Origin of the sequence: Bradyrhizobium sp. 186 (assembly GCF_023101685.1) — a bacterium.
In the GTDB taxonomy this organism is placed as follows: domain Bacteria; phylum Pseudomonadota; class Alphaproteobacteria; order Rhizobiales; family Xanthobacteraceae; genus Bradyrhizobium.
Genome location: NZ_CP082164.1, coordinates 1031148 through 1260342, shown reverse-complemented (window position 1 = coordinate 1260342; position 229195 = coordinate 1031148). Strand labels below are relative to the sequence as shown.

Sequence of the window (229195 nt, the reverse complement as noted above, 5' to 3'; positions counted from 1 at the left end):
GCCGCTGTAGCTCTCGACGATGCGAAGCGAAATACCGGGAAACTTTTCGACACAGCGGCGCGCAAAACGTGCCGACAGCACGCAGCTCACGGTCGGAACCAGGCCGAGCACGACCTGGCCGGACGGCGGCCCCTTGGCCGACTGGATGTCGTCGCGGATCTGGTCGATCTGGCGCACGATACCGGAGGTCCGCGCCAGCAACAGGCGGCCGGCGTCGGTCAGCACCATGCCGCGGCCGTTGCGCGTGAACAGTTCGACGCGCAGCTCGTGTTCCAGCAGCTTGATCTGGCGGCTGAGCGCCGGCTGCGCCACGCGCAACGTGTCGGACGCCTTGCTCAGGCTGCCGAGCTCCGCCACACAACTGAAGGTCCTGAGCTGACGGAAATCCATGCTTGCCAATCCTGGAAGGCTACTCCATACGCTATAGCAAATGAGCATAGGGGGCTGGCATTGTTTTCACAACGCCAGGGGATTGGCCGGCGTTATCCTAACCGCCGCACCCAACGGAAAACGCCATGAGCCAAGAGAAGCACGAAGAACACCACGCCGAAGATCACGCCGACATCCGCGAAGCCGTCGCAAAGCTCTGCGCGCAGTTTCCCGGTGAATACTGGCGCAAGCTCGATCGCGAGATGGCCTATCCCACGGCCTTCGTCGACGCGCTGACGCAGGCGGGCTATCTCTCGGTACTGATCCCCGAGGAATATGGCGGCGCGGGCCTGAAGCTCTCGGCGGCTGCCGCCATCCTCGAAGAGATCCAGCGTGCGGGGTGCAACGGCGGCGGCTGCCATGCCCAGATGTACACGATGGGCACGGTGCTGCGGCACGGCAATGACGAGCAAAAGGCCAAATGGCTGCCGAAGGTCGCGAGCGGCGAATTGCGCCTGCAAGCCTTTGGCGTCACCGAGCCGACCAGCGGCACCGATACGTCCTCGCTGAAGACCTTTGCGCGCAAGGACGGCAACGCAGGCTACATCGTCAACGGCCAGAAGATCTGGACCAGCCGCGCCGAGCATTCCGACCTGATGATCCTGCTCGCGCGCACCACGCCGAAGGATGAGGTCAAGAAGCGCACCGACGGCCTCTCGGTGTTCATCGTCGACATGCGCGAGGTCAAGGACAAGGGTCTGGAGATCCGGCCGATTCGCACCATGATGAACCACGCCACCACCGAAGTGTTCTTTACCGACATGAAGGTGCCCGCCGAAAATCTCATCGGCGTGGAAGGCAAGGGTTTTCGCTACATCCTCTCCGGCATGAATGCCGAGCGCATCTTGATCGCGGCCGAATGCGTCGGCGACGCCAAATGGTTCATCGCCAAGGCGTCGAACTATGCCAAGGAGCGCGCGGTGTTCGGCCGGCCGATCGGCCAGAATCAGGGCATCCAGTTCCCGATTGCCAAGGCCTATGCCGCGATGCGCGCGGCCGAGTTGATGGTGAAGGAGGCGACGCGCAAATACGAAGCCGGTCTCGACTGCGGCGCTGAGGCCAACATGGCAAAGATGCTGGCGGCGGATGCATCCTGGGAAGCGGCGAATGCCTGCATCCAGACCCATGGCGGCTTCGGCTTCGCCGAGGAATATGACGTCGAGCGCAAGTTCCGCGAGACGCGGCTCTACCAGGTGGCGCCGATCTCGACCAACCTCGTGCTGTCCTTTATCGCCGAGCACGTGCTCGGCATGCCGCGCTCGTACTGAGGTCGCATCATGGGAGCACTTGACGGGATCAGGGTGATTGCGGTCGAGCAGGCGGTCGCGGCGCCGTTCTGTTCGTCGCGCCTGGCGGACGCCGGCGCGGAAGTCATCAAGATCGAGCGGCCCGAGGGCGATTTCGCCCGCGGCTATGACGCAGCAGCCAAGGGCCAGAGCAGCTATTTCGTCTGGCTCAACCGCGGCAAGCAGTCGGCGGTGGTCGACCTTGCCACCAAGGAGGGTCGGGCCGAGCTGGAGAAGCTGATCGCGAGCGCCGACGTGCTGGTGCAGAACCTGAAGCCCGGCTCGATGGACAAGCTCGGCTTCTCCCGCGAGCGCTTGCTGAAGGATTATCCAAATCTGATCTCCTGCACCATCACCGGTTATGGCGACGAGGGCCCTTACGCGCATCGCAAGGCCTATGACCTCCTGATCCAGGCCGAGAGCGGGCTTGCCTCGATCACCGGCAATCCCGACGGCGCTTCGCGCGTCGGCATGTCCATCGTCGACGTCGCGACCGGTGCGACTGCGCATGCCGCGATCCTCGAGGCGCTGATCGCGCGCGGGCGCTCCGGCAAGGGCGCCGACATCCGCATCTCCATGTTCGACGTGATGGCGGACTGGCTGACCGTGCCACTGCTCAACTCCGAGGCCGGTAATCCGCCCAAGCGCATGGGCCTCCGCCATCCCTCGATCGCGCCCTACGGCGTGTTCACCTCCAGGGACGGCAAGGACATCCTGATCTCGATCCAGAGCGAGCGCGAATGGAAGACACTCTGCGCGGAGGTGCTGGACCAGCCCGCTCTGCCCGCCGATTCCCGCGTCGCCAACATGGTCGAGCGCGTGCGCAACCGCGATTTCACCGATAAGACGGTTGCAGACGCCTTTGGCAAGATGACGCGCGACGAGCTGCTGAAGCGTCTGTCCGATGCCGACATTGCCTTTGCCGAGGTCAACACTATGGCCGATCTCACCAAGCACCCGCATTTGCGCCGTATCGAAGTCGATACGCCGCAGGGACGCGTCAGCTATCCCGCGCCGGCGCCGATCATCGTCGGCGAGACCCGTGCTTACGGCGCTGTGCCCGGCATCGGCGAGCGGCCCCAATCCAAGAAGTAAGAGAGCGAGGCGTCATGACCGAGAAGCTCGACATCGATCATTTGCGGCAATGGATCGGCCGCAGCCAGGAGGCGACCGACATCGTCACAGCGCACCTCGTCATGGGTTTGCGCGCGACATTGTTCCAGGAGGTCGGCGAACCCAAAAAGGGCGACGCGGCGCCGTTCACGGTGCACTGGTGCCTGGCGCAGCCGGTGTTTCCGATGTCGATGCTCGGCCCCGACGGTCACCCGACCCGCGGCGGCTTCCTGCCGCCGGTGCCGCTGCCGCGCCGGATGTGGGCCGGCGGCGAAATCGAGTTTATCGAACCTTTGCGTGTCGGCGACGAATCGACGCGGACTTCGCGCATTGCGGATGTGCAGGTGAAGACCGGCTCGACCGGCACGCTGTGCTTTGTCTCGGTCGAGCACAGCATCTCTTCGCCGCGCGGTGTTGCCATCCGCGAGCGCCAGGACATCGTCTATCGGGAGATGACGGGCGGCCAACCTGCGAGCGCGAAGGCCCCGCCTCCACCACCCAAGGCGCAGCATCGCGAGGCGCATGTGTCGGATCCCGTGCTGTTGTTCCGCTACTCGGCACTGACCTTCAACGGCCACCGCATCCACTATGACCGCGACTACGTTACCAAGGTCGAGGGCTATCCAGGCCTGATCTTCCACGGGCCGTTGCAGGCGACGTTCATTATCGAGATGGCGGCAAAGCTCCGCGGCGGCAAGCCGCCGAGGAAGTTTACCTATCGCGGCCTGCAGCCGTTGTTCGAGGGCACGGAGTTTTCCGTCAACGCCAACGACGGCGAGAGCATGGAGCTGTGGACCGCGAATGCCGAGGGCCAGCCGACGATGAAGGGCACGGCGGTGTGGTAGGTTCGTCATTCCGGGGCATCGCGCAGCGATGAACCCGGAACCTCGAGATTCCGGGTTCGGTCCTGTGGACCGCCCCGGAATGACGCCGTAACAATAAGCACGCAGGGACGGAAACGATGTCAAAGAACGGCAAATCCGCCAGCAAATCCGTCACCGTCAAGCAGGCCACAATCGACCTGCTGCGATCCTTCGGCATCGACAAGGTGTTCGGCAATCCCGGCTCGACCGAGCTGCCGTTCCTGAGCGACTGGCCCGCCGACATCGACTACGTGCTGGCGCTCCAGGAAGCGAGCGCGGTCGGCATGGCTGACGGCTATGCGCAGGCGACGCGCAATGCCGGCTTCGTCAATCTGCATTCGGCGGCAGGCGTCGGCAATGCGCTCGGCAACATCTACACCGCGCACCGCAACCAGACGCCGCTGGTGATCACCGCAGGCCAGCAGGCGCGCTCGATCCTGCCGCTCCAGGCATTCCTCTATGCCGAGCGCGCTTCCGAGTTTCCGCGGCCTTACGTCAAATACAGCGTCGAGCCAGCGCGGCCCGAGGACGTCCCGGCGGCGATCGCGCGGGCGTACTACACCGCGATGCAGCCGCCATGCGGGCCGACCTTCGTGTCGGTCCCGATCGACGATTGGGCGCACGCCACCGCGCCGGTCGAGGCGCGCAAGGTCAGCCGCGAGATCGGCCCCGAGCCGGACGCAATGAAAGCGCTGGTCGCGGCACTGACCTCGAGCAAGCACCCTGCCCTCGTGGTCGGCCCCGGCGTCGACCGCGCCGGCGCGGTCGATCTGATGGTGCGCGTGGCGGAAAAGGCAAAGGCCTCGGTCTGGGTCAGCCCGTTCTCGGCGCGCTGCTCGTTCCCCGAGCGACACCCGCAGTTCGCAGGCTTCCTGCATGCTTCGCCAGCGCAATTGTCCGATGCGCTGCGCGAGCACGATCTCGTCGTCGTCATCGGCGCGCCGGTCTTCACGTTCCATGTCGAGGGGCACGCAGCGATCTTTGACGGCGGCGCGGCGATCTTCCAGATCACCGACGATCCGGATGCCGCTGCGGTGACGCCGGTCGGCACCAGCATTATCGCCACCATGAAGCCCGCGCTTGGCACGCTGCTCGACCTCCTGCCGGATACCAAGCACGCCACGCCAAAGGGCCGCACGTTGCCGCCGCCGCCGCAGGCCGCCGATCCGCTTCCGGTCGAGTTTTTGTTACATTCGCTGTCGCAGGCGATGCCGGATGGTACGGCGCTGGTCGAGGAGGTGCCCTCACACCGGCCGGCGATGCAAAAATTCATGCCTATGCGCGGCCAGGACAGTTTTTACACCATGGCGAGCGGCGGCCTCGGCTACTCGCTGCCCGCCGCCGTCGGCATGGCGCTGGGAAGACCTGCGCAGCGCACGGTCTGCCTGATCGGCGACGGCTCGGCGATGTATTCGATCCAGGCGCTGTGGACCGCCGCGCAGCGAAAACTGCCGCTCACAATCGTCGTCATCAACAATTCCGGCTACGGCGCGATGCGTTCGTTCAGCCAGGTGATGCAGGTGCGGAACGTGCCGGGGCTGGAACTGCCGGGAATCGATTTCGTCAGGCTCGCCGAAGGCTTGGGCTGCGATGCGGTGCGGGTGACGAAGGCGGCGGAGCTCGGCGCGGCACTGAAGCGGGGGATGGCGTTCGAGGGCACGAGCCTCGTGGAGGTCGTCGTGGATTCCGCAGTGCCGGTATTGTACGGGCAGAAGCATTAGCCGACGCGCGTAGCCCGGATGGAGCGTAGCGTAATCTGGGGTTAGGTCCGCGATCGCGATTCCCGGATTGCGCTACGCTCCATCCGGGCTACGACATCACGACGCCAAAAATCCCCCATCCGCCGCGAGCACATGCCCAACGACATACGACGACGCGTCGGATGACAGCCACACCACGGCTTCCGCGACTTCCTCCGGGCTCCCCATCCGTCGCAGCGGCAGGCCTGCGGCCACAGTCGCGACATCGCCGACGCCCGCACGCAGCATCATGTCCGTGACGATGCGGCCGGGGGCGATTGCGTTGATGCGGATGCCGCGTGGAGCGTTTTCCATCGCGGCCGAACGTGTCAGCGAGATCGCGGCCGCCTTCGAGGCCGAATAGAGCGAGAAGCCGGGATTGGGATTGCGCATGCCGCTGACGGAAGCGTTGACGACGATGCTGCCCCGGCCCTGCGCGAGCATCGCCGGCAATTGATGGCGCAGGCACAGGAACAGCGCGCGGACGTTGGTGTCGAACACGCTGTCGTAAATGTCCGTGCCCTGCTGCTCGAGCGGCGCCCGCCGCTCCTGAAAGCCGGCATTGTTGAAGGCGACATCGAGCCGGCCGTAACGTTCGATGGCAGCGCCTACGAGGCGCACAACGTCTTCTTCCCGCGTGATGTCCGTCTGAACCGCGATCGCTTCAGTGCCGAGCTCGCGACACGCCACCGCAGCAGCCTCGAGCTCGGCCTCGCGCCGGCCCGCGACAAAAATCGCTTCCGCGCCCTCGGACGCCATCCGCAACACCGTTGCGCGCCCGATGCCGCTGCCGCCGCCCGTCACCAGACAGACCTTGCCAAGCATCCGTCCGCCAGCCGGCAAAGTTCCGCTCATGGGCCACTCCAAAATGCTTGCGCGCGCCGTTGCACGCATATAGTTGTATGATACAACTATATGCAGAGAGTCAAGCCGTGGCCGCACTTGCGCTGATCGACGACATTCGCTTCGCCTCGCGCCTGATGGTGCGCGAGCTCGGCTTCATGGATGCGACAGTGGCGGCGACGAACTATCCGCCGTCGGCCGTACACACCATCCTGGAGATCGGCATCCGCGGCCCGATGACTTCCGGCGAGCTCTGCGATTTCCTGCGCCTGGAAAAATCCAGCGTCAGCCGCATGGTGCGCAAGCTGATCGAGTGCGGAGAGCTGCGGGAGACGGCGGACGCGGATGATGCGCGCAGCAAGCAGTTGTCGCTGACGGCGAAGGGACGACGCACGCTGGAGGCGCTGCATGGGTTCGGACGGCAGCAGGTGAGCGGTGCGCTGAAAGGATTAAGCGAGGCGGAGCAGCGCACGGTGTGCGAGGGGATGATGCTTTATGCGCGGGCGCTGAGGCAGAGCCGGGCGGAGGATGAGGCGCGATCGGCAGCGTAGCCCGGATGGAGCGAAGCGCAATCCGGGGAGGTCCGCGGTCGGGGCTCCCGGATTTCGCTTCGCTTCATCCGGGCTACGGGTTCTACTTCCCGAACTCGTCCCGCATCTTCGCCTGGATCTTGGCCATGCCGCCGATCCAGCGGTCGTAGTTCTCGGTCTTCTTGCGCATGTAGCCAAGCACTTGCGGGTGCGGCAGGATCAGGAACGTCTCCTGCTCGAGGCCGGCGAGCACGTCCCTGGCGACCTGCTCGGGCGTGAGATCGCCGTCGCCGGATTGCGGGCCCTTGGGGATCGAACGCAGCATGTTGGTGTCGACGCCCTGCGGGCAGAGGATCGAGACGCGGATGTTGTGAGCCTTGTGCGAGATCGCGAGATTTTCGGCAAAGCCGACCGCGGCGTGCTTGGTCGTGGAATAAGCGGGACTGCCGACCTGCGACAACAGGCCCGCGGCCGAGATCGTGTTGAGGAAATAGCCGCCGCCGCGCGCCTTCATGCGCGGGACGAGATGCCGCGCCGCATAGACATGAGCCATGACGTGGATGGCCCAGCTCCGCTGCCAGGGCTCGTCCGAGGCGCCGCCGGCATTCACCGACATGGGATCGAAGCCGCCGCCGATACCGGCATTGGAGCAGAACAGGTCGATCGGGCCGAACTGCCGCTCGGTCTCCTCGATGACGTGGGAAATATCCTTTTCCTGCGCGACGTCGCATTTGAAGGCCGCGCCATCTACCGTGGCAGCGACCGCCCGCGCGCCGGCGGCCTCCATGTCCGCAACTACGACCTTGGCCGCACCTGCCTTATGAAAGGCCTCGCAGAGCGCCTTGCCGATGCCATTGGCGCCACCCGTGACGACCACGACCTTGCCGGTCACCTGCATGCGACGTCTCCTCTTGCACCGCTTGTTCTCAGCTCAACACGAGGTCGAGCACCGCGGTATAATGGCACGCCGCGCCGGCCAAGACAAAGCCGTGCCAGATCGCGTTCTGGAAGCGCAGCCGCCGCCAGGCGTGAAAGATGACGCCAAAGGAGTAGAGCACGCCGCCCGCGACCACGAAGCCCAGCACCATCGCAGGCAGCGCCTTGACCACGGCGTCGTAGAGCATCATGCCGCTCCAGCCCATCGCCAGATAAATGCCGACCGCGACGCGGTCGAACCGGCCGGGATAGCGAAGCTTGAGCACGATGCCCAGGATCGCGACACACCAGACGCAGACGAGCAGCGCCAGCGCGAACACGCTGTCCTTCAGCTCCAGGATGAACGGCGTGTAGGTGGCCGCGATCAGGAGATAGATCGCGGAATGGTCGAACCGCCGCAGCAGCCATTTCGCCGGCGAGACCGGCCAGAGATTATAGGTCGCCGACAGCACCAGCATCGACAGCAGGCCGGCGACATAGATCGAGACGCCGACGATGTCGACTGCGTCGGCATAGACCGTCGCGAGCACCACCAGAACGGTCGCGGCGATGATGCCGGACAACACGCCGATCCCATGGATGATACCGTCGGCGATGATCTCGGCGCGGTCGTAGTTCCAGCGGAACGCATCGGCCGCGGCATGGACAGAGGTCGAGGCGAGCTGTTTTAGCGTGAAGACAGGCATGGCGATCCGGAAGCAGCGATTAGGTATCCAATATTGGTCTTTGGCGGTTAACGCGAGTTCAATGGTGGCTTCGCCCAGGAACGCGGTGGAAGTATGAAGCTTGATTTTCCTCAGACAGTTGCCACTTTTGTGACTAGTCCATTTTGCCTATTTGACCCGCGCGCCCGAGACCCCTCACGTTCACATGGCATTCAGTTTCCAGGATATGGTCGAGGAGGCGCGCCTGTCGGCCCGAGCGCTGATCGACTATGGCGAGCATCTGTTCAACCCGACGGTGCGGCTCGGCGTCACCGGCCTGTCCCGGGCCGGCAAGACCGTGTTCATCACCGCGCTGATCCATGGGCTGACGCGCGGCGGCCGGTTTCCGGTGTTCGAGGCCTATGCCTCCGGACGGATCGCGCGGGCGCATCTGACGCCGCAGCCTGACGATGCCGTACCGCGCTTCGCCTACGAGAACCATCTGCGCGCATTGATCGAGGAGCGGCGCTGGCCGAACTCGACCGTCGACATCAGCGAGCTGCGCCTCGTCATCGACTACCAGCGCCACAACGGCGCCGACCGCACCCTGACGCTCGACATCGTCGACTATCCCGGTGAATGGCTGCTCGACCTGCCGCTGCTCCAGAAAAGTTTTGAGCAATGGTCGGCGGAAAGCCTCGCGCTGTCGCGCGAGGCGCCGCGCGCGCATCTTGCCGCCGAGTGGCACGCGCATCTGGCAACACTCAAGCCCGAGGCGCGCGAGGACGAGCAGGCAACGCTGACTGCGGCAAAACTCTTCACCGGCTATTTGCGCGCCTGCCGCGATGAGCGTTTTGCCATGAGCCTGTTGCCGCCCGGACGCTTCCTGATGCCCGGCAATCTCGCCGACACGCCGGCTCTCACCTTTGCGCCGCTCGACGTCCCCATTGGCGGGCAGGCGCCCGACGGCTCGCTGTGGGCGATGATGGTGCGCCGCTACGAGGCCTACAAGGATGTCGTGGTGCGGCCGTTCTTCAGGGATCATTTTGCACGGCTCGATCGTCAGATCGTGCTGGCGGACGCGCTGGCGGCATTCAACTCCGGGCCCGAGGCGCTGCACGATCTCGAAGCAGCCCTTGCCGGCATTCTCGACTGCTTCCGCATTGGCCGCAGCACGTTTCTCTCCAACCTGTTCCGGCCGCGCATCGACCGCATCCTGTTTGCGGCGACCAAGGCGGACCATCTGCATCATTCCAGTCACGACCGGCTCGAGGCCGTGCTGCGCCACGCGGTCGGCCGCGCCGTAGAGCGCGCCGAAAATACCGGCGCGGAGATCGACGTGGTTGCACTCGCCGCCGTGCGCGCCACGCGCGAGGCGCAGGTTGCGCATGGCCGCGATAAATTGCCGTCGATCCTGGGCACGCCGGCCGTGGGCGAAAGCACCGGCGGCGAGTTCTTTGACGGCAATACGGAGGTCGCGACCTTTCCGGGCGATCTGCCCGCCGATCCCGGAGCGCTGTTCAACGGCACCGACGCGTTTCGCGGGCTGTCGACGGCCGCCGCCGAGAAGAGCGATTTCCGCTTCCTGCGCTTCCGCCCGCCCAAGCTCGAACGCGAGGGCGCCGACGAGCCCGCGCTACCTCACATTCGCCTCGACCGCGCCTTGCAGTTCCTGATCGGAGACAGATTGCAATGAACGACCGATCCCAGCCGCGGCGGCCGGCAACGTTCCGGCTCGACGATCCCGGCGTCGTCGTCACCGAAGCCGATGAGACCGGCCGGCCCGGCGTCGGCACGATCCTGATCACGCCGGAGCACGATCCATCGACGCTGCCCGTCCCGGTCGAGACGCCGCTTCCTGCGCGGCGGGGCTTTCCCTGGGGCGCGCTGTTCTGGTCCGGCGTCGCCGGGCTGACGCTGCTCGGGGTGGGGCTCGGCGTCATACACCTGATCGAGGACCTGTTTGCGCGCAGCGAGAGCCTCGGCTTTGTCGGACTGGCTCTTGCAGTCGTCACCGCGCTTGCGCTCGCGGTGGTGATCGGGCGCGAGGCGTTTGGTCTCGCGCGTTTGGCGACCATCGAAAAATTGCATCAGCGCGCAGCCGCAGTCCTTGTCAGCGACGATCGCAAGGAGAGCCGCGTCATCGTGCAGGATCTCCTGAAGATCGCGCACCAAAATCCGCAGCTCGCCCGCGCCCGTGCGGCGCTGGAGAGCCACACCGGCGAGATCATCGACGGCGCGGACATGATCCGGCTCGCCGAGCGCGCATTGATGACGCCGCTGGATACCGAGGCTCGACGGCTGGTGTCGGTTGCCGCGCAGCGAGTCTCGATCGTGACCGCTGTTTCGCCACGCGCGCTGATCGACGTGATGTTCGTGTTGGTGGCCTCGCTCCGCCTGATCCGCCAACTCGCGCGTCTGTATGGTGGCCGGCCCGGCGCGCTCGGCATGATCCGCTTGCTCCGCCACGTCATCGCCCATCTCGCCATCACCGGCGGCATGGCCGCGAGCGACAGCCTGGTACAGCAGATGCTCGGCCATGGCATTGCGGCAAAACTCTCGCAGCGCCTCGGCGAAGGCATGCTGAACGGACTGTTGACGGCGCGGCTGGGACTTGCCGCCATCGACGTCACGCGGCCGTTGCCGTTTGCGGCCTTGCCGCCGCCGAAGCTGTCAGATCTTGCGACGGATTTGTTGCGGAGGAAAGAGGGTGAGGAGTAGCGTGCTATTCGCGCCACACGGACGCTGCCCCCTCGCCCCTTGTGGGAGAGGGTGGCTCGCCGCGTAGCGGCGAGACGGGTGAGGGGTCTCTCTCCACGAGCCATTCCTCGCGCCGCATGTTCCGAGAGAACCCCTCATCCGGCGCTTCGCGCCACCTTCTCCCACGAGGGCAGAAGTGAAGAGATCGAGCCTGCCTGACTATCCGAACGTTCGTCTCTCAAACTCCCCCGCCAGCACGCGCCACTGGAACAGCGGCGAGTCCTTCGGCGGTGAGAGCTCCGGAGTCCAGCCGGTCAGCTTCTCCAACGCATAAGTGTCGATCACGAGGCCGCGCCAGCGGCGCTCGACCTGCGCGAGTGGCTCGCGCTTGGCGGGGATGGAATTCCACAGCGACGTGCGATTGTCGGGCTCGCGGCCGACATAGATACCGGGATGTCCTTTGATCCTGTCCATGCCGGGATCGCGAAAATCCTGGAAGCGGCCGCGCTCGTTGATCTCGATCACCGGCACGCGCCCCCTGAACAACCAGCGCATCATGGCGTAGGTGCGGTAGTCCGTGGTCGCGATCCAGGTCGCCCCGGTGTCGTCGAGCGCAGCCTGCGCGCGCGCTGCGACCTGATCGTAGCCAGCCTCGGCGCCGATCGGATCCATCTTGCCGAGAAAATTCCAGGGCGCGACGACGTAATAGAGGAACACGATGACGACGAAAGCGATCCCTGTGACGATCGCCGTGTTGACCCAGAAGGTGCTCGACCGGATCATCCGCGCCGACCAGTTTTCGCGCGGCAGCGTGGCGAGGTTGACCGCGGCCGCGGCGAAGCCGACCGGCCACATGAACATCGGCCAGGTGTCGCCGACCCTGAGCGTCAGCGATTTCGCGAAGAAATAGAGGAATGGCACCAGCACCGCGGTCGACAGCAGGATCGCGACCGGCTCGCGCGTGCGATAGCCGCGCCACACCGTCATCGCCAGCCCGCACAGCACCACCGGGAACATCACGAAGCCGACCAGCCCGAATTGCAGGCCGATATAATCGCCGATGGTGCGGAGCGAGATGCCGTAATTGGCGGTGGCGCGCACGCCCTGAAAGCGGAACGAAGCCCAATCGTGCTGTGCGTTCCAGATCAGGACCGGCGAGAACACGACGATCGCGACCACGACCGCGAGGTAAGGATAGGGGCTGCGCAGCGAGCGCCAGCGCCAGTCCGGCACAAGCAAGAAGGCAGCGACGGCAGGTGCGAACATGATCGCGGTGAATTTCGACAAGAGCGAGAGGCCAGCGAACAGTCCGGCCGCCAGCCACCAGCGGCCGTCGCCGCTCTGCGCAAGCCGCACCAGCGACCACATCATCGCCACCGCAAACGGGATCATGGCGACGTCGGGCGCGACCTTGGCCATCAGCAGGCCGTAGTAGAGCGCGGCCTCCGGCATCAGCACCGTAAGCATAACCGCGCGCGCGTCATGGGTGAGGCGGCGGACCATGTCGGCGAGCAGGAGCTGCGTCACCAGCATCGCGACGATGCCGCCGAAGCGAACGCCGAACGTGGTGTCGCCGAAGATCGCAGTGCCGAAGCGGATGAACCAGGCGATGCCAGGAGGATGATCGAGGAAGCTCAGCGCCGCCTCCTTCGACCAGGTCCAGTAATAGGCCTCGTCGGTACGCAGCTCGATCGTAGAGGCGTAAACGATGCGCAGCACCGTCATCGCGGCAATGATCAGTGCGGCCATGACGAGGTGCCGGTGCGCGGCGCCGTTGGGCTTCACGGTCATGTCGGGAGCAATCGTCACGGGCGCGCTTTTCCCCGACTTGGGAGGGGGAGTCAATAATGAGCGGAGCGGCGCCTCTTCCTCCGCTGTCGTCCCGGGCAAGCGAAGCGCAGACCCGGGACCCAACCCCAGGAAGAAGTTATGGCGCGGGATCGCGGTTACGAATCTTCGCCAAACTACTCTCTGGGTCCCGGATCGGCACTCACTTCGTTCGCTTGTCCGGGACGACAGTGGAGTACGCCTCCACTTGCCGCGTATGTGATCCTGGAAGCCGGCCGCCGCGGGAATTAAACTCTCCGCTGGCTGTTCTCCTTCATGAACTGATACAACCGAATCATGGCCGCCACCATTTCATCACGATCGTCCGAACTTTTCCGCGGCATCGGCGCACGACAGGTGCGGCTGGTCTGCGGCGTCATCCTGTTCGCCTATGTGGTCAGCCATTTCCTCAACCATGCGCTCGGCAACATCTCGGTCGATGCAATGGAGGCCGGCGTCTACTATCACACGACGTTCTGGCAGTTCCTGCCGGTCGCGATCATGTTCTACACGGCGGCACTGACTCATATGGGGCTCGGCGTGTACGCGCTCTATCAGCGCCGGCAGTTCCGCTGGAAGACGGTGGAGCCGCTGCAACTCGTGCTGGGATTGAGCATCCCTGCCCTCGTCATGGCGCATGTGATCGGTGTGCGGCTCGGCCAGACCTTGTATGGACACGAAAAGCTCTACCCGCAGGAGCTCTATCTGTTCTTCGTCGCATCGCCCGGCCGGCTCTGGCAGATGACGATCCTGCTCGTGATCGCCTGGGTGCACGGCTGCATCGGAATCTATTTCTGGCTCCGCCTGAAGCCGTTCTTCACGCGGGCCGCGCCTTATCTGCTCGCGGCCGCCGTGCTGATCCCAACGCTGGCGCTGCTCGGCATCTATCAGGGCGGACGCAGCGTTGCCGCCGATAGCGACGATGGGGAGTGGCGCACGCACAATCTCACCCGGCGCCAGCTCGGCTCGGTCGCGGAGGCCAACACGCTCGACCGTATCACCGGCGGCCTTACCGGCGGCTATGTCGGCCTGCTCGGGCTGGCGCTGCTCGCGCGCGGCGTACGGGCCTATCGCGAGCGACGCGGCGGCATGATCGCGCTGTCCTACGGCAACGGCAAGACGGTGCGCGTCCCCAAGGGCCTCTCCGTGCTGGAAGCAAGCCTGCGCCACAATTTGCCGCACGCCAGCGTCTGCGGCGGGCGCGCCCGCTGCTCGACCTGCCGCATCCGCATCATCGGCGACCATGCCGTTTTGCCCGAGCCGTCGCAGCGCGAGGCTTTCGTCCTCACGCGCGTCGGTACCGCCGATCCGTCGATCCGCCTTGCCTGCCAGTTGCGGCCGACCTCCGACCTGTCGTTCTTCCAGCTCTTCATGCCGCAAACATTGTCGGCGAACCTGCACGCCTCGACGCCGGCGAGGATCGGCCAGGAGCGCTATCTCGTCAGCCTATTCGTGGACATGCGCGGCTCGACGCAGCTCGCCGAGAAACGGCTGCCGTTCGACACGGTCTTCATCGTCAATCGTTTCCTCGGCGCGGTCTCGCAGGCCGTGATCGAGAATGGCGGCCAGCCGAACCAGTTCGTCGGCGACGGCATGCTGGCGCTGTTCGGGCTCACGGCCGATTCCCAGACCGCCTGCCGGCAGGCGCTGAAGGCCGCCGCGGGCATCGCCGTGCATATCGACGAGTTGAATCAATTGCTGAGCCACGATTTGCGCCAGCCGATCCGCTTCGGCATCGGCATCCACGGCGGCGAGGTCATCATCGGCGACATCGGCTATCGCGATCACATCGTCTTCACTGCGCTGGGCGACGCCGTCAACGTGGCCGCGCGCCTCCAGGACATGACCAAGACGCTCGCCTGCGAGGCGATCGTCTCCGAAGAGGTCCGCCGCGGCGCCGGCCTGCGCGACGATGCCTTGCCGCAGCAGGAAGTCGCGATCCGCGGCCGTGACGAGCCCATGGTCGTGCGCGTCGTCGCGGATACCCGGCAATTGTCGGCGCTCGTCGACGGCAGCGAGCGCGTCGCGGCGTAACACCGCGTTGTTGCAGCGCAGCGGCATGGGCCTGCTGCGAAAGCACGAATTGACTTCGCTCCGTTCGACGCGACAGATGAGCGTGGGTCTGCGGTGATGACCGCGACTCAACGAAAAGCTCCGGGAGGAGACCAAATGTTTGACAGACGCGACCTGCTCAAAGGAGCGGGACTTGCTGCTATCGCGGCCACACTGAACTCAACCAAGGCGCTGGCCGTGGACACCGTCACCCTGCCCTTCGTCAATGGCGAACGGCCGCTGGTGAAATATCCGCAGAAGCGGCCGTTGATCGGTCTGACCAGCCGGCCGCCGCAGCTCGAGACGCCGTTTGCGGTGTTCAACGACGGACCGATCACGCCCAACAATGCGTTCTTCGTCCGCTATCACCTGTCGGACCTGCCCTACAGTCTCGATCCCGACAAGTTCACGCTCGAGGTCAAGGGCAAGGTCGACAAGCCGCTCAAGCTGTCGCTGAAGGACATCAGGAAAATGAAGGCGACGGAGATCGTCGCCGTCAACCAATGCTCCGGCAACAGCCGCGGCTTCTTCGAGCCGCGCGTCGCCGGCGGCCAGCTCGCCAACGGCGCGATGGGCAATGCGCGCTGGCGCGGCGTGCCGCTGAAGACCGTGCTCGAAATGGCGGGCGTGCAGGCCGGTGCCAAGCAGGTCACCTTCAACGGCATGGACGGCCCGGTCAGCGACAAGACGCCTGATTTCGTCAAGGCGCTCGACCTCGATCACGCCGCCGACGGCGAGGTGATGCTGGCCTATGGCATGAACGGCGAGGACCTGCCGTTCCTCAACGGCTTCCCGCTGCGCCTGATCGTGCCCGGTTATTACGGCACCTACTGGGTCAAGCACCTCAACGAGATCACCGTCATCGACAGCGTGTATGACGGCTTCTGGATGAAGTCGGCCTATCGCATTCCGGACACGCCGAACAATGCGGTCGAGCCCGGCACCGCGCCGAAGGCGACCATCCCGATCAACCGCTTCACCATCCGCTCCTTCATCACCAGCGTCCCCGACGGGTCGAAGCTGAAGGCCGGAGGCACAACGCTGCGCGGCATCGCCTTCGACGGCGGCAAGGGCATCAAGGAGGTCGCTGTGTCCACCGACGGCGGCAAGACCTGGACCAGCGCGAAGCTCGGCAAGGATCTTGGCAAATACTCATTCCGCGAATGGAAGCTGCCGGTGAAGCTCGCAGCCGGTGCCTACGAGCTCAAGGTGCGCGCCACCAGCAATGGCGGCGAAACGCAGCCGGATACGCCGCGCTGGAACCCGGCGGGTTATTTGCGCAACATCGTCGAAACCGTCCGCGTGACGGTGGCCTGAGGAGGATGATCATGCAACGGACCGCTCTCCTCGCCATCGTGCTCGCCGCCGGCTTCGGCTCTGTGACCGCGGCGCCCGTCAACTACCAGCTTCCGGACGAGGTCGCCGCATTCAAGCCGGGGCCTAATCTCGAGGTCGTGCAGGGCAATTGCAGCGCCTGCCATTCGGCCGACTACATCAACACGCAGCCGCCGATGAAGAACAGGAAGGAGTTCTGGCAAGCCGAGGTGACCAAGATGATCAAGGTCTACGGCGCGCCGATCGATGATGCCGACGTCGGCAAGATCGTCGACTATCTGGCCGCGACTTATTAACAAGTCGCTGCGCGCGTTCGTGCCGATTGACCGCGAAACGGGCAAATCCGGCAAGAACGCCGCGAAGTTGAGCTGTTTTCCGCGGAATGCCGATATGGTTTGAGCTACCAAGCCTGCCACATTCCGCGTATCCTGTTAGGACCGAACCGGCCGGTTGGCGGGGACTGGCGGTTCGAGATCTCGGAGGAAGACCCGCGGAGAAGTCGTGATGGCTAAAGGTACGGTCAAGTGGTTCAATCCGACGAAGGGTTATGGATTTATCCAGCCCGCGTCGGGAGGCAAGGATGTGTTCGTGCATATCTCGGCAGTGCAGAAAGCCGGACTGTCGTCCCTGAACGAAGGACAGTCGGTGGAATATGAAGAGATCGCAAACCGGGGCAAGACGTCCGCAGAGAACCTCAAGCTTTAAGCCCGCCGGCGTTTAGCTGCCTCCCGGATCTGGTCCGGGAGTTGGGCCAAGAAAATTTCAGATGACGGCCAGTGCATTCGACGACAGGCGTTGCGTTTGCGCACGGATAGCTATTTTTGCCCGCGAAGGCCGCTCGTTCAACGCCTCAGCAATGACAATCGCGACGGCACTTCTCAGCCCACCGGCAACGGTGCGTCGCGCTTGATCTCCTCCATCACCGCGTAGGTTCGCGTCTCGCGCACGCCCGGCATCGACAGCAAGCTCTCGCCGAGGAAACGCCGATACGCGGTCATGTCTGCCAGCCGCGCCTTCACAAGATAGTCGAAGCCGCCGGCAACCATGTGACACTCCAACACTTCAGGGGCGAGTTTCACGGCGCGCGCGAAGCGTTCGAAATTGTCCGGCGTGGTCTTGTCGAGCAGCACCTCGACGAACACCAGAAGTCCGAGGCCGAGCCGGTGCGGATTGAGCCTCGCGCCATAACCTTCGACAAAGCCCTCACGCTGCAACCGCTTCAGTCGCTCGCCGATCGAGGTCGGCGACAGCCCGATGCGCTCGGCGAGCTCGACATTGGAGATTCGCCCATCCTCTTGCAGGATCGAGAGGATTTTCCGGTCTATTCGATCTAATTCCATAATAACCAAGGCATATTCCGAGTTTATCTTCATTTTCTAAGGCTAACTCGCTAATTTGTCTATCGAACAACGGCGCAGCGGGAATTATCTTGAGGGCGAGCAATAGGACACGCCATGTCGAACATCCCGCCTTCTTTCACCGCCCCTTACGCGCCCGATGATGCCGAGATCGCCGCTCGCCTTCTGCCCGCTGCACATCTGAGCCCACCACAGGAGGCGCGGATCGACCGCACCGCGACGCGGCTGATCGAGGCGATCCGCAAGCGCGACGACCGCCTTGGCGGGGTCGAGGACATGCTGCGGGAGTTCGCGCTCTCCACCAAGGAAGGGCTGGCGCTGATGGTATTGGCCGAGGCGCTGCTGCGCGTGCCCGACGCGCGGACCGCCGACCAGTTCATCGAGGACAAGCTCGGCGAAGGCGATTTCATCCATCACGAGACCAAGTCCACGGCTTTCCTCGTCAACGCCTCGGCCTGGGCGCTCGGCCTGTCGGCGCGGGTGATCCAGCCCGGCGAGACGCCCGACGGCACCATCGGCCGGCTGGTGAAGCGGTTAGGGGCGCCAGCAGTGCGCACGGCCACGCGCCAGGCAATGCGGCTGATGGGCAATCATTTCGTGCTCGGCGAGACCATCGGACAGGCGCTGGAGCGGGGCCGGCCGCGCTCCGGCCTGAAGCCGCGCTACTCCTTCGACATGCTCGGCGAGGGCGCGCGCACGGCCGCGGACGCGAGGCGCTATTTCGACGCCTATGCCAGCGCAATCGAAACCATTGGCAAGGCGGCTGGCAGCCATCCCCTGCCCGACCGCCCCGGCATCTCCGTCAAACTCTCGGCGTTGCATCCGCGCTTCGAGGCCATCAGCCACGAGCGTGTGATGCGCGAACTGGTGCCGCAACTGCTCGATCTTGCCCAGCGCGCCAAGGCCTATGACCTGAACTTCACCGTCGATGCCGAGGAGGCCGACCGGCTGGAGCTGTCGCTCGACGTCATCGCGGCAACACTCGCCGATCCTTCGCTTGCGGGCTGGGACGGATTTGGGCTCGCGATCCAAGCCTATCAGAAGCGCGCCAGCGCGGTGATCGACCATGTCGATGCGCTGGCCCGTGCCCACGATCGCAAGCTGATGGTGCGGCTGGTCAAGGGCGCCTATTGGGACACCGAGATCAAGCGCGCGCAGGAACGCGGGCTGGACGGCTATCCCGTGTTCACGCGCAAGGCGATGACGGATCTCAACTACGTCGCCTGCGCCTCGAAGCTTCTTGCCTTGCGGCCGCGCATCTTCCCGCAATTCGCCACCCACAATGCGCTGACGGTGGCGACCGTGCTGGAGCTTGCCGGCGAGAGCGGCGGTTTCGAGTTTCAGCGTCTGCATGGCATGGGCGAAGCGCTCTACGAGCAGCTTGCGAAGGATCACCCCGAGATCGCCTACCGCACCTATGCGCCGGTCGGCAGTCATCGCGACCTGCTCGCCTATCTGGTGCGGCGGCTGCTCGAGAACGGCGCCAATTCGTCCTTCGTGGCGCAGGCTGCAGATTACCGCGTGCCGGTTTCGGCGCTGCTGAAGCGCCCGGCCGATCTGATCGTGCGGCCTGATCAGGCGCATCACGCGAAAATTCCGCTGCCATGCGATCTCTTTGCCCCGGAGCGGCGCAATTCAGGTGGCATTGAGTTCGGCGAGCGTGCCGCGCTCGACCGTCTGCTGACCCACGTCAACGCCGAGACGCCTGATCTCAAGCCGGTTGCCAACGCAACGCCCGATCAGGCCAACGCGGCGGTCGCAGCAGCACGCGCGGGCTTTGCAGCCTGGAGCCGGACGCCGGCAGCCACACGCGCCGCGGCGCTGGAGCAGGCCGCGCATCTGTTGGAGAGCCGCAGCGCCCATTTCATCGCGCTGTTGCAGCACGAGGGCGGCAAGACGCTCGACGATGCGCTGTCGGAGTTGCGTGAGGCCGCCGACTTCTGCCGCTACTATGCCGCGCAGGGCCGAAAACTATTCGGCAACGAGGCGGCGATGCCAGGTCCGACCGGCGAAAGCAACGCACTCGCCATGCGCGGCCGCGGTGTGTTCGTGGCGATCTCGCCCTGGAATTTTCCGCTCGCGATCTTCCTCGGCCAGGTCACGGCGGCGCTGATGGCCGGCAATAGCGTGGTGGCAAAGCCAGCCGAACAGACCCCGGGCATCGCGCGCGAAGCCGTGCGGCTGCTGCACGAGGCCGGCATTCCCGCAAGCGTGTTGCATTTGGTCATCGGCGACGGACGCATCGGCGCGGCGCTGACGGCGCATCCCCACGTCGCCGGGGTCGTCTTCACCGGCTCGACCGAGGTCGCCCGCGCGATCAACCGGACGCTTGCCGCCAAGGACGGGCCGATCGTGCCGCTGATCGCGGAGACCGGCGGCATCAATGCCATGATCGCGGATGCAACCGCACTGCCCGAACAGGTCGCCGACGACGTCGTGACATCGGCGTTTCGCTCTGCCGGCCAGCGCTGCTCGGCGCTGCGTCTGCTGTTCGTGCAGGAGGACGTCGCCGACCGCATGATCGAGATGATCGCGGGCGCGGCGCGCGAATTGAGGATGGGCGATCCCACCAACGTCGCAACTCATGTCGGGCCGGTGATCGACCAGGAGGCCAAGCAGCGGCTGGACGCACATGTCGCGCGAATGAAGCTAGAAGCGCGGCTGCACTTTGCCGGCACGGCGCCGGAGGGCTGCTTCGTCGCGCCGCATATTTTCGAGCTTAGGGATGCCGGCCAGCTCACCGAGGAAGTGTTCGGCCCGGTCCTGCATGTCGTGCGCTATCCGGCCGAGAACCTCGAAAGCGTGCTGCAAGCGATCGAGCGCACCGGCTACGGGCTCACGCTCGGCGTCCACTCCCGCATCGACGACACGGTCGAGGCAATCATCGACCAGGTCCAGGTCGGCAACATCTACGTCAACCGCAACATGATCGGCGCCGTGGTCGGCGTGCAGCCGTTCGGCGGCAACGGCCTGTCCGGAACCGGTCCGAAGGCCGGCGGCCCGCACTATCTCGCACGCTTTGCCACTGAACAGACCGTGACGATCAATACCGCGGCGGCCGGTGGCAACGCTGCGCTGCTCGCAGGCGAGGAGTAGGTGCAATTATTGTGAAGCCTCAACAGAGCCAATCTAAGACCGTCATCCTGAGGTGCTCGTCCTGCGCGGCAAGCGTAGGACGAGCCTCGAAGGGCGACGGCCCGGCCGCATCCCGGCCGTTCATCCTTCGAGGCTCCGCATGGGGCGCGATGCGCCCCACGCTTCGCACCTCAGGATGACGGATCAGAGCACTGCGCTCGACGCCGTTGCATCCCGCCAGAACATCGGTCTAATGCTCCCATGATGTGGCCGCGCCAATTCCAGCCGGCGGAAACAACAAGCATGAGGGAGCAACGCCACGATGGAAAAAGACATTTTTGCAGGGCTCAAGGTTCTGGACTGTGCGAGCTTCATCGCTGCGCCCGCTGCCGCGACCGTGCTGTCGGATTTCGGCGCTGACGTCATCAAGATCGAGCCGCCCGGCGCCGGTGACCCCTATCGCAATCTGCCGAACCTGCCGGGCTATCCAACCGGCGAGCACAATTTCGCCTGGCTGCTCGAAGCCCGCAACAAGAAGAGTCTCGCGCTCGACCTCTCCAAGCCGGAGGCGCAGGCGGTGCTCTACAAGCTTGTGGAAGAGTCCGACGTCTTCATCACCAACATGCCGCCGCCGGTGCGCGCCAAGCTCGGCATCACCTATGATCACCTCGCCCATCTCAACGACCGGCTGATCTACGCCTCCTTCACCGGCTATGGCGAGAAGGGCGAGGAGGCTAACAAGCCCGGCTTCGACAGCAACGCCTATTGGGCGCGCTCCGGCCTGATGGACCTCGTCCGCGCCGACACTGACACGACGCCAGCCCGCTCGGTCGCCGGCATGGGCGACCATCCCTGCGCCATGGCGTTGTACAGCGCGATCGTCACGGCGCTCTATCAGCGCGAGAGGACCGGCAAGGGCTCCCATGTCGCCTCCAATTTGATGGCGAACGGCGTGTGGGCGGCGAGCGTGCTGGCGCAGGCCAAGCTCTGCGGCGCCAAGTTCGGCGAGCGGCGGCCGCGCGAGCGCGCGCTCAATGCGGTGGCCAACCACTATCAATGCAAGGACGGCCGCTGGCTGATCCTGTCGCTTCTCAACGAGGAGCGGCAATGGCCGACGCTCGCCCGGTGCCTCGGGCGGGAGGACCTGATCGCCGATGCGCGTTTCGCCACCAAGGCCGACCGCCACGCCCGCTCGGTCGAGCTGATCAAGGTTTTGGACGAAACCTTCGCCACCAGGGATCTCTCCGAATGGCGGAAAATCCTCGACGGCAACGGGCTGGTGTTCGGCGTCGTCGGCATCCTGGACGACATCCCGAACGACAAGCAGATGCTCGACAACGAGGTACTGGTGCCGTTCGAGAACGACACCATGCTCACCATCAGCAGCCCGATCTGGGTCGACGGCGCCAAGAAGGTGCAGCCGCGCAAGCCGCCCGGCGTCGGCGAGCACAGTGACGAGATTTTGCGCAAGGCGGGATACGACGAAGCCGCGATCAAGCAGTTGCGGTCGTCGGGGGCGGTCGGTTAGGCAGCACGCCGGCGCAACATTCACCGCTGTCGTCCCGGCGAAGGCCAGGACCGATAGCCCCAGGAAGATGTTTGGCGAAGACTTGTCGTTTGGTGCTCCCACCAACCGCCGTCGATAGATTCCGCGGTATGGGTCCCGGCCTATCGCACCGCCAGCCAGCCGAGCGTGAACAGAATCCCGCCGATGATGACCACCACCGCGACCGCCCAAGAGCTGACGCGAATGCTGCCGGTGACCTGCTTTGCTTCCTCATTCCGCGCGATCTCGCGATTGCGCTCCTTGTTGGCCTCGCTGGCGTCCGTCATGGGTCGTCCAAATCGCTTTTGCGGGCTTTGTCTTGCGCATGAACTTATCGGAAAACCGCGACGCACTTTGCGCGAACGCAGCCCTTCGGGTCCAGATCATGCTCTAACGCGTCTCGATGAAGCACATGCCGATGCGGCTCGATGCCGAAGCAGCCTGACAGCTGAGACCTTTAGCACACCTCCATGACGTAAAACTCCTGTCGGCGGCTCCCGATCCCGCGTTTGGCAAATAACAATGCGCGCCCCAACCGTCCTCGTATTCGGTCCCGGCCAACTCACGGCTGCCGCGAGTCTGTGGCCGGCTGGCAAATCCACGTGAGAAATCAGGGGGTTTGTCCTCGGCAAACGCAGTCAGAATGTCGCGACGTCGGGTCTGGTCGCCGAAGAAATGCGGCGAGGCCGGCACGATGGTGGAATTCGACGGCTTGTCCACCAGCCAATCGACGCCCGGGAAATGAAAGCCGCCGATGCCGCGGGTCTGGTGGCAGCCCGAGCAGGTGACGTCATTGAGGCGGCGCTGGAAGCCTGCGACTGAGCGAAGGTTCTGCATGTCGATGCCGCGCGCGGCCGCCTGCGTTAGCGCACCGACCACGTCGTTATCGGTGAAGACGGGATCGGCCTCGTTCTTGTCTTTGCTCTCGCCGTGCATCATCCCGAACTCCGGCTGCAAGTCCGATGCATCGAAGCCGGCCGGCGTCGGCGCGATTGCGGCTTTGGCCAGAAACTTCTCCGGGATCAACACCGTGCCGCGATCGAACTCACGGAGATTTTCCGGCGCAAGCAGCCAGGCCTTGAAGTCGCGCCGGAGATCGTCGTCGACGAGTATCCTGTCGCGATCGATCTGGTTCTCCAGCGTCGATTCCTCGAACTGCTTCGTGGCGGCATTGTACTTGAACACCTTCAAGAGATAGTCGGAGCGGAAATCGTGCAGCGCCGATTTCGGCGCGATCGAGATCTGGATGTTGGTCTCGATGCGATCGAGCATGGCATCGTAGGGATAGAGGGAACTACCGATCAGCCCTTGCCAATCGCCGTTGTCGAGCCAGCGTCGCGCGACCTCGGCGCAGGTGATCGGCTTGCCGCTGCGATCGGTCTGGCGCGCATCCCTCGCCTTCATCACAAGATTGAGCGTCATCGGCAGGCGCACCGCGGTCTTGGCGCCAGCCGGCGCGGCGTCGAAACGCGTCAGTCGGTAGATCAGCCGGATCTCGCCGCAGGAGTCTTCGGACACATAGGCCCGGTCCATGCGGTTGACGATGCCGGCCAGCACGAAGCGCGTGTCGCGGGATCTCAGGACGGCCCGATCGAACAACTGGACGTCAAAGCCTTCGCCGACGCCGATGGTCTCGTTCGGCGAGGCCGCCTTGTATCGCCCGATGTAGCGATCGAACTCCGCATCGATCGCAGGCGGAATGGGTGCGAGCTGCGGCAGCCATGCGAACAGCAGTTCGGTTGTGAGCGGGACATCCGCGTTCCGCTCCGGCCACAACAGACGTGAGATCGTGAGCACGTCGTGCTGATCGAGCTTGCGCAGAAGATCGGCATCGGTGATCGCGGTGCCGCGCGCGAGCGGCGCGTTCTCTGCTGCCATTGACGACACGGCGCCGCCGAACAACACGACGACAGCAACGAAAATTCGCAACGCGCGGCTCATGTCTCCACTAACACCGCGTGGGGACGCCTATTCAAGCAAAAAGGCGCTTCACATCGCGGTGAAGCGCCTCTTTGAAAGTCGGATATTGGGGCTTAGCGCGCGACGATCAAGCCCTTGCTGGTGACGACCACCCAGCGGCCATCCTGGCGGCGGATCGCATCGACGCGGCCGATCCCGGGGATGGGATCGCCGGCATAGACTTCGTAGAGGCCTCCCCGGCCTTCGATGAGCGCGCCGCCATTGGAGACGTCGCGCAATACCCAGCCTTCGACCGTCGGAAGCCGGCCGACCTCGGTCTTGGGCGCGGCGAGCGCGGGCGCCGCAGCGGCCGTGGCGACCTGGGTCGGCGCGATCGAGCCGGTGACCTCCTTTGCGGGCACTGCGGCTGCGGCCTGCGCGGGCGCGGCCGGCGGCGTGGCGCGGAGCTTGTCGACGGTCTCGGACAGCTTTGCGATCCTGGCCATCGGCTCGGCCTGTGCCTTCTCGAGCTTGTCGAGACGGTCATTGGTCCGATTGGATTGGCCGAGGCCGGTCTTGGAGGTGTGCTCGACGTTCGCCTTCAGCGCGACAACATCGGCGTCGATTCGGGCAACCGAAGATTCCAGCGCGCTGGTGTCGGCGACCTGAGCCGGCGCCGGGTTGGCAGCGAAATGCATCACGCTCACGGTCGCGAGCGCGCCGCTGATGGCGCCGACGCAGGCCGCGAGGACCACGACCGCGGCCATCGCGGACAGGCGCCGCTTGCCGCCGGCCTCACGCGTCTCGTCCGCCTTCACATGCGGGGCGAAATCCTCGCGGTCCCAGGACCGCTCCGCGGGCGCCATCACGATGAGCTTGCCCGGCTTCGGCTCGGCCTTGGCTTCGGGCTCCGGCTCGGCGCTGAACTTCGGCACCTCGATCCTTGAAGCCTCGATCTTTGGTGGCTCAACCTTGGGGGCGTCCGGTTTGGGTGGCGCCTCGTGGTCGGGGGCGATCGAAGGGGCCTCCACGCTGGCCGCGGCCTCGACGGCCTGCGGCGCGGTAGCGGCGGCTTCGACGGCGCCAGTGCGCTCGCCAGCGTCTTGGGCGGCCTGCTCGGGCATTGGTTCGCTCACGGCTCAAATACTCCAGTCTAGATTGACCTTTTGGTAACTTTCATTGCTTGCGAAATCCTTACCTTCGGACCGCTTACCGAAATTTTAGGAACTCGTCCGAGGCCGAATTTGGCCCGGAAAGTGGAACCGGCGTGGCGGCGTGAAACAAATTGTGAGCCGATGCTGCCCTGCGGCAGACCGCCGGGCTTAGCCGAAGGGGTTGTTTGCCGGACATTGGTCCCCGGCTAACATGGCGAGTCCCGTCAGCCAGAAGGCCAGAGGATGTCATGACGATCGAGAAGTGCGTTCACGAGTTTGGTGTCGATGACGTCATCTTCGAGGAAGGCTCGACGGGCCGCGAGCTGTTCGTCGTCCTCGACGGCGAGGTCGAAATCGCCAAGATCAGCGGCGCGGCCAGGACCACCATCGTCAAGCTGGGCAAGGGCGAGTTCTTCGGCGAGATGGCCGTGATCGACGGCTCAGCGCGCTCGGCGACGGCGATCGCGGCCGTGCCGCATACAAAGGTGATGAGGATCAATCACGCCCGCTTCGTCTATCTCGTCAGCCAGCAGCCGGCGTTTGCGCTGATGGTGATGGACGCGCTCTCCAAACGCCTGCGCGCCTCCAACGCCGTCACCTACGGGGCAGCGCAATCATGAGCGACCGCAAGCCCACCGCATTCCCGATCCTGATGAAGAACGACATTTGCTCGCTGATCCAGGCCGCGGACGACGTCTACCAGATCCGCTTCTCCAACCGCGCCGCCAACGCCTATCTCATACGCGGCTCGGCGCGCACGATCCTGATCGATGTCGGGCTATCCTCGAATTATCCGGCGATGGTGGAATGCCTGAACTTCATCGACTGCCCGCCGGAAAAGATCGACATGGTGGTGCTGAGCCACGAGCACCTCGACCATATCGGCGCCGCCTGGCACTTCAACGAACGCCGCACTTTTGTCGCGGCTCATCGCCTTGCCGCCAACAAGATCATGCTGCGCGATGATTTCTCGATGCTGCGAAAGATGTTCAACGAGCCGAACGTGCCGATCAACATCGACATCTGGCTCGAGGAAGGCAATCTGATCGACCTCGGCAATTTCCGTCTCAACGTGATGTATACGCCGGGCCACACCTCGGCCTGCATCACGCTGTTCGACCAGGACAAGGGCCTGCTGTTCGCCGCCGACACCCTGATGCCCGGCGGCGTCATGGGCGGCGTGTTCGGCTCCGGCAGCATCTCCGACTACATCCAGTCGCTTGAGCGCATCAAGGGGCTGGATACGAAGATTTTGCTGTCAGGGCACGGACGGCTGTCCGATACGCCGCAGGAAGATGTACGGATCGCGATTGCGAGGTCGCACGGTCTGCTGGAAGACACCGCGCAATTGTTCGACGCGCTGGATGCGCGTTCGAATTTCGAACCGATTATGCAGTCGGTCAGGGATTTGAACAAGCTGGATGATTAGGGGGCTCTCGCCGAGCCCGTCCATTCGCGAGGCGAAGCACGATGCACCCACAATGTCGTCCTGGCGAAGGCCAGGACCCATACCGCGAGGTCCATCGATGGTGAGCGGTGTGAGTTCCGAACGATGAGTCCTCGCCAAACTTCTCCCTGGGGTTATGGGTCCTGGCCTTCGCCAGGACGACGTCGGAGCTACATCACCACTGGCTCATCCGGCAGCTCGTTGCGATGCGGGCCTTGCGGCGGGAAATGCTTTGCCAGCTCTCGCGTCACCGCCTCGATGCCGCCGAGCACGCCGCGCTCGAACTGGCCTGACCTGAACTCCGCCTCCATCGCGCGGCAGATGCTCTCCCAGCCCTCGGCGCCGACCTTCGCGTCGATGCCGCGGTCGGCGACGATCTCGACGTCGCGGTCGGCGAGGAGGAGATAGATCACGACGCCGCTGTTGTGCGCGGTGTCCCAGATGCGCAGATGCGAGAACACGTCGAGCGCGCGCTCGCGCGCCGGCTGGTTGCGGAACAGAGGCGCGCCGTCGAGCGCGCCTTCGACGACGAAACGGACCTGGCCGGAATGTGTGGTCTCGCCCTGCCTGATCGCCTGCTCGATGCGGTCGAGCACGTTTTGCGGAAACACCCGCTTTGCCCGCCAATGGTGCTGGAGCAGATGCCTGCTGATGCGCCTGATGCTCATGACCTACCAGCTCCCCGAGGCACCGCCGCCGCCAAAGCTGCCGCCACCGCCGCTGAAGCTGCCGCTATCGCTGGACGACGAACCGCTGCTCCAGCCGCCGCCCGACGAGGAACCGCTCGACCGGGAGCCGCCGCGCGATGGGCCCGTGGACTTCGGAAAAAGATCGGCGATGAACGCCAGGGAGAAACCGATGAACCCGACGATCACGGCAACGCCGACGGATCCGACAAAGAACAACGCCAAAACACCGATCAGGCTGCCGGTCGCGACTGAGCCCAGCAGTTGCCCCAGCAAGGTGCGCAGAATTCCGCCGATGATGAACGAGGCAAACAGCGTGACCGGGATGATCGGCCCGATGTTTTCCAAATTGCCGAAATTTACGCTGCGCGAGGGAACCGGCAAAGGCTCACCGTCGATGATGCGAACCATGCGATCGACGCCATCAGCGATTCCGCCGGCGAAGTCGCCCGTTCGGAACTTTGGAGTGACGACCTCGTCGATGATCCGCCGCGAGGTCACGTCGGTCAGCGCACCCTCGAGGCCGTAGCCGACCTCGATCCGCAAATGCCGGTCGTTCTTGGCCACCACGAGGATCGCGCCGTCATCGACCTTCTTGCGTCCGATCTTCCAGGCCTCCGCGACGCGGATCGAGAACTGCTCGATCGTCTCAGGCTCCGTCGTCGATACGATCAGCACGGCGATCTGGCTGCCCTTGCGCGTCTCGAAATCACGGAGTTTTTGCGACAGCGCTGCAATGTCGCCGCTCGACAGGGTGCCGGTCTGGTCGACCACGCGTCCGGTGAGCTGCGGCACCGCGACGTCCGCTGAGGCGGGGAGCGACCAGCCAAGCAACAGCGCAAATACGATTATCGTTCGCCACAAAACGCACGACATACTCCTCGTCATCGCCCGGCTTGACCGGGCGATCCAGTATTCCAGAGGCGCCGGAGGGATACGGAGAAGCCGCGGCGTACTGGATTCCCCGCTTTCGCGGGGGATGACGGCGGAGGGTGTGGCGCACATGGGAAGCTTACGCGCCTACTTCGACGGCGCGGGTGCCGGATTGAAGTCGACCTTCGGCGCGGTCGAGATTTCCTTCTCGTTCCCGACCGAGAAATTCGGCTTCTCCTTGTAGCTGAACATCATCGCGGTGAGGTTGCTCGGGAACGAGCGGATGGTGACATTATAGTCCTGCACCGCCTTGATGTAGCGGTTGCGCGCCACCGTGATCCGGTTCTCGGTGCCCTCGAGCTGGGACATCAGATCCTTGAACAGCGCGTCCGATTTGAGCTGAGGGTAGTTCTCGGTGACGACCAGCAGCCGCGACAGCGCGCTGGAGAGCTCGCCCTGGGCGGCCTGGAATTTCTGGAACGCTGCGGGATCGTTGAGCACCTCCGGGGTTGCCTGGATGCTGCCGACCTTGGCCCGGGCATTGGTGACGCCGAGCAGCACGTCCTTCTCCTGCTGCGCAAAGCCCTTCACCGAGTTGACGAGATTGGGCACGAGATCGGCGCGGCGCTGATACTGGTTCACCACCTCCGACCAGTTGGCCTTGATCCGCTCGTCCTCGCTCTGGATCGCGTTGTAGCCGCAATTGGTGAGGCTGAGCGAGGCCAGCGCCGCCAGCACGGTGAGGATCTTTGCGCATCAAACTTTCTCCCGGTGGAATCTGGTGCAAACTATCAGATTGAGTGCGCGAGGCGCCAGACGTCATGCGTCCTTACCTGGGCGCGAAGCAGCCGATTTACGCAAGCCTCTTGCCTATCATTGGCCGACATAGTCAACTCGGAGCAACAATAACACCAAGACGGAAACGCCAAGGGAACGCCATGTCCTCGTTCGAGACCATCCTCGTGGAGAGGCCGGAGCCGGCGATCACCCGGATCGTGATGAACCGGCCCGATGCGCGCAACGCGCAGAACCTGCAAATGACCTACGATCTCAACGCTGCCTTCGACGAGGCAGTGCAGGACGATACGGTCAAGGTCATCATCCTCGCCGGCAACGGGCCGCACTTCTCCTCTGGGCACGATCTGCGGCCCGGCGGAAAGAACGCCGCAGGGGTCGATTTTCCGCCGATCGGAAATTGGGGCGGTTTTGCCGAACCCAACGCCCATGGCCGCTTCGCGCGCGAGCAGGAAATCTACCTCCAGATCACGCGGCGCTGGCGCAACCTCGCCAAGCCGACGATCGCGGAGGTGCACGGCAAGTGCATCGCCGGCGGGCTGATGCTGGCCTGGGCCTGCGACCTCATCGTCGCCAGCGACGATGCGCAGTTCTGCGATCCTGTCGTCGCCATGGGTGTCTGCGGCGTCGAGTGGTTCGTGCATCCCTGGGAGCTCGGCCCGCGCAAAGCCAAGGAATTTCTGTTCACCGCCGATAGCTGGAGCGCGCAGGAGGCGCATCAGCTCGGCATGGTCAACCAAGTCGTGCCGCGCGCGGAGCTGTCATCCTCCGTACTGGCGCTGGCGCGCAGGATCGCGGCAAAACCGTCATTCGCGTTGAAGCTGACCAAGGAAGCGGTCAACCGCTCGGTCGACGTGATGGGCCAGCCGGCCGCGATCGACCAGGCCTTTGCGCTGCATCAGCTCTGTCACGCCCATAACCTTCAGGAGTTCGGCATGGTGGTCGATCCGTCCGGCTTGCATCCCTCCGTGCGCAAGCCCCCGGCGGCCGCGGAGTAGACTCAATGGATCTCAATCTCACCGACGAGCAACGGCTGCTGCGCGAGAGCGCCGAGCGCTTCGTGGCCGAAAGCTACGATGCAGATCACCGCCGCAAGTCGGCGAACGATCCGCTCGGCTTCAGCCCGGCGGTCTGGAAGCAGTTCGCCGAACTCGGCTGGCTGGCGCTGCCGATCGCGGAGGAACTTGGCGGGCTCGGCGGCGGTGCGGTCGAGATCGGCATTTTGATGGAGGCGTTTGGCCGCGGGCTGGTGTCTGAGCCCTATCTCGCAACGGTCGTGCTCGGGGCTGCGCTGATCGATAGATGCGGCAGCACGGCGCAGAAGCAGGCACTACTGCCGAAGATCGCGGACGGAACGCTGAAGCTCGCCTTCGCCCATTCCGAGCGCGCGGCACGGTTCGATTTGGCCAAGGTCGCGACCATCGCGAACAAGACGGCACAGGGCTGGCGCCTCGCCGGCAGCAAGATTGCCGTGCTCGACGGCCATGCCGCCGACAACATCATCGTCTCCGCGCATATCCATGACCATCAAGGTCTGTCCGGCCGGATCGGCCTGTTCCTGGTGCCGGCGCAGACGCCAAGCCTTGCGATCAGCGACTATGCGCGCCTCGGCGGCGGACGGGCCTGCAACATCGAGCTGTCCGACGTGCACCTGCCGGAGGATGTCCTGCTCGGCGACGGTCACGACGCGCTGCCGGCGATCGAATGGGCAGTCGACCGCGCCATGGCTGCGCTTGGCGCGGAAGCCGTCGGCATCATGCAGACGTTACTCGATACGACGCTGGAGTACACCAAGATCCGAAAACAGTTCGGCCGGCCGCTGTCCGCCAACCAGGTGATCCGTCATCGCCTCGCCGACATGGCGATGCAGGTCGATGAGGCGCGCTCGATGGCACTGCGCGCCGCACTGAAGGTCGATGCCGAACCGGTCGAGCGCGCGCGGGCCGCATCGGGCGCGAAGGCGAAGATCGGCAAATGCGCGCGCTTTGTCGGCGAGCAGTCGATCCAGCTTCACGGCGGCATGGGCGTCACCGAGGAGCTCGAGGTCGGCGCCTATTTCAAGCGGCTGATCGCCTTCGACACGCTGTTCGGCGGCAGCGCGCATCATTATCGCCGCCACGCCGAGCTTGGCCGCGCGGCCGTGCCTGCCTGAAATCAGAGGAGCGCACTATGGACCTGTCGTTCAATGCCGAGGAGCGCGCCTTCCAGGACGCCGTGCGCGGCTTCATTGCCAAGAATCTCACCGAGGAGATGAAGCGTGCGACCGCGCTGACGCCGTCGGTGTTCTCCTATCCCGATATCGGCATGGCCTGGCAGCGCACGCTGCACCGCCAGGGCTGGGGCGCGCCGGGCTGGCCGGTCGAGCATGGCGGCCCCGACTGGACGCCGGCGCAGCGCTGGATTTTCGAGACCGAAAGCGCGCGGGCTGGTGTTCCGAACGTCAACGTGATGGGCGTGAAGATGGTCGGGCCCGTCATCATTGGCTTCGGCTCACCGGAGCAGAAGAATTTCTACCTGCCGCGGATCCTCTCCGGTGAGGACTATTGGTGCCAGGGCTATTCCGAGCCGGGCTCCGGCTCCGACCTCTCTTCGCTGAAGACCCGCGCGGTGCGCGACGGCGACGACTACATCATCAACGGCACGAAAATCTGGACCACGCACGCGCATCACGCCAACCGCATGTTCGCACTGGTGCGCACCAGCGACGGGCCGCGGCAGCAGGACGGCATCAGCTTTGTCCTGATCGACATGAAGACACCGGGCATTACAACGCGCCCGATCCTGACCATCGGCGGTGACCACGAGGTCAATCAGGTGTTTTTCGACGACGTGCGGGTTCCGGTGGCCAACCGCGTCGGCGAAGAAGGCAAGGGCTGGACCTACGGCAAATATCTGCTCGAGTTCGAGCGTGGCTCCGGCATCGCATCGGCGAAGCTGCGCGAAGGACTGAAGGAGATCTCGGAGCTGGCTGAATCCGATTTGACCGGACGCGCGATCGACGGTCTCGATATCGCGACACGCATCTCCGAGGTCGAGATCGACATCGACGCGTTGGAGATGACCGAGCTGCGCGTGCTCTCGGCGCTCCAGACCGGACAAAATCCCGGCGCGGTGTCGTCAATCCTGAAGCTGCGCAACAGTGAAATTCGCCAGGCGGTGACGCGGTTAGGGGCCGACGTCATCGGCCACGACGCCCTCGCGGTCGAGCCGATGCGCCCGCTCTACAAGCTCAACCACGAGCCGGCGATCCCGGAGGAGATGCTGACGGTGGTGCCGGAATATCTCAACGGGCGGGCCTACACCATCTTCGGCGGCACCTCGGAGATCCAGCGCGATATTATTGCGAAGATGATGCTGGGGATTTGAGAGAGCTGGTGCAACACTCTCACCTGTCGTCCCGGCGAAGGCCGGGACCCATACCCCCAGGGAGAAGTTGTGGCGCGAAGCGGGTAACCATGAGCCTTCGCCAAACTACTCCCTGTGGCTATGGGTCCCGGGCTCGCGCTTCGCACGCCCCGGGACGACAGCGAGTGTTAAGCGCTCACCCTCGCCTCCTGGATCGCCTTCCAGATCTTCTGCGGCGTCAGCGGGGTGTTGAGCTGGGTGATGCCGAGTTCGGCGAGCGCGTCCATCACGCCGTTGGTGACGCAGGGCGGGCCGCCGATGGCGCCGGATTCGCCGCATCCCTTGGCGCCGAGCGGATTGGTGCGGCAAGGCGCGGAGTCGTCGAGCGTCACCACGATCGGCGGAACGTCGTCGGCACGCGGGATGCAGTAGTCCTGGTAGCTCGCGGTGAGGAGCTGGCCTTCGGCGTCATAGGACACGCCCTCATACAGCGCCTGCCCGATGCCCTGCGCGACGCCGCCATGGATCTGGCCCGTCACCAGCATCGGGTTCACGGCGATGCCGACGTCGTCGACGGTGGTGTAGCGTACGACGCGGGAGACGCCGGTCTCGGGATCGATCTCGACCTCGCAGATATGGGTGCCGTTCGGCCAGCTCGGCCCATCGACCTCGCCTTCGGAATCGACGCTGAGCTTGGCGCCGCGCTCCTTCTCGGCGAGCTCGAACAGGCTGATGCGGCGGTCGGTGCCGACCACGGTGAGCATGCCGCCCTGGTATTCGATGTCCTCGACCGAGGTCTCCAGCACGTTCGCCGCCTTCTCCCGCGCCTTCTGGATCAGATCGTTGGAGGAAACCGCGACCGCGGTGCCGCCGACGAACAACGAGCGCGAGCCGACGCTGCCAAAGCCCGTGGCAAGATCGGTATCGCCCTGCACGACGTCGATCTTGTCCAGGGCAATGCCGAGGCTATCGGAGATCATTTGCGTGTAGGTGGTCTGCAAGCCCTGCCCCATCGCCATGGTCCCGGAATGCAGGATGACGCGGCCCTGCGAGGTCGCATGCAGACTGACCTTCTCGGTGTGGGCGCGGCCGCCGGTCCATTCGATGTAGGAGGTCAGCCCGCGGCCATAGAGCAGGCCCTTCTTCTTCGCGGCCTTCTTGCGCGCGGCAAAACCGTCCCAATCGGCGAGCTTCACGGCGCGATCGAGCATATGCGCAAACGCGCCGGAATCGTAGACCTGCCCGGCCGCATTGGTATAGGGCAGTTGCGCCGGCTTGATGTAGTTCGCTTTCCGGATCGCGCGCGGATCCATGCCGATTTTTCGCGCAGCGGCGTCGAACAGGCGCTCGACGATGAACACCGCCTCGGGCCGGCCTGCGCCGCGATAGGCGCCGACCGGCGCGGTGTGGGTCATCACCGACTTCACCTCGAAATGCACCAGCGGCAGATCGTAGACGCCGGTCTGCACGAAGGGCCCGAGCACCAGCGGAATGATGTTGGCGGCACCCGACGAATAAGCGCCAGTGCAGCCGATCGACTTGACGCGATAGGCCAGTACCTTGCCCTTCTCGTTCAGCGCGAACGACGCGGTCGAGGTGAGATCGCGGCCGTGGGTACCGCCGACGAACTCGTCGGTGCGATCGCCGCGCCAGCGGATCCTCTTGTTCAGCTTGGTCGCGGCATAGGCGACGATGCCGTCTTCCGGATAGAGATTGGTCTTCTGGCCAAACCCGCCGCCGATGTCGCCGACCAGGACACGCACGCTGTCCTTGGGACGCTTCAACACGGCTTCGGCGAGCACGTCGCGGGTCGAGGCCGGCGTCTGCGACTGCACATGCAGCAGGAGACGGCCGGACTTCTTATCGATCTCCGCGATGGTCGAGCGCGGCTCCATCGCTGACGGAACAAGGCGCTGGCTGACAATGTCGAGCTCGACCGTATGCGCGGCCCTGGCGAAGGCCTCATCCGCCTTGGCGGCGTCGCCATAGCTCATCGCACCGACGATGTTGTCGGGCGCCTCGGGCCACACCACGGGCGCGCCGGGTTTTACGGCCTCGACGGGATCGACCACCGCCGGCTGCACGTCATATTCGATCACGATTGCTTCCGCCACGCTCTGCGCGTCGGCACGCGACGAGGCGACCACTGCCGCCACGGCCTCGCCGGCGTAGCGCACGGTTTCGTGCGCGAGCAGTCGCCGCGGCGGCACCGTCATCGGCTTGCCGTCGGGGCGCTTGAAGATGCTCAGCGTCGGAATGGTGCCGATGTCGTCCTTGATCAGCTCGGCACCGGTGTAGATCGCGGCAACGCCGGGCATCGCGGCCGCCGCGCTGACGTCGATCGACACGATCTTCGCGTGGGCATGCGGCGAGCGCAGCACATGCAACCACAGCGCGCCGTCTTCCGGCTTGTCGTCGATGAACTGGCCCTTCCCGGTGAGCAGTCGCTGATCTTCCAAACGCTTGACGGGCTGCCCCGCTCCGAAACGCAAATTGCCGGGAAGAATGTTCATTCCGCTGGGTCCTTGAAGTCTCTTGAAATGCGGCAGCCTTTTAGCGGATCGACGCAGGCGAGACCAGCCGTGGTTTTGGGCGGGTGGGACCATGGATTCGTCGTGCCCGGGCTTGTCCCGCGCATCCACGTTCTTGCTTCCGTGGGGTAAGGCGTGGATGGCCGGGTCAAGCCCGGCCACGACGGGGTGGGGCGATCAGCCCAGCTCCCGCAACGCCGCTTCCACGGCCTTGCGCTGCTCGGCTGTCAGCGGCGTCTGCGGCGGGACTGGATCGCCGACGTCATAGCCCTGCATGGCCAGCCCCGCCTTGATGCAGGCGGCAAGATTGAAGCGGGCGAAGGCTTCGTTGATGCGCCACAGCGTGCGCTGGAGCACCATGGCCTCGTCCCAGCGGCTGGCCTTGCAGAGGTCGTAGAGCGCGACGCTCTGGCGCGGGATAATGCAGGCCGGTCCCGCCATCCAACCCAGCCCGCCGATCAGCATTACCGCGGCCGGGATATGGGCGGAGGCCGAGAACACGCGCAAGGAATCGCCGCAGCGGTTCATGATCGAAAGCAGGCGGCCGGTGTTGGTCGAGGCGTCCTTGATGTAGCCGATGCGCGGATGCTCGGCGAGGCGCGCGATGACATCGAGGGTGAGATCGGAGCGCTGGAATTGCGGATTGGTATAGATGACGACGGGAATGTCCACGGCATCCGCGATGCTGCGGAAATAGGATTCGACCTGCGCGTCGGCGAGCGGGAAGTAGGCCTCCAGGATCGCCAGAATGCCGTCGGCGCCGAGCTTCTGATACGCCCTTGCCTGCGCCACCGCGTCCACCGTCGAGGTGGACGCGACACCGGCCACGACGGGCACGCGGCCCTTCGCGGCCTCGATCGTGGTCTGCACGATCGAGTTGCGCTGCGCGGCGTTGAGATAGGCGAACTCGCCGGTCGAACCGAGCGGCGTCAGGCCGTGCACGCCGGCGCCGATCAGATCGTCGCAGAGCTTGCCTAGAACATTAGTCCGCAACGAGCCGTCGGCATCGACGGGCGAGACGAGATAGGGAAAGACGCCGTGGAATTCGGACATGTCGGATGTGGGCCCCGGAACACTTGTTTGCGCCTGACCGGTATTATCAATGCCCGCGCCGGCGATCAAACCCTGAGCAGGCGCACCCGCGTGCCCCAGGGATCGACGGCCTCCACGCCATTCGCGAGCGCAGTGAGTTTCGCGCCGCCCTTGCGCAGGCGCTCTTCCTGCGCGGCGAGCAGGTCCTGCTTCTCGGTCACCAGCGAGAACCAGGCCAGCCCCGTCGTGGCATCGTCCCGTTGGCCGGCACCCTGGCTCTGCCAGACGTTCATGCCGAGGTGGTGGTGATAGCGGCCTGACGACAGGAACGCGGCGCCGTTGCGGCGACGGGTCGGGTCGAGGCCGACCGTACCGTGATAAAATCGCTCAGCCTCGGCGAGATCGCCGACGCGCAAATGCATGTGGCCGACGCGCAGGCCGTCTGGCGCCCTGGCATAGTCGACAACGCGCGTATTGGTCAGGGACAAGAGGTCGGGGATGTTGAGCTCGTCGGACGCCATCTTCACACTTCCCTCGCTCCATTGCCATTGCGAGGGATCGCGGTCGGCGTAGACCTCGATGCCATTGCCTTCGGGATCGTCGAGATAGACGGATTCGCTGACGAGGTGGTCGGCAAAGCCCGACATCGGCACGCGATGCGAGGCCGCATGCACCAGCCAGCGCGCAAGATCCTTGCGCGTCGGCATCAGGAAGGCGGTGTGATAGAGGCCGGCGGCGTCGCGCGGCTCGATCGCAGCTTCGGGACGGGCCTCGAGCACGACCAGCGTGATGCCGGCCGTGCCGAGCTTCGCGGCTGTGGCCGAGCGCTCCATCACGCTGAGTCCGATCACGTCGCGATAGTAGTCCGCAACCTTGTCGATATCCTTCACCCGCAGCGTCACCATGCCGATCCGCATCGGCGTGCGGCTGGCATAGGCCGGCCCGCCGCCTTGCAGAGTACCCTCGGCGCGCGCCGCGGCCGCAGCAGCCGCCGCAAGCGAGGTGGCGCCGGCGAGTTGAAGCAGGGTGCGGCGGGTGAGGTCGATGGTCATCAGTCAGGGCTCGCTGAAAATCGTTGAGGCCGTGCGGCGGAATTTCGCGATTGCTACACGTTCCCGTGAGCAACTCCCAATCACATGTTCGTCGGCCGTGGTCCTACGGGGCCGGTCCTGGCCAACCGGCCAGTTTCCAGATCGCCCGCGGCATCCCAGATTGAGGGCAGCTTACAGGAGCCTGCCATGACCGACCCCTCCCCCCTGTCTTCATTGTCGTCCGCGCTCGCGGACGTCGTGGCGCGCACCGCGCCGTCCGTGGTTTCCGTGCATTCGCACCGCTCCCGCGCAACCGGCTTCGTCTGGAAGCCCGGCCTCATCATCACCGCCGACGAGGCGCTGGCCGATGAAGGCGAGGTCCAGATCGCCCTCTCCGACGGCAGCACCGTGCCCGCCGCCATCGCCGGCCGCGACCATACGACCGATATCGCGCTGTTGCGCGCCGACACCGGCATCGCCCCGATCAAGCTGGCGACCTCGGTCCCTGCTCTCGGCGCGCTGTCGGTCGTGGTCGCCACCAACCGCGACGCGCCCAGCGCGGCGCTGGGAATGGTATCGTTGTCCGGCAAGAGCTGGCGCAGCCTGCGCGGCGGCGACATCGACGCGCGGATCGAGCTCGACGTTCGCCTGCGCTCCAGCCAGCAGGGCGGCCTCGCGCTGGACGCGTCAGGCGAGGCCTTCGGCATGGCCGTGCTCGGCCCGCGGCGGGTGCTGGTGATCCCGGCGGCGACGATCGAGCGCGTGGCGGCACAGCTCGAAACCCGCGGCCGCATCGCCCGCGGATATCTCGGCCTCGGGCTCCAGCCGGTGCGGCTCGACGACGGCGTCGGCGCGATGGTGATGAACGTCGACAAGACCGGTCCCTCGGCCGCAGCCGGCATCCGGCAGGGCGACGTCATCATCGCGGTCAACGACCAAAAGCTGTCCGGGGTGCGCGCGCTATCGCGAACGTTGGGACCTGCAAGCGTCGGCGCGGTGGTCAATGTCGCGGTGCGCCGCGGCGGCGAGCCGGTCAGCTTCAAGGTCACGATCGGCGAGAGGCCGGAGGCGTGAGCGAGGACAATCCGGCGGAGATCGTGCTGTCCCTGGAGATCGACGATCCCGCCCTCGCCGAACGCCTGACCGCGTTGCTCAGCAACATCGCGGGGCTCCGCCTCGCCGTACCCGGCGAGCAGGCCGCAGCGACGATCGTCGCCCGCGATCCGCGCATCATGCCCGAGGACATCGCGCTGACGCAGCGCGAGCTCGATGTGCTGGCGCTGATGGCCGAGGGCGCCTCCAACAAGATGATCGCGCGTCAGCTCGGCATCTCCGTGCATACCGTGAAATTCCATGTCGGCTCGCTGCTCGACAAGCTCGATGCCACCGGCCGCACCGATGCGGTCGCGCATGCAGCGCGCCGCGGCGTGATCGAGCTCTAGGGCATGAACCGGAAAAGTGCGAAGCGGTTTTCCGAAAAGATCATGCTCAAACAACAACCTAAAGCGCGATGATGATTCATCCTCATCTCATCGCGCTTTAGGGCATGTGCGGCGGGAAGCTGAGTTGGACCGTCAGGCCCGACGCGTTGTCGTGCAGGGCAATCTCGGCGCAATGGAGGCGAGCGACCGCGGCGACCAGGCTTAAGCCAAGGCCATTACCCGGGGTGTAGCGGCTCTGCTCGAGCCGGTAGAAGCGCTTGAACACGTGATCGCGCTGATCCGCCGGAATGCCCGGACCATCGTCGGCGATCGCGATCACTGCCCCATCATTGGTGCTGCGGCAGGTCACGGTCACCTGCCCGCCCGCGCGGCCGTGCTTGATCGCGTTGTCGACGAGATTGGCGATGGCGTCGAACAGCAGGTCACGGTCGCCAGTCACGGACACCGCGCGGTCGCCGCCGAGGCTGAGACGGGTCGCGACCTGCTCGGCCGCGGCGTCGTAGAGTTCGACGACCTCGCCGGCGATCTCGGCGAGGTCGAGCGCGCGAAAGGCGCTCCTGCGGGCGCGGGTCTCGATCTCCGAGATCCGGGTGATGGAGGTGAACATGCCGAGCACGGCGTCGAGATCGGCGATGGTGTCGCCCATCAGCGCCGCATCCGTCTCGCCATTTCGCGGGGCGTGATAGGCCTTTTCCAGCCGGCCGCGCGTGCGCGTCAGTGGCGTGCGCAGATCGTGCGCGACGTTGTCGCTGACCTGCTTGACCTCGCCCATCAGCGTCTCGATGCGATCGAGCATCTGGTTGAGATTTTCGGCCACGCGATCCCATTCGTCGTGGCTGCCGCGCAAGGGGATGCGCTGGTCCAGGCCCGAGAGCATGATGGCGCGGCTGGTGGCATTGATCTCCTCGATCCGTCCGACCGTGCGTCGCGTCACCAGCACGGCAGCGAGCCCCGCCAGCACGAGGAGCAGCACGGCGACCGCGGCCATCGCAAGCCCGATCATGTCCCTGAAGGCGTCGTGATCGCCAGCATTGCCAACCCGGCTCTGCACATAGGCGAGCGTGCCGAGGTAAACATAGGCCATGATCGCGGCGACGATCAGCCCGAACGCCGCGATCGCGATCAGCGCCAACCTGAAGGTCGAGGACTGGAGCGTCTTAACCAGGAGCACGGAGGCAATATCCGATGCCGCGGATGGTGTGGATCAGCGGATAGGCCTGGCTGTCGTCGACCTTGCGGCGGACGCGCCCGACATAGACGTCGATGATGTTGGTGGACGGATCGAAGTGCAGATCCCAGACATGCTGAAGCAGCATCGCACGGGAGACGACGCGGCCCTCGTTGCGGACGAGATATTCGAGCAACTGAAATTCCCGCGGCAACAGCGGAATCTTCCGGCCGCGCCGGCTGGCGCTGCGCGCGATCAGGTCGACGGCGAGATCGCCGACCCGCAGAAGTGTTTCCTTGGCAATCGTCTCGCTGCGACGGCCGAGAGCTTCCAGCCGCGCGAGCAGCTCGACGAAGGAGAACGGCTTGACGAGATAATCGTCGCCGCCGGCGCGCAGGCCGCGCACGCGGTCATCGACCTCGCCGAGTGCCGAGATGATCAGGAAGGGAGCCGCGATGCCGTCGTCGCGCAATTGCCGCATCACAGTGATGCCGTCGATGTCGGGCAGCATGCGGTCGATGGTGATCACTGCATAATCGCGCGCGGCGCCGTGGCTAAGGGCCTCGCGGCCGGTTGCGGCGAGATCGACGTCATAGCCCGAGGTGGTCAGCTCCTCGACGAGTTGGCCTGCGGTCTCCGGATCGTCCTCGACGACCAGGATGCGGCGGTGACCTCCGGTCATGACAAACTCCACGCGACGATCGCCACCAGACTATCCCGTTCTGGGGCTGAGCGGAACTGCCCGATGACGATCGCGACAATGGTGCGGTACGGCGATGCTAGTACCAAGAGTCTCCGCACACATTGACCCATTGCCATCCATAGGGCGTCCAGCTCCTGCGCCAGCAGCCGTCGTTGTAGGCGGCGTAGGCAAAGGGTGCGCCGAAAACGGCGAAACGACGGAAATGGCGGTGATGGAAGAAGGCATGGCGGCCGATGAAAGGCCTGCCGTGCCAGCCGGCGCCGGCGAAACGCGGCCCGATGGCCGCATGCGCGAAGCGTGCCCCGCCGAAGCCCGGTCCGCCGACATGGGCGAAACGCGCGCCGCCCATGCCGCCGACATGCATGCCGCCTCCGCGCATTCCTCCACCGAAGCCGCCCGCGTGCATTCCACCACCGAAATGCCCGCCGCCGCCAAAGCCGCCATGCCCTCCGCCGCCACCTCTGGCGAGAGCGGGCGATGAAAGTGCCAATGCCGCAGCAACAATCGCGGCAGCAAGGCCGGTGAGACGCCTGTTGATCATCGAAACATCCTCCATGCAGCGCGGCGACACGCCCGTCGCGCGAGGAGGATCAGATGACGAGAACGGGCCGTCTCCTTCAACTTACAAATGCGCCAGATTCTGACGCGGAAGTTAGGGACGAGGCGCTCTCGCACTCCCTCTCCCCCGTTCTTACGGGAGAGGGTGGGGTGAGGGGTTGCTGCCGCGAAATGCGATTTGAGTTGGAGGCAGAATGTCCGGCGCGTGATCGTCCGACGAGTCGGATGGACTTCCATCTCGGCAACATAGTGCCCTGCCCCTCACCCGGAACCCGCGCTGCGCGCGAATTCCGACCTCTCCCCACTCAAGGGCGGGGAGAGGTTAAGTCCTCAAGCCAGCTTGCCGCCGTTCTTCTCCGCCGCGCGGCGCAGCGCCTCGGCGAGTGCGCCGCCGCCGGAGGACTCCTGCTTGCGCGGTGCCGACGATGTCATGCGGGCGGTATTGCGGGAGTTGTCGCGCTGCATGCCGAGCGCATCCTTCTTGTCGCCGACCTCGTCGTCGAGCCGCAGCGTCAGCGAGATGCGCTTGCGCGCGACCTCGAAGTCCAACACCTTCACCTTGACGATGTCGCCGGGCTTCACCACCTCGCGCGGATCCTTGATGAAGGTTTTTGACATCGCCGAGATGTGCACGAGGCCGTCCTGGTGCACGCCGATGTCGACGAAGGCGCCGAAGGCGGCGACGTTGGTCACGGTGCCCTCGAGGATCATGCCCTTCTTGAGATGCTTGATCTCCTCGACGCCCTCCATGAACACCGCGGCCTTGAACGCCGGGCGCGGGTCGCGGCCGGGCTTTTCGAGTTCGCGCAGAATGTCGGTGACGGTCGGCAGACCGAAGGTCTCATCGACATAGTCTTTCGGCTTCAGCGTGCGCACGATGTCGGCGCTGCCGATCAGCGCCTTGATGTCACTCTTGGTGGCGCTGAGGATACGCCGCACCACCGGGTAGGCTTCCGGGTGCACGCCGGAGGCATCAAGCGGGTCCTCGCCGCCGAGAATGCGTAAGAAGCCCGCGCACTGCTCGAACGCCTTCGGCCCGAGCCGGGGCACATCCTTGAGAGCCTTGCGCGACTTGAACGGGCCGTTGGCATCGCGATGCTGCACGATGCTCTGCGCGAGGCCGGAGCCCACACCTGATACGCGTGCCAGCAGCGGCGCGGAGGCGGTGTTGACGTCGACACCGACTGCGTTCACGCAATCTTCGACCACGGCATCGAGCGAGCGCGCGAGCTTGGCTTCGCCGAGATCGTGCTGGTACTGGCCGACGCCGATCGCCTTGGGCTCGATCTTGACCAGCTCGGCGAGCGGATCCTGGAGGCGCCGGGCGATCGAGACCGCGCCGCGCAGGGTCACGTCCAGGCCCGGCAATTCCTGCGAGGCGAAGGCGGAGGCCGAATAGACCGACGCGCCGGCTTCCGACACCACGATCTTGGTCATCTTCAGTTCGGCCAGGCCCTTGACGAGATCGGCCGCGAGCTTGTCGGTCTCGCGCGAGGCGGTGCCGTTGCCGATCGCGATCAGTTCGACGCGATGCTTCAGCGCGAGCTTGCCGAGGATGGCAAGCGACTCGTTCCACTGCCGCTGCGGCTCGTGGGGATAGATCACAGCGGTATCGACAACCTTGCCGGTCGCGTCGGTGACGGCGACCTTGACGCCGGTGCGGTAGCCGGGATCGAGCCCCAAGGTGACGCGGGTGCCGGCGGGCGCTGCCAGCAAGAGGTCGCGCAGGTTGGAGGCGAACACGCGCACGGCTTCGGTCTCGGCGGCGTTCCACAGCCGCATGCGCAGATCGATATTGAGGTGCACCTGGATTTTGGTGCGCCAGGCCCAGCGCACAGTGTCGATCATCCAGCGATCGCCGGCGCGCTTGAGGTCGGCGATGCCGAACCGCTTCATGATCTTCAGCTCATAGGCGCCCGGCACGCCGGCGGGCGGCGCTTCGGCCTCGGCCTGGATCTGAAGATCGAGGATCTCTTCCTTCTCGCCGCGGAACATCGCAAGGATGCGATGCGACGGTAGTTTCGTCAGCGGCTCGGAAAACTCAAAATAGTCAGCGAACTTCTCGCCCTCGGTCTTCTTGCCCTGGCGCACGGTGGAAGCCATGCGCGCATTAGTCCACACCTCCTCACGCAAGCTCCCGATCAGGTCGGCGTCTTCGTCAAAGCGCTCGACCAGGATGGCGCGGGCGCCGTCGAGCGCGGCAGCGGCATCCGCCACGCCCTTCTCGGCGTTGACGAAGGCTTCGGCCACGACCTTCGGATCGTTGGTAGGCTCCGCCATCAGCTGGTTGGCGAGCGGCTCGAGGCCGGCTTCCCTGGCGATCTCGGCCTTGGTGCGACGCTTCGGCTTGAACGGCAGATAGATGTCTTCCAGGCGCGCCTTGCTGTCGGCGGCGAGAATGCTGGCTTCGAGTGCGGCATCGAGCTTGCCCTGCTCCTGGACCGACTCGAGGATGGCCTTGCGGCGGTCTTCGAGCTCGCGGAGGTAAACCAGGCGCTCCTCCAGGGTGCGCAATTGCGTGTCGTCGAGCGCACCGGTCGCCTCCTTGCGGTAGCGCGCGATGAAGGGAACCGTGGCGCCGCCATCGAGCAGCGTCACCGTCGCCTCGACCTGCTCCGCCCGAACCCCAAGCTCCTGCGCAATTTTCTGGTTGATATTCGCCACGCGAGAACCCCTCTATCCAAGCACGCACCACGAACCGAAACCGGCCGCGGGACGCCGCTTATGGACCAACCGAGGTTGATTCATCAAGGTGCGGCGCGCAACCGTCGACAGAGGATTTTTTTGTTATAGCGATGCGATCTCGCCACAATCGTGCGGGTGGCCAGACGGCGCACATACCCATCGTCGTCCTGTCTTTCGCCAGGACGACGATGGGAATTGTCTCAACATCTTGACAGCCGCCCCCGTTCGACGGCTGGTTTGTCCGCCGGGCCCCCTGAACTCCATGTGAGGACTGCAATGCGGACGACAGCGGTCGGCGTCATCAGGATCGCCACCAAAGGCCCCGGCGACGTCTCCGGCCTCATGAGCATGATCGGCTCCGGCGCGATCGAACCGACATCGATCCTGGCAATCCTCGGCAAGACCGAGGGCAATGGCGGCGTCAACGATTTCACCCGGGAATATGCCGTTGCCGCGCTATGCACAGCGCTGGCGCCGCAGCTCGGCCTTCCCGCACACGAGGTCGAGCAGCGCATTGCGTTCGTGATGTCGGGCGGCACCGAGGGCGTGCTCAGCCCGCACATCACCGTGTTCACGCGGCGCGAGGTCGGTGAACGGCCCGCAGGCATCTCCGGCAAGCGCCTGAGCATCGGCATGGCGTACACAAGGGATTTCCTCCCCGAAGAGCTCGGCCGCTCTACCCAGATCGCGGAGACGGCCAAGGCCGTGAAGGCCGCGATGGAGGATGCCGGTATCGCCGATCCCGCCGACGTCCATTTCGTGCAGATCAAGTGCCCGCTGCTCACCAGCGATCGCATCGAGGCCGCAAGCGCCCGCGGCAACAAGACGGCGACGATTAGCGCCTATAGCTCGATGGCCTATTCGCGCGGCGCCTCCGCGCTCGGCGTTGCCGTGGCGCTCGGCGAGATCGCGCCTGATATCCACGACGACGACGTGCTGCGCCGCTATGATTTGTTCTCGTCGGTGGCCTCCACCTCGGCGGGCATCGAGCTGATGCACAATGTGGTCATCGTGCTCGGCAATTCGGCGTCGTCAGTGAGCGAATTCGAGATTGGGCATGCCGTGATGAGCGACGCCATCGACTCCGCCGCCGTGACCGCAGCGTTGACCAGCGTGGGACTTGGCATCGCACCGCCGGCAGCCGCGGGCCGCGGGCTCGTCAACATCTTCGCCAAGGCCGAGGCCTCGCCCAACGGCAGCGTGCGCGGCTTCCGCCATACCATGCTGGAAGACACCGACATCAGCTCGACACGGCACGCCCGCGCAGCGGTCGGCGGCTTGATCGCAGGCCTGTCCGGGACCGGCGCGGTCTATGTGTCCGGCGGGGCCGAGCATCAGGGGCCCGCCGGCGGTGGACCGGTCGCGGTGATCGCAAGGCTCTCGAATTCAAGGCTCTCGAATTGATGCGGCCGCATGCAAGTCATGCTCGCACCCGACCTCTCCGCCCGGCGCAACCCTGCCCCTCGCGCCGGCTCAGTTGATTCGCGCGGTCCCTTGCGAAAGGAAGGTGGCGCCGCATCAAGGGGACTTTCATGACTTTGCCGATGAGCTGGAACGAATGGGCGCAGCACGATGGCGTAGGGCTGGCGGCACGCGTCCGCAAGGGCGAACTGACGGCGAAGGAATTGGCCCGTCAGGCCGCCGCCGCCGTTGCCAAGGTCAATCCGGCGCTGTCGGGCGTGGTCGAGCTGTTCGACGATGTGATCGCCGACCCGGCCAAGGACGGCGCCAATCTTGCCGGCCCGTTCGCCGGCCTGCCCTTCCTGATGAAGGACCTCGGCCCGACCATGAAGGGCCGGCTCCAGGAGATGGGCTCGCTCTTGATGCGCGGCAATCGCGCGGCCGCTGACACGTTCCTGACCGCAAAATTTCGCCAAGCCGGACTGAACCTGATCGGGCGGACGACCACGCCGGAATTCGGCGTGTGCAGCTCGGCGGACAATCCGGCCGTCTATGTCACGCGCAATCCCTGGGACACCGACTACACCACCTGCGGCTCGTCGGCCGGCAGCGCTGCGATGGTCGCGGCCGGCGTGGTGCCGATCGCGCATGCGACCGACGGCGGCGGCTCGATCCGCATACCCGCCGGCGTCAACGGCAATATCGGGCTAAAGGTCTCGCGCGGCGTGTTCTCGCTCGCCCCGCACATGTCGGACCTCACCGGCCTCGTTTCCATCCAGGGCTGCCAGTCGCGCTCGGTGCGCGACACCGCCGCCTTCGTCGACCATGCCCGCGGGCCCGCACCCGGCGAGTTCATGCCATTCTGGACTACGGCGCAGCCCTACAGCGAGATGATCAAACGCGATCCGGGCAAGCTCAGGATCGCGCTGTCGCACACATGGGGCGACTACACCGCGACGCCGCACATCGCCGCCGAACTCGAAAAGGCTGGCCGCTTCCTCGAAGGTCTCGGCCATCACGTCGACTATGCGCTGCCCGAGATCGACTTCCGCGCCGCGTTCGAGGCGCAGACCACCTGCTACATCAGCAATTTCGCCGTGGTGATCTCCAACATGCTCGCCGCGCGCGGGCTGGATCGGCCGCCGGAGGATCTCGTCGAGCCCGTCAACATCCGAATCTGGGAAGCGGGGCGCCACACGAGCTTTGCCGAGCGGGCGAAGATGCAAGGAGTGTTCAACACGACGTCGCGCGGCTTCGGCGCGTTCTTCGAGCAGTGGGACGTGATCCTGACGCCGATCACCGCGCTGCCGACGCCGAAGGTCGGCACGAAGGAGTATCTCACCATCTCCGACAATCCGGACGTGCTGGACTGGTTCGGCAATCTCTGGCGCAACTTTGCGTTTACGCCGCTCGCCAATCTCTGCGGCATGCCCGCGATCTCGATCCCGATGGCGACCCACGAGCACGGCCTGCCGCTCGGCATCCAGGCGCTTGGCAAGCAGGCCAACGACGGCCTGCTGCTGCAACTCGCCGCCCAGATCGAGCGGGCGATCGACGGCAAGTGGAACGACGGCAGGAAGCCGAAGGTGCATGTGACGAACGGGTGAGATAGGGAATACGCTGCTCCATCGGAGGACACCACATGGATCCGTTGCAGATCCTCGAAAGCCTCAACAAGGAATCCGGCCTTCCGACCGAAGCTATCCAGGCGGCCCGAGCGGACAAGGACTCGATCATTCCCTTGTTCGTACGGACCTTCGAGGAGACCGAATCCTCCGGTGACACTGAGTACGGCCCAGCGCTGTTCTTCGTATTCCACCTGCTTGGCGAATGGCGGACCAAATCCGCGTACCCGGTGCTCGCAAGGTTCTTGCGGAAGCCGCCAGAACTGGTCGGATTGATCCTCGGCGATGCAATCACGGCCACGGCCCATCGCGTGATGGCCGCCGTCTTCGATGGTGATCCGCAGCCGTTGCTCGAAATCATCTACGACGAAGATGCCGACGAATTCGTTCGTTCACGCATGGTCGACGCGATCGCGGTACTGACCTTGCGTGGCGAGCTGCCGCGCACCTGGACCGAACAATTCATGCGCGAGTGCTACGACCGGCTTCAACCACAGGAGTGTTGTTACGTCTGGGCGGGTTGGCAGCAATCGATCGCCTGGCTCGGACTCTCCACTTTGAAGCCGTTGGTGGAGCACGTCTTTGCTCGGGGATCTACCGACAAAATGTGGATTTCGTTCAAGGAGTTCGAGAACGATTTGCAGTATACACTCGATCATCCCGATGCTCCGCCAGTTCATTCCAAAGACGAACTATCGCCATTCGACGATACGATCCGAGAACTGTCGAATTGGGCCGCCTTCAATCCGGAGCCTCGCGCAAAGAAACCAGCATCGCGCGCGCGCGCTCATTCTATGATCCCGAAAGCAATCCGTTTCGCAAAGTCGGCCGCAACGATCCCTGCCCATGTGGCAGTGGCAAGAAGTTCAAGAAGTGCTGCCTGAACGCGAATCTCGCAAGCTGATTTGCTGTCGCCTCAATTCTTCACCGCCGGAATCTCCTCCGTCGGCTGCTGTTGCCCCTGCCGGTACATCGCGAGCGCCTTGTCGAGCGCTTCGCGCAGCGCCAGCGCCGCGGCCAGGCTGCAGCGCAGATGCGCGGTCTGGACCACATCGACCCTGACGGCGGCCCCGACAGGCATGAGGAGATTCGCGGCGAGCTCGATCTGGATCGCGCCGTTGTGATGGCCGAAGCAGGAAGCGCCGTCAAAATAGATGATCGGAGCCCGCTCCGCGCTGGAGCTCGAAATGATCACGGGTCCCTGGCTGGTGGCGGGTGTTTCGGGATCGGCCATGGGCACTCCTTGCGGGCAGTGGACAAACAGAACGCTCACCATCGTTGCTTCGCCCGGCTCTGTCGAGGCCAAACCGCCACGACAGGACCTGTCGTGCCACGGCCCGTGCGGGGTTTTGCGCGGCGCCCGGCACTGGTCTAGAACGTCACCATGTCCAGCTCACCGTCCAGCCCACCGACCACGCTCCCGTTCGAGGAACTCGCCGAGGCCATCCAGGGCCGCCGCTCCGACTATGGCCATATCAGCGGTCTCCGGCTCGACCGGTTTGCACCGGGCGAGGCCTGGTCGAGCCTGCCCTACCGTCCCGTTTTCGTCGGCGATACCGAGACCGGCGTGCTGCATGGCGGCGTCGTCACCGCGATGCTGGACGAGAGCTGCGGCATGGCGGTGCAGCTCGCGCTCGACGGCACGCGCGCGATCGCAACACTTGACTTGCGCATCGACTACCAGAAGCCGGCGACGCCCGGCCTCGACATCAAGGCGCATTCGGTCTGCTACCGCACCACACGCTCGATCGCCTTCGTACGCTCCACCGCGTATCAGGACTCCGAGGACGATCCGGTCGCGACCGCCACCGCCTGCTTCATGATCGGCGCCAACCGCACCAATATGCTCGCGGACCGCAGGATGGATTCCCGCAGCATCCCGACGCTCGAGGCGCCGGAGGATCCGGACGGCCCGTTCGCCAACAGTCCGTTCGCGCGCTGCCTCGGCATTCGCGTGAACGACGATGGCACGCTGACGATGCCGTTCTCGCCAAAGATCATCGGCAATCCGATCCTGCCCGCGATCCATGGCGGGATGACCGGCGCCTTTCTCGAAACCACCGCGATCGTCGGCGTGACGCGCGAGCTCGGAATCGCCGCGTTGCCCAAGCCGATCGGACTCACTGTCAACTATTTGCGCTCCGGCCGCGCGCTCGACAGCTTTGCCAATGTCTCGATCGTGAAACAGGGCCGGCGCATCGTCGCCTTCGAGGCGCGGGCCTGGCAGGACCATCCGGACAAGCCGATCGCTTCCGCCTTCGGTCATTTCATGCTGCGGCCGACGCCTGGCGCAGAGGAGGAATAAACGTCATTCGCGGTGAAGCAACACCGTGTCATGAGCGCCACACCGGCAAAGGCTCATGCCTCAAGGACATTTCGACTTCACATCCTCTAGATGTGTCGAAAACAGATAGCTCCATTCACGAGAACTTAAGTCGCTTCGTTTATCGTCTTACGCTTCGACCAAATGGGCAAGCCGTAGATGAGCAGGCAGGAAAAACGCCGCAGAAGGCGTGTCGTGTTCGACAGTCGGTACGACACTACCGTCGTTGCGATCGACGGAACGTGGTCGCTCACTGCGCAATTGCACGATATTTCCGACAGCGGCGCCAGGGTGCAACTCCTAGCCAAAGTCGCGGAACGTGTGCGCAACGAGGAGTTCTTTCTCATGATCACGCCCGACGGAAAGGTTTCCAGAAGGGCCAAGATGGCCTGGGAGGACGGCAATTACATCGGTATTCATTTTGTGACCTCCGCCGGCTCCGCGGCGCGCAGGATCTGAGATCATGTCGACCGATTTGGAGCGCGCGATCGCAACCTTCTCGGCTCGCTCGTCCAAACGCGATGCTGCGGTCGATGGCGCAAGGATCGCATCGCTGGAAGAGTCCATCGATGTAGTCATTCGCGGACTGATTGCCGAGCGAACGGGTTTGGTCAGGCGGGTGAAGCAGCTTCTGAACGAACCGGAAGCTCTCGCGAAATGGAGTTCCACGGCGAAGATTCAGCCGACAGACTCGGAGTTCCGACGTGTCGAGGAGCGTCTCCACTTGCTCGACCGGCAGCTATCGGAATGCCGGCAGATAGAGGGCGCAGTGAAGAATTTACGCACCCTGAAATGCCGCACAGAACCGGTCACAGGCGTATAGGCCACCAACAGGCCTGGGGCGGTTGTGGCGGCGCGAATGTCGACGCGCCGGTTTTCGTCACATTGGGACTTGACGACTGAGGCATGCACCCACAACGATAGAGCGGCTTCCACGAGAGGTATTGGGTTGCGGCATCCGCTCGACATCGTCGCCATGTTCGCCGCCATCTGGCTGTTGGCGGCAATGGTGCTCGACGCGCTGACGCCGAAGGAGCTGACCGCGGTCATGATCGGCATCGCGATCGGGCCCGCCATCGTCATCACCGCCGTGTTCTACTACCTGCGCTGCCCGCGCACGGATTTTGCGGTGATCTTCGCAGCACTGTGGCTGATCTCGGACATCGCCATCGCCTTCATCTCGCCGAAAGAGCTGCCGCATTTCCTGCTCGCGCTGGGCTTTGTCCCGGCGCTGCTCATCGGCATCGTGCTGCATTGGCAGCGCTTCCAACGCCGCCACGAGCGGCTGCCGCTGCCGTCAGCCAAGCGCAGTTAGCGCGGCAGCAGGTTCGTCTTGGCGAGGTCGAGGACCTCGTCGCCGCGGCCGTTCATCACCGCACGCAGGACCCAGAGGCTGAAACCCTTGATCTGCTCGGGCGTGATCGTCGGCGGCATCGACAGCTCCTGCTTGGCGGTGACGACGTCGAGCAGCGCCGGTCCGTCGTAAGCGAGCATCTCCTGCACCGCGCCCGGAAGTTCACCCGGATCCTCGACACGCCTGGCGAAGATGCCCATCGCGCGCGCCATCGCCGCGAAGTCGGGATTTTCCAAGTCGACATTGGTGTCGACGAAGCCCGCCGCCTTCATCTCCAGCGCGACGAAGCCGAGCACGCCGTTGTTGAAGACGACGACCTTCACCGGCAGCTTCATCTGCGTCAGCGTAATCAGATCGCCCATCAGCATGGTGAAGCCGCCGTCGCCCGACAGCGAGATGACCTGGCGGCCGGGCTGCGAAGCCTGCGCACCGATTGCCTGCGGCATGGCGTTGGCCATAGAGCCGTGCACGAAGGAGCCGATCAGCCGGCGACGGCCGTTCATGTCGAGATAGCGCGCGGCCCACACCGTCGGCGTGCCGACATCGGCGGTGAACACGGCATCGTCGGACGCATGGTCGCTGATGACCTTTGCGAGATATTGCGGATGAATCGGCTTGCTGCCCGGCGTGCCCTTGGCGAGCGAGTCGAGACCTTCACGCGCTTTCTTGTAATGCACGATGGCATCGTCGAGATGCTTGCGCTGCGTCTTGGTCTTCAGCAGCGGCAGCAGTGCCTCGATGGTCAGCCTGACGTCGCCGACGAGACCGAGATCGATCTTGCAGCGACGGCCGAGATTTTCCGGCCTGATGTCGATCTGCGCGACCTGGCAGTCGGTCGGGAAGAACTGCTTGTAGGGAAAGTCTGTGCCGAGCATCACGAGGGCGTCGCAGGCGTGCATGGCGGCATAGCCCGACGAGAAGCCGATAAAGCCGGTCATGCCGACATCATAGGGATTTTCGTATTCGACGTGCTCCTTGCCACCGAGCGCATGCACGATCGGGCTCTTCAGGGCCTCCGCAAGTTGCATCAACGGCGCATGCGCACCGGCGCAGCCGCGGCCGCAGAACAAGGTAACTCGCTCGGCGCCGTTCAACAGCTCCGCGAGGTCCTTCAGCTCATCGGTTTCCGGCACGACCTTCGGCGCTGCCAGCGCGAGGCCGCGCGCGGTCGACAGCGCGCGCCTCGGCGGCGCGCGGAAAGCGACGTCGCCGGGCATGGCAATGACGGCGACGCCGCGCATGCCCACCGCCGCGCGGATGGCATTTTCCAGCACGTAGGGAAGCTGGCTCGGGTCCGAGACCAGCTCGCAATAATGGCTGCATTCCCGAAACAGGTTTTGCGGATGGGTTTCCTGGAAATAGCCGCTGCCGATCTCAGCGGTGGGAATCTGGGCTGCGATCGCCAGCACGGGAACGCGGCTGCGGTGCGCGTCGAACAGGCCGTTGATCAGATGCAGATTGCCCGGGCCGCAAGAGCCTGCGCACACCGCAAGGCTGCCCGTCATCTCCGCTTCACCGGCGGCGGCGAAGGCTGCGACCTCCTCGTGGCGAACATGCACCCACTCAATCGTGCCACGGCGCCGCAGCGCTTCGGTAAGGGCATTCAGGCTGTCGCCGACAATGCCGTAGATCCGCTCGACGCCGGCCTGTTCGAGCGTCGCCACGAACAGATCGGCCACATTGTTGATCGCCATCTTGGTCCCCTGCTGCGCCGGCATGTTTGCACCAACTGCAAACATCAACATTGCGACACGGGTGAGGTACAATAGGCTATGATACGATCACGGCTTGTTTATCGTCGGCTCAGTCTTTCGCAATCGCCCGATCGTAGGCCGCGATCGTCGCCTTCGCGCGCGTCGCGACGTCGACGGCCGTCATGCCGGGCTTGTAGAGGCTGCTGCCGAGCCCGAACGCCGTCACGCCGCCTTTGATATACTCCGCAAAATTCTGATCCGAGACGCCGCCGACGGCGGCAATCATGACACCGGCCGGCAGTACGGCGCGGATAGCTGCGATGCCGGATGCACCGAGCACGCTCGCCGGAAAGAATTTCAGGCTCGATGCACCCGCGCGCGCTGCGAGCAGCGCCTCGGTCGGCGAGAACACGCCGGGCATCGTGACCATGCCGAGTTGATGCGCCCGCGCCAGCACCTGTGGGTCGACATTTGGCGAGACCATCAGCCTGCCGCCGACATCGTTGAGCCGATCGACATCCTCGGCGGTCAACACCGTACCGGCGCCGATCAGGACGCCGGCCGGCGCCTGCTTCACCGCGGCGGCGATGGAGCGGAATGGATCCGGCGAGTTCAAGGGGATCTCGATCGCGGTCATGCCGGCTTCGATCAGCACGCCGACGATGGCCTCGGTCTCCTCGGGCTTCACGCCGCGCAGGATCGCGACCAGCGGCCGCTTCATCGGCGGAAAGGGAATGCTCATGGCAAAAATCCTTCTATTTTGTCCAGATCGCGGCAGCCGCCATCGACAGGCCGCGGCGGACAGCCTCGTCGGCATCGATCGGCGAAACAGTCACCGACAGCGCGTCAAAGGCGAGCCGGTACAGCAACGCGAGCCGCCCCGAGGCAATCAGCGTGACACCCGCTTTCGGCAACGTCCCGGAGAGCCCTGCTACCAGCTCCACGCCGATCAACGTGCCCGAAAGCGTCTCGCGCGCCGCGGCCGGCGTACCGCCAAAGAGCAGCTGCCGCGATCGTGCGCCGAAGAGGAGATTGGCGGCAAAGGCGGGCGCCTCGAATGCGGCGGCGACCGCCGTCTTGAAGCTCGCAACATCCTCGGCGTCATCGGCGCCGGCGACAGCGAGCGACAGGATCGTCTCCCGTGAGACCACGCTGAAGAGCTCGCCGGTCATGAAGGTGGAAAAGTGCGCGACCGTGCCATCCTTCACGCGCACCCATTTGGAATGGGTGCCGGGCATGCAGACGAGCGCCTCGCCTGCGGCATCGAGGCCGAGCGCGCCGAGCAGCTGAGTCTCCTCACCGCGCATCACGTCCGGCGCCTTGGCGTCGCGCTGCGCGATGCCCGGCAGGATGCGGATGTCGCGCGCCTCGCCGGGCACACGCGCGGCCTGCTTCAAGACGGCAGAGAGCGGCGTCGGCGTGTCGACATAGCCGGCCTCGACCCAGCCTGTGCGGGCGCCAGCCATGCCGCAGACAAGAACGGGCAGATGATCGGGGGCCTCGACCGCGGAGAGATGCGATCGCAGTACCGCGGCAAACCCGGTCTTGGCCGCGGCCAGCATGCCCTCGTCGCTGCGGCGCTCGGCCAGAACGTGACCGGCGCGGTCGATCAACCAGAGCCGGAAGCTGCTGGTGCCCCAGTCCACCGCGACGTAGGCAGGCTCGGTCATCTCGAATCATATCCTCGTCTCACCGGCAAGACGCCGTCTCGCGACAATGAGACGATCGCTTGCGCATCCGCATCGAGATATCGGCTATTGCCCGCGCAAACCAGCCTTTTCTCGCAGCTTCGAGGCATCGCCGCGCTGGCACACCGCTTGCTGAAGCATCCCCGCTCACGTCCGTGAACCGCGCAACAAGACGCGTCAACATCAGATGAGGAAACCCATGGAGATCGGCTATTTCACGATGCCTTCGCATCCGCCGGAGTGCGGCCTGAAGGAAGGGAACGACTGGGACTTGCAGGTCATGCGATGGCTCGACGAGCTCGGCTATCAGGAAGCCTGGGTCGGCGAGCACCACACCGCGCCCTGGGAACCCAATCCCACGCCGGACCTTCTGATCGCGCAGGCGCTGATGCAGACCAAAAAGCTCCGCATCGGGCCGGGCGGATTCCTGCTACCCTATCACCATCCGGCCGAGCTCGCCAACCGCGTCGCGATGCTCGACCACCTCTCCGAGGGCCGGCTCAATTTCGGTGTTGCCGCATCCGGCCTGCCGAGTGACTGGGCGATGTTCAACGTCGACGGCATGAGCGGGCAGAACCGCGACATGACGCGCGAGGCGCTGGAGATCATCCTGAAGCTTTGGTCCGATCCTGCGCCCTTCACCTACAAGGGCAAATACTGGACGGTGACCAAGCCGGACACGATGTTCGACTTCTTGAAGCCCCACATCAAGCCGTTGCAGGCGCCGCATCCGCCGATCGGCGTTGCCGGGCTGTCAAAAAATTCGGACACTTTGAAGCTCGCCGGCGAGCGCGGCTTCATCCCGATGAGCCTCAACCTCAACCCCGCCTATGTCGGCAGCCATTGGGACTCGGTCGAGATCGGCGCAGCGAAGACCGGACGCAAGCCGAACCGCCAGGACTGGCGGCTAGTGCGCGAGGTGTTCGTCGCCGACACCGACGAGGAGGCCTGGAAGCTCTCGACCGGCGACATGATGGGCCGGATGATGGGTGAGTACTTCCTGCCGCTGCTCGGCCATTTCGGCTTCAAGGACTACCTGAAGCACGCGCCCGACGTGCCCGATGGCGACGTCACCGTCGAATATTGCGCCAAGCGGAACTGGATCGTCGGCTCGCCCGCGACCGTCGCCGAGAGAATCGAGAAGATCTACGACGAGGTCGGTGGCTTCGGCGTGCTGCTGGTGTTCGGCTTCGACTACAAGCACAAGCCGGAGGCCTGGCACCACTCGCTCTCGCTGCTCAAGAACGAGGTGATGCCGCGCCTGAAGCATCTCGGCTCCGCGAAGAAGGCGGCTTGACCCGACGCGGGTGCGGCGCGATCGTGGCGCACCCGCGTCAATTTCGGAGGCTCAGGCGTGAGCATCGTTGCAAAGGATTTCAAGCAGGCAATGCGCCAATGCGCCGGCGCCGTCGCGCTGGTGACGGTCGGCGCCGAGCACGGCACGCGCACCGGGCTGACGGTGACGTCGGCCTGCTCGCTCTCGGACAATCCGCCCTCGCTGATCGTCTGCGTCAACCGCAACGCCAGCGCGCACGCGCGCATCCGGGAAGAAGGCGCTTTTGCGATCAACTTCCTGCATGAGGATCACGCGCTACTGGCGCTCACCTTCAGCGGCCAGAAGGGCGTCAACGGCGACGACCGTTTCGCCTTCGGAAAATGGACGCGCGGGGTAACCGGCGCGCCGGTGCTGACGGATGCGGTCGCCGCGTTCGACTGTGTGCTGGCGCAAGAATTCGAGACGAAGACACATTCGATTTTCGTCGGCGAAGTGCGCGGCGTCTCGCACGCGGCGGAGACGACCCCGCTCGTCTATCTCCGCAGCAGTTTCCACACCCCGCGCGAAATGCGCGACACCGTGACGGTCGGCGATCTAGATTCGCGGCATCTGAGCTGGAGCGATTTTTCTTGAGAGCGGCGCTCCAAGCGCGCTGCCCTTCCCTTCTCCCCTTCTGGGAGAAGGTGGCGCGAAGCGCCGGATGAGGGGTTCGCTCCTCGTACACAAGCGGCGGCGAATTCGCGGAAGCAGACCCCTCACCCGTCTCGCCGTTACGTGGCGAGCCACCCTCTCCACAAGGGGCCACAAGGGGAGAGGGGAAGAAAGAGCGCCGCTGGCAAGAGCAGTTGAACGCTACCGCGCCGTCTCGATCTTCAGCTGCTTGATCTTCCGATACAGCGTGGCGCGGCTGAGTTTCAGCGTGCGGGCGGCTTCGATGACGCGGCCACCGTGCTTGCGCAGCACCTCGATGATCGCCGCTCGCTCGGCCGCCGCGAGATCGGGCTCTGTCGCCCTTCCACCGAACGGCGGCAAGTCGAGATCAGCATCCGTGATGACGCCGTCCTCTGCCGTGCAGCCGGCGAGCCGCAGCATGTGGCGGAGCTGGCGCATATTGCCGGGATAGGGATAGGCCGCCAACAACGACCAGGCCTCGTGCGAAAGGCGGCAATTCGGCGCCTCCTCGCTCGCGATCTGGCGGATGACATCGTCCCGGTCGGTGCGTTCGCGCAAAGCCGGCAGCCGCACCTCCATGCCGCGCAGGCGGAAATAGAGATCGGCGCGGAAGGCGCCCTGCTCTGCCATGCGGCCGAGATCGCGGTGGGTGGCGCTGATCAGGCGGATATCGACGGGCACGGGCTTGAGCGCGCCGAGTGGCCAGACCTCGCGGTTCTCCAGCACACGAAGCAACCGCGTCTGGAGCGCGATCGGCATGTCGCCGATCTCGTCCAAAAACAGCGTGCCGCCGTCAGCCTGCACGATCAGGCCCTTCGAGCCGTCACGCCGCGCGCCGGTGAACGCGCCGGCCTCGTAGCCGAACAGCTCGGCATCGATCAGGCTCTCCGGCATCGCCGCGCAGTTCAGCGCAACATAGTTGTTGCGCGCGCGATTGCTGGCGGCGTGAATGGCGCGCGCAAACACATCCTTGCCGACGCCGGTCTCGCCATGCAGCAGCACCGGCAGATTATGATCGCCGATGCTTCTGAGCCGCTTCACGCTTTTGATCAGGCCGGGATCGCGTCCGGCGAGCCGGTGCAGCGCATCGAAACGGTCGACAGGTGCGTCTCGACGCGGCGTGAGCGGGCGCGTGGATGATCGTGCACGCAGTGGCGGCGCGACATGACCCTGCCCCATCGCGCTGCCGTCAGCGCGGCGCAGCTCGACGAACTCGTCCGCGCTGCGCGCAGCCCGATGGTCGAATTTGACGTAGCGCGACAGATCGATGCCGGACGCGATCATGCCGTCGGTGAGGTTCAGCAGCGCACGCGCGGAGCGGCAGGCGCCGACAATGCGGCGGTCGTCATCATAGGCAAGCAGGCCGCTGCCGCCGTCGCCCGGCACGGTCGCGATCCAGGCGTTGCGGAAATGCCGGCGGAAGATCGCGCCCTCCATCCGCCGCGTCGCCTCCATCGCCACCGCCAGCGCAAGCTGATGCGCGGCGCGTTCGAGATCCTCACGGCAGGAAGTAATGTTCACAGCGCCGACGAGGCGTCCGGCCTGGTCGAACAGCGGCGCCACGGCGCAGGAGAACATGTGCCACTGCGCGCGAAAATGTTCGTCGCGATGCACCAGGATCGGCTTCTGCTCGGCCAGCGCGGTGCCGAGCCCGTTGGTGCCCTCGAAGGCTTCGGCAAAATTCGAACCGGTGTAGATCTTCCAGTCCATGAACATTTTTGCGTCGGCCTCGCCCGGCAGACGGCTGAACAGCATGGTCGCGTTTACATCCGCCAGGTTGACGCAATAGCCGGCATCGCGCAGCACGCGCGCGAGATCATCGAGCTCAGGCGTAACCAGCCTGATCGTGTCCTCCATGGGCTCGGCGACATGCCGAACCTCGGCCTCGGTGAGCGTCTGCGGCGGACCCTGGCGGGCGGGGTCGAGCTTGTGGCCGATCAGGCAGCGCCGCCAGGAATTGGCGATGCGCGAAGAGGCATCGACGTCAGCCACATGATTGGCGACGGACAAGACACGGGCGACATGGTTTGAGGCCGAAAGGCTGGCCATCGCGGACGTCTCCACCCTGCATTATTTTGCAAAGTCTGGCACCGCAGGCGGGGATGTCAATCGGGAACCGGAAACAGACGCATGGCACACCTCCTCAGTGTGCCGTCATGGCCGGGCTTGTCCCGGCCATCCACGCCTTGCCGCAGGCGCGAAAGCACGTGGATGCCCGGGACGAGCCCGGGCATGACGTGGGAAGCAGATTGCCTTAGATATTTAGGATGCGTTCCTGAATTGCTGCACCGCCCTCACCACGTATCGATGCAGGGCCGCTTCTTCTCCGTTCTCGGAGGAGGCTTCGGCACCGACCGTAGCCCCGCCATGATCCACCGCCGCGTTTCGGCGGGATCGATGACGTTGTCGATTTCGAACACAGACGCGATCGAGACCGCCTTGCCGTTGGTGTAGAGCTCGGCGACCTTGTTGCGATAGTAGGTCTCGCGCTCGACGGGGTCGGCGATCGCCTCCATCTCCTTGCGGAAGCCGAGGCGGACATAGCCCTCGAGGCCCATCCCGCCGAACTCTCCGGTCGGCCAGGCCGCGGTGAAGAACGAGGCGTGGAAGCCGCCGCCGATCATCGACTGCGCGCCAAGTCCATAGCCCTTGCGAAGCACGATGCCGAACAGCGGCACGGTGAGGCTCGCACCGGTGACGAACATGCGCGAGACGTGACGGACGATCGCGGTCTTTTCCGCTTCCGGGCCGACCATGAAGCCGGGCGTGTCGCAGAGAGAGACGATCGGCAGGTCAAACGCGTCGCAGAGCTGGAGGAAGCGCGCGGCCTTGTCGCCGGCGTCAGCATCGATGGCGCCGCCGAGATGGCGCGGATTGTTGGCGATCAGGCCGAACGGCTTGCCCTCGATACGGATCAGCGCGGTGATCATGCCGACGCCGTAGTCGCGGCGCAGCTCCAGCACGGAGTCCCTGTCCGCGACGAGATCGATCACGCTGCGAATGTCATAGACGCGCAGGCGATTCTCGGGGATCGCGCGGCGAAGCAGGCGCTGGTCGGCCGCCTGCCACTCCATCACCGCGCCCTGAAAATAAGACAGGTATTTTTGCGCGGCGCGCGTCGCCTCCTCCTCGTCCTCGACGAGGATATCGATGACGCCGTTCGGAGATTGGAACGAGACCGGCCCGACTTCGGCTGGATGATAGACGCCGAGCCCGCCGCCCTCGATCATGGCGGGACCGCCCATGCCGATCGACGCGTTCTTGGTCGCGATGATGACATCGCAGCAACCGAGCATCGCGGCATTGCCGGCAAAGCAATAGCCTGAGACGACGCCAACCACCGGCACGAGGCCGGACAGTTTTGCGAACTGCACAAAAGACGGGCCGTCGAGACCGGTCATGCCGAGCCTGTCGGTGTCGCCGGGCCGGCCGCCGCCGCCCTCGGCGTAAAACACCAAGGGCACGCGCCAGTCTTGCGCAAGCCGCAGCATGCGGTCGATCTTCTTGTGGTTCATATGGCCCTGCGTGCCCGCAAGCACGGTGTAGTCATAGGCCACGACGATGCAGCGCCCGCCCTCGGGACCGAATTTCTCGGCGTTGACGGTGGCAACGCCCATGACAAGGCCGTCCGCCGGCGTGTTCTTGATGAGATCGTCGAGGTTGCGGCGGCGGCGCTGCGCCGCGATCGCGAGGCTGCCGTACTCCATGAACGAGCCGTCATCGACAAGCTGCGCGACGTTTTCCCGCGCGGTGCGCTGATTGGTGTTGCGGCGGCGCTCGACCGAGGCTGGGCGATTTTCGTCGCGCGTATTGGCCTGACGGGCGCTGAGCTCGGCAAGATCAGGACGGATGTGATCGAGATCGACATCGGCTTCCGTCGCCGACGTATCGGCTGCAACGTCGAGCGGCTCGAGATAGAGGATCGCCTCGCCATGCATCAGCGTGACGCCGTCGTCGGCGACCATCTTCATGACGCGGCCGCCCTGCTCGGCCATGACCAGGTGCTCCATCTTCATGGACTCGATCACAGCGAGCTGCTGGCCGGGGCGCACGATCTCGCCTTCCCTGACCTGGATGGTGACAATGGTTCCTTGCAGAGGTGCTGCGACCATCACCGCGCCTTCAGGCACCTGTTGTACGAGGTGGGCTTCGGTCCCCGGACCGCCGCTCCGCTCGGTCGCGGCAAAGTAGAGCGGCTTGGCCGCACCATCAGCCGCCTCCACGAGCGTCGCGATGTTGCGATCGATGAAATCGGTCGCGATGCGGTTGCTCCTGAAATCGGGATGCGCCAGCACGGCCTGCAGGAAAGCGATATTGGTGACGACGCCGTCGATCCGGAATTCGCGCAAGGCGCGCGAGGCCTTGGCGACGACATCGTGCCAGGCTTCGCTCGGCGTATGCACGATGACCTTGGCCAGCAGCGAGTCGAAGGCAGCGCTGGTCTTGTAACCGGCGTAACCAAAGCTATCGACGCGAACGCCGGGCCCCGACGGTGGCTCGAACACGGCGAGCACGCCGCCGGTCGGATGCGTCGCCCCTAGCTCGTCCAATGTCTCCATGTTGATGCGCAGCTGTATGGCATAGCCACGCGGCTTCGGGATCGCGCCTTGCGCAAGGCCGAGCGAGGCCAGTGAGCTACCTGCGGCAACCGCGAGCTGGGCGCGAACGAGGTCGATGCCAAGCACTTCTTCCGTCACGGTGTGCTCAACCTGAAGCCGCGGATTGGCCTCGATGAAGGCAAAGCTGTCGTCGGCGCTGCCGTCGACCAGGAACTCGAACGTGCCGAGATTGTCGTAAGACGCCGCCGCCGCGAGCTGCTTCGCCGCCTCGATGATGCGGCCGCGCAAGGGTTCGCTGAGCGAGGGGCTCGGCGCTACCTCGATCAGCTTCTGGTGCCGGCGCTGGATGGTGCATTCGCGCTCCCAGAGATGGCTGATCGCGCCGTGGCGGTCGCCGATGATCTGCACCTCGATATGGCGCGCCTGCCGGATCAGCCGCTCGGCATAGACGCCGTCGAATCCGAACGCCGCCTTGGCCTCGGACTGGCAGCGCGCATAGGCTTCCGCGAGATCGACAGCATTCTCCACCACGCGCATGCCGCGGCCGCCGCCGCCGGCCATCGCCTTGATCACGATCGCCGCGCTGCTGCCGAGCGAGGCGAAGAACGCCGTGATCTCGTCCAGCGTCGACGGGCCGCTGGTGCCGGCGATGATCGGCACGCCGCAGCGCTTGGCGAGCTGGCGCGCCGCAACCTTGTCGCCGAACAGCTCGAGCGCGGCCGGCTTCGGCCCGACGAAGGCGATGCCATCGGCCGCGCAGGCTTTGGCAAAGGCGGCATTCTCGCTGAGGAAGCCATAGCCGGGGTGGACGGCGTCGCAGCGGGCCGCCTTGGCCGCCTTCACCACCGCATCGATATCGAGATAGGCGCGCGCGCCGCGGCCCGGAATTTCGATCGCCTCGTCGGCAACGCGGACATGCAGCGACAGTGCATCGTCGGCAGGATGGATCGCGACCGTCGCAATGCCGGCATCGGCTGCGGCACGCGCGATGCGGATGGCGATCTCGCCGCGATTGGCGATCAGGATTTTCTTGAACGACATGCAGCGATCTCCATGCCCGCAGCCAAACGCGGGGCGGCAGGTTCGATGATCCTGCTTCTTCGCTTTAGCTACAGTCGTCAAGGGAGAGGAAGCCGGTCACGCTGACCGGTCCCGCGGGCCGGAATATCAGTTGGCGCCGAGCGCCGTGATGAGGCGAATAATCCGCCTTACGGCAGACGGGATCGGCGCGATGACTGGCGCGGAGAACATCGGCTGAAGCTCGCGCGCGGCCTCGCCCAGCGGCCCGCCGCCGATGATGACCGCCTCCGCTCCGTCTTGTGCGATGCAAGCCTCGACCGCATCGGCGAGGGCTGCACGGAGCCGCGCCGGGTCGCGCATCAGCGCCTGCGCATCACCCTCGGCGAAGCGGACGCCGGTGTATCGGGATCGCAGTCCCAAAGCCTCCGGCAATGCGTCGATCTTGGATTTGAGCAGCGGCGTGGTGGTCGCCACGCCGAAGCGGCGGCCATTCGCCCCGGCTTCAAGCATCGACGACTCGCCGATGCCGACCGCAGGCAGCTTCACACCGTCCCTGATCCCGGCCAGGCCGGGATCGCCGAACGCTGCCACGATCAGGCCGTCGAAGGCATGCTGATGCGCTTGGGCAATCTGCGTGACTTCAGGCGCAGCCGCCTCCAGCGCATCCGGGGTCACGATCATCTGCGGCGCGCGCGTCGCGGTGGCGCCAACGATCTCGAAGCCGCCCGCGGCGGCAGACTTCGCAATGGCGACCATCATCGCGGTGGTCGCCTCGAGACTGTTCGGATTGATCAGGAGGATGCGGCGGTTGTGTCGATCGGAGCTGGAATCCATCCTCCTGCTATACTAGGCCGCCCGAACCCCTGCAACGAAGATGCTGACTTCGTCCTGGAGCGATTGCAGCTTCTGCGTCAGCCGGCCGCTCGATTGCAGCACGAGGCCCGCGACTTGGCCGGTCTCTGTCGTCGCATCGGTGACGCCGGAGATGTTCTGCGAGACCTGGTTGGTGCCGGAGGCCGCCTCCAGCACGCTGCGGGCGATCGACTGCGTCGCCGCGCCCTGCTCTTCGACCGCGGCGGCGATCGAGGAGGAGATCTCGTTGACTTCCATGATGGTCGTGCGGATGCTCTCGATGTTACCGACGACCTGGTTGGTCTCGGCCTGGATCGCCGCGATCTGCGCACCGATCTCGTCGGTCGCCTTTGCGGTCTGGCTCGCCAGCGACTTCACCTCACTTGCGACAACGGCAAATCCCTTGCCCGCCTCGCCTGCGCGGGCCGCCTCGATGGTGGCGTTGAGCGCGAGCAGGTTGGTCTGCGAGGCGATCTGGTTGATGAGGTCGATGACCTCGCCGATCTTGTGCGCGGCCGCGGCAAGCCCCTGCACGGTATCGTTGGTGCGCTGGCCTTCGGCGGCCGCCTTGTCGGCAACCTGCGCCGCCTGCGCGACGCGCTGGCTGATCTCGGTGATCGAGGACGACAATTCACCGGCCGCGGACGCCACCGTCTGCACGTTGCTCGATGCCTGCTGGCAGGCCGTGGCGACGAAGGAGGCACGCTCGGTGGCCCTGTTCGCGGTCTCCGACATGCCTTGCGCGGCCTGTTGCATCTCGCGCGCCTCGTTGAAGACGTCTCGGACGACGGACTGGACGCTGGCCTCGAACCTGCTGGCGAGATCGGTCATCGTCTTGCGCTTCTCGTCGTCGGCCTTGCGCTTCAGCTCGTCCTGTTCCGCATGCATCTGGCGCACCGCCGACGCATTGTCCTTGAACACGGCGAGCGCCTTGGCAAGACCGCCGACCTCGTCGCGGCGATGGGTGTACGGCACATCGAACGCGCTATCGCCGGCGGCGAGGCGCTCGGTGAGCGCAGTGATTTTGGCGAGCGGCCGGGTAACGCTGCGGCCGATCACGAAGGAGCAGCCGAGTACGAGCACCAATACCGCGAGGCACACCATCGCGAAGGTCATCGCGTCCTGGCGGAACACGGCGTCGACGTCGTCCAGATAGATGCCGGTGCCGATGAGCCAGCCCCAGGGCGCAAAGCCCTTCACGTAGGAGATCTTGGCGACCGGCTGCTCGAAGCCGGGCTTCGGCCAAAGGTAGCTGTAGAAGCCCGCACCCTGCTTGTTGACGACGTCAACGAAGCCCGAGAACAGGCGGTTGCCCGTGGGGTCCTTCATGTCGGAGAGATCCTTGCCGTCAAGCTCGGGCTTGATCGGATGCATGATCATCTTCGCGGCCATGTCGTTGAGCCAGAAATACTCGACCTTGTCGTAACGCAGGCTCTTGATTTGCGCGATCGCGGCGGCCTGCGCCTGCTCGTGGGTCAGCTTCCCCTCGCTCTCGAGCTTCTGATAGTGCGCTAGAATGCCGTAGCCGACATCGACCATGTGCTGCGTCTTGGCCTGACGGTCCGAGACCATCTGCGCGCGGAGGGTGGAAAGCGCGATCGGCGCCAGCGCGATCATGCCGAGAAGACTGATGCCAACGATCAGGACCAGCTTGAAACTGATGCGGGAGAAAATCATCGGTGCTCACGTGAATTGGCAATACAGATATGCCAGTTTATTCCGAACGCCTTAGCATTACAGTTGCTTTGTTTGCGGGCTTCTGAATCCATGGGCAACCATGATTCGAATGTCGTGGACGCGGGCCGCGTCGGTTGAGGAGACGCTTGCGTTGTGGGCGGCGTCGCTTCGAGAGATCAAGCAACGGATACGTCCGTTGTTCACGCAAGAGCGTGTGGCGACGAATGCAGGCTTGTTCCTGGAAGGTCTGCTCGGAGATGAGCAGCGCAAGACCGGCTGGATGCGCGCGGAGGCGGCTGGCGATCCTGGCCCATGGCGTCAGCAGGCAATTCTGGGTCGTGGAGATTGGGACGCTGATGCCCTGCGCGATATCGTCCGCGACTATGTCATCGAGCATTTGGCGGATGACGATGCGGTGCTGGTGATCGACGAGACCGGCTTTCTCAAGCAGGGTAAGGCCTCATGCGGAGTGGCACGGCAATACACTGGTTCGGCAGGGAAGATTGCGAACTGCCAGATCGGCGTCTTCGCTACCTACGTTTCGCGTCATGGTCATGCGTTCATCGATCGCGCGTTGTATCTTCCGAAGGAATGGACTGACGATCCAGATCGTCTGGAAGCCGCATACGTGCCTGCCGATGTCGGCTTTGCGACCAAACCAAAGCTTGCGACGAGAATGATCGCACGTGCGATAGCCGCGTCTGTACCATTCAAGTGGGTTGCCGGTGACACGGTCTACGGTGTTGGCGATATCGAACAGCAGCTACGGCGGGCAGGCAAAGGCTATGTGCTCGGGGTCAGCAGCTCTCATGTCTTCCGATCCTGGGGCAAGCGACAGCCGGTCGCCGGCAAGGCCGAAGACATCGCCCGGACGCGGCGCCCGTCCGACTGGAAGCGCTTGTCGGCGGGAGCCGGAACCAAAGGACCGAGGCTGCATGACTGGTGTTATCTCGAACTGGCCGATCTCGAGGTCGAGCAGTTCAACAGCGCAAATGATGGTTTATGGACGCGCGGTCTGCTGATCCGTCGCCATATCGCCGATGGCGATCTCGCCTTCTTCACCACCTGGTGCCCAGCGGGAACATCAATTGAAACGCTGGTCGCGGTCGAAGGCCATCGATGGGCGATCGAGGACAGCTTTGAAACCGCGAAAAACGAGTTCGGGCTCGATCACAACGAGAGCAGGTCCTGGCATGGCTGGCATCGCCACGTGTCCCTGGTGATGCTCGCCTTCGCCATGATGGCGGCGATCCGCCATCGCGCCAATCCGCCACCGCCCAAAAAAACCAAACGCCGCCCCCCGGCAAAAGCCAAAGCACACCCACGCCGCCGCTGATCCGTTGGTCAATCCAGGAAATCCGCCGCATCGCCATCAGGCTTGCTCGAAAGCGGATCCAACCCGCGCATGTCATCGCATGGTCATTCTGGCGCAGAGCTCACCAGGCTGCCGCTCAGCGCGCGCATCTCAAAGCAAAACGGCAACTGTAATGTTAGTGTCTGTCCGGGAACATCTTGAATCATCGGAATCATTTGTGATTCAAGGGTGGCGGTCCGATTCGAAGGGGCGCCCATGTGGACGAAGGAGAACCGCGGTCGTTACGACCGAAGCCGGCTACGCTATCCAAGCGATTTGACTGATGAGGAATGGGCGTTGGTGGAGCCGCTGATTGCGCCAGCCAAGCGAGGCGGCAACAAGCGCACGGTCGATGTGCGCGAGGTGATCAATGGCCTGATGTATGTGCTGAGCACCGGTTGCCAATGGCGAGCGATCCCGAAGGACCTGCCGCCACGCAGCACGGTGCACGACTATTTTGACTTGTGGGCTTGGAACGGCACGCTCGATCGCATCCATCACGCGCTCTATGTACAATGTCGAGAATTGGCTAACCGAGAACCCAGCCCGAGCGCCGCCATCATCGACAGTCAAAGCGTCAAGAGCGCGGAAAAAGGGGGGCGTGGATCGACCCGCATGGCTACGATGCGGGCAAGAAGATCAAGGGCAAGAAGCGCCACATCCTAGTCGATACTCAAGGCTTGCTGCTCCACGCCCTCGTGCATTCGGCGGACATCCAGGATCGTGACGGTGGGGTGCTGGTGATGGCCACGCTGTTTGGCCTGCATCCATTCCTGCTGAAGCTCTATGCTGACGGCGGCTATCAGGGGCCGATCTTTCAGTCCGCCGTTCGCAAAATCCTCCGGCAAATCGACGTCGAGATCGTCAAGCGCTCCGATACAGCAAAGAGTTTTGCGATCTTGCCCAAGCGATGGATCGTCGAACGCACCATCGCCTGGCTCAACCGCTGCCGCCGTTTGGCCAAGGATTGGGAGTGCCTCAACCGAAAGGCATTGGCGTTCTTGCGCCTCGCCTCAATCCGCCTCATGCTGCGAAAGCTCTGCCAAAAAACAGCATGATCCCGGACAGACTCTTAGCAAAGCTTTAAGCATTCGGGTTCCGCAGTCCTTGCAACTTCATGTCGAGCGGCTTCCTTTGCCGAGGATCAGATCGATCGTGTGGGCGGCAATCCTGCGAAGCTCGGCCTCGTCGCCGAAGGCGCGCTCGAGCACGGCCAGGCCGCGCGTCACGGTGATGATGTGCAGGGCTGCGGCCTCGGGATCACCGCTGAAGTCGCCGCGCTCGGCACCTGCCGACAAAGTGTCCCGAACCAGACTGGTGATGCGTGTCACGAGTTCTGCGAACGCCCGGCGCGCCTCCTCGTCCAGCCCCTCGCCTTCGACCGCGCCAAGCTCCATCAAGCCGCGCGTGGTCGGACATCCGCGGGGCGGCGAACCCGCGCGGAAGTTCGTGATGGTGAGGTCGAAGAACGCGGTGAGGCGTTTTCGTAAGCTACCCGCACCGAGCGCCTTTTGCAGGGCGAGGAGATAGTCGTCCGCATAGCGCTCATAGGCCTGGAGGAACAGCGCCTCCTTGCTGCCGAAGGCATTGTAGAGGCTGCCGCGCTGGTCACCGGCATCGCGCGCGATGTCGGTCAGCGAGGTGCCGCGTACGCCTTTGCGCCAGAACTGATCGAACGCGATGCGCAGGACGTCGTCGTGATCGAACTCGCGCGGTCTCAAGTTTTGCTCCTTTCGAGAGTATTTGGCACACCGTCAAAAATATGATTTCTTGACACTGCGTCAAAAACAAAATGGGGTCTACGACCCGCTTCGTCAATGAGCCGCCGGCACAGGCCATGCACTTCGGCCGGCCAGGCCAGCATGCAAGGGACACCCGATGCCTCTCCTTCACATCTCGATGCGCGCAGGAAAACCGGAAGCCTACCGGCAGGCGATCCTCGACGGCCTCTACCGCGCCATGCGCGAGGCGCTCAACGTGCCCGAGGGCGACGAGTTCATGACCATCAGCGAGCTTGACGCCGCAAACTTCCGCTGCGGCAACGCCTACGGCGTCAAGCGCAGCGACGACGCCGTGCTGATCCAGATCACCGTGTTCGCCTCGCGCACCGCCGAGCAAAAGAAGGCGCTGTACCGCCGGATCGCGGAACTGCTCGGCGAGAACCCGGGGATCCGCCCCGAGGACGTGTTCGTGAACGTTCTCGATGCCCCGAAGGACAACTGGTCCGTCGGCCACGGCCTCGCGCAATTTGCCTGAGGCGACGCGGAGCCCGCGCACCCCTTGAGAATTGGCCGCTGAAAGGTTTTGATGGGCTGCGGAGTGAGACCTCCGCCGATCCGAAGCCCCAGGACCTGAAGCGGTATGACTATGTCGGTCGAGCAATTGTGGAGCCTGCCGGAAACCGCGCTGGTCGGCGCCTATGCGGAGGCGCGGCGGCGCTACGCGGAGAAAAAATTCGAGCGCGACACCCAGCGGGCGCGGCTCGAATGGATGCGCGCAAAGCTGTTCGTCAACACGCCTGGCAATGTGACAGAGCGCAAGATGGCGGTCGACGTGTCCGAGGAACTGGCACGTAAAGGCCAGGAGGTGCGCGAGATGACGCGCGATCTCGACATGCTGAAGATCGACGTCGACGTGATCGACACGATGATCCGTCTGCGCGGCACGCACGGCGCTCCGCCAGTCCACGCAGAGGAGGCGGTCGAGAAGCCGGCCGAGCCGGAGGTGGAGTAAGATGGCTGCATTCCGGGGAAGCTGCCTGTGCGGCGAGGTCGCATTCGAGGTCGAGGGTCCGTTCGATCGCTTCCTCGACCGCCATTGCTCGCGCTGCCGCAAGGCGACCGGGACCGCGCATTCCTGCGAGGTGATCGTGAAGGCGCAAGCGCTGCGATGGCTGCGCGGCGAAACATCCGTCGCGCGTTTCGATCTGCCCAATGCGCGAAGTTTTGCCACCGCGTTCTGCAAATTCTGCGGCAGCCCGATGCCGCACTTGACCCGTAGCAGGCGCGAAGCGATCATCCATGCCGGCGCGTTCGACGAGCCGCTGGCCGCGGCACCGGACCGGCATGTGCACTGGACGTCACGTGCGGATTGGTATGTACACGGGGACGGATTGCCGGCGGAGGACTGAGGTTCAGCTTCCAGCATGCGCACCATGGCGGCGGTGATACTCACTTGGCGACGACCAGGTCCAGCCCTTCAGTGTCGCTCGATCGGGCTCAAAGATTTCGATCTTGAGCGGGTGGCATGCCGCAGCATCGCTGGAATGGGTTGCGCTACAATCTCCACCGGGACAGGCCGACAACGCTCCGAGCAGATCGATCTCCGCGAAGAACTCGATGAAGTCGCCGGGACGGACGGGGCTTGCCTTCATGAAATATTGCTGTGTGTCTTTGGTGAAGCCGGTACACATGAAGACATTGAGCACGTCGTGGACGTGATGCTCGACCGCGCGTGGCTCCATCTTCAGCTCGGCGGCAAGCGCGCGGGACAGGTTGGAGTGGCAGCAGAAATCATAGCTGCCGCCATTCAGCATCAGATTCGTATAGGGATCGCAGCGCGTGCCGATGACGTCGTGAATTCCGGCGCCGTCCTCGTCAAAACCGTACCAGCCGAGCGTGTCGTGACTGATGGTCGCCATCGACCGAAGATAGGGCATGTTGCTCCAGAGCCGGTCGCCGGAGCCGACATGCGTGCCATGGATCGCCCGCGTCTTGCCGCTGAAAAAACGCTCGGAGAGATCCTCCGCATTCCAGAGATTGAGGTCGCCGACCTGAGGGCCTTCGATGCTGACGATGCGGAAGAACTGGCCGCGCGCCACGCGAAATGTTCTGGCGTCGCGGGGCGGCACGATGAGCTCGTGCGTTTTGACCATCGTGCGGCGAGCCGATTCGAGCGCGGCCAGGTCGGGCCTGGGCATTGTGCCGGCCGGATAGACGATGGTCGGTTTGGCGGCGCGGCGCGAGGCGGCGTCAGCGGGTGCGGATGGGATTTTGGAAGACATGGCTTGGCCTCGGGTCGACGCTGTTGCTAAACTCATCCCTACGACTGCAACTCATCCTACCGCCTCGCCTCACTCACCTGCAACGCACCCCTCCATGATCCCGTCGAGCTCCGCGCGCGAGAGAACCCCGATCTCGGCGATGAAGACGATCCGCGCCCGCGGCACGCCTGGCGCCGGCATCTCGCCTGTCGCCAACGTCGCGCGGCCGCCGGCGAACTGAAACACCATTAGCCACCCGGGCTGTTCGACGGTCTCGAACAGGCCCTTGGCCCGCGCAAGCTTCGGCGCCAGCCGACCGATGGCCTGCTGCAAGCGAGGCAGCGAGACCGGACGTTCCGAGGTCCAGCTCAGCGTTTCGAAGCGCTCCTCCGCCGGCCGTCGCGGCCCCGGCTCGCGCGGTACACGATCGACGTCTACGGGAAACAGCAGCGCCGCGGGGATCTCGCCATGCAGCGCGTCGACCACTACAGCAGGAGCGCGCAGCGCGCGGATGGCCTCGCGTATCCGGGCACCGGCCCCCTCGTCCGCCAAATCTATCTTGCTCAGCGCCACCACGTCGGCCGCGCGCAGTTGCGAGCGCTGCAACCCATCGTCCAGCGCGGCGAGCGGTGTCGTCGCATCCATCACGCAGAGCACCGTTTCAAGCAGCGCCTCGCGCAGGATCACCGGGTCCATCAGATTGCGCACGATGTCGGAGGGATCGGCCACCCCGCTGGTTTCGATCACGATGTAGTCGGGTCGTGGATCTCGCCGCAGCAGGGTGGCGAGCGTGCGCAGCAGGTCGCCTTCGAGCGAGCAGCAGATGCAGCCGTTGCTGAGACTCACCACGCCGTCGCTCGCGCCCGCGATCAGCTCCGCATCGATGTTGATCGCGCCGAAATCATTGACCACGGCGGCGATCCGCCGCCCCTCGGCATGCGCCAGCAGATGGTTCACGACCGTGGTCTTGCCCGCCCCCAGGAAGCCCGTCACCAGGAGAATCGGGACCGGCACGCGTCAGCCCTCGACGACGGGCCGGCGCACGGGGCGGCCGGGCCGGGCCGCCACGTCCAGAACGCCGTCGCTGATCAGCGGCTCGCCACTGACCACGAGATGCCGCACGCCTTCCGACGGACGGTTCATCGCCGTGAATGTCGCGCGGTCGCTCAGGCGTTCGTAGTCGAACACGACGATGTCGGCATCCGCGCCCACCTCGAGCCTGCCCTTGGCGCGCATCGCGGGCGTGCTTTGCGAGAGAATCTCCGCCGGGATCAGCGCGCATTTGCGCACGCCTTCCAGCAGCGACACGGTTTTGCGCTCGCGCACCCATTCGCGGATGAAGCGGGTGAAGCAACCGGCCGAACGCGGATGCGAGGTAGCGTCCTCCGGCAGCGGCCAGGCGTCGCCGGTGTAAGTGGTGCCGTCCGACAGCGTCCACGGCATCGCGTCGGATGCGATCGCGCCACCGGGATACAGCACCGACATGTCCAGGAGGTCGCGATGATGCGCGTTGTTTTCGGTATCGAGGATATGCCACAGCACCAGCGTGGAGGGCTCTTCGGCTTGGGCCGCCAGCAGCTCCTCGCGGCCACGGAAGCGGCTGCCGTCGGTCACCCGCTGCACCGAATCGTAGCCGGTGCCGTTGCGCTCGACGAATTCGGGATCGCTGAAGAAGGCGGCGGCCAGCACGGTCGAGCCGGTGCCATAGGGATAGGCCTCGACCGTGATCGGCAGGCCCTGCGCCTGCGCTTTCGCAATCAGCACGCGGCAACGCTCCACGTCGGTCTTGCTCGACGAGTTGAAATGGCAGATGTGCATGTGCGCGCCGGTGGCGCCGGCATAGCCGATCAGGCGGATATAGGCTTCGGCCGCGCTTTCGGGATCGATACGAGACATGTAGGCGACGTGGGTGAAGGTCGGCACATCCTGCGCCGCCGCGAACTGGCACACCGCGGTCAGCTCCTGCACGCCGGCGCCCGGCGCATAGGCATTGAGGATGCCGATGCCGATGCCGCCTTCGTTCAAGCCAGTCGCGAGACGCGCGAGGATGCCCGCCACCTCCGCGTCGCTCGCCACGTTGTCGATCCAGCGGCGATCGCGCATGGCGTTGCCGAATGCCTCCAGCGAGCTTTCCGCATTCGAGCCCGTCATCGCGCCGATGCGCGCAAAGGCCCAGTTGGCGGCGGCGCCGTAGTTCAGCACGCGTCCCTTCCTGGCCTGGCGCTGATACCAGGATGCGACCGGCAACACGCCCGCCTCGAGATCGAGCGTCGTCGTCACCCCGTCGAACGCCTGCATGCGGTCGGCCGGGATCGACTGGCCGTGCGCATGCAGGTCGATGAAGCCGGGCGCCACCACGAGCCCGGTCGCGTCGATCACCCGCTCGGCTCCGCCGAGCGAGGAGCCGACCGCGGCGATCCGGCCGTCCACCACCGCCACGTCGCCGATGGCGTCCATCCCGCTCGCCGGATCCACCACCCGGCCGCCGCTGATCACCAAACCGCTCATATCGTCACTCCCGAAAGCTGAATTCGCATAGAGGCAGATTCTGGGAGCAACGACCACCTCCACTGAAGCCGACGCATCATGCTCGCACGGGAGGTCAATTCGCAGGCAAATTACGGATACGCGCTGGCGTTCTCGCGGCATGCTTTGCCCGAGCTATGTTTCTCTCGTCACCCCTCTCCGAGGAAAGGGCGCAGGGAAGACCGGGCGCCGGCTGGCACCCATAAAGCCCCTATGCGAAACTATTGCGCACGCAATGCACAGGGGAGACACAGGGCAGCCGAGACCAGGCCTTCCCTGCGCAGTGGTTTGACGGCCTATGCCGCGCTCTCCCCGGAGACGAATTCCTTCTTGCCTCCGTCGCCTTCGCGAAATTCACGACCATCGCACCGGTTGACGCGATGACGCCTTCGCAAAGGCTTGACCGTAGCAACGACGGCCAGGACCACACGTCTATATTTTGGCATTCGGTGAGACCCGCTAAGACTACAAAAACCCTTTGAAACAAGCACTTTTCGTCTAGCCTGTTGCGGGGCGCTTCGGCGGGTTTCGTCAAATCTAGGGCCCGGCCCTAAGTCTTTCAGCGTCCGCACGACAAACTGAAAGCCCCAAAGCCGAGCCCTTTGGTCCCAAGCCTTGAGGAGCCGAAACCACATGGACACTACCATTATCGCCACCCCCGCTGGCAAGCGCGCCCGCCAGGGCAGCGTCAACCTGACCGACCGCCTCTGCGAGAAGCGGGTCGCCGAGCGGGTCAAAATCTACGACCGCAAATGTCCCGGCCTGTATGTCAGCATCATCCCGACAGGCGTCGCCACCTTCAATTTCAAGTTCACCGACCCTGCCACCGGTAAGCAACGGTCCAAATGGCTCGGCATCTACAATCGCGAAACCTTCACGGTCGAGCATGCCCGCACCGAGGTCTATGCCCTGAGAATGCGGATCGGCAACGGCGAGAACATCGCCGAGAGCCTGCGACAGCAGAAGACGCTCAAGGCCCGGCGAGGCAAAACCGTTGACGAGATCATCGAGGAGCGGATCGAGTGGATGCAGACGCCGGTTCGCAAGGCGGACGGCGAGATGCGGCCCCGGCTGGAAAGCTGGGAGAACACCGCGAGCCATCTGCGCCGCTTCATCGGCCCGAAGCTGGGCAGGAAGATCGCGGTCGACGTCACCCGAGGCGACATACAGGCGTTGTCGGACGACATCGTAGCGGGTCGGCACGGCGGCAAGCCGTCGGTCAGCAATGCACGTCACATGCGCAAGGCGGCGTCGGGCATGTTCCGGTGGGCGTTGCGGCGCGAGTACATCACCGCCAACCCTTGCAGTGATCTGGAGCCGCTCGACCCGGAGCATCCGCGCACCCGCGTCCTGACCGAGGACGAGATCAGGATTTTCTGGCACGGCCTCGCTGATGACGAACTGCTGGCGTCATGGGACCGGAGGACCCGGCTCGCGCTCAAGTTCGAGTTGGTCACCATGCTGCGCTCGGCCGAACTGCTCGGCGCGCACCGCAACGAACTGATCGACCTCGACGGCGAGCAGCCGCGCCTCGACGTGCCATTGAAGCGGGTCAAGAAGCGGCGAATGATCCAACAGCCGCTGTCGAGCCTCGCGGTGGAGATCATCAGGGACGCCTTGAAGGGCAACAACAAGGATTTCGTATTCGCCAGCCTGCTCGACAACAAGCCGATGTACCGCAAGGCGATGGCCGACGCGCTGCGCGGCATCAAGCGCAAGGGCAAGGTGACCATCCCCGGCATCTGCCAGCTACTCGGCCTGCGGCCTTTCACGCCGCACGACCTGCGCCGGACGGCGGCTACCTTGGCGGGTGATCTCGGCTTTGACGACGCGTGGATCGCGAAGTGTCTCGACCATGCCGCCAGCAAGAAAGCCGAGCAGATCGTGCCGACCGTCACCGGCAAGGTCTACAATCACAGCAAAAGGATGAAGGAGAAGCGCGCCGTGCTCGACGGCATCGCAGCGGAACTGCGGCGGATCATCGGGGAGCTTCCTGTGAAGCCCGTAGACCCGAAGCTGCGGCTAGTCGCGGCCTGATCAACCCAGATCGCGCAATTTGCACGATATGAGTAGCCCGGTCAGCGCGAAGCTGGCCGAGGCTTCGAACATAGGGGCCTGCGAGAGCGGCGCAGCGGCGCACGGCTTGGTTGTAGCGGTGGCCAATTGTAAGTAGAGTGCCCGCTGGGGGGCTCGTATTTCGATGGAAGCAGGTGATTACAGGAAAAGCGCCGATGCGCTCGGCGGCATATTGGACGACGCAACTCGAAGATGGCATTTCGAGAACATTTGCGGCGAGGCCGTAAACTACGAGCTGAGCGCACAATTCGGTGACGATTGCGCGGAGAAACCGGGTCTTTATGGCTTTCTCCTGAAGAGGATGGCTAAAGCCGCGTCAGATTACGCACTGCCGAACAAGGCTGATCCGCGTGATTTTGAAGAGAGTGTTTTGAATGCTGCTTTAGAGATCGTCAGATCGTTGCGGTTTGCTTTCGTCCGCTATGGCTCGGACAGCCCGTCGCCAAATTTCTGGGACAGCAATGCAAATCCGCTGGACAAAATAAGAGCAAAGCAGGTCCCTTATATCGATCGCTCACAGCTTGAAGGCGTAGTCGGTAACTACTTGGCACTCCCATATCGGTGTCAGGCTTTAGAACGTTTTCTCGTCCGCGCTCTGATTGCAATGGAGCTTTACGCCTTTGGCGATGAGATGCTCAACGAAGAGACGTTCGGACTATTTCCGGCGAGATCTCCATTGAAACAACGCCATCCGTTGCTCCGATATTTGAAGGGTCAATTCATCAACAGCGTCTTCTTCGGCGGAATTGCTGGGCTTGCACTCTGGGCAAGTTCCAGCGGATGGATCGGAGTGAATGCCGCAGAATGGATCATGGGGGTATGCGGGTTCTTGTTCTTGGCGTTTGCTTCAATGAGCACATTCGCGCTGCCATTCTGGTGGTACGCCCAAGCCATGGCGCGGCGGCGTGTACGGAAATTGCTTGCGGCAATGTCGACACTCTACAATGAACAAAGATCCGACGGACCAATTAGCGCCCAATATGTTCGGGATCGAGCAAGCGAAGCGGCTAAACAGGGTGTCATATGGCCTGCTCCACTTTTTGCTTTGCTGGATGATATTATTTCTCGCACTGGACGCTTCTAGCCGCCCATTTCGTCGCCGAAATGGAGGCCGCGCCATCTTCACTCGTGCAGGCGCGACATCGCGTCGTGCGTCTTTTATCGTATTGCCAGAAGCTGCACTCGCACCGGACTGACACGGATCGGGCACATGGAATTGAACGAGCTTTTGATGGGCAAAGGTATCGATCCGCGTGGCGTTATCGTGTTTCGGCACCGTCCCACGGAGCCAGAACTCAATAAAATCCTTCCGCTGTTAGCAGCTGACCGGCCTGATCTATTCAACGCCTACCAACAAGCGCACAGTGAGAAAGTCGAGAAGGTTTTGCTGTCCGCGAGCCATGTGGCCTCCTTCATCCGACACGGCTCCGGCAGAGCATTGTTCATCGGCGCATATGCTATCGGGAAATCAAGACCTCTTACGCAGCCCAAATTTTGGCGTATCCCGGCCAATACCGAATTGAAGAAGCTAGGAATGCGCGCGTTCGTGACGGGCCGTCGATCCAGTTGCCTGTGGTTCGACCTGAAACCGTTGGACTTCTATTCCGAATGGAGGGGCAAATTAGTAGTGGATTGGCCGCCGCCTGAGCGATCTTGGTGGCGGCGCGCCCACCGCAATAGGATGTCCATTCACGCTGTTCTCGAAGACAGCGCGCTTGATACAGCGATGCAGAAATGGAACGAGCTAGACCTTACTTGGGGCCAACTCAGTATTTTGCCAAAGCGTTGGCAGGCGAAGCTCGCCGAGTGGCGGGGCATCTACTACATTTTCGATAGCTCGGATGCGAAGGGCTACATCGGCTCCGCTTATGGGTCGGAAAATCTTTTGGGTAGGTGGCGACACTACGGGGCATCGGGGCACGGCGGGAACAGATTGCTGCGGCAGCGTGACCCAACAACTTTTCGTTTCACCATCCTCGAACTGGTTTCTCCCACTATGCCCCCCGAAGAAGTTCAATGGCTCGAAAGTAATTGGAAGGAGCGCCTGCACACTCGCCAGCCCTATGGCCTCAATGATAACTAGACCGGCATGTGCAATCTCTACAGTGTGACCACGAACCAAGAGGCGATCCGCGCTCTGTTTCGCGTGGTCAATCGCTACGTCGGCAATCTCGCCCCGATGCCCGGCGTGTTTCCGGACTATCCGGCTCCGGTGATCCGCAACAACGACGCAGGGCGCGAGATGGTCTTGATGCGGTGGGGCATGCCCCCACCACCGCGCACGGGGGGACCGCCGGTCACCAATATCCGCAACACGTCATCGCCCCATTGGCGCGGCTGGCTCAAGCCGGAGAACCGCTGCTTGGTCCCGGCGAACAGCTTTGCTGAGTATGCGCCCGAGCCGAACCCCGAGACCAAGAAGAAAGACGTCGTATGGTTCGCGATCAATGAGGACCGACCGCTGTTCGCCTTCGCGGGCATTTGGACCGAGTTCAAGGGGGATCGAGGCACCAAGTCGAAGCCGGTACCGGGGCCGCATCTCATCTATGGATTTCTGACAACTGCTCCCAACGGGGTCGTCGCGCCCATCCACCCTAAGGCAATGCCGGTGATCTTGACCACCGACGAGGAGCGCGATGTTTGGATGCGGGCTTCCTGGGATGAGGCTAAAGCTTTGCAGCGACCGCTGCCCAACGATGCGCTCCAGATCGTTGCGCGAGGGTCGGATAAGGAAGATAAGGCAACCTAAATGCAAGCCCAAGATTGGAACAAGATTAGATTTCTCGAAAGCACAACAAATCTCAAAGCAATAATCAAGCACTCGACGGGAAGAACCCCATCGACGGAAATAGCCCACGATATCGCTGCTTGTTTGCAACAAGGCAGACTGTTTTTTGAGATAGCCGCTTCTGCTCCACTCCAAGTGCAGCCATTGCAGATCTATTACGGCGTCGTTGGATTTGCCAAAGCGATCATTATCGCGCGCAACGTCCAATCAATTTCAACCATCGCACAATCTCATGGCGTGTCGGATGTATCGCAACAGGCTGCCAACATAGAGGACCTAACGCTGCAGTTCCACCGAAAGGGGCTGTTTGCTCAGTTCAACGACGTTGTGGCATCTTTGGGACGGCTGAATTATTTTCAGAATTCCATGCCCCGTTCGGAGCCAAAGCCATTCGATCCCGCCGCTGCACTGAGCGGCACGAACTGTTCCTTGAAGGAAATTCTAGCTAGAATTCCGAGCCTGCAAAGGCTCTATCAAAGAACGTTCCGCGAAGATGCTGCCTGCCTGTCGGTTAGCTTCTATCATCGGGATGATGAAGTTGAGTTGCGGATCGACGATCCTCATCTGATAGCCGACAGGGATGACCTGCGCTCGATCGTAGAAAAATGGCGTGAAAAATTTCCGTTTCTTCGACAGTGGTGCCTTTGCGAAGCTGGTCACGCGTGGAACAACACCGTCCTGCTTTTCTACAACATTGATAAGCCCGTCGAAGGTGAATTTTCCGATCAGTTCCTCGTTAGAAACGAAAATGGTTTCGTTGCGCGAGATCGAAGCCGGGCGCGCATCCCTTTTTCGTCGATATTGCCTCCTTTGGCCGGGGGCATCACCAATGATCATCCAACGGCGATCAAGCCCCTAAACGGGGTTCAATTGTCGGAGTTTGCACTACAGTTTTGCGGAGCATTCCTTTTAAGTTCTTTGGTGCGGTACCGACCACACGTTTGGCAGCACTCGCTTTCGCATTCGACGTTAGAGCGACGAACTGCAGATGACCGCGCACTTTCACTCATTGAGGCATTTTCAGGCAAGGTGCTCAGCGACTTTCCGAAGCTAGCCGAAAAATCTATTGATTGGGCAAATTCTCGGGACCTCTATGCGTAGAGGACCCCGGTCGAGCTGGGTGCGTCGCTAACTACGTCTTGCGCTGCATTAAGCAAAGTGCGGCGATCTAGCCAATTGCGCGAAATGGAATTGTCGATATGCGCAGCTTCGACTTCAGCTCGGGTTGATTGAGGATATTTAGCATCCTGTCCATCGACGCACGGGCCAGCGGTGACGAGATGCTCGGTCCAAGAATGATCCTATCAGTGATCTTGTCCAGCGATAAGTCGTCAGCCGTGAACCCCGGGATGGGTTGGACCTTGAACCTCAATTTTGGTTCAACGCCGCGAGGACCAATCCAGTAATGAAACATTGAATGGAGCTTTTGCTCCTTGTCGCGATCTGGCAAGTAAACGACCCGCCATTCTTGCTCCTCAACAAATCCCCTGTGTTTGGAGAAGAGGGCGAATATTTTAATCCGTTCAAATAGCGCGTGAGCGGCCAAATAAAGCTTTTCATCCGGGATGTTCGCGCTTGCAAGCAAGGCCTCAAACGATGCCATGGTGTTTTGGAGCCATCCCAGCCGGGCATCATTCGTTTCGTATGAAACCTTAGCGATGATCAGTGGCGAACTTCCAAGCGACGTTAGCTGAGCCGTATCGAAAACGATTGCCACTCCGTTGCCGTTTGCACCGTAGCCTCGCCACATGGACAACCGCCCATCGTCATCATCTCTCCGGTGATCGGAAAGGCAGAAAACGTAGGTATCGAAGATGTGCTCGTTGGCAAATTGGTTGAAGAAGTGGGCATACGCGTTCTTAAATTGCTGGGCGCGCTCGGGGGTCTTGCACGCATCGACCAGTTCCTGCCTGGCGAGAACCATTTCGTTGCCTTGGATCACGCCAAAGCGGACTTCTTCGATGTCGTTCATAAACAACGGGTTCGACAGCCAAATCTCATTGTTGGCGAGTATCTTTTCCAAAGTCTGGACAGTCGTGTAATGCGCCAGCAGTGGTTTTTTGGCCACGAACGTGTCCTCTGGCCGAAGATCAGCCCACAGCGGCTGAAAAATCCGGACTATCGCATCGTCGTCCATTGCTCCCCCACACCGATCATCGAGATCGCTCCTGTTGATGTTACGCGCGGCGCGCGGGGCTGTCACCCTTGTGGCAACTTGTGGTAGGTTTATGCACAGTAGAGATGGACAGAAACCGTGGCGAGCAATGACAGTTGCGCGATGCAGAGTGACCTCTGCTGTCGTAAACGAGGATCGGCATGAGCGACGTTTTCGGCAACCGACCGGAGGATTTCCTCAATCGCGGTCTCAAGGCGGCCGTCGGCACCCTGCCGGTGGTCGGCGGCCCACTGAATGAATTCCTGGCCTTCGTAATAGGTGATCCAGCGCAGGAACGGCGAGATGACTTCATGAAGGCGACATTGGAGCGATTGATTGCACTGGAGGCATCCAGCGAACGACTTCGTCCCGAGAACCTGCGAGACAACGAGCAATTTCAGGCTACGTTCATTCAAGCTGTGCGTTTGGCAACGACAACGGCGTCCGCAGAGAAGAAGAAGCTGCTGCAAAACGCGATCATCAATTCGGCTATCGGGCACGTTGATGAGACTGTCCGGATGTTGTTCATCCAAATGCTAGACGGGATCACGCCGATGCACGCGGTGTTGCTGGCATTTCTGGATAACCCGCGCGGTAATCCTGCCGCGATACGGAAGGCTGAGAGCATCTCGTTGGGTGGTGCGTTAGTGCATCTAATAGATGCAGCGTTTCCGGAAATTCAAAGCAATGGCGAGCTTTTAAACCGGGTCGTCGCCGACCTGAACGCGATGGGACTTACCACGTCGAGCGGCATACAAGTCATGATGACGGGCAGCGGTCTGCTTGAGCGTCGCTCCACCGACTTGGGACGATCGTTTTTGGCGTTTGTCAGCGACCCGGAAACGAAGTCAGTGCCTTAATGCGAGCGTCGCGCCTGTGTCACAGAAACAGATCAAGGAGGCCCTTGGCCTCATCTTTCAGGGCATCGGAATGCTCCAAGCCGAATTCTCGCACAGGCGCTTCACGATCGATGGCCGATTGATCGGCGACATAGGCGAGATCATTGCGGCGGCGGAGTTCGACATCGAGTTGGATGACGTAAGCCGAGCGGTTCACGATGGCAAAACGCGTGGTGGCCGTGGGGTGCAGATCAAAGCAACATTTCAGGATCATCTAACGTTTAAGACGACGCCCGACCTGTATCTCGGCTTCAAGCTGTTTCGGGACGGCACCCACGAGGTCATATTCAACGGGCCGGGACAAATCATCTTCGATCGTTATGCTGGCCGTGTCGGCATCGGTGAGAAGCTGCTTCGTTTTCCCAACACGGTGCTCAAGAAGCTCTCGGTAGATGTCCCGAGCGATCTTCGGGTGCCGAAAAGAACTGCCGCAGCCTCGTAGGCTACACGCCCTCAAGCGTGATCAGCATATCGAGATCACTCGTGCTCTCTTTGCGTAATTTTATGAGCGGCTGATACTCTGGCGAGTTGTACCACGCGTCGAGCGATTGCTTATCGGGGAATTCGATGATGACAACGCGCTCCGGCTCCCAGTGGCCCCCTTCGGGAAATTGATGCGCGCTGCCCTTGGTCAGATACCGCCCGCCGTATTTTTCGATCATCGGCCCAACCTTGACCCGGTACTCCTCAAATACGGCGGGCTCGGTGATGACGTGCTCAGCGATCAAGTAAGCCTTCGGCATGGCCGCTCTCCGGCATGGTCTTCGGTCAGAAGCCTATCACGGATCGGTCCTAAACGGGCTTCTACTCAAAAGGGGAAAGCCGCGAGGACCCATCGATGTTGCTTGGGTCCTTCTGAGCAAAAAAATCGACCGCAGGGACGCGCGACCGCCCGCCTTGAGAATATCTGGCGGTTCCATTTCTCGGCTTTGGTTCGCTAGGATGGCCGCCTGTGCGCGGTCGGCGGGGCCTATGGAGGACCGCGCAGGCTTGCGTAAACGGCGGTAAAGAGCTCGCAACCCATTTACCGGGGCCATAAGCCGCACAGCGGCGGATGGTGCAGCATATACCCACCCGCCGCTGCTGCGCCGCCTTGGCCTGCTCGACCGAAACCGGCGACGCATCTCGCGACCCTCACGAACCAACATGACGAACGATGCCAGCCTCGCCCGCGCCCTCGCGCGGCTCCGGCGGCGGCGCGGCCACCCATGTGATCGACAGCAAGGCGAGCACGCTGCAATCTGGCCGGAAGTCAGCGGGAAGGCCTTGCGATCTCGCTCTTTCGATCAGCAGAACCTCCTCACGTTCGAGGGCCAGCAAGTCGGCCAAGATTTGTGCCTCTCGCTCCCGCCGCTCCTGATCGCTGAGCGCCGCATCGTCGTCGGCGACCGCGTCAAGTTCGGCGCGCAGCCGCTCGATCAGTTGATCCTTGAACAGCCACGCAATGAAGGCGACGACATCGGTGAGTTGCCCGAAGGCGATAGCGCCAGGCGCCGCGCCATTGAAGATATCGCACTGGAAGCGTTCGAGCGGCCAAGCGATCGGCTCGCCATGCTCGATGCTACTGGCCGCGTCCGGTCGGCCTTGCTCGGCCAATGCTTCGACTTGAGCGATCATGGCCGCCTTGCGAACGGCGGCGGGACGGGGCGCGTGGCGGCAGCGATCGAGATCGGCAAGCAATTCGCGACCACGGCGCTGTTTGCCTGCAATCGTATCAACGATGTTTCCTTTGAACGGTGGTGGTTCGATCTCGACCATCTTGCCGACGGTCCCGGCAGGACGCGCGGCAATTGCCACCTCGATGTTGCGAAGCAGATCGCCGACGCGCTTGCCTTCTAGGGACCGCGCCTCCTTCACGGCAAGCACGCGGTCAAGATCGGCCCGTTTGTGGTCGAGCTTCTTTTGCTCGGCAACAACTTGTGGCGCGTCACTATCGAGATTGTAGCCGCCTTCGCCGCGCGGCTTTTGCAATTCCTTGATGCGAGCTTCATGCTTGAAGATTTCGATGCGCAGCGCCTGCTCTTCCTCGAAATGAGAGCGGTACAACGTGACGAGTTCTGCGCGGCGGCGTTGCAGGACCGCAACCTTTTCGCGGGCTGGCAGGGGCAGCACGTCGAGCGGGTCGCCTGCATTGATCACCATCATGCCGGGCAGCGGGCCGGAAACAATGCTGTTGCTGGCGTCGCCTGCCGGAAAGCTCGCCGCTTCGTTCCTGATCGGCGGCCGGTCGCCGCCAAAGCCGTAATGCTGATATCGATCGTGTGTCGTCATGACGGACCTCCTGATCGCAGAGATCAGAACTCGTCGCGTTTGCAACGAATACAGCCAGCTTGCTGCAAAGTCTCAAAAGCGTTGATGAGCTTCGCGGCACAGCCGGTCAACATCCTTCTCGGTGATGATCTCGGTCAGTTTCTCGAATTCGCGCGCCCGCTGCGGCGCGATCCCGGCTTCCCGGAGAACGGATTCCTTGCCCAAATCGCCGCTAGGTGGCGATTTGCTCTGATATTGCCCTGATGTACCTTCCAGCGCCTTGCTGCGCACGCCGATTTCATAATCGGCGCGCAGCCGGATCGCCGAGCAGGCGGCTTCCATCTCTTTGTCGTGACGCTGCGCCCAATAACGGCGCAACGCTTCGGCCTGATCGCGGATCGTCTTGACTTCATCGACCGCAACCGCCTGCATCAGTTCGCGGCGGCCACGGTCATAGGCCAGCATCGGGGCATCGCGGACGATCGCAGCATCACTCGCCGGGCGATCAACGGCTTTCACTACAGCACGCATGATCGCACCTAATGCGCGGTCGCGCTGTGCGGCTGTGCCAGCGCCGCGTTCATCGCGGCGGCGCGCCACAACGGCAAATCCTTCACGCCTTCGGCCGTCGCCAGCATCGACATTGACGAGCGAGCGCAGCGCCTAGTCGCACCCGGCCAAGATATCGTCAATAGTCCGTACCGCCGGGACGTGGCCGCCGCGCGTTTTCAGAATTTGCCAGAGCAGCCGCCGCCGATGATCGGCGTGGCGGCATTCGACGTCGACCCGCGCCCGCACCCACGTGGTCGCGGCATAGCGCACAAGCGCATCGTGGATACGCACCGATTGTTGGTGGCGGCAGAGATCGGCGAAGCACGTTATCGCCAACGCGCGGATCAGCCGGTCCCGCTCGGCAATGGCAGCCAACGTCTCCGGCCGCCGCTGGCCGGGTTGCGTACGCAGCATCTCGCGGAGTTTGGCTATGTCGTCCGGCGTAAGCGAAGCCAGATTGATACGGACGGGCCCGGTCATAGCGGCTCGGGAACTTCGACGCTGCTAAGCTTCGTAAGGAGCGGAAACAACGTGCTGATGAGCTTTTAACTCCGGGCGGCTTTCGGAGTGTGAGTTCGAAGCCATCTGCGACACAGAACGGGCCACTGATTGCTCCTTTTATTTGTAGCGCGACAATGTCGAGCGAATTCATCCGCTAGAGCACGAGTTTGATCGCGTGAGAGGCCGAGACGGTGTGCGCACGGCATCAATTCGGCAGCCCTGTGCTCGATAGTTGTACTCGCCAACCACTGATCAATTGTCGTCGCTGTTTCTTCGCCTTCTTCAAGACCAATGCCGCGAAGCGGCCGCCGAACGAAGCGAGGCGGAATGATAGGTGTTGAACTAGGTGTTCCATTAAGGTGTTTGTCGGCCACCGGTGGCTGAACGTGTTCCGCCACGGGTGACGGATCGCAATGCTGGGATTGACCGATCTGGGATGGTTGATTGTTTTTCCGTTCCGCCACGGGTGGCATATCGTTGCGATAGTCCCGTTCCGCCACGGATGGCGCAACGCGACGTGCCCCCTTGCGGCTCTTGGTATCGGCATTCCGCTGCGATTTGAGGCGAGCTAATCGGTCGTTCATCGCCACTATGTGATCGCTCCTCACGCGGTAGACATTCGCGCCGCCAGTGCGTCTCCAATCGACCCAACCATGTTTCCGAAGTGGTCCGCGCCCCCTAATTATCCCGCGTTCGGGAATTGCGGTCTCATCGCTGATCGAACGATCGGAAAGGATCGCCTCGCCGGAGTGCTGATTGATGTGGCTAAGAATGCAGTTACCGATCACTTTGGCGCGCGCATCGAGACGAGGATCAGCAGCCAGAGCGCTCATCCAATCGAACTTGAAACTCGCGAAAGACCTACGGGCAATTTCGCTGTGATGGGCTTGCGCGCCGTCGGGGCGCGCGATAGCTTTGCCGATGTCGGCCATTTTCGATCTCCATCGATGGTTGACGAATTGAAGGAAGTGCCCGCGCGCGGTGGCGGACCGCAGCGCGGGTTTTCTTTAGGATGGTGCGTGCGAGGCTGGCGGAGACAGCGATGTTCGGACAGGAACGAGCGTCGGCGGCACTGATCCTGCCGATGTAATCCTGCCACGCCTTTGCACTGTCGATTGCAACGACTGCGTTGCTCACGGCGCGCGCTCCGCTATTGGACGGGCGCGCTGGCTGCTCCCATCGCGCTCACGGTGGTCGCGCACCGGAGCGGCGGATCACTCAACGAGGCGAGATCGGCCTTCTCGATCTTGCTGAGGACCTTCCATGCTATTTTGACATCAAAGTCATTCGTCGCAGCGGCTGATTTTGCCATCGGGCTTCCCTTTGCGTTCGGCACGGCCCGGCGAATAGGGAAATGATCGCCGGACCGCGCGTGGTGGCAACGGGAAGCCGATCAGGCATGACCGCGCGGGGTCGTGAACAGCATGCGATGATGTGGGCACGATGGCGAACCTCTCATGATGAGCGCGCGGCGCGAGTTCATGCAGCCCCATGTCGTAAAGGTGGCTCAGATTTTTGCGCGTGTCATGCGTAAACTGCGATCTATGTTGGCCAATTGCGTAAATCGAAGCTTTTCAAATTCTTCGTCATGCGGCACCGCTGTTGGCACTGGCTGCAAGTTCCTCTGTCGGCTTTTTTTTGAGCGGACATATTGACTGTGCTGGCGAAGCAGATTGAGAATTTATGGGTTGAAGGGCGATTGCAGCCAGCATCAGCCGGTGCCACGGCGTCACTGCTCGCAGCTTCGTCTCAGCGGGCGGCACCACCAAACGGTAGACATTGACGATAGACCCCGGCGCATCACTTCCGGGGAAAGGGAAGGCCATACTCTTGCGCGGAATAGCGCACGGATCATCGTCGCTGATCTTACGGACAAGTCGACGCGCACGCTGCGAGAGATGGTGAAGGCAGATGACGCCGACAATGTTGGCGTGCTGCAGGCGAAGGTCGCGAAGGTGGCACGATCCTCGCCGCAATGGCGAAGACCGAGAAGTCGAAGCAAGATCAATGATGGGAGTTTGCGTGATGATTGCAGCAGCGCGGCCAGGAGCCGAGCCCGGCGATGCGACCGACGAGAAATCCGAACCTCAGCGTATGTTGGCAGAGGCGGAGCTTTTGAAGCTCGTCCCGATTTCGCGAGCAACGCTTTTCAGGCTGATGCGGGAGGGCAAATTTCCTCGTGGCACTTTCATTTCGCAGAACCGGCGGGTGTGGCTTGCGAGCGAGGTTGCCCGCTGGCAGCGCGAGGTTAACGCATATGATCCGCGCCGTCGCAGAGGCAAGGGGCGCGGCCGCTGTCTTACTCCATCATGAAGCTTTTCGACCCCAAAACGAAGATCGGTGCACTGCGCAAGGGTTGTGTTCGACCTACTAAAAGAGCATGAGGCCGCAGGCGAGGATGGCCTGCCGACGAACGCGCGGTTCCTGTTCTACGAACTGGTGCAGCGTGGTGTGCTGCAGAAGCACGACCCCGACAAGAAAAGCGGCCGACGCGCAGATAGTGACCTACACGCAGCGCTGACCGATCTGCGCTAGAGCGTGTCCATGAACGCGAGGAGCAACAGCGGCAAGAGGTCATAGGCGTATTGGCCGAGATCGATGAACTATGACCTTCATAGTGAAACTTGGGGCCTATTAGGGCCCGCCTGGTCCGGGCGGGCCTTTATCTTGATCGGTCTACGTCAGCCAACCCATTGGCTTTGTTGCGTTTTATCCGTTCTTTGGATAGCCGAAAAGGACCTTGCAGCAAGGACCACACGGTTTCGCCGTACGCAGGCAACCCTGCTTCGCCGAGAGGCTTCGCAGGGCATGAGCGCCGTCCGTCGATCGCGGCTCGTAACGCACTCACGAGGTTCATCTCGCCCTGCACGCTCGATTCCGCCTTGACGCCGCCCGCGTCCACCGCAACCCAGCCCGCGTTCATGACGACGTACGACCGCCCCTTTGGTGGGCTGGGATGGCCGACACATACGACAAATCCGCATTTCGGTAAAGTGGAATATTTTCGCGGTGAAGGATTGACCTTAATTTTGCGGTGTTTCGCGCAACGCACCCCAAGCTGCAGGGGGTTCGGCCCACACTACAAGCCTGCCTTTCGATCAATGAAAGCATTCATGCATTTTGCTAGAGCCTCACGTCGGACTGACAGAAACTGACGATAGTTGGGCACAATAAGACTTGCGACATCGATCGGAACCTTTTGAGAGTGCAAAGCATCCACGCCTTGCTTCTGAACTATTTCGACTAAATAATCCGATGGCGGCTTCCTACCTAGCCGTCGGTTGGTCTGCCCCGTAATGAAGGCCATGTTAGCGATTTCGTTGATCTCGCCCGTCTCAAAATTATGCTCACGTAGCAGTGCTTTTGGATAAATGTGATGCCATTGGATGAAATGGAGCCGACCTTGATGAGTCAGAGACAGACCCAGGCCACTAAACCAATCCTTGGCCCTTCACTCTTCAAAGCTAGGTAAGCGAGGGAGAAGAGGGGACTATTTGCTCCCCTTCCTGAAAGGTCGCCGGCCTCGATATCAAGACGCCCGAACTGTCGTTTCAGAATATCGAGAAGCTCACCAATCCGCCCACCACCAAAGATTATCTTAAGATCCTCGTTAAGCAACGTTTCGGTCGAACCCCGCGAGAAGCGACCGCGGGCATTGGCGACCAGCAGCCAACGCAAGAGCGCTGACTGTTCGTCCTTATCGATCCTGTTGTCACGAACATGACTGATCGCTGCAATCGCGTGCAAGAACATTGGCGAGGATAACAGACTTTCGTCCTCAATACCGGCATTAGCTTTCAGGAAATTGATTGCAAAGCTCAACCCATTCTTCGCTTCAATCCAGCCCTGCTTCAACTGCTCGACCGGTGTGGAGCCCACAGCTCGAAAAAGGCACTGGCGGGTCGCGAACACGACAATCGCTCGAACAAGTTGACCAAGATCAATAGTGAAATTGCTCTTTTTCTCACATTCGTCCTGAAAAGCTTCGAGCTCTTTGAGAAGATTTGGCCAACGTGACGTGATCTGCGCAAGCGCCAGATCGGAAGAACGCAGTTTTGCACCAAGCGAATTCACGCGAACAAAGATTTCGGTAACTTCCTCATAGCTCATGCTTCGTTCGAGCACGTGCACGACGTAATGATACTTCGCGATGCCCTTTAGACGATTGAGCCGATCGCTATCTTTCTGGACTCGCGGATCATCGAACGACATAACCCCCGCCTGTCTCAAGAACGTATTGGTGTTTGATGATTTAAAGATCGCACTTACGGAAACCCAGTTAGGAAGAGCTGCAAGTGCTCTACTGGCAACAACGAATGTCCGGCGGTTGAACCTCTCGGCAAGCGCAGAAGCGGAATTATCTTCTTCCGCAGCATCGTCTGCATCGTCCTCAAGCTCGTCATCAGGCGTTAGCGGGCTCTCGTCATCGCCTTCAACTTCGAGAGCGTCGCCGGGAGGCCCGTCCGGATGGTCAAGATTGAATAGAATATCGATCGGTCGCTTCCGGCCACGAACGCCGACTTGCTCACCGTTAAGAACGGCGGTCAAAGATGTGAGGCGTTGTTGACCATCGAGGAGCAGCTTTCGTCCCGCGAACGCCGTGGTATCCTATGTGATCGCAAAATCGCGAGTCGGCACTGGTTCGTCGGTCTCCCAGACGAGAATCGAGCCGGAGGGGTAGCCGCGATAAAGTGAGTCAAATAGATCGCGGACGCGTGTGGCTCGCCACACGTAGTGGCGCTGGATTTCTGGCAGGCGCAACTCACCTCGCTTGTACATATCAACGAGTGTTGCGATAGGAATATTCTGTTGTTGCAATGTGGCTACCCCGTTCGATTTACCAAAAGCAAGCTAATGTTGGGCCAGCTAAAGAGCAACCAAGAGCTGTCAGGGGAATCAAGCCTATTCTGACACAGCGAAAACCGCCAGTGCCGCCCCTAAGACGCCGAGATTGCGGACCATCATCAATCAGATCGGCCGCTTGTGGCCGCCCACAACGAGTCCGCAAATGGCAAGGAAACTCCCGCCGATTCATCCCGGCGAAATCCTGCGTGAAGAATTTCTCGTTCCGCTCAAGCTGACGCCCTATGCGGTCGCGGCCGCTCTCAACGTGCCGCGCACCCGGATCGAGCGCATTGCGCGCGAAGAAAAGCCAATCAGGGCCGACACTGCGCTGCGGCTCGGCAAGTTCTTCAAGACCGGCACAGCGTTCTGGATGAACATCCAGACGCGCTTCGACCTCGAAACGGCCGAAGACGTGCTCGCACCACAGATCAAGAGGATCGCGTCTTACGAGGCGGTATGAGAGCGATGCAGTCGCGAGTACCGAATATCTCGTAAATGCCCGCACGACATCCAAAGCATAAAAGTTAAGTGCACAGTCACCGTAACTGCGGGTTGGAGGCAGGGCTAAACTTAAGACGTTGAGGCCCTAGTGGTCGGCGGAGTGACGGTTCATTTCCTCCAGGAGCTCGCGCATTGCGTCGAACTGCGTGCCAAAGGCTTTCCAGTCGCCGGACTTCAATCGTTCAACGGCCTGATTGTAGCGGTCGAGCGCCTCCCGTGCCTGACTTGCCGACGGGCGTGTGACAGGCATTTCCTCCTTCGTGCTCGAGACCGGTCGCACCGCGCCAGGCTCGATGAACAGTGCTGACAAGGCCTCGTCGAGCGTCTCCTTCATCACCACATGCTCACCGTAGGCTGCGATCACGCGTTTCAGCTCCGGCAGGTGTCCGTGCTCCGCTCGCAAATAGAGCGGCGTTACATAGAGGATCGAGTTCTCGATTGGGATCACAAGCAGGTTCGCACCGCGTATCACCCTTGAGCCCATCTGATTCCACAGCGTGATCTGTTGCGATATCTCGGTGCTCTGATTGATCCGCGCTTCGATCTGGAACGGCCCGTAGACGAGCTTCTCCTTGGGAAACTCGTAGACAATCAGCTTGCCGTAGTCGGGCGCGTCGCAACGCGCGGCGAGCCAAGCGATCATATTGTCGCGGCGGCTGGGCACCATGGGAAGCATGAGGAAGAACTCGGCCTGCGGCTCGCCGGGCAGCCGCATGATGATGTAATACGGGGCCATCGTTGCAACGCCGCCGCCGCCCGGCTGGCGCGGAAACTGCCAGAGATCCTCGCGGTTATAGAAAACGTCGGCGGTTTCCATGTGATAGCTCTGATAGAGCTGCGCCTGAATCAGGAACAGGTCCTCCGGATAGCGAATGTGCCTCCGCAGATCCGTCGGCATGGCCGAGAATGGCTTGAACAAGTCCGGAAAGATACGCCGGTAGGTCGCGGCAACCGGATCGGCGGTGTCCATCAGATAAAAGTCGACGGATCCGTTATAGGCATCGATGGTGACCTTCACTGAATTGCGAATGTAGTTGATATCTTGGTCTTGCGCCGGCTGCGCGGAGGGGAAGTAGGAACTCACCGTGTAGGCGTCCTGCATCCAGAACATCCGCCCATTGCTGATGACCAGATAGGGATCGTGATCGAGCCTGAGGAACGGGGCGATCGTTCGTACCCTTTCGCCGATATTGCGCCGGATCATGATCCGGCTGTCGGTCGTGATGTAGCTTGAGAGCAGTAGGTTCGGGTCGTTGAAGTAGTAAGCGAACAGGCCTCTCCACACCATCGCTCCTATCGGAACGCCGCCCGCACCGTCATAAGCAGCGTAGACATTGTCTTTTCCCTTCGGATAGTCGAACTCCGGCGTGCTCCCCTTGACGATGACGTAGTCGTCGCTCCGTTCGCCGTAGTAGATGCGCGGCTCGTGGATTTTGGGGCCTCCATCCGCAACCGGAGGGATATCCCGCAGATAGAGCAGCGGTAGCCCCTCCGTGCTTTTGCGCGTGACCGGGCTCATCACCGCGCCATTGCCATGAGTAAACAGCACGTGGCGGTTGACCCATGTCTGGGCATTCGGCGGCAGCAAGGAGGGCCGCAGTTCGCGAGCCGAGAGCATTACGCTTTGGTAGGATCCATCGAGCCAGTAGCGATCAACGTCAAGATGATGGAATTTGTAATAGGTGCGGATCTCCTGCAGCTGCGCGTAGGTATCCGACAAGGGCAGCCAGTCCCAAAGCCTGATATTGTCGATTGTCGCCTTGTTGGCGTCGAGGGTCTTGAAGCTAAGCTTCTGTTCGGCGGCAAACGGCTTGGCTGCGATCTGATCGAGATTGTATGCCTGCCGGGTCAGCGCGATGTTGCGTTCGATATAGGGCCTCTCCAGCTCTAATTCGCTTGGCTTGACGAAGAACTGCAGGAACAGCACGGGAATCACGCCGGACAGCACGAAAGACCCGATCACGACCAGCAGGAACGCGGCTGCAGGAAGCTGGTAGGTGCGCACCCGCAAGTTTGCCCACGCGGCGAACGCCGCGACGACCGAAAGTCCGATCATCAACCACAAGGCCGGCAGCCCCACGTGGACATCGGTGTAGCTTGCGCCGACGACCACGCCGTTATCACCGTAGAGCAGCAGATAGCGATCGAGACCATAGGACCAGGCCTTCACCGCGAAGAGAAGACCGAGCAGCGCCGAGCCGTGGGCAATCACCGTCGACGACATTGATCGGCGATGAAGCTCGTATTCGATATCGCCGTGCACCCAGTAGATCGCCGCGGCGAAGAGCGCGCTCAGAATGAGCGCGAGCATCATCCAGTTCTTGATGAGGATGTAGGCGGGCAGCGAGAATAGATAGAAGCCGATGTCCTTGTTGTAGAGCGGATCGTCTGTGCCATATGGCACCTGATAGACAAACCGCAGGAAGACGCCCCAGTTGCCAACTTCTGCGGCGGCGACAAGCAGAGCGAGCAAAGCTGCCCCGCCTGCGATCAACCGGGGCCACGGCAGTCGATCGCGTACAAGCGCAAGCAGATCAGGCGGCGCGTTGCCCGCGAAGTTCCACGCCGGAGCGGCGACAAGCTGTGTCGACCGCCGTCGGGCAAAGCGCAGTGCGAACCATCCGTTCAACCAAAGTATGACGGCGGTTCCGGTCCAGACCGCAAGAAAGACGGCAGCCTTGGCGCCGATTGTCGTCCAAAAAACCTGCAGATAACCGATCGAGGAAAACCACAGCCAGTCGACCAGGAAGTCGCTCGCGAGCCAGAGCAGGATCAGGCAAATCCCAATGACGACGGCCGCAATGATGAGCCCGACCACGGCACTTTGCCTTGGTACCTTCCGTTCGGGTCCGGTAATCCCGATCGTCATGGTTTGATCATAGCAGAAATGAGGAGCGCCCGCCGCCCGATTTCGCGGTCGGGATAGCACCTCAAGGCGGGGACGCGGGTGCTCCAACCTGAATCGCCGGGATCGCGAAACAGCGCAAGGTGGCGAGGTCGGCTGATGCAGCCGGCGCTAGAAGCGCATTGCGGCGCCCTACTTTACCGCCGACAGCACTCGTATCCTGGCTATCTCGGGTCTATAATTAGGTAGCCGCCCATCGTATGGCGAGAGTCTACAGGGAAGACCTCACGGTGGATGGTTCGCATTTTGCTCCGGAGGTGATGTCATGTCCATTGCTCCCACGCTCCAGAAATACCTAGCCGCTGAAAACATCCAATACGAGGTGATCCCGCACGAACCCAGCATGACGTCCACTCGCACGGCTGAGGTATGCCACATCTCGGGCGATCGCCTCGCCAAGGGCATCGTGTTGCGGCGCGACAGCGAATACATGCTGGCCGTCTTGCCCGCATCGCATCACCTCCGCCTGTCGGAACTGAGAACAGAACTCGGTGACAATGTCCACATGGCCGATGAAACCGAGATCGATCGGCTATTCCACGACTGCGCACACGGCGCAGTTCCTGCCGTCGGCAAATGCTACGGGCTGAATATCATCGTCGACAGCAGCATCCAGACACAGCCGGATATCTATATGGAAGCTGGCGATCACGAGACGCTGCTCCATATGGGTCACGCGCAGTTTGCGCGCTTGACGGCCAACGCACCGCGCGGGTGCTTTAGCGTGCACGACTGAGAATTTGCGCTCCGCCCATTGCCTTTGGGCGGGAACCCTGGCCGCGAAGTGGCCGTCAATTGTTGAGGGTGACGGCTACGGCGCCGGCGTTTGTCTGCTCGAATCGCCCAGGAATGATGCTTTCGCGGCGACCTTGCACCCGATCGGTTGTACAGTTCAGAAAATGGGGGGCGCTGCTGCATTGCATCAATGCACCTGAAACCCAGGAACGGAGGCTCCGCCATGAAAGTCAAAGACGCGATGCACAAGGGTGTCGACTGGGTCAGCCCCAACACCCCTATCACCGAGCTCGCCAAATTGATGCGGACGCATGACATTGGCTGCATTCCGATTGGCGAGGACGACAAGCTGGTCGGGATGGTGACCGACCGCGATATCGTCTGCAAAGGGCTCGCGAACCACAACTTCGATGCCGGCCGCGCGACGGCGCGCGATGTGATGACTGAAGGCATCCATTGCTGCCGGGAGGACGATGACCTCGCAAAGGCGATGCATCATATGGAGAAGCTGCAGGTCCGCAGGCTGCCCGTGATCAACAAGAGCAAGCGGATGGTCGGCATCATCAGTCTGGGTGACGTCGGCCGTTCCGCGTCAGGTGATTTGCTGACCGAGACCGTCAGGAGTGTTTCGGCGCATCACTGACATACGGCCAGCGCTCCTCTCGCTATCGCCGCTCGATGCGGGCCTACGTCGATTTGCCACTGCCGTCCGGCGGTTCAGGTCGCCCGGCCGACCAGGACCGCGAAGCGGCAAGTCGACGTGCGCAAAGTAGCACTCCGCCGATGCGGTGCGCGATCGATCGTGCGACATGGTGCTCCGAAAGCGGAGCCGCATCCTACAATGTCGTGGATTATCGCGTATTTGGCGCCCCCTAGGGATGGGGCAAGTGATTTCAATGGGTTAAAGAAGAGTTTGGGCAAGCAACGATCTTATTGCTTTCCAAAGCGTTTCAGAACGGCTGCCCAAACCTGCCCTAAAGGCGATGAAAGCCGGGCCTCGCTGCCAATACTGCAAATTCACCGGCGACGGCACACACAACTGCCGTTTTGGCGCCATCTTGAGTTGGACAATCCTCACCGCGCCTCTCATGGCGTCCAGGCGCAGTCGCTACGACTGCAAATCACTTCAAGCGCAAAACTTCATTCATCCAATTTCTTGTTCAGTTCAGGATCGAGCTTGTTCCGATCGACAGACTGATAGAACGTGATGGGTCTGCATTTTCCCTCGAAATCCGCGAGGACGATGCCCGTCCACGGATTCGTGGTCTCGCCCGAATTGTCGCGGAGGTCCGGCATGACCTTGCGAGCAGCGATCACATACCAAGCGCGACCAGCCGTTGCGGCCTTCGCAGCCGCAGCGAACTCATCCAATATTCCGCGCAGATTTTTGCGCATTTCTTCTTCAGTGTCCCCGCGGAGGTATTTTCGAGACGACTTTCCTGCCTCTCCGTACTCATGATAAATGCTCAACTGCAGTCGGGCATCGTCCACTTCGATCTTGGTCACCCGTATCGCCGCTCCGCCTTCGCGAAGATAGTCTCGCACCCGGACATCGCAGGCCAAAAATCTGTCCGTGGGCGGCTGACCGACGCTAGCTGCAGGGGAGACCGCGGCAAGAGCCCGGGTGTTCTTTTTTCGAGGAGCAGCATCCGCAGGCATCGTGGCGATGGCGGCGCTAAGGAGCGCCGCGGCAAGCACGACTGGAAGAGAGATATTCATGGCTGCGCTGCCAATTGGTGTTTTTAGAACGCACTGGCCGCAGCGTTGGTTCCTAGGCCCGGCCAGGTCGGAGCGCTGCTGAAGGCCCGGAAAAGCGGGGGGGCGCCTCGGGAACTTTTTCCTCAACACAGCCTTGTTCAATATCATTCTACAAAAGACGGGACCTTACGGGGGCGGCTTTTTCGACCGTCGGCAGGTCATGGACTCGATTCTCATCAAGATCTTCGCCACGGCGCTTGCCTTCAGCCAGGTCACTACCCGGCCGGATGAGGTCAAGACGGAGTTCGATGCGGTGCGCGACCGCTTCGAGGTGGCGCAGCTTTTGAGTGCCGGCTGCGCCCACATGCGCAAGGCTTTCGACATCGAGGACATCAACCTGGACGATCTGATTGCCACTGCCATGGATGATAAGGAGGCGCTGAGCAGCGAGATCAAGGCGCTCAAAGGACTGAATCTGGCCGACCTCCACGTGGCCTACAGGCAGTTCTGCAAAGTCGAAAAAGTGGAAGGATCGCCGTTCGATCTTGGTCAGGTCACCGCATTCTACAACAGCGCGGTGAAGGATCTGCCCGACGCCGCGCAGCTTAAGCACCTCAGGCTTCCTGGCACCAGCGTAGTCCTCGACAACAAGCGCGAGCGCCTTGCCGAGATTTACGCGCCGAACAATCGGCGCGTCTGGGTCAAGCTTGCGGATATCCCAGAAGCGGTGCGCAACGCATTCATCGCCGCCGAGGACAAGCGTTTCTTCCAACACACAGGCATTGACGAGCGCGGACTGGTCCGCGCCTTCATCGGCAACTTCACGCAGCCGGGCCGGCCGCAGGGCGGCTCGACCATTACGCAGCAGGTCGCCAAAAACCTGCTGGTGGGCAACGACATCACTTACGAAAGAAAACTGCGCGAAATGATCGTTGCCTCGCGGATGGAGCGCGCCCTGACCAAGGCGGAAATCCTCGAGCTCTATCTCAACTCGATTTATCTCGGTCGCGGGGCCTGGGGCATCGAGATGGCGGCGCGCAGCTATTTCGGTAAACCAGCCAAGGCGCTCTCCGCAGTCGAGGGCGCGCTACTCGCCGGGCTCGCCAAGGGACCGAACTACTTCAATCCCGACCACCACCCTGAGCGCGCGCGCGAGCGCCTTGCCTACGTGCTGGGCCGCATGCAGGACGACGCCATGATCGACGCCGCCGCGGCGCAAGCAGTATTGCCGCAGCTTGTCGAATACCGGCCGACGCGACGAGACTTCGGCTTTCACTTCGTCGATCACATCGCCCGCGAGGCAAAGGTGGTCGCGGGCCTCGATACTCTCACCGAATCCTCCTACACGGTGCACTCGACCGTCAACTCGGCCTTGCAGCGCATAGTCGAAGCAACATTGCAGGAGGGCCTCGCGCGGTACGAGCTGAACACCAGCCGTTACAAATTTGAGGGACCCGAGGCGAACATTTCCAATGCTGTCCGTCTGATTGCGGCAGACCCGAGGGCCACGGAACCGGCTTGGCTCGTTGCGTTGAAGACGACGCGGCTACCTCTCTATGACGTTCACTGGGAATCGGCGGTCGTCCTGGAGAATACGCGTGGCAAGCGCGGCCATGCGATCAACGTCGGTCTGACCGACGGAAGCATCCTGCCGCTGAGCACCTGGAGCGCCGCGATCCAGCGCGGTCTCAAGCCGTACGACGTGGTCTACGTGCAGGTGCGCGAAGCCAAGGGTAAGCAAGCGGCGCGTGCCGATCTGCGCATTCGACCGACCGTGCAGGGAGCGGCGCTCGTACTCGGGAACGAAACCGGCCGCATTCTCGCGATGGCGGGCGGTTTTTCGTATCCGGCAAGCCAGCTCAACCGCGTCGTCCAGAGCCTGCGGCAACCCGGCTCCACCTTGAAGCCGCTGACCTACCTCGCCGCCCTTCGGAAGGGATTGCAGCCCAACACGCTGGTGATGGACGAACCCATAACGCTGGCACCGATCGGGGCGACGGTCTACGCGCGCCACCGCGATTTCTGGTCGCCGAAGAACTACGACGGCAGCGCTTCGGGCGCCATTACACTGCGGCGCGCGCTGGAAAACTCCCGGAATCTCGCCACCGCGCAACTGCTCGCGACCGGTCTCGACGCCAGCGCCGAGCGAGGCCTCGACCGAGTCTGCGAGCTCGCGATGGAAGCGCAGCTCTACAAAGAATGCACGCGCTACTACCCGTTCGTGCTCGGTGCCCAATCTGTGCGGCTCATCGACCTTGCGGCGTTCTATGCAGCGATCGCCAACGAAGGAGCACGACCCCAGCCCCATGCGATCGAAACGATCGAACAGGACGGCCGCCCAATCTACCAGCACGATCCGCATGCGGTGTCCTGGATCGGCTTGGCCGACCGCGCATCGTTTTACCAGTTGAAATCAATGCTGCAGGGCGTGCTCGCGCGCGGAACCGCGCGCGTGGTGAAGCATCTTTCGCCCTATGTCGGCGGCAAGACTGGTACCACCGATAATTCGGCCGATGCCTGGTTCGTCGGTTTCACAAATGACGTCACCATCGCCATCTGGGTCGGCTACGACAACGGCGACGGCGGACGTCGCTCCCTTGGGCGCGGCCAGACCGGAGGGAAAGTGGCGCTGCCGATGTTCGAGCCGATCGTGCAGGCAGCGTGGGAACTGCACGCTCCCAAGACGGCGTTGAACGGCCCTTCGCGCGAAGCCATGCGTCAGCTCGTTACTCTGTCGATCGATCCTTATACCGGCGATCCTGCACCGGCCGGCTCCGGGCGCGCTTTCACCGAGTACCTCAAGAGGGATCCATCGGGCAGAATCGATGATACGCAATTTCGGATCGTCTCGCGTGCAGAAAGCAACGCCTATCGTGGCGGTTATGACGGAGACGACGGGCCATTCCAGCCGTGGTCCTACGATAACCGCCTTTACGGCGATAACCGGCCGCCCTTTCCATTCCCGAACTGGCGTCTTGGTCCGCGCGAATATCCCTCCTGGCGCGGATATCCCGATGACGAGGACCGCCTCCCGCGACCGCCGCTCCGAGTCGATCCCGATTATTTCTGGCGGCGGCTGAATTGAGCATTGACGCCATGAGACTCCACCGTGCCGCTGTCCTCATCGCCGCCTGCGTGGCCACTTGCACGGGCGCGGCCGCGCAGGAATTCCAGCTGGAGGACGTGCCCGCAGCCGCCAGCGTTCCGATCGCACAGATCAAACCGCGCACGGTCATCTTCGCCGACCAACGCAACGACAAGCTCGCCGATTCCTCGACGGGACTCATTCCTTTCGACGATTGGGCCCGCTCACGTCCGGTTCAGCGACGCTTCCTCTCGCTCTTCCCGAGCTTCGTTGAGCCCACGCTCAACCAACAAACGAAGCTGAAGCTCTCGGTCTACCAGGCGGAGGCGCGGTTTCGACTTCCAAGACCGGCAGCGGCATTGGATCTGTCGCGGTATGCGAATGTCGCGTTCCTCGAGCAGATCGATCCGGCAGTCAAGCACCGGCCGATCACGGCGGGCGATGCTGTTCCCAACAACGACACGGGCGCCGCGCACAACCGTCCGCCGAATCGCCGCTGGTGCGAGGACGCGAAGGCGATCTGCGTGCAGTCCCGCTACATGTTTGAAGGGAAAATTCCGGCGGGCATTCAGCTTGCCAACAAGCTGCGCGAGGAGAGCAAAAAGCCCATTCCGGATTTCATCGAGTTCCAGAGTGAGATCGTGTTGGTCACGCAGCCGCACCTTGCCGAGCTGCCGAGCTTAACAGGGCTCGACTCCACAGTCACCGGCGGGCTCGAGCAGAACATCTTTTGGGTCAACCAGGTCATCCAGTTCGGCAAGCTGCTTGCGATTCTGCAACAACATCCGACCGAGCGGGAAGTCGCCATCGCGACGGTCTACATCCTGATTGTGGTCAGGAACGACGTGCTGAACAAGCAAAGGGAATACAGCAAAACACCCATTCTGCGAAACCTCGTGCCCGCGCAACTGCTCATGGGCAACAGCTCCTTCAACAGCGGCGATTCGCTGAGCGCCGGCCTGCCGAAATACGCCAGAAGCCGCATCAAGGCGATCGCCGACATGATGGAGCGGGAATGAGCAGATCGTGTGCGGCGACGAATGGACGCCGGTAGATGGACAAATCGCGTTTGCAGTCGACAGGCGTCCAAGAGACCCCGAAGAACCGGCAAACAGTCACCGAGCCAGGGGCAAGACTCCTGCCCACATCGCTTGCAAGATCAGTCGATCGAGGGGCTGGCACTCCCGATCGGGACTCCCATCGCAAAATATCGCGGAATATCGTGCATTTTGGCGCTCCCTAGGGGAATCGAACCCCTGTTTCAGCCTTGAGAGGGCCGCGTCCTAACCGCTAGACGAAGGGAGCGTGAGGGACACGACATAGCCGCGAATTCCGCCGGCGGCAAGCCTCGATCGGGGGCGAAAATCCCGGCTATGCACGGTGAGTGCGGCTCAAGCTTAACCGCGCGATGGCCGGCCGGAGCGATGCTTACCAGCAAAACCGCCGGGAACATTCAGGGCGTCTTCAGCTTCTCGATCGCGGCGGCGCCGGCGGCCGGCTCCAAGCGAAACAGCCCCGCGCCCGCAAAGGCGGACTTGAAGGGCGATGACGACCGGATCTGCTGGCCGCTACTGCCTGAGACCGCCTGATTGAGCAGGTCCTGAACAGGAACGCCCCCACGCTGCGTCCCGACCCCGAAGTAGTAGGTCTTGCCGGCCTCGATCGGGACTTCGACCTCATAGTCCGTCAGGGACATCTTGATGTGGGAGGCGATCTTGTAGACGCTTGGCGGCCGATCGACGGCGAAAAACGACCCCATCTCGACCTTTCCGACAGGCTTGCCGTCGATCAGGATCTCCGACTAGGCGGCCATTCTACCCATCGCACCGAAAATACCCTTCTCCCGGAGGAAGTAGAGCCGCGCGTGCCGAGCGTCCTCTGGTTTGGTTTGGCCTGGGCTGCAGGCTGTTTAGCCGGCGCTGCAGGTCCGGCTTGTTTGGTCTGCGCTCCAGCCCCGGTTTGGTTCGGCTGCGCTGCAAGCGCTGCAGGCCCTCCGCATGCGATCAATCCAACGACGAGAGCAATTGCAACGACGAGTGACTTGATACGCCCCATTCCCAGTCCCAGCCCGCATTTCCCGATCGGAAGCTAAATCAGAAGTTGCGGAACAGGACAACACAGATCAAGGAACCATCAACAATTCAGCGCCGACGCGCTTGAGCGGCACTACGGCTCATTGGCAAATTTCAGCTTTCCGGCGGGTTTCAATGTATGGGCGTCGAAGGTGCGGATCTCGGTGACCCCGGCGACGTCGAGCGTGATCACGAGCCGGTCGCCGGCGACCCCGGTCGAGACGATTCTGGCGCCCTTCGGCAGGGTGGCGGTGACGTCGCCGGCCACATCGACCGCCCTTCCCTCCGACTTGAAAAGGCGGTAGCCCACCGCGATCAGGACGGCGCAGATTGCCAGCGCCGTGGTCAACCCCGCGATCAGCATCATCCGTCGCACCCGCGCAAACAGCGCGGCCTGCTCGGGGCTCGGTTCGGGAACAGCGGTTTCGGTCGTCGTCATGGAAAGCTCAGGTTCAGCGCAAAGGTTGGAGGTCGTGGTCGGCGGCGACGAGGGCTCGGCCCGGCTCGACCGCGTGCTGGCGGCGCGCGTGCCGGACCTGTCGCGATCAAGGCTGAAAGCCCTGATTCTGGCGGGCGCGGTGAGCCTGAAGGCCGCCGCGGTCCGCGACCCCGCTTATCATGTCAGATCGGGCGATACGATCATAATCGACGTGCCGGAGGCGGCCCCGCCGGAGCCCGAGGGCGAGGATATCGCGCTCGATATCGTGTTCGAGGACGACGACATCATCGTTCTCAACAAGCCGAAGGGCCTGGTGGTGCATCCGGCCGCCGGCCACGAGACCGGCACGCTGGTGAACGCGCTGATCGCCCATTGCGGCGCTTCGCTGTCCGGCATCGGCGGGGTGCGCCGGCCCGGCATCGTGCACCGGCTCGACAAGGACACCACCGGGCTGATGGTGGTCGCCAAGAACGACCTCGCCCACCAGTCGCTATCCGCGCAATTCGCCGATCACGGCCGCACCGGGGCAATGCGGCGCGGCTATATGGCTTTTGCCTGGGGTCTGCCGGGCCGCCATCGCGGCTCGGTGGATGCGCCGATCGACCGCCACCCGTATGCGCGGGACAAGATGGCGGTGCGCCAGGGCGGCCGCGAGGCGGTGACGCATTGGGAAATCCTCGAGAGCTTTGCCGGGCGTGACGGCAAGCCGATCGCGGCGCTGCTCGCCTGCGAGCTCGAAACCGGGCGCACCCACCAGATCCGCGTCCACCTCGCCCATATCGGCCATCCCCTGATGGGCGATGCCGTCTATGGCCCGCATTTCAAGACCAAGGCGAACCAGCTCGGGCTCGAGTCGCAGGCGGCCCTGACCGCGCTTGGACGGCAGGCCTTGCATGCTTATCTGCTGGTATTGGAGCACCCGAGGACCGGAGAACTTTTGCATTGGGAGGCGCCTTTGCCGGAGGATTTGCTTCTCCTCCAAGACACCCTGAAAGCGGCGCTATGACGCAGGCAGTTTCAGAAAACCCTTACCTTACAAAAAGTTATAGCTGCCACACGGGGACGTGACGTCAGCAATCCTTCCCTAAATGACCCCTCATGGGGTATATTGCGGCTGCGTTGAAATGACCAACGCGGAACATCGCAGCTACGACTGGCTTTAACCAAGCGGTCGTCTGCCTGGCCCGCCGCTATCGGGGGCCTGAACCTGTTTGGAGGGCGCACTATGGCCCGTACCGCTACTCTGCCGGTCCTTAATGGAGAATCCGGCCTTTCTCGTTACCTCGGCGAAATCCGCAAATTTCCGATGCTGGAACCCCAGCAGGAATACATGCTCGCCAAGCGTTGGCGCGAGCATGACGATCGCGACGCCGCGCACCAACTCGTCACCAGCCATCTCCGGCTCGTGGCCAAGATCGCCATGGGCTATCGCGGCTACGGCTTGCCGATCTCCGAGGTCGTCTCGGAAGGCAACGTCGGCCTGATGCAGGCGGTGAAGCGTTTCGAACCCGAGAAGGGGTTCCGCCTCGCCACCTACGCCATGTGGTGGATCAAGGCGTCGATTCAAGAGTACATCCTGCGTTCGTGGTCGCTCGTGAAGATGGGCACCACCGCGAACCAGAAGAAGCTGTTCTTCAACCTGCGTAAGGCGAAGAGCAAGATCAGCGCGCTGGACGAAGGCGATCTCCGCCCCGACCAGGTGAAGATCATTGCCAAGCGCCTCGGCGTCACCGCTCAGGACGTGATCGACATGAACCGCCGCCTCGGCGGTGATGCGTCGCTCAACGCGCCGATCCGCGACGACGGCGAAGCCGGCGAATGGCAGGACTGGCTGGTCGACAATTCGCCCAACCAGGAAGCCATCCTAGCCGAGCACGAGGAGTATGATCACCGCCGTGACGCGCTGAACGGCGCCATGGGCGTGCTCAATCCGCGCGAACGCCGCATCTTCGAGGCCCGTCGCCTCGCCGATGAGCCGATGACGCTGGAAGACCTTGCCGCCGAGTTCGGCGTGTCGCGCGAGCGCGTCCGCCAGATCGAGGTCCGCGCCTTCGAGAAGGTGCAGTCCGCGGTCAAGGGCACGATCGCAAGGGCGGAACAGGCCGCGCTGGAAGCCGCGCACTAAGCGCGGTTTCGGAAGCGCCAGAGATTGGCGGATCGAAGAGACAGAAAGCCGGCGGCAACGCCGGCTTTTTTGTTGGGTGGAGAAGCGCAGCACCACTCTTCGCTTTCATGCCCCGCGAAAGCGGGGCATCCACTATGCCGCGGCGCTCGTTGAGAGCGAGGTCTCCGACGCAGGCCTCTGGGATACTGGATCGCCCGGTCAAACCGGGCGATGACAGCGGTATTGAACCATCCCTGCCGGTCAACCGACCAAAAAACATCGGACCGACAGCATGAAAGCGGACGGACGCACGCCGTGTCGATCATCCTGCAATCCACCGTCAGCGGCTTCTCCGCCCAGTTCATGCGCAAGCTGCCGCTGGTCGAGCAGGCCATGCGCGACCACGGGCTCGATCCCGCCGAGTTCGTGATCTCCAAGGACAACGCCTCTACCGCGACTGTGCCGTTCGTCGGGCCGTTCTTCTACGATTACAGCGTGTTCTTCGGCGACGATCAGTTCACGGTCACCGAACCGAACGACATGGTGTTTCTGGATTACTTCTTCAAACGCGTGCTGGCTGCCGACGCGCCGCCGGAATTACCGAGGCGGCCGGGATTGATCCGGCGCCTGTTCGGCTGGATGGCGCAGCCGGTTTGACGCTGCCGTCACTCCCCCCACGTCCTTGCCAGCGTCGCGAGCCAGCAGCCTTCGCAGTAGCGCGCGTCCTTGTAGTCGATCCAGTTGTGCGCATAGACGTGGTCGAGCGGGATGTCGTAGCGCGCGCGCAGGACCTGGACGAGGATGCGCCACGCCGCAACCTGCGCCGCGGTCGGACCGGCCGTGACATCCGGATAGTTGCCGGCGAACTCGACGCCGATCGAATTGTCGCGCACCACCTGGCGATAGGTCGCCTTGTTGTCGATGTACTTGTTGTCGTTGCGGTTGGCGCCGTCGCCATGGGTCGGCACCAGGTTTTCCGCGACTGCCCAATAGACCGTGCCGTCGGTCTCGACCCACACCGTGACGCCGCGGCGGGTCGGATTCTTCGCCTGCTCCTGCGCGCCGCCGCGCGCCGAGCCCGCCGGCCCCTCGGTCTGGTGCACGATGATATTGCGCCAGGGATGGGCGTTGCGGACGTCGCCCCACGGCGCGAGCCAGACCGTTTTCAGGCCGGGAATGTCGGGCGTGCCGGAGCCGCGCGCGATCTTCACAAGTTCGGCGTCTGTTGCGGCGGCGGGAGCGATCAGAGCGAGGGCGGCAACAATGGCCGCGAACAGGCGAAACATCATCATGTGGATCCAAGCCTAGAGCATGATCCGGAAAAGTGCGAAGCGGTTTTCCCTCGCGACAAACGCGAAACGCGTTTGCGCGGAGATCATGCTCAAACAACAACCTAAAGCGCGATGATGATTCATCCTTATCTCATCGCGCTTTAGCAGGCCTTATGCGAATTTGCGCGCGACCTCGGTGGGCTCGGGCGAGAGCGGCGGTGCCGGATCATAGACGGCAAAATCGTTCTTGCCGTTCTTCTTGGCGGCATAGAGCGCGTGATCGGCATGAGCGATCAGGCGGTCGGGGAATTGGCCGATGCTGCGGTCCCATTCGGCCACGCCGATCGAGATCGCGATCGGGATGTCGTTGCTGGTGCAGCCGGCGGCATCCTGGCGGCAGACCTCCAGCACACGGCGGGCAATCGAGGCCGCCTCGCGCAGACCAGAGGACGGCAGCACCACGCAGAACTCGTCGCCGCCGGTGCGGGCGAGCATGTCGCCCGGCCGGAGCCGCGTCTGCGCCATCAGGGTGAAATGCCGGAGGCAGGCGTCGCCCGCGGCGTGTCCATGGGTGTCGTTGATGGTCTTGAAGCCGTCGAGATCGATCACCAGCAGCGAGAACGGCTCGCCGCTGCGCTCCGAGCGGGCGCATTCCTCGGCGAGGCGCTGCAACAGATGGCGCCGGTTGGCGACGCCGGTGAGGTCGTCGAGCAGCGCGAGGTCGGCGACCTCGTTGCGCAGCCGGTCCATCGCCATCAGCAGGAAGCCGAAATTGAGCGTCATCGACAGGAACAGGAGCCCCAGCACCATGACGGCGTGGGACTGGCTGCCGGCGACTGAGGAGAAATCACCGCCGAGCAGATTGCCCGCAGTACGAGCCGCAAGGATCGCGATGATGGTCATGATCACAATGCCGGACAGCCGGGCGCCCGGACTGACGCGGCCTTCCGGCGGCGAGAGCAGGAGGCGCAGCGACAGCGCCAGCGGCAGACCCTGGCCGAGCGTGTAGCTGAGCATGCGCAGCTGCATGTGCTCGACGACGACCATGAAGAACACGACGCCGCCGAGGCTCAACGCGCCCGTTGCGGCCATGACTCGCCAGGACACCGGCCGGTCGTAGAAGCGCTGAATACCCATGGCGGCCAGGCAGCTCGCCGCGATGACGCCGGCGGCTCCGAGCAGAAGCGGCACGGGAGAGGCGACGAACAGGCGGACCAGCGCCGCCATCGCGCCCGTCGCGCCGACGAACGCCGATGCCATCCAGAACCGTGCAGCTGCGAATTTCGGATAGGAGCGGGTCACGTAGGCCCAGATCAGGCCGAGCGCCAGGAAGTTGACGACGAAAACCGTCCAGAGTGTCGAGACGTTCAGCATCGCGACCACAGCACGCGCAGCGTCCCGCCCCCCGTCTCTGGCCGCCGTTCGTCCATGACCCGTCCCCGTTTTCTTGCGGGGAATAATGCGCGGGTCGCGCTTAACGGACTCTCACTGCGATGCTCGAAAGCTCGCCTTTGGTTTTGGATTCATGAACGGCGCGCGCGGATTGTCGGATCGTTAGGCATGTCGGCATCGGGGCGCAGCCGCGTCGCGGCGCGCCGTTGCGGATTCGCGGACAGAAATCACCCGAAAATGCATCTGAGCTGTGGATAACGTAATGACACAGATGTGACAGCGCGGGGCAGGCGCCCGCGAATCTGCTGAGTTTGCTGTCGAGGATGTTGCGAGGCTGGCCCTCCGCCGAGCATCCCTCGTGTCGCGTTCCACCATTAACCCTTGAGAGGATACTATGGCTAAGAAAGCGAAGAAGGCGAAGAAGGCGAAGGCGAAAAAGGCCAAGAAGGCGAAGAAGAAGTAACGCAGCTATTTTTCTTTGCCCGGGTGGAGCCTCGCTCCGCCCGGGCGTCGGGTAAAGTCGAGAGACTGAAGGCGGCGGGCACGAGGCCCGCTTTTTTATTGCCTACCGCTCCGCGAACGCGAGCTTCGCCCCAAGCAGCGCAAAACCGGCAGCAAAGCTCCGGCGCAGCCAAGCCATCACAGGGGGTCGCGAGATGACGCGCTCTCGTACGGACGCCGCGCAGAGGCCGTAGACGACGAACACCGCAAACGTCATCGCCATGAAGGCGCCGCTCAATTCCAGCATCCGCGCCAGCGCATGCGCCTCGTCCACCGCGATGAACTGCGGCAGGAAGGCGAGGAAGAAGATCGACAGCTTTGGATTGAGGATGTTGATCAAAAAGCCGGTCGCAATGACGCGGCCGCTCGACCGCTCCTTGATCTCACCCTCGACCGCGAGCGCGCCGGTCTCGCGCAGCGCCTGCCAGGACATGTAGAGCAGGTAGGCCACGCCGCACCATTTCAGCGCGGCAAAGGCGAGCGCACTGGTATGGAGCACGGCGGCAAGGCCGAGCATTGCCGCCGTCATGTGCGGCACGATCCCGAGCGTGCAGCCGAAGGCCGCCGCGATGCTGGCGCGCGAGCCGCGCGTCAGCGCCGCGGCCAGCGTGTAAAGCACGCCGGTCCCGGGGGACGCGACCACGATGAGCGAGGTGAGCAGGAACGATAAGGACATGAGGAGACCCTATCACCGCGCCTCGCTGCACGAAAGCGACCTCCCGGGAGAGACGGTCACGCCAGTTGCGCGAGCTCGGCCTCGCGCAGCACATCGAGCGGAGCCCATGGTTTGGCCCAGAATTTCGCGCCGTTCGGCAAAGGCTGCATCAGCGGGCGGCCGGAGGTGACGACGACGTCGAGCTTCGGATTGCGGTCCTTGGCGACATACGCGAGCTCGACCCCGTTCATCCGGCCGGCGAGCTGCACGTCGGTCAGCATCAGGCAGAGTGTCCCCGCACTCTCCTCCAGCACGCGCTCGGCCGCCTCGGCGCTCTCGCACTGGATAACCTGGTAGCCGCTCTCTTCGAGCAGAAGACACAACATCTCACGCTGCATGATATCGTCTTCGACAATCAACGCGGTCGCCTGATATGGCTGTGCTTGTCCCATTGGCCACTCCCAAATTATTTCTTGGCCCCAGTTAACGTATGTTAAGGGCGCGAGCCGCGATATGGTTCGGTTCCAAACTGAAAAAATGTACATGGAAGTTCCGTTTCCGGATTCCGATCGCAACAAGTCCGGGCTGAAGACGCTCGCCGCGAGATCGTCGCTGCATCGCGGCGTCCGTCATTGCGGGGAGCACTTGCGACGAAGCATCTTCTCCGCGGGGGGATTCCGGATGGCTTGGCTGCACTCGCAATGACGATTGTGGTTAGCTGCGCGCGACTTTCACTGACCCATCAATCGATCCGCAAAATACCCGATCGTCTTCCGGTAAATCAGCGCCCTGTTCCATTCGCGCATCGCCTCGAAATTCGCGGTGCCTTCGCCGTAGGCCTGGCCCATCTTGAAGCCGCTGGTGTGCAGCAGGTTCGCGGTCGAGGCCAGCACGTCGGGGACGCTGTGGCGCAGGTCGACGCGGCCGTCGCCGTCGAAATCGACGCCGTATTTGATGTAGGACGACGGCAGGAACTGGGTCTGGCCGATCTCGCCGGCATAGGCGCCGATGAGGTCGCGCAGCGGCAGGTCGCCGCGCTGGACGATCTTGAGTGCGGCCAGCAGCTCGCCCTGGAACAGCTCGGTGCGGCGGCAGTCATGCGCGAGCGTCGCGAGCGTGCGGATCACGGGCAGCTTGCCGATGTCGCCCTTGCCGAAATCGCTCTCCAGTCCCCAGATCGCGACTAGTATCTGCCGGGGCACGCCGAACTGCTGCTCGATGCGCGAGAGCAGCGCGGCGTGACGCTGCAACAGCGCGCGGCCGCCATTGATGCGGCCGGGGCCGACGCGGGTCGAGACGTACTGCTCAAAGCTCTTGTTGAAGGTGTAGCGCTGGCGCCGGTCGAAGGCGAGCACGGCGCCATCCTGGGCCACGCCGCTGAACGCTGCACTGGTCACGCTTGCCGAGACCCCCGCAGCCTGCGCCTCCGAAGTCATGCTGGCGACGAAGCTGTTGAAGTCGCCGCCGCAGCGTGCGGCCTCGGCCGAGCCGCCGGTCAGACAAACGACGAACGCGGTGGCCAGGGCGAATCTCAACATGCGGGGAAATCCTCAGGAATTTTGCGCGGAAAGCGGCGCGCGATCATGCCCGGGAACAGGATTCACGTCAAAGCGGCAAGACCTCGCCAGAGCCGATCGCCCTGCGCCCGCGACTAAGGAGCAGCGCTCAGCCCGTCCCCAAACCCTTCGAGATGACCATGCCCATTCCGCACCGGATGCTCGCTGTCCTCGCCGCCCTGCTCTCGCTTCACTCCGTCGCCCCCGCCTCCGCGCAAACGCGCGACGCGGCCGGCGGGCGCGACTATTCCGGGATCAGTCGGTTCGCTGGCGGCGTCATCGCGCCGACGAGGCTGCGTACCGCAGGCATCGGCCTGCTGGCGCCGGTCGGCTCCAACGCGACGGACGCCGGCTGCGCGCTCAACCGGCGCGTGGAGCTGGTGGCACCGTGAGAGTAAACTGCCCCACTCGTCATTCCGGGGCGGCCTGGAGGGCCGAACCCGGAATCCATTTAGCCGCGTCGTTGGTGGCACAATGGATTCCGGCTTCGCGCTGACGCGCGCCCCGAATGACGGCGGAGCTGACACGCGCACGCGCGCGACGTGATGTGTGCATCGCAAGGATGGAACTGATCTGTATGCGCTGGATAACGCATGTCTGATGCGCCCGCTGCGACATCGATGCCGCAACGATTTGCCTTGCCACCGCAGAGCGCGAGCTATAGTCTTCTATTATAGGTTGTTTCCCTGCCAGCCCCGGGCAATAGTGAGACCAAAGATAAACGGCGGGCTTTCTCGGCCCGTCGTTTATTGAGGCCCGGGTCGCACCGGACCATACGAGGCGCTCAACGCCTCCCGACAAACAGATTTCGTCGATCACAGGGTACTCCGCCGCCTCAGGCTCGGCGCCGCCGGCAACAGGCAAAGCCATTTGACTGTGGCGCCCTTATCGACGACAAGCTGCCATGGCCAAAAAACCTGGAACCAATCCCAAAGGCGAATTTGCCTTTTTCAACGTCGTCTATGAAGACGGCTCCCAACGCTCCAACCGGCGCGTGCCTGCCGATCTGCTGGGCGGGCTTGACGGTGACGAACCCGCACGCCGCCACATCATGGAGCAGGACCGCGAAATCGCCGAAAAATCCGGCAACACCCCGCTGGACATCAAAAGTATCGAGCGGGTCGGCGCGAAGAAGAAATAGACTCCGCCGCCACGACACGCGAAGCGTCAGCGCAAACAAAAACGGCGGGCATTTGCCCGCCGTTTTCGTTTGGATGGATGCCCGGATCGGGTCCGGGCATGACGTTTGAATCAGTTATCCAGGAAGCTCCGCAGCTTCCGCGACCGCGACGGATGCTTCAACTTCCGCAGCGCCTTGGCTTCGATCTGGCGGATGCGTTCGCGGGTGACCGAGAACTGCTGGCCGACTTCTTCCAGCGTGTGATCGGTGTTCATGCCGATGCCGAAGCGCATGCGCAGCACGCGCTCTTCGCGCGGGGTGAGCGAGGCGAGCACGCGCGTGGTGGTCTCGCGCAGGTTCGACTGGATCGCGGCGTCGATCGGCAGGATCGCGTTCTTGTCCTCGATGAAATCGCCGAGGTGTGAATCCTCTTCGTCACCGACTGGCGTCTCGAGCGACAAGGGCTCCTTGGCGATCTTGAGGACCTTGCGCACCTTTTCCAGCGGCATGCCGAGCTTCTCGGCGAGCTCTTCCGGGGTCGGCTCGCGGCCGATCTCGTTGAGCATCTGGCGCGAGGTGCGCACGATCTTGTTGATGGTCTCGATCATGTGCACGGGGATGCGGATGGTGCGTGCCTGGTCGGCGATCGAGCGGGTGATCGCCTGCCGGATCCACCACGTGGCATAGGTCGAGAACTTGTAGCCGCGGCGGTACTCGAACTTGTCGACCGCCTTCATCAGGCCGATGTTGCCTTCCTGGATCAGGTCGAGGAACTGAAGGCCACGATTGGTGTACTTCTTGGCGATCGAGATCACGAGACGGAGGTTGGCTTCCACCATCTCCTTCTTGGCCTGGCGGGCTTCGCGCTCGCCCTTCTGCACGGAGTGCACGATCTTGCGGAACTCGACGATCTCGAGACCGGTCAGCGCCGCGAGCTGATGCACTTCGTGGCGAAGGTCCTTGATGCGATCCTTCTCGTGGTGGACGAAATTCTTCCAGCCCTTGGCCGAAAGCTTCGACACCCGATTGAGCCAGCGCGGATCGAGCTCGGAGCCGGTATAGTTGCGCAGGAAGTCTTCGCGTCCGACGCCATGGCTATCGGCAAGGCGCATCAGGCGGCCCTCATGCGAGACGAGGCGCTTGTTGATGTCGTAGAGCTGCTCGACCAGCGAGTCGATGCGGGCCTGGTTCAGGCGCAGCGACTTCACCTCGACGATGATCTCGTCCTTCAGCTTCCTGTACTTGCGCTCCTGATGTGGCGAGAGCGACGGCCCGTGCGAGGTGCTCTCGAGCTGGTTCTGGATGTCCTGCTCCTGAAGCTTGCGCAGCTTCTTGTAGCTCTCGGCGATCTTGTCGAAGATCTCGACGACCTTCGGCTTGAGCTCGGCCTCGATCGCCGCGAGCGACATCTGGTTCTCGAACTCGTCGTCCTCGTCCATATCGGCTTCGGCGGCGGATTCAGCAGGGTCCTTCTGGGCTTCGCCGCCATTGCCGGCGGCAGGCGCGGCACGGAACGGGGTCGGCGACGGCGGCGCGGCTGGCGGCGCGACATGCGCCGGCGCACCGGCAATGGGAGCGGCCTGGCCGCCTTCGACGGGCGCCTCGCCATTCTCACCGGCGGGGCCGCCGATCATCGCGGTGTTCATGCCGGCCTTGGCTTCGGGGCCGGCATAGGTCGCTTCGAGATCGATGATGTCGCGAAGGAAGATCTTGCCTTCATTGAGCTCGTCGCGCCAGATGATGATGGCCTGGAAGGTCAGCGGACTTTCGCAGAGGCCCGCGATCATCGCCTCGCGGCCGGCCTCGATGCGCTTGGCGATCGCGATTTCGCCTTCGCGGGACAAGAGCTCGACCGTGCCCATCTCGCGCAGATACATGCGCACGGGATCGTCGGTGCGCTCGCCCGGCTCGCTCTTCTTGACCTCGGTGACGGCCTTCTGGGTGACCTCGACGAGCTCGTTGTCGGTCTCGTCCTCGCCGCCCTCGTCCTTGTCTTCCTCGCCGTCGCTATCGTCAGCTTCGGTGACGTTGATGCCCATGTCCGAGAGCATCGACATGATGTCCTCGATCTGTTCGGGCGAGGTCTGGTCGGACGGCAAGACTTCGTTGAGCTGATCGAAGGTCACGAAGCCGCGCTTCTTGGCCTGCTTGATCATCTTCTTCACTGCCGCGTCGGAGAGATCGAGCAACGGCGAGGGCGCGTCCTGGGAGTCCTTCTCCGGCGCGTCCGCTGCCTTGTCGTCTTTTTCCTTGTCCTTCGCCTGCAGCGTCTTTGCCTTGGTGGCCATCCATTGCTCCTAAACGCGCTTCATGCAGAAGGCCCGACGGCCCGCCCGCGTGAATTCACTTGAACCTGTTGCTCGACGCTCTCGCTTCGGCAGCTCTCGACACGGAAAGGGCGGCGCACGTGTCTCTCGCCACCCCCAACTTTCTCTCGCCGGATTTGCCTAACGCTTCGTGAGCGCCTTTGTCGCGGCGGATGCAGGTGAAGTGCCAACAGAGATTGCGCGGATTCATTCCTGACGCGTCTGTTCTGCCTGCGGCCGCCTGTGGGCCAAAGTGCTACAAGACAGTTAAGCCTCGATTAACCCTGTTTTTGCCGCCAAACCTTGGATTTGGCGAGTCTTTTAGCGGTTCCGGCCCCGGCCGTCCGCATGATTCTTTCATCACACGCTCTTCTGGAACCGGCCCGACAGCTCCCCAAAACCCTCGATCAGGGCCTCGGTGCCATCGACTTCGCCTATCCGAGCCTTGACGTCACGCAGCCACGCCATATTGGCCTCGCTGGGATCCTCGCCCAAGGCCAGCTCGGCGTCCTTCAGCTCTCTAAGTAGTGAATGCCACTGCCGATGCAAGGAGACGAGCTGATGCCAGGTGGCAAGAACGTCGTCCCGTGCCGCGCCCTCGCGCGCGCCCCACACCGCCTGGGTCGTGATGCCATTCTCAACCCTTTGAAGAAGCTGTGAAAATCCGCCTTTCTCGATGTCGGACCGCATCTTCTCGGCTTGCTCGGACGGATCGGGGCTGTGGTGATGGTCGTTGGCGAAAGCCGCGATGATGCCGGCCCGCAGCTTGTGGGCCTCGGGGTGGGCCAGCTCCAGGGCGGCCACTTCCTCCAGATGGTCGTGCAGCAGCCAGGGGTGGTTGATCAGGATTTGCAGGATCAGGGCCTCGCGCCGGGAAATCGCGCTGCGCTGGCCCTTCATGATCGGGCTCGCGGCCAGTTGCGCGCTCGCCGCCTGGTAGGGACCGGCGGGGAGCTGGATCGGCCCCGGCGCGCCGCGGCGGCCCTGGCCGCCGAATCGATTCGCCTGTCCTCCGCCACGGGGCTGAAACGGGCGGCCGGCGGGGCCAGAGCGGAAATTGCCCCGGCCGGCAAAGCTGCTGCGTCCGCTCTCGGGCGCAAAGGTGCGCTGGAGCCGCTCGGCGAGATCCTGGCGATAATAGCGCCGCACCACCTCGTCGCGGATGCCGTTGGAAAGCTCCTTGATGCGCGCCTCCAGCGCCGCGCGGCGCTCGGGGGTTGCGAAGTTGCCGCCTTCGAGCTCGCGCGACCAGATCATGTCGGCGAGCGGTCGTGCCGCCGCGACGACTTCCTCGATCGCGCCGCGGCCGCCGGAGCGCACGAGATCGTCAGGGTCCTGCCCTTCCGGCAGCAGCGCGAAGCGCAGGCTCTTGCCGGGGCTAAGGAACGGCAGCGCGAGGTCGGCGGCACGATAGGCGGCCTTCTGACCGGCCTTGTCGCCGTCGAAGCAGAGGATCGGCTCGTCCGCCATCTTCCAGAGCAGCGCGAGCTGGTTTTCGGTCAGCGCAGTCCCGAGCGGCGCGACCGCGCCGGCAAAGCCTGATGTGACCATGGCGATGACGTCGACATAGCCTTCGACCACGACCAGCGCCGCGCCGTTGTGGGAAGCCGCCCGCGCGGTCTGGTGATTGTAGAGATTGTCGCCCTTGTGGAAGAGCGGCGTCTCCGGCGAGTTCAGATATTTCGCCGCAACGTCCTTCTCCAGCGCGCGCCCGCCGAAGGCGATGACGCGGCCGCGCAGGTCCGTGATCGGAAACATCACGCGATCGCGGAAGCGGTCGTAGGGCACGGGAATGCCGTCGCCGGCAGCGAGCATGCCGGTCTCGACCATGTCGTCGACGGAGACGCCGAGCTTGCCGAGATGCTCCTTCAGCGCAAAGCGATCGGGCGGCGCATAGCCGATGCGGAAATGCAATTGCGTCGCCGGCGAGATCGCGCGGTCGGCGAGATAGCCGCGTGCCTTGGCGCCGAGCCGCGAAGCCAAAGTCTCCGCGAAAAACTTCGCGGCGAGATCCATGACGTCATGCAGCGACTTGCGCCGCTGCTCGTGCCGCGCCGCATCGGGCGTCACCGCCGGCAGCGGCAGGCCCGCCATGTTCGCGAGCCGCTCCACCGCTTCCGCAAACGGCAGACCGTCGGTCTCCATCACGAAGGTGATGATGTCGCCGTGCTTGCCCGAGGAGAAGTCGTGGTAAAAACCCTTCTGATCGTTGACGTAGAAGGACGGCGTCTTCTCCTGCTGGAACGGCGACAGCCCCTTCCACTCGCGCCCTGCCTTCTTCAGTTTGACGCGCTTGCCCACGACTTCGGAGACCGAAAGCCGGGCACGCAGCTCGTCGAGGAATTGGGGCGTGAAGCGCATGGCGCAATAAAACTCTGTCAGCTTGGCCGCACGTAGCGCCCACCTCAGAAAGGCGAACCCTTGCCTTCCTTCAATCGCTTATTTAATGTTCGTGATATGTTCCGTCCATATCCACAGGCTTGATACTCTCACGATACAATCGTATATACAGATAAGCGAATGTCCGATTTCAACCTTTTCGCACCGGCCGGGTTCGAATGGGACGAAGGGAAAAGTCGAGCCAATCTGATCAAGCACAGCATCAGTTTTGACGATGCCAGTCAGATTTTCTACGGACCCGTCGTCCTCAAGAGATCGAATCGCAACGGCGAGGAGCGGTGGATCGCGATCGGAGAATTCAACGATCGAATTCTGACGGTGATTTTTGCACGCCGAAATGAGTCGATCCGCATTATTTCAGCCCGGCGTCCGAGGCCAAATGAAAAAAGAGCATATCGTGAGGCGTCGATGGGGCGATCGCCGCAAGGGAAACACTGACTGGGCTCGTGTCGATGCGATGACGGACGAGGAACTGGAAGCCTCGATCGCAAATGATCCCGACTGGGCGGAGTTCAAGGACATCGACTGGTCGGACGCCGTGCTGGTTGTGCCGCCCAAGAAGAAAGCCATCTCCATCCGCGTCGACGAGGACGTGCTCGACTTCTTCAAGCGCGAGGGCGAGGGTTATCAGCGGCGCATGAATGCGGTGCTGCGCTCCTACATGCAGCAGAGGGCGAAGCCGAAGAAGCGGGCTTGATCCGGGCAAACGCGTCCGGAAGCTCATATCGAGGGCCTTGCACCCCGCCCGGTTCCACGCTTCCATGTCTCGATGTTCAGGACGTTTCGAGGCGGCCAAAGCGGGGGCTGGCGCGTGACCTCGATTTTGCCCGTGACGGGCGAGCCCCTGCCCTTCATGCCGGCGCTGTCGGTCACCGACAGCGATGCCGCTTCGTTGCCGCTGGTGCCTTCGCGCCATGCGTGGCGGCTGGTCGGCGTCCCGAGTTCGCTGCGCTACACCGAGCGCGCCGAGAAGCAGCAGCTCGCCGCCGTGCAGGCCGGGCTCGGCCGGCTCGAGGCAACCTGCGCGGCGTTGATCCCGATCCGCAAGTCGCAAGCCTGGTGGGAGCTGACGCAGGAAGAGCGGCGCAGGATCTTCGAGGACAAGTCGCACCACATCGCAAGCAGCCTGCGCTTCCTCCCCGCGATCGCGCGGCAGCTCTATCACTGCCGCGATCTTGGCGAACCCTTTGATTTCCTGACCTGGTTCGAATTCGCACCCCCGCATGCCTCGCTGTTCGAGGAGCTGGTCGCGATGCTGCGGCAGACCGAGGAGTGGAGCTACGTCGAGCGCGAGGTCGACGTCCGCGTGGTGAAGGAAGTGCTCTCGGCTTAATGCTCGATGAACCGGCCCGACTCGATGCGCGGCAGATCGGTCACGGGCCAGTTGTAGATGTAGGTCCAGGCCTTCTCCACTAGGCCGTCCGCACGCGTCACGTCGATCAGCTTGCGCAAATACTCCGTCGGCTCCGGAAAGCCTTCGCCACAGGCTTCGTACATGTCGAGCTCGTCCAGGAGCTCGTCGCCCGCGCGCAGCTGGAACAGCTCGCCGTGGACGAGATCGGACGGCGCGTCCGACAGCAGCAATCCCGGATAGTGCTTCACCAGCACGAGCCGGCCGCGGCAGGTCGCGTCCCCAAGGAAATCCGCATGGCCTGCGAGCAGCCGCGCCATCGGATGGTCGAAGCCGCGCATCAAGGTGCCGTAGACGAAGAGACGATCGGAGGTCATGAAGGTGTCTATAGCTCGCAATTGTACGGAACGACAGCGCTACACCTCTCGCCTTCGCCGGGACGACATTGGGGAGGCATCGTGCGCGCTTTCAACCGCCGTCATTGCGAGGAGCTGTTGGCCACCTCTACGAAACCTCTGCCTCCATCTCCTGGTCGTTGTCTTGGTCGTCCGAGACCACCTTGATGTTCACTTCCATCCCGTCGAAGGCCCCTGCGGGCCCGATATAGACGCCATGCAGCGGGATCGCCTGGCGCGGGTCGCGGGCGACCGCGACACGGATGAGGTCGCGGGTGCCGACGATGCCGTTGGTCGGATCGAACTCGATCCAGCCCGCACTCGGCAGATAGACCTGTACCCAGGCATGGGTCGAGCCGCCGCCGACGTGTCGCTGCTCGATGTCCTCAGGCACGAAGATGTAGCCGGAGACGAATCGCGCGGCGATGCCGAGGTGGCGCAGCGCCTCGATCATGAACAGCGCATAGTCCCGACAAGTTCCCGTGCCCGACTGCAAGGTGTCGAGTGGGTGCTGCGTGCCGGGTTCATGACGCTTGCGATATCTGAACTGCTCGCGGACGCCGTGCGTGATGCCGCTCAGGATCTTGAAGGTCGGTGACGGTGCATCATCGTCGAGGAAGCCGCGCGCCCACTCCGCAATCTCACCGTCGGGATCGGAATATTGCGGCCTGACGTACTGAACAAGATCGGGAAATTCCTCGTCGTCGTAGACGAACGGATAGAAATAGGCGGGATCGTCCGGCGTCAGCGCGAACTCCTCCACCGGATTGTGCTCGACGGTGACATGCCAGTCGAAGATCAGCCTGTCCGCGCGCTCGTCGAAATTGGCGATCGCGACCGAATTGCCGAACACGTCGTGAATCCAGTGCAGCGACATCGGCACGGGCGAGATTTCGAGCCTTGAGTCGAGCACGCGCAGGTCATGCCCGTCGCGCGGACGCAGCATGATCCTGTGTTCGCCGAACGCCACGGGGCGGTCGTAGCGATATTCGGTCTTGTGATGAATCGTGAGCAGCGGCATCGTCAGTCAATCATGGCGAATTTGGACCAGCTATTCTATAGCGTTCGCTGCCCAATTTTGAGGGGCGGCGTGCTTTTTCCATAGGTAATCGAGATGGCTTTAGACACGGCAGACGTGGCGTATCAACTCCTCGGCGAGGGTGACATACCCCCAGTGCATGAGACGAATGCAGCGGGGACGTCCCCCTTCCTGCTCACTTCGGATCATGACGGCCGGCTGCTGCCGCGTTCGCTCGGCGATCTCGGCGTCGCCGAGAGCGAGCTGACGCGGCACATCGCCTGGGACATCGGCGTCGCCGGCGTCGCCGACCGGCTGGCCAAAATGCTCGACGCGCACCTGATTGCCCAGCGCTATTCGCGGCTCGTGATCGACTGCAACCGCCCGCCCGCCGCAGTCAGCTCGATTCCGGTGACTTCCGAGGCCACGGCGATCCCACGCAACGAGCGGATTTCCGAGCGGGAGCGCGACGCGCGGCGGCGCGAGATTTTCGATCCCTATCACGACCGCATCAACGCCGCGATCGACCGCCGCGTGCACGACAGGCGGCCGACGGTGCTGGTGTCGCTGCACAGTTTCACGCCGGCTTACGCCGGCGTCGCGCGGCCCTGGCACATCGGCACGCTCTACAACCGCGATACGGTGCTGCCGCACCTCCTGCTGAAGCACTTGCGTGCGGAAAGTGATCTCGTCGTTGGCGACAACGAGCCCTATGCGGTGAGCGACCTCACCGATTACACCATCCCCGTGCACGGCGAGGCCCGCGGTCTCGTCAACACCGGCATCGAGATCCGCCAGGATTTGATCGCGGACCAGTCCGGCCAGCAACAATGGGCCGAGCGGCTGGCGCGGATCTTTGGCGAGATCGAGGTGGAGTTGCGGGCGGAGAAGCTGGTCGGCTAGCCGCCGCGCGTTGCGACGAACAGGGCAAGCGCGGCGAAGATGGCGGCGATGCCCCACAGCACAAAGGCAATGCGGCCGCCGCCTCGTGCATCGAGCGTTGCTTCCGCCGGGTTGTCGGGATTGACGCGGACCTCGACGGTCGCACCGTCCTGATAGCGCGACAGCAGGCGTTGCAGCATCTTGTCGGAGGCCGGGGGCGATCCCGCAGCAACACGCGCGCATTCATTGGTGTAGCTGACGTTCTGATAGCGGTAGGTGTAAGATACGCGCTTGCCGAACATCTCGACACCGCGACTTTCACCGGGTTCGCGGGCTTCGTGATATTCCTCCATCTCCGACAATTTGATCGTGCCCGGCACCACCGGCCATCGCGACGCCATCGAAGCCTGCCGTCGCACGGCCAGCCCCATCAGCGCGATGACGAGGCCGAACGCTCCGAAGCCGACGACCAGCCCTGCGAGATCGGGCCGCCCGATGTGATGCGCGAGGAATTCGTAGCTCTGGTTGAGACCGAACGCCGAGCCGAAAATGATGGCAAGCACGATGGCCGTGCCGATGCCGAGACAGCCCCACAGGCCCTTGGGCAGATCGCGCTCCAGCACAGCCTGATCGGGATGGCGCGGGTTGTAGTAGACGGTGACGGTGCTGCCGGCGGGATATTTTGCGAGCTTCTCGGCCACCTGGAAATTGCCGAGATCTTCGCCGATGGAGATGCGGTTGTTGCGCAGCTTGCGGCCCCCGGCCGAATATTCGTAAGTCACGTTCGCGAAATTGCGGCTCTCGAGGCGATAGCCCTCCTCGCGATCGTCGTCGGAAACCCTGACCTCGCGCATCTCCGCGACCGAGGTGACGACCTTGCCGGGTACTTGCGGCCAGCTCCGCGCTTCACGCGCTTGCCAGGTCTTCACAACGGCGGCGACCAGAAGCAGCCCGAGCGGTGCGAGCAGCATCGCATAGACGAACCAGGGCAAATCGGGCACGGCCAAATTCCTTTGTCGGCGGCAATGCCCGATTGGACGCATCGCCGCCGACAAAGGTTCAACCCGCAGAGGCTCGAAAGCGGGCTACTTCGCCCGTGTCAGCGCCAGCCAGATGCCGCCGCCGATCATGAAGCCGCCGGAGACGCGCGACATCATGCGTGTGCGGCGGGCCGAAAAGAATTTCCGAGCGCGCCCTGCCGCGATGGCATAGAGCGCATCCGTCATCGCCGCAGTGACCATGAAGGTGGCCCCGAGCAGCGCGACCTGCGGGAAGTGGTCGCGGTTCATGTCCATGAACTGCGGAATGAAGGCGCCGAAGAAAATCAGCACCTTCGGATTCGACAGCAGCACCAGAAAACCTTGCAGGAAGAACCCGCCGCGCGGCGGCGCCGGCGGCTCGTCCACGTTGAGGCCTTCGACCGGCGCCCAGATCAGCTTGATGCCGAGCCAGATCAGATAGGCAGCACCGGCAAAGCGCACCCAGTCGAACCAGTAGCCCATGGTCGCCATCAGCGAGGTCAGGCCGACCGCGACGATGCCGATGACGATGGCGAGGCCCGCTTGCGCCCCCGCGACGTTGATCAAGGCCGAGCGCGTGCCGTGGCGCAGGCCATTGGCGATGACGAGGGTTACGATCGGGCCCGGCAGCAGCGCGAGCGCTATGCAGGCGGCGACGAAGGCGAGATAGGCTTGCATGGACATCATGGCGGAGACTCGCTGAGGGCGTTGCGGGTTATTAATGCATGGCGGAGACGGGAACGGAAGCTATGACTATGTGGAACGCGCGGGCCTCAAACACCGCCGTCATACCCCGCGAAAGCGGGGTATCCATTACGCCGCGGCTTATCCGTATCCCACGACCGTCTCTGGAATATTGGATCACCCGCCTCCGCGGGTGATGACGGCGGAGGAGGCGGCTCGATCGTGCCTTCCTCACCGCCCATCCAGCACAGCGACCATCCATCTCTTCATCTCCTGTGTTCCCAGGAACGCCAGCGTAGCGTGCTGCACCGCCATCGTCTCACCTCTACCCTGCGTCACCGCGACCAGCAGATCGCATCGCCGCGAGACGGCGATGCCGATCGCGGCGTGACGGACGCCGTCGGGCATGTCGAGATCATAATGCCTGGCACGACCACGCAGATCGCCGATGTACACTTCCTTTCCCGATGCCGTCGCGGCGAATCGCGGACTGATCAGATCGAGATCGGCAACACGATCGACCTCGTCGTCATCCGCGACGCCACGGTCGCAATTGCAGAAACCGAGTTTTGCGCGAACATAGAGTTCGGCGCCGGCACAGGTGCCATCGCAGCGGAACGCGCGGCCAGCGGGCCAGCCATCGCGCGGGAACGGCCAGGCGATCTCGCGCCAATGCACGGATTTCTCAGCCGGCGCGAGTTGATACGCCCCGACGCCGGACGCGCCGAGTGCGGCCACGACCAGTGCGATCGTCACCACGCGCCGCATGGCTAGTTCCGCGGCAGGCCGGCGGCGGCGCGCGCCGGTCCGGTCAACTCCAAAATGTGCAGGCCGGTATTGGCGCGGTCGACGATATAGATGTAGCCACGGTCGTCGGTCTCTACATTGTTGGTCTGGATCGCGACCTTGCACCGCGTCCCGCCTTCGATCGGAATGCAGCGCTTGTCGGTGGCCTGCGTGATCGCCGGGATGAAATAGCCGACCTCCTTGGGCTGGTAGGGATCGCGGATGTCGAGCGCACGCACGCCGGCATTGAAGAAGGCGATGAAAGCGATCTTCTTGTAGTAGACCGGCGCCATGCTCTCGTTCGACGAATGCGAGCCGAAACGGCCACCGCGCTGGCAGAACTGCCCGGTTGCTTCCGGCACGGTGTAGCTTGAGATCATCATCGGTCGCGCTTCGGTGGTGACGTCGGCGAACCACACCATCTGCCGCGCCTCGCCGCATTCGTTCAGGATCGCCTCGTCCACGATCATGACGATGTCGCGGGTCTTGCCGTCCTTGTCCTCGGCGAACTCGGCGACAGGCATGTCGAGCATCGGGAACGTGGTGTGCGCGCCGTTGAAGGCCGACATCGGCATGCGCGAAATCTCGGGATAGCGCAGATTGTCCGGCGTCGGCTCCTTGCCGCCGTTCAACAGCTTGTCGCGATCGACGATCTGCAAGATGCCGCCCTTGTTGGTGCCGTAGCCGAAATAGACGCGATTGCCGGCGGGGCCGGTCGAAATCGGCCCGTGTAGCTCGGTCGGCACCGCGCCGGTCGACCCGGGCTCCTGGCCAGGCAGGCCGAAGTCTCGGATTTTTTGGGGATGCGCGGGATCACTGAGATCATAGATTTGCGTCATGCGGCGCGTGCGCCAGTCCGGCGCGCCCGAGACGAGGTAGGCGATGCCGGTGTCGCACTCCCACCAGCTCTTGTGCGTGTCCTTCAATCCACCGATGCGGGTGATAAGCACGGGATTGGCGGGATCGGCGACGTTCCAGATCTCATGCGCCTCGCTGCCGAACGTGCGCAGCATATAGACCGCACTGGGATCTCCCTTCGGCAAGGACTTGCCGTCACAGACCCGCACCATCTGGGCGCCGCCGGATTCATACTTGCCCTCCTGCCCCGGCAGATGCCGCAGATATTTTGGATGCGCGGGATCGGTGACGTCGACGACCGAGGTTCCGTTCGGCTCGGCCTGCCCCGTCATCGGATTGACGGGGGCGGCCACGTCGTCGGTGCCGCCGTGATGGCCGATATAGGCGATCCAGCGGTCACCCTGATGATGAATGGTCGGCTGATAGGCGCTGCGCGCCTGGAGGTCGTTGGCGCCGACGAGCTTCATGTTGGAAGCTTCCGGCGGCGCGCCGATCGTCTGCTTCTGCGCGTGGGCCGTGGTGCTGCCGGCAAAAAGGACGAGGCAGGCAGCAAGTGGGACGCAACGGAGCATGAAGTCCTCCCGGAACCAATCTGCGTTGGCTGAGCTTCAAGGCTAGCACAACCAAATGCGCGCACCAAAAACACCACATGCAACCATTTGGTTGCCTATTATCCCGCCATGGATGAGGTCTTCAAAGCGCTCGCCGACGCATCACGACGGTCGCTCCTGGACAGGCTTCACGCCCGCAACGGACAGACATTGAACGAACTCTGCGAGGGCCTGGAGATGACGCGCCAGGCCGTCACAAAACACCTTGCGATCCTGGAAGAAGCCAACCTCGTCACGACCATCAAGCATGGCCGCGAGAAGCTGCACTATCTCAACCCGGTGCCGATCCATCAGATCGGCGAACGCTGGATCAAGAAATTCGAGCGCGGCAAGCTCGCCGCGCTCAGCGAGTTGAAACGCCAGTTGGAGAAGCGCGATGAGTAGACCGGAATTCGTCTATGTCACCTATATCGAGACCACGCCGGAAAAATTGTGGGAGGCGCTGACCAACAGCGCGTTCACCCGGCAATACTGGTTCGACACCGAGGTCCACTCCGACTGGAAGGTCGGCTCGCCCTTCGCATTGGTGATGAGCGGCACGACCACCGACACCGGCGAGATTTTGGAAGCCGATCCGCCGCGGCGGCTCGCCTATACCTTCAAGCACAAATTGATGGAGAACATGCGGAACGAACAGCCGACCAAGGTCGTCTTCACTATCGAGGCTTACGGCAATCTCGTGAAGCTGACGGTCACGCATGAAGGCTTCGCGGCAGGCAGCGAACTGCTCGACGGCATTTCCAGGGGCTGGCCTGCGATCCTGTCCGGGCTGAAGAGCCTGCTCGAGACCGGCAAAGCACCGGCGATCCCGCCGGCCGCGCTCGGCATCAAGGGATTTGAGTGATGAACCTCGAGCAGTTCAAGCCGCTGACGGTCTACACCATCTACATCGCCTCCACGCCAGAGAGGGTGTGGGAGGCGCTGACCTCGGCCGAATTCAGCCGCAAATACTTTTCCGGCTTTGCGGTAGAGATGGAACAGAGGCTCGGCGGCAGCTTCATCGTGCGCGCACCGGATGGCCCGGAGCACATCACTGGCGAGGTGTTCGAATACGATCCGCCGAACAAGCTCACCGTGACGTGGAACGTCAACTGGCCCGACCTCGTCGCAAAGCTCGGCACCACGCTCGTGACCTACGAGATCGAGCCCGCCGGCGAGGCCGTCCGCCTCACCATGAGCGAACGTCACGATCGCCCGCTCAGCGACGACATCCTCAGCGGCGGACGCACCGGCTGGCCCGCGATCCTGTCGGGACTGAAGAGCCTGCTGGAAACGGGCAAGGCGCCACAGATCACGATGGCTCCGCCGGCGCAGATGCTGGCGGCGTTGAAGGCGATGGGGATCAAGACGCCGTAGTCGCCGCCTTCGTCCCGGGGCGCGCTAAACGTGAGCCGGGACGACATCGAAGTTGGGCGACAGGGCGAGGATGCAGCGAGAAGGAAACCCGAGGAACGAATGGTACCGCCTACCCCCTTGCCCGCAGCTCGCGCCGCAGCACCTTTCCCGTGGCCGTCATCGGCAAGGTCTCCGCGAACTGCACGAAGCGCGGGTACTCGTGGGCGGCGAGTTGCACCTTGACGAATTCCTGGATCTCGCGTGCGAGCGCATCACTTGCTGCAAAGCCGGGGCGCAGCACGATCCAGGCCTTGATCGATTCCGTGCGGATCGGATCGGGAATACCCACGACGGCAGCCATCGCTACCGCGGGATGCTTCATCAGCGTGTGCTCGATCTCGGACGGGCCGACGCGATAGCCGGCGGTGGTGATGACGTCATCCTCGCGGCTGACGTACCAGAAATAGCCGTCCTCATCCTGCACCCCGAGATCGCCGGTGAGCAGGAATTCACCGGCATATTTCTTCGCCGTCGCCTCCGGATTGCGCCAGTACTCGATCATCGTGCACGGGCACGGCTGACGCACGCCGATAATGCCACGCTGCCCGCGCGGCTGCTCCTCGCCCTTGTCGTTGACGATGCGGACGTCGAAACCCGGCGTCGCCTTGCCCATCGAACCGGGGCGGATCGGAAACAGGTTCGAGTTGCTGCCGATCACGAGATTGCACTCGGTCTGGCCGAACACCTCGTGCGCGTCGATGCCGAACGTCTCGCGCACCCAGCCCAGGAGTTCGCCACCAAGCGATTCACCGCCCGTAAAAATGCTGCGTAGCTTGACGCCGGAATGCTTCACGCCGGCCTGCCGCATCAGCTTCAATGCCGTCGGCGGCAGGAAGACGTTGCGGACGCTGAGATCCGCCATCATCTGCATCGCCGCCTGCGGCTCGAATTTGCGCGCGCGGTGGCCGACCAGGGGAATGCCGTGATACCAGAACGCGAACAGGCCGTTGACGAGGCCGCCGATCCAGGCCCAGTCCGCCGGCGTCCACATGAGATCGCCGGGCCGCGGCAGGAAGTTGTGACACATCTCCACATTGGGCAGATGGCCGAGCACGACGCGATGCGCATGCAGCGCACCCTTCGGGTTGCCGGTCGTGCCTGAGGTATAGATGATGAGCGCGGGATCATCGGCCGAAGTTTCCACGGTCGCAAATTCCTCGGACGCGGTTTCGATCGCCGACCAGAACGGCTTGGCACCGGCGTGAACGGCGCCGCTTGTGACATAGATGTCTTGCAGGTAGGGCAGCCGGTCGCGGACCTTTGTGAGCTTCTCCCAGCCGGCCTCATCGGTGATGATCGCCCTGGCTTGTGAATTCGACAATCGGAATTCCAGCGCGTCCTCACCGAACAATGCGAACAGCGGGATCGAGATCAACCCGGAGCGGAACGCGGCCATGTGCGCGATCGGCAATTCCAGCGACTGCGACAGAAACACCGCGACGCGGTCGCCGCGCGCAAGCCCGTCCGCCCTCAATACGTTGGCGAAGCGGCGCGACATCTCGGCAACCTCGTCGAAGGATGTGCGCGTGGTCGCGCCGTTCTCGTCGACATAGACCAGCGCGAGGCGGCCAGTGCCGTCGGCATGACGATCGCAGCACGCCTCCGCCATGTTGAAACTCGCCGGAACGTGCCAGCGGAAGTTGCGGTAAAGCTCGTCGTAGGTTGCGGCTTCGGTGAGCATGGCTGGTCGTTTCCCGGCGACGGCGTCGTGGCCGGGCTTGTCCCGGCCATCCACGCGCTTGCTTCTTGCAGCCAGTTTAAGCTCGTGGATGCCCGGGACAAGCCCGGCCATGACGGCAGAGTGCGTGGTTACCGCAGCGTCCGGAAGAACTTCCTGACCTCGCCGACATACAGCTCCGGCTGCTCGAATGCGGCGAAGTGCCCGCCCTTCTCCATCTCGCTCCAGTGCGTGATGTTGTGGAAGTTCGGCTCCATCCAGCGCCGCACCGGCGTGATGATCTCCTTGGGGAACACCGCTACGCCTGTCGGCACCTTCACGACCGGCGTCGTCCGGCGCTTGCCAAAGCTTTCCCAATAGAGGCGCGCGGAAGATGTCGCCGTCTCCGTCACCCAATAGAGCATGACGTTGTCGAGCAGCTCGTCCTTGCCAAGGATGTTCTCGGGATGGCCGTTGCAATCGGTCCAGGCCCAGAACTTTTCGAGGATCCAGGCCGCCTGCCCGCTCGGGGAATCCGTCAGCCCATAGCCGAGCGTCTGCGGCCGGGTCGATTGCTGCTTCGAATAGCCGGAGTCGAGGTCGACATAATGCTTGAGCCCGGCCAGTGCGCGCCTCTCCTCCGCCGTCGGCTCGCCTTCGACCTTCGGCGCTGCGTTGAAGGCGAGCGTGACGTGGATGCCGGCGCAATGCTCGCCGTCCTGCATGCCGAGCGAGGTCGTCACCGCCGAGCCCCAGTCCCCGCCTTGCGCGCCGTAGCGCGGGTAGCCGAGCCGATCCATCAGCTTGGCCCAGGTCGCGGCGATGCGGTCGACGCCCCAGCCGGTGGTCGTTGGCTTGGCAGAGAAGCCGAAGCCCGGCAGCGACGGACAGACGACGTGGAAGGCAACCGCCGGATTGCCGCCATGGGCGGCGGGATCGACCAGCGGCGCGATCACCTTCTGGAATTCCACGATCGAACCTGGCCAGCCATGAGTAATGATGAGCGGCAGCGCCGCCGGCTCCTTTGAGCGCACATGCAGGAAGTGGATGTCGAGCCCATCGATCTCGGTGGTGAACTGCTCGAAGCGATTGAGCTTTGCTTCGCGCGTCCGCCAGTCATAGCCATCAGCCCAGTAGCCGCAGATCTCGCGGATCCATTTCAGCGGCGCGCCCTGGCTCCAGTCATCGACCAGCTCCGCCTCCGGCCAGCGCGTGCGGGCAAGACGTGATTTGAGATCGGCGAGGATGTCGTCGCTGACGTCGATGCGGAACGGTTTTATGGCGCCGGTCATCGGTTGCCCCCCGGTTTCTTCGTCATTCCGGGGGGCGCGAAGCGTCGAGCCCGGAATCCTAGCCCGTCAACGCAGCCTTCACCAAGCCACTGGCCTTGCCGAAATCCATCTGCCCGGCGTACTTCGCGCGCAAGGCCGCAATCACCTTGCCCATGTCCTTCATGCCGGCCGCGCCGGTCTCGGCGATCACGTCCGAGATCGCCTTCTTCACGTCGTCATCCGACATCTGCTTCGGCAGGTAGGCCAAGATCACCGCGATCTCCTCGCGCTCTTGCGCTGCGAGCTCGGCGCGACCGCCCTTCTCGTAAAGCTCGACCGACTCCTGGCGCTGCTTGATCATTTTCTGGAACACGCCGAGCAGGTCGGCATCCGACAGCGGCGGTTTGCCGTTGCCGCGCGCCTCGATATCGGCGTTCTTGATGGTCGAGTTGACCATGCGTAGCGTGGAGAGCTTTCGCTCCTCCCTGGCCTTCATGGCCTCCTTGACCGCATTGTTGATGTCGTCGCGCAACATGGCCGTGATCCCTTCGAAATCCGACGCCTGATCTAGGCCGTTCGCGGCCTCCAGACAACCTAGCTGCTCACCCATTCGACCAGCGCCCGTGCCGTCGCCTCGGGCTGTTCCGGCTGCGGCAGGTGCCCGCAATTCCCGAGAACGACAAGCCTGGCGCCGGCAATGCCCTCCGCCATCTCCTTCGAAAGCGCGTTGGGAATCGTGTTGTCCTGATCGCCCGTCAGCACCAGCGTCGGGCATTTGATCGTCGCCAGGGTCGGCCGCGAGTCCACGCGCGCGATGATCGCGGTCTGCTGCCGGAGATAGCCTTCCACGCCGACATCGTCGCCCTGATCATGCACGAGCTGGCGAATTTTGGCGTCGTCGCGGCGCGACGGATGCACGAGCTCCGGAAACATCTCCTCGCGCGCCGCGCGCAGCTCGCCGCGCTTCGCCCGTGCCATCACGCCGCGGCGGCGCTCGGTCGCTTCCGGCGTGTCGGGCCGCGCCTGGGTGTTGATCAGCGCGAGCCTTGTCACGCGTTCAGACGCCTGGCGCATGACCTCGAGCGCGATGTAGCCGCCCATGGAATGACCGGCGAGCGCGAAGCGCCGCGGCGCCTCGCTCAGCACGCGCCGGGCGATCGCGCTCATGCTGTCGTCGCGGATATGGTTGGCGACCATCACCGGGCCGAACCGCCAGAGCGCGGGAATGACCGGCGCATAGATCCGGGCCGAGGAGGCCAATCCCGGAACCAGCACAATTGGGGGTCGTCTGGTCCATTATTGCCTCCGAAGCACCGGAATTTGCCGGAAATTATGCCGCCGAGCTTAAGTGCCTGGGGAGGCCTGTCAAATATGCAAAAACGCATGTGAATCCGCGCTCTCCCGCTTTGACGGCGGCGCCCGCGGAGACTATGAAGCCGGCTCATGACACAACATGATAACGCCGCCGCCTGGCCGGACCACAAGCCGACCGCGCTCCTCGTGCTCGCCGATGGCACGGTGCTCGAAGGCTTTGGACTCGGCGCCGAAGGACACGCCGTCGGTGAAGTCTGCTTCAACACCGCAATGACCGGTTATGAGGAGATCTTGACCGATCCCTCCTACGCGGGGCAGCTCATCACCTTCACCTTCCCGCATATCGGCAATGTCGGCACCAATGAGGACGACATCGAGACGGTGAACATGGCCGCGACGCCCGGCGCGCGCGGCGTGATCCTGCGCACCGCGATCACCGATCCCTCGAACTATCGCGCGACCAAGCACCTCGACCAGTGGCTCAAGGCGCGCGGCATCATCGGCCTCTCCGGCATCGACACCCGGGCGCTGACAGCGCTGATCCGCAACAAGGGCATGCCCAACGCGGTGATCGCGCACGCCAGGAACGGCGAGTTCGATCTGCACGGCCTCAAGGAAGAGGCGCGCGAATGGCCGGGGCTCGAGGGCATGGACCTCGTGCCGATGGTTACCTCCGGCCAGCGCTTCACCTGGGACGAAACGCCCTGGGTTTGGAACGAGGGCTTTGGCCGCAGGGAAAACCCGGAGTTCAACGTCGTCGCCATCGACTACGGCATCAAGCGCAACATCCTGCGCCTGCTGGCCGGCGTCGGCTGCAAGGTGACGGTGGTGCCGGCGACGACCTCGTCTGAAGATATTCTGGCGATGAAGCCGGACGGCGTGTTCCTGTCCAACGGTCCCGGCGATCCGGCGGCGACCGGCAAATACGCGGTGCCGGTGATCCAGGACGTGATCAAGTCGGGCACGCCGACGTTCGGCATTTGCCTTGGCCATCAGATGCTCGGCCTTGCCGTCGGCGCCAGGACCAGGAAGATGCATCAGGGCCATCACGGCGCCAATCATCCCGTGAAGGACGAGACCACCGGCAAGGTCGAGATCACCTCGATGAACCACGGCTTTGCCGTCGACGAGAACACGCTGCCGACGGGCGCGACGCAGACCCACATCTCGCTGTTCGACGGCTCCAATTGCGGCATCCAGCTCGACGGCAAGCCGGTGTTCTCGGTGCAGTACCACCCCGAGGCCTCGCCCGGCCCGCGCGACTCGCACTATCTGTTCCAGCGGTTTGCCGACCTGATGCGGCAGACGAAGAGCGTGTAGGGCGTGCTCTCGTGCAATGGTCTTCACAGTATCGAGCCCGGGCCTTTAGTCCCGGGCCTTTTTCGTCATTCCGGGGCACGCGAAGCGCGAGCCCGGAATCCATCGGGCAGCAGGCGCTGCGGCGTGATGGATTCCGGGTTCGACGCTGCGCGTCGCCCCGGAATGACGGGAGGTGGCGACGGAAGGAACGTCGCTCAACGCCGCTCGTTGATCCCTGTTTTTCGCAAGCAGGAGCCCCTTATGTCCGTCGTCCGCGACCATGCCGAGCCGCTCGCCATCGTGTTTGGGGATGACGGGCTCGTGCCGAACAACATCCTCCCCTTCCTGGTCTACCAGGGCGCGGTGAAGCTCGACGCGAGGCATCCGGAAGAGACCATCGAACACCTGTTCGGCGAGAACGGCTGGGGCGGGACGTGGCGCAACGGCGTCTTCGACTATCTGCACTATCACGCGACGGTGCACGAAGTGCTCGGCGTCGCGTGCGGCAGCGCCCGGGTTCGCTTCGGTGGCGATCACGGCCAGGAGCTGGAGATTTCGGCCGGCGATGTCGCGATACTTCCAGCCGGCACCGGTCACCAATGCATCAAGGCGAGCGGCGACTTCTGCGTAATCGGCGCCTATCCGCCGGGATCGCAGATGGAAATCACGCGGCCGACGCCGGAGAACCATGCCAAGGCGCTGAAGACGATTCCGAACGTCGCGCTGCCGCCGGCCGATCCGGTGCGAGGCAAGGATGGCGCGCTGATGCGGCTGTGGCGGAGTTAGCGACGCTTGTCCGACAAACTCGCCGTCGTCCCGGCGAAGGCCGGGACCCATACCCCCAGGGAGAAGTTGTGGCGCGAGATGCGCGATAGCGAATCTTCGCCAAACTACCTTTCGTGGCTATGGGTCCCGGCCTTCGCCGGGACGACATTGTGGAGGCATTTGCGCCCAACGTCCTCTACGCCTCGTTGCCGCCTTCCTGGCGGGTGGCCTCGAACAGGAACCAGGTGCGGCGCTCGGTCTCGTCGATGAAGATTTCGAGGATGCTGGCGCTGGCGACGTCGCCGGCCTCGTCGCAGACGTCGTGCGCCTTGCGCATCGCGCTGGCGACGTGCTTGTTGTCCTGCATCAGTTCGCGCAGCATCTCGCGCGGCGGGACGTAGTCCTCGTTGTTGTCCTTGATGGTCTGGAGCTTGGCGACCTGGCCGATCGACTTCAGCGTTGCACCCCCGATCTTGCGGACACGCTCGGCGAGCTGGTCGGTGGTGGCGAAGATTTGGTCCGACTGCTCGTCGAGCAGCAAATGATAGTCGCGGAAATGCCGGCCGCTGATGTGCCAGTGGAAATTCTTGGTCTTGAGATAAAGTGCGAACGCGTCGGCCAGAAGCACGTTGAGCGCCTCCGAAACCTTGTTGACCGCGTGGGGCGCCAGATCGGTGGGCGTATCGAGGTCGGGCGAGACCTTGTTGGGGGCTTTGCTCACGGGAAACCTTCCTGTTAGGACGCGGACATTGACGGCGCGCCGTCGCACCCCTAACGCAAGGCGGGCAGCGCCGGTTCCTTCGCCGGAACCGTTTGGCCGGGACCTTCAGATACCATGGACGATTGGATCGATTATTACGACTCCACGCATACGATCTATGTCAGCAAGTTGCATCGCGATTTGCACTTCCAGATCATTGCGCGGGACATCATCGGCTACATCTCCTCACCCGAGGCGACCGTGCTCGACTATGCCTGCGGCGAGGCGCTGTCGGCGAGCCAGGTGGCATCCGCCTGCGGCAAGCTGATCCTCGCCGAGCCCGCCCCCGGCGTGCGCGGCCGGCTGATCGCGCGGTATGCCCCGAACACCAAGATCCGCGTCCGCTCGCTCGACGACGTGCGCAAGATGCCGGACCAGTCCATCGACCTCGTGGTGATGAACTCGGTCGTGCAATATATGACGTCCGACGAGCTCGACGCCGCGCTCCGCAACATCCGGCGATTGTTGACCCCATCCGGCAAGCTGGTGCTCGGAGATATTTTGCAGCCCAATGTCGGCATGGGCCGGGACGTGATGGCACTGCTCAGCTTCGGCCTGCGTCACGGCTTCTTGAAGGATGCGCTGGTCGGGCTGATCAGCACCGCGCTGTCAGACTACCGTGATCTGCGCTCGCGCATCGGGCTTCAGCGCTACAGCGAGGACGAGATCACCGCGAAGTTGTCGGCGGCCGGATTCGCGGCCCAGCGCGCCCACGCCAATATCGGCCACAATCGCTGGCGCATGACCTTCATCGCGCGGCCGCCCCTGGTCCGTTAAGCTTAACAATTGGCTGAGGTGGCTTGTCGCAGCCGGATCGGCAATGATCGCCGTGGCCCGGTGGCGGAAGCGTCAACGCGGGAGCAGTGCATCGCTCTTTATCCTGGTTCAAATCCAGGCCGGGTCTCCAGCCTTCGCGGCTGACGCCGCTTCGGCTCGGCAAGCCCTCATCTTCAGTCCACGTCGACCACATCGCACTCGGACAGAAGCTGAAGCCGATCGGCGTCCTTGGCGGCGGAGTTGATCACGGCGTCGAGCAAGCCCGGGAAGCGCGCTTCCAGATCCTCGCGGCGAAGGCGCATCAGGCGGCTGGTCCCCACCACGCGCGTCTGCATCAGCCCGCATTCGCGCAGCTTGGCGAAGTGATAGGCGAGGTTCGACTTGCCGCCGAGCCCGCTGAAATCGCCGCAACGCAATTCGCTGCTGACACGTTCCTGCTGGGCGAGTTGGTAGACGATTGCCAACCGGATCGGATCGCTCAGGCAATCCAGAACCATCGGCAGTTCGATCTGCTCGCGGGTGGGGTGGAGAGGCGTGCGGCTCATGTCCGGGATCATAGCGAGGTGGTCACGATGTTCAATAGTTCTTGAACCAATTGACTCTCTGATCCCAGCGATCGATAGTTCAATAAACATTGAACATAGGGACCTTTCCAAATGAGCGTGTTCTGGTTGGCCTTGGCGGCATTCGCGATTGGCACGGAAGGCTTTGTCATTGCAGGGCTTTTGCCCATGATCGCCACTGACCTCGGGATTTCGGTCTCCGCCGCCGGCCAATTGGTCACCGCCTACGCCCTCACCTATGCGGTGGGCTCGCCCATCCTGGCCGTGACGCTGAACAATGTCGACCGGCGCACGCTGCTTGCCCTGGCGCTGTCGACTTTCATCGCCGGAAACCTCGTTGCGGTGGCGGCCTCGGGCTACGCCCTGCTGCTGGCATCGCGGATGCTGATGGCGCTGGGGGCGGGACTGTGCATGCCGACGGCGCTCGCCGTGTCGGTGGCCATCGCCTCGCCCGAGCGGCGCGGCCGCGCGGTGGCGCTGGTCACCTCGGGCCTTACGGTCGCGACCGTCGTCGGCGTCCCCCTCGGCAATCTCGTCGGCAGCCTGTTCGGCTGGCGCGCGACCTTTGCCATGGTCGCGCTGCTCGGCGCAGTCGCGCTGGCGGGCCTGCTTTTTGGGCTCCCCCGGGGCCTTCCCAAAAGCACGGCCTCGCTCGCCGAACGGCTGGCCGTGGCGCGTCACGGCAACGTCCTGATCGCGCTCCTCATCACGATATTATGGGCACTCGGCGGCTTCACCATGTTCACCTATTTTGCCGTCCCGCTGCACGCGCTGGGCTTCGACGCCTCGCGCATCAGCCTCGCGCTCCTGGTTTTCGGCGCGGCCGCCGCGATCGGGAACATGCTCGGCGGCCTGTTGGCCGACCGGCTGGGCATCGTCGTCACGGCGGCGCTCGGCCTAACCGGCATGGCCTGCGCGCTTTTCCTGCATTCGTTGGTGCTGAAATTCCTCCCCGACCAGGCGCATTATGCGATCCTGGGCGCGATCTTCCTCTGGGGCATTTCCGGCTGGGCGTTCTATCCGGCCCAAGTGGCCAGCATCATCCGGATCGAGCCGCAGGCCTCGATGATCGCGCTCTCGCTCAACGCCTCCGCGATGTATCTCGGCTTCGCCATCGGCGGCGCCCTCGGCGGCGCGGTGCTGGCGACACTCTCGCCGACCGACCTCGGCTGGATCGGCGGATCGAGCGTGATGGCCTCGCTCCTGGTGCACCTCGCCCGTGGCTGGCAGGCCCGGCCAAAACCCGTCAAAATTGCTGGTTGATTGGCGTCTTTCGGGGTTTCGCCGTCCCGGAAACTGGTCTAAGACCCACCCGCGCGCGAGGGGAGACCCCGCGCTCTCGGCTTAAGGGGACGCGCGGCAAGCGCGCCCTTTTTTTGTGCCCAAAATCCAGCCCGTGAGCGGTGATGCCCAAACGAAACGACATCTCGACCATCCTGATCATCGGCGCCGGTCCCATCGTGATCGGCCAGGCCTGCGAGTTCGACTATTCGGGCACCCAGGCCTGCAAGACGCTGAGGGAAGAGGGCTATCGCATCGTCCTCGTCAATTCCAACCCGGCCACCATCATGACCGACCCGGAATTGGCCGATGCGACCTATATCGAGCCGATCACACCCGAGATCGTCGCCAAGATCATCGAGAAGGAACGCCACGTCATTCCCGGCGGCTTCGCGTTGCTGCCGACCATGGGCGGACAGACCGCGCTGAACTGTGCGCTGTCGCTGCGCCGGCAGGGCACGCTCGAAAAGTTCGACGTCGAGATGATCGGCGCCACCGCGGATGCGATCGACAAGGCCGAGGATCGTCAGCTTTTCCGCGAGGCCATGACCAAGATCGGGCTTGAGACGCCGAAGTCGCGGCTCGCCAACGCCTCGGCCCTGAAGAAATCCTATCGAGACAAATACCACGCCGAGCGCGAGAAGCTGTCCGGCGCAGCTCTCGAAGAGGTCGAGCGGCAATGGACGCTTGGTGAAAGCGACCGCCGCAAGCGTTATCAGGAATATGCGCTCGGCCAGGCGCTGATGGCGCTCTCCGAAATCGGCCTGCCCGCGATCATCCGTCCCTCCTTCACGATGGGCGGCACCGGCGGCGGCATCGCCTACAACAAGGAAGAGTTCCTCGACATTATCGAGCGCGGCCTCGACGCGTCTCCCACCAACGAAGTGCTGATCGAAGAATCCGTGCTCGGCTGGAAAGAGTTCGAGATGGAGGTGGTGCGCGACAAGAAGGACAATTGCATCATCGTCTGCTCGATCGAGAACCTCGATCCGATGGGCGTGCACACCGGCGATTCCATCACGGTAGCGCCGGCGCTGACGCTGACCGACAAGGAATACCAGATCATGCGCGACGCCTCGCTGGCGGTGCTGCGCGAGATCGGCGTTGAGACCGGCGGCTCCAACGTGCAGTTTGGCGTCAACCCGGAAGATGGCCGCATGGTCGTCATCGAGATGAACCCGCGCGTGTCGCGATCGTCCGCGCTGGCCTCCAAGGCCACCGGCTTTCCGATCGCCAAGGTCGCCGCCAAGCTCGCGGTCGGCTACACCCTGGACGAGATCGCCAACGACATCACCGGCGGCGCGACGCCGGCCTCGTTCGAGCCGACCATCGACTACGTCGTCACCAAGGTGCCGCGCTTCGCCTTCGAGAAATTCCCGGGCGCATCGACCACGCTGACCACGTCGATGAAGTCGGTCGGCGAGGTGATGGCGATCGGCCGCACCTTCCAGGAGAGCCTTCAGAAGGCGTTGCGCGGGCTCGAGACCGGATTGACCGGCCTCGACGAGATCGAGATCGAAGGTCTCGGCCGCGACGACGACAAGAACGCGATCCGCGCCGCGCTCGGCACGCCGACGCCGAACCGACTGCTCCAGGTCGCCCAGGCCATGCGGCTCGGCTGGTCGAACGAGGACATCTTCCATTCCTGCAAGATCGATCCGTGGTTCCTCAGCGAGATGCGTGGCATCGTCGACATGGAGGAGAAGGTCCGCAAGAACGGCCTGCCGGGTAACGCCTTCGCCATGCGCACGCTCAAGGCCATGGGCTTCTCCGACGCGCGGCTCGCGGTGCTCGCGGAGACGACGGAAGCCGGGGTGACGGCGAAGCGCCGCGCGCTCGGCGTCCGCCCGGTGTACAAGCGCATCGACACTTGCGCGGCCGAATTCGCCTCCCCCACCGCGTACATGTATTCGACCTACGAAGCCCCGTTCGCGGGCGCGCCGGCGGACGAGAGCGCGCCGTCGGACAAGAAGAAGGTCATCATTCTCGGCGGCGGGCCGAATCGTATCGGCCAGGGCATCGAGTTCGACTATTGCTGTTGTCACGCCTGTTTCGCGCTGCATGACGCCGGCTACGAATCCATCATGGTCAACTGCAACCCGGAAACGGTGTCGACCGACTACGACACGGCCGACCGGCTCTATTTCGAGCCGCTTACCGCCGAGGACGTGCTGGAGATCATCGCGACCGAGCGCCGCAACGGCACGCTACACGGCGTGATCGTGCAGTTCGGCGGCCAGACCCCGCTGAAGCTCGCGCATGCGCTGGAAGCCGCCGAAGTGCCGATCCTCGGCACCTCGCCCGACGCCATCGATCTGGCCGAAGACCGCGACCGCTTCAAGCGCGTGCTCGACAAGCTTCGTCTCAAGCAGCCGAAGAACGGCATCGCCTATTCGGTCGAGCAGGCGAGGCTCGTCTGCGCCGATCTCGGCCTGCCGCTGGTGGTGCGCCCGTCCTACGTGCTCGGCGGCCGCGCGATGCAGATCATCCGCGAGGAGAACCAGCTCGGCGACTATCTGCTCGGCACGCTGCCGGAGCTGGTGCCGGCCGACGTCAAGGCGCGCTATCCGAACGACAAGACCGGGCAGATCAACACCCTGCTCGGCAAGAACCCGCTGCTGTTCGACCGCTATCTGTCCGACGCGACCGAGATCGACGTCGATTGCCTCTGCGACGGCAAGGACACCTTCATCGTCGGCATCATGGAGCACATCGAGGAAGCCGGCATCCATTCCGGCGACTCCGCCTGCTCGCTGCCGCCGCACTCGCTCGATGCCAAGATGATCGAGGAGCTGGAGCGGCAGACGCGTGAGCTGGCGCTCGGCCTCGACGTCGTCGGCCTGATGAACGTGCAGTACGCGATCAAGGACGGCGATATCTACGTGCTCGAAGTCAATCCGCGCGCCTCGCGTACGGTGCCCTTCGTCGCCAAGGTGGTCGGCACGCCGGTCGCGAAGATTGCCGCCCGCGTCATGGCCGGCGAAAAGCTCGCCGACTTCAAATTGAAGAAGGCCGACCTCAAGCATGTCGGCGTGAAGGAATCGGTATTTCCGTTCGCCCGCTTCCCCGGCGTCGACACCGTGCTCGGCCCGGAGATGCGCTCGACCGGCGAGGTCATGGGCATCGACCGCTCCTTCGCGGTGGCGTTCGCCAAGAGCCAGCTCGGCGGCGGCACGCGGGTGCCGCGCAAGGGCACGGTGTTCGTCTCGGTGCGCGAGAGCGACAAGATCCGCATCACGGAAGCCGTGCGCCTGCTGCACTCGCTTGGCTTCAAGGTGCTGGCCACATCCGGCACGGCGCGCTTCCTGACCGACCAGGGTATCCCGACCGAGAAGGTGAACAAGGTGCTGGAGGGCCGGCCGCACATCGTCGATGCCATCACCAACGGCGATATCCAGCTCGTCTTCAACACCACCGAAGGCCCGCAGGCGCTCGCCGACAGCCGTTCGCTGCGGCGCGCGGCCCTCTTGCATAAAGTGCCGTATTACACCACTCTTTCCGGGGCCGTGGCGGCTGCGCAGGGCATCAGGGCCTATCTGGGCGGGGACCTTGAGGTTCGTACCCTGCAGAGCTATTTTTCGGACACCTGATCATTAGCAGCGGCTAAGCTTCCGCTAAGTGATTGGCGATGAAGCCACAATGGCCGGAGGAACTGTCCGGTCGTGGGGCAGTTCTGTTCCGTTGCCAAGCCCCTATCTGTCAACGTCCGGCGGCCCATGTCTTGAGCCTCGGAAGACCGACGAATCAAGGTTGTGGGCGCCCATCCGTGTTATGGGGCGCACGATCGAAGGACGAGAGAGAAGATGGAAAAGGTTCCGATGACGGCGGGCGGCTTTGCCGCGCTCGGGGAAGAATTGAAGAAGCGCCAGTCGGAGGACCGTCCGCGCATTATCGAGCATATCGCGGAGGCGCGCTCACACGGCGACCTCTCGGAAAACGCGGAATATCATGCCGCGAAAGAAGAGCAGTCTCACAATGAGGGCCGCATCGCCGAGCTCGAGGACAAGCTCGCGCGCGCCGACATCATCGACATCTCGAAGCTGTCCGGCGACACCATCAAGTTCGGCGCCACCGTGACGCTGGTCGACGAGGACACCGAGAAGAAGACGGTGTGGCAGATCGTCGGCGAGGTCGAGGCCGATGCCAAGAAGGGCCGCATCTCCATCACCTCGCCGCTCGCGCGCGCGCTGATCGGCAAGAAGAAAGGCTCCTCCGTCGAGGTCAACGCACCCGGCGGCGCCAAGGCGTATGAGATTACCAAGGTGGAGTGGCGGTAATTTTTGGCCGTTGCAGCAGACGATGAATTGAAAAGTGCGCGCCCTCGCGCGGCCTTTTTGTTTCTGCATGTTGCTGGGCGCTTCTTCACCTCGCCCCGCTTGCGGGGAGAGGTCGACGCGCTCGGAGAGCGCGGCGGGTGAGGGGGACTCTTCGCGAGTCGCATTCTCACCGTGATTGTGGAGGCGGCCCCTCACCCCAACCCTCTCCCCGTAAGAACGGGGAGAGGGAGAGATGCAGCGTGCCTACCGTCGCCCCTTCACATCCAGCGGCACGGCTGCTTCGTACTTGGAGTTATGCAGCACCAGCGAGGTCCGCACGTTGCGCACGTGGGGCGCGGCGGTCAGGTGCGTGACGAAATCCTGGAAGGTCGCCATATCGGGCGCGACGCATTTCAGGATGAAGTCGACTTCGCCCGACAGCATCCAGCATTCCCGCACCAGGGGCTCGGCGCGGACGAACTCCTCGAAGGCGCGCAAATCCGCCTCGGCCTGGCTGGAGAGGTGCACCGCGGCGAAAACCGTGACGTCGAAGCCGAGCTTTCGCGCATCCAGGAGCCCCCGATAGCCGTGGATGTAGCCCTCCTCCTCCAGCGCCCGGACGCGACGCAAGCATGGCGGGGGCGAAATGCCGACCCGCTTGGCCAGCTCGACATTGGTGATTCGACCGTCGGCCTGGATCTCGGCGAGAATTTTGAAGTCGATCTCGTCTAGGTTCCGCGACACGTGATTGGAACTCCTGGCCTACGGCGGTTTCGGGTGGGTTTCTCGCAATCCTCATAACCAGTCTCGGTCAAAGGAGCAATTTTATTGCGCGTGCAGCGCAATCGACTTTTGTTCCTTGTTGGAAAAATCCGCCGACAGGGAATGCAATTCTTGCATAGCTCACCAGAAGGCTTAGATTAGCTCTGATATTTCAGCGCTTCCGCGAGGCCTCCCGGCACTTTCCGCGCCCGCGCTGCAAATCCCCCGTGAAAGGCGTCCGCTAAAATGTCCGCCCCTATCCATGCAAAGGTCGTCATCATCGGCTCCGGCCCTGCCGCGTACACAGCGGCGATCTACGCCGCGCGGGCGATGCTCGAGCCGATCCTGATCCAGGGCATCCAGCCGGGCGGCCAGCTCACCATCACCACCGACGTCGAGAACTATCCGGGCTTCGCCGATGTGATCCAGGGCCCCTGGCTGATGGAGCAGATGGAGAAGCAGGCGCTGCACGTGGGGACCCAGATCAAGACCGATCTGGTGACCAGGCTCGACACCTCGCTGCGGCCATTCCGCCTCACCTGCGACAGCGGCGACGTCTACCTCGCCGAGACCGTCGTTCTGGCGACCGGCGCCCAGGCGCGCTGGCTGGGGATCTCCTCCGAGGAGACCTTCAAGGGCTTTGGTGTCTCGGCCTGCGCCACCTGCGACGGCTTCTTCTACCGCGGCAAGGAAGTGATCGTGGTCGGCGGCGGCAACACCGCGGTCGAGGAAGCGCTGTTCCTGACCAATTTCGCCTCGCAGGTGACGGTGGTTCACCGCCGCGACCATTTCCGCGCCGAGCGCATCCTCCAGGACCGTCTGTTCAAGCATCCCAAGATCAAGGTGGTCTGGGAAAGCGCCATCGACGAGATCTGCGGCGAGGCGAACCCGGGCAAGGTGACCCATGTCCGCCTCAAGAACGTCAGAAGCGGCGCGCTGACCGAGCTGAAGGCCGACGGCGTCTTCATCGCCATCGGGCATGCGCCGGCGACCGAGCTCGTCAAGGATCAGGTCAAGCTCAAACCGTCGGGCTATGTCGAGGTCGCCCCGAACTCGACCGCCACCTCGGTACCCGGCCTGTTCGCCGCCGGCGACGTCGCCGACGAGACCTATCGCCAGGCCGTGACGGCTGCCGGCCTCGGCTGCATGGCGGCTCTCGAAGCCGAACGATTCTTGGCCCTGCGCGCCAGCGAGCGCGCTGCAGCGGAATAAAGATCATGGCTCGAACACGCGACGGATTTACGGATATGGACTGGGACAAGCTGAAGGTGTTTCACGCGGCGGCGGAAGCGGGCAGCTTCACGCATGCGGGCGAGCAGCTCGGCCTGTCGCAATCGGCGGTGTCACGCCAGGTCTCCGCGCTGGAACAGGAACTCTCGGTCTCGCTGTTCCACCGCCACGCCCGCGGCCTGATCCTCACCGAGCAGGGCGACCTCTTGTTCCGCACCGCGCATGACGTGTTCATGCAGCTCCAGGCGGCGCGCGCCAAACTGACCGACAGCCGCGAGCGGCCGAGCGGCGATCTCAAGATCACGACCACGCCCGGCGTGGGCATCAACTGGCTGATCCCGCGGCTCGGCGAATTCACCGCGCTCTATCCGGAGATCCGGATTTCGTTGATCGTCACCGACGAGGAGCTCGACCTCTCGATGCGCGAGGCCGATGTCGCGATCCGGACCCGCAAGCCGACACAGCCGGATCTCATCCAGCGCAAGCTCTTCGCGATGGGCTTCCACGCCTATTGCTCGCCGGACTACATCAAGCGCTTCGGCACGCCGCGCACGCTGGAAGAGCTCGACGCACACCGCATCATCACGCTCTCCGACGGCACCTTCGCGCCGCATCTTCAGAACCGCAACTGGCTGGTCGAAGCCGGCCGCAACGGCTCGGGTCCGCGCGAGGCCTATTTCAGGGTGAACAACATCCTCGGCCTGGTGCGCGCTTGTCAGCAAGGCCTCGGTATCGCCGCGCTGCCGGATTACCTGATCGAAGAACAGAGCCGCCTCGTGCAACTGTTCGGCGAGTCCGACTCGATCCAGCTCGACACGTATTTCGTCTATCCCGAGGAGTTGAAGACGGTCGCACGTGTGCAAGTGTTCCGCGACTTCGTGGTGAGCAAGGCGCAGCGCTGGCCTTCCTGATTTCCGCATGTCTGACATGCGACCTCGGCGGTTGCTGCATGGCGCTGGCCAAGCTCATAATGTTTGCACGCTGAGCCTTCGCGTTGCGCATTTGTCCCCCTCCTCCAGTGGCGCGGGAGTTCAGTAATCCCTCTTGGAAGGTGATTGTGTCGGCCTCACGTGGCCAATACCTTAAGCCGGGCTCGTTCGAGCCCGGCTTTTTTTTGGCTAATTCGGCTTTCGCCTTCCGCGTGTATTGACAGTTCCACGCGTGCCCCGCATCATTTGCGAATGATCACGAAGTCGTGCGCAATCGTTTCGAAAAAAGGCCCCCAACCGGGGACCTCGGATTTTTGCGCGCGCTAGCCAAGCTTCGTCATCGTCGCAATCTTCGAAAACCCCGCCGCCTGGACGGGGTTTTTTCATGTGCCCTCCGTCTCAGGTCGTCTTGAGAAGGAGAAGGAACATGACCGACCTACGAACTCATTTGCACGGGCTCTGGCTGCCGCTGGTGACGCCGTTTCGCGATGGCCATCTCGACGAGACGTCGCTGCGGCGGCTGACGCGGCACTATGGCGGACAAGCCGTCGACGGCTTCATTCTCGCCGCCACCTCCGGTGAAGGCATGACGCTGAGGGACGCCGAGCTCGAACGTCTCGTCGCCATCGTGCGCGACGAGATGGCGGCCGGCCGCCGGACCTTGCCGATCTGCCTCGGACTGTCAGGTGCGGACACGTCGCGGCTGAAGGAGCGTCTCGACGAGACCGCGGACTGGCCGATCGACGGCTATTTGATCGCGAGTCCCTCCTATGTGCGGCCATCGCAACGCGGACTGCTGGCGCATTTCGAGGCGCTCGCCGATCACGCCGCCTGGCCGCTTGCGCTCTACAACATTCCCTATCGCACCTCGGTCAACATCGCCAACCAGACGCTGCTCCGGCTCGCCGAACATCCGAACATCGTCGGGCTGAAGGATTGCGGCGCGAGCCGCGAGCAGTCGATCGCATTGCTACGCGACCGTCCCGAGGGTTTTCGCGTGCTCACCGGCGAGGACGCCAATTATCTCGAGGCACTCTGCGACGGCGCCGACGGCGGCATCGTGCTGTCCGCACATGTCGAGACCGCGACGTTCGCAGCGGTCCATGCCGAGCTCAAGCGCGGCAATCACGATGCGGCGCTGGCGCGTTGGCAGGAGGTCGCCGAGCTGACGCGTCTGCTGTTCGCGGAGCCCAGCCCGGCGCCTGCGAAGTACTGGCTGTGGCGAAGCGGCCTCATCGACAGCCCCGAGGTGCGCCTGCCGATGGTGGAGGTCAGCAGCGAGCTCGCCGCCACGCTCGATCGCGAGATCGAGCGGCGGATGAGAGTTGCGGCCTAGTTCTTCGTCTCCACGCACGCTGCTATCCCTTCTCCCCTTGTGGGAGAAGGTGGCATAGGCGGCCTTCGGCCGCCGTTCTTAGAACGCCGATGCTTTGCATCGGCTATGGCGCCGGATGAGGGGTCTCTATCCGCGTGCTCACTGCTCCAGATGAATTCGCGGAGAGAGACCCCTCACCCGTCTTCGATGCTTCGCATCGAAGCCACCCTCCCCCACAAGGGGCCCACAAGGGGGGAGGGGAAGAGACACCGTGGTTAACCGCGCGCGAACCGCCTTCGCAAGCGCCGCATGGCGCGTCCACGCCTCGTTTACGCGATCGCGCCTATCGTTTTCGTCCAAAGTCTTTCAACGGGGGAAATCATGGGACGTCGTATCCGGCCGATGGCCGCGGAAAGTTTCGCGCCTGCCGATCTCCTGCAGGGAATTCTGGTGGTGTCGTCGTTCGGGTTCTGGGCCGTGATGCTCGGCCTGATGCCGGTGCTGCTGTTTCGCGTCTGGCTCGCCTGACACAGGCCCCACGCGGATGGTTAATCCGTGGTAGCACCTGTGTTCAAATGCACGCGAAACTGCGACCCGGAATCTTAAAACATCTCGCGTATCACCTAGGCCCATAAGCGAAGAAATCGCGGGGGCGTTTGTGAATAGTCAAAATGATATGGCGTCGCATTACGACGCCGGACAGCAGAACTTTACCACCGGGGACATTCTCTGGGCCGTCGGCATCTGGTCGGTAATCCTGACGCTGTCGCCGGTCATCGTGTTCTACATGCTGATGGTGGCGTAGCTTCCATACTCATCTCGAAAAACGCAAAACGCGCGGACATCCGCGCGTTCTTCGTCGGCGGAGATGATTTATGAAATCAAGCCGCCTGCTTGTGCATTGCGCCGGATGCCGACGCCGTGCCGCGAATGGCCTTCACTGAACGTTCGATCGCCGCCCACAGCCTTGCAATTTCCTGAGCCGCACGGCTCTCGGCCTGATATTCCCGCGCACCTTCGCCGTGGCTCAGCGCCATCAAGAGATCGGAACGGTTGGTGATCTGGCCGCCCCACACGGGAGCGCGGAACTTAGTCAGCGCCTCGCGGGCGATCGTGACGATCGGGCTTTCGGCTTCGTCGCGGCGGGCCGGTGCACCGTTGAGCACGACCGCGTAGGGCTTGCGTGCCGCGCGGCACATCTGAATGGTTTCCTGCACCGCATTGACGTCGAACACGCCGGGACGCGCCGGAATGACCACCATCGTGGCGTTCCTGATCGCATCGTCGACGACGGCCGACAGGTTCGGCGGCGTGTCGATCAACACCCATTCATAGCCGTCGCGCTTGGCAGCGGAGACGATGCCGCTGACGGAATTCACCGCAGACTTGATCGGCGGCTCGTTGGTGCCACGCAGCTTGTGCCACAGCGTGAGCGACCCCTGCGGATCCGCATCGACGAGCAGGATCGGCTTTGTCGCCTTGATCTGCGCGGCCAGATGTGCGGCCAGCGTGCTCTTGCCCGAGCCACCTTTACGCGATGCAAAAACAATAACGTTCATACCTCTGCCTCCAGATTGACCCCAGGCTACGAAAATGAATCACCGCGCTGATTCGCGAAAGAAAAATTTGCCGGGAGTTACGTCGAAGCCACGAAATAACAAAGCGTGTTGGCTTTTGAGTCACACTGCTTGGCGCAACGCAGACACAAACAGTCACGAAGCGCCCTTCACACGGACAATCGTGCGTTTTTTGAGCAGCGCTGCGGGAAAAAACGGAATGCAACCGGGCCGAGCAAGTCTCGACGCGACTCTCTTTCGTCGATCGCGTCGCAATTGCTGCAAGGATGTGCGCAAGCCGGCGAACAAAAGGAGTCTGAGGCTGTCGCAAGCTGGTCCTCAGGTCGTTTTGACCGAGGAAGCGCTCAGCTCTCGCTGGTTTTTTTCTTCTTGCTCACCTTCGGCGCCGGCTTGGTGCTCTTCTTGGCGGTTTTAGGCGCAATGCTGGTCGGCTTGCCGGCGCGTAGCTCGATCGGCTCCGGTCCCTGCCGGAAGAACGGCCGGCACTGCGGCGACAGCTGCGCCTTCTTCTGGATCATGCAGGCGGTGATGGCATCGACGTTCGGAACGAACTCGCCGCACAGCCGCATCGCGTCGGGCGTGCAGGCCTGCTGCTCCTCCTGCGTGTAGGCAAAGCCGGCGCGCGGCTGGACTAGGACGGCCAGGGCAATCCCGAAGATCGCAGCAATCAAGAACCTCTCAAAGCGAAACGCCGGCATCGATCCCCCCAATCGTCGAGTCGGAAGGAATAGTGGGTGAACGCCGGTTCGATGGCAACCGAGCCAGGATGCGAAACCCGGGACCTGTGCGCTCTCGGCAACAGGCCGGTCAGCCCAGCACCAGCCAGAGGCACGGAGAGGCCTGGGCTGATGGACCCAGTATTCCAGAGACGCCTGAAGTTCCCTGAGGAGCCGCGGCGTACCGGATCCCCGCCTTCGCGGGGCATGACGAACAAAAAACGCGAAAACAACCCCATGCACAGTAGCCAAGTCCAGGCGGGATTTACGGATTTTACGAAGCCACTTTGACACGTCGGGCAAAACAGCGGCATGATGCCATCATCGAGAACGCGTGGGGTGGTCAGCTTATCCCCTTCAGGTGAGGGTCGCATGGCCACCGTATTGATCGTCGCTCCGGTCTTTGCCCTGATTGCGGCCGGCTATGCGGCGGTGCTGTTTCGCTTCGTCTCCGAGACCGCGCACAAGGGCATCTCCGAATTCGCCTTCAGCATCGCGATCCCCGCTTTGCTGTTCCGCACCATCGTGGTGTCGGAATTCCCCGATGTCAGCCCCTGGCGGATGTGGGGCGCCTATTACGGCGGGCTGGCAATCATTTGGATCGCGGCGCTCGCGATCTCGGCCCTGCTGCGCGAGCGGCGCGAGGACCGCGAGGACGGCGTCGTGTTCGCGATCGGCTCGGTCTACGGCAACATCGTGATGCTCGGCATTCCGCTGACGCTCTCGGCACTGGGCAACGAGGCGGCGGGACCGATGGCGCTGATCCTGTCGGTGAACACGCCGCTGCTCTGGCTCTGCGGCATCCTCCAGATGGAATGGGTCAGCCGCAAGCAGACCGGCTCGGCCCTGTCGGTGATCCGGCCCGTGCTCGCGGATCTCGCGCGCAACCCGCTGATGCTGGGGATCGGCTTCGGCGTCGTCTGGCGCTTCACCGGATTCGGCCTCAATCCCGTCGTCGACAAGACGATCGAGCTGCTGGCGCAGGCGGGATCGCCGGCGGCGCTGATCGCGCTCGGCATCAATCTGTTCCGCTTCGAGGTCAAGGGCGAGAAGCTGGGCATTGTCGCCATGTGCGCGCTAAAATTGCTGGCGATGCCGGCGGCCGCCTTGCTGCTGGCAAAGCTGTTGGACCTGCCGCCGACCGCAGCCGCCGTGGTCGTGCTGTTCGCGGCGATGCCGACCGGCGCGAACGCGTATATTTTTGCGGTTCAGTACCGGCGGCTGGTGAACCCGGTATCAGGGGCGGTTGCGCTGGGCACGTTGCTGGCGGCGGTGACGTTGCCGGTGGTGGTGATGGTGGTGGGGGTTAGGTAGCGCTCTGAGCGATTGTTGACTTGCCAACGAACCTTGGATGGAGAGCTAAATCATTGACAAGGCTGGTACAGTTAGGTGGGTACCGTCGGCGGCACGACGCGATCACCCACCATGCAAGATCATCCTTTCGCTGCTGCGAATGAACAAGTCGCCGCACGGCTATCACAGCGTAGCTGATACAGTTGCAGCCGGCTGGCATCGACCCCTTAAGAAATTTGATCCAATCGCGGAGCGACTAGAATGCGCACGCACATGCCGGCATTTTTGAGCTTCCCGCAACAACCATAGGATGATAGTCTGACGAGTTTCTAGAGTCTCGGCAGACCGCATGGCGTCACGCTCTCATTGCCTCCGCGCTCTTCCAGGCGCCTGCGTAAACAAACTCGCTTGTACACTGCATGGCCCGTTTTATTCCGACAAATCCGATCCGGAATTCGCCGAGCGATCCAGGAAGTTCATGCTCCCTGAGAGAAACACCTTACCTTTTCAAAATCTCACTCCAACTGTGAGGTGGGACACTCGCCTCTTTAGTGACCGCCTTATCAAGTTGGCTCAGCTATTTCGGGAGTCACTAGATGGATATCAAAGAGATCGTTGATAGTCTAAGCACCATTTTCAAGCTTGTGACGGAGTCATCTTCTAGCACGTTTCTTTCAGTCGTTGGACTGACCCTTCTCGTGGTCGCGGTCGGCCTTGCTTACAAAGCGGCAACATCTAAGCCGGACCAATTTTCCCTATCAATGAAGATCGTTCTGTTTTTCTCGTTGATAGGCGGCATGATCTTTTCCGCTGCAGGACCGAGTGTGGCGCTATTAAATGCTGTATCTATACCCAAAATGTCCACCGACCGGGCGTTCAAGAACCTTGAAGAAAACACCGAAGTAAAAAAAGTAATCCGCCTGATCTCCTACGATCCAGGTGAAGAGCCCGGGTTGGCGCTCGACCGTCTTACCAAGCTGGGGCCTTCTGATCAGCTATACTCCTTCGTTGCAAGCTACGACGAATTGATCGGTTACAAGGTAGCGGATGCCTTGGCCGAGGTCGGGCAAAGCAAGAAGAACATCAAGCGAGTTTCTGCCATCATCTTCCCTCTGAACACGGCACTATTTCCCGCCAACTCGCGGGGCCCTCCTCCAGGTGGTAAAAGAAATTGAAGATCGCAGGGAGATACAGACGCAGATCACAAAGAAACTCTTAGCATTACAGTTGCCGTTTTGCTTTGAGATGCGCGCGCTGAGCGGCAGCCTGGTGAGCTCTGCGCCAGAATGACCATGCGATGACATGCGCGGGTTGGATCCGCTTTCGAGCAAGCCTGATGGCGATGCGGCGGATTTCCTGGATTGACCAACGGATCAGCGGCGGCGTGGGTGTGCTTTGGCTTTTGCCGGGGGGCGGCGTTTGGTTTTTTTGGGCGGTGGCGGATTGGCGCGATGGCGGATCGCCGCCATCATGGCGAAGGCGAGCATCACCAGGGACACGTGGCGATGCCAGCCATGCCAGGACCTGCTCTCGTTGTGATCGAGCCCGAACTCGTTTTTCGCGGTTTCAAAGCTGTCCTCGATCGCCCATCGATGGCCTTCGACCGCGACCAGCGTTTCAATTGATGTTCCCGCTGGGCACCAGGTGGTGAAGAAGGCGAGATCGCCATCGGCGATATGGCGACGGATCAGCAGACCGCGCGTCCATAAACCATCATTTGCGCTGTTGAACTGCTCGACCTCGAGATCGGCCAGTTCGAGATAACACCAGTCATGCAGCCTCGGTCCTTTGGTTCCGGCTCCCGCCGACAAGCGCTTCCAGTCGGACGGGCGCCGCGTCCGGGCGATGTCTTCGGCCTTGCCGGCGACCGGCTGTCGCTTGCCCCAGGATCGGAAGACATGAGAGCTGCTGACCCCGAGCACATAGCCTTTGCCTGCCCGCCGTAGCTGCTGTTCGATATCGCCAACACCGTAGACCGTGTCACCGGCAACCCACTTGAATGGTACAGACGCGGCTATCGCACGTGCGATCATTCTCGTCGCAAGCTTTGGTTTGGTCGCAAAGCCGACATCGGCAGGCACATATGCGGCTTCCAGACGATCTGGATCGTCAGTCCATTCCTTCGGAAGATACAACGCGCGATCGATGAACGCATGACCATGACGCGAAACGTAGGTAGCGAAGACGCCGATCTGGCAGTTCGTAATCTTCCCTGCCGAACCAGTGTATTGCCGTGCCACTCCGCATGAGGCCTTACCCTGCTTGAGAAAGCCGGTCTCGTCGATCACCAGCACCGCATCGTCATCCGCCAAATGCTCGATGACATAGTCGCGGACGATATCGCGCAGGGCATCAGCGTCCCAATCTCCACGACCCAGAATTGCCTGCTGACGCCATGGGCCAGGATCGCCAGCCGCCTCCGCGCGCATCCAGCCGGTCTTGCGCTGCTCATCTCCGAGCAGACCTTCCAGGAACAAGCCTGCATTCGTCGCCACACGCTCTTGCGTGAACAACGGACGTATCCGTTGCTTGATCTCTCGAAGCGACGCCGCCCACAACGCAAGCGTCTCCTCAACCGACGCGGCCCGCGTCCACGACATTCGAATCATGGTTGCCCATGGATTCAGAAGCCCGCAAACAAAGCAACTGTAATGTTAGTGTCTGTCCGGGAACATCTTGAATCATCGGAATCATTTATGATTCAAGGGTGGCGGTCCGATTCGAAGGGGCGCCCATGTGGACGAAGGAGAACCGCGGTCGTTACGACCGAAGCCGGCTACGCTATCCAAGCGATTTGACTGATGAGGAATGGGCGTTGGTGGAGCCGCTGATTGCGCCAGCCAAGCGAGGCGGCAACAAGCGCACGGTCGATGTGCGCGAGGTGATCAATGGCCTGATGTATGTGCTGAGCACCGGTTGCCAATGGCGAGCGATCCCGAAGGACCTGCCGCCACGCAGCACGGTGCACGACTATTTTGACTTGTGGGCTTGGAACGGCACGCTCGATCGCATCCATCACGCGCTCTATGTACAATGTCGAGAATTGGCTAACCGAGAACCCAGCCCGAGCGCCGCCATCATCGACAGTCAAAGCGTCAAGAGCGCGGAAAAAGGGGGGCGTGGATCGACCCGCATGGCTACGATGCGGGCAAGAAGATCAAGGGCAAGAAGCGCCACATCCTAGTCGATACTCAAGGCTTGCTGCTCCACGCCCTCGTGCATTCGGCGGACATCCAGGATCGTGACGGTGGGGTGCTGGTGATGGCCACGCTGTTTGGCCTGCATCCATTCCTGCTGAAGCTCTATGCTGACGGCGGCTATCAGGGGCCGATCTTTCAGTCCGCCGTTCGCAAAATCCTCCGGCAAATCGACGTCGAGATCGTCAAGCGCTCCGATACAGCAAAGAGTTTTGCGATCTTGCCCAAGCGATGGATCGTCGAACGCACCATCGCCTGGCTCAACCGCTGCCGCCGTTTGGCCAAGGATTGGGAGTGCCTCAACCGAAAGGCATTGGCGTTCTTGCGCCTCGCCTCAATCCGCCTCATGCTGCGAAAGCTCTGCCAAAAAACAGCATGATCCCGGACAGACTCTTAGACGGCACAAATGCGCTGAACGGTGAAGAATTGCAGGATCTCGCAATTACCAGCATCCCGTCTTACAAGTTGGATCGCTTCACCAGCAAGTATCCACATTACTGCGCATTGACCTACGAGTTCGCCTGCAAAACTTCAACTTACTCCGCGCATGCGTTCGTCGGAAGCATCTCGCACGACTGGCATCCTCTTGGATTTTCTCAAAATCCGAGAGAGGATCGCTGCGATCTACCTTCCGCAAAGTACTGTGAGTACACTAGCTGGGATGCTGCAGGTCAAGAATACCACAACAAGTTCGGAGCTCGAGCGTTTCTGATCAGAAATTTGGAGATAAACAAGATACCGAACCGCGTGATGATAGATTTCGATAGACCGTATGACCAAGTGATTCCTGACATCGGTAAAGATTAGCGCGACCGAGCAAACTTAGCTCCGCTGAGTGAGAAGCTCGGCATAGTCGTGATGTGCGCGCTAAAACTGCTGGCGATGCCGGCGACCGCCTTGCTGCTGGCAAAGCTCTTGGACCTGCCGCCGACCGCGGCCGCCGTGGTCGTGCTGTTCGGGGCAATGCCGACCGGCGCGAACGCGTATATCTTTGCAGTTCAGTACAAGCGGCTGGTGAACCCGGTGTCGGGCGCCGTTGCGCTGGGGACGCTGCTGGCGGCGGTGACGTTGCCGGTGGTGGTGATGATCGTGGCGGGGGCGAAGTAGCTCCGCGCCGACAGAAACTCAACTGTTCGGTTTACGGTGCTCGGCGCTACCAATCGAAGGCGAGCTTTTACCATCTGTCGCAAGCTCCTCAGCTGCGAGACTGTTCGTATAATCACCCATTTACGAACAGTCACCAACGCGAGGCGGCGAGTCATATCGACTTACCTTAGGCAGCCCAGTCCGTGATTGCGTCAATGAAAGTCTGAGCTTGGCGGATCGCATCCAGCCTGGTCGCACAGACACCGACCGACACTGTTCGGCCTCTTCCCACAGTCCACTTCCAACTGGCAGGGTAGCTCATTTCTACGATCGAGAAGCTTACGCCGCGATGTTCCACGGAGAACCTCCGCTAACATGTTGCTGTGCTTAAACAGGCTACTCCAAATGCTGGGTATGGTCCAGCCAAACACAGGCCAGCGAGACCACGGCCGAGCTTGCCGGCGAGTGCGACTGCGGCGAGGCGACGATTTGGAGAGCGCTGCAATAGGGCAGCGCGAGGCCCACCGATGGGGGCCAAAATTCGTTGGCTCGATCACGGCTCATAGTGGTCCCCGCAAAATATATAGAATCGGCGGTTTGGCGCCCGGACACCGATAGGTACGATCTCCTAGTTGATCGTCTCGTTCGAATATTCCGGGATCATGCTCATGCTCGCCTAATCGCAGGACCATACGTCTTCGCAGAAATCAAACCGTCCATTCTGCGCGCACTATCAGCCGTGAAGCAGACGCCATCCTCGTGCAAGCCGAAATGCTCGCGGGCCAAGCCATCTTCTTCTATCTCAAGAATGCTGAAAGATTTCAAAGCCTCGGCGAGCTGCATGACCTCCTTGATCTGCCATTGGCCTAATGGTAACGGCAGGCACGCCCGTATCATGGCGGATACTGTCCTAGACCGCGTATACAAGGCAAAACCAATCGATTGGGCAGGCGAACATGATCTTCAAAAGATGAATGAGCGGCGTACCGCTTACATCGCGGCTCTTAAGGCTGCGGACCAGGATGACATTGGTCCTTTGATGAAGTTCGTTGGTCCGCGAGGTGATCTCTAATGCGCGATGTGATCATGACCAGCCTCTCCAAGCGCAATTCAACGCCGTCGTCGACGTCTCATGGACGGCAATGCAAGACATTGGCGCTGCACTCGCGTGGCTCGATCCGACGGCATTCGAGAGGCGATTGCACGAAGAAATCGACAAGCCGACGCTCGTAATGTCGTCTAAAAACCGCGCAGCCTAGCTGACAGAAATCGAGGCAAAGCTGCTGGCGATGCCGGCGGTGGCGTTCGTGCTCGTGAAGCTCTTGTAACTGCCGCCGACCGCAGCCGCCGTGGTCGTGCTGTTCGCGGCGATGCCGACCGGCTGCGAACGCGTATATTTTTGCGGTTCAGTATCAGCGGCTGGTGAACCCGGTGTCGGGGGCGGTTGCGCTGGGGACGCTGCTGGCGGCGGTGACATTGCCGGTGGTGGTGGCGCGGTTGAAGTAGTTCGGCAGCGACCGTACTGCAAAGCCAGCCAACCCGAGTGGTTATACGCAGTTCGCGAAATGAGTATAACGCGCTCCTTGGCGCCCGACAGATCGCCGAAACTGGAAACCCGCCAGATCCTCACGCAAGGATGCCGTGATCGATCCGGTGCAACATCTCCTCGACGATTCGCGCGCCCGCCTCCGTCGCGAGGTAAGCCAGCGGCGTTTCCCCGTTCAGCGCCGTTTTGGGCTTGCGCAACCAGCGGCGCGCCTTCTCGGCATCGCCGAAAACGTTTGTGGCCAGCCGGTTGATCCGGGCAAGCAGCACGGCCTTGTGGGTCTCCTCGACCATCAGCGACTCACCATCCGACAGCCGCCGCGCAAGCGTGCGCTTTGGTACGACGAGGGCGTGAATTTCCTCGTCGCTGTAATTGGCGAGGCGCTTGAGCGCTGCCGGCTCGATGCGAAACAGACGATTGGTGTCGATGACGACATTGAACAGTTCGGCCGAGGGCAGCGATTCATCCGCGCACGCCTGCCGAGTCCGAGCGAAGGCGCATCGGTGACGGTGGAGAGCCCCGTGACCGCATCGAAATGCCCGCGCACGACGAGCGCGCCGGCTTGCGGTTGATAGGTCTGGTCCGGCTTGGCGGCGGACAAGCGTTCAGGCTTTGCAGATTTGCGCGATTTGTCGGGAGGAGATTTGTGCGTCCGCTTCAACGACGACTTGTGGTCAGGCCGTTGAGTAAGGACAGACGCCGCGATCGTCTTGATCCGCTTGTCAGCGAGCCGGAGCCACGAAGCCCCCGCGAAGCGATCGAACCAACGCCTTTACCGGTACGCTCATTCTTTGCCATCGGAACCCGTCTCGGCATTCTTGTGCCAAATGCCTCAAGAACTATGCCAAGTGGCATTTGAGCTCATGGGAACGGGGATGCAAGCATGGTCCTACAGCTCAAGGATGCCTTGGCCCCTAGCAGACGTGGAGATTCATGCACTGTCACCGTAGGTCGAACAACTTACGATAGTAATCTGCCGATGGACCGTAAGTTGTGGTACCCCTTGACAATATGGGGATATTCCCATATTGAAGGAAGTGACCATAAAACGGCCCGAACCTAAACCCTGTGTCTTTATTGGCTCCAGCCGTAAGGACCTGAAGCGATTTCCGGCCAAGGTGCAGAACCGCATGGGGCACGCCCTGCACCAGGTGCAGGAAGGTGACGAGCCGATAGCCGCAAAGGCGCTGAAGGGATTCGGCGGGCGTGCTATCTTGGAGCTGATCGATGATTTCGACAGCGACACCTACCGGGCCGTTTATACCGTGCGTTTTGCCGGAGTGGTGTACGTACTGCACGCTTTCCAGAAGAAAGCGAAGAAGGGCATCGCCACCCCCCAGCGAGACATCGAACTTATCAAATCGCGCCTGCGTGATGCCGAGGAGCATTACCGTGCGCGCGCAGACAAAGGAGGGCGCAAGCCATGACGAAACACAAAATCGAGGCCTATGAGGGCAGCGGCAATATATTCGCCGATCTTGGTTTGCCCAACCCGGAAGAACGGCTGCTGAAATCCAGCATTGTCGCCGAGTTGCATCGCCTGATCAGGGAACGCGGCCTGACCCAGGTCAAAGCGGCTAAGCTGATCGGGGTTTCACAGCCTGACCTGTCTCATCTGCTGCGTGGCGACTACGATGACTATTCAGCCGAGCGCTTGATGAAAATGCTCACTGTGTTCGAGCAGGATATCGAGATCGTTATGCGACCTCACCGCAAGGCCGGCGAGCCGGGCCGTATCACCTTCAAACCTGTTGCAGCGTGATGAGGGCGGGCCACGGCCCGGTGCACTAATCTACGTTGCCGGCTATCGCAGGTGCCTTGCCGCCCGTTCGGCGACGAGCGCTTCTTCGCCAGCCTCTTGCGACTGATCAACCGATGGCTCATCGTAGAGTTTCGTGCGCTGTCATCGCAATTCCAACAATGATTGACACCAATTCGAGCCTATTAGCTCACGTGGTGTAAATTGCGCTGCTCGACTTCTTGGCGCCCAAGCTTAGTCAGGAAAAATAACCCCGCTTCGTTTTCATGGAGCAGAGCATCATCTACCATTCCGCTCAAACTACGCCGGAGATTTGAGCGCATGGACGGCCGGACCCATTTGTCCAGCTCGGCAAAAGCGGCTCCGGCGGTGCCACGCTCGTACAGCAAGACCAGTATGTAACCCGAAACCTTAAGCTTTGGATTGAGCACCTTTAGGAAGCCGTTGAAGTCTTCGATTACAGGCACCTTACGCGTGACTAGGGCGTCGATGATCTTAGTGGCTGCGTCTGCGCTAATACCATGATAGAGCCGAATGAACTCTGACAATATCCAGTCGAGCGTCGACACGACTAGCGTCGCGTCTTGCAGGTTAGGATCGATATCATCAGCGAGGTGCGCGGCGTCTCGTTTGTTGCGAATGTCGTAAACTACGCGAATAGCTCGCGGAATATGTATGCGGATGCTCTCGGGAAATTGCGCCTTAGGATAGCCCGACAACATTTCGAATAGCTTATCGCTCGCAATCATGCGGCCAAGATCTGTGGATCTTTGGGTCGTCGCATGCTCAAGCATTCGCATGGCGGCTTCGCAGAAACGGCCACCCTCGACGGCACTCAGGCGCAAACCGCCGCGGAAGTAGTTGCGCTTCGCTTCTTGATACGCAGAAAGTAGTTCATCAACCAACTTGGCGGGAAAATGAACCTTTAGCCCGGCGGTAATCTGGTCGAGCATCTACCCTCAATCTATCAGCTCTTCTTCGCAGAGCGTTTTGTCTTTCTCCTAGGTCGATTGCTGGCGATTGCTGCCTTGACCGCTTCGCGATCCGGCAGCGCATCAACAACGGCCTCACCCAGCACTGAAATCTGCTTTGCTCCTTTTCCGGCAGCTGAAAGATAGCCATAAGTCTTAGTAGCGTCAGAAACGATCTGAGATGGATTGGAAAGCCTCGGCTGAGCGGCGGCTGTGTTCGCCTTCGTGATCGCGAGCGTCTTGAATTCGGGAGTGCTCTCAACGTGAGTAAGATAGTAACCTAAGCAGGCCACTCGCTCGTACTGAGTGTCTGGACGTTTCGCCGCGATGAACTGCTTGATTGTCTGGCGGCCGCCATCGCCGGTGTTTGGTCTCCCTATTCCAGCGCGGATGTCTGCCGTAGCTCCGTTCTTCGCTTCTCCACCGCTGCCATTCGACAGTGCGCCCCCCGTCAGGACGAAGCTCATGATGGCATTAGCTGCGGCTTTGTCGATCGATTGATCGAAAACCAGTCCCGGACCCTTGATTGAAATTTTAAAGTTCTCGTCGGCCATTCCACACCTAACGATTGAAAATAGGAACAAAAAACGAAAGCGATGTACACGGCAACAAAGCGTCGCAACTATCCCCCACAAACTGGTGGCGGCGCCGATATCTGAGCTAAGGAGATTGGCAGCACTGGTACAGTTGGGTGGGCTCGAACCACCGACCTCCTGTTCCACAGACAGCGCAAGGGCTCCGCCGGTACTACGCCACTCCCGCCTTTCGTATTAAAATCGCAGCATTATCAACGAATAAGCCCGCCGCTTCCCGCCTTACCTGCGCTGCAATTGGCACTATCGTGGTAGCTACGTGGTAGCTACAGAGGTGATCGATGGCTGTTTCGAGTATAACGATCCGCGCAGTCCAAGCGCTTAAGCCGGGCGAGACTATTTGGGACGCAGACCACCGCGAAGCGGTGCGGGGCTTTGGCGTTCGGCGTCAACGCGACCAAGCGACCTACGTCCTCAAGTACCGAGTATTCGGTCGGCAGCGCTTCGTCACCATCGGTCCTCACGGCGCCCCTTGGACACCAGAGCTTGCACGCAAGGAGGCCAAGCGGCTTTTGGGCTTGGTAGCCAATGGCAAAGACCCGGCGGACGAGAAAGCCAAGGCGCGCCTGCAGGCGGCCGACACACTCCGGGCAATCGCGGATCAATATCTCCGGAACGCCAAACAAAGGCTGAAGCCCCGGACCTATTCTGAAATAGAACGCTACTTGTTGGTCAGTTGGAAACCCCTCCATCCCGTCTCAGTTTTCCAGATCACCCGCCGCCATATCTCGGCTCGTATCGCTGACTTCGCATCAGCTCATGGAGCGGTTTCAGCAGCCCGCGCCCTTACAGCCCTATCCTCAATGTTCAACTGGGCAATACGCGAGGGCCTCGACATTGCTGCGAACCCGGTTCTCGGCACTAACCGACCCGCGCAGCCGGGAAGCCGCGAACGGGTCCTCACGGAGACGGAGCTATCGGCCATTTGGCACGCCTGTGGCGATGACGATTACGGACGCATTGTGCGTCTGTTGCTGCTCACAGCCCAACGCCGTGATGAAGTAGGCAGCATGCAATGGGCCGAACTTGATACCTTTTCGGGGCTCTGGACGCTGCCAAGCGCCCGGACCAAGAACCATCGCGAGCACTCGCTACCATTGGTTCCCGCCGCCTTGGCCGTACTCCCGCACCGCCGAAACGGCCGAGACTTCCTTTTTGGTGAGGGACCCCGACGCAGCGGTGGCCCGCATCGTGGTTTCTCGGGTTGGTCCAAGTCGAAGACGGCGCTTGATGCACGCATTGCGGAAGCCCTGGGCGAACCCCTGCCCCATTGGACAGTTCACGATCTTCGGAGATCGGCATCCACGGTGATGGCCGACCGGCTTGGCGTGTTGCCACACATCGTGGAGGCGATCCTAAACCATGTCAGCGGTCACCGGGCGGGCGTTGCCGGGGTATATAACCGCGCTCGGTACGCGACCGAGATGCGCGAGGCACTTCAGCGCTGGGCACAGCACGTTGCGGCCCTGCCAGCCCAAAAGCCGAGGAAGGTTGACAGCGTGATATCGGGCTGCAGCCATTCTCATACTGGCGTCCCTCACGGGGCTGTCGGGGTCCACTCCTAGTTCAATAGTTCGAGTCAGGAGACCGCTAGTCAGCGTCCGCGGTGATGGCGCACCGGCTTGGCGTGTTGCCACACATCGTGGAGGCGATCCTGAACCACGTCAGCGGCCGTATTCGCCACCGAAGCTAATCCCTTGCAGCAATCGGCAAAGACCAAGAGACTCGGGCCAAGCAAGCTGATCATGGAGTCAAGGTAGAGCATGAAGGCCGTTCCATAACACTGTTTCGCAGAGCGCATGGTTGCGGGGGGTGCAACACTCGATTCCTTTGATTTGTCCAAGGGCAATTGATTGGTCCAAGGGGCAATCCCACGGCAAGCGCGTAAACTTGATTTAGCCCCTCCTTCCGCGGATCTCATCGAGGCCAGGGGACATATTGTGCAGCGCGCAAAGGACGGACATATGACCGCACCGTTCCAACGTGTGAAAACGACTGAAAAAGCTCTTGCCACGCGGGCCGTTCCACATATAGGGGCAAGGCCAGTGACGACCAGACTCGAATGCATCAACACACCGCACAAGATGTGGGTGGTGGGTTGTCCGGCTTTGATCATTCTTCTTGTAGGCGCGTGAGCGTGTCACCTCGATCTTTTGCGTCCGACACCAGGGCACGACGACATCGTTCATAAGCGCGCTGTCGTGATCGAAGTCGGCGCCGCGAGTGAGCCAGGGAAACAGGCTCTGTGCGCGCTCCATGGCCCGCACGACGAGGCCGCTTTCGTGGGTCACCAGCGGCATGCATTCGGTCCAACCGGTCGCGACGTCGACCACCGTCAACGTCTGAATGAACGAGCCAGCTACAGAGGTGCCGCTATGAGCCACATGTCGACCTCGCAGAACCCCGGTGGCGGGTCGTGCCAGTCGTTCAACGTCCGGATCGGTACTTTACGCCGTACCGTCGAATAAAAGCCGACCCGCCGGCGCTTACCGCCGGCCGCGACAATTTTGGTCCGACCAGGAGGCGATCAATCGTGGCTGCGCTGACGCCGAGCACCAGCGCTTGGTCGGCCTGATCGAGATTGAGCCGGCCATGCTGCTCCAGCGAAGGCAGCAACGTGGAAATCATGACCTTGAGCCGCTTGCCGCAGATCCGATCCGAAGCTTCCCACAGCGCCACCAGCGCATCCCTGACGGCGCCATAGGTCGGCCTTCGGCTGCCGCCGGGCCTCCGGCGAAATCGCGACATGGCTAGCAAGCGCCCGAACCGCGTGCTTGCGATGCCAGCCCGTCACCGCGCAAAGTTCGTCGAGAGTGCGCCCCTGATCTGCCCGCCCTGCAGATCGATAGCGGTCTACCACTGCCGCCGTGATCTCGCGCCGCGCACCCATGCTGGTCCGTCCTGCCATCGACGACACCGATCCGATTCGAAATCGCCCCCCCAATCCTGACGGTCTGTTCTCCGGTAACGTTCCTGATGAGGCAATGCGGGGTCAAATTTGCAAACGATGACGTAATTGCGGTCAGCGCTCGGGGCACGGAAGCTCGGTTATCGTCGAACTCTCGCAATCAAGCGCTTCGATTGACACGAGATTCAGTTGTTCTGATACAGCGTGCGCCGAACGCTCGTAAGTCATCCATTTTCTCGTCGACAAGTGATTGCCGTCTGCAAGCACGTCTCCTGACTGGCGCTGCTGCCGTGAGGGCGAGAGCTGGATACTACCGGACTTGGTGGGTTTGGTGTTCCTCGATTGTCAGCTAAGTGCTTGGGCCTTTTTGGGAGACACGCCTCATGCGCGCCAAGTGTAGCCGGGCCGAAAGTGCGGCCGGGACGGGAGAGACTCGATGGACTTTGATAGGATCGTGCTGCGCCGCACCGCTGTTGCGCTGGCCCTGTTTGCCGGTGGCATGATGGGTAGCGCTTTGGCCGACAATCCGCCGTCGCGCCCCGAGGCCACGACGCTGGCCGACCAGAAGGGCAGTCCCGGCGCGCGCGCCGGCTAAACACCTGGCACGCCGTCAGCGGCCGAGCAGCATCGCCTTCCGCCGGACTCCACCACCAGGCAAACGCTCGAGCTGCCGGGTCGGACGCTCGCATTCGCGGCGACCGCAGGTTCCATCCGCCTGTTTGACGACAAGGGCGAGCCGCAGGCCGACATCGCATACACCTCCTATCAGCTCGACGGTGGCGACCGCGCCACACGCCCCGTCACGTTCTTCTTCAACGGCGGGCCTGGTGCATCGTCGGCGTGGCTACAGCTCGGCAGTGCCGGTCCTTGGCGGCTGCCGATCAATGCCGACGAGGTCACACCATCGACCTCTCCGGAGGTGAAGCCCAATGCGGAGACTTGGCTCGATTTCACCGACCTCGTCTTTATCGATCCGGTCGGGACCGGCTATGGCCGCTTCGCAGCGACCGGCGAGGATGTCCGCAAGCAGTTCTTTTCCGTGGACGGCGATGTCAACGCGCTCGCTCTGGTGATCCGCCGCTGGCTCGAGAAGCACGACCGATTGTTGTCGCCAAAATATGTCGCGGGCGAAAGCTATGGCGGTATTCGCGGGCCAAAGGTGGTGCGCCAGTTGCAGATGCAGCAGGGCGTCGGCGTCAAGGGCCTGATCATGATCTCACCCGTGTTTGACTACCGCGAGTCTGGCACGAGCCTTCTTCAATACGTCGCAACGCTGCCGAGCTATGTCGCGACCGTGCGCGGAGCCAAGGGACCGGTGAAGCGGACCGATCTCGCCGACGTCGAAGCTTACGCGCGCGGCGAGTTCCTGACCGACCTCGTCAAAGGCAAGGTGGACAAGGAGGCGACCACGCGGCTGGCTGACAAGGTCGCCACGCTAACCGGCATTGACCAGACGGTGAGCCGCAGGCTCGGGGGGCCGCTTCGGTATCACCGAATTCAGCCGCGAGCTCGACCGCAACAACGGCGAGGTGACCGGCCTCTACGACGCCTCCGTGCGTGGCTTCGATCCCTATCCGGATTTCGGTAGCCCCGGATTTGGCGATCCCTCGGGCGAGACGCGTCGGGCGCCGCTGACCAGTGCCGCCGTCGATCTCCTGACGCGCAAGCTGAACTGGCGGCCAGATGGCTCTTATGAGTTGAGCAACGCCGCGGTTACGCGGGCCTGGGATTTTGGCGCCGGTCCCCCGCAGTCCTTGTTTGAGCTGCGCCAGATCCTTGCGACGGATCCGAAAATGAAGGTGCTGGTCGGGCGCGGCCTGTTCGACCTCGTAACGCCCTATTTCCGCTCGCAGCTCGTGCTCGATCAGTTGCCCGCCTTTGCCTCAGGGCCGCGCGTCAAACTCACGGTCTATCCGGGCGGCCTCATGTTCTACTCGCGTGATGCATCGCGCCAGGCTTTTCGCGCAGAAGTCGAAGCGATGATGAAGCCGGCGGCGAAATAAGTCACAAGTAAGCGCTCGGGTGTGTCGTATGTCACCGCTTTCTCAGCGGGAGACCGCAACTGAAATCCTAGCGCCAGCTTGCGATTTTTGGAGATTTTCGGCTGACCGGTCTTTGCCGGCTTCTTTAGCGGCGTCACCGGGGGCAAATAGCCAGCTGGCAGTGCTCCATGCGCGCGGCCACGTTCTTCATCCCGGATTGGTTCTTGGCCAACTGAGCGCCTCCTCTTGGAAGCGCTGATAGTGAGAATCCATTCGGAACGCAGGAGCATCTGGTCTTTATCGGCGCGAGCCAAATCCAACGCGTGCGCGTTTCGCAGGATCGTGAGCGCGGATTTCAGGGGATCGTGAGCAGAGGTTTCAGACGATCGTGAGCAACGATTTCGCGGGATCGTGAGCAAGGTTTTCGGAGGCTTGCGCCGCTTCGGCCGACAACTCTACGGCTTAGGGATGACCTCGTCGTTAACGAGGAAGCCCAATGCCTACCCGAGAGATTGTCGATGCGCCGGATCAAGGAAGTCCTTCGGTTGAAGCATGTTCAAGGCGCACCGGAGCGGGCCTTCGCACGGAGCGTCGGCGTCAGCAACGGCGCCGTGTACGGCTATCTGAGCCGCGCCCGCTCTGCTGGGTCAAGTTGGCCGCTTCCGGAGAGGATGACCGATCCTGCTACTCGACCGTCTCGACGACACGCAGCTTCTCTTCCCAAACCCGCTCAAGCGAGCGCGCCACAAGACGGTTCTCGGGCTCTACGGCGTCATACTGACGCCGAGCGCGCTCGGCCTCGTAGCGGGCGCGCTCCACCCGAAGCGCCTGGCGCCCGAGCTGACGGCTCTCCTGCTCCAGTTGGCCCGCCGCCGCGAGTGCGATCTCAATCTGATCCGGCACCAGGGCATCGAGGACCACCGGCTCAACCAGCGGGTCAACCGCCAAAGGTCCGGACTTCCTGGCAAAGTGCACTGCCTTGCTGATCCCGATCTGAACGGCAGCAATAGACCGGATAATCGGCATTCGGGCCCGTGTAGCGCATGCTCATGCGCCGTCCGCAACGGCCGCAGATCGCAATTCGTTGTAACAGGGCTGCCCCTTGCGCGGAACGCCAGAGTGTCCCGCCTCATAGCGGCAGACGTTATCTGCCAGTCGCCCCTGGTCGGCCATGAACTCCTCCCAGCTGACATAGCCTGCTGCTGTGATCACGCGGCCCAGATAGCGTTTGCGATCGGTGTTTATATGTCCAGCAATTCAGCTGCGATTTGATCTATCTCGGCTGAACTTTCTTGGACTGCTATTTCACCGCGCGGGTGCAAGAAGATTGAAGCAATCACCGCCTTTTGCAAGAGCGTTGGCTGGAACGGTCGATCGGCGGTGCCGCGTACAGCATGCGTTGTGTTTCACCAAAGACGCACGGCTTGTTTCGATCACAACGGGTCTTGTCGGAAAGATGACATCGCGACCAAAAAACCCGGCAATGTGCATAGCGCGCGCTGGCCCGGATCCTGCACACCACACGCGGCGTAGAAGCGATAACACAACGCACGCCTCGAGCTGCGTTGAAGATCGTCGTTTGTTGAGAGGTGATATGGGATCTGGAGTTCTTTTTTGGGGCGCAGCAGCATTTGCACTCGTCGCATCTGGCGCCGCCCATTCAGCGGATCTCCATCCGGCCATGAAAGTGGCTCTGTGGAGCTGGACTGGAGGATATATCGGCGTGCACGGCGGCGGCGGCCATGGCCGCACTTCCTTCAGTGACCCCTACGGTCCATCAATTTATGGCGACATCGTCAACACGCCTGTGTTTCTGGCCGGAGGACAGATCGGCTACAATTGGCAGACGAATGGCTGGGTGTTCGGCGCCGAGTTAGACGCGAGCCATGCTGTCTCCGATGGCACGAACAGCTGCCTTGCCTTCTCAGGCAATGTCGTGATTGCTACCTGCAAGGCAGGTCCAAACGTCTTTGTCTCAGGGACCGCTCGTGTCGGCTACGCTTTTGGCCCGCAGGGCCGCACGCTGGGCTACGTCAAGGCAGGGGTGGCCTGGCAAAACAATCGCGGCGAGATCGCCAACAACAACGAATTCTGGGATGAAAGCTTTGCCGGCTTTCCGCGGCACGTCACGCAATTCGATTACGGCCGTTTCGGTTGGACCGTCGGAGCCGGCATTGAGCAAGCGCTCACGCCTGCTTGGTCCTTGAAATTCGAGTACGATTACATGAGCTTTGATGGGACACGTCTGGCGACACCCCCGACCATGCAGGGTCCGCCATTTGCGATCATCCCCCCCAGCACAAGCAGCCTTTCTAGCAGCTATCACGTCGGAAAAATCGGCCTGAATTACCATCTCTGGGGCGATCCCAGCGGTCCAGCGCGGTCAGATGCGGCGTTGTACTCGGATAAAGCGACTGCCAAAGCGAAGCCCGTTGCATATACGGATGATTGGTCGATTGAAGGCGGCTCACGGGCTTGGCTCAGCCGGGGAACATTCCAGTGGGACTTCACCCTCCCACCCCCGATGCCTGGAGAGAGCGCTATTCCTAGCTCAAGGCTCACCTATCAGGGATTAGATGGCGTTTCCGGCGAACTCTTTGCCCGCCTTGATAACCCCTGGGGGATCTTCCTGAAGGGCAATATTGGTGTCGGACGCTTCAAACACAACAACGAAGATTCGAGCATCTACGGCCGCGCGTATAGCAATATGTTATCAAGCCAGGCAAATGGGAGGTTGACGTATTACACGGCCGATGTTGGTTACGATTTTCTCCGCGACGGCACCTACAAATTGGGCGCTTTTCTCGGATGGACTTACTACGGCCAGAAGTCCGATACGGTAGGATGCCTACAGATCGCCTCCCCCACCCTTGCGTGCCTGGCGCCGGGCGATCGGAGGCTCATTGGCAGTCAAGACACTGACTGGAATGCACCTCGCGTCGGTCTCAGCGCCGAGGCCATGCTGCTCGAACGCTGGCGTTTAGGCGCCGACGTTGCCTATTTGCCGTGGACCGATTTCAATGGTCGCGATCATCATCTTCTTGATCCTAAAACTAGAGTCTACTATCAGCGCGGAACGGCGGTGCGGGCGTTCAGATCGAAACTATGTTATCCTACTTCCTCACCAATAATTTCAGCATCGGCGTTGGTGCGCGGTATTGGGCAATGTGGACCAAAAACGATAGCGACGTCACCAACTGCAGAGGCTGTATACCCGATCAGACCCATGCTCTTGCGAAGTACAGCATGGAGCGATGGGGAACGTTCTTCCAGGCCTCCTACAAGTTGAACTAAAGAGATGCGCCAGGCTCCTGCGGAAGTTAGGGGCTATGCACCCCGTTGGTGAGGGGTACGGATCCAGCTTGCTAGAGGCTGGCAGAGGCCAAGAATGAAGTCCCAATCTCCGGGCCAATCAACGCTGAAAGGTTGCGTCGTTTTATGAAGATGAAGGCAATGCCCAAAAACGAAAATGAAAGGTCTAGATGCCCGCACCGGAAGGCGTATGGGCAGACCGCTAAAATATCTTGATAGGCTGCATCATCAGCGCAGCCTTTATTGGTCTCGCGTGCCTCTCCAGGGTTTGAACCTCACCAGCCTTGTATGGCTTGACATCTGTGCCCCTCTGAATCGGGGTTTGTTTGCTATACCCTTAATTTCGTCTTGCCCTCGAGAGCTATTGTCGCTCACTGGCGAACACATCTCTCGTTCGAACTCAAAAAGGCGGAGCTTTCGTTTCGGCAGTGCAAGAAGGGCCCGTATGATCATGGCGTGCGCTCAACGCCAAGGTAGCCTTCCGCCGATGGGGATATGTCAGCGCGGCTCGTTGCCGCCCGCTTCATCGCCAGGTGCTCTTTGAGGATACCGGCTTGTCTTTCAAAATTCATCGCTCGCCACCTCCGCGGATATTGAACGTATTCAGGCAACAGACCGCTCAAAGCACTTGATCCTTACGGAGCGTCATATTGTAAGAATTTCAAAGTGGGTCGCGACGGTCTGACCGGCCGTACGTTCGATGCGGGCAGTAACAGTTTACGCAGCCGTCCTGCCCATTGATAGACATTTCGCCATGAGTCTTGGCCGATGTCTCTTGCGACAGGTGGGACAATGACGTCCAAGTCCGTTGACGTATGTGTAGTTGGCAGTGGCGCCAGTGGCTCAATCGTCGCCCACGAGATCGCCCGAAAAGGATTCCGGGTGCTCGTCCTCGAAGCAGGCCGGACGCTTCCCGCCGGTGCCTCACTGGCAACGGTTCGAAACGGCGTCGATGATGCCGCCCTGGCGCGCTCTCCTACCGGTACATTGAGGCCGTTGGGTCGACCCTGGACAGTCTCGGCGCTCGGCGGTGGGTTGACATTGTACGCAGGCATCGCATTCCGCTATCGCACCGTCGATTTCGACGCGAGAGCGCATGTCGCCGCGGACGCGCTCGATCCGGTCTGGCCTGTCGATTACGATATACTACGTCCCTACTACGAGGAGCTCGAACAGCGGATCGGGATAGCTAGACTAGCTGGTGCCGATCCGCTCGAGCCCCCCAGCGATCCCGCCGTGCTGCCGCCGCACAAATATAGCTTGCAGGGCGAACTGATCGCGACTGCGGGCGGACGTCTCGGCCGGCTGCCATTTCCCACCCCGCTGGCAATCAATTCTATCCCGTACCGCGGCCACGCGGCTTGTGACCGCTGCGGCCCCTGTAACGAACACCTCTGTCCAAGCGGCGCGCGGGCCGATGCGCGGTCCTCGTTCACTGACGTCTCCTTGCCGCCGGGCGCGCTGTCGATCGCCCCTGGCAGCAAAGCTGTACATATCGCGCTTGGTAGCCTTGGCCGCGCGGACTCCGTGGAATGGCTGGACGTGGTCACTCGGCAGCGCGCCCGGGTCCGCGCCCGCTGCGTGGTGCTCGCTGGCAATGCGATTCAATCTGCCGCCTTGTTGCTACGCTCAGCGCAGCGAGCGGCGCCTAACGGCATCGGCAACGCCAGTGGCATGCTCGGGCGCGGCATCTGCTTCAAGGTCAGCGGCTACGTGTCTGGCACCGTCACGATCGACCGCGTGCCTTCGCATCCGCCCGGCGGGCCGTTCTCAACCGTTGCAATGACCGATCATTACCTCGACGCCGAGGCACCCTCCGGGCTAGGCGGACTTATTTACGAAGCTAGTCCGGCACAGCGGGAGGTCCGTGGCCGAAACGTCACGCTGAGAGTGCATTTCCTGGCGGCCGACCAACCTATGCGCAGCAACGCGGTTCGACTAGCTAACAGTCACGATCAGCTAGGCTTGTCCAACATCATTCTCGAATACCGGACTCATCCACTGGACAAACGGCGATTAGGTTATTTGTCCCGGCGCGCGTCGGACCTGCTTGGTGCGGCGGGCGTGAAAAAGATCGCTTACGAGGAGTCCATGTATCAGTTCGGTAGCGGTCATCTGCATGGTGGCTGTCGAGCGGGGAATGATCCAAGGGAGTCCGTGGTCGACCGCTGGGGTCGCGTGCACGACATCGACAATCTCTACGTCGCGGACGGCGGGTTCTTCCCGTATCCCGGAGGGGTCAACCCGACCTTCACCATTCAGGCGAATGCGCTGCGGATCGCGCGCAGAATCATCACGCAACTGGCCTGATCGGCTGAGACCGGAGAATTCTTATGTTCAGCACGCCCCATGCCACGTTGGCGGTGACGGATACGCACAAATCGGCACTGCGCCGTGCCTTACGGGTTACCGCGTCAGAGAAATGGGATCTCAATCGGCGTTTTCCCCTCGTGATGAGCCGTGCCTCCGGCGCGCATGTCTGGGATGTCGACGGAAGACGATACGTGGATCTCACCTCCTGTAGTGGAGCTGCACCGCTCGGAGCCGGATATGAACCGGTCGTCGATCATGTCGTCTCAGAGCTGCGCCGCACCGGCGGCATCCTGCCCGGGCCATTGTCCGTGCACCGGATCGAGCTGGCCGAACGGCTCGCGGAGATATTCCCACGAGCGCAACGCTCGTTGTTTTTCCGCACCGGCTCCTGCGCTACGACCGCCGCAATCCGCCTAGCTCGCGCGCACATGGGTACGAATCTGGTGCTTACCAGCGGGTATCACGGTTGGCACGACTGGCACTTGCAGAACCGTCCCGCGATGGGGCTACCCGACCGGGACCGGGACAGTGTCGACTTCCGCTACGATCTCGACCTATTCGAGAAACTTTCCGGTGAGCAGCGCGTCGCCGCGGTAATCATCACACCCGAGGTCAACTTCTTCCCACCCGAATATCACAGGGAATTGCAAAATCTCGTCCACCGGCGCGGCGCCCTGCTTATCCTGGACGAGGTTATGACAGGATTCCGCTACGGCCTCGGCGGCTATCACACCGCGGTCGGGCTTGCACCCGACCTGATCACACTTAGCAAGGGACTGGCCAACGGCATGGCACTTTCGGCGGTCGCAGGGCGAGCGGAGGTGCTCAACGCCGCCGAGAAGACCTACCTGGGCAACACCTATCAACGCGAGATCACCCCATTTGCGGCAGCGCTGAGCACCCTGGACGCCCTGCGCAACGGCGCCGCGCTCGCCCGGATGCGACAGGTTGGCATGCAAATTATCAACGGTCTCAACGGGGTCTTCGCTAGCCAACAGGTGCGGGCTCGCGCGTTCGCATGGCCCACGATGTTCGACGTCGTGTTTGCCAACGCCGATCTTGGTTTCGCGTTCTTCCAGGAGATGTGGTCGCGCGGCTTCCTTATGCAGTACGGTGGCCGTTTCATGCCGTCTGCCGCGCTGTCCGATGCAGACGTGCAGGCCGCGATTGAAGCCGCCGGGCAGGCGTTGCCGGCGGCTCTGGTCCGACTAGAGAGTACTGGCCGCGATACGGACCTGATGGCCGCGGCGGTGCGGTTTGCCGGTGATCACTTCCTCGCAACCGCGGATTCGGTCCGGCGTTGGTTCACCGAGCCGAGCCATCCATGAACACGAGAAGTCGAATAGGGGACACCGCCATGCCCGAGGCCGCCGCGTTCTCCACCTCGCCGGTTCTGCTCGGGGGCGATAACCGGTCCGGCACGACCTTGCTGAGCGTCGTGCTGGATTCGCATCGCGATCTGGTCGTTGGGCCGGAGATCGATTTCCTAGAACCGCCGAACCTCGGCCCGCATGTCCTGGACGCGACCGACTTGCTCGCTGCTAATGACCCACGGGTCACCGGCATTGTCAAAAGCGCAATCGACCCGTTCTGGTATGACGGCGCGCACTTCGTAGTGCAATGCCTGCGGTTCGGCTTGAACTTCGACGACGTGCGTAGACTCGTCACGAACGTGATGAAGGAGTTAGCGAGCGACATCGTTTCGTTCACCGACAGATGCAGTCTGATCAACGAGATTGGTGAGTTCCGCAGAGCGCAAACCGGAGCCAAGCGATGGGGCCTGAAGCTGCAACGCAAGATCGCCCAAATCGACGTCTTCGCTGGTCTGTGGCCAGATGCGCATTTCGTGCACATCGTACGCGATGGTCGCGACCTAGCGGCCTCGCATTTGAGAACCGTACCGGAGTGGGGTTACCGGACCGTAGCTGAAGCCGCGCACGGCTGGCGCGAGATTGTATCTCAGCCGCATCGCCTCGCGCCGCCAGAGCGCTATCTTGAGGTTCGCTATGAAGATCTGGTGACGAGTCCCCGCTCCAGCCTTATGCGAGTTCTGAATCACTTGCACCTGCCCTGGGACGGGGCCGTGCTGCGACACGCCGAATGTGAGCACGCATTGTTCGAACGGCCCTACGGCCACCCGGCGGCCGAGTCCACGGGCAAGCCTTTGCACGCCGGTCGCCTTGGTCGCCACACGCAGGATTTGACGCCCGCGCAGATCGCGGAGTTCGAGGGCATCGCCGGCAGTGAATTGGCCCGATTGGGCTATTTGTCGGCCTCGAGCCTGGTCATCGACGCGTGAATCCCGCTGAGATCTCCACAACAGCTCGTGGATTGCCACGCAGCTATTTGGCACTGCTCGCCGGGCGTACGGTGTCGGATTTGGGCTCCGAAGTGACCGTGCTGGCGCTACCGCTGACGGCAATCACTCTGCTGGAGGCCGGCCCGGCACAGACCGGGCTACTGCTTGCCTGCGGCCGGGCGCCGAACCTGATGATCGGCCTGTTCGCCGGGGTGCTCGTGGACCGCCTCCCACACCGATGCATCCTGCTGACCGCCAATTTGGTGATGGCGGTAACGCTCGCAACGATTCCGATTCTCGCCAGCCTTGGGCAACTCGGAATGTTCCTGCTATATATGGCGACCACGCTTGTCGGGACGGCCGCAGTTATCGCCGACTTGGCCTATTTGGCATGTGTGCCGACGGTCGTGGATCGGGCTCGACTCGTCAGGGCGCAGAGTTCCTGGCAGCTCAGCAGATCTGGCGTTGTGGCAGTCGGTCCATTCCTCGCAGGCTGGCTAGTCAGCGCGTTCTCCGCGCCGTTCGCAATTCTCGCCGACTCGGCCTCTTTCGTGCTCGCGACCGCGTTGCTGCTACTGGTGCCAATGCGGGCGGCTGAGCCACCGCCCGCTGGATCAGGTTCGGTACTCGGTCAGATCACGGAAGGACTGACGACGGTGTTTGGCAACCCAATTCTGCGTGCTGTCACGTTGGCCACCGGCAGCTTCATCTTCTGCTACAACGCTTACTCCGCTGTCTTTCTGCTCTATTTGACGAAGCATCTAGCTTTGGACGGCTGGACGACAGGGGTAGTACTCAGCATCGGCGCCCTCGGTGGTGTGGTGGGTGCGCTCACCGCATCGTGGGCCGGCCGCACGATAGGCCTTGGGCCTGTGTTGATGGTCGCCCTGGCGCTCAGCGCCGCAGGCATGACTCTGACAGCGCTTCTCACGCAGCCGCGATGGGCGGCAATCGTGTGCGTGGCGCTTTCGCAGTTCGTGCTGTGGTTCGGTCAGGAGATCTACAACGTACACCAGGTCCTCGTTCGATACGCGCTAGCTCCGGACCGGGTGCAGGGTCGTGTCAACGCGAGCATCCGAAGCGTAGTGTGGGGGCTTGCACCACTAGGTGCACTGCTTGGCGGTGTGGTCGGCGCCGGGCCTGGCCTGCGCACTACGCTATTGGCCAGCAGCGTGCTGGGCGCGGCCTCCGTGCTGTGGATCTGGCGATCGCCCCTACGTCATAAGCACAGCTTGCATCTCTGATCGCTACGGATTGGCAGACAGGGCTGTGTATGAAGATCCCCGAGCTCGGCGATCGCGAGCTACGGCGGCCTGACGTTGTGGCGGATCAACGTAAACTTCGTCGTGGACGGTCTTCCTTCTTTGTGGCGCTCTGGCGGCCACGCCTTGGCACTATGATGCCGTTGAGGTGAGGCCGTTCACACCATCAAGGATGAGGAGATCGACCCTGGCGAGGCTTTTCAAGCGCGCGGCGATGCGACCGTCACCCTTAACCAGACAGCTCATCGATCAGGGGCGGCAGCCGAGTGTGACGATTTTGGCTAGAGTTTTTCGCACCAATTCCCGGCTGTGGAGGCCTCGTGTAGATCCTTCTTCATGTTGGCCACCGAGACTTGCAAGTATGTGGGCCAGGTCCAAGCGAATTGCCTAGCGGCTTGACCCGATCCGCATGCCCGATGACGCTGACGCTCGTCGTGTTCGCGACCATTGAGCCTCTCGCGTTCACGACGTGATGTTCGAGCCGGTCCGCCGCACATTCCCAATCGAGCCTTGAATAACATGCAAAGCGCTCTTCTGCTGCCCCTTCTTGCAGTTGGCACGATACTTGAACTCCCTGCGTCGGCGGCAGGACTCGCCGACCGGCCACAACTGCATGTGAAGAAAGCAATGAACAGCGGTATGTCAGCATGCGTTTCGGAGGGTAACTTGGTGCTGGGCTTAGGATCGCCAGCTCCTCCGATCAAGGTGGAGAACTGGTTGCGCGGCCAACCCCTCGCCAGCTTCCAGCCGGGGAGAGTGTACATCGTCGACTTTTGGGCAACTTCGTGCGCACCTTGTGTGGCGGCGCTGTTCCCTCTGGCCGAGCTACAAGAAAAATACAAAGACAGAGGAGTTGAGGTCGTAGGACTCGCTATTTATGAACGGGCTGCGACAGTGGACGAGGCTCGAAGCAAGTTGGACGCATGGCTGACCGACAAGGTGCCGAATCTCAACTACCGGATGGGGTTCGACTGCTCAGGCGAAATGCACAAGCTCTGGATGGAACGCAGCTATACTGCCACGATTCCCACCTTGTTCGTCGTCGATCGTGACGGCCACATCGCCTTTATTGGCTCTTTGAAGCAGCTCGATGACATTCTTCCAAAAATTTTGAACGGCGCGTGGCGCACCAGCGATAAAGCTAAAGCCGCCGATGCGGAGCGGATCGTTAAAGGCGAACGCCTCCTCAAACTTATGCGCGCGCTGGAGGCGGGCGATTGGGCGAAGGCGCTTTCGGTTGTCGAAGAGGCCCTCGCTGCGATGCCGGACAGCCTCAACTACCGCATGCTCCATGCGGATCTGTTGCTTCATAAACTGCGTGACTTGCAATCCGGCTTGCAGGTCATGCGCCAATTTGTTCGGGACGCGATCGACAAACACTCTGAGGAATGGATGGGAGAGGCTCTGCACCAACTCTTCAATCCGGCGAATGATAACTCCCACTTCCCCCGGGCCGAGCGCCTTGAGATGGGCAAGGAGTTGTCCGAACACATCCTGGCGCTGAATCCTCCGCAACGGGGCGACGGCCTCAAGCACCTGACCTATCCGGCGGTCGCTCAGTTTTGTTACGAGAGCGGCAACAAGGATCGCGCGATCGAGTTGGTTGAGGCGGCGCTGAAGTCGCTGGATAGTTCTGAGCAGGTTCCGGTTGAACGGAAACAGCACGACATCTCTTTGTTGGTTCAGGCGCTGGCCAACTACAAGGGTGAGAAGGCTTGCCACGGCGCTGTTCGCGCAGCTCCACAAGACAGATTTCCCAAAGCTTCAAATTGATCTGAGGCCGACAAACTGGACCATCTTTGGCGAGAGTTTTCGCTGCCGAATCCCCTCGGCTGGGAGGAGCGACCGACGATGAAGGCCTCGAAGTTTTCGGACGGCCAGAAGGCGTTTATTCTCAAGCGGGGCCATGACGGTCCCGGTCGCGGACAACTGCCGCAAGGCCGGGATCAGCCAAGCGACCTACTTCAATTGGAAGAAGAAGTGTGACGGTCTGCTGCTGACCGAGATGCGTCGGCTGAAGCAACTCGGGAGAAGAACGTCAAGCTGAAGAAAACTGGTCGGCGATCTGTCGCTCGACAAGTAGATGCTGCAGGACGTGATCCGCCGAAATGTATAGTCTGCTCCGCCTGTGCAACGCTCTTAAGCGATCCGACTTCGAAAGTCTGCGTAAATGTTTCCGGCCTCTCGCTGACCGATCTTACGCCACGACCCAAACGAGTGCGTAGCCTTCGCCCTCAAACAGGTCCGGCGAGCACCAAGTCCACGAATCTAACGCATGTGCTGTTTTTGGGAGATTTGACGCGAGGCTTTCCCGCATTTAGGTATGTGTGGGCGCCAGCATATGCGCTTGGCAGACGGTAATTGTGCCATGCCTGACATGGCTGGCGAAGCAAGCATCATGAACTTCTATTTCCGGCGCTGGCTTGCGGACTACGTGGAGTATCATCGCGCCCCATGGAGTTGCGCGATGCACGTTTTGGGCATCCTGTTCTTCTTCCTGGCTCCCCTCATTCCTCTTAGCCTGTGGGTCCTCACAACGTGCGGGATCAAAATCCCCGTGCCAATTATCGCACTCGCTCCGGCGCTGACCTTTTGGCTTGTGTTCGACTTCGCGCTTGGTTTCGTTATCCTTGTCGCTGCGGTCGCATTGCTTGAAGCCGCAGCCGTGATCCTCAACCATGTGACGACCGCCGGGATGTAGTCGCTTACTGCTATCCTGATGGTCACAGGCGCTGCATTGCTGATCATTGGGCACTTGGTGTTCGAGCGCCGGCGGCCGGCGATGATCGACAATCCTGTCCATCTGTTGGTCGGACCGATGTTCGTCGCAGCGAAGTTGGTTGTCGCGCTCAGATTTCGGGACGATCTCAGCATTATCGTCGGGAAACCTCGCCAGTCATCTTCCCGGCAAACTAAGCTTTCTTGTTAGGTCGCTTCGCTGCCAAGCTCGGGGGTTACCGTCTAAGCGGCGTGCAAGAAGGTCATAGCGATTCTGATTCCTTCCGTATTTAAGACCTGTGCAAGCCAGGCGCCCGATAAAATTCATTCGCCAACTCAGTGCGGTTGCCCGTCGCCTCGGCTGATGAATTCCAACACCGTCTCAGCGCGCTCATAAAGGCGGCTGACGAGGTGGAAGAGAAGCTGACCGTGTCGCCCTCGTTCGGCACGCCGCTTCGTTGCGAGGCGCCGGAGCGAAGGCGTGGAACGTCTATTCGGTCTTTCTGACCCCGGATCAGGATGCACGCCGAAGGCGCGAGATCGAGCGCATCGAAGAGGATTTCTCTTTGACCCGAAAGATCGCCAGGGCCTCGATCACCACAGCCGATGACATTGAGAAGGCGCTTCTACCGCTGCTGTCAATACGCTCCAGGCCGCTGCTCGGCGCGTCGAACTTTGAAACGAGACTGGTACCAGGCTGAAGGACATTCCTCCCGATGCCGTTACCGCGTTCCTCAATGAAACCACACCGGCAGAGGTCGCTCGCATTTTGGGAGCGACATCATGAGGCTCGATTTCATCGAAGTATGCGGCTTTCGCGGCTTCAGGGATCTCGTCCGGATTAATTTCGGACGGGGCTTCACCGTCATCACCGGTCGCAACGGCGTAGGCAAGAGCACACTGTGCGATGCGGTCGAGTTCGCGATCACAGGCTCCATCGACAAGTACGCCGTCGAGAAGGCGGCGAAGGAGAGCCTTAGCGATTACCTTTGGTGGCGCGGCGAAGGTGTTCCCAAAGCTCACTACGTCACCGTCTCGTTCATCGACGACAACGGAAAGCCATTTACCATCACGCGGACGCGAGAATCCGGCTCCGATCGCACACCGGAGGAAATCCACGCCGCGCTTTGCCGTGGTCCTGCGCCAGACAACGCGCTCAGGCAGCTCACCCGAACGTCGATCATCCGCGATGAATGGATCGCCGCGCTCAGCCTGGATCTCACCGAAACGGAGCGGTTCGATCTCGTTCGCTCGGCGCTGGGCGCATTGGAAGGCTCCGAAGCGGGTAGCAGAGCAAAGGAAGTCGTGGCTGCCGCCGAAGCCGCGTACTCTAAAGACGAAGCCGCCTACGAGGCTGCCCGTTCGCGGCTGGCGGACAGACTAACGCAGCAGTCTGAGACACAAGCTGCGCTCAGCCGATCCGGGGACGTTTCCGGCGCGCTCCAAGTGATCGCCGCCGCGGCGCCAGGTGCGCCCACCGAGCTGACGGCGCGACTGGCTGCAGGCCGAAACGCGCTCGCGAACGGACGAGCCCGATTGGGCCGAATGGGCGAAGCGCTTCAACTCGGTCGCGAGGTCGCGTCGGCGCAGGCGGCCTATAACGCTCCGGAGGCTGTGGCGAACCGCGAGGCCGCATCGGCAGCGCACGAAGCGATATTTTCATTGCGGGAACGACCGGACATGATCCCCTCGGTCTTTTCCAAGGAGTTGGATGGTATGTGGCCCGAGTTCATGCAGCATGACGCAACCGCAAAGCTGTATTTTGGGAGATCAGTATTTTTTGATTACCTGGATTATGCTTTTGGAGCACTTGTCGATGGCGAGGTCGTCGGACGCGCGTTCGGTATTCCATTCGCTTTCAACGTTGAGGGCCGCACCGAATTGCCAGACGGCGGTTGGGATCAGGTTATCCGTTGGGCTCATGAAGACAGGCTTATTGGGCGCTCGCCAACCACGATGTGCGCGCTGGAAATCACTCTTGTCCCCAAAACAAGAGGCAAAGGCTACGCGGTGGCGATGCTGGATGCGTTGAAGGCATGCGCGAAGAAGATGGGCTTTGCTGAAATGTTTGTCCCTGTCCGGCCCAGCCAAAAGCAACTCGGCTCCCGGATGCCTATGCGCGAGTATGTCGAATTCCAGCGCGCCGACGGTTTGCCAATCGATGCATGGCTACGAACCCACGTTAGTATCGGAGGCAGAATAGTGAAGATCGCCCCCTATTCCATGACCATCGTGGGGACGATCGCGGAGTGGTCACAGTGGACGGGGGCCGTGTTCGAACGTTCAGGCACAGCAGAGGTCGAGGGCGCATTGGTACCAGTGCTTGTGTCGGTTGAGCAGAACTATGGAGTTTACGTGGAACCGAATGTGTGGGTCCGACACCCGTTATGAGTTGACCACCTCACCCCTGATCAACGAAGGTCTATCGAGCCAAGGAAGGTCGTTCTGCGATGTCATGAAGCTAGCAATGGTTAGCTCGCGGCAGAGTTCGCGGCCTCCCCTATTTTTTTATGAGCATGCCGGATAGATTTGTTGCGTTGGAAGCGATGGAGACGCGGATGAACAACAACATCACGTCCATTTCAGAAGGAAATTGGTCTACGTTGAGCTCAAATCAGCCTCCTCGTACTCCGTAAGAAGTGCAATCACCTGTTGGTGTGGGTGACTTGCCGTTTGCCGCGAATCTGGCCGCCTGTTCTTCCAATCGTCCTTGGCTCTGCCACGATACGCCTCGGGCGGATAGGCCAACACTCCGTCATTGGCTCAGGTAAATGAGGCATCGCCCATGTAGCGGCGGCGTCATTGGTAATGAACCTCCCTGTGGTTGCCGTCTGCCACATCCAGGCAAGGGTCAGCAGGACATTTGTTCATCGCCATGCAAGCCGTGGAGGAGCGCAGGAAGTGCATCGCACGTCGGACGTGGTCCGCAGGAATTTCGTAAGGGCTTAGCCGCGACCCTATCGATGCTGGCTGGACGTTTTGAGGAACCGCTATGGCATGAGGTCGTCAATTTTGCTTTGGGGATGGTCCGTGATGATCGCCTCGAGTGTTTCGGCGATGTAGGCGACCGGGTTGACGTCGTTGAGCTTACAGGTCGCCACGATGGATGCGAGCAAGGCCCAGTTTTCGGCTCCGACCTCATGACCAGCGAAGAAGGCGTTTTCTGGTCAAGCAGATCGGCCGAATCGCGCTTCCACCGGATTAGTAAGCGCGAAGCTGATACCCTGGCTTCAGAGTTAGAATGAATGTGCGAAGAAGCCTCCGGCTTGGAACGGAGGTTTGGATGGGATTGGACAGCAAAAAGGACGTCCATTTGGGCGGCTCACCGGTAGGGCCGGTGAGCCGGCTGGAGGTCCTCGAAGGACCGTCGGGGCGCCGTGTGCGTTCGGAGGCTGAGAGAGCCCGGATCGTCGCCGAGAGTCTGCTACCTGGTGCCCAGGTGTCCGAGGTGGCGCGCAAGCACGGAGCGACGCGCTGGCAGATTACGATTGGCGACGCCGCTTTCGACAGCGAGGCATGTTGGCGCCGTGCGAGGCATCGCAGTAGACATTCGCACCGCTGGTCGTGGAAAGCGCGTTGGAGGAGCGTCAGGTTCCGGCGATCAAGCTTGAGATCGCGATCGGCGATGTCGTGCTGCGGACGGAAGCATCTCCTGCACCTTCGCCGCAAGCCCATCGTGGCCACAGCGGAAGTCGATCGGCCGCGTCTTCTGCATCGGCTGGTCGACTGGTTTACTGAATGCGGCGTCGAGACCGTCGTCATGGAATCGACCAGCGTCTACTGGATTCCGATTTTCGAGCTTCTCGATGCTCGGGGATTTACCGTGTTTCTTGTCAACGCGCGCGATGCCAAGCACGTGCCGGGGCGAAAGACCGATGTTAGCGATGCGCAATGGCTGCAGCGGCTCCATTCATTCGGGTTACTGCGGGCCAGCTTTCGGCCCAAAGGGCAGATTGCCGAGCTGCGAGCCTACGTGCGTCAGCGCGAGCGTCTGCTGGAGTACGCGGCCTCACACATCCAGCATATGCAGAAGGCCTTGATGGAGATGAATCTTCAGCTGCACCAAGTCGTGCGGCCACACCGCGCGACGACAACCATTCAATGCAGCGGCCCATCGATCGCGACCGCCTGCAAAACGCTCCCGGTCTCAAATTGCCGCCGATGCGCAACCAGCACGTCTCCGCTTCAGATACACAGTCTGCCGATAGCTACTTGCGATCGCGAACAATCCCCATAGCCTCACCACCGTGCCCACCCTTCCGCGCCTTCGTTCAATCCGGCTTCAATGAGGTCGCGTCACAGGCGTCTGCCGTACGTTCGCGTCTGCGCGACCTCACAGAACCCTCCAGATTCCCGAATCAGATTTTCAATGATTCATGGGTGGTCGGCTTTTGGGGGGCCGACCATGGTGGACACGAAGTCGAATTGGGAAGACGAGCTTGGGAGCTGGCTCAAGCCATTCCTGGATCGTTTAGGGCACAAGGCGCGGCGGCGGATGTGTCCGCTTTATATCTCGGGATTGATTGGACCGGGCGATCGCAAGAGCGTCCAGCCAATGGCGGAGCGGCTGGCACCGGGCGAGTATGACCAGTTGCACCATTTCATCGCTGATGGCCTCTGGGATGTGGCGCCATTGGAGGCGGAATTGCTCGTTCAGGCCGATCGCCTGGTCGGCGGCAAAGATGCGGTGCTGGTCATCGACGACACGGCGATGCCGAAGAAGGGCGATCGTTCGGTTGGTGTCGCTCCACAATATGCCTCGTCTCTCGGCAAGACGGCTAATTGCCAAACATTGGTGTCGCTGACGCTTGCGCGGGGTGAAGTGCCGGTCATGGTGGCATTGCGTCTCTTCGTTCCCGAGAGTTGGACGAGCAATCCGGTGCGTTTGAAGCGTGCGGGCGTTCCAGTCGAGCACCGCGCAGCGCGGACCAAGCCAGAAATCGCCTTGGCGGAGATCGATCGCGTGATGGCAGCCGGTATGCGCTTTGGCTGTGTGCTGGCGGATGCCGGTTACGGCCTCAGCGCGCCGTTCCGTCAGGGGCTCACGACATGCGGCCTGGCCTGGGCCGTCGGTATCCCTCGTCACCAGAAGGTTTATCCGGTGGAGGTTAAATTGATCTGGCCGGTCGCCGGTCGAGGTCGTCCCCGCAAGCGGCACATTCCCGATGTATTGTCGACGGCGGCCGAAGACATGCTGGCCAATGCTAAGTGGCAAAATGTGAGTTGGCGAAACGAGACCAAGGGCCGGCTGGAAGCTCGCTTCGCCGCGGTTCGCGTGCGGACCGCTGATGGACCTCCGCAGCGGATCAAGGACATGGGCCAGCAGCATCTTCCGGGGGACGAAGCCTGGCTCATATCGGCGAACACAGGACGTCGGGAGAGAAGAAATATTATCTCGCCAATATGCCGGCCAAGACGAATCTGCGCACGTTAGCTGCCACGACCAAAGCTCGATGGATTTGCGAACAGGCCCATCAGCAGTTGAAAGAAGAACTCGGGCTTGATCACTTCGAGGGACGATCCTGGCAGGGCCTTCATCGTCATGCGCGCATGACCATGACCGCTTACGCATTCCTCCAGCATCGCCGTCTCGCACAAGCGGGGCGGAAAAAAAGAATCAACGGTCCACCGCCTCAGCCGAGCCTGCCGGCCGTACGCCAAGCCATCGTCGATCTCATCGTTCAACCACGACCTCAGCGATGCCCGTACTGCAGAAGACAAATCGGCGGAAGCAGCGGCGTGAATAAATCTGCCAAAGTAGTGCTAGCTAGAGTCCAGACTCAATTGAGCCAATATGCGACGAGAGCGGCGAGATGAACAGCGGCCAAGAAATTCCGGGCGAGCTTGTCGTATCGGGTGGCGATGCGGCGGAAGTCTTTGAGCCTGCAAAAGCAGCGCTCGATGACATTTCGGCCTTTGTAGGCGCGTTTGTTGAAGCGATGGATGACGACGCGGTTGGATATGTTGGGGAGGACGGGCTTGGCGCCGCGACGAAACAATTTCGCCGCGAAGGTTGTCGCCGTCATACCCTTTGTCAGCGAGGAGCGCGCTCATGGGCGGCGCGAGCGCTAGAACATCGGGCGCCGCCGCGATATCGGCATCCTGGAGAAGTGGAGGCCCCACGATATGCCGCCTTTCCGATTCCCGCCGTCACCAACTTTGGGCGATAGCTCTTTGGGTTCTTCACGGACGACTATCATCTATTGCTCGATCTTTTCCTCCCTATTCCAGGAAAACGTGAATGTCGTTCTGCTTGCCTGATCGCCCCAGAGTGGCCGTGTAGGGCACATCATGGATCCTGATGTGGGTCTGTGGTCGGTCCGCGTTCGGCAGCACGTTATGCCAGTGCATTCCGCGCCGGAGGTTCTCCGGCGCCGGTTGATTGCCGTGTTGCCAACTCGGAGGGACGAATCCTCCTAAGTCTTGCGCTGGCGGCATGTACTGTGGCGCGAAGATCGATGTCCCGAAGCTTTGCTCCCATGATGGTGGCGGATTGACGCTTTGCACTGGCGAATGGGCGGGTAACGACAAATCCTGCCAGAAGTTCGCTGTATTCCAGCTATCGGCGGGAGGCTGGCCGGCTTGATCCACTCCACGCCAAAACTCTGGCGAATCGACAAGTTGCGTTGAGGGTCCCGGTCGATCTGCTATCGATGTCCCGAAGCTTTGCTCCCATGATGGTGGGCTTGGCGGATTGACGCTTTGCACTGGCGAATGGGCGGGTAACGACAAATCCTGCCAGAAGTTCGCTGTGTTCCAGCTATCGGCGGGAGGCTGGCCGGCTTGATCCACTCCACGCCAAAACCCTGGCGAATCGACAAGTTGCGTTGAGGGTCCCGGTCGATCCGCTGCAGCCGCCGCTCGCGCACTGCTGGGAGCGGTCCTCAAACGTCGTTGGAGTTGCTGCCGATCGGCGACGAGGTTGTCGAGGTGCAGCACGGCTGGCGGCCGTCTTTGCGCCAGTCGCCTAACAAGCGCCCGCGTGCCGTCAACCACGAAGACTCCGCAATCCCAACCGTTCCCCTGCCGGGTCATGCGGACAGGCTCCAGACGCGTACCCAGCCTTTGTGCGAGCATTTTTGCAAGCTTGTCGTTGTATCCCCGGAAGGAGTCATAATGATAGGCAACCGGCCGTTCCCGGTCGCTGCGATCAACGAACAGCAGCGACCAATGGGTGCCGCGACGATGACGATCCGTAGCACTGGCATCGTTCACTGGCACGAACAGGAAGTCGGCTGTGTCGTTACCGTTCTGATTATGGACGATGCGCTGGAATGCGCTTAGCGCGACGCTCTCGGGGCCCAAGCGCAGATGATAATTGGCTATGAGGGGATCCACGAACCGCGTCCGGGCGGCGAGATCTGGATTGTTCCCCTGCAACTCCTGCTCCAGGAGCTCGTAATCCCTCTGGATATGCTCGTCGCCCAGCCAATCCTCGGGGCCAAGCGATAATTCGCTGCGGCCTTGAATCGATGGATCAACCTGCTGCAGCGGCCAGGTTGATCCGAACCCGGTAGGTTGATCCAAGCGGCCCTCCGGACCGGCCGATTCCCGCCCACTTGCCTGCTGAGGGGACAACCCCGACGCCGCGTTCGCCTCAACGACCTGTAGGTACTGCCCAAGCCGCTTGAAACCCACGGAAAATCCTCTGAGGGCTTCGGTGCAGTCTCGGAAGTCTTGGTAATCTATTTTTAACGACCATTTCTGCTGATCACTGCCGTTGAGACGGCTCGCTATGCTCTCCCTACCCCTTGTTTGCAGCCAATCACTAAACCTACGTTGATTTATGGCCATATTCCGGACAGCTTTCCTCTGGGAAGTCGAGTCCGGTCCGAGCTTGCTCAGCTCTTCGTTGGCCAGGCCATCAATCATGCGGGCGTCGTCGGGATAAGGATGATGATGCTTCAATTGGGGCTCGGTGCCTAGATACTGCCGAAGCCGATCGAAACTCACGACCACTTTTCCCTCGGCTTTGGTAAAGGCCCTGTAATCCTCCATCAACGACCGTTGCTGCTGATCACTGCCGGTGAGTCGGCTGACTATGTTCCCCCTACCCTCCCTTTGGAGCCAATCACTAAACCTACGTTGTTTGCTGGCCCGTTCCGAGACACCTTTCCTCTGGGAAGTCGAATCCGATCCGAGCTTGTTCAGCTCTTCATTGGCCAGGCCATCAATGAGGTGGGCGTCCTCGGGATAAGGATAATGTATTTGGCGCCCCATCAGGCGCGGCCCGGGCCCGACGGCTTGGAGTTCTTGCTCGTTAGGCGCGAACCTCCTGAAATGAGACAGTGCCGACTTGAGACGGTTATGATTATCCCCACCGCCTGCCCTGTAATCCGCGATATCAGCGGCTAGTGACTCTGGATCGTTTAAAAGCCGAGAAGCCATCGAACCCCTGTTCTCTGCTCGGAGCCAACGAGCAAACCCCCTAAGAAGCCCTAAATTGGTCCTGAGGGTACCATCGCAAACCCTTCCGTCCCCTCGGCCGGTGCTACCGTCGGGGAGAATTTCGTATCCTCGGACTGCTTCCGCGAACTGCTCGATGCGGGCCTCGTCTTCGGGATGCATGTCCTGGCCAGCGGGGCGACCACGCTTGGCGAAATCCATCCGAAGCTCTGAAGAGGCCACCTCGGATGTCGAGCCGCCGGACGACTTTTCGCCACCACTTCCTCCGAAGACTTTGCCGAACCCTGACTTAACACGAGAAAACAGTCCACGGCTTTTGCTATCCTTCGTCCGCGCCGCAGGCTGCGGTTCCGATGGCGCTGTGTAGCGCGTGCTACTGAACAACCGGTCACGCAAGCTAGACTGCGAGGCCGTCGCACCCGCGCCAAGGTGAGCGCTAGGAACATCGACACTGTGACGCGTGCTGCTGAACGAATTGTCCCGCAGGTTGGACCTTGGCCGCATTCGCATCGAACCACCAACGTCCGTACGCTGGATGTTTTCATGCGACCGTGCGGCTGGAGTGTCGGGGGAACTAACCCCGGAACTCTCCTCAGGAGAGCTGAGTTGCAGCTCGCCCAATTGCTGCTCGAAGCCAGCTTGATCCGCAGGGTCGACGTCGGCCTCTTGCCCCGCACGCTGCAACTCCTGCTGCTCGGCGTACCAGCGCATCCAAGAGTTCGGATCGTTATAGATCGGTTCCACACGACTCTCCTTAGATGAGAAGACTCTTCATAGCTGCCCCGGAGCCACACTCCGGCGCACTGACCACAGAGACTCCGGCTTCAAAAAGCCGGACGTCAAGATCGCCAAATTGAACAAAAAGGGACTGTTATCGCGCGCCGCTCCGAGCTCGTGCATTACTCACACCTGCCCAGCCTTGGCTGCTGCAGAAGAGCGCCCCGGCTTCCTGGGCAACAGGTAACCGCTCGCCAAACCTCAAAACAATCCAGGAGAAACGAAACCCAAATACTCGCACAATCCAAAAAGCCACGGTGTTGCCGCCCTCCTTCCGGGCAAGTTCGCATGCGGCACATCGCGATCGAAATTGGGCCGCCCCATTGCTGTTGGAAGGCGTCCGGGTTTCGATACTTGCACTGCAAGCTCTGCTTCCTCATCAGTTCTTCAGTTCAACGTCCTCACATTCGCTACAACCAACCGAGCCTCTCCGAGTGATCATGACGCTTCAGAGCGAAGACCGCATGTATGATTCAGACTGTACAACCTGACGCTACGTAGACTTCAAGCCCCAGTGCTGTCGCGTCGAGCCTGGTTGGCTTTCATACCCGTTTCAGGATGCGGCAAATCCTCGCAGCTTGGTGATCTACCGCCGCTTCAAGGACCTTAATGCGCCAGGCGCCGCCGCCGATGAATACCAAAGACGTGTTGGCAGCGGCGTAAACGCGAAGCTTTGGCCGTTCAGGCTTGGAAGTTCCAGGGCATGAAAGTATCGATCTGAGAGATCGGCCAGCGCCGCTTTATCGATGCGAAGTCCCCCGAACATCATACACCGGCGCTGACCCAGCATAACGCTGCCGCGGTCGCAGCGATAGACAGCGGGTGGTCACGACTGTAAAAACCCTGACGACGGCCTTGCAGTTATCCGCAGCATGGCGGCCGGCCGCGGTCCAGGTCTTGCGCATCCGCGCGAAGCTGCTGGCGGTGAGCGCGTCGACGATCGATCTGGCGCTGGGCAAGATCCGACAGGAGGGTGGACGCCAGCGGCGCCGGCCGGTGGCGAGCGCATTGCGACGGAGCATCACGGTACGGACGTCCGCCGAATGGAAGGATCCGGCGCCGGGCTTTGTCGAAGCCGATCTGGTCGCCCACAGCGGGCCCTCGGCGCGCGGCAGTTTTATCCAGACGCTGGTGCTCACGAATGTTGCGACCGGTTCGATGGACTGTGCGCCGTTGCTGGCGCGCGAGCAAACGCGCCTGAGCACCGTGTTGACAGAACTTCGCCGACAGCTGCCACTCTCGCTGCAAGGCATCGATACCGACAACGATACCGTGTTCATAAACGAAGCGATGAAAGCGTATTGCGAGCAGGCGAACATCGAGTTCACGCGTTGCCGACCCTACCGCAAGAACGACCAGGCGTTTGTCGAACAGAAGAACGGAGCCGTAGTCCGACGCATGGTTGGTTATCGGACTCGAGGCGGCTGCGTTGCTCGCAGAACTCTATCGCTCAGTGCGCCTGTTCGTGGACTTCTTGCAGCCGTCTTTCAAGCTAATAGCGCGATGGCGCACGCGTCCGTAACCGACGACGCCGCATCAGCGGCTGGCAGCTGACCCACATACCTCCGATGCGGTTCGGGCCCGACTGCAGGAAATCTGCTTCAGCTTGGACCCGGTCGCGTTGCTGCGTAACATTCGGTCCGCGCAGCAACGTCTGGCCGACCTTGCCGACGTGAAGTCGTTGGGCGATTCGATTACTGCGGCCCCGCCGATCGACTTCTTCCTCGCCAGCTTGCGAACGGCTTGGAAAGAGCGCGCCTCTATCGAGGAACTGCAACCGACCCGCTATATCTTGGCGACGTCTCACGTCCTGACACCGGATAACAAGGCTGTTCTCGCCGAAATTATCGGGCCCTCCCTCCAATCTGAGAGCGATATCCTTGGCCCCGCCGAACTGAACCGGCTGCTTAGGGACAACCGCGATATTGAGAAGGCTCATATCAAGCTTTGGCTTTCAAGCGCTGTTGTCCTAGACCAGATCGTCAATGCCGCGCTGAGCGGGTTCACTAACGCGACCGAGGACGAGATCGAGAGGAAGGTTAAGGTTTACGCTCAGAACCCGAGTTTTAAGGAAGCCTCCGATCTCCTCGAAAAGCGAAACGTCATCATTGTGTCTGGGCCACCCGGCGTTGGAAAAACGACGCTTGCTGAAATGCTGGCTTACAAATATCTGGCGGAGAACTGGCAGCTCGTAGCTGTTCGTGACCTGGATGACGGATTCGCAAAAATAGACGATAGAAAAAAGACAGTATTCTTCTTCGACGACTTTCTGGGCCAAGTACGGCTGGACCTGCAGACGTTAGGTCAGCAAGACGCTCATCTGCTAAAATTTCTGGATCGCGTCAGGCGTTCACCGAACGCGCGCTTCATTCTAACAACCCGTGCTCATATTTATGAAGAGGCAAGAACACAATCTGAGCGCATGGATGACAAGAAGGTCGATATCACAAAATACGTCCTAAACGTCGGCAAGTACCCGTCATGATATCCAGGGCGGAGTTTTCAGCAGTCGTTCTGCCTACCAAATTTCATTCAACCTGTAAGCATTCGAGATCGGAAATGCGCATTCTGTTTATCGCATTCATTTTTCTGTTCTCCACGGCGGCGCTGGCGGACACCAAGCCGGTCGAAGTCAAGATCACGTGGAAGGGCGACTACGCTCACAACTCTGCAAAGCACTGGACGAAGGACAATCCCTACGACAGCGGCTTCAGCAAGAACTTCAAGAACGGCACGCCGCAGGAGTTCGGCGACGTGCAGAAGGACGGCGAGTTGAACGCTTTCGTCTACTCGCCCAAGGATGCGAAGGGCCCGGTGCCGTTCGTGGTCGTCATGCATGGTTGTGATGGCATGACCACGACGGAGAAAGAGTGGACGGCTCGCGTTGCCGACGCGCTCAACAAGGGCGGCTTCGGCGCGCTAGTGCTCGACAGCTTCACTACCCGCTATGTAAATGAAAGTTGCGGCGTGTCGGACCTGCACTGGGGCAGGCGTCGCGCTGACGATGCCTTCTCAGGGTTCGACTACCTCATCGATAAGAAGCTGGCAAAAGTCAACGAAGTCTACATCATGGGCTACAGTAACGGGGGCACCACGGCACTGGTGTCGATGACGACACAAGAGTCTGATCATCCGCACCATTTTGCGGCGGCATTCGCAGTTGCTCCAGGCTGTAGTCCGTCTTTGCAGCATTCCGCCCTTTATACCGGCCCGATTAAGATTTTTATGGGCGATAAGGACGATGCAAATAATCCGGAGTGGTGTCGAGAACTGACAAAAAGGAAACGGTCAGTTCCGGTGCAGATGATCGAATACCAAGGTGCCAACCACGGGTTCGTGCTCGACGTACCGTCCCATGTTGGCGATCATGGTTGGGCTCTGACCTACAATCCAGTGGCGGAGAAGGACATGATGCAGACGGTTCTCTCCGCAATCAAGACGAAGAAATTCATCAAGGGAATCGAGACCAGATGACGACTAGGCCGTCGTGGACGACACTATCCGCACTTCAATAATTTTCATTCTCATCCATGCCGCGCCTCAGAAAGACAAAGCCTCACTTCAAACTGCCCGATGTCACGCCCGGCAACTGGCGGGGAGAAATAGTTGGCGGCGGCACTCTAAACTTCGGGCAGGTTGTCCAAGGGGGCCACCACGTCAGTCCGTCAAGTTCACGTATATGATCATGCCATCGGTGCTACCATGCCGAAGGGCACTTCACTTTGCCCCGGTGATCCGCGTCAGCCCCCGCCAGTATTCAGGAAGTTTGCGCTCTAAGGATTCAACCAAGATCACCTACGCCATCGTGTCATTCTGCCCCGAAGGCCGCCTTGCAAGAGACGGGAGGCTGTGAAGACAAAGTCGTGTGACCCGTCATACGACTTTGTCGAGCCGCCTTGAGGTGATTTCGTCGGTACTCGTCCGAGGACGGCCGTCTTGCGAGTTCATCCGGTCTGTAGCTGACTGTCGGTATGGATATCCTTACTGATAGTCGCCAAGTGCGTCGCCTTGAAATTGTGGAGACTGGTCGGCGTCGGCGCTGGTCGGCTGCCGAGAAGCTGCGGATTGTCGAGGAAAGTTTTTCGGGTCCGCGGCTGGTGTCGGCGACAGCACGGCATCATGGGCTTTCGAAACAGCTTCTGTTTTCGTGGCGCAAGGCCTATCGCGAAGGACAGCTTGGCGGCTGTCAGGTAGGTGGATTTGTGCCGGCCCGGATTGTGTCGGAGGTCCAGTCGACGACGGAGCATGCGGCACCGGCGGCGACTGGCACTCTGGAGGTCGTGACCGCGAATGGCCGACGCGTGATCGTGGATCGCAACGTCGATGTCGCGGTTTTGCTACGGATCATGCGAGGGCTGGAGACACTACGGTGATCCCGATCCCGACGGGCGTGCGAGTGTGGCTGGCGACGGGCCATACCGACATGCGGTGTGGCTTTCCGAGCCTGGCTCTGCGCGTGCAGGAAGTGCTCAAGCGCGACGCCATGGGCGGCGGTCTTTTCTGCTTCAGGGGCAAACGCGGCGATCTTTTGAAGGTCATTTGGCACGATGGCCAGGGAGCATGCCTGTTTACCAAAAGACTCGAGAGAGGAAGGTTTATCTGGCCATCGGTTGCCGGTGAATCGGTAACGAGCGCAACCCTCAAGAAACCCAGCGTCCGACGCGGGTCGGATAGCCACTTTTACGGTTTGAATCTGCTGCTTGATCTGATTCAATGGCTTCATGATATCGAAGCCGGACGATCTTCCATCGGACCTTGTGAGTGCCCTGGCGGCGCTGCAGGCCGAGCGTGCGGCGCGGCTGCGAGCCGAGGCGGTGGCTGCCAGTACGCGGGCGGAGCTGTCGGACAACGAGGCGCTGATCGCGCATCTTGAGCTGCGGATCGAGAAGCTCAAACGCGAACTGTACGGGCAGCGCTCCGAGCGCACGGCACGGCTGCTCGAGCAGCTGGAGTTGGAGCTCGAAGAACTCGTCACCACGGCGAGCGAGGATGAGCTTGCCGCGCAGGCCGCGGCGGCGAAGACGCAGAGCGTCCGCCCTTCATGCGCAAGCGGCCGGTGCGCAAGCCATGGCCGGATGACATCGAACGCGAGCGCGTCGTCATTGAGGCTCCAACGACCTGCGCCTGCTGCGGTGGATCGCGGCTGGCGAAGATCGGTGAGGATGTGACCAAGACGCTGGAGGAGATCCCGCGCCGCTTCAAGCTGATCGAGACGGTACGCGAGAAGTTCACCTGCCGCGATTGCGAGAAGATCAGCCAGCCGCCCGCGCCGTTCCATGCCACGCCGCGCGGCTTCATCGGCCCACAATTGCTGGCGACGATCCTGTTCGACAAGTTCGGCATGCATATCCCGCTCAACCGCCAGAGTGCGCGCTTCAAGTGCGAGGGGATCGACCTGCCGTTGTCGACGCTGGCCGACCAGGTCGGCCACGGGACCTTCGCCGTCATGCCGCTCTTCCACTTGATCGAACGCCATGTGCTCGCGGCCGAGCGCCTGCATGGCGACGACACCACCATCCGTATCCTGGCGAAGGGCAAGTGCACGACCGGGCGGATCTGGACCTATGTGCGGGATGACCGGCCCTTCGCCGGGCCTGCGCCGCCGGCGGCGGTCTATTACGCCTCGAGCGACCGACGAGGCGAGCATCCCCAGAAGCATCTGGCCGCCTTCGCCGGTATCCTGCAAGCCGATTGCTACAACGGCTTCGAGCCGCTGTTCGCCCCGCGGAAGAAGGTGCTGCCGATTACGCCGGCGTTTTGCTTTGCCCATGCGCGGCGGGGCTTCTTCGAGCTGGCTGACATCGAGAAAAATGCTCGGGAAGATAAGAAGGGCAAACCGGTCTCTCCGATCGCGCTGGAGGCGGTCAGACGCCTCGATGCGTTGTTCGAGATCGAGCGCGCCATCAACGGCCGCGGCGCCGACGAGCGGCGCGCCGTGCGCCAGGACAAGGGCAAGCCGCTTCTCGAGGATATGCACGCCTGGTTGCTGCGTGAGCGCGAAACCCTCTCGCGCTCCTCCGAGGTCCTGAAGCCGATCAACTACATGCTCAGGCGCTGGGACGACTTCGCCCGCTTCCTCGACGATGGCAGGATCTGCTTGACCAACAATTGTGCTGAGCGCGCATTGAGAGGCATCGCCTTGGGAAGGCGCAACTGGACCTTCGCCGGCAGCCAGCGTGGCGCCGACCGTGCCGCCATCATGCTGACGATGATCACGACCTGTCGCCTCAACGACGTCGATCCCAAGGCCTGGCTCGCCGACGTCCTCGCCCGTATCGCCGATCTTCCCGCATCGCATCTGCACGAACTGCTGCCCTGGGAATGGAAACGTCTGCGCCAACCCGACAAGCCCGCCGATCAGCAGGCTGCCTGACCTTCTCGCAACGCCATCATAGAGCTCGCCGCGCCCGCGCGCATGCGTCAATCAGGCGGTCTTCGTCGTATGCGTACTTTCGTCGCGCGCGCGGCGACGCTGGACGCTGGACGAGAAGCAGCGGATTGTCGCGAAGAGTTACGCCGGTTCGCGGTTGGTGTCGGCAACGGCGCAAGGAAATCGCTGAGAAGGCGGCAAAGCAGAGGTTGTCAAAGTAGCAGGGTTATCTTGACAGATTGGCTGGCAATGAAAAAATTCCAGATGTCTTAACCCTCTGCACGGCCCGCTCGCGGACCGCGCGAGTAGCATGATCTACAAACGCCAGGATCTTTGGACCCGAACATTCGGAGTGTTCGACCGGTTTTGGACCTTGAAAATCCAAAACCAGTTGCTGTGGACAAGTCTCAGCGGGGCCTTGCTTTGACATTCCACCACCATCCCAATGATTCGTTAATGGGCAGTATCTTCTTTTGCTTCCAGGTCTGCAATCACTTTCGATTCGTACTCAACAGGCCCGTCTAATGGCACCCGAAAAAGGGGAACAGCCAGTTTTGGTGATTGTCGAGCGAATTTGCCCCCGATCTTCCGGTCCGACTTCTTCTTAAATAAGGTCAAATAGTGCTGCGGGGCTATGCCGTCATACTGCCTAAATACGACCCGCTTCTTATCCTCGGGGTCTTCGCTTATGGCATCGTTATGCAGAGCTATCGCTAAGCTTTTTCTGTAGGGTTCGATATAAACTACGGACGAAATGCCTGCGGCAACTATGTGCCGCGCGCAATTGTGGCAGGGATACGTTGTTGTAAACAACGTTGCTCCGACGAGAGAATGCCTTCCTTCACGCGCAACTGCCAATATCGCTTCCATTTCCGCGTGGACAGCACGCGAAAATTCGGTCAGATCATCAACCTCATTTCCTCTGAGTAGTTCACGAACTTGGGCCTCCGTCGCATCCTCTTTGAGTAAGCCGGATGAGGCGATCACTTTCGCTATACTCTCCGAGATTCCGGAGCGGCGCATATCGTTGTGACAAATTTTCATACCCCACTTAAAGCAGCGATGGTCGCCGTCTTGGATGCTTTCTTTTTCGGGGTCCCATCGAAACTGATCATCCTCCGTGTATATGCCGCCCTTAAATTTTGGTACGTCATTCCATCCCACCGAAATCAATTCCCCGGAAGATGAGATTATTGCTGCTCCAACTTGCCGAGACATACAGGCCGAGCCCGCCATCGCTGCGGTCGCTTCGTACATTGCCGATTCGTGTCGAGTGGGAGTATGAATATTGGTGTCAAACACAATTTCCATATACCGGTGGAGTCTTCTTTCGAGTTCATCAGGTTTCTTATCGTTACATATAAAAAAATCCGCTTGAGTGAAAATCTTTCGCGTATTCTGGCCAAAAGTAGCAATTTCGCCAGCATCTCGACTAATGACAGCGCGCACTTCGCTGTCCACGGCCCCATCGTTCAACAGCCGCTGTTTGCGCATTTCGTCTGGCGCAAATACGCCAATAACACACAACGTCTCACGGTAGATTTGGCGAAGTAACTCTAGCTCTTCTAGGTTCTTTATCGAATCAATTATGTAAGCCCTTCGTCCAGGCAGCATCGTCCCGTTTGCTGCGTATCCGTTTTTCCCTTGGCGATATTTGGCAATGCTCTCGACGGCCTTCTCGGCTAGATAATTGCTACCGAATTTTTCGCGAAGTTTATTTCCGGCGTTCTGCATATGTGTAATGTACTGACTCAGCGGGGCAGGAACTTCGCCGCTAGACACTCGGTGAGCTTCGTTTCGGATAAAGTTGCTCAACTTAATGACGGGCGCAACTTCGTACCCAAAATGATGGGTCAGAATCTTTTCGATGAATACCGCGGAGGTAGAGACCCCCGAACCGACCGGGCCAACCAGCGCTATTACTAGCTCCTCGGACATTCGGTCGGATATGTCTGCTGCTAAAGTTCGTTGATCGGCAGATGGCTTTCTTAGTAGAACTGGCTCTGGCATTAATCCCCCCGGCACAACCTGATAGTGATGAGTATTCCGATTTCCCGGAAAGCCTGTAAAGTCTTTGACACGAGGTAGCGAAAGCGGTTGACGGAATGGCGGTTCTAAGAGCTGGTTTAAGGAGTCAAACGGCGGACCCACGCAACTTCTGGGCTGGTTCTGAGGCGAGTAAGCGCTGGCTCAACTGACCTCACGGCACAGAGCAATTGGGAGGCGGCCAACCTCATGAACGCTGCTCTATAGCGACATCCAGATAGCAGCACGAGAAATTCCAGCGACAACCAGGGATGGCCGCCAGCGCATCGCTCATCGTGCCAGAAAAGCACCTTCGAAATCGGCATCGACAAGACTGGGCTGATCAGATCCGTTCGAAGCGCTTAAGTTTTAGGTGGCGACACGGTGGCGACAAGGGCGAAAAAAGTAAGCCGCCCCTCTTGGGCGGCTTTCTCAAAAACCTTATGAAATCAGAGGCTTGTTTGGTTGCGGGGATAGGATTTGAACCTATGACCTTCAGGTTATGAGCCTGACCAGCTTGCATGGTGGCGTTCTCTAAAGATTTGTTGGTATCCCTGCTGGTATCATCAAAGGAACGACCGACGTTCTCCCGCTTGATCAATAGCTTGACTCCTTAATTCAACGCCGGCCAGGCCAGGCGCCGGTATTGAAAAGCAAACGAGAATTTCCGCTGCAAATGCCGTTCAGTCACGTTGGAATCGAACCGCGCGCGACCGGAATCGACTTCAAACTGTAACCAAACCTTAGACTAGTAGGACTGTCTGCGAGGCCCCGCACCAGTTTCGTTGCGAGCGATCGGACATACGGCCAAGGTGTGGGAGGACAGGCGGGAGGAAGAGTTGTCGTGCGGTTGCATCGGGCCGAGCCGCTAATGCGACTCTCAATGTCAGCTTAATTTTGGACTGAACAGTCAACCAGTTCTACGATTGGACCGCCGCCAACTGATTCATCCGAGCGGAGGCAAGCAGGATCGTGGCATACGCGACCAGAGATGCCGCAGGCGTAGGAGCGCCGGAGGCGACCAGAAGTACCACCCAAGCGCGGCAATTGCGCCGGCACCCACGAGAGCTCCATGCCGCAATGGATGTTGCTTCAGCCCTTCCATCCAAGGCGCCTTCGGCGTGCGCTGAAAAGCGAAGTCCCGCTTTAGACAACCCTCGAGCCGACTCAGACCAATCGTCGGCGCCAACCCAAGAATCGCGGTCACCGCCCCCAGCGTCCGACGCCACGAGCAAGATAGCCAGTATCGGTAAATTAGCACATTCCGCACAGCGGAATGAATGACGACAGCAGCCATTCCCAGTGCTAGAGGCGTCAGGGCATGTAAAATTGAAGCTCCTCGCAGTGCAACCAGTCCTACGAATACACCGAACACCATCGAGATAACGACGACCGCATCCCGAAGCCAAGGCACCCATCCCTGACAGTAATGGAGTCGCTGCGCCACTGTCAGGCAGCCTTCAGTACCCGATAACCCAAGAAGTATCCTCCAGTGCCGCCTAAGGGTTTGAACGCCGCCAATTACCCAGCGACGCCTTTGGCGTCGATACGAACGGTAGGACAAGGGTAGAAGGCCGCCCGCCATTGTCCGCGGCACATAAAGACCCGTGTAACCACGAGCCAGCAGGCGTAACCCGAGTTCTGAATCCTCCGTCAGGCACCATTCTGCCCATCCCCCGACCCTTTCGAGCGCATGGCGGCTCACAAGGCACATCGTGCCGTGCAGCAGAATGGCATTTCTGGTATGGCGGAGCTTCATGCCCACGGTAAAAAACTGCCGGTAACGGCCCCACCATTTCGCCCCAAGCCTTGCGCCCGCCGCGTTGATCAGGCGCAACAGCGGGAAATAGCCACGCGTTCTCGCCTTCCTCCGTATTGCGCTGAGCGACATATTCGAGAAAGCCGAGTTGGATAATCTGCGGGTGCAGTGGGACGACGCGCTCCCCAGCATCACTCTTAACGCGCTTGCCTGCGGCGGCCTCGCGCGCGATCCACATAAGCGACGTATCCGTTTCGGCGTCTTCCCTGATGTCGGACACACGTAGCGAGGCGAGCTCATTCTGTCGTGCGCCCATGAACACCGCGAGTAGCGGAAGCCATACCGCAGTTGCGCCCTTCCCTGCTTCTGGAATTGCGTGCTCGGTGAAGAGCGCCGCATCGAACACGGCCTGTAGCCCGTGAGGATCGAAAGCGTCACGCGTTGATCTCGTACCCTCAACTCGCAGGTTCTTGAACGGGTCGGTCTCAGGCACCTCATCAGGCACCAATCCGTGCCGGAAGCCCCAGCCAATGATGGCCTGCATGGCGCCGAGCTGCTTGTTGACGGTCCCTGCGGAGACTTTCGGAGCTTGGGGGTGCTCTTGGCCCCACTGGCGCAGCTCCAGCAATCCTGCGTTTAGCAGCGGCCCACTGCGTGTCTTGGGCACCTGCCGTAGAGCATCACGGAATTGACTGGCATGCGAGCGCTTGATGCCCGCGATGGGCAGGTCACCGTGCATCTCTATGAACATGTCGATGGCACGGGTGTACTCGTGAACGCCGTCCTCGGGACGCTCGCGCTCCTTCTTCCAACCCTCCAAGGCCTCCCGGAGCGTACCTCCCGATGCTGGGGCGCTCACAGGGCCTACTGTAAACGGGGGTGTCTCCACTGGATCGCCCGCGTTCCGCCGCGCGATGTCCCTGAGCGCCTTCACGCGAGCTGTGAGCACGGCCATTCCCAGCCGCCTGTACGACTGGCTCTTGCTGTCCAAGTTCAGCTGAAACTCTTCCAGCAATTCCTGTGCGTCCGAACGCACATGGGTGATGTCGCCTTTGGAGAGCGCTGACCTAGCATCAGGCAGGCTCTCGGCTAACGCGTGCTCGCGCTTGAACACCTCACGGTCGGACAAGCCCGCTTCAGGCAGGTCACCGACTTTGAACGGTGTGTTGAACTCTAGGCCAGCAGCAGCAAGCTGAGCCGCAACACTCTGAAAGATCGGCTCCGAGCCTGTCCCTTCCTGCCGCTCCTCCTCGTCAGCGGCCAAGAGCGAGGCATAGTAATGTTCGGCCATTAGCTTGATCTGTGCATCAGTGATGGACGCTACTTCGGGACGTTGTTTGAGCAGCGCCTCAGCACTGGCCAGCGTCCGATTGAAGTCCGCCAAGACGTGCGTGGCAGCAACGTTCGCCTCCTTCAGCACCTTGGTGCCGAGGGACTTCTTGAGGAAGACCTGCTTGGGTTTCTCGGAGTTGAGGACACGCGCGAGGGCTTCTTGGAGGCGTTCAGGCACCTTCCGCTGAGCGTAGTACGTCCCGTGTCTGTCCTTGATCAGTCCCATCAACGCGCGCATCAAAGCTACGACCTAGTGCTGAGGCCAAACACATACCAGGCAGGTGTCGATGATGAATGGAAGAATGGTTCCCGGCTGTGAAAACTCTCGATCGCAAAACTCGACGGGTGGCTCGCGACATGCGGAGCTCACAATCTGTGTTAGCTTGCTGAAGAGAGAGGACTTCCCGGCCGTATCGGCACCTCATCGGCAGATAGGCCCAATCCGTTGTGGTGCTTTCTGGTGGGCAACTTTGTACCGATGCCGCCACCGGCCTGCTTTGCCGTGCTGGCCTTGATATAGATCTCAAGGCCATTTATCAGCAAGAAGTCAGCACGTGGCGTCGCTGCGATCGATCGCCCAGCCTCACGCGCCGTCCTCTCGAGTCTTGGTTTGCGCGTCATAGATTCTGACTCGCAGCATGGGAAACCGCTCCTTCAGCTCGCGCGCGCCGGTTTTGGCCCCGTCTCTCGTCGCAAATTCAGTCTTGAGTCGCCCATCGATTTCGAGTGCGTAACCTGAAACCGGCAATTCACGGGCGATAGCGACCATCTTTTTCCTTTAGCGACAGTAAGAAGACGAGGTCGACTACTTTCCGATTCGCGCAAATCGCGCCAGCTCAGTCCTATGGTGAGTAACGTTTTCAACTGTTGAAATTCGCGATCTGCTGCATGAAGGTGAAGACTTTGCATTCTCGACTGGGGCCAAGGGCACTCGCAATCGGAACTTCGCGGGTCGATGCCGACCACGTTGATCATGATGACGTGGCGCTCGGGGGCGGCGGCTACACCGTCACATTTCATAAGAAAGCCGCCATTCAACTCATTTTCGAGAGAGCTTGAATCGTACGTAGCGTCATATTGTACGCTATCGATTGCGTAGAGTTTCGCTTCGGTTGCGCATTTGGGACGACATTTATCGCGGACGTGTCAAGTTATGGACAGTACCGCCAATGGCATGAGTGATGCTTGTTGGAATAAACGAGACGTTAGACGAACCCCATCGACGCATGTGCATTCGGCAGCCGTCCAATCCTGTTGGACTGGGGTGCTATGGGGAGAGAGCCGTGGCGCATTCTTCATCTGTCGCGATCACGCTTGCGACCGTGCCGAGTCGCGCTGGTGGACGACGAATCGAGAACTGAAGCATGAGCGAACCGGCATGAGATGCAAATCGACGGTCCCCTCAAGATCTCTTTGTTCCAAACGCGGAGCGCGGAAGTGGACAATATAGAATCGATGACTCTACAGGAGCTGCGCTCTGCAATCAGTGGCGGCAGGGTCTTGGAGATAACTACGACAACGGGCTGTGTCGTCGGATGTTCTTATTGCCCGCAGGACAAGTTTGCCAAACGGCAAAGAGCGATATCCGACGTGAAGCATCTTTCTCTCCAAGATTTCAAGCGATGTCTGGCGCGCGTACCAGCAGCTGTCGACATCAGCTTTTCCGGATATTCGGAGCCTTGGCTCAATCCGGCTTGCACCGAAATGGTTGAGCATGCTTACGCGTGTGGCCATGGAATCCGGATTTTCACAACCCTGGTAGGAATGAACGGGCGGGATCTAAGACGCTTGCGTGCGCTGCAGTTCCGCGTTTTCCTGGTGCATGTTTTTGATGACGGCACGCACATGGATAGTGGTCTCGTCAGGCGCAACTATATCGATTTGATGCGCCAACTTATCGATGCCGATATTTCATCGTTGCTCTTCATAGTCATGGGCGAGGTGCATCCCGAACTTGTCGGCATAATTCCTGACGAAGCGCTGGTTCGCTCGCGTCCGCCGCGCAGCAGGGCTGGCAACGGCGAGAAGATGGTTGGAGCGCGGCAGCCAATCGTTGGAGCACTGACATGTCCTGACGAACGGCAATATCGTAATGTTCTTCTCCCAAACGGCGACGTTACTTTCTGCTGCATGGATTTTGAGCGACGACACGTGTTGGGCAACCTCCTCCGCGACAGGTACAAGGATCTCTTCGAAGGGGCAGCTTTTTGCAAGATTGCCGATCGCATGAACGGAACGGACGGATTTCTGCTTTGTCGATCGTGTGAATTCGCCGAACCAATAACGTCGGAATGCTGATCTTTGAGAGAAGTTGACCCCTGCTCGAAGCGAATCACGAGCCCTGGCAAGGATGGCCTTCCAGCTCATCACCACATCAGCCGCGGGGACGACCCTGCCATGAACGGAGGGCCGCCATGGCTTGGAGCATTTTGTTGGTCGCCGGCCTGCTGGAGGTCGCCTGGGCAATCGGCCTCAAATACACCGAGGGCTTTACCAAGCCCGTTCCGTCCGTGCTCACGCTCGCGGCCATGGCCGGCAGCGTGATCCTGCTCGGCCTTGCTCTAAAGACGCTGCCCATTGGAACTGCTTATGCGGTCTGGACCGGCATCGGTGCGGTCGGCACCGCAGCGCTCGGGATCATCCTGTTCGGAGAACCGGCCGCCGCGTTTCGCCTTGCCAGCATCGGACTGATCGTCGCCGGCATTGTCGGGCTGAAGCTCGTGTCCTGACGAAAACATCGAAAGCATTGACCCCACCAGGTCAGCGCCGCAACGATCGCCGAGGCCGGCACGTGATTCTCCAGGCATAGACGATCGAGCTGGCCACGTTCCAGCGCACCGCCGAGGGGCGCGGCGCGCCGACAATGGCGAGGAAAGTCGCCAAGAACAACATGCTGATGCAAGGCCTCTGGGCCGAGACCATCTGGCCGCGACCTGGTCGTGACGCGAAAGCCCTAGTGCGGACGATACGCCAGCCGCCCATCAGGGTCCCACCGGCATCACGTCTGGCGCAATTCACCACCCAGAACGGCACGAACAACTCGCTGCCGAGATCGCCGTGCGAATAGAACGGCAATGAAACCCAGCTATGCGGCTGATCTCCGGGCGATGGTCAAGAAAGGTCGCTTGCCGGAGTTATACGATGCCTGACCTCCGGAGCAGCAGGGGAGAAGATGCAGATCGGCAGATCGTGTTCGTTTGTTCCGAACTGCTTCCGACTATCCCGCGTCGGCACCATCAGGGACTGCCGACCAGTTCAATTGTTAGATCGCAGTCAGGTGAGCTTGCGATCTCTGACTGAGCTCAGCTCCGCGCCTCGAATTGCCGGTGCGACTTCATTGTGTGGCTGCAAAGAAGCTCGATCACCTAATCATCATCGAACTGGCGGTGCCGACGCGCGGCATTCGATTCGTGTTCGACCTCAGACCCTGGGCTTGTTTGAACAATGACCGCTATTGTCGCGTAGACGACATCGCGATCGAAAAACGCCGGGAGCTTGCATCGTGCCCGTCGGCACAGCGTCTGCACACCACGAGGGCATGGGAGCGACGCTGCGAGTTCAGTGGCTCACGCTTCGTTCTGGAAGGCGCGCACTTCGTGTTCGGGAGGTGATATGCGATCTGACGTTCTTGCTCGGGCTGCCGCAGCAGTTGCGCTCGTCGCATGCGGTGTTGCTCATTCAGCGGATCTCCAGCCAGTCGTCAGCGAGCCATGCTGTTTCCAACCGAACGAACAGCTGCATTGTCTTCTGTGGCATTGTTGTGATCGGCGCCTGCAAGGCAGGTCCACACGTCTTTGTCACCGAAACCGCACGTGTGGTGTTCAGCTTCTTACTCGCCCGGCCAAATTCTGGCGTATATCGGAGCAGCCGTGGCTTGAAAAGGCAATCGCGGCCGATATCGCCAACAGCAGCGAAGTCCGGGAAGGGACCTATGCGGCGTTCCCGCGGCAAAGGGCGCAATTCGATTACCGTCGTTTCGATGGGTCCCGCGGAGCCGGCGTTGAGCAAGCGCTCACACCGGCTTGGTCCATCAGATTTGAGTGCGAGTGTATGAGTTTTGGTGGGACAGCATCTCCTCTGGGAATCAAGCTGCGAGCCCTGGGTATGTCAAAACCCGAAAACTCGAGTCGAATGGAGTAGAGGCAGGCTGCATCCCAAGCCACATTCGTGTTGCCTACCTTGCCCAGTGGTGCCTTGAACGCCACTGGCCTTCTTTCTTCCGCTCAACCTGTACCCGGCGGAATCTGATTGTTTTTTCCGTGCCACGCGTTTGTCTTGTTTAGGCTCCGGAGAACCCGCCATTCTTCTGAGGTAAATGCGGCTCTCTCTCGAACTCAAAAGGCGCCGCCTTGGCATGACCGCGCGTCCAGGGTTCCCAAGAATTACGCCGAGAACGATGGCGTTCCTGCGGAGCACGCGATTTTCTGGTCTTGCGACTTTCGCGCTTGCGAGAGGTTGAGACCATCTTACTCCTTTGAGCATGGTTGGGCGGCAGTGGGAAGCTTGCTCACTCCGGTCGACGCCAGCTCGCCCGTGACTGTCATCTTGTGCGGAACCGACTGTAATATATATTCTGGTGTGGGGAATACGAGTCAAGGATGTGCATTCGCGTCGTCAGAACAACTGGCTGGTCGACCACCTAACCGAATGCACGCTCGATATAGCCAAGGTACGGCAAAGCTGCCCGCCCACAAGCCCAGCCCGGCACGATCGGCCGCGCGTTGCGCAGCTTGGTATCGTCCCCTGGAGTATTGCGCCCAATCGAGCACGAGACCATTACGCACCAACCATTCTCCGAGATCGATGCCATCAGCTGAACAGGTCGCCATCGTCCGTCCACACTCATCCTCCAGGACTGACAGACAACTGACTTCGCGCTCTGCAATGAAGCTTTCAAGATCGCTCGCGGCCCTGAGGCCACATCGATATGGATTGACGTTGATATCTCGGCACATTTGAGTCTTGTCCGGCGCGTCGATGCCCCAGAGCCGAACGCGTGTCCCGTGAATTTCAAGGGTGTCGGTGCTGATGACCTTTGCCGGCCCCGTCAATTCGCCGGCAAACACGATGCTGCACAGTGCGAGCATGGTCAACATTACGATCAATCCATACATGGCGATCTTCTTTGTCGAACTGCGAACATTCCGGCCGAGTGCAGCAGAGCATGGGAAACCGCCGAACGGCGCTCCATCGCGGCTGTGCTTAGGAGGCTGCTAATGTTGCATAGGTAAGCTCGTTCGACGGATGACTCCCCGTGTATCAGCAGCTCAAGACGGACGCCCCTCGTGTCCAACCTCGCCCCCGATGCTCTGCGACCAGGCTGCTGTGCTGACCGCATCCCGCCATTCCTCCACGTCCTTGCGGCAGTTCGCCTTGGCCGCATCATGCACCAGCAGGTCGAACTCGGTAGTGCGCGTCCGCTCACTAGCGACCGGGCCGGCGCAGACGGCCGGCCGCAAGTCGGCGAGATATGATTTCCTGGTCGCCTTGTGCGGAATGAGCATAAGCTCGGCCCCTCGCTGCCACGGATAGCAGCGAGCGCGCGTCGCCCCGGATCGCTGCAGCCGGCTGCTATCGGGGAAAGCGTACGCATCGCTTGAGCAAAACGGGCGACATGACGGCCATCGTTGCTATCAAAAGCAACATGCCTTCTAGGAGCGGTGGGCGACAGATCCCCTCGCACTCACGCCGCCCAATTTGTTTCGCGAGCGCCAGCACAGCCAGATCAGCCACCGGCTCGACCAAGGCCACAAGTGCATAGGAAACCGCGAACGATGCGACGTTACCGAGGTTGGCGGCGCCGAAGCCCGCGCCATAAAGCGCCCAAAACGCGACCGAGACAACGATACCAGATTGATACGCAGTCGAGAGCGCAATCGTGTTACTGTACTGCAGATCGCGATAGGCGGCCTTGGATGGAATGAGGCGCTTGGCGAGCGCCTGGATCGCAAACAGCGGCACTAGAAGCGTCGCGACATTCATACCATATTGCGGCAGGTCGGTCAGAACAAAGAGGACGCCTTGCAGCAAGAGGCCGAGCGCAAGACCAAAGGCAGCCGGCGCCGCGCCGAACAACAGTGACAGCGTCGAGCGCAGGACGAAGTGCACTTCGGAGACCCCAACCGCAAAGTGCGGCAGGATTTCGAAAAACGTGAACACAAGGCCCGTCGCGGCGATGGCTTGCATAGCAAATGACAGAGCGCCCCGCTCGCGTATGGTCTCGACCACAAGCTTGGCGATGACGCAGCCCGTCGCAATGCCTGTCGCGTACCTCAACACGAGCTTGGCGCCTGTTACTATTCCCGGTTCGATATGCACGGTCTCAAGTCCTTTCTGCCGTTGTACTCGGGCCTTGGCTCAAGAATTTGCCGGGACCGTCGTGTGGCTGACGGTCGGAAACGGCACTTCACCTTCGCCACCCTCGGTCCACTGATAACGTCCTGTTTTCGCCAGATCGGACCGGGTGTGCACTCCGCCTTCGCTCGGTCATTGCGACATTTCATAGCAACAGCTATGCCAGCGCCGCTGCGGCGGTTAAGGCTTTGATTGCCTTGAAACATCCCGCGGCGCGCAGGATTCGCCGTGTTCTGTAGCCGACATGCTCTGGAGGAAATTGAACACACATCGCGGCCAGTCTTTGATCAACCTGTGCCGTTTCAAACAATCATTTTCGCTCGCCCATTGAAGCGGAAAATCCTGACGCCGCTGGCGCGAAGACACCGGTTCGGCATCAATCTTGCTCGACCTTGTCCGAGGACGGCGCCTACGGCGCAGCCAATGTTTGGCGGCTCGGGTCGTCGAAATCCTCCAAGAGCTTGCTGGGTCGTTCGATTGACCTTGCGGGCAAGCATGCACGAACATGGAAATGGCGACGCACCCATCCAAACTTGGAGCCGGCATTTTCTGGATCGCAGCATCATCTCTCAGCGACGCGCCCGGCAAATTCCGCTGCACCATCTGCGACGAAGTTCTGGACGTGTTTGACGGTCCCGGGGGAACGCTATCGTGTCGCAGTCAAACCGGATGCTAAAGTGAACATGGATCAACTTTCGCCCGGTAAGCCTGCCGTCTCCGAACAGACGGCGGCCGCCTCGATGCTGAGCATTCGCGCAGTCATGCTGGGCGATCGCATCAACCCGTCGGCTCTCGAAATCGGAACGCTGGTGTCCTCGACGCCGGTCGCTTTCCGCATTCATGCGGGCCTTGTCGTGATCTTCCGCTATGGCGTTGTAGTGCTCATCGGGTTGTCGCCCTCGGAAGAAACCGCTCTGATCGAAACCCTGATATCGCGGGTCATCGGTGAACTCAGCTCCTATGAGGAGGAGAGCGCGCAGGCGCAGCTCTGCAACGACCAGAGCGCCGAGGTCATCCTGCCGGGCGGGCGGATTTGTCTCAGAGAATTTAGCGACGATCGGCTGCTGCTGATCGCCGATACGCTAGCCAAGAGCACGGCGCTAGAGCGAGATGAGCGCCGTGTCGCCGCGGTGTTCGACGTGATCGAACCCTTTGCAAGCGAACTAGCCGAGCGCGGCCGGACGCCGCGGGGCCGCAAGGGCATTCTCCAACTGATCGGCAATGCGCTCCTGGTCCAGCAGCGCGTCGCGGGCCGCGTCGCCATTGCCGAAAAGCCCGACGCACTCTGGGAGAAGCCGGAACTCGAGCGGCTCTATTCGCGTCTGAAAGACGAATACGAACTGAAGGAGCGTCTTGAGATGCTTGAGCGCAAGCTGTCGGCCATCTCCGGAACGGCTAACGCACTGACGGACATCATCGACACACGGCGCTCGCTGCGTCTTGAGTGGGTTATAGTCGTGCTGATCGTGATGGAAGTTGCGATCGGATGCTTTCAGATTATTACAGCAGCTCACTGAAAGTGCGGCTGGCCGTAGCGCGTGAGGCGCCTTCGTGGGGTTTGAGCGGGCCTACTGACCGACCTGGCCGGCATTGACGTGGGACGCGCCGTTCGGCCGCACTCAGCTGCGGATTTCGGCTATGTCTTCGCCGTGCTCGTGGACGCGAGGTTCGGCGAAATCCCGGTGCGGCTCGCGAAGACAGCGAATAGCCGAGGCGAGTTCGTTTCCCCGACGATCGAGCAAGGATAGGGGGTGTATGGCAGACGCGCGGCGGAGCGTTCATGTCGACGATCCAGCGCCACCCAAGAAGGCCCTTTTGCCCAATTTGCAGCGGGCCGCCACTCAGCTTGTCTGCTATTCTCGACTTGGTCGCGGAATACTCTGCCAGGCCTTCCCCCCGCCGCCCCCAGGGCGCAGCCAGCGACTACCGAAACAAGGACGGTCGATTTCACCAGGACGCCTCACCGAGTTGAGCGACCGCCTTTCGCCGCTTTGGCACATCGCCACGGCTCGGTCGACGTGTCCTGCCGTGATTTCCCTTGCGTGGCTGTTAGCGAACGGTTCCATGATCCGCCAGCGCGCAAACGCGCGCTGCAACTGAACATGAAAGCTCAGAATGCGGATCTCGTCCTCGCTAACGCGAAGGTCGCCGAGCTTGACGCGGCCGGGGACTGCGACCGGGCGTGCATAGCGGCTCCGCGTCAGCGATAAACACTAAACGGATGACAAAGGAACTACGCCGCGAATTTCGACGCGGTTTTGACCTCGCAAGCAGGCGCCGAGATTTTCTGACGTCCTCATCCGCTCTGGACATTCCATCTGTGGACTGTCCCTCAAAGCGCCCTGGACACTCACGCGCCCTCGGCAGCTCCTCTCAAATCCACTTCCGAACCGATCCCGGCATGGCGATCCTTCGCTGGCTCGTTCAGGAGCCCGGCGAGCCTGAGGCCTTCAAGGACTCCTTCGAGCCGCTGTTCGCGAATGATTGCGGCCAGCAGCGAAACGGCCTCCTCCCGATCGACGGTGAAGCAGACGTCAGGCGCTCGCTCAACCAATAGGTCCAGCAAGGTCGGAAGGTCAGCAACGTGGTGGCGTAAGGTCGAGACCACATCATTCGCGAGATAGGTCGCCAAATCAGCATTCGGCGGCGGATCAAAGTCCAAGTCGACCTCGGCGCGCTTGTCGATCGCCTGTCGAATCAACTCGCCCTGCCGTCTTGCATTCATCGAGAGCATGAACACCGCATCCGCGAGGTTCTCGCGCGGCAAGCTTCTCAGTTCGGCTATGCGGGCCTGGATGTCGCCGACCGAACTCTCACGGCGTGCCTCTGCTCGCCGCGCGTTAGCGGCTGCCCTGCTCTTTTGTAATCGAACCATCGTCATGCTCTCCGGCCGACCATATATCCCGGCGATACAGGCGAATGAAAGTGCAAACTTGTGTGCTGCATGCGCGCAGCCCGCCTGACAACGCCCAACCGGCGGTCGCGCGAAGGAGTCACAAAGCGCTAATTTCGTGATCCGCTCGTGCTTGTCTGTCTACAAGGCGCTCGATGGCACGTTCGTCGGGTCGGCGGCTATGGCGAAGCGAAGTCCTGCTTCCAGCGTTCCGTTTGTAGGTGATAGGCAGCGTCGCGAGGCAGTGGCGGCAGGCGGATCGCCGCGAACTCCAAGAAGGACGAAACCGGCCAGATATTGGGGAAGAGAACCAGGATCGGTCGACAGATCCGAGATGGACGACCTAATCCCGCCAATGCGTTGCGCCCTGTTTCGGATCCGCTCGCTTTGGCTATCTCCGGGCATATTATAGCGGAACCTGGCAAGGGCCCATCCGGTAGATGGAAAGTTTGGGACTCGATTGAATCAGGTGAAATCTCAATTTCGCGCGTGATCTCGTTGTATCGCGAGAACGCCGCAGCCTGCCAATCAGCCCCTACCCCGAAGCTTTAACCAAATTTGAATAGCACACCGTAACCACCACGTGGGTAGCTCCACTCGATATCACCACTTTCTTCGCAGATCACCCGGCAGGTGCCGCACTCGATACACCCGTCGACGGTCACCTCAACATGACCTTTATCGCTGAGCTCGTAGCACCGTGCAGGGCAGGCCTTCAGCATCGATAAGAGCCGCGAGGATGGTGTGGTGTGCGGCCGCACCTTGATATGGGCGCGGCCGGAATCAACGAGATAGCGGTTGTAGAATAGTTTGTCCTCGACACGTCGGGATGGCTCGCTCGGCATTGTTTCTGGCTCCGTCGTTCGTCGTTGTCTTTGGTTTGTGATCACCGCCAGGCCCGGGCAATGCGCAGGGCATCGCTGAACAGTCCACTCCACGACCGCGCCTTGATGAACGAGCTCAGCATCAGCTTCTCTTTCTCAAGCTTTGGTGTGCCGTCGACGCGCACGTAATCCTGCATCGCCTTGGAGAAGAGCTGCGGATATGTAAGAAAGAAGTTCTGCGAGTGGGTATGCATCAGTGCCGGCATATCCTTGTACTTCTTCAGGTCCTTGATCACGAAGGAATCATTCAGCAGTTTTTTGTAAAGCGAAAGATTTTTGGCCGTCATCGGATCATTTCGCGATTTGATAAGGCAGATCGCTTCCGCGGCGATACGGCCCGACGTCATCGCCAGATTGGACCCCTCGCGATGGATGGCGTTGTTGAGCTGGGCGGCGTCTCCGACAACGACCCAGCCCTCACCACAAAGCTGCGGGATCGCCTTGTATCCACCTTCGGGGATCAAATGCGCGGAATATTCCTTTACTTCCGAACCCTCGATCAACGGCGCGACGGACGGGTGACGCTTGAAGCCCTCGAGCAGGCCGTAAGGCGTCTCGCCGGTACGCTGGAAGTCGGCAACAAGACAGCCGATACCGAGCGAGATGCATTCCTTGTTGGAATAGATGAAGCCCATACCGGTCATGCCGCGGGAGATGGTTCCGGCGGCTTCGATGACGAGCCCCTCGTCGCCTTTGAGATTGAAGCGAGCATCGATTGTCTCGCGCGACAGGAAATGCATCTCCTTGACCGCGAGTGCGACCTTGTCCGGTTTCGGCCGCCCTCTTAAGCCCGCCCCCGTCCCGAGCACTCCGTTCACCCCCTCGGCCAGCACGACGACATCTGCATGGATTTCACCCCCATCTCGGTCTGTGCGCACCCCGACGACCCTCCCATGGGAATCCTGGAGGAGCTCGGTCACCGTGGTCTCGCACAGCACCGTGGCGCCGGCCTCGCGGACCTTCTGCGAGAACCATTTATCGAACTGGGCGCGGATGATGGTGTAGCGGTTCGGCTTCTCCTCGTTGAAATCATCGGAGCGATAGTGAATCCCCGTGTGCGAACGCTCGTCCACGATCCAGAAGCGTTGCTCGACGAGATGCCGCTCAAGCGGTGCATCTTCTCGGAAATTCGGGATCAGCTTCTCCAGCATATCGGCATAGAGGATGGCGCCTTGCACGTTCTTCGACCCCGAATACTCGCCGCGCTCCAGCTGCAGCACTTTTAGGCCCCGCTCGGCCATGGTAAGCGCTGCCGCATTCCCGCCCATGCCAGCACCGACGACGATCGCGTCGAATCTTTCCTCGATCATAACAAGCTCCCCTAGCCAGCGATGCGGTCGTGCGAGTGCGGCGACAGCTGCGCGCGGAATGCAGAGGTCAATGCGGGCAACAGTCGAATGGCGTCGGTGACGATGCCGATATGGGCGAAGTCGAAGATCGGAGCGTTCTTGTCGGTGTTGATGGCAACGATGAGGTCGCCCCCCTCCACGCCAACGCGATGCTGGATCGCGCCGGAAATACCGGCCGCGATATAGAGCTTTGGCCGAATGGTTTTCCCGGTCTGGCCGATTTGTCGGTCCGAGGTGACCCAGCCCTTCTGGACCAGCGGCCGCGAGCAGCCATATTCGGCGCCAAGCACGTCCGCGAGCTGCTGTACCAGTTGGAAGTTCTCAGGCGATCCCAGACCGAGCCCTCCGGCGACGACCACGTCGGCGTAGGCAAGGTTGGACTTTGTAGAATCGCGGTCCGGCAGGAACGACAGCACTTTTGTGACGATATCTTCTTCTACAAGCCCGAGCGGATGCGAGATGACGCGCCAGACGGCGCCGGTCACGCGCTCGGGCATCGGCATCACGCGCGGACGGACGGTTGCCATCTGTGGACGATAGTTCAGTGTGTAGATCGTGCACAATAGTGAGCCGCCAAACGTCGGCCGGGTCGCTGCAAGCGAGCCGTCGGCATCGACATCGAGCTCGGTGCAGTCGGCAGTTAGGCCGGTGAGCAGTGTGGTAGCCACTGAGCCGGCGAGATCGCGGCCCAGTGTAGTTGCCCCTAGGAGTAGGATTTCCGGCTTGTACGTATTGACCAGCTCTGACAGGGCCTTGGTGTAGGATTCATTGCGATAATCGGCCAAGAGATCATCCGCGACGATATAGGCGAGGTCGGCGCCGTAGCAGAAGGATTCGGCGATCGCCTGCTGCGTTGTCTCCCCGACCGGGCCGATGACAACCGCGGCGAGGTCAACGTTGAGCTTGTCGGCGAGCCGGCGGCCGGCACCCATCAGCTCCCAGGAGACGGGGTGCACTATCCCGCGTTCCTGCTCGATGAAGACCCAGACGTGCTTATACGCCTTGAATCGTTCGGGCAGCTCCCTCTTGGTCGCCGCGCGACCACCACCCGCGGCCGGAGCGGCGCTTTTGGGTGCGGTGCTCATCATCTGTACTCCCATCCTTGTTCAGTAGCGGCTCGCCAGCGAAGCGTGCTCCGCCTTCAGCTTTGAATTCGCGCGTGAAGATTGCTTCAGTTAAGAGTTCGGCCGCGTGCCCGCCGCCATTTTTTCAACACCGCCTGGCAGCAGCGCGGGGCCGAGACACCCATTGCTGGACCTTTGTCGACGAGCCCGGAAGCACGCGCTTGGGGTTCTTTCCGGGTTCGGCATTCTGGGCCACCATTTGGCAATGGAACTAGTGAGGCACGCAACCGCGCGGTCACCCGAGCCGATCGATTGGTCCCCCTCATCTTCGAGATGCAACCGAGTTGGAACAGATCGAGGACCTGCCAGAGGCTCGGCTGGTGCCATTGTCGGCCGCGAGCTTGCCGGTGAAAACGCGATCCATTACTCCGAATGCCGTCGGAATATTTCCGATTGCAGAGACACGCCCGCAACTCTTGGCGAGGGCACGAGGGTTGGCGGTGAAGCCGCCCGTCAGCGGCGCCGCGCGACCGGCGCTGGAGAGCAAGGGCTCCCCCCGCGAAACCTCGGCCATAGATCGGCCAACGGGAGTGATTTCGTCGACGAATCTTTGGCGCGGATCAAGCGCAGCTTTCAGCTCAGCCAGGCCAGAATATGCAATCATCGCTTTGGCGTCGCGACGCATCATGATGCCGACAGGCAGCGCGCGCGAAACTGCGCGGCGTCCAAAACAAACTCGATGCGGACCAAGATGTGCATTCGCTTCTCCAAACTAACTGAGCATATGTCAGCAATTGTCGTACCAATTGCGCAGACAATGAAAATTGACCGCCAATACAGAATCTTACTGAAGGAAATCGGATTGGCAGCCTCTCACGAGGATCGGAACATTCGAAACCGTGCTGACCCGTGTCCGGAATGCGACAGAAGACAGTCATCCGAATCTTGCTGCGCTTTCCTCGCCAAATATGCGCTCCCCGCTGCCGGCGTACCATTGCAGGAGATAGGTGCACCATGGGCACCAGCTTGAAACGACGGAAATATCAGGGCTGAGCCGTGATTACCTTAAGGAGCCGAGTGTCCAAGCTGCGGATCCGCGAGGCCGTTGCAACTTCCATTTGAATTCGACGCCCTGGGAGGTTGGCAGGTTCTCTGAACCTTCACGCTCCAGGGCACGAGATACAAACTCAATTCACTCCAAGGAACTGAGCTGCACCAATGCTGGATGCTTGTTCGATTGTGGTGCGGCCGCATCCTTCAGGACCTTGAACACGCGCTGTTCGATCGGGGAGGACGTGACGAAATCGGCATAGGCGCGCTCAAGCGTGGCCTTGCAACGCGAGGCGATGTCAGGATCGGATGCACCGGTAAACTCCTCGCCCGCGAGATATTGACCCATGCGACGCAGAATATGAAGCCGCGCCACGTCGATGATTTTCGCATCGTACTCGACGCCGAGCAGTGCAAAAAACTCCTCTGCCGCGGAGGCCTTGTTCAATTGCGAAAGGATCCCGTCCGTCGTCATTCTCAACCTCCATCTAGATCCGCGGCCAGAAACCGTCCTGGCTCGAATGTCCCAACCTGATCGCGCGACGCGCATGGCTGACCACTCGATCGCCCTCGTTTGACGAGCGAGCTCTCGTGAATGTCGCGCCAGATCGCCACCACCGTTTCCTGGGAAACCGGGCCTTTGTGCTCGATGGCATGCTTGCGGACGCGCGCGAGAATGGTTTCGGTTTGCTCGGCGGTGACCGAAAGCTGCAACTCAGACAAGAGCGAAGTGATAGCGGCAAGCCCGGAATGCTTGCCGATCACAATGCGGTGGGAGCGGCCGAGCAACCCCGGGTCCAGCGCTTGGTAGGTGGTCCGGTCTTTTAAGAGCCCATCGACGTGGATGCCGGATTCATGGGTAAAGACATGCTCGCCGATAATCGCCTTGTTGAGCGGAATGGTGCGGCACGCTGCGGCTGCAACGGCGGCCGCGACTTTTTCCAGTTCGGATAGCAGCACGCCGGTATCACCGCCGTAAAGCTGCCTGAGTGCGACGGCAACTTCCTCCAGCGGCGCATTGCCGGCTCGCTCGCCCAGTCCAATGACCGTCACAGAGGCGTGCGTCGCACCGGCCTTGATCGCCGCCAGCGTATTAGCCGTTGCCAGCCCAAGATCGTCATGGCCGTGGAATTCGAGCTCGAGATCGGTGCTGGCGCGCAGTGCGGCCATGAGCGCGAAGGACGCGTCGGGATCGAGCACGCTCAGCGTATCTGCGACACGAAAGCGCCGCGCGCCGGCCGCCTTGGCGGTTGCGATCAGCTCGATCAGGAAGTTGACATCGGCACGCGAGGAGTCTTCGCCACCCACCGCGACATCCAGTCCCTTGTCGCGAGCATAGGCCGCGACGCGCTTCACCCGCTCCAGCGCGGCCAAACGGCCGCCACCGAGTTTCGCCGCAATCTGCACGTCGGACGATGGAATCGATAGGTTGACCATCGAAACACCGGCCTCGACCGCCGCATCGACGTCCGCGGGTTTCATCCGGCACCAGCCGATGATCGTCGCCGCAAGGCCCGCTTCGGCGACCGCTCGGATCGCGGCAATCTCTTCCTGACCCATCGCCGGCGTGCCGGCCTCGATCTCCGTGACTCCGGCCGCGGCCAGCGCACGCGCGATCGAGACCTTTTCCGGTGTCGTGAAGGCCACGCCGGGTGTCTGTTCGCCGTCGCGCAACGTGGTGTCATTAAGGACTATGGACCTCGACCGATCTCTGTCGGGCCCGGTGATTGCGGCAGCGAACGCCATCAGCGGCTCCGTATGTTTATTCCGGAAGCTGTTCAGCAACTGCTGTGCCAACCCGCTCGAATTTCCCAAGAACCTGTGAACGACGTCGAATTTCAGATTAGTCGGGTGTGTCGCAAATCCGACAGGGTGGAAACGGTGGAGCGCCAGGTTCGGTGCGCTTGCGACCGAGCTGAAGGCAGGCGCCGAACTTGGAAGCTTGCTAGCCGGGCAACGGTTCGGGCCTCACCTCAAGCTGCAGCACTTCGGGGAAGGCGCGTGCATTCCGGCGCTTATCGAAGAAGATTTTTGAGCCATCGGGTTCGGTCCAACCACAAGTCGGCGTTCGTAAACAAGTTCAGCGGGGCGCGATCGAGATGCGGATGTTGGCGTCGATCGCGCGTCAACATAGAACATCTCGGCGGTAAATGTGACGGTCGCCTCCGCCAGTTATCAAGCCGCGATCATCAGGTGCCGCCGCGTCCTGCTTATGCCGCCTGCGCGAAGTTGTTTACCCCGGTGTCTTTTCAAACCCTCAGTCTCGTCATGTGACAGCTGGCCGAAAGTTCGTCCGATACACCGGGACTCGCGCCGAGGAGGGGGCATCCATTATGAGCTCAGTCTTGCGAACTTGGGATGGCTTGGACGGAGTCATCGAGACGACGCAGATGATCCCGCCGGCGTCCGGCCATCCGGCTCTCCCCGCCGAAGCAAAGATCAAAATCATTGCATTCCGTGCAGACCGGCGTGGTACACATCACCAGACCGTCATCTTCGCATAGCGTGCGATAGAAGAAGCGCTTCCAGCGCATGTTCTTGGTGTTGCGAGCCGCCAGCGGCCCGAAATGGCGCATCAGGAGGCGGGACAATTCGTCCCGCTCTCGCAGACCGAGATCTTCCCACAGGTGATTAGGCTCCATGGCGCGCCGCGCGATCATCGTCGCGAGCCAGCCGCCGACCTCGCCATGAGTGGAACGTTGCGCAAGCAGGAGGTCGCGCACCATAATCGTCTCGTCAGGAGCCGGTAACGCGGACTGTTCGCGCCAGGTACAACTCCTGACCGGGGTGGATGGGAAGTATTGCACCAAGAGCGCATCGAGCTCCTGGTTAGTCAAGCCAGCCCGTTCGGGAAGTTGGCCGCCATCCATAGCGGATGCGGCGAGAACGCAAGCGAGCACATGGCGATCGAAATCGTCATCGTCGCTGATGTCGACTTCTGTTGGATGGCGCCCGGTCAGAAGGCCGTAGAGCTCACTTGCATTGCGCTGCTCGGCGATGTGAGCTGCTGATACAGGAGATGACATCGTATCGGCCAATTTGCTTTGTGTGCCAATCATGAAGGTCCCCCAGCTTCTGAGTGGACGATGTCGGCCTGCCCCGGTCGAGAAGGCCGACAACATGAACTATGCCGAAACAGCGGCGAGCTCGGCGGCGGTCTTGCCGACCAGGCTCTCGTCGACAGGCTTGATGATGCCGTGCTCCATGAGCATATCCTCGAGCTCGTCCATGCTGATTGGCGTCGGGATGGCGCCTTGTCCCGCATTATTGTGGATCTTGGTCGCGAGATTGCGATAATGATCCGCCTGCTTGGACTCTGGCGCGTATTCCAGCACAGTCATGCGGCGCAGCTCCGCGTGCTGCACGACATTGTCGCGTGGCACGAAGTAGATCAGCCGACTGCCGAGCTTCTTGGCAAGAGCATCTGCAAGCTCCAGCTCCTTGTCGGTCTGCCGCTCGTTGCAGATCAGGCCGCCGAGGCGCACGCCGCCGGAATTCGCATACTTCAGAATACCCTTGGAGATGTTGTTGGCGGCATACATCGCCATCATCTCGCCGGACATCACGATGTAGATTTCCTGTGCCTTATTCTCGCGGATAGGCATCGCGAAGCCGCCGCAGACGACGTCGCCGAGCACGTCGTAAGAGACGTAGTCGATGTCCTCATAGGCGCCATTCTCCTCCAGAAAGTTGATCGAAGTGATCACGCCTCTTCCGGCGCACCCGACCCCCGGCTCTGGACCGCCGGACTCGACGCATCGAATGTCCTTGTAGCCGAGCTTGATGACGTCCTCGATTTCGAGGTCCTCAACGCTGCCGGCATTCGCCGCCAGACTCAGAATGGTGTCCTGCGCTTTGGCGTGCAGGATGAGGCGAGTCGAGTCCGCTTTGGGATCACAGCCGACGATCAGAATCCTTTGGCCCAGCTCAGCAAGAGCCGCCAGCGTATTTTGCGACGTTGTCGATTTACCGATGCCACCCTTGCCATAAAACGCGATTTGTCTCAGCGAAGACATGTTGCTCTCCATCAACCGATTGCCAATTTTTCGCGCCGAACGCGCGAGGCTGTTTCTCTCTCAGAAACGTGGGCACACGGGTTTCGGGAAGGAGGCCATCGCTCGCCATCGGCGTCGGCGTGCCCTCAGCCCTCACTCGTTGTTGCTGCATCCAGTTAGCAACTGGCGTGCCATTCGTTCGCACGCGCGTTAAGCATCTGACTAAGCTCGACTAATAGCGCAATGTCCGAGACCGGATGCTGTGGCGGACCCGACAGCGGCAAGGGCTCTGATAGAAACCCGACAAAGCCCGGCGCGTGGATTCCACTACGAGTGCCGGCCGAAAGAGCGCGGAACGGGGAATGCCGGGCCGTAAGCCCGAGACAATCGAGGAGACCACACGGCGCAGATGGGGTTTCGAGGACACCGCCATCATCAAAGGCGAATGTTCCACGACCGGCATGATGGGTACTTGCCGTAAGATCGGGTGGCATATCGCTTGCTTTGCCAATCGCGGAACGCTGTTTCCGTGTGACGCGATGTTGTGAGGACAATATGCCTGGAATTGGAAGTAAGTTGCCGCCGTTCGACATCACAGGCGTGAAGCCCGGCTTTCACCTGCAAGAAGAGAACGGGCAGAGCGCCTTCGAGACGCTGACTGAGAGGAGTTTCCCCGGAAAATGGAAAGTCATCTTTTTTTACCCGAAGGATTTCACATTCGTCTGCCCAACCGAAATCGCTGAGTTTGCTCGCCTGTCCAAGCATTTCGCCGATCGCGATGCAATCGTGCTTGGTGGCTCGACCGATAACGAGTTCTGCAAGCTCGCCTGGCGGCGTGAGCACAAGGATCTGCACCGTCTATCGATCTGGCAGTTTGCCGACACCAAGGGTGCACTGGTCGATGGCCTTGGAGTGCGATCGCGTGATGGCATCGCGCATCGCTACACCTTCATCGTCGATCCTGAGAACACGATCCAGCATGTCTATGCGACAAGCCTCAATGTCGGCCGCAGTCCGACGGACACGTTACGCGTTCTGGATGCGATACAGACTGATGAGCTCTGCCCTTGCAACCGCGAAATCGGCGGCGACACGCTTAAAATTGCCTGACGCAACATATCGAAAGTGCAGCAAGGAGCAGCTCCCGCATTCGAAGGACGTCAGATTCAATCGTTTGTCGGATACCAGATGAGACGATCTTACCGCAAATGCGGCCTGCTGCTAGCGAGTGCGGCCTGCAATTCAATTCTCATTGCCACCATGGAGTCTGCCGCGGCCGCCGCGCTGTCCGCGTGCGGCAGTCGCGGCGGCGAAATCGACGGTCTCGATGATGACGATGAACAATGTTCACCACCGCTTTGCTCACCTCACAACAAATCCCGCATGCAAGAGGATGCCGGCGCGGCTCCGCATGAACATACAAAATACTTGTACGCTTCTGCGCCTGCTGGACGCACATCTCCTGCCAGAGTTCCTTTATATTGTCGCCGTAGGCCGGACCGCGGCTATTCCCTTCTTTCTGCGGCTTGACGGCCGGCAGCATCATCAGAGCGATCTGCGTCAGCCGCAGGCCGCTAATGCTGTAGGCCGACGATGCCGGCGCCCACGGACTCGGAAAAAATGGTGCCAAGCTCCCTCTTCGGCGCAACTAGGTTCCAGTCGCCGCGCCTCGAGAAGGGTGGAGGCAGAGGGAGATCGCTCAGCGCCGAATGACGTCTACCGGCCGAGACGATGATCCGCCGGCACGCTCGCGGACCGTATTTCCGGGCTCGGTAAATCTATATTCACCGATGTAAGCCGCACTATGAGACGAACGAGTCGGGTTTATCAGTCCCTGATTGAAACCATGACACTCGACGAGGTTTGGCCAACTGAGCCGGTCTATCGGGAAACCGGTCAGCTCGTTCATCGCGCGAGCTGACCCTCGGGCGCAGGGACCTGAAACGATCAGGTGGCCCGGCGGTCGTAAGCCGCCTGGCCGTCTCGATCATCACGCCGGTCAATTTCCGAACATTGACGCGTATCTCAGCGCTGGTGACCCAAGCCAATCCCCAAGGTACGTGCTTTCTGTCTTAGAGAGCCCTCGGATCGCTTCATAAGCTTTGAAACCCTAACTACAGGAGTGCGGGCCTTTGAGTGCGCTTTGAGCAGCTTGACGTCATCCTTACTATACTCTTTGCGCTTGGTGCTTTTTGCCACGTGTTCTCCGATTTCGCTTTGCACATTTGCCTGTAGCGCCTTGGTTTTGGCGAAGACGCAACTGCTTCCCATTACCATATCAATGGTCATGGACAACTATTCAAGCGGATTTTTCTCTCCGAGATAAGCACTGGAACTACACGCGAATTTGTCCTCCGTCCTCTGGATCTTTATCCGCGTGACAAGCCCGATTCTCGACGTGCGCGTCAGCCACTTCAACATGGAAGCAAGCCATAGAGAAGGGACGCCCGATGCATCTTCGAAAAACAACGCGAAAAGCCCTTCTTGCTTGAATGCGCCGACTTCACTCACCAATTTCGTAGAATGATATTTCCAGGCGCCAATAATATTGATGGAGTAGCGAGGATCGGCCGGGACAGTCGCACTGCCTCACTTGCGCGCATCATCAATCGGCCTTCCGAAGTGCACGGCGTTACCGCGCAAAGAACAAACGTCTTCTCCTTTTTTCTGAAGTCCTGCGGACTTAAGGGCGAGTACTCACAAAGGCAACTCTTGCAATGCCTGAGCGTTACTCCTCGTCAGCCGATCGAGCACGGCTCGCTCATCCAAATTTGATCTACCGCAGTATCCGTGGATTAATAAGCCACGTTGAGATACCCAGGCAATTCCGCCCTCAGCGAACACTTCTGCGAGACCATCGCCTGCCCCCGTCTCATGGACCCGATGAACGAGCGTGCGACCTGATGGTGATATTTCCCGGGCCGGCCACTACGGCATTGCCAACAACCCGCGGGCCTAGCCGTCCTGTGTGAGCTTGGCACCGGCAGGCGATTGCTTGATCATGACTTGCCAGAGCGCTTGGCTAGCACAATACCGGTGGCGCGCTGCGGATCATTCGTGATCTGTACACAGTGACCTCCACTGTCGAGCAGATGCAGGTCGAACTTTCCAATCCGGCGGAACGGACTCTGCGTCATGTCGGACGCCTCGCAACAAATCCAGGCAAGATGTGGAAATTTCTGCCGGAGCGTCAGGCAGGGCTCAGAGGCTGTATCAACGACGGCGAGCGTCTGCTCGATCTCCGTCAAGTCGCCTTCGAGCACCATCTCCACAATCCTTATTGCCAGAACAAACGTTCAGGGTCGGCGTTCAGAACCGCTGTCGCCAAGCCAAGCCGTTGATGGGTCGAATGCCACTCCCAGACGCCCTTGCGGTGATCTTTGCGGAACAGCTGCCATGCCACTCCAGTCCTATCGTGGTGCAGCAGCGCGACGTCGACGAGGCCGCCCTCCGCATTGATATTGCCTGAGCAGCACGGGCTCTCGACCAGATAGCCGCCAGCAACCGCTGTCACCTTTGGCGAGACATATCGGTAGCGCTCGCTCTTCGTCAGCGCGCGCACGATCCGCCACCGGTCGAGCTCGTTGGGTTGCGCAGGCAATCCGGAATGATGTCGTCTGATGATTGCGGCGTTCATTGCGCGATGTCCTAGACTGCAGAGATTTCTGCCTCGAGGCAGCCAACCACCAACTGCTTGCCGAAGTCGACCATATAAATGGGTAGGTTCGCTTCCGTGTGGCGACCGACCTGGACGATCTCACCAATGTACCCGACGCTGACCAGACACTCTTCCGCCGACGCGTCGGGAAAGGAACCGTCGTTCAGCAGATCGATTGCGGCCTTGACACGTTGGCCTGACCGGTATTTTGGCAATCTTGGTTCGATCATCGGGGTGCCGCTCCTGGCAAGAACGGCTCCTCGCCTTCGCGGTTTCGCGTGACTAGATCGAGTTCCTTGCATTTCATGCCGACGCGATTGCCGGAGCCGAGGAATTCGACTCCATAGATATAAAATTGTTGCAGGAACGTGCCGATCGAGACGACATAGCCAAGCTCGCCTTTCTTGACCAGAACCTCACCGATCTCCTTGCCCACATAGGTGCCGTCGTTGCGGATGGTGCGGTTGGCCCGCACGTTGTCACCATAATCAAAGAAGGGGGCGTCCGTCAGCTCGACGATGTCGCTGTCACGGGCGATGTTGCTCATGCTGCCGTCCCTGTTCCATAGTTCAACTGTACCGCGCCTCGCGGGCGCCCGGCCTTACGGACCGCCCTATCATGATGCTCGATCAACCCCCTCCATTCCCGCACGGCGGCGCTTGCGATCACGGATTGCATGAGCCTGTCGGGATCCCGGTGCAGCAACATCAACGCCCGCAACCTAAACTCCAGATGCTTGAGATAACTATCGTGAGCCCATGGTTGATGTTGAAGAAGCCATCGACGCGCCACGCGCGTCTGCCATCGAGGGAGGCGTGCTTGAGCCGGCGGCGAGCCGCGTGCTTCAGCGCGGGATGCGCACAGCCGACAGAGTCGACCTGATTACCCCGGCAACCGAGGGCATTGTGGACGTCATCACTCACGGTCCCGCCCATACGCTCGAGCGTACCCAACAACACCTTGGCGCCAGCCTTGTCCGCGGGACAAAGCCCCAGCAGTCTCCCGACAGCTGCCGTCCTTCCCGAGTTGCCCGAGACGCATCTGCAAGTCGGCAATATGCGTTGAACGAGAACCAGGAAGACCCACACGAGGTGCTCTCATAGCAGCCGAATTCCGGCTTGGTGGCGCCGACCGCACCGGTGGCAGGAAATTCATTTCCGCATCACGTGATCGGGTGCGAACGCCTTGGCGTGGCGCAGGTGTACCTTCTGCACCTTCATCGAGGTGATAGGATAGCCCTGTCGCCCTGGGATGATGCTCGGCCGGCTCGACACCGTGCGACCAAGACAGGGCTCGGTGAGGACGCCCTCTCTCGGATGACCAACTGAAGAAGGCCTCGGGCATGAATGTCGCCTGATCAATGATGGCCGCAGGTGACTGGATTGATATCGTGGAAGACGGGTCCGCCCTTCGTGGGCCCATCGGCGAAATCGATCCTCGACGCTCAAGACAGCGGCCTTCGGGCCGACAAGAATAGCTCGACGCGCTCCCGCCGACGTGCGCGTCGCCAGAATATGGCTTGACAACTGGCGAAAAGGTTAGCGACCAGGGCGAGCCGTCCACCCGGTCTGAGAAGGCGAAAGCCGCGGCCGGCGCCTCGTCAAGGCGGAGCATCATCCGCCCGAGTTTCTGAACCTTTAGTGCCGTTAGTGACATCCATCGTGGCCCTCAAGCAGGCTCCTGGTGACGCGGCAGTGCCGTGTCGAGCACGCATGTATTGTCAACCGGGCAAACCGCCACGCATTGCGGCTCATCAAAGTAGGCGGCGCACTCGGTGCATTTCTCAGGATCGATCAGGAAAACGCCGGCTCGCTCGGAAATAGCGAAGTTCGGGCATTGCGTTTCGCACGCCGAACAGCCCGTGCATTGCGAGGCGATGATCTTGAAGGGCATTGTTTGAACCCATCCTCAGGCTGCGGAAATCAGCCCATTGTGGCGGGCCGCCGCATCGACCCGCTCAACGTGCTTGATCTTCCCCTCATTGACTTTATCGAGATAGAGTTTGAACCAGGCGATCGCCGAGCCATCGATGAACTCGCAGGCATACTGATCGACCGGCTCGATTCCGGCCTTGATCAATTCGGCCTTCGGGCAGCCGCCGATCTTTGACACGAACACGGCATGGCAATCGTTGATGGCGCCGATGGCGACTTCGAGCTTGCTGTCCTCGCCATGGCCGCCCTGGCAATAGGGATGAATAGGACGATGGCCAACGAATTTTGCGCCTGAAGTCGAGAGCTCGTAGATCTGGAACTCCTTGGCATGACCGAAGTGCTGGTTGATCAATCCCGAGCCCTTGGTTGCAACCGCCACCAGCACCTTGATTTCGCTGGACGCGCTGGCGAGCCCCGCAAGCCGCTCCTGCTGGGCCGCAAGCTTTGCAATGCGCGCCTTCTCGACTTTGGCCTGATACTCCTTTCGGGCCTGCTCATCATATTCGATGTCCATGGCCATGATCTTTTCCATGGTGAACTCCGCGCCGCGGTCCTCCCCGAGCAGTCCGACGGCGTCGGCGCGGCACTGGCGACAGTGACGCATCATGTTCATCTCGCTTTCGCAGCTATCCTGCAATGCTTTCACTTCCTGTGCGGTCGGGCCGCGTTGCCCGCTGAGACCGAACACGGTGCCGTGCTCGGGCGACGAAATCAGCGGCATCACGTTATGCAGGAAGGCGCCGCGCGACTTCACGGCCTTGTTAACCTCAACCAGATGCTGATCGTTAATCCCGGGAATCATCACCGAGTTGACTTTGCACAGGATGCCGCGCGCGGTGAGCATCTCCAGGCCCTGGAGCTGCCGATTGCTGAGGATGCTTGCAGCTTCAATGCCGGTGTAGCGCTTGTGGCGGTAAAAGATCCAGGGATAGATCTTTGCGCCAATATCGGGATCGATCATGTTGATCGTGATCGTCACGTGATCGACCTTGAGTCTTGCGATCGTGTCGACATGATCAGCTAACGCCAGACCGTTCGTCGAGAGGCACAGCTTGATATCTGGCGCGAGCTTATTGACGAGCTCGAACGTCTTGAATGTCTTGTCCGGATTCGCCAGGGGGTCGCCAGGGCCAGCAACGCCGACCACGCTCATCTGAGGGATCGCGGAAGCGACCGCCAGCACCTTCTTGGCGGCCTGCTCCGGCGTCAACTTCTCGCTAACAATGCCGGGGCGCGATTCGTTGGCGCAATCGTATTTACGATTGCAGTAATTGCACTGGATATTGCAGGCGGGTGCGACCGCGACATGCATGCGGGCATAATGGTGGTGCGCCTCCTCGCTGTAGCAGGGATGGTTCTTCACCTTTTCCCAGACCTCATTTGGCACATTGCCGATGCCGGCCTGAGATCCGCAGCTCGCCTTGCCGCTGCCACCGACCGTACCGCAGCTCTTGTGCTTAGCCATGACTTGCATGGTCTCGCTGATCTCGCCGCCGCCGCAGGATACCTGGTGTTGCGCTGAAGTACTCATTTTTCCAATTCTCTTCGCAAGCCGAATCCTTCCAGCAAGCATTCCCAGAGTCGTTTCTGAAAAGCCAAGAGCAACTGGCGTGCCATACCTGCCACAAACGAATTTTGTGGTCCGCTTCAAGCAGTTAGGTAACGCCTGCTCGAATGTCAGTTTTATCAACTCATGTTGGAAAGCTGACAGAAATTGCGATCACAAGAGCGCTGGCAGCGCTCTTATGACGGCGGGTACGCTGCTTCATCTATGCCCTTGGGCAAAGAGCATGGCGGCTGGTGTCGTTGAAAGTTGATCTTGTCGCCGAAATGTGACGCGTATGCAAAGCACAATCCGCAAAAGACGTTCCGGACGCTTTGAAGGACAACTTGAACTGGCGATCCTTCGTAGATACCGACAAGAAGCAGCCCCCGTTACCGACCTATGTCGTGGAAGATCACGCGGGCCCCTGCCTGACACTCCGGAAGGCATTGTCGGGCAGGTGAAGAGAAACGCCTGGTGGCCAGGGTCCCGACGGCCACGAATTGGACCGTGCGTCCAAACGTTGATTGGCATCTCGAATAGGTCGTGCGGGTGTGGATGCCGATCAGATTCGTAAGGCTGCAGCCGCCTCGGTCGACATCGCACGAACTGCCGTCCAACAACTACACTACGTCGCTGACGTCTCGGTATCCAGCCAGCCGATCCTGCTCTTCAGGAAACGCAGGCCCAGCACCAACAAGCCGGCGTGCTCGCTGTTGTCCTTGCCATAGCCGTGGCCGCCGGCGGCATGCTCGTAGAAATAAGCCTCATAGCCCATCGCCTGCAGCTTCGCTGCCATTTTGCGCGCATGTCCGGGATGGACGCGATCGTCCCGCCGCCTGGTGGCCATCAGGATCGGTGGATAGGACTGCCCGGGTCTTGCGGCATGATAGGCAGAATAGGTCTTCAGCCACTCCCACTCCTCAGCGTTGTCGGGATCGCCATATTCGGCGAGCCAGTTCGCCCCGGCGAGCAGTTTGGTGTAGCGGCGCATGTCGATCAGCGGGACGGTGCAGAACAGTGCGCCAAAGAGCCCGGGGTATCGCGTTAGCATGTTGGTAATGAGGATGCCGCCGTTCGATCCACTCTCGGCCCCGATCCGCTTGGCCTGTGTCACGCCGCGCTTAACGAGATCGGCGGCGACGGCTGCGAAATCGTCATGCGACAATCTCTTGCCGGCCAGCCGGCCGGCGTCGTGCCAGCGCGTGCCGAACTCACCGCCGCCGCGCAAATTTGCCTGAACCGTGGTGCCGCCGCAGTCAAGCCAAAGCTTACCGAGCGCGGAATTGTAATACGGTTTCACGGAGATCCCAAACCCGCCATATCCGCTCAGATGGACCGGCGCGTTGCCGGTCTGTCTGACCGGGCCGGTCTGCAGGTAGGGAATTCGCTCACCGTCGATCGAGATGGCCTCGTGCCGCGTGACCACGCAGTGCTCCGCGGCAAACGTCTTCGGCGCCTGCTTCAGCACGGCGGGACTGCCAACGCCCCGCTCCATCAGGATGAGGGACGGCGGGGTGAGCGGATCCTCGACGTGAGCCAGCAAGTCGCCATTGCTCTCGGACGGATCGCGATCGAGAGACCAGATGTCGACGACGCCAAGATCAGGAAGCCCGCCCAATTGCTCGCGGTTCCAGCCATGATCGCATGGCGCGCAGATCTCGAAGACTGGCCGGAGTTCGTCGAAAATACAAAGCACAAGCTTGCCCGCACTCCAAAAGAAGCTCTGCAGCGCACGGCGCGGGCCCGGCTCGAAGAGAATCTCGAACTGGCGGCTGCCCGCCAGGAACGCCGGCAGCGGGATGACGAGCACCGTATCCGCGGCATAGGTCTGCCCTGCCACAGACCAGGATTCGCGCGGCTTCAGGGCAAGCCAGTTGCGATGCGACCGCATCCAGATGTTACTTGGCAAATCGAGCCTCGTCTTGGCGCCCGTTTCATCGCCCAGCCAGACCACGCAATTGGAGACGTCTGTCGCATCGAGGAACCAGATCCTGGGCGGCACGACAGTGTCGTCAACACTGCAACCGACTGACACATGAGCGGCCTTGGTCTCAAAGATCACTGCCGCTTTGTCAACATGCGTACCACGCCGCCACAGCCTCACCGTGCGCGCATAGCCGGTGGTCGCGGCCATGCCGTCGCCATGGGAGCTTAACAACACCAGCGTATCAGAATCGAGCCATACGCCGCTGCCTTTGCCTTCCGGCAAGATAAAGCCATCGTGGATGAAGAGCTTCGTATCTGAGTCGAATTCACGCAAGGTGACGGCATCGCTTCCGCCGCGCGATAGACTCAAGATCCACCGCGAGTAATTTCCAGGCGGTGCGGCCGTGGCGTTCAGAAGCCAGTCTTTGCCTTCGCTGACGGCAAGTTGATCGAGGTCGAGCAGGATGTCCCATGACGGCTTCAGCGTGCGATACTCTTCCAGAGTGGTTCGCCGCCAGAGGCCGCGTGGATTATTGGCGTCCCTCCACAGATTGTAGAGATACCCGCCGCGCCGGCTGACATAGGGGATATTGTCAGGTCGGTCGTAAATCGCTGTCAGCGCATCTCTGTCTCGTTCGGCTGCAGGTCCGCCAAACACCTCCAGGGTTCTGCTATTCTGCCGCTCGACGAAGTTCAGCGCCCGCGCGCCTTCGATCTGTTCCAACCATAGATAGGGATCATCGTCAGGAGCGGAGGGCGTTGGCCTTCCAGTTCGCGACCTCGTCGACGCTCTTTGTCTGACCATGCTTCATTTACAACCTTAGTCTTGACGCGTAGTTCGAGACTGATTCAAGGATTTGCATCGCGAACGTTGCATCACAATTTGCAAGCTACGACCTGGCCCGGCGCGAGATTCAATCCTCTCGAAACTGACTCTTGCGGAGTTGTAGCAATTGGCCTGACGCTGTGTGCGGAATGCAACGACCGGGCTGGCGATGTCAGCACAATTGGCCCTCGCGAGGGCCTCCCCCGTCAACGCCATCGCGCTGGCCTAACGCCTCAGTGCTGGCCTAGGCCGAGATATTGCGTTTGGCACCGTGCGTCGGCGCGATCTTGGTTCCCAAGAACGCTTCGAGCGCTTCCGGAGTCATCGGCACGGTCGGCTGGAACCTTCGGTCACGCCAAGCCAAAGCCAGGGAATGATGTGGCCTTCCTCGCAGAGGCCGGACCGCTCCGCCAAGAATAGCTTCCGCATCCGCTGGCTTGGCGAGGTTCTGTGGAGTCGCAGCATTCATCATTCGGTTGCTTCGCCGCCGCGCTTCTTGGCGTTGATAGTGATTGGAAGGATGGTGTCACTCGCCATCGCGGGTAGGTCGAGCACCCAGCCGTTCGCGATTCTAATCCAACCACCCCACAGCGTCTCGTGCTCACATTCGACAATCGGCTCCTCAAGATCCTTCTTGGGCACATAAATCGAAAGCCCCGTCTCGGGCGAACGGCGAATCATGACCTTCATAGGAGCTCCGCAAGTTGTGAGCTCTCGCCCGCGCGCTCCTGACACGCACGCCACAAGGCTCTCTGTTTGGCAGTGATGTCCGCCAGGACTTGCAGGACACGATCGATCTCATCGGGCGCCGTGTCGCGCGACAGCGAGAAGCGAACCGCACCGCGCAAAAAAGCCGGTGGTACTCTCATCGCGCGCAGGACATGGGACGGCACCATCGAGCCGGACGCGCAGGCTGAACCGAGTGAGACGGCAATTCCGTTGCGGTTCAGGTGGTTGACGATGGCGTCTGCTTCGAGATGCTCGAAGGCAATGTTAGACGTATTTGCCAAGCGGTTCTTGATATGACCAAGCACGATGCAACAGCCGAGAGCGAGAATGCCTTGCTCCAGCCGGTCGCGAAGGACGCCAATCTGCATCTGCTCTTGTATGAGGTGTGCCGCAGCGAGTTCCGCCGCCTTGCCGAGCCCAATAATGCCCGGAACGTTTTGGGTGCCAGCGCGACGATGCCGCTCCTGTGCGCCGCCGAAGATCAGCGGTCGAAACTTGATGTCCTTGCGCACATACAGCGCGCCGATCCCCTTCGGACCATGGAGCTTGTGGCCGGAGAGCGACAGCATGTCGATGTCCGTAGTCTTCAGGTCAATCGGAATCCGCCCGACCGCCTGGACCGCGTCGGTGTGAAAGAGCGCACCGACTGAGCGCGCCATCTTGGCGAGGGATTTCACCGGAAAGATCGTACCGGTCTCATTATTGGCCCACATGACCGAGGCGATTGACGTGCGCCTCGACAATGCGTTGCGATAAGCCTCGATGTTCAATCGGCCGCTTGCATCGACCGGAATGACATGGGTCTTGATTCCTCGTCGTCCCAGCTCCTCGGCAAGGGACAGCACGGCCGGATGCTCAACGGCCGTTGTGACGATCTCGTCGCGTCCCTCCTGCACGGCGAGCGCGGACAGGATCGCTGTGTTGTCGGATTCAGTCGCGCCCGACGTGAAGACGATCTCGTGATCGAATGCCGCGCCAACGAGGGCCCGCAGCTTCCGGCGCGCTTGTTTCAATGCGGGCGCAACCTTAATGCCGAATGCATGCGCGGACGAGGCATTGCCGAATTGCCCAGAGAAGAACGGCAGCATTGCCGCCACGACCAAAGGATGAGCACGGGTCGTCGCGTTGTTATCCAGGTAGATCGGCCGCATGGACTGTCCGCTCTGCACTTAATGCCCCACTTTGGCAGCTCCGGGGAGCGGGATCAGGCGGACGAACTCGCCGAGCCGCTCGATCAGGCGCGCCTGAATGGCCGCGAGCGTCGTGCCCGCAAGCTTGCATAACATGCAGGCGCCGGTGAGCCTGACCATGATCTTGTTGCCGTCGATTTCGACGAGCTCACAATCCCCACCATCACGCCTGAGGCTTGGCCGAATCTCATCGAGCACCGCGCAGACAGTCCGCTCGCGATCGGAAGGCTCTGCAGTCGAAGACTGCTTCGTTCGTTCAGCCTTCAGGCCCATGTTCGATGCTCCTTCCATTGCGAATGGTCCGAAGGCGGCTCAGCTGAACGATTTGCCGCAGGAGCAGCTCGATTTGGCATTTGGGTTATCGAAGCGGAACCCCGATCCTTCGAGCGACACCACGAAGTCGATCGTGGTGCCATTGAGATGCGCCCGGCTTGCGTTGTCGACGAATACTTTGATCCCGTCTTGCTCGAACACGGGCTCATCGGAGACCGGCTCATGAGCAAGACCCATTTTGTATGTGAACCCTTGGCAACCGCCGCCTTCGACCATGATCCGCAAACCGCTTGCCGGCTGGGCTGTCGAGGAGATTGCGGCCTTCAGTGCGTTGATGGCGCTATCCGTTAGGTTGATCATTTCTGGCTCGCTCTCAGTTCTGTCGCGAGGCACAGTTCGCAAATCCCATGCCAGTCGAGATGCAGCTGAAAACAATTGGTTTTGAAGGCGGCGACCATTCGATTTGCGACCTGTCGGCTTTGCGACAGGCGGTTTTCCGGCGTCCCGACCTCATCCGGCCGAAACCTCGTGATGGTGCCAGCACGTATCCCTGCACATTGCGCCAAGCCGCCGCTTACGCTGTGCGTCGCTGCACACATAGGCGCACGGCAAACAACTTGCATAAGGTTAGCGGACACGCCGCATTGGGCGATGCATGTGCACGACAGATTGATGAGGAGCCTTCCATGACGTCGATCGACAACACTGCTCTTGGCCAGTTGGACAAGGAGGGGCGGTTGCTGAATGCGGTGCTTAAGACCGAGACAACGAAGTCGGGGCGATTTGGATTTCGGGGCGACATCGCGCTGAAGTTCCAAGCCCAGCTCGCCGACGAAAAACGACCGCCGGACTATTCCATCGAACAAGTTCTTGCAATCGCGCAGGAAGGCGAACCGACCATCCCAGTCCTTGCCGGATATCTGCATTCCTTCGCGTATCTACCTCAGGCCGCAAAGGTTCTGGATGGCAGGCTGAGCCCCAAAGGGAGCTATTTCATCTTCTGCAACAACATTGATCCGCTCGCGAAGTACCGCACCAAGATAGGCGACATCACCTTCCGCATTCTGCCTTGCGACGAATCAACTGTGTGGAAGGAGATGATGGACCTCGCCGGCGTCGACAAGAATGACATCAAGAAGCTCGGTACGGCCGGTAGGCTCGACTACCTGCTCGACGCGGCCAAGGACATCGGTGGATCATACGCGGAAATCTCATACGAGGACGGCCTGGCCAAAATGGAGCCGGTGAAGAACAGAAGCGAAAACCGCCCCGTCTGAGGCATCGCCTCAGACCCTCTCTCTCGGCAGCCCGACGAGTATGCCGCAGAGAGAGACACTGCACCCGCTTCGCCTGGGACTGGCTCTGACAAACCCTGGTGATCGGCCTACCTTTCGGGAGATCACACGGCCACTCTGCTAGGCGTGTGTTGGCCAAGAGCACTGTCGTCAATTACACCGAGGGGCGGCTGGCCGCGACGGACCGGCTGACTGCGTCCATGGGGATCCGGACGTTCCAATGCTCATCGGTTCATGATCGCGGTCACACATTTCAGAGGGCTGATCGACGATGTATGGATCGGCTTTGGCGCTGTGCCCCAGGCCTTTGCCGGCCTGCGCGGCGCAGAGATGTCGCACGTCGATGCTCGCCAGCCGACAGGTTGTCGACGAGCTGCGCCCATGGATGATGGGAGACCGACCCGGGGATTGAGTAACGCGCAGGTTGCATCGTTCGAGAGAACCCAGCGTGCCAGTGTCAAGCGGTTTGCCTCGTACATGCAGTTCCGCAGAGCCTCAAAATGCGGCGGCGGGGTGCCGGTTGATCGAGCCAGGCCAAGCGATAGCTGAGCAGATTTGGCCGCACGTCCTCAATATCGTGAGAACGAAGCGAAGCTATGCAGAATGCCGCAACCGAAGCTGTCCTAGCTCATCAACTGCTTGCGCCGGCGGCCGACTGCAGTTCGCCTCAATGGATCGAGCGCGCTCGTCTTGCGAGATCCGACCGATCCAACCGAAGATCGGCCAGTTGGCCCATGCAAGCTCACGGCCGACTCGGCAACTGCCGGCTTCACGCCAGTAGAACAGGTCGGATCTGGGCGTTCCTTACCAGATTGTATCTGACAACTGACTTGTCGATCTCGTCGGAGAAGCTAAATCAACCAGGTGGTGTGTGGGTCTGACAGTTTGTTGGGCACACCCGGGCGCAGGCGCTGCAGCCGATGCAAGCGCCTTCGTCCTTCAGCACCATGACCTTCTTTTCGACCTCATCGTCGTCCTCGTCGAGATCGATGATCTCGCCACCCTCGCTTAGCCCCTTCAGCGTCATGACCTCACGGCCGCAGATCTTGTAGCAGCGGCCGCAGCCGATGCACTTCTTGGGATCGATAGAAACCAGGTAGTCCGGCCTCCAATTGCGACCGTCGCGGGTCCTGAATGACATGGCCAACCGTCCGTTATGCTTTGTCCAGCCCCTGAAGATATTGGCGCTTGCTTTCGAGTTCGCTGAAGGCAGCGTGGGCCTTCTGGGCCACGCTCAGGATCGACGACCAGTTGACCGGCAGCTCCTCGGAGAGGTCGTGGAGGTCCATCTTGGCCTGGGTCGCCTTGGCCGACAGCTTCTTTATTTCCGCTTTCAGGGTTTCAATATCGCTCACACTTGCCTCAATAACTCGCCGCTTCCGGGAACTTACGGATCATCTCAACGCCACTGTTGACGAATTTGTCGCCTTGATTGGCGAGTTCAGAGAGATGATCGAAACCAAAGCGATGCACGTCGCGCAGCTGCTTGCTCACGACAACGAGCCGGCCGCCGATCAGTACGATCCGACCGAACCCTTCGTGATGCATCTTCAGCATTGGCGAGATCATCACACCGGTCGCCTTCTCGATCGAGAGCGCAACGGCGTCGAAGAACAGCTCCAGCCGCCATGTCGTGTCCGGGTCGGGATTGCCGACGATCGGCAGCGCACGGCGCTTGTCCTTGTCGAGAACGTAGGGTTCGAGCAGCTCGAGATCCTTCTTGCCCTCCCAGGCGCCGTGGGTGTCCTGGGCGCGCCAGATCTTGATGAGCTCTTTCAGAAATGGCCCCTCCGCCGCGGCGGCGGCTGGACTGACTTCAGACGGATCTGCCATCTTTGTTCCTTCAGGCTTCGAAATGCACCGTACGTTCCGGGCTTTTGGTGAGCAGCTTCCGCAGCCAGGGCGGCGGCGACCCCTTCAGCACGGTTTCGAGTTTGACGCAAAGCTCGTCGATGGGCTCTGGCTGCAGCACCTTCATTGGATGGACGTTGCGCGCGACGACTCGCGCAGCGCCCGAGCCGCCAATCGCCGCAACATAGAGGATTGCGCAGTCCCTGATCGCCTCGATCTTCGGCGCGAGCTTATCCTCATTGCCGTCTTCGGTGAGGTCACCGTCGAACTGGATCGCCTCAATAAACCGATGCCCGTCCGGGCCGACCTCGTAGATCGCGATGTTCTTGGCCCAGCCGAAGTGGGCATCGACGTGCTTCAAGTCCTGAGTGGCGAATGCAACTTTCATCCGGGTTGTTTTCTCTCCCTGCTCAATGCACCTGGGGCGGATGGACCTGCGGGCCGCCGCAGGTTGATCGCCAGGTGTCGGGCGTCGGCCCATGGTTGGTTTCGCGGTCGGTGATGATCAGATTGGCGATGTCAAAGATCAGATCGCGCGTGCCGCGATAGCCAGCGGTCGTGAGGTGCGCAGCGCCAAGGCGATCGAACATCGGAAAGCCTACCCGGAAGAACGGAACATTAAGTCGCGTAGCGGCCTGGCGACCATGTGAATGCGACATCAAGAGGTCGCAATCACGCGACCTGGCAAGCTCTTCAAGATCCTCCAGATCGCCGATCAGGACGTCCTCGGTCCTGACCCGCTGGAGCACCGGTGAGTTCGTCGTCGTCACCGCAGCACTTACCTGTGCCCCCATCTCGTGGAGCAAGCTGGAGAGATCGAATAACAAGTCCGGCTCGGCGCCGATCGCGAGCTTGCGACCGCCGATATGGAAATGTGCATCCAGCATGGCGTCTGCCAGCTGTCCACGCTGCCGGCGATATTTCCAGGGCACCGACCGGCCGCTGATCTGGCTCAGGAAAGCGATGAATTCGTCGTTTGGGATAAGGCCACAGAGCCGGTCGAACAGACGGAACGGCGTGCCTGTCCGCACCTGCATGGCCTCGGCCGCACGGCGCATTTGCGCGCCGATCGCGACCGTCCAGGCCACCTGCCCCATGGTCGCAATCTCGTCCACTCCAATGCCCCCGATCGTGGTCGGCGTGAATTCGTCGGGAATGTGACCGTCCAGCGAGCCGGCAAGGTCCGGCAGGAAGGAGGGCTTGAGCCCAAAATCCTCAAAAATCGTGCGAAGCTCGTCGAGATCGCCGGGCGTGAGGTGGCAACCAGGTAGCACGTTAACGCGGGAGGTATCGCGCGGTCTCGCTGCGTCGACGGGAGCCACAAGCACCTCGATCATCCGCGCCACTGTCTTGCCCCAGCCATCCTGAAAGGCATCCTTGAAATCCGGGGTCGAGACGTAGACAAGGGGGAGCTTTTCGAGCTTCGGATGCTTCTGTCGGATCAACCGGATGAAGGCTTCGACGTCATCGCCGTTGGTCTCGGTGACGCCAGTCGAATTGATGCCAATGATCTCGGGCTCGACGCGATTGTAGAGGTTGAGGATCGCCTGTTCGAGATTCTCATGGCCACCGAGCACGGTGGCAACCTCGCTCATGGCGGTCGTCTGCATCGGCACGGCTTCGTTGAAATGGCGCACGAACAGCGTCAGCCCGAAGGACGTGCAACCTTGCGGGCCGTGCAAAAGCGGCATCGCGCCGCGCAGGCCCAGGAAGGCAAATGAGCCGCCGATCGGCTGGCTCATTTTGAGCGGATTGACCGAACAGGCTTTGTTCGAGGTAGTGACGATCGCCATGTCGTCCCCCTACTCCGCCGCCTGCAGCGCCGGGGGCTGCAGATCGGAACGAATGTCCTTACAAGCAACGCACCGTGCGGTGGAATTGGTGCACGGCCTGGCGGGCTTGGCGAGATTCGGGCCATGCGCCGCAATCGCGCTCTCGCCACCGCTGGCCTCACTTTCATTGCAGGAACTTATCGTATTGACGCCGTTCTTGCTCGCGTCCCGAACTGGATCAGCGGCTTGCGCATACATCTGCGCAACCGTCGTTGCCTGACGCTTCCGGTCGAACTCATCCCATGGCGCGGGTTGGCGGAGCTGATCCCATATCGGATTGTAGAGCGCTTTCTCGATCTCCTCCATGAGCTTGACAATCCCGATATAGCCCATGTAGGCGTGGCAGCGCTCCTGGTTGATATCGAGCCACGGCATCGCCGCCTTTAGTGCGACGAATTGCGACTTGCCGCCGGAGAGCATGATGTCGGCTTTTGCGTCCTTGAGCATCTTGTAGATCTCGCGAGGCGACATGTCCTCGATCATGTGGGCGTCCTGGCCCATTAATTCCTTGATACGTTCCTTGTCCTTCTTGGTCGATTTCTTCACGGACGTGCCGACGATCTCGAGCCCGGCCTCTTGCAAAGCGGCCACGATCGACCAGGATTTCACGCCACCGGTGATGAGAACAACCCTCTTGGCGGCAAAGCGTGGCTTGAAACGTTCAATCGCAGCCCAGGCTTTGGTCTCTTCGCGTGCGATCAGGGCTTGCGTGCGTTCCATCAGCTCAGCCGGCGCGCCGCGTTCGATCAGCATGCGCGCGATCTGGCGCAGTGAATCGCTGGAATCCTCAATACCGTAGAACGAGCCTTCAAAAAACGGGATGCCGTAGCGCTGCCTCATCTTGCGTGCGACGTTGATCATTGCCTTTGAGCAGACCATCATCGCGGCTTTGGCTCGGTGCGAATAAGTGACCTCGCGATACTTGCCGTCCCCCGAGATGCACGACAGGATCCGGATTCCGAGCTCATCGAGCAGCGGCTTGACCTGCCAGAGCTCGCCGGACAGGTTGTATTCGCCGATGATGTTGATGTCATACGCAGTGGTGTAATCGGGCTCTCCGGTACCGATGACGTGCTCCAGCAGTGCTTCGCCCGCGAGCTTGTTGCCAAGGTTCTTCGACCCCACAAATCCCGGTGCATTGATGGGAATGACCGGTTTGCCAAATTTGGCGGAGGCCGCCTTGCAGACCATATCGATGTCGTCACCGATCATTGCGGGCACGCATGTCTGGTAGACGAAGATGGCCTGCGGGTCGTATTTCTCTGTGATCTCCTTGACTGCCCTGTACAACCGCTTCTCGCCGCCGAACACGATGTCGGTCTCGCTCATGTCTGTGGTGAAGCTTCTGCGCCACAGATCGGAGCCGGAGGAGGCGGAACCGCGATTGTCCCAGGAATTGCCCTCACAGGCGATTGGACCATGCACAAGATGGGCGACATCGGTGAAGGGCTGCAGTGCGACTTTGGCGCCATCGAAGGCACACCCACCGGCGACGCCGCCCGGCTTCAGCTGCTTGGTGCATCCATTCTTGCGCTCGACGTTCGACTTGCTCGCGTTCCTGGCGCAGCCCGGTTCGTTAAAGACGTCCTGTATGGTCGTGGGAAGCGAAGTCATGGCGTCTCTTTCGGGGATGTCAAGACACCGCACAGACCAAGAGGATGGGCCGGCGGATAACCTGTGATCCCCGCCACAGCGCCGCTGTTCCTGCGGACGATGAGGCGGGGCGCTCGCCTTAGCGTATGATGTCGAAGCTGTAGTCTGTCTTGCCAACCGAGCTGGTTTTTCTATCGATCTCATCAAAGATCTTGTCGAGAATCTTGACCAGCACATTCATGCTACCCTGATAGCCCCACACTGGATAACGATGGTGATGATGGCGATCGAAGATGGGAAACCCGATGCGGATTAGCGGCGTTCCAGTGTCACGCTCGAGATACTTGCCGTAGGTGTTACCGATCAGGAAATCGACCGGTTCAGTGAACAGGAGCGAACGCATGTGCCAGAGGTCCTTGCCGGGGTAGGCGCGGCAGTTTTTACCAAACGGCGAGCTCGCGAACAGCGCCTGCATCTTCTGCTCCCAGGTCTTACTCCCGTTGGTCGAGAGCACGTGGGTCGGCTCAGCGCCGAGCTCCAGCAAGAATGCGGCCAGGCCATAGCAGAGGTCGGGATCGCCGTAGATCGCGAACTTCTTGCCGTGAACATGCGCGCTAGAGTCAGCCATTGCGTCTACCAGACGCCCGCGCTCCCGCTCCAGCGCATTTGGAATTGCCTTGTTGGTGATACGCGACAGCGTCATCAGGAAATCGTCCGTGGCGCTGACGCCCAGCGGGTGATTGAAGGCGACGACCTCCTGGTCGTGCCCCTTGATGAAGGGCAACGTCTTCTCAGTACAATATTGCTGCATGGAAATGGTTGCCTTCGCATGGACTGCGTTCGCGGCATCCTCTAGTGTGGTGCCGCCATCATACATGCGGAACTCGCCGTCGGTGGGAGTATCGAACACATCACTGTTATCCGCGAGGATCGTGTAGCCGACCCCCATCAAGTCGAAGATGCGCTTTATCTCACGGATGTTTCCGACAGTGTAGCCGTCGAAGCCACCGATGAAGTTGATCGAGTTGTTCGCTTTGCGCTGGAGTTTTGGCGCCGTGCCGGCTTTGCCATCCCAGAAATGCTCGAGGATGCCCTTGAGCGTGTTGTCGTAGCCCGTAACGTGGCTACCGACGAATGCAGGGGTGTGAGCGAATGGTACGTCGTAGTCCGCGGGGACTGAACCTTTTTCCTTTGATGTTTTGATGAAGGCGTTGAGGTCGTCGCCAATGACTTCCGCCATGCAGGTCGTGGCGACCGCGATCATCTTCGGCTTGTACATGTTGTAGCTGTTGGCAAGCCCGTCGGTCAGGTTGTTGAGCCCCCCGAACACAGCCGCGTCTTCCGTCATGGACGAGGAGACGCACGAGGTCGGCTCCTTGAAGTGCCGTGACAAATGGCTGCGGTAATACGCGACGCAACCCTGGGAGCCGTGGACGAACGGCAGTGTGCGCTCGAACCCGACCGCGGCGAACACCGCACCTAGCGGCTGGCAAGCCTTCGCCGGATTAACGGTTAGCGCCTCGCGGGCGAAGTTCTTCTCGCGGTATTCGGGCGTCTTGGACCATTCTCTGATACGGTCGACTTCGGCCGGATCGTGCGGATTCTCAAATAGCGCCTTCTTATTGGCCAGCATCTGCTGGTAGTCGTCTCCCCGGAAAAGCTCAGAGTGGTCGAGTATGTGTTCGGCGTTCTGTGTCATCATGGCACTCTTCAGATTCTTGTGTTCGTTCTCCTGCCCCTTCCCCTCCTCTGTGGAAGAAAGGGCGGCTTTCCTATTCCGCCGCCATGAGGCTCGGCCGCGGAGTGTCCTTCCAAGGTGCGGTGGTCTTCCCCCAGATCGGGGAGTTGATCGCCATGTCCATGTCTCGGGCGAAGATCGCGAAGCCGTCATAGCCGTGGTAAGGACCCGAGTAGTCCCAGGAATGCATTTGGCGGAACGGCACGCCCATTTTCTGGAAGACGTATTTTTCCTTGATACCGGAGCCGACGAGGTCTGGCCGGATCTTTTCTACGAAGCGCTCGAATTCGTAGCCGGTGACATCGTCGTAGATCAGCGTGCCGTCCTTGACGTAGTGCTGGGCGGTGCGCTGATAGTCGTCGTTGTGACCGAACTCATAGCCTGTGCCGACAACATCCATGCCGAGGTCCTCATAGGCGCCGATGACGTGGCGAGGACGTAGGCCGCCGACGAACAGCATTACGGTCTTGCCATCGAGCCGCGGCCGGTATTTCGCGGTCACCGCATCGACAAGCGGCTGATATTTCGCAATGACGCGCTCGGCGCCTTCCTTGATCTTATCATCGAAGAAGCTTGCAATTTTGCGCAGCGACTCCGCGATTTTGGAAGGCCCGAAGAAGTTGTACTCGCACCAGGGAATCCCGAATTTTTCCTCCATGTGCCGTGAGATGTAGTTCATCGAGCGATAGCAATGCAATATGTTGAGCTTCGCCTTCGGCGTCGCCTCCAATTCAGCGAGAGATCCATCCCCGGACCACTGGGCGATGACGCGCAGGCCCATTTCTTCGAGCAGGATCCGTGACGACCAGGCGTCGCCGCCGATGTTGTAGTCGCCGATGATGGCAACATCATATGGCGTCGGCTCAAATTTAGAGCTGACCTCTGGGGCACTCTTGTCGAAGATCCAGTCTCGAACCGCGTCGTTCGCGATGTGATGGCCGAGCGATTGTGACACGCCACGAAAACCCTCGCACCGCACAGGCACGATGGTTTTGCCGCCGTATTCCTTTGACTTTTCTCTGGAGACCGCCTCGATATCGTCGCCGATCAAACCGATCGGACATTCGGACTGAATGGTGATGCCCCTGTTGAGAGGAAATAGCTCCTGGAGCTCGTCGATGAGTTTGGTGACCTTTTTATCGCCGCCGAAGACGATATCCTTTTCCTGGAAATCGGAAGTGAACTGCAGTGTCACGAACGTGTCGATGCCGGTCGTGCCGACGTAGTAGTTGCGCCGCGATCCCCATGAGTACTGACCACAGCCGACCGGACCGTGGCTAATGTGGATCATGTCCTTTATCGGCCCCCAGACCACGCCCTTGGAGCCCGCGTAGGCGCAGCCACGGATGGTCATCACGCCCGGAATGGACTTGATATTCGACTTGACGCCACAATCCGACTT

Annotated in this window: 207 protein-coding genes, 1 tRNA gene and 11 pseudogenes (2 of these 219 only partly in view); 106 read left to right on the top strand and 113 right to left on the bottom strand. The window is 61.7% G+C overall.

The window, feature by feature from the left end:
* A protein-coding gene (locus tag IVB18_RS05740) for a LysR substrate-binding domain-containing protein (protein ID WP_247988277.1) crosses the window boundary here: on the bottom strand, positions 1-390 show its beginning. Its footprint begins 531 nt before the window's first position; only the first 390 of its 921 coding nucleotides appear in the window; the start codon lies at positions 388-390; the stop codon falls past the left edge of the window.
* A gap of 125 nt (positions 391-515) precedes the next feature.
* Here IVB18_RS05740 and IVB18_RS05735 point away from each other — a divergent pair, with 125 nt between their 5' ends.
* The 4 genes from IVB18_RS05735 to mdlC all read left to right on the top strand — a co-directional run bounded on the left by IVB18_RS05735 (position 516) and on the right by mdlC (position 5412).
* Positions 516-1697 carry an acyl-CoA dehydrogenase family protein gene (locus IVB18_RS05735; protein WP_247988276.1) on the top strand — a complete coding sequence of 394 codons (1182 nt, stop codon included), beginning with the start codon at positions 516-518 and terminating at the stop codon, positions 1695-1697.
* Positions 1698-1706: 9 nt separating this feature from the next.
* The gene (locus tag IVB18_RS05730; protein WP_247988275.1) at positions 1707-2810 is read left to right on the top strand and encodes a CaiB/BaiF CoA-transferase family protein; all 1104 of its coding nucleotides are present in this window, start codon (positions 1707-1709) and stop codon (positions 2808-2810) included.
* A gap of 14 nt (positions 2811-2824) precedes the next feature.
* A complete protein-coding gene (locus tag IVB18_RS05725) occupies positions 2825-3673 on the top strand; it encodes a MaoC family dehydratase N-terminal domain-containing protein (protein WP_247988274.1) in 849 nt (282 codons plus the stop codon).
* Positions 3674-3789: 116 nt separating this feature from the next.
* The gene (gene mdlC / locus IVB18_RS05720; protein ID WP_247988273.1) at positions 3790-5412 is read left to right on the top strand and encodes a benzoylformate decarboxylase; all 1623 of its coding nucleotides are present in this window, start codon (positions 3790-3792) and stop codon (positions 5410-5412) included.
* Positions 5413-5508: 96 nt separating this feature from the next.
* On the opposite strand, the gene IVB18_RS05715 is transcribed toward mdlC, so the two are convergent.
* On the bottom strand, positions 5509-6285 hold the full coding sequence (locus tag IVB18_RS05715; RefSeq protein WP_247988272.1) for a glucose 1-dehydrogenase: 777 nt from the start codon (positions 6283-6285) through the stop codon (positions 5509-5511).
* Positions 6286-6362: 77 nt separating this feature from the next.
* On the opposite strand from IVB18_RS05715, the gene IVB18_RS05710 reads away from it, so the two are divergent.
* Entirely contained in the window at positions 6363-6824 is a 462-nt protein-coding gene (locus tag IVB18_RS05710; RefSeq protein ID WP_247988271.1) for a MarR family winged helix-turn-helix transcriptional regulator, read from the top strand.
* A gap of 82 nt (positions 6825-6906) precedes the next feature.
* Here IVB18_RS05710 and IVB18_RS05705 read toward each other — a convergent pair whose 3' ends face one another.
* Both IVB18_RS05705 and IVB18_RS05700 read right to left on the bottom strand, forming a co-directional pair.
* Positions 6907-7701 (bottom strand): SDR family oxidoreductase, encoded by a 795-nt coding sequence (locus IVB18_RS05705; protein WP_247988270.1) that lies wholly within the window; start codon positions 7699-7701, stop codon positions 6907-6909.
* A 28-nt stretch (positions 7702-7729) separates the two neighbouring features.
* Positions 7730-8425 carry a hemolysin III family protein gene (locus IVB18_RS05700; RefSeq protein WP_247988269.1) on the bottom strand — a complete coding sequence of 232 codons (696 nt, stop codon included), beginning with the start codon at positions 8423-8425 and terminating at the stop codon, positions 7730-7732.
* Positions 8426-8609: 184 nt separating this feature from the next.
* Here IVB18_RS05700 and IVB18_RS05695 point away from each other — a divergent pair, with 184 nt between their 5' ends.
* Both IVB18_RS05695 and IVB18_RS05690 read left to right on the top strand, forming a co-directional pair.
* A complete protein-coding gene (locus tag IVB18_RS05695; protein ID WP_247988268.1) occupies positions 8610-10079 on the top strand; it encodes a YcjX family protein in 1470 nt (489 codons plus the stop codon).
* A complete protein-coding gene (locus IVB18_RS05690) occupies positions 10076-11104 on the top strand; it encodes a TIGR01620 family protein (protein WP_247988267.1) in 1029 nt (342 codons plus the stop codon). Before IVB18_RS05695 ends, IVB18_RS05690 begins: the two co-directional genes overlap by 4 nt.
* A 198-nt stretch (positions 11105-11302) precedes the next feature.
* On the opposite strand, the gene IVB18_RS05685 is transcribed toward IVB18_RS05690, so the two are convergent.
* Complete coding sequence (locus tag IVB18_RS05685) at positions 11303-12874, bottom strand: glycosyltransferase family 39 protein (protein WP_247991565.1); 1572 nt, start codon at positions 12872-12874, stop codon at positions 11303-11305.
* Between the two features lie 333 nt (positions 12875-13207).
* Here IVB18_RS05685 and IVB18_RS05680 point away from each other — a divergent pair, with 333 nt between their 5' ends.
* The 4 genes from IVB18_RS05680 (at position 13208) to IVB18_RS05665 (ending at position 17002) form a co-directional block, all read left to right on the top strand.
* Complete coding sequence (locus IVB18_RS05680) at positions 13208-14944, top strand: adenylate/guanylate cyclase domain-containing protein (protein WP_247988266.1); 1737 nt, start codon at positions 13208-13210, stop codon at positions 14942-14944.
* A gap of 135 nt (positions 14945-15079) precedes the next feature.
* Positions 15080-16279, top strand: coding sequence for a molybdopterin-dependent oxidoreductase (locus tag IVB18_RS05675; protein ID WP_247988265.1), 1200 nt, complete (start codon positions 15080-15082; stop codon positions 16277-16279).
* An 11-nt stretch (positions 16280-16290) separates the two neighbouring features.
* Positions 16291-16593 (top strand): cytochrome c, encoded by a 303-nt coding sequence (locus IVB18_RS05670; RefSeq protein ID WP_247988264.1) that lies wholly within the window; start codon positions 16291-16293, stop codon positions 16591-16593.
* 208 nt (positions 16594-16801) lie between these two features.
* Positions 16802-17002 carry a cold-shock protein gene (locus IVB18_RS05665; RefSeq protein WP_247988263.1) on the top strand — a complete coding sequence of 67 codons (201 nt, stop codon included), beginning with the start codon at positions 16802-16804 and terminating at the stop codon, positions 17000-17002.
* 173 nt (positions 17003-17175) lie between these two features.
* Here the strand turns inward: IVB18_RS05665 and IVB18_RS05660 are convergent, their stop codons facing one another.
* The gene (locus IVB18_RS05660) at positions 17176-17637 is read right to left on the bottom strand and encodes an Lrp/AsnC ligand binding domain-containing protein (RefSeq protein WP_247991564.1); all 462 of its coding nucleotides are present in this window, start codon (positions 17635-17637) and stop codon (positions 17176-17178) included.
* Positions 17638-17751: 114 nt separating this feature from the next.
* Between IVB18_RS05660 and putA the strand changes: the two genes are divergently transcribed.
* Together putA and IVB18_RS05650 are read left to right on the top strand one after the other, a co-directional pair.
* Positions 17752-20751, top strand: a complete 3000-nt coding sequence (gene putA / locus IVB18_RS05655; protein ID WP_247988262.1) for a bifunctional proline dehydrogenase/L-glutamate gamma-semialdehyde dehydrogenase PutA — start codon at positions 17752-17754, stop codon at positions 20749-20751.
* Between the two features lie 301 nt (positions 20752-21052).
* Positions 21053-22258, top strand: a complete 1206-nt coding sequence (locus tag IVB18_RS05650; RefSeq protein ID WP_247988261.1) for a CoA transferase — start codon at positions 21053-21055, stop codon at positions 22256-22258.
* A 140-nt stretch (positions 22259-22398) separates the two neighbouring features.
* Here the strand turns inward: IVB18_RS05650 and IVB18_RS05645 are convergent, their stop codons facing one another.
* From IVB18_RS05645 to IVB18_RS05635, 3 genes are all read right to left on the bottom strand, one after another.
* Positions 22399-22563: a hypothetical protein gene (locus tag IVB18_RS05645; protein WP_247988260.1), complete on the bottom strand. Its 165-nt coding sequence runs from the start codon at positions 22561-22563 to the stop codon at positions 22399-22401.
* 103 nt (positions 22564-22666) lie between these two features.
* Positions 22667-24217, bottom strand: coding sequence for a hypothetical protein (locus IVB18_RS05640; RefSeq protein WP_247988259.1), 1551 nt, complete (start codon positions 24215-24217; stop codon positions 22667-22669).
* A 92-nt stretch (positions 24218-24309) separates the two neighbouring features.
* Positions 24310-25299, bottom strand: coding sequence for a hypothetical protein (locus tag IVB18_RS05635; RefSeq protein WP_247991563.1), 990 nt, complete (start codon positions 25297-25299; stop codon positions 24310-24312).
* A 278-nt stretch (positions 25300-25577) separates the two neighbouring features.
* Between IVB18_RS05635 and IVB18_RS05630 the strand changes: the two genes are divergently transcribed.
* Together IVB18_RS05630 and IVB18_RS05625 are read left to right on the top strand one after the other, a co-directional pair.
* Positions 25578-25949, top strand: a complete 372-nt coding sequence (locus IVB18_RS05630) for a cyclic nucleotide-binding domain-containing protein (RefSeq protein ID WP_247988258.1) — start codon at positions 25578-25580, stop codon at positions 25947-25949.
* Positions 25946-26758, top strand: a complete 813-nt coding sequence (locus IVB18_RS05625) for an MBL fold metallo-hydrolase (protein WP_247988257.1) — start codon at positions 25946-25948, stop codon at positions 26756-26758. The genes IVB18_RS05630 and IVB18_RS05625 overlap by 4 nt, the downstream gene beginning before the upstream one ends.
* Positions 26759-26946: 188 nt before the next feature.
* Here the strand turns inward: IVB18_RS05625 and IVB18_RS05620 are convergent, their stop codons facing one another.
* From IVB18_RS05620 to IVB18_RS05610, 3 genes are all read right to left on the bottom strand, one after another.
* A complete protein-coding gene (locus tag IVB18_RS05620; protein ID WP_247988256.1) occupies positions 26947-27444 on the bottom strand; it encodes a TPM domain-containing protein in 498 nt (165 codons plus the stop codon).
* 3 nt (positions 27445-27447) lie between these two features.
* On the bottom strand, positions 27448-28338 hold the full coding sequence (locus IVB18_RS05615) for a YgcG family protein (protein ID WP_247988255.1): 891 nt from the start codon (positions 28336-28338) through the stop codon (positions 27448-27450).
* 144 nt (positions 28339-28482) lie between these two features.
* Positions 28483-29082 (bottom strand): LemA family protein, encoded by a 600-nt coding sequence (locus IVB18_RS05610; protein ID WP_247991562.1) that lies wholly within the window; start codon positions 29080-29082, stop codon positions 28483-28485.
* A 191-nt stretch (positions 29083-29273) separates the two neighbouring features.
* Between IVB18_RS05610 and IVB18_RS05605 the strand changes: the two genes are divergently transcribed.
* From IVB18_RS05605 to IVB18_RS05595, 3 genes are read left to right on the top strand one after another with little or no spacing between them, the layout of a single operon-like run.
* Positions 29274-30128 carry an enoyl-CoA hydratase gene (locus IVB18_RS05605; protein WP_247988254.1) on the top strand — a complete coding sequence of 285 codons (855 nt, stop codon included), beginning with the start codon at positions 29274-29276 and terminating at the stop codon, positions 30126-30128.
* A 5-nt stretch (positions 30129-30133) separates the two neighbouring features.
* On the top strand, positions 30134-31282 hold the full coding sequence (locus IVB18_RS05600; RefSeq protein ID WP_247988253.1) for an acyl-CoA dehydrogenase: 1149 nt from the start codon (positions 30134-30136) through the stop codon (positions 31280-31282).
* Between the two features lie 17 nt (positions 31283-31299).
* Complete coding sequence (locus IVB18_RS05595) at positions 31300-32496, top strand: acyl-CoA dehydrogenase family protein (RefSeq protein ID WP_247988252.1); 1197 nt, start codon at positions 31300-31302, stop codon at positions 32494-32496.
* 167 nt (positions 32497-32663) lie between these two features.
* Here IVB18_RS05595 and IVB18_RS05590 read toward each other — a convergent pair whose 3' ends face one another.
* The 3 genes from IVB18_RS05590 to IVB18_RS05580 all read right to left on the bottom strand — a co-directional run bounded on the left by IVB18_RS05590 (position 32664) and on the right by IVB18_RS05580 (position 37090).
* A complete protein-coding gene (locus IVB18_RS05590; protein ID WP_247988251.1) occupies positions 32664-34988 on the bottom strand; it encodes a xanthine dehydrogenase family protein molybdopterin-binding subunit in 2325 nt (774 codons plus the stop codon).
* Between the two features lie 195 nt (positions 34989-35183).
* The gene (locus IVB18_RS05585; protein WP_247988250.1) at positions 35184-36059 is read right to left on the bottom strand and encodes a dihydrodipicolinate synthase family protein; all 876 of its coding nucleotides are present in this window, start codon (positions 36057-36059) and stop codon (positions 35184-35186) included.
* Positions 36060-36124: 65 nt separating this feature from the next.
* Positions 36125-37090: a VOC family protein gene (locus tag IVB18_RS05580; protein ID WP_247988249.1), complete on the bottom strand. Its 966-nt coding sequence runs from the start codon at positions 37088-37090 to the stop codon at positions 36125-36127.
* Positions 37091-37276: 186 nt separating this feature from the next.
* On the opposite strand from IVB18_RS05580, the gene IVB18_RS05575 reads away from it, so the two are divergent.
* Complete coding sequence (locus IVB18_RS05575; protein WP_247988248.1) at positions 37277-38143, top strand: S1C family serine protease; 867 nt, start codon at positions 37277-37279, stop codon at positions 38141-38143.
* Complete coding sequence (locus IVB18_RS05570; RefSeq protein WP_247988247.1) at positions 38140-38511, top strand: helix-turn-helix transcriptional regulator; 372 nt, start codon at positions 38140-38142, stop codon at positions 38509-38511. The genes IVB18_RS05575 and IVB18_RS05570 overlap by 4 nt, the downstream gene beginning before the upstream one ends.
* Before the next feature lie 97 nt (positions 38512-38608).
* Here IVB18_RS05570 and IVB18_RS05565 read toward each other — a convergent pair whose 3' ends face one another.
* From IVB18_RS05565 to IVB18_RS05550, 4 genes are all read right to left on the bottom strand, one after another.
* Positions 38609-39682, bottom strand: a complete 1074-nt coding sequence (locus tag IVB18_RS05565) for a HAMP domain-containing sensor histidine kinase (RefSeq protein WP_247988246.1) — start codon at positions 39680-39682, stop codon at positions 38609-38611.
* Complete coding sequence (locus IVB18_RS05560; RefSeq protein WP_247988245.1) at positions 39669-40361, bottom strand: response regulator transcription factor; 693 nt, start codon at positions 40359-40361, stop codon at positions 39669-39671. The genes IVB18_RS05565 and IVB18_RS05560 overlap by 14 nt, the downstream gene beginning before the upstream one ends.
* Positions 40362-40458: 97 nt before the next feature.
* Positions 40459-40923, bottom strand: coding sequence for a hypothetical protein (locus IVB18_RS05555; protein WP_247988244.1), 465 nt, complete (start codon positions 40921-40923; stop codon positions 40459-40461).
* Positions 40924-41270: 347 nt separating this feature from the next.
* A complete protein-coding gene (locus IVB18_RS05550; protein ID WP_247988243.1) occupies positions 41271-43604 on the bottom strand; it encodes a Tex family protein in 2334 nt (777 codons plus the stop codon).
* Between the two features lie 297 nt (positions 43605-43901).
* Here IVB18_RS05550 and IVB18_RS05545 point away from each other — a divergent pair, with 297 nt between their 5' ends.
* The 4 genes and pseudogenes from IVB18_RS05545 (at position 43902) to IVB18_RS51555 (ending at position 47555) form a co-directional block, all read left to right on the top strand.
* Positions 43902-45029 (top strand): ring-opening amidohydrolase, encoded by a 1128-nt coding sequence (locus IVB18_RS05545; RefSeq protein WP_247988242.1) that lies wholly within the window; start codon positions 43902-43904, stop codon positions 45027-45029.
* 128 nt (positions 45030-45157) lie between these two features.
* On the top strand, positions 45158-46633 hold the full coding sequence (locus IVB18_RS05540; protein ID WP_247988241.1) for an amidase: 1476 nt from the start codon (positions 45158-45160) through the stop codon (positions 46631-46633).
* Positions 46634-46668: 35 nt separating this feature from the next.
* A pseudogene (locus IVB18_RS05535) lies at positions 46669-47382 on the top strand (DUF1186 domain-containing protein); the annotation flags it as partial.
* Positions 47382-47555 carry an SEC-C metal-binding domain-containing protein gene (locus IVB18_RS51555; protein WP_256476707.1) on the top strand — a complete coding sequence of 58 codons (174 nt, stop codon included), beginning with the start codon at positions 47382-47384 and terminating at the stop codon, positions 47553-47555. The pseudogene IVB18_RS05535 and the gene IVB18_RS51555, both read left to right, overlap by 1 nt.
* Before the next feature lie 12 nt (positions 47556-47567).
* On the opposite strand, the gene IVB18_RS05525 is transcribed toward IVB18_RS51555, so the two are convergent.
* Positions 47568-47885, bottom strand: coding sequence for a hypothetical protein (locus IVB18_RS05525; RefSeq protein ID WP_247988240.1), 318 nt, complete (start codon positions 47883-47885; stop codon positions 47568-47570).
* Between the two features lie 150 nt (positions 47886-48035).
* On the opposite strand from IVB18_RS05525, the gene IVB18_RS05520 reads away from it, so the two are divergent.
* The 4 genes from IVB18_RS05520 (at position 48036) to IVB18_RS05505 (ending at position 50289) form a co-directional block, all read left to right on the top strand.
* Positions 48036-48956: a PaaI family thioesterase gene (locus tag IVB18_RS05520; protein ID WP_247988239.1), complete on the top strand. Its 921-nt coding sequence runs from the start codon at positions 48036-48038 to the stop codon at positions 48954-48956.
* Positions 48957-49133: 177 nt separating this feature from the next.
* Entirely contained in the window at positions 49134-49433 is a 300-nt protein-coding gene (locus tag IVB18_RS05515; protein ID WP_256476706.1) for a PilZ domain-containing protein, read from the top strand.
* A 4-nt stretch (positions 49434-49437) separates the two neighbouring features.
* Positions 49438-49797 (top strand): hypothetical protein, encoded by a 360-nt coding sequence (locus tag IVB18_RS05510; protein ID WP_247988237.1) that lies wholly within the window; start codon positions 49438-49440, stop codon positions 49795-49797.
* Between the two features lie 126 nt (positions 49798-49923).
* Positions 49924-50289 (top strand): hypothetical protein, encoded by a 366-nt coding sequence (locus IVB18_RS05505; protein WP_247988236.1) that lies wholly within the window; start codon positions 49924-49926, stop codon positions 50287-50289.
* Here IVB18_RS05505 and poxB read toward each other — a convergent pair.
* The 3 genes from poxB to IVB18_RS05490 all read right to left on the bottom strand — a co-directional run bounded on the left by poxB (position 50286) and on the right by IVB18_RS05490 (position 53692).
* A complete protein-coding gene (gene poxB, locus IVB18_RS05500; protein WP_247988235.1) occupies positions 50286-52022 on the bottom strand; it encodes a ubiquinone-dependent pyruvate dehydrogenase in 1737 nt (578 codons plus the stop codon). The two genes, IVB18_RS05505 and poxB, sit on opposite strands and share 4 nt — an antisense overlap.
* 109 nt (positions 52023-52131) lie before the next feature.
* Complete coding sequence (locus IVB18_RS05495) at positions 52132-52764, bottom strand: 2-dehydro-3-deoxy-6-phosphogalactonate aldolase (RefSeq protein WP_247988234.1); 633 nt, start codon at positions 52762-52764, stop codon at positions 52132-52134.
* Between the two features lie 13 nt (positions 52765-52777).
* Positions 52778-53692 carry a 2-dehydro-3-deoxygalactonokinase gene (locus tag IVB18_RS05490; protein WP_247988233.1) on the bottom strand — a complete coding sequence of 305 codons (915 nt, stop codon included), beginning with the start codon at positions 53690-53692 and terminating at the stop codon, positions 52778-52780.
* A 217-nt stretch (positions 53693-53909) separates the two neighbouring features.
* On the opposite strand from IVB18_RS05490, the gene IVB18_RS05485 reads away from it, so the two are divergent.
* The gene (locus IVB18_RS05485; RefSeq protein WP_247988232.1) at positions 53910-55007 is read left to right on the top strand and encodes an LLM class flavin-dependent oxidoreductase; all 1098 of its coding nucleotides are present in this window, start codon (positions 53910-53912) and stop codon (positions 55005-55007) included.
* A gap of 57 nt (positions 55008-55064) precedes the next feature.
* Positions 55065-55619, top strand: a complete 555-nt coding sequence (locus IVB18_RS05480) for a flavin reductase family protein (protein WP_247988231.1) — start codon at positions 55065-55067, stop codon at positions 55617-55619.
* Between the two features lie 219 nt (positions 55620-55838).
* Here the strand turns inward: IVB18_RS05480 and IVB18_RS05475 are convergent, their stop codons facing one another.
* From IVB18_RS05475 to IVB18_RS05460, 4 genes are all read right to left on the bottom strand, one after another.
* A complete protein-coding gene (locus IVB18_RS05475; protein ID WP_247988230.1) occupies positions 55839-57707 on the bottom strand; it encodes a sigma-54-dependent Fis family transcriptional regulator in 1869 nt (622 codons plus the stop codon).
* 245 nt (positions 57708-57952) lie between these two features.
* Positions 57953-61258 (bottom strand): carboxyl transferase domain-containing protein, encoded by a 3306-nt coding sequence (locus tag IVB18_RS05470; RefSeq protein WP_247988229.1) that lies wholly within the window; start codon positions 61256-61258, stop codon positions 57953-57955.
* Positions 61259-61384: 126 nt separating this feature from the next.
* Complete coding sequence (locus tag IVB18_RS05465) at positions 61385-62071, bottom strand: aspartate/glutamate racemase family protein (protein ID WP_247988228.1); 687 nt, start codon at positions 62069-62071, stop codon at positions 61385-61387.
* Between the two features lie 12 nt (positions 62072-62083).
* Entirely contained in the window at positions 62084-63766 is a 1683-nt protein-coding gene (locus tag IVB18_RS05460) for a cache domain-containing protein (RefSeq protein WP_247988227.1), read from the bottom strand.
* A 100-nt stretch (positions 63767-63866) separates the two neighbouring features.
* On the opposite strand from IVB18_RS05460, the gene IVB18_RS05455 reads away from it, so the two are divergent.
* Together IVB18_RS05455 and IVB18_RS05450 are read left to right on the top strand one after the other, a co-directional pair.
* Complete coding sequence (locus IVB18_RS05455; protein ID WP_247988226.1) at positions 63867-65102, top strand: IS701 family transposase; 1236 nt, start codon at positions 63867-63869, stop codon at positions 65100-65102.
* 234 nt (positions 65103-65336) lie between these two features.
* Positions 65337-66178 (top strand): IS5 family transposase gene (locus IVB18_RS05450; protein ID WP_247801096.1). Its coding sequence is split into 2 segments (ribosomal slippage): positions 65337-65709 and positions 65709-66178, totalling 843 coding nucleotides; the frame shifts between segments, so codons are not numbered across the junction.
* Between the two features lie 57 nt (positions 66179-66235).
* Here the strand turns inward: IVB18_RS05450 and IVB18_RS05445 are convergent.
* Positions 66236-66841, bottom strand: coding sequence for a TetR/AcrR family transcriptional regulator (locus IVB18_RS05445; protein ID WP_247988225.1), 606 nt, complete (start codon positions 66839-66841; stop codon positions 66236-66238).
* Between the two features lie 157 nt (positions 66842-66998).
* Here IVB18_RS05445 and IVB18_RS05440 point away from each other — a divergent pair, with 157 nt between their 5' ends.
* The 3 genes from IVB18_RS05440 (at position 66999) to IVB18_RS05430 (ending at position 68250) form a co-directional block, all read left to right on the top strand.
* The gene (locus tag IVB18_RS05440) at positions 66999-67376 is read left to right on the top strand and encodes a tautomerase family protein (RefSeq protein ID WP_247988224.1); all 378 of its coding nucleotides are present in this window, start codon (positions 66999-67001) and stop codon (positions 67374-67376) included.
* 105 nt (positions 67377-67481) lie between these two features.
* Complete coding sequence (locus IVB18_RS05435) at positions 67482-67853, top strand: hypothetical protein (RefSeq protein ID WP_247988223.1); 372 nt, start codon at positions 67482-67484, stop codon at positions 67851-67853.
* 1 nt (position 67854) lies between these two features.
* A complete protein-coding gene (locus tag IVB18_RS05430) occupies positions 67855-68250 on the top strand; it encodes a GFA family protein (protein WP_247988222.1) in 396 nt (131 codons plus the stop codon).
* Between the two features lie 3 nt (positions 68251-68253).
* On the opposite strand, the gene IVB18_RS05425 is transcribed toward IVB18_RS05430, so the two are convergent.
* The 3 genes from IVB18_RS05425 to IVB18_RS05415 form a co-directional block, all read right to left on the bottom strand.
* On the bottom strand, positions 68254-69123 hold the full coding sequence (locus tag IVB18_RS05425) for a DUF1989 domain-containing protein (protein ID WP_247988221.1): 870 nt from the start codon (positions 69121-69123) through the stop codon (positions 68254-68256).
* Positions 69124-69192: 69 nt separating this feature from the next.
* Positions 69193-70116 carry a GTP-binding protein gene (locus IVB18_RS05420; RefSeq protein WP_247988220.1) on the bottom strand — a complete coding sequence of 308 codons (924 nt, stop codon included), beginning with the start codon at positions 70114-70116 and terminating at the stop codon, positions 69193-69195.
* A gap of 3 nt (positions 70117-70119) precedes the next feature.
* Positions 70120-71610 carry an amidohydrolase family protein gene (locus IVB18_RS05415; RefSeq protein WP_247988219.1) on the bottom strand — a complete coding sequence of 497 codons (1491 nt, stop codon included), beginning with the start codon at positions 71608-71610 and terminating at the stop codon, positions 70120-70122.
* Positions 71611-72261: 651 nt separating this feature from the next.
* Between IVB18_RS05415 and IVB18_RS05410 the strand changes: the two genes are divergently transcribed.
* From IVB18_RS05410 to IVB18_RS05390, 5 genes are all read left to right on the top strand, one after another.
* Positions 72262-73665: a site-specific integrase gene (locus IVB18_RS05410; RefSeq protein WP_247983423.1), complete on the top strand. Its 1404-nt coding sequence runs from the start codon at positions 72262-72264 to the stop codon at positions 73663-73665.
* A gap of 163 nt (positions 73666-73828) precedes the next feature.
* A complete protein-coding gene (locus IVB18_RS05405; protein ID WP_247983424.1) occupies positions 73829-74788 on the top strand; it encodes a hypothetical protein in 960 nt (319 codons plus the stop codon).
* A gap of 126 nt (positions 74789-74914) precedes the next feature.
* Positions 74915-75787, top strand: coding sequence for a GIY-YIG nuclease family protein (locus IVB18_RS05400; RefSeq protein WP_247983425.1), 873 nt, complete (start codon positions 74915-74917; stop codon positions 75785-75787).
* 6 nt (positions 75788-75793) lie between these two features.
* Positions 75794-76453 (top strand): SOS response-associated peptidase, encoded by a 660-nt coding sequence (locus tag IVB18_RS05395; protein ID WP_247983426.1) that lies wholly within the window; start codon positions 75794-75796, stop codon positions 76451-76453.
* On the top strand, positions 76454-77593 hold the full coding sequence (locus tag IVB18_RS05390; protein ID WP_247983427.1) for a YaaC family protein: 1140 nt from the start codon (positions 76454-76456) through the stop codon (positions 77591-77593).
* A 67-nt stretch (positions 77594-77660) separates the two neighbouring features.
* On the opposite strand, the gene IVB18_RS05385 is transcribed toward IVB18_RS05390, so the two are convergent.
* Positions 77661-78629 (bottom strand): DUF2971 domain-containing protein, encoded by a 969-nt coding sequence (locus tag IVB18_RS05385; RefSeq protein WP_247983428.1) that lies wholly within the window; start codon positions 78627-78629, stop codon positions 77661-77663.
* A gap of 179 nt (positions 78630-78808) precedes the next feature.
* Between IVB18_RS05385 and IVB18_RS05380 the strand changes: the two genes are divergently transcribed.
* Positions 78809-79507: a hypothetical protein gene (locus IVB18_RS05380; protein ID WP_247983429.1), complete on the top strand. Its 699-nt coding sequence runs from the start codon at positions 78809-78811 to the stop codon at positions 79505-79507.
* A 16-nt stretch (positions 79508-79523) separates the two neighbouring features.
* Positions 79524-79988: a hypothetical protein gene (locus IVB18_RS05375; RefSeq protein ID WP_247983430.1), complete on the top strand. Its 465-nt coding sequence runs from the start codon at positions 79524-79526 to the stop codon at positions 79986-79988.
* Position 79989: 1 nt separating this feature from the next.
* Here the strand turns inward: IVB18_RS05375 and IVB18_RS05370 are convergent, their stop codons facing one another.
* The 5 genes from IVB18_RS05370 to IVB18_RS05350 form a co-directional block, all read right to left on the bottom strand.
* Positions 79990-80289: a DUF1330 domain-containing protein gene (locus IVB18_RS05370; RefSeq protein ID WP_247983431.1), complete on the bottom strand. Its 300-nt coding sequence runs from the start codon at positions 80287-80289 to the stop codon at positions 79990-79992.
* A gap of 391 nt (positions 80290-80680) precedes the next feature.
* Entirely contained in the window at positions 80681-81817 is a 1137-nt protein-coding gene (locus IVB18_RS05365) for a hypothetical protein (protein ID WP_247983432.1), read from the bottom strand.
* A 72-nt stretch (positions 81818-81889) separates the two neighbouring features.
* A complete protein-coding gene (locus IVB18_RS05360; protein ID WP_247983433.1) occupies positions 81890-82396 on the bottom strand; it encodes a hypothetical protein in 507 nt (168 codons plus the stop codon).
* A 63-nt stretch (positions 82397-82459) separates the two neighbouring features.
* A complete protein-coding gene (locus IVB18_RS05355) occupies positions 82460-82828 on the bottom strand; it encodes a hypothetical protein (RefSeq protein ID WP_247983434.1) in 369 nt (122 codons plus the stop codon).
* A 65-nt stretch (positions 82829-82893) separates the two neighbouring features.
* On the bottom strand, positions 82894-83781 hold the full coding sequence (locus IVB18_RS05350) for a hypothetical protein (RefSeq protein WP_247983435.1): 888 nt from the start codon (positions 83779-83781) through the stop codon (positions 82894-82896).
* A gap of 1093 nt (positions 83782-84874) precedes the next feature.
* Here IVB18_RS05350 and IVB18_RS05345 point away from each other — a divergent pair.
* A complete protein-coding gene (locus IVB18_RS05345) occupies positions 84875-85162 on the top strand; it encodes an AlpA family phage regulatory protein (RefSeq protein WP_247983436.1) in 288 nt (95 codons plus the stop codon).
* A 45-nt stretch (positions 85163-85207) separates the two neighbouring features.
* On the top strand, positions 85208-85384 hold the full coding sequence (locus tag IVB18_RS05340; RefSeq protein WP_247983437.1) for a hypothetical protein: 177 nt from the start codon (positions 85208-85210) through the stop codon (positions 85382-85384).
* An 876-nt stretch (positions 85385-86260) separates the two neighbouring features.
* On the opposite strand, the pseudogene IVB18_RS05335 reads toward IVB18_RS05340, so the two are convergent.
* Positions 86261-87628 (bottom strand): annotated as a pseudogene (locus tag IVB18_RS05335) (DUF262 domain-containing protein).
* Positions 87629-87857: 229 nt separating this feature from the next.
* Between IVB18_RS05335 and IVB18_RS05330 the strand changes: the two are divergent.
* Positions 87858-88154 (top strand): HigA family addiction module antitoxin, encoded by a 297-nt coding sequence (locus IVB18_RS05330; RefSeq protein ID WP_247988218.1) that lies wholly within the window; start codon positions 87858-87860, stop codon positions 88152-88154.
* Between the two features lie 126 nt (positions 88155-88280).
* Here IVB18_RS05330 and IVB18_RS05325 read toward each other — a convergent pair whose 3' ends face one another.
* Positions 88281-91064, bottom strand: a complete 2784-nt coding sequence (locus IVB18_RS05325) for a UPF0182 family protein (protein WP_247988217.1) — start codon at positions 91062-91064, stop codon at positions 88281-88283.
* 301 nt (positions 91065-91365) lie between these two features.
* Between IVB18_RS05325 and IVB18_RS05320 the strand changes: the two genes are divergently transcribed.
* Together IVB18_RS05320 and IVB18_RS05315 are read left to right on the top strand one after the other, a co-directional pair.
* The gene (locus IVB18_RS05320) at positions 91366-91836 is read left to right on the top strand and encodes a YbaK/EbsC family protein (protein ID WP_247988216.1); all 471 of its coding nucleotides are present in this window, start codon (positions 91366-91368) and stop codon (positions 91834-91836) included.
* 222 nt (positions 91837-92058) lie between these two features.
* Complete coding sequence (locus IVB18_RS05315) at positions 92059-92478, top strand: CBS domain-containing protein (protein WP_247988215.1); 420 nt, start codon at positions 92059-92061, stop codon at positions 92476-92478.
* Positions 92479-92975: 497 nt separating this feature from the next.
* On the opposite strand, the gene IVB18_RS05310 is transcribed toward IVB18_RS05315, so the two are convergent.
* Complete coding sequence (locus IVB18_RS05310) at positions 92976-93554, bottom strand: hypothetical protein (RefSeq protein WP_247988214.1); 579 nt, start codon at positions 93552-93554, stop codon at positions 92976-92978.
* Between the two features lie 199 nt (positions 93555-93753).
* Here IVB18_RS05310 and IVB18_RS05305 point away from each other — a divergent pair, with 199 nt between their 5' ends.
* Complete coding sequence (locus IVB18_RS05305; protein WP_247988213.1) at positions 93754-96618, top strand: transglycosylase domain-containing protein; 2865 nt, start codon at positions 93754-93756, stop codon at positions 96616-96618.
* Positions 96615-97637 carry a hypothetical protein gene (locus IVB18_RS05300; RefSeq protein WP_247988212.1) on the top strand — a complete coding sequence of 341 codons (1023 nt, stop codon included), beginning with the start codon at positions 96615-96617 and terminating at the stop codon, positions 97635-97637. The genes IVB18_RS05305 and IVB18_RS05300 overlap by 4 nt, the downstream gene beginning before the upstream one ends.
* Positions 97638-97848: 211 nt before the next feature.
* Here the strand turns inward: IVB18_RS05300 and IVB18_RS05295 are convergent.
* The 3 genes from IVB18_RS05295 to IVB18_RS05285 all read right to left on the bottom strand — a co-directional run bounded on the left by IVB18_RS05295 (position 97849) and on the right by IVB18_RS05285 (position 99129).
* Positions 97849-97923 (bottom strand) — tRNA-Glu (locus IVB18_RS05295).
* A 148-nt stretch (positions 97924-98071) separates the two neighbouring features.
* Entirely contained in the window at positions 98072-98377 is a 306-nt protein-coding gene (locus IVB18_RS05290; RefSeq protein WP_247988211.1) for a hypothetical protein, read from the bottom strand.
* Positions 98378-98784: 407 nt separating this feature from the next.
* Entirely contained in the window at positions 98785-99129 is a 345-nt protein-coding gene (locus tag IVB18_RS05285) for a hypothetical protein (protein WP_247988210.1), read from the bottom strand.
* Here IVB18_RS05285 and IVB18_RS05280 point away from each other — a divergent pair.
* From IVB18_RS05280 to IVB18_RS05270, 3 genes are all read left to right on the top strand, one after another.
* On the top strand, positions 99128-100135 hold the full coding sequence (locus IVB18_RS05280; protein WP_247988209.1) for an RluA family pseudouridine synthase: 1008 nt from the start codon (positions 99128-99130) through the stop codon (positions 100133-100135). The genes IVB18_RS05285 and IVB18_RS05280 overlap by 2 nt on opposite strands.
* A gap of 219 nt (positions 100136-100354) precedes the next feature.
* On the top strand, positions 100355-101254 hold the full coding sequence (rpoH, locus tag IVB18_RS05275; RefSeq protein WP_247988208.1) for an RNA polymerase sigma factor RpoH: 900 nt from the start codon (positions 100355-100357) through the stop codon (positions 101252-101254).
* Between the two features lie 294 nt (positions 101255-101548).
* A complete protein-coding gene (locus IVB18_RS05270) occupies positions 101549-101890 on the top strand; it encodes a hypothetical protein (protein ID WP_247988207.1) in 342 nt (113 codons plus the stop codon).
* Positions 101891-101898: 8 nt separating this feature from the next.
* On the opposite strand, the gene IVB18_RS05265 is transcribed toward IVB18_RS05270, so the two are convergent.
* From IVB18_RS05265 to IVB18_RS05245, 5 genes are all read right to left on the bottom strand, one after another.
* On the bottom strand, positions 101899-102525 hold the full coding sequence (locus IVB18_RS05265) for an N-acetylmuramoyl-L-alanine amidase (RefSeq protein ID WP_247988206.1): 627 nt from the start codon (positions 102523-102525) through the stop codon (positions 101899-101901).
* A gap of 150 nt (positions 102526-102675) precedes the next feature.
* On the bottom strand, positions 102676-103878 hold the full coding sequence (locus IVB18_RS05260) for a GGDEF domain-containing protein (RefSeq protein ID WP_247988205.1): 1203 nt from the start codon (positions 103876-103878) through the stop codon (positions 102676-102678).
* Between the two features lie 583 nt (positions 103879-104461).
* The gene (locus IVB18_RS05255) at positions 104462-105073 is read right to left on the bottom strand and encodes a LysE family translocator (RefSeq protein ID WP_247988204.1); all 612 of its coding nucleotides are present in this window, start codon (positions 105071-105073) and stop codon (positions 104462-104464) included.
* Between the two features lie 56 nt (positions 105074-105129).
* The gene (locus IVB18_RS05250; protein ID WP_247988203.1) at positions 105130-105504 is read right to left on the bottom strand and encodes a response regulator; all 375 of its coding nucleotides are present in this window, start codon (positions 105502-105504) and stop codon (positions 105130-105132) included.
* A gap of 279 nt (positions 105505-105783) precedes the next feature.
* Complete coding sequence (locus tag IVB18_RS05245; RefSeq protein ID WP_247988202.1) at positions 105784-106590, bottom strand: lytic murein transglycosylase; 807 nt, start codon at positions 106588-106590, stop codon at positions 105784-105786.
* Between the two features lie 158 nt (positions 106591-106748).
* Here IVB18_RS05245 and IVB18_RS05240 point away from each other — a divergent pair, with 158 nt between their 5' ends.
* Entirely contained in the window at positions 106749-107000 is a 252-nt protein-coding gene (locus tag IVB18_RS05240) for a hypothetical protein (RefSeq protein ID WP_247991975.1), read from the top strand.
* A gap of 512 nt (positions 107001-107512) precedes the next feature.
* Complete coding sequence (locus tag IVB18_RS05235; RefSeq protein ID WP_247988201.1) at positions 107513-107749, top strand: hypothetical protein; 237 nt, start codon at positions 107513-107515, stop codon at positions 107747-107749.
* Between the two features lie 110 nt (positions 107750-107859).
* On the opposite strand, the gene rpoD is transcribed toward IVB18_RS05235, so the two are convergent.
* Together rpoD and dnaG are read right to left on the bottom strand one after the other, a co-directional pair.
* Complete coding sequence (gene rpoD, locus IVB18_RS05230) at positions 107860-110016, bottom strand: RNA polymerase sigma factor RpoD (protein WP_247988200.1); 2157 nt, start codon at positions 110014-110016, stop codon at positions 107860-107862.
* A 378-nt stretch (positions 110017-110394) separates the two neighbouring features.
* A complete protein-coding gene (gene dnaG, locus IVB18_RS05225; protein ID WP_247988199.1) occupies positions 110395-112395 on the bottom strand; it encodes a DNA primase in 2001 nt (666 codons plus the stop codon).
* A gap of 159 nt (positions 112396-112554) precedes the next feature.
* Here dnaG and IVB18_RS05220 point away from each other — a divergent pair, with 159 nt between their 5' ends.
* The 3 genes from IVB18_RS05220 (at position 112555) to IVB18_RS05210 (ending at position 113767) form a co-directional block, all read left to right on the top strand.
* Positions 112555-112872, top strand: coding sequence for a BrnT family toxin (locus IVB18_RS05220; protein WP_247988198.1), 318 nt, complete (start codon positions 112555-112557; stop codon positions 112870-112872).
* Between the two features lie 19 nt (positions 112873-112891).
* On the top strand, positions 112892-113131 hold the full coding sequence (locus tag IVB18_RS05215; RefSeq protein ID WP_247988197.1) for a BrnA antitoxin family protein: 240 nt from the start codon (positions 112892-112894) through the stop codon (positions 113129-113131).
* A 72-nt stretch (positions 113132-113203) separates the two neighbouring features.
* Complete coding sequence (locus IVB18_RS05210; protein WP_247988196.1) at positions 113204-113767, top strand: chlorite dismutase family protein; 564 nt, start codon at positions 113204-113206, stop codon at positions 113765-113767.
* Here IVB18_RS05210 and IVB18_RS05205 read toward each other — a convergent pair.
* Positions 113764-114162, bottom strand: a complete 399-nt coding sequence (locus IVB18_RS05205) for a gamma-glutamylcyclotransferase family protein (RefSeq protein WP_247988195.1) — start codon at positions 114160-114162, stop codon at positions 113764-113766. The two genes, IVB18_RS05210 and IVB18_RS05205, sit on opposite strands and share 4 nt — an antisense overlap.
* 127 nt (positions 114163-114289) lie before the next feature.
* Positions 114290-115201: a transglutaminase family protein gene (locus IVB18_RS05200; RefSeq protein ID WP_247988194.1), complete on the bottom strand. Its 912-nt coding sequence runs from the start codon at positions 115199-115201 to the stop codon at positions 114290-114292.
* 93 nt (positions 115202-115294) lie between these two features.
* On the opposite strand from IVB18_RS05200, the gene IVB18_RS05195 reads away from it, so the two are divergent.
* Positions 115295-116101 (top strand): N-formylglutamate amidohydrolase, encoded by an 807-nt coding sequence (locus IVB18_RS05195; RefSeq protein WP_247988193.1) that lies wholly within the window; start codon positions 115295-115297, stop codon positions 116099-116101.
* On the opposite strand, the gene IVB18_RS05190 is transcribed toward IVB18_RS05195, so the two are convergent.
* The 4 genes from IVB18_RS05190 to IVB18_RS05175 all read right to left on the bottom strand — a co-directional run bounded on the left by IVB18_RS05190 (position 116098) and on the right by IVB18_RS05175 (position 119999).
* Positions 116098-117081, bottom strand: coding sequence for a DUF3592 domain-containing protein (locus IVB18_RS05190; RefSeq protein ID WP_247988192.1), 984 nt, complete (start codon positions 117079-117081; stop codon positions 116098-116100). The two genes, IVB18_RS05195 and IVB18_RS05190, sit on opposite strands and share 4 nt — an antisense overlap.
* Positions 117082-117165: 84 nt before the next feature.
* On the bottom strand, positions 117166-117786 hold the full coding sequence (locus IVB18_RS05185; protein ID WP_247988191.1) for a LysE family translocator: 621 nt from the start codon (positions 117784-117786) through the stop codon (positions 117166-117168).
* Positions 117787-118014: 228 nt separating this feature from the next.
* A complete protein-coding gene (locus IVB18_RS05180) occupies positions 118015-118551 on the bottom strand; it encodes a hypothetical protein (protein ID WP_247988190.1) in 537 nt (178 codons plus the stop codon).
* A 2-nt stretch (positions 118552-118553) separates the two neighbouring features.
* Positions 118554-119999 carry a hypothetical protein gene (locus IVB18_RS05175; protein ID WP_247988189.1) on the bottom strand — a complete coding sequence of 482 codons (1446 nt, stop codon included), beginning with the start codon at positions 119997-119999 and terminating at the stop codon, positions 118554-118556.
* Between the two features lie 108 nt (positions 120000-120107).
* Here IVB18_RS05175 and IVB18_RS05170 point away from each other — a divergent pair, with 108 nt between their 5' ends.
* Genes IVB18_RS05170 through IVB18_RS05160 form a run of 3 tightly spaced genes read left to right on the top strand, consistent with a single transcriptional unit; the run spans position 120108 to position 121394 of the window.
* Entirely contained in the window at positions 120108-120422 is a 315-nt protein-coding gene (locus IVB18_RS05170) for a metalloregulator ArsR/SmtB family transcription factor (protein ID WP_247988188.1), read from the top strand.
* On the top strand, positions 120415-120882 hold the full coding sequence (locus IVB18_RS05165) for an SRPBCC family protein (RefSeq protein ID WP_247988187.1): 468 nt from the start codon (positions 120415-120417) through the stop codon (positions 120880-120882). Before IVB18_RS05170 ends, IVB18_RS05165 begins: the two co-directional genes overlap by 8 nt.
* Entirely contained in the window at positions 120882-121394 is a 513-nt protein-coding gene (locus IVB18_RS05160) for an SRPBCC family protein (RefSeq protein ID WP_247988186.1), read from the top strand. The genes IVB18_RS05165 and IVB18_RS05160 overlap by 1 nt, the downstream gene beginning before the upstream one ends.
* A gap of 109 nt (positions 121395-121503) precedes the next feature.
* Here the strand turns inward: IVB18_RS05160 and IVB18_RS05155 are convergent, their stop codons facing one another.
* The 4 genes from IVB18_RS05155 to IVB18_RS05140 form a co-directional block, all read right to left on the bottom strand.
* Positions 121504-123114, bottom strand: a complete 1611-nt coding sequence (locus IVB18_RS05155) for an acyl-CoA synthetase (protein ID WP_247991560.1) — start codon at positions 123112-123114, stop codon at positions 121504-121506.
* Positions 123115-123242: 128 nt separating this feature from the next.
* Positions 123243-124382, bottom strand: coding sequence for an epoxide hydrolase family protein (locus IVB18_RS05150; RefSeq protein ID WP_247988185.1), 1140 nt, complete (start codon positions 124380-124382; stop codon positions 123243-123245).
* 58 nt (positions 124383-124440) lie between these two features.
* Complete coding sequence (locus IVB18_RS05145; RefSeq protein WP_247988184.1) at positions 124441-124896, bottom strand: GatB/YqeY domain-containing protein; 456 nt, start codon at positions 124894-124896, stop codon at positions 124441-124443.
* A 59-nt stretch (positions 124897-124955) separates the two neighbouring features.
* Positions 124956-125639, bottom strand: a complete 684-nt coding sequence (locus IVB18_RS05140) for an alpha/beta hydrolase (protein WP_247991559.1) — start codon at positions 125637-125639, stop codon at positions 124956-124958.
* A gap of 165 nt (positions 125640-125804) precedes the next feature.
* Here IVB18_RS05140 and carA point away from each other — a divergent pair, with 165 nt between their 5' ends.
* Together carA and IVB18_RS05130 are read left to right on the top strand one after the other, a co-directional pair.
* Complete coding sequence (gene carA, locus IVB18_RS05135) at positions 125805-126995, top strand: glutamine-hydrolyzing carbamoyl-phosphate synthase small subunit (RefSeq protein WP_247988183.1); 1191 nt, start codon at positions 125805-125807, stop codon at positions 126993-126995.
* 240 nt (positions 126996-127235) lie between these two features.
* A complete protein-coding gene (locus IVB18_RS05130; RefSeq protein ID WP_247988182.1) occupies positions 127236-127760 on the top strand; it encodes a hypothetical protein in 525 nt (174 codons plus the stop codon).
* Positions 127761-127935: 175 nt separating this feature from the next.
* Here IVB18_RS05130 and IVB18_RS05125 read toward each other — a convergent pair whose 3' ends face one another.
* Positions 127936-128460: a DNA starvation/stationary phase protection protein gene (locus IVB18_RS05125; RefSeq protein WP_247988181.1), complete on the bottom strand. Its 525-nt coding sequence runs from the start codon at positions 128458-128460 to the stop codon at positions 127936-127938.
* A 114-nt stretch (positions 128461-128574) separates the two neighbouring features.
* Here IVB18_RS05125 and IVB18_RS05120 point away from each other — a divergent pair, with 114 nt between their 5' ends.
* Positions 128575-129276, top strand: a complete 702-nt coding sequence (locus IVB18_RS05120) for a class I SAM-dependent methyltransferase (protein WP_247988180.1) — start codon at positions 128575-128577, stop codon at positions 129274-129276.
* Between the two features lie 173 nt (positions 129277-129449).
* Here IVB18_RS05120 and IVB18_RS05115 read toward each other — a convergent pair whose 3' ends face one another.
* The gene (locus tag IVB18_RS05115; protein ID WP_247991558.1) at positions 129450-129821 is read right to left on the bottom strand and encodes a helix-turn-helix transcriptional regulator; all 372 of its coding nucleotides are present in this window, start codon (positions 129819-129821) and stop codon (positions 129450-129452) included.
* A gap of 111 nt (positions 129822-129932) precedes the next feature.
* Between IVB18_RS05115 and IVB18_RS05110 the strand changes: the two genes are divergently transcribed.
* The 3 genes from IVB18_RS05110 to greA all read left to right on the top strand — a co-directional run bounded on the left by IVB18_RS05110 (position 129933) and on the right by greA (position 135397).
* Positions 129933-131102 (top strand): MFS transporter, encoded by a 1170-nt coding sequence (locus IVB18_RS05110; protein ID WP_256476705.1) that lies wholly within the window; start codon positions 129933-129935, stop codon positions 131100-131102.
* 143 nt (positions 131103-131245) lie between these two features.
* A complete protein-coding gene (carB, locus tag IVB18_RS05105) occupies positions 131246-134710 on the top strand; it encodes a carbamoyl-phosphate synthase large subunit (protein ID WP_247988179.1) in 3465 nt (1154 codons plus the stop codon).
* A 213-nt stretch (positions 134711-134923) separates the two neighbouring features.
* Positions 134924-135397 carry a transcription elongation factor GreA gene (gene greA, locus IVB18_RS05100; protein WP_247988178.1) on the top strand — a complete coding sequence of 158 codons (474 nt, stop codon included), beginning with the start codon at positions 134924-134926 and terminating at the stop codon, positions 135395-135397.
* Between the two features lie 243 nt (positions 135398-135640).
* On the opposite strand, the gene IVB18_RS05095 is transcribed toward greA, so the two are convergent.
* Positions 135641-136120 (bottom strand): Lrp/AsnC family transcriptional regulator, encoded by a 480-nt coding sequence (locus tag IVB18_RS05095; protein WP_247439793.1) that lies wholly within the window; start codon positions 136118-136120, stop codon positions 135641-135643.
* A 264-nt stretch (positions 136121-136384) separates the two neighbouring features.
* On the opposite strand from IVB18_RS05095, the gene trxB reads away from it, so the two are divergent.
* From trxB to IVB18_RS05070, 5 genes are all read left to right on the top strand, one after another.
* Positions 136385-137350, top strand: coding sequence for a thioredoxin-disulfide reductase (gene trxB, locus IVB18_RS05090; protein ID WP_247988177.1), 966 nt, complete (start codon positions 136385-136387; stop codon positions 137348-137350).
* A gap of 5 nt (positions 137351-137355) precedes the next feature.
* Positions 137356-138279 carry a LysR family transcriptional regulator gene (locus IVB18_RS05085; protein WP_177196285.1) on the top strand — a complete coding sequence of 308 codons (924 nt, stop codon included), beginning with the start codon at positions 137356-137358 and terminating at the stop codon, positions 138277-138279.
* Positions 138280-138724: 445 nt separating this feature from the next.
* Positions 138725-139633 carry a 4-hydroxy-tetrahydrodipicolinate synthase gene (locus IVB18_RS05080; RefSeq protein WP_247988176.1) on the top strand — a complete coding sequence of 303 codons (909 nt, stop codon included), beginning with the start codon at positions 138725-138727 and terminating at the stop codon, positions 139631-139633.
* Positions 139634-139993: 360 nt separating this feature from the next.
* Complete coding sequence (locus IVB18_RS05075; RefSeq protein WP_247988175.1) at positions 139994-140140, top strand: hypothetical protein; 147 nt, start codon at positions 139994-139996, stop codon at positions 140138-140140.
* Between the two features lie 130 nt (positions 140141-140270).
* Positions 140271-140417: a hypothetical protein gene (locus IVB18_RS05070; RefSeq protein WP_247988174.1), complete on the top strand. Its 147-nt coding sequence runs from the start codon at positions 140271-140273 to the stop codon at positions 140415-140417.
* Between the two features lie 76 nt (positions 140418-140493).
* Here the strand turns inward: IVB18_RS05070 and IVB18_RS05065 are convergent, their stop codons facing one another.
* Both IVB18_RS05065 and IVB18_RS05060 read right to left on the bottom strand, forming a co-directional pair.
* On the bottom strand, positions 140494-141171 hold the full coding sequence (locus tag IVB18_RS05065; protein ID WP_247988173.1) for a ParA family protein: 678 nt from the start codon (positions 141169-141171) through the stop codon (positions 140494-140496).
* A gap of 362 nt (positions 141172-141533) precedes the next feature.
* The gene (locus IVB18_RS05060) at positions 141534-141887 is read right to left on the bottom strand and encodes a hypothetical protein (RefSeq protein ID WP_247988172.1); all 354 of its coding nucleotides are present in this window, start codon (positions 141885-141887) and stop codon (positions 141534-141536) included.
* 390 nt (positions 141888-142277) lie between these two features.
* On the opposite strand from IVB18_RS05060, the gene IVB18_RS05055 reads away from it, so the two are divergent.
* Positions 142278-143219, top strand: a complete 942-nt coding sequence (locus IVB18_RS05055) for an AEC family transporter (protein WP_247988171.1) — start codon at positions 142278-142280, stop codon at positions 143217-143219.
* Between the two features lie 575 nt (positions 143220-143794).
* Positions 143795-144373 (top strand): hypothetical protein, encoded by a 579-nt coding sequence (locus IVB18_RS05050; RefSeq protein WP_247988170.1) that lies wholly within the window; start codon positions 143795-143797, stop codon positions 144371-144373.
* Between the two features lie 198 nt (positions 144374-144571).
* On the opposite strand, the gene IVB18_RS05045 is transcribed toward IVB18_RS05050, so the two are convergent.
* Entirely contained in the window at positions 144572-145807 is a 1236-nt protein-coding gene (locus IVB18_RS05045) for an IS701 family transposase (protein WP_247983558.1), read from the bottom strand.
* A 125-nt stretch (positions 145808-145932) separates the two neighbouring features.
* Between IVB18_RS05045 and IVB18_RS05040 the strand changes: the two genes are divergently transcribed.
* The 3 genes from IVB18_RS05040 to IVB18_RS05030 all read left to right on the top strand — a co-directional run bounded on the left by IVB18_RS05040 (position 145933) and on the right by IVB18_RS05030 (position 147502).
* Positions 145933-146774 (top strand): IS5 family transposase gene (locus IVB18_RS05040; protein ID WP_247801096.1). Its coding sequence is split into 2 segments (ribosomal slippage): positions 145933-146305 and positions 146305-146774, totalling 843 coding nucleotides; the frame shifts between segments, so codons are not numbered across the junction.
* Entirely contained in the window at positions 146771-147202 is a 432-nt protein-coding gene (locus IVB18_RS05035; protein WP_247988169.1) for a hypothetical protein, read from the top strand. Before IVB18_RS05040 ends, IVB18_RS05035 begins: the two co-directional genes overlap by 4 nt.
* Before the next feature lie 24 nt (positions 147203-147226).
* Positions 147227-147502 (top strand): AEC family transporter, encoded by a 276-nt coding sequence (locus IVB18_RS05030; protein ID WP_346732660.1) that lies wholly within the window; start codon positions 147227-147229, stop codon positions 147500-147502.
* A 645-nt stretch (positions 147503-148147) separates the two neighbouring features.
* On the opposite strand, the gene IVB18_RS05025 is transcribed toward IVB18_RS05030, so the two are convergent.
* Complete coding sequence (locus tag IVB18_RS05025) at positions 148148-148324, bottom strand: hypothetical protein (RefSeq protein WP_247988167.1); 177 nt, start codon at positions 148322-148324, stop codon at positions 148148-148150.
* Positions 148325-149107: 783 nt separating this feature from the next.
* Positions 149108-149383: an antitoxin Xre/MbcA/ParS toxin-binding domain-containing protein gene (locus IVB18_RS05020; RefSeq protein WP_247991556.1), complete on the bottom strand. Its 276-nt coding sequence runs from the start codon at positions 149381-149383 to the stop codon at positions 149108-149110.
* Between IVB18_RS05020 and IVB18_RS05015 the strand changes: the two genes are divergently transcribed.
* The 3 genes from IVB18_RS05015 to IVB18_RS05005 all read left to right on the top strand — a co-directional run bounded on the left by IVB18_RS05015 (position 149378) and on the right by IVB18_RS05005 (position 150789).
* Entirely contained in the window at positions 149378-149599 is a 222-nt protein-coding gene (locus IVB18_RS05015; protein ID WP_247988166.1) for a hypothetical protein, read from the top strand. The genes IVB18_RS05020 and IVB18_RS05015 overlap by 6 nt on opposite strands.
* Positions 149600-150055: 456 nt before the next feature.
* Positions 150056-150454 carry a type II toxin-antitoxin system RelE/ParE family toxin gene (locus tag IVB18_RS05010; protein WP_247988165.1) on the top strand — a complete coding sequence of 133 codons (399 nt, stop codon included), beginning with the start codon at positions 150056-150058 and terminating at the stop codon, positions 150452-150454.
* The gene (locus IVB18_RS05005; RefSeq protein WP_247988164.1) at positions 150451-150789 is read left to right on the top strand and encodes a helix-turn-helix transcriptional regulator; all 339 of its coding nucleotides are present in this window, start codon (positions 150451-150453) and stop codon (positions 150787-150789) included. The genes IVB18_RS05010 and IVB18_RS05005 overlap by 4 nt, the downstream gene beginning before the upstream one ends.
* 182 nt (positions 150790-150971) lie before the next feature.
* Here IVB18_RS05005 and IVB18_RS05000 read toward each other — a convergent pair whose 3' ends face one another.
* On the bottom strand, positions 150972-151739 hold the full coding sequence (locus IVB18_RS05000; protein WP_247988163.1) for a hypothetical protein: 768 nt from the start codon (positions 151737-151739) through the stop codon (positions 150972-150974).
* A gap of 14 nt (positions 151740-151753) precedes the next feature.
* Complete coding sequence (locus IVB18_RS04995; protein ID WP_247988162.1) at positions 151754-152311, bottom strand: hypothetical protein; 558 nt, start codon at positions 152309-152311, stop codon at positions 151754-151756.
* 320 nt (positions 152312-152631) lie between these two features.
* On the opposite strand from IVB18_RS04995, the gene IVB18_RS04990 reads away from it, so the two are divergent.
* Positions 152632-153915 carry a site-specific integrase gene (locus tag IVB18_RS04990; RefSeq protein WP_247988161.1) on the top strand — a complete coding sequence of 428 codons (1284 nt, stop codon included), beginning with the start codon at positions 152632-152634 and terminating at the stop codon, positions 153913-153915.
* 330 nt (positions 153916-154245) lie between these two features.
* Here IVB18_RS04990 and IVB18_RS04985 read toward each other — a convergent pair whose 3' ends face one another.
* Both IVB18_RS04985 and IVB18_RS04980 read right to left on the bottom strand, forming a co-directional pair.
* Positions 154246-154650 carry a hypothetical protein gene (locus IVB18_RS04985; RefSeq protein ID WP_247988160.1) on the bottom strand — a complete coding sequence of 135 codons (405 nt, stop codon included), beginning with the start codon at positions 154648-154650 and terminating at the stop codon, positions 154246-154248.
* 127 nt (positions 154651-154777) lie between these two features.
* Positions 154778-155098, bottom strand: coding sequence for a hypothetical protein (locus tag IVB18_RS04980; protein ID WP_247988159.1), 321 nt, complete (start codon positions 155096-155098; stop codon positions 154778-154780).
* A 659-nt stretch (positions 155099-155757) separates the two neighbouring features.
* Between IVB18_RS04980 and IVB18_RS04975 the strand changes: the two are divergent.
* Both IVB18_RS04975 and IVB18_RS04970 read left to right on the top strand, forming a co-directional pair.
* A pseudogene (locus IVB18_RS04975) lies at positions 155758-157261 on the top strand (peptidase S10).
* A 497-nt stretch (positions 157262-157758) separates the two neighbouring features.
* Positions 157759-157920 (top strand): annotated as a pseudogene (locus IVB18_RS04970) (IS21 family transposase); the annotation flags it as partial.
* A 4-nt stretch (positions 157921-157924) separates the two neighbouring features.
* Here IVB18_RS04970 and IVB18_RS04965 read toward each other — a convergent pair.
* Positions 157925-158266 (bottom strand): hypothetical protein, encoded by a 342-nt coding sequence (locus tag IVB18_RS04965; RefSeq protein WP_247322344.1) that lies wholly within the window; start codon positions 158264-158266, stop codon positions 157925-157927.
* A gap of 568 nt (positions 158267-158834) precedes the next feature.
* Here IVB18_RS04965 and IVB18_RS04955 point away from each other — a divergent pair.
* The 9 genes and pseudogenes from IVB18_RS04955 to IVB18_RS51880 all read left to right on the top strand — a co-directional run bounded on the left by IVB18_RS04955 (position 158835) and on the right by IVB18_RS51880 (position 171535).
* The gene (locus tag IVB18_RS04955) at positions 158835-160529 is read left to right on the top strand and encodes an outer membrane beta-barrel protein (RefSeq protein WP_247988158.1); all 1695 of its coding nucleotides are present in this window, start codon (positions 158835-158837) and stop codon (positions 160527-160529) included.
* Between the two features lie 815 nt (positions 160530-161344).
* Positions 161345-162862, top strand: a complete 1518-nt coding sequence (locus tag IVB18_RS04950) for a GMC family oxidoreductase (protein ID WP_247988157.1) — start codon at positions 161345-161347, stop codon at positions 162860-162862.
* Positions 162863-162885: 23 nt separating this feature from the next.
* The gene (locus IVB18_RS04945) at positions 162886-164193 is read left to right on the top strand and encodes an aminotransferase class III-fold pyridoxal phosphate-dependent enzyme (protein WP_247988156.1); all 1308 of its coding nucleotides are present in this window, start codon (positions 162886-162888) and stop codon (positions 164191-164193) included.
* Positions 164194-164222: 29 nt separating this feature from the next.
* Positions 164223-165164 carry a sulfotransferase gene (locus IVB18_RS04940; RefSeq protein WP_247321901.1) on the top strand — a complete coding sequence of 314 codons (942 nt, stop codon included), beginning with the start codon at positions 164223-164225 and terminating at the stop codon, positions 165162-165164.
* Positions 165165-165211: 47 nt separating this feature from the next.
* On the top strand, positions 165212-166408 hold the full coding sequence (locus IVB18_RS04935) for an MFS transporter (protein WP_247988155.1): 1197 nt from the start codon (positions 165212-165214) through the stop codon (positions 166406-166408).
* Between the two features lie 537 nt (positions 166409-166945).
* A complete protein-coding gene (locus IVB18_RS04930; RefSeq protein ID WP_247988154.1) occupies positions 166946-168199 on the top strand; it encodes a TlpA disulfide reductase family protein in 1254 nt (417 codons plus the stop codon).
* 78 nt (positions 168200-168277) lie between these two features.
* Positions 168278-168506: pseudogene (locus IVB18_RS04925) on the top strand (transposase); the annotation flags it as partial.
* A 318-nt stretch (positions 168507-168824) separates the two neighbouring features.
* Complete coding sequence (locus IVB18_RS04920; RefSeq protein WP_247988153.1) at positions 168825-169127, top strand: hypothetical protein; 303 nt, start codon at positions 168825-168827, stop codon at positions 169125-169127.
* A gap of 800 nt (positions 169128-169927) precedes the next feature.
* Positions 169928-171535, top strand: a complete 1608-nt coding sequence (locus IVB18_RS51880; RefSeq protein ID WP_346732608.1) for an AAA family ATPase — start codon at positions 169928-169930, stop codon at positions 171533-171535.
* A gap of 599 nt (positions 171536-172134) precedes the next feature.
* Here the strand turns inward: IVB18_RS51880 and IVB18_RS04905 are convergent.
* Positions 172135-172336, bottom strand: a pseudogene (locus IVB18_RS04905) (transposase domain-containing protein); the annotation flags it as partial.
* 517 nt (positions 172337-172853) lie between these two features.
* On the opposite strand from IVB18_RS04905, the pseudogene IVB18_RS04900 reads away from it, so the two are divergent.
* Positions 172854-173216: pseudogene (locus IVB18_RS04900) on the top strand (transposase); the annotation flags it as partial.
* A 333-nt stretch (positions 173217-173549) separates the two neighbouring features.
* Positions 173550-174891: pseudogene (locus tag IVB18_RS04895) on the top strand (IS701 family transposase).
* A gap of 33 nt (positions 174892-174924) precedes the next feature.
* Here the strand turns inward: IVB18_RS04895 and IVB18_RS04890 are convergent.
* Together IVB18_RS04890 and IVB18_RS04885 are read right to left on the bottom strand one after the other, a co-directional pair.
* A pseudogene (locus tag IVB18_RS04890) lies at positions 174925-175249 on the bottom strand (transposase); the annotation flags it as partial.
* A 117-nt stretch (positions 175250-175366) separates the two neighbouring features.
* Positions 175367-178261 (bottom strand): Ulp1 family isopeptidase, encoded by a 2895-nt coding sequence (locus IVB18_RS04885; RefSeq protein WP_247991554.1) that lies wholly within the window; start codon positions 178259-178261, stop codon positions 175367-175369.
* 969 nt (positions 178262-179230) lie between these two features.
* On the opposite strand from IVB18_RS04885, the pseudogene IVB18_RS04880 reads away from it, so the two are divergent.
* The 6 genes and pseudogenes from IVB18_RS04880 to IVB18_RS04855 form a co-directional block, all read left to right on the top strand.
* A pseudogene (locus tag IVB18_RS04880) lies at positions 179231-180089 on the top strand (ISNCY family transposase); the annotation flags it as partial.
* A 30-nt stretch (positions 180090-180119) separates the two neighbouring features.
* Positions 180120-180812, top strand: a complete 693-nt coding sequence (locus IVB18_RS51875) for an AAA family ATPase (RefSeq protein WP_346732659.1) — start codon at positions 180120-180122, stop codon at positions 180810-180812.
* A gap of 74 nt (positions 180813-180886) precedes the next feature.
* The gene (locus IVB18_RS04870) at positions 180887-181801 is read left to right on the top strand and encodes a dienelactone hydrolase family protein (RefSeq protein ID WP_247988152.1); all 915 of its coding nucleotides are present in this window, start codon (positions 180887-180889) and stop codon (positions 181799-181801) included.
* Positions 181802-182298: 497 nt separating this feature from the next.
* Entirely contained in the window at positions 182299-182700 is a 402-nt protein-coding gene (locus IVB18_RS04865; protein ID WP_247988151.1) for a transposase, read from the top strand.
* Positions 182697-183200, top strand: a complete 504-nt coding sequence (gene tnpB, locus IVB18_RS51870; RefSeq protein ID WP_346732607.1) for an IS66 family insertion sequence element accessory protein TnpB — start codon at positions 182697-182699, stop codon at positions 183198-183200. Before IVB18_RS04865 ends, tnpB begins: the two co-directional genes overlap by 4 nt.
* A protein-coding gene (locus IVB18_RS04855; RefSeq protein WP_346732658.1) for an IS66 family transposase occupies positions 183085-184700 on the top strand; the annotation gives its coding sequence in 2 pieces (ribosomal slippage) (positions 183085-183361 and positions 183361-184700; 1617 coding nt in all). The genes tnpB and IVB18_RS04855 overlap by 116 nt, the downstream gene beginning before the upstream one ends.
* Positions 184701-185150: 450 nt before the next feature.
* On the opposite strand, the gene IVB18_RS04850 is transcribed toward IVB18_RS04855, so the two are convergent.
* The 3 genes from IVB18_RS04850 to IVB18_RS04840 all read right to left on the bottom strand — a co-directional run bounded on the left by IVB18_RS04850 (position 185151) and on the right by IVB18_RS04840 (position 190582).
* The gene (locus IVB18_RS04850; protein WP_247988149.1) at positions 185151-186635 is read right to left on the bottom strand and encodes an anti-phage dCTP deaminase; all 1485 of its coding nucleotides are present in this window, start codon (positions 186633-186635) and stop codon (positions 185151-185153) included.
* A 1586-nt stretch (positions 186636-188221) separates the two neighbouring features.
* Entirely contained in the window at positions 188222-190039 is a 1818-nt protein-coding gene (locus IVB18_RS04845) for a DUF6538 domain-containing protein (protein WP_247988148.1), read from the bottom strand.
* Between the two features lie 357 nt (positions 190040-190396).
* Positions 190397-190582: a hypothetical protein gene (locus IVB18_RS04840; RefSeq protein ID WP_247988147.1), complete on the bottom strand. Its 186-nt coding sequence runs from the start codon at positions 190580-190582 to the stop codon at positions 190397-190399.
* An 821-nt stretch (positions 190583-191403) separates the two neighbouring features.
* Here IVB18_RS04840 and IVB18_RS04835 point away from each other — a divergent pair.
* Complete coding sequence (locus IVB18_RS04835) at positions 191404-192111, top strand: SPASM domain-containing protein (protein WP_247988146.1); 708 nt, start codon at positions 191404-191406, stop codon at positions 192109-192111.
* Between the two features lie 116 nt (positions 192112-192227).
* Positions 192228-192542, top strand: a complete 315-nt coding sequence (sugE, locus tag IVB18_RS04830; RefSeq protein WP_247279066.1) for a quaternary ammonium compound efflux SMR transporter SugE — start codon at positions 192228-192230, stop codon at positions 192540-192542.
* Positions 192543-192565: 23 nt separating this feature from the next.
* On the opposite strand, the pseudogene IVB18_RS04825 reads toward sugE, so the two are convergent.
* Positions 192566-192894, bottom strand: a pseudogene (locus IVB18_RS04825) (inorganic phosphate transporter); the annotation flags it as partial.
* Positions 192895-193154: 260 nt separating this feature from the next.
* Between IVB18_RS04825 and IVB18_RS04820 the strand changes: the two are divergent.
* Positions 193155-193424, top strand: a complete 270-nt coding sequence (locus tag IVB18_RS04820; RefSeq protein ID WP_247988145.1) for a hypothetical protein — start codon at positions 193155-193157, stop codon at positions 193422-193424.
* Between the two features lie 67 nt (positions 193425-193491).
* On the opposite strand, the gene IVB18_RS04815 is transcribed toward IVB18_RS04820, so the two are convergent.
* The 4 genes from IVB18_RS04815 to IVB18_RS04800 all read right to left on the bottom strand — a co-directional run bounded on the left by IVB18_RS04815 (position 193492) and on the right by IVB18_RS04800 (position 196131).
* On the bottom strand, positions 193492-193821 hold the full coding sequence (locus IVB18_RS04815; protein ID WP_247324262.1) for a hypothetical protein: 330 nt from the start codon (positions 193819-193821) through the stop codon (positions 193492-193494).
* A gap of 584 nt (positions 193822-194405) precedes the next feature.
* Positions 194406-194927, bottom strand: a complete 522-nt coding sequence (locus IVB18_RS04810) for a thermonuclease family protein (RefSeq protein WP_247388540.1) — start codon at positions 194925-194927, stop codon at positions 194406-194408.
* A gap of 153 nt (positions 194928-195080) precedes the next feature.
* The gene (locus IVB18_RS04805; protein ID WP_247988144.1) at positions 195081-195317 is read right to left on the bottom strand and encodes a hypothetical protein; all 237 of its coding nucleotides are present in this window, start codon (positions 195315-195317) and stop codon (positions 195081-195083) included.
* Positions 195318-195384: 67 nt separating this feature from the next.
* Positions 195385-196131 (bottom strand): energy-coupling factor ABC transporter permease, encoded by a 747-nt coding sequence (locus tag IVB18_RS04800; RefSeq protein ID WP_247988143.1) that lies wholly within the window; start codon positions 196129-196131, stop codon positions 195385-195387.
* A gap of 713 nt (positions 196132-196844) precedes the next feature.
* Here IVB18_RS04800 and IVB18_RS04795 point away from each other — a divergent pair.
* Positions 196845-197684 (top strand): RMD1 family protein, encoded by an 840-nt coding sequence (locus IVB18_RS04795; protein WP_247324258.1) that lies wholly within the window; start codon positions 196845-196847, stop codon positions 197682-197684.
* An 833-nt stretch (positions 197685-198517) separates the two neighbouring features.
* Here IVB18_RS04795 and IVB18_RS04790 read toward each other — a convergent pair.
* The 8 genes from IVB18_RS04790 to nifH all read right to left on the bottom strand — a co-directional run bounded on the left by IVB18_RS04790 (position 198518) and on the right by nifH (position 207423).
* A complete protein-coding gene (locus tag IVB18_RS04790) occupies positions 198518-198934 on the bottom strand; it encodes a hypothetical protein (protein WP_247988142.1) in 417 nt (138 codons plus the stop codon).
* A gap of 674 nt (positions 198935-199608) precedes the next feature.
* Complete coding sequence (locus IVB18_RS04785) at positions 199609-199905, bottom strand: ferredoxin family protein (protein ID WP_247279062.1); 297 nt, start codon at positions 199903-199905, stop codon at positions 199609-199611.
* Positions 199906-199946: 41 nt separating this feature from the next.
* Positions 199947-201254 carry an FAD-binding protein gene (locus tag IVB18_RS04780; protein WP_247988141.1) on the bottom strand — a complete coding sequence of 436 codons (1308 nt, stop codon included), beginning with the start codon at positions 201252-201254 and terminating at the stop codon, positions 199947-199949.
* A gap of 11 nt (positions 201255-201265) precedes the next feature.
* Positions 201266-202378, bottom strand: a complete 1113-nt coding sequence (locus tag IVB18_RS04775; RefSeq protein ID WP_247324357.1) for an electron transfer flavoprotein subunit alpha/FixB family protein — start codon at positions 202376-202378, stop codon at positions 201266-201268.
* Between the two features lie 1171 nt (positions 202379-203549).
* Positions 203550-203882: a nitrogenase stabilizing/protective protein NifW gene (nifW, locus tag IVB18_RS04770; RefSeq protein WP_247324255.1), complete on the bottom strand. Its 333-nt coding sequence runs from the start codon at positions 203880-203882 to the stop codon at positions 203550-203552.
* A 2-nt stretch (positions 203883-203884) separates the two neighbouring features.
* Complete coding sequence (gene nifV / locus IVB18_RS04765; RefSeq protein ID WP_247988140.1) at positions 203885-205153, bottom strand: homocitrate synthase; 1269 nt, start codon at positions 205151-205153, stop codon at positions 203885-203887.
* Positions 205154-205746: 593 nt separating this feature from the next.
* Positions 205747-206466 (bottom strand): nitrogen fixation protein NifQ, encoded by a 720-nt coding sequence (locus tag IVB18_RS04760; RefSeq protein WP_247988139.1) that lies wholly within the window; start codon positions 206464-206466, stop codon positions 205747-205749.
* A 66-nt stretch (positions 206467-206532) separates the two neighbouring features.
* Positions 206533-207423, bottom strand: coding sequence for a nitrogenase iron protein (gene nifH / locus IVB18_RS04755; RefSeq protein ID WP_026233535.1), 891 nt, complete (start codon positions 207421-207423; stop codon positions 206533-206535).
* Positions 207424-207957: 534 nt separating this feature from the next.
* Here nifH and IVB18_RS04750 point away from each other — a divergent pair.
* Entirely contained in the window at positions 207958-208512 is a 555-nt protein-coding gene (locus tag IVB18_RS04750) for a peroxiredoxin (RefSeq protein WP_247324253.1), read from the top strand.
* 139 nt (positions 208513-208651) lie between these two features.
* Here IVB18_RS04750 and IVB18_RS04745 read toward each other — a convergent pair whose 3' ends face one another.
* The 13 genes from IVB18_RS04745 to IVB18_RS04685 all read right to left on the bottom strand — a co-directional run bounded on the left by IVB18_RS04745 (position 208652) and on the right by IVB18_RS04685 (position 219844).
* Positions 208652-209032, bottom strand: coding sequence for a hypothetical protein (locus IVB18_RS04745; RefSeq protein ID WP_247988138.1), 381 nt, complete (start codon positions 209030-209032; stop codon positions 208652-208654).
* Positions 209033-209427: 395 nt separating this feature from the next.
* On the bottom strand, positions 209428-209691 hold the full coding sequence (locus IVB18_RS04740; RefSeq protein ID WP_247388574.1) for a hypothetical protein: 264 nt from the start codon (positions 209689-209691) through the stop codon (positions 209428-209430).
* 710 nt (positions 209692-210401) lie between these two features.
* On the bottom strand, positions 210402-210668 hold the full coding sequence (locus IVB18_RS04735; protein WP_247804148.1) for a DUF6129 family protein: 267 nt from the start codon (positions 210666-210668) through the stop codon (positions 210402-210404).
* A gap of 11 nt (positions 210669-210679) precedes the next feature.
* The gene (locus IVB18_RS04730) at positions 210680-211039 is read right to left on the bottom strand and encodes a hypothetical protein (RefSeq protein ID WP_247988137.1); all 360 of its coding nucleotides are present in this window, start codon (positions 211037-211039) and stop codon (positions 210680-210682) included.
* 11 nt (positions 211040-211050) lie between these two features.
* Positions 211051-211290 (bottom strand): nitrogen fixation protein NifZ, encoded by a 240-nt coding sequence (locus IVB18_RS04725; RefSeq protein WP_247388549.1) that lies wholly within the window; start codon positions 211288-211290, stop codon positions 211051-211053.
* The gene (locus tag IVB18_RS04720) at positions 211287-211607 is read right to left on the bottom strand and encodes a nitrogen fixation protein NifZ (RefSeq protein WP_247988136.1); all 321 of its coding nucleotides are present in this window, start codon (positions 211605-211607) and stop codon (positions 211287-211289) included. Before IVB18_RS04720 ends, IVB18_RS04725 begins: the two co-directional genes overlap by 4 nt.
* Positions 211608-212728: 1121 nt before the next feature.
* A complete protein-coding gene (locus IVB18_RS04715) occupies positions 212729-212953 on the bottom strand; it encodes a 4Fe-4S binding protein (protein ID WP_247297545.1) in 225 nt (74 codons plus the stop codon).
* Positions 212954-212968: 15 nt separating this feature from the next.
* The gene (gene nifB / locus IVB18_RS04710; protein WP_247988135.1) at positions 212969-214525 is read right to left on the bottom strand and encodes a nitrogenase cofactor biosynthesis protein NifB; all 1557 of its coding nucleotides are present in this window, start codon (positions 214523-214525) and stop codon (positions 212969-212971) included.
* Positions 214526-215165: 640 nt separating this feature from the next.
* Positions 215166-217271: a prolyl oligopeptidase family serine peptidase gene (locus tag IVB18_RS04705; RefSeq protein WP_247988134.1), complete on the bottom strand. Its 2106-nt coding sequence runs from the start codon at positions 217269-217271 to the stop codon at positions 215166-215168.
* Positions 217272-217760: 489 nt separating this feature from the next.
* Complete coding sequence (gene nifT, locus IVB18_RS04700) at positions 217761-217982, bottom strand: putative nitrogen fixation protein NifT (RefSeq protein ID WP_247324232.1); 222 nt, start codon at positions 217980-217982, stop codon at positions 217761-217763.
* A complete protein-coding gene (gene nifS, locus IVB18_RS04695) occupies positions 217979-219172 on the bottom strand; it encodes a cysteine desulfurase NifS (RefSeq protein ID WP_247988133.1) in 1194 nt (397 codons plus the stop codon). The genes nifT and nifS overlap by 4 nt, the downstream gene beginning before the upstream one ends.
* Positions 219173-219190: 18 nt before the next feature.
* The gene (locus IVB18_RS04690) at positions 219191-219484 is read right to left on the bottom strand and encodes a NifU family protein (RefSeq protein ID WP_247324230.1); all 294 of its coding nucleotides are present in this window, start codon (positions 219482-219484) and stop codon (positions 219191-219193) included.
* Between the two features lie 39 nt (positions 219485-219523).
* Positions 219524-219844: an iron-sulfur cluster assembly accessory protein gene (locus tag IVB18_RS04685; RefSeq protein ID WP_247324229.1), complete on the bottom strand. Its 321-nt coding sequence runs from the start codon at positions 219842-219844 to the stop codon at positions 219524-219526.
* 326 nt (positions 219845-220170) lie between these two features.
* On the opposite strand from IVB18_RS04685, the gene IVB18_RS04680 reads away from it, so the two are divergent.
* A complete protein-coding gene (locus tag IVB18_RS04680) occupies positions 220171-220761 on the top strand; it encodes a hypothetical protein (RefSeq protein ID WP_247991552.1) in 591 nt (196 codons plus the stop codon).
* Between the two features lie 874 nt (positions 220762-221635).
* On the opposite strand, the gene fdxB is transcribed toward IVB18_RS04680, so the two are convergent.
* The 8 genes from fdxB to nifD form a co-directional block, all read right to left on the bottom strand.
* Complete coding sequence (gene fdxB, locus IVB18_RS04675) at positions 221636-221920, bottom strand: ferredoxin III, nif-specific (RefSeq protein ID WP_247324227.1); 285 nt, start codon at positions 221918-221920, stop codon at positions 221636-221638.
* Between the two features lie 13 nt (positions 221921-221933).
* Positions 221934-222134 (bottom strand): CCE_0567 family metalloprotein, encoded by a 201-nt coding sequence (locus IVB18_RS04670; protein ID WP_247324226.1) that lies wholly within the window; start codon positions 222132-222134, stop codon positions 221934-221936.
* Positions 222135-222141: 7 nt separating this feature from the next.
* A complete protein-coding gene (locus tag IVB18_RS04665) occupies positions 222142-222612 on the bottom strand; it encodes a NifX-associated nitrogen fixation protein (protein WP_247988132.1) in 471 nt (156 codons plus the stop codon).
* 10 nt (positions 222613-222622) lie between these two features.
* The gene (gene nifX / locus IVB18_RS04660; protein WP_247324224.1) at positions 222623-223018 is read right to left on the bottom strand and encodes a nitrogen fixation protein NifX; all 396 of its coding nucleotides are present in this window, start codon (positions 223016-223018) and stop codon (positions 222623-222625) included.
* Between the two features lie 22 nt (positions 223019-223040).
* The gene (gene nifN, locus IVB18_RS04655; protein ID WP_247988131.1) at positions 223041-224423 is read right to left on the bottom strand and encodes a nitrogenase iron-molybdenum cofactor biosynthesis protein NifN; all 1383 of its coding nucleotides are present in this window, start codon (positions 224421-224423) and stop codon (positions 223041-223043) included.
* 9 nt (positions 224424-224432) lie between these two features.
* The gene (nifE, locus tag IVB18_RS04650; protein ID WP_247991551.1) at positions 224433-226076 is read right to left on the bottom strand and encodes a nitrogenase iron-molybdenum cofactor biosynthesis protein NifE; all 1644 of its coding nucleotides are present in this window, start codon (positions 226074-226076) and stop codon (positions 224433-224435) included.
* A gap of 118 nt (positions 226077-226194) precedes the next feature.
* Entirely contained in the window at positions 226195-227754 is a 1560-nt protein-coding gene (nifK, locus tag IVB18_RS04645) for a nitrogenase molybdenum-iron protein subunit beta (RefSeq protein WP_247988130.1), read from the bottom strand.
* 73 nt (positions 227755-227827) lie between these two features.
* Positions 227828-229195: the 3' portion of a nitrogenase molybdenum-iron protein alpha chain gene (gene nifD / locus IVB18_RS04640; RefSeq protein WP_247324222.1), read on the bottom strand. It continues 135 nt past the right edge of the window; the window shows 1368 of its 1503 coding nt (coding positions 136-1503); its start codon lies beyond the right edge, outside the window; the stop codon is at positions 227828-227830.

Coding starts and splice junctions, on each gene's coding strand:
- IVB18_RS05735 (WP_247988276.1), top strand. CDS start 516: ATGAGCCAAGAGAAGCACGAAGAACACCACGCCGAAGATCACGCCGAC.
- IVB18_RS05730 (WP_247988275.1), top strand. CDS start 1,707: ATGGGAGCACTTGACGGGATCAGGGTGATTGCGGTCGAGCAGGCGGTC.
- IVB18_RS05725 (WP_247988274.1), top strand. CDS start 2,825: ATGACCGAGAAGCTCGACATCGATCATTTGCGGCAATGGATCGGCCGC.
- mdlC (WP_247988273.1), top strand. CDS start 3,790: ATGTCAAAGAACGGCAAATCCGCCAGCAAATCCGTCACCGTCAAGCAG.
- IVB18_RS05715 (WP_247988272.1), bottom strand. CDS start 6,285: ATGAGCGGAACTTTGCCGGCTGGCGGACGGATGCTTGGCAAGGTCTGT.
- IVB18_RS05705 (WP_247988270.1), bottom strand. CDS start 7,701: ATGCAGGTGACCGGCAAGGTCGTGGTCGTCACGGGTGGCGCCAATGGC.
- IVB18_RS05700 (WP_247988269.1), bottom strand. CDS start 8,425: ATGCCTGTCTTCACGCTAAAACAGCTCGCCTCGACCTCTGTCCATGCC.
- IVB18_RS05695 (WP_247988268.1), top strand. CDS start 8,610: ATGGCATTCAGTTTCCAGGATATGGTCGAGGAGGCGCGCCTGTCGGCC.
- IVB18_RS05690 (WP_247988267.1), top strand. CDS start 10,076: ATGAACGACCGATCCCAGCCGCGGCGGCCGGCAACGTTCCGGCTCGAC.
- IVB18_RS05685 (WP_247991565.1), bottom strand. CDS start 12,874: ATGACCGTGAAGCCCAACGGCGCCGCGCACCGGCACCTCGTCATGGCC.
- IVB18_RS05680 (WP_247988266.1), top strand. CDS start 13,208: ATGGCCGCCACCATTTCATCACGATCGTCCGAACTTTTCCGCGGCATC.
- IVB18_RS05675 (WP_247988265.1), top strand. CDS start 15,080: ATGTTTGACAGACGCGACCTGCTCAAAGGAGCGGGACTTGCTGCTATC.
- IVB18_RS05670 (WP_247988264.1), top strand. CDS start 16,291: ATGCAACGGACCGCTCTCCTCGCCATCGTGCTCGCCGCCGGCTTCGGC.
- IVB18_RS05665 (WP_247988263.1), top strand. CDS start 16,802: ATGGCTAAAGGTACGGTCAAGTGGTTCAATCCGACGAAGGGTTATGGA.
- IVB18_RS05660 (WP_247991564.1), bottom strand. CDS start 17,637: ATGGAATTAGATCGAATAGACCGGAAAATCCTCTCGATCCTGCAAGAG.
- putA (WP_247988262.1), top strand. CDS start 17,752: ATGTCGAACATCCCGCCTTCTTTCACCGCCCCTTACGCGCCCGATGAT.
- IVB18_RS05650 (WP_247988261.1), top strand. CDS start 21,053: ATGGAAAAAGACATTTTTGCAGGGCTCAAGGTTCTGGACTGTGCGAGC.
- IVB18_RS05645 (WP_247988260.1), bottom strand. CDS start 22,563: ATGACGGACGCCAGCGAGGCCAACAAGGAGCGCAATCGCGAGATCGCG.
- IVB18_RS05640 (WP_247988259.1), bottom strand. CDS start 24,217: ATGAGCCGCGCGTTGCGAATTTTCGTTGCTGTCGTCGTGTTGTTCGGC.
- IVB18_RS05635 (WP_247991563.1), bottom strand. CDS start 25,299: ATGCCCGAGCAGGCCGCCCAAGACGCTGGCGAGCGCACTGGCGCCGTC.
- IVB18_RS05630 (WP_247988258.1), top strand. CDS start 25,578: ATGACGATCGAGAAGTGCGTTCACGAGTTTGGTGTCGATGACGTCATC.
- IVB18_RS05625 (WP_247988257.1), top strand. CDS start 25,946: ATGAGCGACCGCAAGCCCACCGCATTCCCGATCCTGATGAAGAACGAC.
- IVB18_RS05620 (WP_247988256.1), bottom strand. CDS start 27,444: ATGAGCATCAGGCGCATCAGCAGGCATCTGCTCCAGCACCATTGGCGG.
- IVB18_RS05615 (WP_247988255.1), bottom strand. CDS start 28,338: ATGTCGTGCGTTTTGTGGCGAACGATAATCGTATTTGCGCTGTTGCTT.
- IVB18_RS05605 (WP_247988254.1), top strand. CDS start 29,274: ATGTCCTCGTTCGAGACCATCCTCGTGGAGAGGCCGGAGCCGGCGATC.
- IVB18_RS05600 (WP_247988253.1), top strand. CDS start 30,134: ATGGATCTCAATCTCACCGACGAGCAACGGCTGCTGCGCGAGAGCGCC.
- IVB18_RS05595 (WP_247988252.1), top strand. CDS start 31,300: ATGGACCTGTCGTTCAATGCCGAGGAGCGCGCCTTCCAGGACGCCGTG.
- IVB18_RS05590 (WP_247988251.1), bottom strand. CDS start 34,988: ATGAACATTCTTCCCGGCAATTTGCGTTTCGGAGCGGGGCAGCCCGTC.
- IVB18_RS05585 (WP_247988250.1), bottom strand. CDS start 36,059: ATGTCCGAATTCCACGGCGTCTTTCCCTATCTCGTCTCGCCCGTCGAT.
- IVB18_RS05580 (WP_247988249.1), bottom strand. CDS start 37,090: ATGACCATCGACCTCACCCGCCGCACCCTGCTTCAACTCGCCGGCGCC.
- IVB18_RS05575 (WP_247988248.1), top strand. CDS start 37,277: ATGACCGACCCCTCCCCCCTGTCTTCATTGTCGTCCGCGCTCGCGGAC.
- IVB18_RS05560 (WP_247988245.1), bottom strand. CDS start 40,361: ATGACCGGAGGTCACCGCCGCATCCTGGTCGTCGAGGACGATCCGGAG.
- IVB18_RS05555 (WP_247988244.1), bottom strand. CDS start 40,923: ATGATCAACAGGCGTCTCACCGGCCTTGCTGCCGCGATTGTTGCTGCG.
- IVB18_RS05545 (WP_247988242.1), top strand. CDS start 43,902: ATGCGGACGACAGCGGTCGGCGTCATCAGGATCGCCACCAAAGGCCCC.
- IVB18_RS05540 (WP_247988241.1), top strand. CDS start 45,158: ATGACTTTGCCGATGAGCTGGAACGAATGGGCGCAGCACGATGGCGTA.
- IVB18_RS05525 (WP_247988240.1), bottom strand. CDS start 47,885: ATGGCCGATCCCGAAACACCCGCCACCAGCCAGGGACCCGTGATCATT.
- IVB18_RS05520 (WP_247988239.1), top strand. CDS start 48,036: ATGTCCAGCTCACCGTCCAGCCCACCGACCACGCTCCCGTTCGAGGAA.
- IVB18_RS05515 (WP_256476706.1), top strand. CDS start 49,134: ATGAGCAGGCAGGAAAAACGCCGCAGAAGGCGTGTCGTGTTCGACAGT.
- IVB18_RS05510 (WP_247988237.1), top strand. CDS start 49,438: ATGTCGACCGATTTGGAGCGCGCGATCGCAACCTTCTCGGCTCGCTCG.
- poxB (WP_247988235.1), bottom strand. CDS start 52,022: ATGGCGATCAACAATGTGGCCGATCTGTTCGTGGCGACGCTCGAACAG.
- IVB18_RS05495 (WP_247988234.1), bottom strand. CDS start 52,764: ATGAGCATTCCCTTTCCGCCGATGAAGCGGCCGCTGGTCGCGATCCTG.
- IVB18_RS05490 (WP_247988233.1), bottom strand. CDS start 53,692: ATGACCGAGCCTGCCTACGTCGCGGTGGACTGGGGCACCAGCAGCTTC.
- IVB18_RS05485 (WP_247988232.1), top strand. CDS start 53,910: ATGGAGATCGGCTATTTCACGATGCCTTCGCATCCGCCGGAGTGCGGC.
- IVB18_RS05475 (WP_247988230.1), bottom strand. CDS start 57,707: ATGGCCAGCCTTTCGGCCTCAAACCATGTCGCCCGTGTCTTGTCCGTC.
- IVB18_RS05470 (WP_247988229.1), bottom strand. CDS start 61,258: ATGTCGTTCAAGAAAATCCTGATCGCCAATCGCGGCGAGATCGCCATC.
- IVB18_RS05465 (WP_247988228.1), bottom strand. CDS start 62,071: ATGGATTCCAGCTCCGATCGACACAACCGCCGCATCCTCCTGATCAAT.
- IVB18_RS05460 (WP_247988227.1), bottom strand. CDS start 63,766: ATGATTTTCTCCCGCATCAGTTTCAAGCTGGTCCTGATCGTTGGCATC.
- IVB18_RS05455 (WP_247988226.1), top strand. CDS start 63,867: ATGATTCGAATGTCGTGGACGCGGGCCGCGTCGGTTGAGGAGACGCTT.
- IVB18_RS05440 (WP_247988224.1), top strand. CDS start 66,999: ATGCCTCTCCTTCACATCTCGATGCGCGCAGGAAAACCGGAAGCCTAC.
- IVB18_RS05435 (WP_247988223.1), top strand. CDS start 67,482: ATGACTATGTCGGTCGAGCAATTGTGGAGCCTGCCGGAAACCGCGCTG.
- IVB18_RS05430 (WP_247988222.1), top strand. CDS start 67,855: ATGGCTGCATTCCGGGGAAGCTGCCTGTGCGGCGAGGTCGCATTCGAG.
- IVB18_RS05425 (WP_247988221.1), bottom strand. CDS start 69,123: ATGTCTTCCAAAATCCCATCCGCACCCGCTGACGCCGCCTCGCGCCGC.
- IVB18_RS05415 (WP_247988219.1), bottom strand. CDS start 71,610: ATGAGCGGTTTGGTGATCAGCGGCGGCCGGGTGGTGGATCCGGCGAGC.
- IVB18_RS05410 (WP_247983423.1), top strand. CDS start 72,262: ATGGACACTACCATTATCGCCACCCCCGCTGGCAAGCGCGCCCGCCAG.
- IVB18_RS05405 (WP_247983424.1), top strand. CDS start 73,829: ATGGAAGCAGGTGATTACAGGAAAAGCGCCGATGCGCTCGGCGGCATA.
- IVB18_RS05400 (WP_247983425.1), top strand. CDS start 74,915: ATGGAATTGAACGAGCTTTTGATGGGCAAAGGTATCGATCCGCGTGGC.
- IVB18_RS05395 (WP_247983426.1), top strand. CDS start 75,794: ATGTGCAATCTCTACAGTGTGACCACGAACCAAGAGGCGATCCGCGCT.
- IVB18_RS05390 (WP_247983427.1), top strand. CDS start 76,454: ATGCAAGCCCAAGATTGGAACAAGATTAGATTTCTCGAAAGCACAACA.
- IVB18_RS05385 (WP_247983428.1), bottom strand. CDS start 78,629: ATGGACGACGATGCGATAGTCCGGATTTTTCAGCCGCTGTGGGCTGAT.
- IVB18_RS05380 (WP_247983429.1), top strand. CDS start 78,809: ATGAGCGACGTTTTCGGCAACCGACCGGAGGATTTCCTCAATCGCGGT.
- IVB18_RS05370 (WP_247983431.1), bottom strand. CDS start 80,289: ATGCCGAAGGCTTACTTGATCGCTGAGCACGTCATCACCGAGCCCGCC.
- IVB18_RS05365 (WP_247983432.1), bottom strand. CDS start 81,817: ATGACGACACACGATCGATATCAGCATTACGGCTTTGGCGGCGACCGG.
- IVB18_RS05355 (WP_247983434.1), bottom strand. CDS start 82,828: ATGACCGGGCCCGTCCGTATCAATCTGGCTTCGCTTACGCCGGACGAC.
- IVB18_RS05350 (WP_247983435.1), bottom strand. CDS start 83,781: ATGGCCGACATCGGCAAAGCTATCGCGCGCCCCGACGGCGCGCAAGCC.
- IVB18_RS05345 (WP_247983436.1), top strand. CDS start 84,875: ATGATTGCAGCAGCGCGGCCAGGAGCCGAGCCCGGCGATGCGACCGAC.
- IVB18_RS05330 (WP_247988218.1), top strand. CDS start 87,858: ATGGCAAGGAAACTCCCGCCGATTCATCCCGGCGAAATCCTGCGTGAA.
- IVB18_RS05325 (WP_247988217.1), bottom strand. CDS start 91,064: ATGACGATCGGGATTACCGGACCCGAACGGAAGGTACCAAGGCAAAGT.
- IVB18_RS05320 (WP_247988216.1), top strand. CDS start 91,366: ATGTCCATTGCTCCCACGCTCCAGAAATACCTAGCCGCTGAAAACATC.
- IVB18_RS05315 (WP_247988215.1), top strand. CDS start 92,059: ATGAAAGTCAAAGACGCGATGCACAAGGGTGTCGACTGGGTCAGCCCC.
- IVB18_RS05310 (WP_247988214.1), bottom strand. CDS start 93,554: ATGAATATCTCTCTTCCAGTCGTGCTTGCCGCGGCGCTCCTTAGCGCC.
- IVB18_RS05305 (WP_247988213.1), top strand. CDS start 93,754: ATGGACTCGATTCTCATCAAGATCTTCGCCACGGCGCTTGCCTTCAGC.
- IVB18_RS05290 (WP_247988211.1), bottom strand. CDS start 98,377: ATGGGGTCGTTTTTCGCCGTCGATCGGCCGCCAAGCGTCTACAAGATC.
- IVB18_RS05280 (WP_247988209.1), top strand. CDS start 99,128: ATGGAAAGCTCAGGTTCAGCGCAAAGGTTGGAGGTCGTGGTCGGCGGC.
- IVB18_RS05285 (WP_247988210.1), bottom strand. CDS start 99,129: ATGACGACGACCGAAACCGCTGTTCCCGAACCGAGCCCCGAGCAGGCC.
- rpoH (WP_247988208.1), top strand. CDS start 100,355: ATGGCCCGTACCGCTACTCTGCCGGTCCTTAATGGAGAATCCGGCCTT.
- IVB18_RS05265 (WP_247988206.1), bottom strand. CDS start 102,525: ATGATGATGTTTCGCCTGTTCGCGGCCATTGTTGCCGCCCTCGCTCTG.
- IVB18_RS05260 (WP_247988205.1), bottom strand. CDS start 103,878: ATGCTGAACGTCTCGACACTCTGGACGGTTTTCGTCGTCAACTTCCTG.
- IVB18_RS05255 (WP_247988204.1), bottom strand. CDS start 105,073: ATGTCCTTATCGTTCCTGCTCACCTCGCTCATCGTGGTCGCGTCCCCC.
- IVB18_RS05250 (WP_247988203.1), bottom strand. CDS start 105,504: ATGGGACAAGCACAGCCATATCAGGCGACCGCGTTGATTGTCGAAGAC.
- IVB18_RS05245 (WP_247988202.1), bottom strand. CDS start 106,590: ATGTTGAGATTCGCCCTGGCCACCGCGTTCGTCGTTTGTCTGACCGGC.
- IVB18_RS05240 (WP_247991975.1), top strand. CDS start 106,749: ATGCCCATTCCGCACCGGATGCTCGCTGTCCTCGCCGCCCTGCTCTCG.
- IVB18_RS05235 (WP_247988201.1), top strand. CDS start 107,513: ATGGCCAAAAAACCTGGAACCAATCCCAAAGGCGAATTTGCCTTTTTC.
- rpoD (WP_247988200.1), bottom strand. CDS start 110,016: ATGGCCACCAAGGCAAAGACGCTGCAGGCGAAGGACAAGGAAAAAGAC.
- dnaG (WP_247988199.1), bottom strand. CDS start 112,395: ATGCGCTTCACGCCCCAATTCCTCGACGAGCTGCGTGCCCGGCTTTCG.
- IVB18_RS05220 (WP_247988198.1), top strand. CDS start 112,555: ATGTCCGATTTCAACCTTTTCGCACCGGCCGGGTTCGAATGGGACGAA.
- IVB18_RS05215 (WP_247988197.1), top strand. CDS start 112,892: ATGACGGACGAGGAACTGGAAGCCTCGATCGCAAATGATCCCGACTGG.
- IVB18_RS05210 (WP_247988196.1), top strand. CDS start 113,204: ATGTTCAGGACGTTTCGAGGCGGCCAAAGCGGGGGCTGGCGCGTGACC.
- IVB18_RS05205 (WP_247988195.1), bottom strand. CDS start 114,162: ATGACCTCCGATCGTCTCTTCGTCTACGGCACCTTGATGCGCGGCTTC.
- IVB18_RS05200 (WP_247988194.1), bottom strand. CDS start 115,201: ATGCCGCTGCTCACGATTCATCACAAGACCGAATATCGCTACGACCGC.
- IVB18_RS05195 (WP_247988193.1), top strand. CDS start 115,295: ATGGCTTTAGACACGGCAGACGTGGCGTATCAACTCCTCGGCGAGGGT.
- IVB18_RS05185 (WP_247988191.1), bottom strand. CDS start 117,786: ATGATGTCCATGCAAGCCTATCTCGCCTTCGTCGCCGCCTGCATAGCG.
- IVB18_RS05180 (WP_247988190.1), bottom strand. CDS start 118,551: ATGCGGCGCGTGGTGACGATCGCACTGGTCGTGGCCGCACTCGGCGCG.
- IVB18_RS05175 (WP_247988189.1), bottom strand. CDS start 119,999: ATGCTCCGTTGCGTCCCACTTGCTGCCTGCCTCGTCCTTTTTGCCGGC.
- IVB18_RS05170 (WP_247988188.1), top strand. CDS start 120,108: ATGGATGAGGTCTTCAAAGCGCTCGCCGACGCATCACGACGGTCGCTC.
- IVB18_RS05165 (WP_247988187.1), top strand. CDS start 120,415: ATGAGTAGACCGGAATTCGTCTATGTCACCTATATCGAGACCACGCCG.
- IVB18_RS05160 (WP_247988186.1), top strand. CDS start 120,882: ATGAACCTCGAGCAGTTCAAGCCGCTGACGGTCTACACCATCTACATC.
- IVB18_RS05155 (WP_247991560.1), bottom strand. CDS start 123,114: ATGCTCACCGAAGCCGCAACCTACGACGAGCTTTACCGCAACTTCCGC.
- IVB18_RS05150 (WP_247988185.1), bottom strand. CDS start 124,382: ATGACCGGCGCCATAAAACCGTTCCGCATCGACGTCAGCGACGACATC.
- IVB18_RS05145 (WP_247988184.1), bottom strand. CDS start 124,896: ATGTTGCGCGACGACATCAACAATGCGGTCAAGGAGGCCATGAAGGCC.
- carA (WP_247988183.1), top strand. CDS start 125,805: ATGACACAACATGATAACGCCGCCGCCTGGCCGGACCACAAGCCGACC.
- IVB18_RS05130 (WP_247988182.1), top strand. CDS start 127,236: ATGTCCGTCGTCCGCGACCATGCCGAGCCGCTCGCCATCGTGTTTGGG.
- IVB18_RS05120 (WP_247988180.1), top strand. CDS start 128,575: ATGGACGATTGGATCGATTATTACGACTCCACGCATACGATCTATGTC.
- IVB18_RS05115 (WP_247991558.1), bottom strand. CDS start 129,821: ATGAGCCGCACGCCTCTCCACCCCACCCGCGAGCAGATCGAACTGCCG.
- IVB18_RS05110 (WP_256476705.1), top strand. CDS start 129,933: ATGAGCGTGTTCTGGTTGGCCTTGGCGGCATTCGCGATTGGCACGGAA.
- carB (WP_247988179.1), top strand. CDS start 131,246: ATGCCCAAACGAAACGACATCTCGACCATCCTGATCATCGGCGCCGGT.
- greA (WP_247988178.1), top strand. CDS start 134,924: ATGGAAAAGGTTCCGATGACGGCGGGCGGCTTTGCCGCGCTCGGGGAA.
- trxB (WP_247988177.1), top strand. CDS start 136,385: ATGTCCGCCCCTATCCATGCAAAGGTCGTCATCATCGGCTCCGGCCCT.
- IVB18_RS05085 (WP_177196285.1), top strand. CDS start 137,356: ATGGCTCGAACACGCGACGGATTTACGGATATGGACTGGGACAAGCTG.
- IVB18_RS05080 (WP_247988176.1), top strand. CDS start 138,725: ATGACCGACCTACGAACTCATTTGCACGGGCTCTGGCTGCCGCTGGTG.
- IVB18_RS05075 (WP_247988175.1), top strand. CDS start 139,994: ATGGGACGTCGTATCCGGCCGATGGCCGCGGAAAGTTTCGCGCCTGCC.
- IVB18_RS05065 (WP_247988173.1), bottom strand. CDS start 141,171: ATGAACGTTATTGTTTTTGCATCGCGTAAAGGTGGCTCGGGCAAGAGC.
- IVB18_RS05060 (WP_247988172.1), bottom strand. CDS start 141,887: ATGCCGGCGTTTCGCTTTGAGAGGTTCTTGATTGCTGCGATCTTCGGG.
- IVB18_RS05055 (WP_247988171.1), top strand. CDS start 142,278: ATGGCCACCGTATTGATCGTCGCTCCGGTCTTTGCCCTGATTGCGGCC.
- IVB18_RS05050 (WP_247988170.1), top strand. CDS start 143,795: ATGGATATCAAAGAGATCGTTGATAGTCTAAGCACCATTTTCAAGCTT.
- IVB18_RS05045 (WP_247983558.1), bottom strand. CDS start 145,807: ATGATTCGAATGTCGTGGACGCGGGCCGCGTCGGTTGAGGAGACGCTT.
- IVB18_RS05035 (WP_247988169.1), top strand. CDS start 146,771: ATGATCCCGGACAGACTCTTAGACGGCACAAATGCGCTGAACGGTGAA.
- IVB18_RS05025 (WP_247988167.1), bottom strand. CDS start 148,324: ATGCAGCTCGCCGAGGCTTTGAAATCTTTCAGCATTCTTGAGATAGAA.
- IVB18_RS05005 (WP_247988164.1), top strand. CDS start 150,451: ATGACGAAACACAAAATCGAGGCCTATGAGGGCAGCGGCAATATATTC.
- IVB18_RS05000 (WP_247988163.1), bottom strand. CDS start 151,739: ATGCTCGACCAGATTACCGCCGGGCTAAAGGTTCATTTTCCCGCCAAG.
- IVB18_RS04995 (WP_247988162.1), bottom strand. CDS start 152,311: ATGGCCGACGAGAACTTTAAAATTTCAATCAAGGGTCCGGGACTGGTT.
- IVB18_RS04990 (WP_247988161.1), top strand. CDS start 152,632: ATGGCTGTTTCGAGTATAACGATCCGCGCAGTCCAAGCGCTTAAGCCG.
- IVB18_RS04985 (WP_247988160.1), bottom strand. CDS start 154,650: ATGCCGCTGGTGACCCACGAAAGCGGCCTCGTCGTGCGGGCCATGGAG.
- IVB18_RS04980 (WP_247988159.1), bottom strand. CDS start 155,098: ATGTCGCGATTTCGCCGGAGGCCCGGCGGCAGCCGAAGGCCGACCTAT.
- IVB18_RS04965 (WP_247322344.1), bottom strand. CDS start 158,266: ATGCCGATTATCCGGTCTATTGCTGCCGTTCAGATCGGGATCAGCAAG.
- IVB18_RS04955 (WP_247988158.1), top strand. CDS start 158,835: ATGGGATCTGGAGTTCTTTTTTGGGGCGCAGCAGCATTTGCACTCGTC.
- IVB18_RS04950 (WP_247988157.1), top strand. CDS start 161,345: ATGACGTCCAAGTCCGTTGACGTATGTGTAGTTGGCAGTGGCGCCAGT.
- IVB18_RS04945 (WP_247988156.1), top strand. CDS start 162,886: ATGTTCAGCACGCCCCATGCCACGTTGGCGGTGACGGATACGCACAAA.
- IVB18_RS04940 (WP_247321901.1), top strand. CDS start 164,223: ATGCCCGAGGCCGCCGCGTTCTCCACCTCGCCGGTTCTGCTCGGGGGC.
- IVB18_RS04930 (WP_247988154.1), top strand. CDS start 166,946: ATGCAAAGCGCTCTTCTGCTGCCCCTTCTTGCAGTTGGCACGATACTT.
- IVB18_RS04920 (WP_247988153.1), top strand. CDS start 168,825: ATGAACTTCTATTTCCGGCGCTGGCTTGCGGACTACGTGGAGTATCAT.
- IVB18_RS51880 (WP_346732608.1), top strand. CDS start 169,928: ATGAGGCTCGATTTCATCGAAGTATGCGGCTTTCGCGGCTTCAGGGAT.
- IVB18_RS04885 (WP_247991554.1), bottom strand. CDS start 178,261: ATGCGCTGGTACGCCGAGCAGCAGGAGTTGCAGCGTGCGGGGCAAGAG.
- IVB18_RS04870 (WP_247988152.1), top strand. CDS start 180,887: ATGCGCATTCTGTTTATCGCATTCATTTTTCTGTTCTCCACGGCGGCG.
- IVB18_RS04865 (WP_247988151.1), top strand. CDS start 182,299: ATGGATATCCTTACTGATAGTCGCCAAGTGCGTCGCCTTGAAATTGTG.
- IVB18_RS04850 (WP_247988149.1), bottom strand. CDS start 186,635: ATGTCCGAGGAGCTAGTAATAGCGCTGGTTGGCCCGGTCGGTTCGGGG.
- IVB18_RS04845 (WP_247988148.1), bottom strand. CDS start 190,039: ATGGGACTGATCAAGGACAGACACGGGACGTACTACGCTCAGCGGAAG.
- IVB18_RS04840 (WP_247988147.1), bottom strand. CDS start 190,582: ATGGTCGCTATCGCCCGTGAATTGCCGGTTTCAGGTTACGCACTCGAA.
- sugE (WP_247279066.1), top strand. CDS start 192,228: ATGGCTTGGAGCATTTTGTTGGTCGCCGGCCTGCTGGAGGTCGCCTGG.
- IVB18_RS04810 (WP_247388540.1), bottom strand. CDS start 194,927: ATGTATGGATTGATCGTAATGTTGACCATGCTCGCACTGTGCAGCATC.
- IVB18_RS04805 (WP_247988144.1), bottom strand. CDS start 195,317: ATGCTCATTCCGCACAAGGCGACCAGGAAATCATATCTCGCCGACTTG.
- IVB18_RS04785 (WP_247279062.1), bottom strand. CDS start 199,905: ATGCCGAGCGAGCCATCCCGACGTGTCGAGGACAAACTATTCTACAAC.
- IVB18_RS04780 (WP_247988141.1), bottom strand. CDS start 201,254: ATGATCGAGGAAAGATTCGACGCGATCGTCGTCGGTGCTGGCATGGGC.
- IVB18_RS04775 (WP_247324357.1), bottom strand. CDS start 202,378: ATGAGCACCGCACCCAAAAGCGCCGCTCCGGCCGCGGGTGGTGGTCGC.
- nifW (WP_247324255.1), bottom strand. CDS start 203,882: ATGACGACGGACGGGATCCTTTCGCAATTGAACAAGGCCTCCGCGGCA.
- nifV (WP_247988140.1), bottom strand. CDS start 205,153: ATGGCGTTCGCTGCCGCAATCACCGGGCCCGACAGAGATCGGTCGAGG.
- IVB18_RS04760 (WP_247988139.1), bottom strand. CDS start 206,466: ATGATTGGCACACAAAGCAAATTGGCCGATACGATGTCATCTCCTGTA.
- nifH (WP_026233535.1), bottom strand. CDS start 207,423: ATGTCTTCGCTGAGACAAATCGCGTTTTATGGCAAGGGTGGCATCGGT.
- IVB18_RS04750 (WP_247324253.1), top strand. CDS start 207,958: ATGCCTGGAATTGGAAGTAAGTTGCCGCCGTTCGACATCACAGGCGTG.
- IVB18_RS04740 (WP_247388574.1), bottom strand. CDS start 209,691: ATGACCATTGATATGGTAATGGGAAGCAGTTGCGTCTTCGCCAAAACC.
- IVB18_RS04735 (WP_247804148.1), bottom strand. CDS start 210,668: ATGGTGCTCGAAGGCGACTTGACGGAGATCGAGCAGACGCTCGCCGTC.
- IVB18_RS04730 (WP_247988137.1), bottom strand. CDS start 211,039: ATGAACGCCGCAATCATCAGACGACATCATTCCGGATTGCCTGCGCAA.
- IVB18_RS04725 (WP_247388549.1), bottom strand. CDS start 211,290: ATGATCGAACCAAGATTGCCAAAATACCGGTCAGGCCAACGTGTCAAG.
- IVB18_RS04720 (WP_247988136.1), bottom strand. CDS start 211,607: ATGAGCAACATCGCCCGTGACAGCGACATCGTCGAGCTGACGGACGCC.
- IVB18_RS04715 (WP_247297545.1), bottom strand. CDS start 212,953: ATGCCCTTCAAGATCATCGCCTCGCAATGCACGGGCTGTTCGGCGTGC.
- nifB (WP_247988135.1), bottom strand. CDS start 214,525: ATGAGTACTTCAGCGCAACACCAGGTATCCTGCGGCGGCGGCGAGATC.
- IVB18_RS04705 (WP_247988134.1), bottom strand. CDS start 217,271: ATGGTCAGACAAAGAGCGTCGACGAGGTCGCGAACTGGAAGGCCAACG.
- nifT (WP_247324232.1), bottom strand. CDS start 217,982: ATGAAGGTCATGATTCGCCGTTCGCCCGAGACGGGGCTTTCGATTTAT.
- nifS (WP_247988133.1), bottom strand. CDS start 219,172: ATGCGGCCGATCTACCTGGATAACAACGCGACGACCCGTGCTCATCCT.
- IVB18_RS04690 (WP_247324230.1), bottom strand. CDS start 219,484: ATGGGCCTGAAGGCTGAACGAACGAAGCAGTCTTCGACTGCAGAGCCT.
- IVB18_RS04685 (WP_247324229.1), bottom strand. CDS start 219,844: ATGATCAACCTAACGGATAGCGCCATCAACGCACTGAAGGCCGCAATC.
- IVB18_RS04680 (WP_247991552.1), top strand. CDS start 220,171: ATGACGTCGATCGACAACACTGCTCTTGGCCAGTTGGACAAGGAGGGG.
- fdxB (WP_247324227.1), bottom strand. CDS start 221,920: ATGTCATTCAGGACCCGCGACGGTCGCAATTGGAGGCCGGACTACCTG.
- IVB18_RS04665 (WP_247988132.1), bottom strand. CDS start 222,612: ATGGCAGATCCGTCTGAAGTCAGTCCAGCCGCCGCCGCGGCGGAGGGG.
- nifX (WP_247324224.1), bottom strand. CDS start 223,018: ATGAAAGTTGCATTCGCCACTCAGGACTTGAAGCACGTCGATGCCCAC.
- nifN (WP_247988131.1), bottom strand. CDS start 224,423: ATGGCGATCGTCACTACCTCGAACAAAGCCTGTTCGGTCAATCCGCTC.
- nifE (WP_247991551.1), bottom strand. CDS start 226,076: ATGACTTCGCTTCCCACGACCATACAGGACGTCTTTAACGAACCGGGC.
- nifK (WP_247988130.1), bottom strand. CDS start 227,754: ATGACACAGAACGCCGAACACATACTCGACCACTCTGAGCTTTTCCGG.